The sequence below is a fragment of the Enterococcus sp. MSG3299 genome, assembly GCF_050555765.1.
GTDB classification, from domain to species: Bacteria; Bacillota; Bacilli; order Lactobacillales; family Enterococcaceae; genus Enterococcus; species Enterococcus faecalis.
In genome coordinates this window covers 460,507-691,192 of record NZ_CP187869.1, presented here as the reverse complement: position 1 = coordinate 691,192, position 230,686 = coordinate 460,507, and the positions used below count along the sequence as shown (strand labels likewise).

Genomic DNA, 230,686 nt, shown 5'->3' with positions numbered 1-230,686 from the left:
TGGTCATGCCTGAAGGAGATCGTGATTTTACTAATTGGCTAACCAAGATTGAAGCTATCGTACAGGCCGTAGAAGTGCCTGTCATTGTCAAAGAGGTTGGCTTTGGCATGAGCCAAGAAACCTTAGAAAAACTTACCTCTATCGGCGTTCAAGCAGCGGATGTGAGCGGCCAAGGCGGAACGAGTTTTACACAAATTGAAAATGCCCGGCGGAAGAAACGAGAACTTTCTTTCTTAGATGATTGGGGGCAATCAACGGTCATCTCTCTTCTGGAATCACAAAATTGGCAAAAGAAACTAACTATTCTCGGCTCTGGCGGTGTGCGTAACTCTCTTGATATTGTCAAAGGACTCGCTTTAGGTGCCAAAAGCATGGGAGTTGCTGGGACTATCTTAGCTTCCCTTATGAGTAAAAATGGTTTAGAAAATACCCTAGCTCTTGTACAGCAATGGCAAGAAGAAGTGAAAATGCTTTATACTCTTTTAGGAAAAAAGACGACAGAAGAATTGACGAGTACCGCACTTATCCTCGATCCAGTTTTAGTTAATTGGTGTCATAACCGTGGTATCGACAGCACTGTTTTCGCAAAACGTTAAAGAGACCAGAACATTAATGTTCTGGTCTCTTTATTTGAGTTCTTTTATCCTACATAAGCATCTAAGATAATTTGTTTTAGTTCACTAATTAATGGTTCTTTCGGATTTGCAGTTGTACATTGGTCTTCATATGCAAGTTCTGCCATACGATCAACCGTTGTGTCTAATGTTTCTTGTGAGACACCTTGGGCTTTCAAGTTCATGTCAATTCCGACTGATTTACCTAAGTCTGCTACTGCTGTTGCTAAAGCTTCTACTAATTCTGCGGTAGTATTTCCTTTTAAGCCTAAGAATTTTGCAATGTCTGCATAATCAGTATCGGCGCGGAAGTAATCATATTTAGGGAACATTGCGTGTTTTGATGGATCTTTCGCATTGTAACGAATAATATGTGGTAATAAAATCGCATTTGTACGACCATGTGGAATGCCATATTCCCCACCAATTTTATGAGCAATAGAGTGACAAATACCTAAGAATGCATTGGCAAATGCCATCCCTGCCATGGTTGATGCATTATGCATTTTTTCGCGAGATTCCATATCTGGACGTTTCACTGAATTTTCTAAATGATCGAAAACTAACTTGATTGCTTGTAAACTTAAACCACGTGTGTAATCTGAAGCCATCACGGAAACATAAGATTCAATAGCATGTGTTAAAACATCCATACCTGTGTCTGCAGTGACTGAAGCTGGCACAGACATTACGAACTGTGGATCAACAATCGCTACATCTGGTGTTAACGCATAGTCTGCTAACGGATATTTCACGTGTGTTTCACTATCAGTAATAACGGCAAATGGTGTAACTTCTGAACCAGTTCCTGAAGTAGTTGGGATACAAACAAATTGTGTTTTTTCTGGTTTGGCAATTTTATATGTCCGTTTGCGGATATCTAAGAATTTTTGTTTTGCACCAAAGAACTCTGTATCTGGGTGTTCATAGAACATCCACATGCCTTTCGCCGCATCCATTGCAGAACCGCCACCCAAGGCAATCACTGTATCTGGTTGGAAATCAACCATCATTTTGGTACCTGCATAAACAGTATTTGTTGATGGGTTTGGTTCAACATCAGAAAATACTTCGATTTTCACATCATTTTTACGTTTTTGTAGCTCTTTACGTACGATATCTGCATAGCCAAATTGAACCATACCTGGGTCACAAACTAACATGACACGTTCAACATTTTCCATTTTTTGTAGATATTGTAAAGAATTTTTTTCAAAGAAAATTTTTGGAGGTAATTTAAACCATTGCATATTATTTCTCCGTTTCGCTACCGTTTTAATATTAATTAAGTTAATGGCTGATACGTTTTTAGAAACAGAGTTTTTCCCGTATGAACCACAACCAAGTGTTAAGGATGGAATCATTTCGTTATAAATGTTGCCGATACCGCCTTCTGCTGATGGAGTATTCACTAAAATACGACAAGCTTTCATACGTAAACCAAAAGCAACTTGTAACTCTTCATCTTCTGTATGAATTACTGCTGTATGTCCTAAACCACCTAAGTTTAACATCGCTTCACATAGTTCAAAAGCATGCTCTGCGTTGTTTGATTTCATCATTGCTAAAACTGGCGATAATTTTTCTCTTGATAATGGATATTCTGGACCTGCACCTTCTAATTCAGCGACTAAAATTTTTGTGCCTTTTGGTACGCTAATTCCTGCTAATTCAGCAATTTTTTCTGCAGAGTTACCGACAATCGCTGGATTTACTGCGTATTTGCCTTCATTCATCACTGCATCTTCTAGTTTTTGTAATTCATTCGGTTTCACGAAGTAAACATTGTGTGCTTCAAACTCAGCTTTGACAGAAGCATAAATTTCTTTATCCACAATGACCGCTTGCTCAGAAGCACAAATCATTCCATTATCAAATGATTTTGAAACAATTAAATCATTAACCGCACGTTTTACTTTAGCCGTTTTTTCAATATAAGCTGGTACGTTCCCAGGACCAACGCCTAGTGCTGGTTTACCTGTTGAGTATGCAGATTTTACCATGCCTGCGCCACCAGTTGCTAAAACAATGGCAATTCCTGGATGATTCATCAAAGCAGATGTTGCATCAATCGATGGTTGTTCAATCCATTGAATACAATTTTCTGGTGCACCTGCTGCAATCGCCGCATCCCGTACAATACGTGCCGCTTCTGCCGAACATTTTTGTGCGCTAGGATGGAAAGCAAAAACAATTGGATTTCTTGTTTTTAAGGCGATTAGTGATTTAAAAATAGTTGTTGACGTTGGGTTTGTTGTTGGTGTGACCCCACATACCACGCCAACTGGCTCAGCAATTTCCATTAAACCGGTTTGTTCGTCTTTGTTAATTACACCCACTGTTTTATCATGTTTAATATTATTCCAAATGTATTCAGATGCATACATATTTTTGATTGCTTTATCTTCATAGATTCCACGGCCAGTTTCTTCGACAGCCATTTTTGCTAAAGGCATATGTTGGTCTAACGCCGCCATCGCCATTTGATGGACAATGTGATCTACTTGTTCTTGTGTAAAATCTTCCATTGCTTTTAAAGCGACATTCGCTTTTGTTGCTAATTCATCAATCATTGATGAAACATCAACTGTTTCTGTCTTTTCTTTTTTTACTGTTTTAACCATGTTCATCCTCCTAAGAGTTTCATTTTAAAAAAACTTTGTTAACTATTTCACATTCACATCATACAACATAAAATGAATCTTGTAAATAGTTTTTGTGATATTTTTCACAACTATTTATAATTTTTTTTATCTCAAAAAAAAAAGACCTATTCTTTTTTCTAGAATAAGTCTTCAATATCATGCCAGTCCCTTAAAGGATTTTTTGATGTCTGTGCCAATAATTGTTGATAGTCAAAAAATTCATTCGGCTTAACCTTCTGAATGTCTTTGCGACAGTCTTTGACAGATAAACGGGCTTGCTTTTTCCAACGATAGGTGAGTAAATAAGTCAATAAATCTTCTTCGTTGATGGAAGAATAACCTAGTTCACGAAAATTTTGGCACTTCTTTTTAATACTTTTATTGAGCATTTTTTGTTGTAACCAACTTAATTTTTCCTTTGTCATGGGCTCTTCTCCTTCCAACCAAGCGAAAGATTGCTCACTTTTTAACTATCTTCCAACACTATAAAAAGGAACCTTTTTTGTAAACTTAATAGTTAAAAAGGACTTAGGACGTAAGTCCAAATGACCTACCTTCCTAGTCCTACATTTTAAGATAAACGACACGAGCGGAATAGGAATTATCTCTTCTTATTGGCTTTCTCGTGTGACTACTGGTCACAGTTTCGCCTTTGAAAAGCCTGTTCCGCTCTCTTTAACCATTAAATGAATCAGTTGAATCGTTTAGTCTTTCTTTTCTTTTGAAGGATCTGATGTTTCAGGAACTTCAGTTACTTCTTCTGTGACTGTCTCTTCAACTTCTGTGACTGGTACACTAGTTACTGCTGAATCATTTGTAACAGCAGTTCCAGGTGTTACAGTTCGAATTGCTGCACGGTCAAATTCTAAGACAATACCTTCGCAATCGATTAAAACTGTTTTTTCGTTGATTTCACTTAAAACACCATGTAAACCACCAATTGTGACAACACCATCGCCAATTTTCATTGCGTTTAGTTGTTTTTGACGTTCTTGCTGTTGTTTCTTTTGAGAACGTGTCATGAAAAACATCATTCCTCCTAAAAGGACTAATGTAAAAATCATTGTAAATCCGCCACCCATTTGTTTCACCTCACTCTGCATTATTCACACTACTAACTGTATCAAAAAAATGCTTGAAGAACTAGTTTTTTCCTCTAATTTTTAGAAACTTTTTGCATTCGCTTTATTAAAGCCATATTCTTCAAAAAACGCTTGTCGGAATTCTAATAAATTGTCGTCCATAATTGCTTGACGGACATTTTTCATTAAGTCTAACAAGAAGTATAAATTATGATACGATGTTAAACGGATTCCGAATGTTTCATCACATTTAATCAAATGACGAATATAGGCCCGCGTATAATTACGACAAACATAACAATCACATTTTTCATCAAGCGGACGAAAATCTCTTGCATATTGGGCATTTTTAACAACCAAGCGACCTTGTGAAGTCATACAAGTACCATTGCGCGCAATACGTGTTGGTAGCACACAATCAAACATGTCAATCCCACGAATCACTCCATCAATTAATGAATCAGGGGCACCCACACCCATTAAGTAACGTGGTTTATTTTCAGGAATTAACGGTGTCGTAAAGTCTAAGACTCGGTTCATTTCTTCCTTAGACTCACCAACAGATAAGCCACCAATCGAATAGCCAGGAAAATCCATACTCACTAAATCTTTAGCACTTTGACGACGTAAATCTTCAAATCCCGCACCTTGAACAATACCGAATAATCCCTGTCTATCAGGATTCGCATGGGCTTTTAAGCCACGCTCGGCCCAACGAGAAGTCCGTTCAATCGAGCGTTTGACATACTCATAGCTTTCATCAAATGGTGGACATTCATCAAAGCTCATCATAATATCTGATCCTAATTTATTTTGAATATTGATCGCTTTTTCTGGAGAAAGGAACATTTTTGAACCATTTAAATGATTTCTAAAATGCACACCTTCTTCTTCGATTTTCCGCATATCACTTAATGAGAAGACTTGGAAGCCACCTGAATCAGTTAAAATAGGTTGATCCCAGTTCATAAATTTGTGTAAACCGCCTGCTTCTTCGACTAAATCTTCACCTGGACGTAACCATAAATGGTAAGTATTACTTAAAATAACACCGGCACCCATTTCTTTTAATTCTTCTGGTGACATTGTTTTAACTGTCGCAAGTGTACCTACCGGCATAAACATTGGTGTTGGAAATGTGCCGTGAGGAGTAATTAATTCACCTAAACGCGCACCTGTGTGTTTATCTTTTTTGATTAAACGATAACGAATGGCTGGTTCCGTCATTCATTTCCCTACTTTCTACTATAATTTGTCCTCCCATCATCATACTTTTTTTTTATTGAATTTGCAAGGATTTCTCAAGGTTTCTTTTTTCAAAAAAGGATCCTTAAAAAACAGCAACTAGTTCAAATAATTCAAATGAGCTAGTTGCTGTTTGGCACTTATTTTGTCGCTGTATATTTTTCTAAATCTTGCATCGCTGTTTTCACAATTTCAGGGGTAATTTTTTGTTTCATATAATGAATCGTTTCGCCTTCTATACAAGCACGTTCTGCTACTTCTTGATACTCGGCTTCAGTTAAGTCCATCTCCATTTCTTTTAAAGAAATAGGCAAACCTAGTTGGTGATAGAAAGGAATCAATTCATCGACTTCTTGCCATTTCTCTTCAATGGCTAATTGAACAAACACACCATACGCCACTTTGTTTCCATGCAATTGTCGATGGCTAGCTGGCAGCAAAGTTAGTGCATCATGAATGGAATGGGCACCCGCTGTCCGACCATAATCATCGCCAAAGCCACCCACCATTCCACCAATAATTAAATTCGTTTCGATGACATCAATAAACGATTGATTTAATTGTTGCTCTTCCATCGCTTTTAAAGCATTGATACTTTCATTTAACAAAACATCGCGACATTTTTCCGCGGCAAAATGAGAAACTTGAATAGGTAACACTTGGACGTCTAACTGCGAAATAATCGCATCTGCTTCATACCATTTAGCTAATGTATCCCCAATACCTGCCACCATTAAGGACCGAGGCGAATGCAATAACACTCTTGGTTCTACCAACACCAAAGCGTTTGCTTGCGGAAAAACGTCATACCGTTCCATTGCTCCATCTTCTCGATACATTACGCTCAATGGCGTGCACGGTGCACAAGTAGCTGCTAAAGTGGGTAAAATAATTACCGGTAACGCCATTTTGTGTGCTAAGGCTTTGCCCAAGTCGGCCACTTTTCCTCCACCAACAGCGACGATGGCCTCTAAATGATTGTCCAGCACTTGCGCTTCTAACTCTTGCACACGTTGATCTGTACAAACACCTCCATAGTTTTCAAAAACAGCTGTTACTTTTTGAAACGTCGGAAAATACGGTTTTGCCGCTTGCCATGACTCAGTCCCGTGTAAAATGAATACACGATGAATATTTCTGCATAATAGTTGTCCTTCTAATAATTCCCACGAACCAATTTCGCAAAGATACTCTTGTGGTGTCCCTCTCACAATTAATGATTGTTCCATCTTGAAAATCCCCTTCATTTTTGACTTTTGAAATTTTTTTTGAAAAAGTTGTATTTTTTCAACTCTACTACTTTTCCTTTTACATATTCTATGATATGATAAACCACATCATAACACAATAAATTTTTATACATTTATTCGCTTTTTTTGAATATTTATAAAAATAATACAAAAAGGAGTTTACGCAAATGACCAAATGTAAAAAATGGCTACAGACGATTTTACCAATTTTATTCTTGTTGCTCTCATTATTACCTATTAAAGAAACTTTTGCAGCCGAAAACGATCCAGTCTATGACAAAATCATCCAAAAGGGAGAACTAGTTGTCGGCTTATCCGCAGACTATGCCCCTTATGAATTTCATGCAAAAGTAGATGGTGAAGATAAAATTGTCGGTTTTGATATTTCTATTGCTCAAAAAATTGCCGACGATTTAGGCGTTAAATTAAAAATCGAAGAACTAGGCTTCGATGCTCTGTTAGGGGCCTTAAAAACTGGCAAGATTGACATGGTCATCTCAGGCATGTCGCCAACGCCTGAACGATTAAAAGAAGTAGCTTTTTCTCAACCATATATGAATGTTCAACAAAGAGTCATTGTTCGGAAAGAAGACAAAGATAAATTTCATTCCACTAAAGATTTCGAAGGCGTTCGTGCAGGTGCCCAAAAGCAAACGACACAAGAAGAATTAATTAAAACCGAATTAACCGGTGCTGTCCCTACTTCTCTTCAAAAAATTCCAGATTTAATTATGAATCTAAAAAATAATAAATTAGATGCAGTCGTTATGGAAGAACCGGTTGGCGAAGCCTATGTTTCTCAAAATGAGGATTTAGCTTTTGCTGATGTTACCTTTGAAAAAGGCTCAAAAGATACTGCCGTTGCTTTTCCTAAAGATGCGCCCGTTTTGACGGAGAAAGTAAATGCCTCTATTAAACAAATTAATGATCAAAAATTAATGGACGGTTATAAAAAAGAAGCCAATCAATTAATGTTCCAAAAAGATCAAAGCTTTTTACAAAAGTATGGAAAGTTCTACCTTAACGGTGCAGGCTATACCATTTTCCTAGCTTTCATTGGTGTTTTGTTTGGTGCCATTTTAGGGGCATTACTTGCCTTAATGAAGTTAGCCAATTCCAAAATTTTACGTGGCATTGCCATTGCTTATATTGAATATGTTCGTGGCACTCCTTTGCTTGTTCAAATTTTTATTGTCTATTTCGGGACAGGCGTTCTTGGTTTAGACTTATCAAAAGTAGCAGCTGGTTGTATTGCTCTTTCTTTAAACAGTGGTGCATATGTAGCAGAAATTATTCGCGCTGGTATTCAGGCGGTTAATAAAGGACAATTGGAAGCTGCTCGTTCTTTGGGAATGAATCAAAACCAAGCAATGCGATACATCATTTTCCCACAAGCTATTAAAAATATTTTACCAGCGTTAGGCAACGAATTTGTTACAGTAATTAAAGAATCTTCCGTTGTTTCAGTCATTGGTGTTTCAGAACTAATTTTCCAAGCTGGCAACGTTCAAGGAGCAAGTTTTAAACCCTTCTTACCTTACTTAATTGTATCGTTAATTTATTTCGTCCTAACCTTTACTATCTCGCGTCTATTAGGTGTTGCTGAAAGGAGAATGAGTACTAGTGATTAACATTAAAAACTTACAGAAAACATTCGGAAAAAATGAAGTACTTAAAGGAATTGACTTAGAAATTGAAGCTGGTGAAGTTGTCGTAATTATTGGCCCTTCTGGTAGTGGTAAAAGTACTTTTTTACGTTGCCTGAACTTATTAGAAACACCAACTGGTGGCAGCGTTGAATTTGAAGGAAAAAATTTATTAGATAAAAATACCAACATTGATCAACTTCGTCAAAAAATGGGAATGGTATTCCAAAATTTCAATCTTTTCCCGCATAAAAATGTCTTGGAAAACTTAACGATTAGTCCTGTTAAAGTAAAAAAAGAAGCCGCTGCCGAAGCCACAGAACATGCTCTTTCCTTACTGGAACAAGTTGGTTTATCAGATAAAAAAGAAAATTATCCCGCTCAACTTTCTGGTGGGCAACAACAACGGGTAGCGATTGCTCGTGCTTTAGCCATGCGCCCTGACGTAATGCTGTTCGATGAACCAACTTCTGCCTTAGACCCTGAAATGGTGGGTGAAGTGCTATCCGTTATGAAAAATTTAGCTATTGAAGGGATGACAATGGTGGTGGTTACCCACGAAATGGGCTTCGCAAAAGAAGTTGCGGACCGTGTCATTTTTATGGATGCAGGAATTATTCAAGAAGAAGGCACACCTGAAGAAATTTTTGATGCGCCACAAAACCCAAGAACACAAGATTTTCTAAGAAAAGTTTTATAAAAAGGAGCACCTGGTATGGATCGCAAGAATATCGCAACACGTTACCAACAACCTACTGAAAATTTACTCATGGATATTGCAACATTGGCGAAAAAGACCCCAAATTTAATCGATTTATCGATTGGTGACCCTGACTTAATTACCGATGAGCGGATTATCGAACAAGCAGCTAACGATGCCAAAAATGGGCATACAAAATATACCGCTTCTGATGGTAGCGAGGCATTCATTGAGGCGGTCATTCAGTTTTATCAGTCACATTATCAATTATCTTTTCAACCGAATCAAGTCCGGGCCACAGTTGGCGCTCTGCACGGAATGTACCTTGCCTTACAAGTGATTCTAAATCCTGGAGATGAAGTGATTATTCATGAACCTTATTTCTCTCCTTATAAAGACCAAGTCCTTTTAGCAGATGGCGTTCCGGTCTTTTTACCAACCTATGAAGAAGATGGTTTCCAAATTGATGTAGCTCTTTTGAAAGAAAAAATCACGCCTAAAACCAAAGCGATTATTCTAAATTCACCGAATAACCCGACAGGCGCTGTTTTCTCTGAAGAAACTTTCAGAGAAATCGCACAGGTAGCGATTGAACACAACTTATACATTCTTTCAGATGAAGTTTATGAAGCCTTTTGTTTCCAAGAAACGTTTACTCCCATGGCTACGTTTGCTCCAGAAAATACTATCACTTTTGGTAGCTTTTCAAAAGCCTTTGCAATGACTGGTTGGCGTATTGGTTATATGATTGCCCCAGACTATATTAACGAAGTAGCCAAATTAATTAATGAAGGCGTTACGTATTCTGCGCCTACGTTGTCACAGCAAGCAGGAATCTATGCGTTACAACATTTTGACGAATTTGTAGACCCAATCGTTGAAGTGTTCCAAACACGTTTAGAGTATGTGGCCCAACGAGTAGCAAAGATCCCTTTCCTTTCGCTTCATCCAGTCAAAGGAAGTATTTACGCCTTCATTAACATTCAAAAAACCGGACTAACTTCCGTTCCTTTTGTGGAAAAGCTTTTAAAAGAGACACAGGTATTAGTGATTCCTGGAAAAGCATTTGGTGAAACAACGGGCGATGAGTACATTCGTTTAGCCGCAACACAAAATTTAGATTTATTAAAGGAAGCGTTCGATCGAATTGAAAGAATGACCTTTGAATAAAAAAGCTTCTGCATTAGCTAATAATCATAGCTAATGCAGAAGCTTTTTAGATTTCTTCTATCAATTCAATCGCTTGCCCACCAACATGCGGTGGAATCGACATAGTCATCGGCGGCAAGCCCACGACTGTGAAACGGACTTTGGTCCCTTTTTTCAAGTGAGACAGCGGGATACTTTCCTCTAACTGTTCAACAAGTATGTTTAAAATTACCCCATGAGAAAATAAGGGCACAATGGATTCTGGATCACTTTCTGCTTGGATATTTTCTAAATGTAATCGCATTGACAATGGCTGCGTCTCATTTAACACACCAGCCTCTGCTAATTTCCCTGTAAAAACAGCAAGTTTTTCAGTCATTTGTTTGCCTCCTTTTTAAACATCATATTGAAGAGAATTAATTCCATCCCCTAAAAATTCTGAAGCGTTGTTAAATTCGGCAGGATCATATTTGGTATAGGAAACTTGTAATGTCAAAGTAATATTCCTTAAGGTTTCAGAATGGGCAAATTTCTCTTGAGCTTGTTGTTTGAATTCTTTTCTAGTAGTATATCCATCATCCCCATCGCGGAAAATTAATAACGCCCAAGTCGGCGGTGTGCCGTCGATAAAGTATGGTAATAAGCGATCATCCGTTGTCTCTTTAATCGCCGCTGTCACGATTTGTAGCAATTCATTCTTTTGTTCAGGACTTAATAAGTTACGAATACTTTCCCAATAGGCCACTCGGATCACGACTAAATATAACGGCGCTTCATAACGTGTAGAAATGTCAGAAAATAAATCGAATCCTTCCTCGTACATTTTTGCTGTTCTTAAATTAGTTACTGCATCTAACGCATTTAACCGTGAAGTTTCTTTACGTAAGCGAATATTTTCTTCTTCAATCGTACGAATTTGATAAGTCACTGCATAGATTGTTAAACAGTAGAGCGGCGGCATGATTAGCCAAAATAATGAGCCATAGCTAAACAAATCATGATAGACATACTGATATACAACATAAGTCAATTGTAGAAAAATAAATATAAGCGAAAATGTTAACCCCGCTGTAATTCCTACAAAATAGGTAACGATAATTAAGATAACTGAAATTAATAGACAACTTAAGTCCACAAAGAAATCATTCGTTCCTAAGGCCATAAAGATGGTTGTGCCGACAACCAAAACAATTCCTACTAACAAAGTTAAATCCAAAAGTAAGGTCACTCGTTTTTGATTCACTCTATTCCCCACCTTTCAAATTCTTCTTCACGATGAAGAACGCACTTAATCCAATAATAGTCATACCAATTAAGAAGACAAATAGATAAATCATTAATTTATGATTATTGACAATTCGTTTACCTAATGATTCGTTGCTAACGTTGCTTACACGTTTTTTGAAACGATAATCATAGCGACGATAGTTCGGATCGACCACAATGGCATCTCCTTTGTACATAGAAGTATTCTTCTCTGTATTCACTTGTGTAGAGGCTAAAAAGACACCTTGTGATTTAGCTCCTGTTAAGATTAACGCCGCGGCTTTCGCATTATATGGAGAAAACATTAACTGCGCCGTACCGATTTGTTTACCATAATCTTTTTCAATGCTCAGTTTCTCGTTTGAAACAAAACGTGTGAAGTCCTTATCATAATGGAAATATAACTGATCGTTTAACTTACGAATCATCGGATTATCCTTAGGCGTACCAAAAATAATCAAGTTATGATTTTCTAATGCCGCATTTTTAGGCGCTTTTTTATAATACGTAATCTCACCGACATTACTTTCGGCATAATTACCAATTAAGTTAAATAAATTGGTCAACACTTTAAAATAGTTGTCGTCCATTTTTTCTGGTAATAAAATCGCTAAATCAGCAAAAGAACGGCTTCTGATAAAAATGTTCGGATAGTTGTTAAATAATATGTCATTCAGTTCTTCTGTTTGAATAAACGCATTCGAATTATTTTCAATAAAGGCCCATGGAGTCTGACCATTTCGCAAAACTTCTGGTGATTTAACATTCAAATCAAAAGCAACTTTTAAAACAAAACTATCAGCAATTTCTAAGTTCTTTGGAAATTCGAGATTTAATTCATCACCGTTCGCACGAGCAGCGGTTAATTTCTTGCTGCCAATTGGTTTATCATTGGCATAGACCGTCACTAAAGAAGAATCAAAATCTAAGTTTTCAGCGTATTTAAAATGTAAATGCACGCGACTTCCATTGGCATTGTTTCGATCCACTGGTAAATTGACAAAGTACGTTTGTTCTTGGTGATAGGCCCCTTCTAGTTTGTCCCCCGTTGAGGTTAATGGATAATTTCCATCAAATTCTAAAGTTGAACTAAACGTATCGGTATTCTCATCAACTGTTGTCTCTTCTTTATCTGTTTGGGTCATTAATTCATAGTTTGCTAAATAACGTCCTGCACGAACAAGTAAGTCCTCATCTTTAGAAGTAGCTACTAAAACATGCTTATCTGATTGATTGAAAAATTTTAAGACAGCCTGGTCCGCCACACGTTTGCTATCAATTTGACTTTTATACTGATCTGGTAATTTATCATAGCTGGCAATAATCAACTGATAGGGTGCTGACTGTTCTTTGTTCAAAGAAGCCATTGGCAACAATTCTTCTGAGGTAGTAATCAAACGAGCAGCACCAGCTAACGCATGGGTCGCTGCAGCTAATTCTTTTTCCGATGCATTTTCTGGTGTCAAAATAACACTGTGTTTATTTGCAATCGTGTCTGCTCCCACAAAATGATTATAAAAAGAATGAATTGTATTCTCTGGTAATTGTAAATCGTATTGGAAGTTTACGTTAGATCCTTCATACATCGTTAACCAATTTGCTGGAGTTTCAATTAAATTATACATGTCGTTTCCTGCCTGATTAATAATTTGGCCCTCAACAGTCAATGTATTTGTCTCTTTAATCAGTTCCAAAGGGATTTCAATCGTCTTTTGTTGAATACCAGTCGTATTTTCAGGACGCCAAGAATAAAACTTCACACCATTAACTGCCACAGTTAAATCTGAGGTCTGATTATTTTTTAATTGTGTGATTTGGTAGGTCATATTGAATGATGCTTTTTTTACGTCCCAATAATCAATTTTTGTAAAATACATGGTGCTACGGACAGAAGTACCTGTTAAAGAGATTGTTTTATTTTGAAAAGGTTGTGTAAAAGTATGGTTGTCTTGTTCTTTATTTTCGGCGTATACGGTCGGACTTGCGACACCAATCAGAATTGTCAGAAAGAACAACCCTATTAAAGTGACTGTTTTTTGTTTCATTGCACGTTTCCTCCTTATTTAAATCGTTCAGTTTTGTACCATTTTGTTTGTGTTTGTTTATGAAAAACATTTTCTTTAATATACATCACCATGCCATAAGCGGCGACTACTAGCCACATCTGACTGTATGTAATATACATCAAGGCAATAATTAAGATATTCTCTAAAGTCATTTCGCCTTTTTCGGTCGTAATACTGACAAAAGTACTGAAAATAAATAACAAAATCGCTAACAACCACAAGGAATTGCTAAATCCTTGCAGGGTCGTTGTTAAGTAACCAGACATTGATAAAACTAACATGATGTCTGACAAAACGAGCGATGTCATTAAGAGAAAATAAATGGACAAGAAATATAAAATATCAAAACGAATCCGACTCGCTTTAGGATTAAACAATAATTTAGCATTTTTAACAATAACATAAATATTGCCTTTGACCCATCGCGTCCGTTGTCGGAACCAAACTGACAAAGTTTGTGGCTCTTGCTCCCACGTCACTGCTTTTGGTTGAAACTTAATTTTATAGCCCATCATATAGATGCGGAAACTGATTTCTGTATCTTCGGCTAACGCTTTGTCATCCCAGCCGCCAATGGCTTCAATAATACTACGACGAACAATGAAATTTGTGCCAGGAATCGTGCATAACTTAAATAATTGAAAACGACCGGCTTGTGCCATCCATTGAAAGGCCAGTGTTTCGATATTAATAAAGCGTGTCAACAAGCTTGCATTGCGATTTCTCGTCCTAAATTTACCAATAACCGCGCCGTATTCCTCACTAGCGATTAATTCTCCAACTAAATAACGGAGTGCATTCGGTTCAGGTGTATTGTCCGCATCATAAATGGCAATCACGTCCCCCTTGGCTTGCTTGAAACCAATGTTTAAGGCATTAGACTTACCTTTCCCACCTGTTATATTGTCTGTATTAATAATCTGCAAATTTCGATTAACCGCCTTTTTTTGGACGTTCGCTAAAAGCTCAGCACTATTATCACTTGAGTTGTCATTAATCACAATAATTTCATAGCGATCTTGCGGATAATTAAAATTCAATAACGCTTCAACTGTCCGCACAATGACAATTCCTTCATTATGGGCCGGCACCATAATTGAAACAAACGGCGCGTCTTCGTCCTCTACAGGTGGTGGTGCGACAGGATCTGTTTTTAAATAATAAACATAGCCAAAAATAACTAAGAGAATATTTACAATTAGTAGACTCCAAATAATGATAGTTGCTGTTAACATTACAATGTCAGCAATGGTCATTTGTCTTCCTCCTTATTAATATATTTCGACCGATAATTCTTTCGTCCAATCATAAACAAAATAATCAGGATGATTAAAGTCAGCGTGACAACGCCAATCAAAATATTGTTTGTAATACTGAAAAAGAATGAAAATAACCCTGTAAATCGTTGTTTTTCAACTGTTGAGGCCCCTGTATCAGCCAAACCATTGACAATTTGATTGTTTAAGAAGAACCGATTATTCCGAAATTCGATTTTCTGCGTTTGTGTTTGAACAGTGAAATGTTGATCCGCTTCTGAAACACTAAACACTATTGGTGCTTCCTTGACTTCTTGAATTAGATGATCCACTTCTTTTTTAGAATTTGGAAATGAAAAACTAATGGTGGTCGGCATTGGAAATCGATAGTCATTCGGATTATCTTTATCCGTCCATTCAATCCCCGATAAATAATCATACGGTAAATCAAACAAAGCATTCTTATAAGTGATTGATTCTCCCGTTTGGTTCCGATAAAAAACGCGTTCAATCGGCGGATTTTCTCTTAGAATCACTGTATCACTAATTGCTAGACCATCCTCTTGGTATTGAAGGTCTTGATTCCAGTATCCTGGAGCAGAAATGCCTACTGGATAGACATGTCTGTCGACCAATAAACTAATCTGCTGCTCCATCAATTGTTTCAAGGCACGTTGGTCATTTAAATCAACATTGTTAACGACCGGTGTTTCTAAGAAAATAACCCCCGTCGAAGCAAACGCACGTAACGCATTCGTAAATAGTTTATAAGGTAAAATCGTATTGTTTTGTGAAACGCTCGTACTGGATAAAATATAAGGATACGTGGTTTTAACTAATTCTTCTTGCAAATAGGTTGCCACAGACATATCTCTTAACGGGTTAAAATCAGAAATCGTCAAAAACGGCCGTGACATTTTTTCACTTTCCAGCCATTGACTAATTACGTCTAAGCTTTCTAAAAAAACAGCGCCTTTGCGTTCAAACATTGGTAGAAAAGCATGCCCATTCTCAATTACACCAAATGGATATTCTTCTGGTGCTAATTCTTGTGTTTTTAATCGGCCAACCGTCTGACCTTGCGTATTTTCCAGCACAACTGATTGATCTTGAAAAGGCAATACTTGAGAAAAACGGTTTTTTTCATCTTCTAACCGATATTGACGATGACTTAATTCTTTCCACGTACCGCTAAAATATTGTTTTTCATCGTCACGCATGTTTCGACCAATGTGTAATTGTTTGCCTTTAAAATGAACTCGATCCGCTAGAAAATCAGAGGCAATAACGCCGGCTTGTTCAGGCCAATTCACCATAGAAATCAAACTGTCATAGCCATCATTTAGCAATTCGCCAGGCACATAGTCTGACACCGCCACACTCTGAACTTCTACCCCAAAACTCGTCAACACTCGTTGTAAAGCATCCACATCATTTTCTTTTTTCCCAGCAATATTCAAACTGTCATAGACAAGTAAGACATGTTTACTTGGTGCAGCCAGCGCCGGTTTGGCAAAGCCACAAAAAACGAAAAAGAGTAAGAAACACACCCAGCCAATAAGATATTGTTTATTTTTCAATTCCCTCTACCTCCCCAATGACTTGTGGTGTTGTATCTTGCCACATTCGTTTACCAATAACATCAGAAACAATTTGTAACAAGAGAAAATCTAAAAATACTGAGACTAAAAACAAATGACGTACTAAGTCACTATCCCCATCAATAATAATTGTTGAAATGAAAACAACTAATAAATTTAGATAAATTCCTGTCATTAAAAAGAAGCGAAAAACTAATCTGGGTTCGTTTCTCTTGATTCCTCTGTATAAACCAACGCCATATAAACCAAACAGAATCACGCCTAATAATAGATAGAAAGCAAAGTTTTTAGGAAAAAAACTGGCTTTAATACGGTTATACACCATAAAAAATTTAGATTGTTCCAGCGGTGCACGCCCCGTCGTTTTCTCAAAATTCCCCACATTATTAGGCTTTACTAAGTAAACATTTGGTACCGCTGAATTCAGTCCTTGCCATAATTCAGATGGATAATTTAAATAATTCAATAACACCCATCCAAAACTCGTTTTATCAAAAAAATCTTTTTTCATTTGTTCAGAAGTTGGTGATACAGGACTGTATTCTTCAAAGTAGGAACGTCCCTTTTGCAACCCATATTGCGGGTTGATTCCGCCCTCTGACATCCGTTTATCTGGAACCTTACTATCCTTCATTACACCGCGCGTCATACTGTGGTAGACATCACGTTCATAGATATCGTTAGGAACGATAAAAGCTGCTAACGTTGTAAAACCAATCAACGCAATTAAAAAGGCCGTCATTGACAATCGTTGATAACGTTGTGACAAGTAGACAAAAAATCCTAATCCAGCAATAATTACGCCAATAATCAGCAAATATTCTTGGCGTGTTGTTCCTATTAAAAGTACTACTGCTTGTGCCAAGATAACCAAAACTATTCTTCTGAGCCAAGTTCGTGGTTTCGTCACCCGATAAAAATAGACTGAAAATGCTAAGACACTCACAGAAAGTAAAAAACTCGTCGCTTCTGTATAAAAGGAATTAAAATAAATCGTATAGGAGGTATCCCCCAAGATGAAAATAACCAACAAGGAGATAAGATAACTTTTTTTCAAAGATACGCCTTCGGTTAAGCCTCGTACCAGAATATAAATTGACACTAAAAAACAACTAAGATAAACGAAACCTAAGAAACGAATATCGAAAAGTGTTTGACTATAAAAAAGTTTATTAAGCCAAATGGCAATGGTGATGAAAAATTGTTGAGTGGAAACAAAGTGCGTCGTTGTTTCATTAAAATAACGCATAATTGAAAAGTCCTTAACAAAATAGGCCACATTGTCGTAGCTATCACCATTGACACGATAAAGACTATTTGAATTTAACACACGAAAATACTCGCCATTATCTCCCAAGCCATTAATCGGATAAACAAATAACAAAATGCTTGTCACTAACCCAATCCCTAAAACGGCCAAAAGACTTGGAGAAATATAACGACTCAACCATTTAAAAGCCGAGTTCATGTGTTTTTTGATCTTTTCCATGCTTTCACCTCATCTAGAAATCATAGGCCAAAAGAGCCATTAAGTTATTATAGGAATAGACTTGTTTCGTAACTTTATCACCAAATCCTCCATAAATCGGACTGCTTGAATCCATAATTTGAAAATTATTAAGTACTGTGATTGCCGCACGATACAACTCTTTGTCATTTTCGGCAACACCAATTAAAGCCGCTATCGCATAACTGGCTGCAGATTGATTTTTGTCCACAGGTGATCCATTTAAATCATACGAGTTAAAAAGCGTCCCTTGCTGAACTTGTTTTCGCACAAAATCAATACTAGTCTGCTTCGCCATACCCACTTCACTTAAATGGACAATCGTTAATAAAGATTCAATAATATTAAGTGTTCCGTTGTTTTCGTATTTATTTGTTTGATGATTAAACTTCGTTTGATAAAGAGGTAAATCATCAGAAATATAGCCATCGTCTATTAATTGGTAATGATACTGCAAGTAGTCTGCTGAAATCCCAAATTCTTTGTATAAATAACCCAGCGTAATTAAGTCAATATAAAACAAAGAAGTTTCTGAAGACTGTTGTTTTGATTTACTATCATAAAAATCAATTAGAATATTATCTTTCATAGAGGTTTTCATAAAACTCTTGCCTAATTTTTTAATTTCTTGATCGTACTGATCTGTTTTAAAATGCCCCCCTGCTTCAATTAATGAACGAATGATCCGTAAATCATCAATCGAGGCATTGACATTGTACTTATTGCCTTGCTCGTCAATTCGGTAACTAAATTGGACGCCGTCGTAAAAGGTGTCTTTCGTCTGCTTGTAAAAATTATCAAAACGTCCCTGCGTATCAAAAGCTAAATTACGCAAATATAGACCCGAAGACTCACTTAGCAGCTCATGTCCTGTGGCGACATCTTTGCGTTCAGCATCTGGTAAATAATTGGTTAAAAAGCCGCCGTCTGTTTTGAGCCGGGTTTCAATAAAAAACTTCAACAAATCTTTGCGTTCAGCGGTTTCTTTTGTGTGAAATTCATGTTTTGTTAAAAAATGTTGTTTGTCTGTCGATATTAAGCGTTGAATTTTTGGATTCACTTTTTCCACCTCTACTTTATAGGATTTTTCTCTAAACAAAAGAAAATATCCTCCCAGAAGCACCACGAATACCCCAATAAAAATCCAAAGTTTTCTCTTCATTGTTACGCCTCTTTTCCTCACTTCTTTATTGTCAGTGTACACAAAAGTACTTGTTTTTGCGAAACTTACGCTACCTCTTCAAACGCAAGAAAAAAAGCAATCCATAAAAATAAAAGGATTGCTTTAACCGTTTCGTCGATCATTTCCTGTCATCGTAATCTCTTTTGACAGATAACGCACACGTTCCATAATTCGTCTGGCTTTTAGCGGCTCTTGTTCTCCTCGTTGCGTCACGGTTAAATGCTCTTCTAAAGCTTTTAAATCTAGATTGGAAGAGAAAAAAGTAACTAATTGTTCTTGCATTCGGTATTGCAAGATTACGCTTAAAACGTCGTCACGAATCCAACTAGTCATGGATTCCGCACCAATGTCATCAATCATTAATATAGGGGATTTTTTTACTGCATCGAGCTTTTCACCAACTTGATCGCGACCAATGGCTTGCTTCATTTCTACTGTAAATGTTGGAAAATGAACAATTGTCGTAGTAAATCCACGTTCTGCTAAAGCATTAGCCATCGCACCTAATAAGAAAGATTTTCCTACACCGAATGGGCCTTGTAAATAGAGCCCTTTATGAAATTCTTTTGGTGTCGCAGGATACTCTCTTAAAAATTGCATTGCTTCTGCTAACGCTTTGGCTCGACCTTGAGAAGATGGATCGAAATCTCGTAAATTTGCTTCTCGGACATCTTTTGGCATGTCCATTGCCCTTACTCGATTGCGAATTTCTTCTTCCTTCTGACGGGCGATTAAATCAGCCGTTGGGACATATGTTACATCAATGTAATGAAAATTCAACATTAATCTTGGCTCATAGCCGGGGGCAATCATTGCCGGATCGTTTACTTGAAATTTCTTTTTTTCTTGAACAAATTCATACAGCTTAGCATAACTTTTACGAATATCTTCATCGCTTAAACGCTCTCGGTTTGCTTGTATAAAGGCTTGAACATCTTGATCTTTCAATACTTCGTTAACCAGCTCTTCATATCGTTCATTGATGTCACGCTTCTGGATAATTTTTGACATTTCTTTTCCTACGTCTTCCATCATTGGTCACCTCCTTGGTTTAAAAATTCTTGAATTTGTCGATCTAACTCGGCTTGTTCTTCTGGGGAAAGTTTTGTTTCATCGTTTGGCTGATCTGCCCATTCTGGCAATCGCTCTTGTCGAACAGTTTGGCGTTTCCCTGAATAATTTTGTTGTCGCTGTTTTTGTTTGGTTTGGCTTTGTTTTGCCAATTCTCTGACATGTTCAATTGCTTTTTCTGGTGAATGAATGCCACTTTGTCCCCATTCATTCGCAATTCGATTCACATACTCCGCTTTTAAAGTCGGTTGTTGTTGAATATTGTAAACATAGTTAATCAAAATATTAATCACACTAGTCGGTAAGCCTGATTTGGCAACCAAATATTTCACTAATGAACGTTCTTGTGGTGTCGTATAGCCGCCTCGACTATTTTTTAAAGCTTTTAAATATTGAATAGGCGGATTCTTTTCACTATCCATAATCATTTGAATATCCAGTTCAGAAAAACCATTCATTTTTAATGCGTTATATCGATACGTTTGTTGCTCTTCCACCGTCAATTGTGCTTGCTTGTTTGTCACTACGTTTGTTGGTTGTGGTTTTTTATCAGGATCAAACGCTTGATGAATCGTTCGCACTAATTCCTTAGGCAAAATTCGACTTGTATAATAGTCAAATGATTTCGAAGCAAAGTCTACCATATCTAACTCATTGATGCCATATAATTGATGAAAAACATAGACTTCTTCTTGAAAACTAGCCTCATCTTCAGGCAGTTGTAAACCTAAGCGGTGCAAACCTTCCACAAAATAGAGCCAATCAAAAGAATCCGTTGATACAGAAATTTTCTTCGATTTTTCTTGTTGAGAAAAAGTTTCTTGAATCGTTGTCAATCGGTTCGCTTCGGAAACAATTTGTTCTTCTTTAAAGGCATAAACCTCTTGAAAGCTAGCGGAAACATTTTGATAGCCCTCTGTTTTAGTAGGATGCGGTTGGAACTTTTGCACTAATTGATCAAATTTCCGTTGTCCAACCCGATTAAATAACACTAAAGCTAACACTTCATCTTTAAAAAAACGAGCGGCTGTTTCAGGTGCTTTTAAATAATATAAATAACAATCTCCTAATTCCCGATCTGTTTTTTTATACGTTTCTAGCAACCCAATGCCTTCTAATTTGTAGCAAGCTTCTTCTAATTGTTGGCAACTCAAGTCCAGCAAACTAATTAAATCTGCATGAAACAGCGAGCCATCCTCCTCTGAGTCTGTTGTTTCAGATAACAAAAGCCAATATAAACTAAACGCATTGGCGCCAACAATTGGTTGATATAAAAAGGTTAAAACCTCTTTCTCTTGATCAGAAAGCGGTGAATCAATAACCGCTTGAAAAATATTTTTTGGTTGGATTCTTTGCCGATTTCCTTTCAAAGAAAGACCTCCTTTTTAATTTTCTGAGTCAGGAGAAGAAGATTTTGCTTTGTCGACAATGTCCTGTAACTCTTTCAAAAACACGCTCATATCTTTGAATTGTCGATAAACACTCGCAAAGCGGATGTAGGCAATTTCATCTAGATTGACTAAATCTTCCATCACATATTCACCGATAAGCGTTGTAGAGACTTCATTTTCCCCTAAACTACGCACTCGATTTTCAACATTATCGACAATTTGAACCATTTGTTCCATAGCAACGGGTCTTTTTTCCGCAGAGCGAATGAGCCCACGCAAAATTTTATCACGATTAAATTCTTCACGATCCCCATTTTTCTTGATTACAAGTAATGGCGCCGCTTCAATTCTTTCAAATGTAGTGAACCGATAACTGCAATTTTCACATTCACGACGACGGCGAATTGCACGTCCATCATCTGCTTGACGGCTATCAATAACACGGGAATTATTATGATGACATCTTGGACAACGCATAACGTTCACCTCTTCTATTCTGTATAATTTTTGTTGCCTATATTATAACATGAAATTGCGCTATTACTAGGTCTTTAGAACTGGTTCTTAGTTGAATCTTTGCCATTCTTTAATAAAAACAAAGACTTTCACTGTTTTTTCTGAAATTTTCAAAACATTTTACGCCATTTAAAAAATATTCACTTCTTTCCAGTTTGTTCCTCTAGCCACTTCTTCACTTGTTGTTCCGTTTCTTCTCTAGTTCCTTGATTATCAAACACGATATCTGCTCGTTCTTTTTTCATTTCAATCGGCCATTGGCTAGCAATTCGTTGTTGCGCTTCTTCTTCTGTTAATTGGTTTCGGGCCATCAGACGCTCTTTTTGAATCTTTTCTGGTACATATACCACAGCAACTTGATCCATGATCGCCTCATAATGAGCTTCATAAAGCAGAGGAATATCAACAATAACCAGGGAGGCTTTCTTTTTAGCTTCTTCAATTTGACGTAAAATTTCTTTTCTTAAAAAAGGTTTCAGCGTTTCATTTAACAGCTCTCTTTTTTGAGGACTAGCGAAAATTAATTGTCCTAATTTTTTCCGATCCAATTCACCAGTTGTTAATACTATTTCTGGTCCGAAAGTTTCAACGATTGCGGCTAAGGCTGGTTGCCCTTTTGCAACAATTTCGCGGGCGATAATGTCGCCGTCAACAATTGGATAACCCGCTTTTTTAAAAAGAGCAACAACCGTACTTTTACCTGTCGCAATCCCTCCTGTAATGCCTAAAACTTTTGTCATTTCAATCGACGACCTTTCAATTGTTGGCATTGTGGACAATAATGCGTACCACGTTGTGCCACTTTTGTTTTAACAATTGGCGTACCACAACGATTGCAAGGTAAGCCTGTTTGCCCGTAGACATTCAACGCTACTTGAAAAGTCCCTGCTTCTCCTAACGCGTTTAGATAGGTGCGGATGGTGGTTCCACCTGCTTCAACAGCGCGTGCCAAGACGTCAATGATTGCTTGATACAACGTAGCAACTTCCGCAGGTTTTAAGGAATCTGCTGGTTGTTCTGGATGGATTTGCGCTTGCCAAAGTGCTTCATCTACATAAATATTCCCCAAGCCCGTCACTAGCTTTTGATCTAACAGCAATGGCTTAATTGCTTTATGATGCTTTTTCAAGCCTTGTTGAAAAGTAGCTAATTGGAAAACATCTGGTGTTGGCTCTGGGCCCAAAGCTAAAATCCCTTTATATTGATGACCTTGATTCTTAGGAACCAATGTCATACGCCCAAATTTCCGTACATCTAAATAACGTAATTGCGTGCCATCTGTAAAAGTAAACATTACATGGGTATGTTTGGCAATTTCATCATCAGCCTGATGAAACTCATATTTTCCTTCCATCCGTAAGTGAGAAATCATATCATTATCAGACAATTTAAAAATCAGAAATTTTCCTCTTCGCTCAATCCCTTCAATCGTTTGACCAGCTAATTGACCTTGAAATACATCAACTTCTGGTGATTCAATAATTCTTGGCCAAAAAACAATGACTTCTTGAATGGTTTTTCCTACAACAAGTTTTTCAAGTCCTTTTCGCACTGTTTCTACTTCTGGTAATTCTGGCATTATTTTTGCTCCTTTATATAAAGAGGTCTGAACGCTTAGATATCAACGTCCAGATCCTACTTATCCTTATTTTATTCATCGTTCTTAATGGGTAAGCTATTATTTTGCTTCATACCATGTTTTTCCCCAACTGCTATCGGTGATAAGTGGCACATGTAAGGAAACTGCGTGCTCCATCACTTCTTTGACGAGTTGATTTAATTGTTCTAATTCTGATTCTGGTACTTCAAAAACTAATTCATCGTGCACTTGTAATAACATTGTCGCTTGTAATTTTTCTTCTTTTAAACGACGCGCCATTTCAATCATCGCAATTTTTAAAATATCTGCGGCACTTCCCTGAATCGGTGTATTAATCGCTGTACGTTCAGCGAACGAACGTAGATTAAAGTTTCTTGAATTAATATCACTTAAATAACGACGGCGATGATACAATGTTTCCACATAGCCTTTGTCTTTGGCATCGCGGACAATCTCTTCCATGTACTGTTTCACGCCTGGATATTTTTCAAAATAGGTGTCAATATATTGTTGCGCTTGCTTTCTAGTAATGCCTAAGTTTTGAGACAAGCCATAATCACTGATACCATAGACAATTCCAAAATTCACCGCTTTAGCTTGACGACGCATGTTAGGTGTGACATCTTCTGCTTTTTCAACACCGAAAACTCGCATTGCAGTGCTGGCATGGATATCTTGTCCTTCCACAAATGCTTCTTTTAAATGCTCGTCATTAGAAATATGCGCGAGCACACGTAACTCAATTTGAGAGTAGTCAGAAGAGAAAATCAACCAATTATCCTCTCTTGGTACGAAGGCTTCTCTAATTTTTCGGCCTTCTTCTAAACGGATAGGAATGTTTTGTAAATTGGGATCTACTGAGCTTAATCGTCCTGTTTGTGTCAGTGTTTGTACATACCGAGTATGAATTTTATTATCTGGCTGAATTACTTTTAAGAGTCCTTCAACATAGGTCGATTGAATTTTGGCAATTTGACGATAAGTTAAAATATCTGCCACAATTGGTGCTTGTTCTTTTAGTTGTTCTAAAACATCTACCGCTGTTGAATAGCCAGTTTTCGTCTTTTTGATCACAGGTAAGCCCATTTTTTCAAATAAAATAACGCCTAATTGTTTAGGTGAATTCAAATTAAATTCTTCGCCAGCTTCTGCATAGATTTTTTCTTCGATTTCTTTCAAGCGTTCTGAAAATTCTACTTGCATTTCTTTTAAGCGCGTGGCATCAACACGGATCCCAGTTATTTCCATATCGCCTAAAATACGAGAAAGTGGTAATTCCATTTTATAGAATAAATCAGCTTGATTTTTTTCTGTTAATTCGCTATCTAATTTGCTTGTTAAAAATTGAATTGCTTTAATCTTACGTGCTAAATGACCAAAGAAAACTTCTTCGTCCTCTGGCAAGCCTTTTTTGGCCCCTTTTCCATAAATGGCTTCATCAGATTGAATCGCATCATATCCGTAATGTTGTGCTACGCCTTCAATATCCGCGTTATTGTCATTGGTATCAAGTAAATAAGCAGCCAATAAAACATCAAAGGCAATCCCTGTCATTTTTCCTACATAGCGATTTAGTGCAACGTACGTCCGTTTTGCATCATAGACATTTTTTTTACGTGTCTCATCCATCAACCAGTCGATAAATGGCTGACTTTCAAAAACAGCTAAATTATTCGTGGTATAAATCTTCTTGTTATTGCCCCAAGCAAGGCCGACAATCGGTGACGTATGATAGTTATCTTCCATCATCTCAACATAAAGAGCCATATCGTCTGTAAACATTTCATTGGTTAACTGATCTTCAACTACTTCAAATAAAATATCTTCCATTTCAACAGGTTCTTCTGTAATGTCCAACTTAGCTAAAAATTGTTTAAAGTCCATTTCTTTATAAAAAGGAACCAATTTTTCTAAGTTTTTTCCTTCATATGCCAATTCTTCCACATTGACTTCGACTGGTGCATTGACTTCAATTGTCGCTAAACGTTTAGAAAGAAAGGCTTGCTCTTTATCATTAATCAAGTTTTCTTTCATTTTGCTTTTTTTCATTTCATCAATATTCTCATAAACCCCTTCAACTGAGCCATATTGTTTTAACAGCTTAATCGCGGTTTTCTCACCGATTTTCGTTACACCTGGAATGTTATCCGACGTGTCGCCAGCCAACCCTTTCATATCAATAATTTGCTTAGGCGTTAACCCATCATATTTTTCAGCAATATGCTCAGGCGTATATGATTCAATATCGCTAACTCCTTTAACAGTGATATCTACTTTGACAGTGTCCGTCGCTAATTGTGTCAAATCTCGGTCCCCTGATAACACGACAACATCAAATTCATCTTTATCAACTTTGTTGGCTAATGTACCAATAATATCATCTGCTTCATAGTTAGGTAGTTCATAATATTTTACGCCTAAACCTTCTAAAAGTTCACGAATATACGGCATTTGTTCTTTAAATTCCCCAGGTGTTTTTGAACGTCCGGCTTTATATTCTGAATAAAATTCTGTTCTGAATGTGGTTTTCCCTGCATCAAAAGCGACTAAAACATGAGTAGGCATTTCTTTTTGCATTACATTTTCAAACATATTGTTAAATGCATAAATAGCATTTGTATGCAAGCCGTTCTTATTTTTGAATCGTTCTAATGAGTTATGTAGCGCAAAAAATGCACGAAAGGCTACACTGTTTCCATCAACGAGTAATAATTTTTTTTTGGTCATTTTTTTCCCCTCATCTTTAGCAAACTAGTTTCCTTTCTATTTTAACAAAAAACTACAGAATTTGCAGTAGACGGCGATTGCAGAATGAAAGAAAAAGGTATTTGACATAGTTCCTTAGTGACAACTATATCAAATACCAAAATCAATCAGCAATACACGCTGGATCTTCACAAGTATGAGAATCTTTTTACGGCAAAACATTTCCCGCTGCACGATAAATATCGTACCAATCTTCGCGACTAATCACAATGTCTGCTGCTTTAGCAATTTCTTCAATTCTACCAAGATTCATACTTCCTGCGATGACTTGCATATTAGCAGGGTGGCGCAGAATCCAGCTGCTGGCTAAGCCAGTTGGCGTTGTTTGATATTTTTCAGCCAATTCGCTTAATTTTTGATTTAACTCAGGGAATTTTTCATTTCCAATAAAGACACCTTCAAAATAACCATATTGGTACGGTGACCATGCTTGAATAGTCATTTGTTTCAAACGTGAATAATCTAAAATACCATGATCATAATCAATGCTTCCTGATATTTCCATATTTGTTTGTAAGCCTTGATCCACCATGCCAGTATGCTTGATGCCAAATTGTAATTGATTGGCTAATAACGGTTGTTTAACAGCTGTTTTTAAAAGTTCAATTTGTCCTGGCGTTTGGTTACTTACACCAAAATAGCGAACTTTCCCTTGTTTTTCTAATAAATGAAAAGCTTCAGCTACTTCTTCTGGTTCCACTAAAGTATCTGGACGATGCAACAATAATGCATCGACTGAATCTACACCTAAACGCTGTAAACTCCCTTCGACCGCTTCTAAAATATGTGCTTTTGAAAAGTCAAAAAAGCCCTGACGAATCCCACATTTCGTTTGTATAAAAATATCTTCACGACGAATGGTACTTTCTTTTAAGGCCTTACCAAAAATGGTTTCGCAGTCGCCGCCACCATAAATGTCGGCGTGATCAAAAAATGTAATGCCATGATCATAAGCAGTTTCAATTACCTGTTGAGGATTTTCAGCACCATTTAAGCGCATACATCCTAAGATAACCGAAGAAACTGTTTCGTCACTTGTACCAAATTGCAGTTGTTTCATTTTAATATCCTCCTCATCCATTCCTCTTACTTCTTCATTTTAACACTATTTAGACAAAATTGGACTTCTTACGATAGATTCGCTTCGACTTTTTCAAAAAAAGCAGGAGATAATTCCTCTGGCAAATAAACAACTGTCTCAGAAGAAAGCGCTACGTTCATCTGAAACAAATGATTGACAATTAAGAGGTGTGCTTGGTGAAGTTGATACGCTGGTTTTCCATGAATAATTGTAATATTCTTTTTTTCACTGAAATAGCTTTTTATAGATTGCCCCAACGCTTGTTCCTTTTCTGGAGGAAAGTCCGTCAATAGGCAAATAATATATTTTTTTTCATATAAAATCGGGTCAAATAAATCTAGGATGTGATAAAAATAGCAACTCGTCAATTCCCTTTCTTTTACTGAAGTAAAGACTGGATACAGGCGCTTTAAAAGCCTAATTAGTTTCTGTAATCTGTGCCAAGTTTGATGATAACGTACAGCGAGTGTTTGTTCCTGTTTATGAGCTGGCAACCATGCTTGTCCGTCTAATAAACTATTCATATGCGTACTTAAAAATCGACATAAATGAATTTCTTGATAATTAAAATGATGTTGTGTAAAATTTCTCCTAATTTCTTTCATAATAAAAATAGCTGTTTTTAAGCATAAACTTTCTATTTTCATTTGCTCATGAATAAAATACTTTCGCGCTCTCTTGCCAAAACAACCACCAAAATGTGCTTCAAGAATCACAAATAACGCTTTTTGTTCTTTAAGAGACATAAAAGAAGTGCTCAACACTTCCACACGAAATAAATAAAAAAAAGCACTTGTTTGTTGAAATAAATTAGCATTTGGCACTGAAATTTCATGCCCGCCTCTGTATCGTCTCTCCCAAATATAAATTAGCCAACTAAGATGATTCTGTTGTGCTACATTTAAATCCAACTCAAAAAAGGTAATGATTTTCCGAGTCATTTCTCTGTTTTCTTCCAGACAGCTTTCTTGAAAAAACAAATAAAAACAAAGGATTAACTGTCGAATTTGCCATTCATTGCCAGTTAAATCGTAATGTTTTTGACGTACAATAATATCAAAATTAACTAGCCAACGTCGAATATTAGAAAGTTTCTTCCGAAGAGTTGATTCCTGTAATCCCAATACCTGGGTCAATTGCGCATAATTGATTCGCTCTTCAATTAGACAACGTAAAATATAAAATTCGGGAATAAAATAACAAAATTTTTGTCTAAATCGAGCCAAGCCACAAACGCATAATTCACGATATTTTACAATTCCTTTGGTCGTTGTATAAATCTTACAAAGCCCTTCTATCTTAAACGTTTCCTGCTTTTTTTCAAAACGTTGAATGTAACAATGGATTGTTTTGTCGCTCACCTTTAGTTTTTCTGCAGCCATCAAAACAGAAAATGTCTGCTCTTGTTGCAGTAAATCCAACAATTCCAACATATTTTTATGTTCAAAAGACAATAATTCCTTGAAATCCATATATCGTCCCCTTTCACTCCCTTGTTATAAGAATACGTCAAATAAGGCAAAAATTTTTTTAAGAAGAAAAAAATAGAGAACAAAAAGTATTGATTACTTTCCGCTCTCTACAATTATATCGAATTATTTTTTTGAAATATGCAGTGTCATAGCATTTGCTGCTACAATAATTGTACTTAATGACATCAAGACAGCACCTACAGCTGGATTTAAAACAATCCCAATTGGTGCAAGAACCCCAGCCGCTAAAGGAATGGCGACAATATTGTACCCAGCTCCCCACCAAAGATTTTGGATCATTTTACGTCGTGTTTGTTTGGCTAAATCTAAGAACCTTAAAATATCTTTAGGATCACTATCCGTCAGTACAACATCTGCCGAATCAATCGCTACATCTGTACCAGCGCCTATCGCAATGCCAATTGAAGCACGGGCTAAACTTGGTGCATCGTTAATACCGTCTCCTACCATCATGACCTGATGTCCCTCAGTAAGATATTGTTGCACAATTTTTTCTTTATCTTCTGGTAAGAGCTCTGCGTAGTATTCCTTCATTCCTAAATAATTAGCAACTGCACTGGCGGCTGTTTGATTATCCCCTGTTAACATGACTGGCGTAATTCCTTGCGCTTGTAACTCTGCAATAAATGTTTTAGCTTCTGGTTTGACTTTATCTCCTAAAGCAAGCAGTGCGACTAATTGACCAGCGATGATTAAATAGCTCAAGGTATTTCCTTGCTCTTGATAGTTTGTTTTAATTGTTTCATCAAAGGTTAACTGTAACCGTGCAACTTCTTTTTCATTGACTATTTTGACTTCTTGGTTTTGAACAGTAGCAACCAGTCCTACGCCTGATAAAGCTTGCAGATTATGGGCTTCATAAGGTTGAACGGCTTGTTTATTTAAATAGTTCATGATCCCAATTGCCAACGGATGATTTGCATTTTTTTCCAATGCCCCAATATATTTAAGTGCTTCTTCTCTAGTAAACTGCTTACTCATTAATTCTAAGCCAGTAACTGTAAATTGTCCTTCTGTTAAAGTTCCAGTTTTATCCAGCAACACATATTCAACCTTATTGGCTTGTTCTAATGCGTTCCGATTTTTTAAAAGTAAGCCATTTTTAGCAGCAATGGAGGTACTTCTAGCAATCACTAAAGGAATTGCTAAGCCTAACGCATGGGGACAGGCAATAATAAAAACTGTAACCATTCGTTCAAATGCTAGCGACAAATCTTTCGTTACGAGTAACCAACCGATAAATGCTAACACACCTACGAATAAGGCAATATAGAATAACCACTTGGCTACACGGTCTGAAATGGATTCTAGTTTTGATTTTTCCGATTGCGCTTGTTTAACCATCTCCATAACTTTTGACAGGTAACTATTTTCACCCGTGCCAGTTACCGAAATTTCAATCATTCCGTTGCCATTGACAGCTCCACCAATCACGGAGTCGCCAATGTTTTTTTCTACTGTTTTTGATTCCCCTGTAACCATCGATTCGTCGACTGTTGTGCTTCCTTTCAAAATTTTACCGTCTGTCGGAATTTTATCTCCCGAACGAACAATCAAGCGATCGCCTTCTTGAACATCTTGCAAAGGAATTTCTTCTTCCCCATGTTCAGTCATTCGTTTGACTGTGTCAGGTAACAGTTCAGCCATTTTTTTCAAGGCATCACCAGCATTAGAAATAGCATTCATTTCAATCCAATGGCCTAAAAGCATAATAACAATCAGAGTGGCTAATTCCCAGAAAAAGTCCATCACGTGGGCCTGATTCGTAAAATGATTCATGTAAAACGCATATAGGCTGTAAAAATATGATACCGAAATCCCCATCGCAATTAACGTCATCATTGCTGGACTCTTTTGCTGTAGTTCCATTTTAGCGCCACTTAAAAATGGTTGTCCACCATAAAAAAATAGCACAGTTGCTAAAATTAAGACCAACCAATCAGAACCTGGAAAAGTAAATTGAAAAGGTAATTGAAAACCCATCATTGGTGAAAGAACAATAATCGGAATAGCTAAAATCAATGACAGCCAGAATTTTTGTTTAAAATTCCCCATATGCATTGAATGATCCATTCCCTTCATTCCTTCATGTTGGTGTGACATAGCCATTTGTTCATGCGCCATATCATGATTCATGTAATTCATTTTATCGTGGGACATTGTTGGCTGTTTTTCCTGGTGTTGTTCATGATTATGTTTTGCTGACATATGATCCCTTCTCTTCTTAAGTATTTTCATCTTAAGCATAGCACAAGATGAAAATTGTTAGAAATAATTACTTTTTTTAGTTTAGAAAAAAAAAGAGCCGAATTTTGCGTATGTATATTTTAAGAACACCTTATCCTCATATTTATTACAAAAGGAGTGTTTCAATGAAAATTACTACAAAGCAAGTCGGGGCACGCATGCGTGAAGCTCGAAAAAAGAAGAAGTACACTTTACGTTATTTAGCCAATAAAATTGGTTTATCTAGTGGAAGTACAATTAGTAACTGGGAACTAGGTTTGAATTTACCCAATAAACGATACTTAAAAAAAATCGCTAAAGCCTGCGATACAACAGTAGATTGGCTACTTTATGGTGATTTCGATCGATTTGTGCGCCAGCTATTAAAAGAAAATTTTCAAAATAAACAACTGCTAAAACCACCTTTTTTTACTCAGTTGATGGTACGTTTATCTGAAGAACAGCTATCCTATCACGATTCCTTAAAAATTATGATTCAAACGCAAAAGTTACAGCAGTCCTTTTATGCTTTTCCGTTAACAGTAGAAGCCCCCTCTCATTCCCAAGAGAGTATTTCTATTTATGAACCAACAACTGCAGAAGAACAGTCTGACCAATCTTATTATCATCCGTTTATTTTGTCAGAACTCCATGAATTATTTACACATTCTCAAAATCCAGAATTAGATTATTCTCTGATTATCGCTTTTCTTCCTTTGTTAAAAGTAGATCAATTAACTGAACCTCAAAAAGAAGTCTTACTGGCCATCTTTAAGCGGATGAATTCCTTTAAAGACCAAACGCTTTTAAATGAATTCTTTGTGGAATTACAGTATTTACTCTGATTCTACAAAAAAGATTGAGCCATGTATCTCAAGGACTTAGGCTCAATCTTTTAGTTAAATTTCTTCTATTTATGAACGATTCTTTCGTTCGACTAAGTGCGTTTTCCGTTGTGGGCCAATGATTAAAGGAACGGATTCATATTTGACTTCACTGTATTCCAAGCCAAACCAACTTTCAGGAGAGGTAGTTAAGTTTTTGATAGCTAATTTTGCCTGCATAATTTGTCGATCCCATTTTTTCAGTTCAGAAACGTTAGATAATTCTTCTTGAATTAATACAAATTGGAAATCGCCAACTTCTCTCCCTGGCGTTAATGAATAACGTTGTGGCTGTTTTGGCAAGCGCCCTGTTTTCATCAAGTCATGAACAATTTGTCTTAAATATACATTCACTTCTTGAGAAATATGGAAGCCTAAATATAGCTGAACTTGCACAATAAAATCAGTTCCTAGCATGTCAACAGAATACTCTTGAGTAAAGGGTTCATCTGTTACCTGAACATTAACAAACCAATAAACATTCGCTCGTTTTGGTTGTTTGTCTAAAATCGAATAAATAATATTACGATTAATTTCGCCGTCCACTCGATCAGAGGTTAAAAAGACCACGTTGGTTTGATACATAGGTACAGATGTATCTTCTTTCAAAGCTTTAAGTTGTGGTACATATTTTTCCAACGACACTTGTTCCGCCGTTGCTTCTTTAATCTCGTTGCCGCGTTCCCAAATAATCATGATGCATAACAAGAAGACTGCCATTCCCACAGCAACATATCCACCATGGAAAAACTTCGCAGCACTTGAAAAGAAAAAGACAACTTCAATGGCAGCAAAGAACAAGGAAATTAGATACGCAGACCAAGCTGGAATTTTATCCAAAAGATAAAACAACAATAAAATGGTTGTCATTAACATCGTAATCGTAATCGATAGACCATACGCAGCTTCCATGTGTGTCGATGTTCTAAAAGCCAGCACGATTGCTGAACAAGCTAACCACAAAATTAAATTTACCGCTGGAATATACATTTGACCGATATTGCTCCCAGGATAAATAATTTTAAGTCTTGGTAATAACTTCAATTTAATCGCTTCAGAAACTAAAGTATACGAACCTGATATTAACGCTTGCGAAGCAATCACTGCGGCGATTGTTGCAAAAACAACGCCAAATACGAGAATACCTCGTGGAATCATTTGGAAAAATGGGTTAATTTCAGCTAATGCCTGCATTTCAGGGTTTTCTTTGACCGTTAACAACCACGCAGCTTGCCCTAAATAATTAAGAATCAAACAAATCTTAATATACGGCCAGCTAATGCGGATATTCATTTTTCCTACATGCCCTAAATCAGAATATAAAGCTTCAGCACCAGTTGTAGCCAAGAAAATATTCCCTAAAATAAATAGACCTAATTTATTTTCTGGACTGACTAGTAATTGCAAAGCATAATATGGATTTAATGCACGAATAACCGTCCAATCTTGGCTAAAATTCATTAAACCAATGATGCCTAAAAAAGTAAACCACAAGAACATAATCGGCCCAAAAGCTTTCCCGACCAATTCTGTTCCAAATCGTTGAACAGAAAAAAGAATTAAAATAATCGTCAACGTAATAACCACTATAATCGTTTGGTCATTGCCAAAACGTTCAAAAAATGCTGGAATCCCCCGTAAGCCTTCAATCGCTGTCGTCACTGTCACAGCTGGGGTCAAAACGCCATCAGCCAGTAAAGCGGCTCCTCCAATCATTGCGGGAATAATCAAATACTTACTTTTTTTACGAACCAATGTATAAAGAGAGAAAATCCCACCTTCTCCATGGTTATCAGCATTTAAAGCAATAACAACATATTTAATCGTGGTTAAGATAGTCAATGTCCAAAAAATTAATGAGACCGAACCTAAAATAAACGATTCAGAGACCCGTGCCAAGCCACCATTATCTCCTACAATGGCTTTCATTACATATAAAGGGCTCGTTCCAATATCTCCATAGACAACGCCCATGGCAACTAAGATTCCTGCCATCGTAAATTTCCGACGATCAAACCCCTCTGTTTTGTGTAACACAATACTTTCCTCCTACAAAAGAAATGACTTCGTTTAGTTTAACCAACAGCTCCATAAAAACTTTTAAAACTCTTTATTATATAACGTTTTATATATCTTTTTCATTAGTCAAAAAGCGCTTTTTGACTAACGATGCTACTCACTATAATACGTTTTAAATCGTTTAGCAAGTCTTTTTATTAGAGAATGTTCATCTTAGATAAGAAACCCACCTATTTTGAAAAAAGAAAAATCAAAAATAAGTGGGGCAGCAGTCGAAACGACTGCTGCCCCACTTGCTAACTATTAAGATAATTTTCTGAACAAAGGTAGCTCCTTTTATTCCTGTTAAATTTAAATCACTTCTTCTTCCTCTTCGACTTCAGAGAAATGGAACTTAATCATTTCATTGACGAAAATTGGCACAAAGGATAGGAAAATTGCTAACATCCAATGATTTAAACTAATATGCACTAATCCAAATAGTTCTTGTGTGAATGGTAATAAAGCAATGGTTGTGGTAATTAGTAATGCTAAAACGACCATTTCAAAGAGCGACTTGTTGCTTGATAATTTTACACGGAAAACAGAGTTCGCACTACGAACATTAAAGACATGTAAGATAGAGGAATAAGCTAAGATTAAAAATGCCACTGTTTGTCCAACTTCATAGCTGTTTGAAACATAGGCTGAAACACCTGGTACAAAGGCACCTAGGTAAAAACCAAACAAAGTAATGACTGTGAACACTGCTGCATTAATCCCAATCTTTTGCCATAAGCCTCGTGCAAAAATCCCTTCGTTTTTAGGGATTGGTGCCTCATCCATAATTCCTTTTTCCGCTGGTTCTTTTCCTAATGCAAAACCAGGTAACCCATCTGCGACCACGTTAACAAACAACAGTTGAACTGCAGTAAATGGCGCACCCCAACCAAGTAACATGGCAATTAAAACAATAAAAATCTCAGAAATATTACAGCTTAACAAGAAGTTAATGGCTTTACGAATATTTCGGTACACGGCACGTCCTTGCGCAACCGCATCAACAATAGTTGCAAAGTTATCGTCCGTCAAAATCATATCTGAAGCGCCTTGGGCCACATCTGTTCCAGTAATCCCCATTGCGCAACCGACATCACTAGCTTTCAAGGCTGGCGCATCATTCACGCCATCTCCGGTCATTGCTACAACAGCGCCAGAACGTTGCCATGATTGAACAATTCGAATTTTATCTTCAGGGGTTACACGTGCATAAACGGATAAATCTTTAACCCGTTTATCTAATTCTTCATCACTCATTTTTTTCAGTTCTGAACCAGATAAGGCTTCACTTTTATCTTTTAAAATTCCTAATTCTTTAGCAATTGCACTGGCTGTTACCACGTGATCACCAGTAATCATGACTGTTTTAATTCCAGCTTTTTTCGCACGAGCAATGGCGCCCTTACTTTCTGGACGTGGTGGATCAATCATGCCAATTAAGCCTAACAAGCGAAGATTTTTTTCTAAAGCCTCCGATGTAATTTCCTTGGGTGGTTCATCATATACGGCATAACCGACAGCAATAACTCGTAACGCTCGTTTTCCGAAACGATCATTAACAATAGCCGCTTGATCGACATCTCCGAAACCAAAACGAGGTAGTAACACATCAAAGGCTCCTTTAGTAATTGAGATGTACTTTTTCCCCCATTGATGGACCGTAGTCATCATTTTTCGTTCTGAATCAAAGGGAATTTCACCAATACGAGGATATTTTTCTTCAAGTTCTTCTTTCGTATGATAATTTTCTTCGACAGCACGAACAATTGCCGCTTCTGTCGGATTTCCTGTAACAGTTAATTCATCGCCTTCTTTTTCCACAATGACATCTGTACATAAAGCAGCCATTTTCAGTACTTCCATGGCTTCATCGGTCATGGCATCTTCCGTATCCGTTACTTCATCACCACGATGCCATACTCGGCGGACGCGCATTTTATTTTGTGTCAGTGTTCCTGTCTTATCAGAACAGATAACATTCGCAGTTCCTAGCGTTTCTACTGCTGGCAATCGACGAATAATCGCATGTTTCTTAGCCATTTTTTGAACACCATATGCTAAGGTTAACGTTACAATCACGGTTAGTGTTTCTGGTACAGCTGCCACCGCTAAGGAAACGGCTGTCATAAACATTTCAAGAAGCGGTTCTCCTTGCAGTTCACCAATAATGAAAACAATTGCTGCAGCCCCTAAGGCTAACAAACTAATACGTTTGCCTAATTGATTCAAGCGTTTTTGTAATGGTGTTTTTTGCTGATCGCTGTTATTCAGTAACCCAGCAATTTTACCCATTTCCGTATTCATTCCTGTTGCAGTTACTACTGCTCGTCCGCGGCCATTCACAACGGTACAGCCTTTGAAAATCATATTTATTTGATCTCCTAAGCCATCATCGTCATGCCCCACGTATGTAGGATCTTTTTCAACAGGTTCACTTTCACCTGTTAGTGCTGACTCTTCTACGCGCATTTGAGAAGCTTGAATAAGTCGTGCATCGGCTGTAATCATTGAACCAGCTTCAAGAACTAGAACATCTCCTACTACTAGTTCTTCAGCATCGACTTCGATTACCTTGCCATCTCGTAAGACTGCACTACTTTGCTTGTTCATGTCTTGTAAAGCCGCCAGAGATTTTTCAGCATTTCCTTCTTGAACAATGGCTAAAACAGCATTGATAATCACAATTGCAATAATTAAGATTCCTTCAAAATATTCGCCATGTTCTGTTACGATTGCTGTATAAAACGAAATTGCCGCAGCAACTAATAAAATAATCGTCGTAAAATCAGATAAACTGTGAATAAATTTCTTTAACACAGAATCCTTCTTAGCCTCTTCAAATTGATTGCGGCCATTTTCTTTCAGCCGTTGTTGGGCCTCTTGTTGTGTTAAACCAGTTTCAGTATTGACTGAAACTTCTTTTGTGACAGTATCGACAGATTGCTTGTAAGCTTCCATCCTATTCCCCCTCTAATTTTTTCTTCCTATATAATAGTGTCTCTATTAAATATAACATGATTTTTTTTGAACACGCAACTTTTTTCATCTTTGGCTTAGCGTTCTCTCATATGTCCAGAAAAAACTGGTATTTTCGTTGTTGCTACAGCAATGTTTCTATTTAATTATGGGAATTTTATGAAAAAGGAAACGAATTCAGCCAAAAAGCAATGGACATTTTTTTCATTTTGTCTGATAAAAAAATAGTTTATTTCTATATATTCAAAACAAAACAACAAAAAAATACAATGTTATTTGGTTCGCACGATTATTTATTTTACATGTTATAAAATAACCAGAAAAATATTATATTTAATCTTATTAATAAGTGTTATAACTTGCAAACGCTTCCAAAAAGTGCTATTCTTTAAGTGTAAGGAGGACATGCAAATCAATTGGTTGAAGATTTTCTCAGTAGATAAAAATCGGTAAACTCAAAGTTGTTAGAATTGCAAGATTCACCTGTAAACAATACGTGTAGAGTAATTGTTAGTGATAACTCGTATCGGAAAATAGGGAAAGGTTATAGAAGGATGGAGTTTCTATAAAGCATTTACCCTATCTGTTATCACCTAACGCAAGTTATCCACCATCCAAGCGTCGAAACTGTATGAAAACAAGGTTTTAGTTTCACCACATCACGTTCACCTTTTGCTTTACATGTATCGCGAAATGTAAACACTTATTCAACCAATTGATGTCCTCCCGTTAACAAGGCCGAGCTTAAATTTAAGCTCGGTTTTTTCTTTTAGGCAATAAAATATATTTGTATCAAATAATCATATGTGTTATATTCAAGGTGCACATTCTATTTTATCTTCTTTTAAAGGAGGGAATGCTATGCGAAAAAAGAAAAAATCTTCGTTTGAAAGTTCAATTCATGTTTATCGTGCTATGGCTCGTATGACCCAGCAAGATTTGGCCAATCGAGTCGGTGTCTCTCGACAAACAATTATTCAGCTGGAACGAAACAAGTACAATCCTTCATTACTTCTTGCGCATGACATCGCGAACGTCTTTGGCGTAACCATTGATGATGTGTTCACCTTCAAAGAAACACTGAATGACGATGTAGAACAAGAAGCCTAAACAGTATAAGCTGTACTTAACAAGACAATTTTTCTGATTGTACTTGGAGTTGCCGAGGTACAACTTAGTACCGGCAATACGAAGAAAGCATTTCTTCGTATTGTTGTTTCAATAATTAATCTTTTCTTACATAAAAAAAGAACGGCGCAACCGTGGTTGCGTCGTTCTTTTTATTCTAAGATTGTCTACTAAGCATTTTTGCTCTAGTAGCGTTTTGGTTTCTAACTTTATTATTTACAGGGGAAGAAAAAATAAAGCACACCTTTACTGTGATTCCAAAAATCACGTGTTTATCATAATATATTTTTGTTTCAATCCCAAGTATTCTGCTCACAAAGTGTCGCTTATTTAATAAACATTGCATCGCCAAAACTAAAGAAACGATATTTTTCCTCAATAGCATGTTGATAAGCAGCCAATGTTAAGTCTTTTCCTGCAAAAGCACTCACAAGCATCACTAACGTAGACTTTGGTAAATGGAAGTTCGTTGAAAAAGCCTCTACGACTTTAAATTGATACCCTGGTGTGATAAAAATATCGGTCCAGCCACTGTCAGCCTGGATTTCACCATTAAATTTTGTGCCAATTGTTTCCAACGTACGAATAGAAGTTGTTCCAACGGCAACAATCCGACCGCCTGCTTGGCGCACTTCATTTAATTGCTTAGCCGCTTCTTCAGTTAAACGATAGAATTCGCTATGCATATGATGTTCTTCTATATTATCAACGCTCACGGGACGGAATGTTCCTAAACCGACATGTAACGTTAAATAAACGAGATGAACACCTTTTGCTTTGATCTCTTCTAATAGTTCTTTTGTAAAATGCAAACCCGCTGTTGGTGCTGCAGCTGAACCATTTTCTTCAGCATAAACCGTTTGATAACGATCTGGGTCATCTAGACGTTCTTTGATATATGGCGGCAATGGCATTTCTCCTAACGATTCTAAAATTTCTAAGAAAATACCATCATATTTAAATTCAATGATTCGACCACCATGTTCCAACTCTTCTTTAACCACCGCTTTTAGGCGACCATCGCCAAATTGAATTTCCGTGCCGACTTTTGCACGTTTCGCGGGTTTAATCAAGGTTTCCCATGTATCGCCTTCTGTATTTGTTAAAAGTAAAACTTCCAAATGACCGCCTGTTTCAGGTTTTTCTCCATATAAACGGGCCGGCAGTACCCGTGTATTATTCATGACTAATGCATCCCCAGGCTGTAATTCATCAAGAATATCATGGAAATGTTTATCCTCCATGTCCCCTGTTTCTTTATTTACAACTAATAATCGTGAACTAGCGCGATCTTTTAGTGGGGTTTGAGCAATTAATTCTTCTGGTAAATCAAAATCAAAATCTTCTGTACTTAGCATTTCCGTCACTCTTTCTACTAGTTTTTATCTTGGTTATTCTAACACTTTTTCTTGTTTCTGGCTATGTCAGCCTTCTGAATCAAACTAAATAGTTGTCAAAAAATGTCAGAAGCACTATACTTACTTTAAGTAAGTATACATAGTTATTTAGAGGAGGAACTCAAAATGCATGCTCAATTTCATCATGTTTCACTATTAGCGCGTCATGGCCAAGAAAACCAATCATTCTATACAAAATTGTTAGGCTTACGTTTTGTCAAAAATACCGTAAATCAAGACAATAATCGCATGCCTCATTATTTTTATGGCGATTATCAAGGCACACCGGGAAGCTTAGTAACTTTTTTTATCGTGCCCTTATTAGGCAACCGCTATGAAGAAAAAAATTATTTAGCCACGATTGGCTTAAAAATTCCCCAAAATAGCCTTTCCTTTTGGGAACAACGTTTAACAGAAAACAAAATTCCATTTAACAAAAAAGAAAAGAGCCTACATTTCAGTGATCCAGATGATACGCATATTATCCTGACAGAAGTTCCTGAAAATCCATTAAAAGAAACACTCGTTGTTTCTAACGACATTCCAGCAGCGGTTCAAATTATCGGTTTGGCCTCTACTGAATTTCATGTGCCAGATTCTGAAAAAACCTTGGCCTTTTTTGAAACATTTCTTGGTTGGCAAGCAGTTGGCAATACGATTATTTTAAGTGAGACGGAAAGCTTTTCTGTTCATCAAACAACGTCGGATAAAACAAGCCGAATGGGGCGTGGCAGTATGGATCATATTGCTTTTTCTGTGGCTGATGATGAAGCATTACAAGAACTACACACGCGCGCTTTAGCACAAGGCTGGAAAATTGAAATGTATGTAAGTCGTGGATATTTTAAAAGTTTATACATTCGTGAACCAGGCGGGAATCGGGTTGAATTTGCTACTTTGACTCCTGGCTTTACATTGGATGAGCCTCTGGAACATTTAGGGGAAACGTTGGCTTTACCGCCTTTTTTAGAACCAAAACGGACTGCAATTGAAGCCAACCTCTACAAAGACATGTAACCAACGCTTTAGAAAACAACGGAAGACGGACGTAATAATCGGTGACAAAATTACGTCCGTCTCTCTTCCCCTATGTTTGAATGTTTGAACAAGAGAATAAAAAATGACCTTCAGATTTTTCTGAACGTCATTGCACATTCCATAAAAAGCATCCTTCGTTCTTCCACTTCTTACTTCTTAAAAAAACTGGTAATTTTTTCAAAAATTCAGTAAAATAAAAGTGATCAATGGTTTCCATTGATTGAACGGGCAACTTGATGGTCCACTTGCACAGGTGACTATTCAAGGCTTCGTGATTTAGTTGCCGCTAAATCATGAAGCGCCTTTTTTTATTTTATTCCCTTGTTCTCTTTCCATTCTAATGAAAAACTCAGCTCCCGTCAACTTGCTACAAAGGACACTTTTCTTTGTTATAGCGGCTTTTCTTCCTTCTCAGAATACTCTTTTTAACATCTTGTTTCGTTCAGATAACTTTTACTAAACAATAGTTATCTTTTCTTTTTTTTAGAACGAATTAAAAAAATTTTACCGCCTTCTTTTTCCCATTAAAAATAGATTACATTTGTCGAAATCGCATTTTTATAGCATACTAGTAATAAGATACATTTTCAAAATATTTAGTTGAGGTGAGTAAGTTGATAGAATTTCAGCATGTATCAAAATTTTATAAAGGCGGAAAAGTCGCCGTTGATGACATTAATTTGTCTTTCGATAAAGGTGAATTTATCTGCTTCATCGGAACAAGTGGTAGTGGAAAAACAACATCAATGCGGATGCTTAACCGCATGACCGACCCTTCAAAAGGAAAAATTTTAATTGATGGCCAAGATATTCAAAAAATCAATCCTGTAGAGCTACGTCGCCAAATTGGCTATGTCATTCAAAATATCGGCTTGATGCCTCACATGACCATTCGTGAAAATATCGTTTTAGTGCCTAAATTATTAAAAGTACCTGTAGAAGAACGCAATAAGATAGCCGAAAAAATGATTGATTTGGTTGAGTTACCACGAGAAATGTTAGACCGCTATCCCAATGAACTTTCTGGGGGACAACAACAAAGAATCGGCGTTGTGCGGGCTTTAGCTGCCAATCAAGATATTATTCTAATGGATGAACCTTTTGGTGCTTTAGATCCTATCACCCGTGATTCATTACAAGATTTAGTGAAAGATTTGCAAGAACGTTTAGGAAAAACTATTGTCTTTGTTACCCATGATATGGATGAAGCGTTGAAATTAGCAAATAAAATTGCCATTATGAGCGAAGGCAAAGTAATTCAATTTGACACACCAGATAATATCTTACGTCATCCAGCCAATGAATTTGTAGAAGAACTCATCGGAGAAGATCGCTTATTACAAGCTAAACCTGATTTCACCACTGTTGATGAAGTCATGTTAAATTCAGCAATTACTATCACGCCGGAAAAATCTTTACAAGAAGCGATTAAATTGATGCGTGAAAAACGGGTTGATACCTTATTAGTTGTTGATAATTCCCATGTGCTTAAAGGCTTTATCGATGTTGAAACATTAGATCAGCAACGTGGCAAAGCTTCTAGTGTTGGTGATATCTTGAATAAAGATGTCTTCTTTGTTCAAAAAACCGCTCTTTTACGTGATGCTTTACAAAGAATCTTAAAACGCGGCTTAAAATATGTGCCAGTCGTTGATGAACAAAAACGAGTGGTGGGCATCTTAACACGTGCTTCCCTTGTTGACATTGTTTATGATGTTATCTGGGGCGATGAAACAACGATTAGTGAAGCTGTAGAAGCAAAACAAAGCGAGTCCGAAACTGATAAAGAGGAGGCGTAAGCAATGAGTAGCTTCTTTCAAGAATATGGATCAGAAATGATTTCAAAAAGTATTGAACATATTTATATTTCATTCTTTGCACTTTTATTAGGGGTCGCTATCGCTGTACCCGTTGGCGTTTGGTTAACACGTTTGCCCAAAGTAGCCAATATTGTCATTGGTTTAACAAGTGCCTTACAAACGGTTCCTTCGTTGGCTTTATTAGCTTTGATGATTCCAATTTTTGGTGTCGGCAAAACACCCGCTATTATCGCGCTATTCATCTATTCCCTTCTACCTATTTTAAGAAACACGTATATCGGAATGAAAAATGTCGATGAAAATTACCGAGATGTTGCTAAAGGCATGGGCATGACCAATTTACAGTCTATTTTTAGTGTTGAATTACCCATTGCCATGCCAACAATTATGGCCGGCATTCGTTTAGCTGCTGTCTATGTCATTGCTTGGGCTACACTGGCTTCTTATATTGGTGCAGGTGGTCTTGGTGATATGATTTTCAGTGGATTAAATAACTATCAGCCAGAATTAATCTTTGGCGGGACTATTCCGGTAACTATTTTAGCGCTTTTAGCAGATGTTCTTCTTGGATTATTAGAAAATCGTTTAACGCCAAAAGCTTTAAGGGAGGGCGAATAATGATGAAAAAGAAACTCAAGTTAAGCTTACTCTTCTTAAGCAGTTTACTTTTATTGGCAGGTTGTTCTTTACCTGGTCTCGCTTCAACTTCTGATGATAACACTGTTGCCATTACAGGTGGGATTACTTCAGAAGCGCAGATTTTAGGGAGCATTGTAGCGGATATGGTTGAGCATTACACAGATAAAAAAACAAATGTGATTAACAACTTAGCCACTACTACCATAAATCACCAAGCAATGTTAAACGGAGATGCCTCAATTTCTGCAGCTCGTTATACTGGTACTGACGTGACTACTACGCTTGGTTTACCAGCGGAAAAAGACCCTAAAAAAGCGTTTAACCTAGTTCAATCAGAATTTGAAAAACGTTATCAACAAACTTGGTTCCCTTCATATGGATTTGAAAATACTTATGTATTCTTAGTTACAAAAGAAACGGCTGAGAAATACAATTTAAAAACAGTCAGTGATTTAGGGAAAGTCGCAGACAAATTAGTTGCTGGTGTCGATACTGCGTGGATCACACGTGAAGGCGACGGTTATGAAGGCTTTAAAAAGGAATACAACTTCCAATTTAAATCTATTTTACCAATGCAAATTGGCTTGGTGTACGATGCAGTCAACGCTGGAAAAATGGACGTTATCTTAGGTTACTCAACAGATGGCCGGATTGGTAGTTACGATTTAGTCATGTTAAAAGATGACAAGCGCTTCTTCCCGCCTTATGATGCCGCTCCTGTGGTTAGTGACAAATTATTAAAAGAAACGCCGGAAATTAAAGATGTCTTAAATCGCTTAGATGGTAAAATTTCTACCAAAAAAATGCAAGAATTGAACTATCAAGCAGATAATGATTTAATTGAACCTGCTGTCGTAGCCGAACGTTTCTTAAAAGAAAATAACTATTTTGAGGGGGAGTAACAGATGAATAATATGAATTTATTCCAACAATTTATCTACTATTTCCAACAAAATGGCGGCTACGTCTTTCAACAATTTTTACGTCACTTTTTAATTTCGATTTATGGCGTAATCTTTGCTGCAATTGTCGGGATTCCTATCGGGATTATGATTTCACGTAAACGTAGCTTAGCCAACTGGATTATCCGTTTAGCGAACATTATCCAAACAGTACCAGCTTTGGCAATGCTTTCGATTTTAATGTTGGGGATGGGCTTAGGTGTCAACACGGTGGTTGTAACGGTCTTCCTTTATTCTCTCCTGCCAATTATCAAGAATACGTACACTGGCATGATTCAAGTGGATCGCAATATTTTAGATGTTGGTAAAGGAATGGGTATGACAAAAGTACAACTTCTTTATATGGTCGAGTTACCTTTATCTGTTTCAGTAATCATGGCAGGTATTCGAAATGCGTTAGTCGTCGCAATCGGGATTACTGCGATTGGTGCTTTCGTTGGTGCTGGTGGTTTAGGGGATATTATTATTCGTGGAACCAATGCCACAGATGGTGCTTCTATCATTTTAGTCGGTGCCTTACCAACGGCCTTTATGGCGATTATCACAGATTGGGTTCTAGGGATTATTGAACGGCGTTTAGACCCAGCTAGCAAACATTCCAATTAATAAAAAATGCAGAGCAGATCCAACATTGTTTCTTTTCAATGGGATCTGTTCTTTTATCTAGGAGATTAATAATGTCTAACTATACTATTATCGATTTAAACCAACAACCACACTTAATTCCGTCAGCTGCTCAATGGTTTAGCCAAAAGTGGCAAATCCCCGCTGAAGCGTATCAAGGAAGTATGCAGGAAATGCTAACTAGCGAAAACCACGTACCACATTGGTGGGTCTGCTTGAATAAACAGCAGGACATCGTTGCAGGCGTGGGCGTAATTGATAATGACTTCCACAATCGTGCAGACCTTACGCCAAACCTTTGTGCATTGTATGTCGAACCAACATTTCGTCACCAAGGCTTAGCAGGAATTCTTTTAACAACAGTTGGTGATTTTCTTGCTAATTCTGGATTTAAAAAGCTTTATCTGCTTACAGACCATACTACTTTTTATGAAAGATATGACTGGGAATTTTTGACCATGGTAACCACCGAAGAGCAGTCTTGCGCTAGAATTTATCAAAAACAATTACGTCAATAAAAAAATCTGCCATCAAAAGATGGCAGACTTTTTTTTATTTTTTCAAGTGATAACTATAGGTAGCCACAATAATATTTTCCCGCCACGCTAAACGAATCCGTAAGCGTAAACTTGTTTGGTTATGCAAAATATTTTGCCAACGTTTATTTGGTACAAATTGTGGTACTAAAACTGTTGTACTGTAGTTATGCTTCGTGGCATTTTTACTAACCAAATCAACATAACGTAAGATAGGGTTTTGCAGTGAACGATACGAAGAGTGGACAATTGATAGACGAACGTCTGGGAAGTGTTTTTTAAACTCTTCCTGAATTTCTTTTTCCTTCTCAACGTTTTCATCCATTGAGACATGCATGGCAACAACATAATCACCAATGGAACGCGCATAGTTCAAGGCGCCGACATTTGCCTTGGTTACGTTCCCTACTAAAACAATAACTGTATTCCCGTCAAACTCATGCAACTGTGCCCCATCTTCTAAACGTAGCTGTTCCGCCACATTTTTATAGTGAGTATTGACCCGATAAAATGCATAAATCAACACCGGCATAATAATAAAGAACGGCCAGATGTCCCCTAATCGATAAATAAACAAAATGGCGATAATCGCGAAAGAGATAAAGGCGCCGACAATATTAGCAATTGATTTTGGCAACCAATTTTTAGTTTCTTTTCGCCATTTTACAACCATGCCCGATTGAGACAAAGCAAACGGAATAAACACACCAATGGAATACAATGGGATTAAACGTTCTGTGGAACCTTGGAAAATCAATAATAAAACAATGGAACCAGCAGCTAAAGTTAAAATACCATTTGAATAGCCTAAACGGTCGCCACGATCCATATACATATGCGGCATAAACTTATCTTTAGCTAAGTTATAAGCCAAAACTGGAAAGGCTGAGAATCCTGTGTTAGCGGCAACCGCTAAAATTAAGGCTGTCGCAAACTGTAATAAATAATATAAAATATTTTGACCAAAGACCGCTTTCCCAATTTGTGAAAGAACTGTCACTTCTTCTTTGGGCACAATCCCATACCAATAGTTAATAAACGTAATCCCCACGAAGAAGAACCCTAAAATCGTTGCCATTAACGCTAACGTCCCAGCAGCATTTTTTGCTCGTGGTTTCTTAAAGAATGGCACTGCATTACTGATTGCTTCGACCCCTGTTAAGGAAGAAGAACCAGATGAAAAAGCCCGTAAAACTAAGGCAATAGAAATTCCTGGAACCACGGCTCCTGGTAAAGCTGTCGCATTTAATGGCTGTGCGCCAGTCACAATTTTAAATAGTCCAACAACAATCAGTAAGGTAATAATTGCGATAAAACTATACACTGGCAACATTAAGAACGAGGCAGATTCTCGCAGGCCTCTCAAGTTCATTAAGGTAATCAATATCACAATCCCAATAGAAATTGCTACTTGATGACCATATAACGCTGGAATCGCCGATATAATCGCCTCTGCACCCGCTGAAACTGAAACGGCTACTGTTAGCATATAATCGACTAACAACGAACCACCAGCCAATAAACCGGCATTTCTGCCGAGGTTTTCACTACTAACAACGTATGCGCCGCCGCCATGCGGATACGCATGAATAATTTGTCGGTACGACAATGTTAAAGAAATAAGTAAAATAATAACAAATGCAGCAATTGGCAATGAATACCAAATCGCAGCCGCCGACAAAGTAACCAGAACCACCACTATTTGTTCTGTACCATACGCAATGGATGAAAGTGCATCAGAAGATAACAACGCAAGCGCTGCAAATCTGCTTAATTTATGTTCATCATTTTCGGCTGATTTCAATGGTTTCCCAATGAACAGTCGTTTTAAATCCGCCATTTTTTTCTACTCCTTTTCTCTAGAGTGACCCGCTCACTTTTTTCATTATTTTTTATCAAACAAATCCATATGCTACGCTTCTCACAATGAAAAGTCAATTGATTTTTGTTACTGAAAAAGATAAAAAAATCACCATCTTTTTTTAATCAGACACTCATTTACAGTCCCCCGCTTCTTTTATCTTATCAAGAGAATCCAGATAACAAAAGGATTTGCATTTTCTAAACAAAAAAGCGAGAGCTAAAAGTCTATTTGACCTTTTGGCTCACGCTTAAAAACTTAGGTAATTATTCCCTTTTATTGTAACAAGTACGTATGATCGAAGGTAATTTCCACTTTATAACGACCAATTTTTTCATAAACTTGCCGCTGAATTTCCACACCCAGTTCAAATTCAGATAATTTTGATTCTGTAGGCAAAACCAAGTCGAACAAAATCTTTGGCTCTTCGCCATGGGTAACTAAGCGGATATCATGGACTTTTAAAGACGCATCAAAAGAACGAATAATCTTTTTGATTGTTTGATGAACAAATTGTTGTGTTGGGTCATATAAATTCACTGGATCAATATGACAAACAAGGTTAACATCCAATTCTTCTTTAAACTTCGCTTCAATCGCATCAATTGTCTGATGGGCTTTATTTAAATCCCAGCGATCATCAATTTCAATGTGAACAGACGCAAACGTTTGGCTGGGACCATAATTATGAATCAGTAAATCGTGATACCCTACAATTGTTTCCATTTTTGATAAGACATCTTTCATTTCATCAATTTCTGTTTGGCTCGGACGCATGCCCATCAACTCATTAATAAATTCGCGAATTAACTGCAAGCCACTATAAATAATATATGCAGCAATTAAAAAACCAATATATCCATCAATTCGCAAACCAGTGACGCCTTCAATAAATGCAGAAACCAAAACAGCTAATGTAGTATAAACATCATTAAAGCTATCCTTAGCAGAAGCAACTAATGCTTGAGAATCAATTTTTGCTGATACTTTTTTGTAAAACAGCCCTTGCCAAATTTTAATCCCAATTGACAAAGCTAAAACAGCAAATAAAATTGGTGTCACCTTGATTGATTCTGGATGCAGGATGCGATCCACGGAGGTCGTTAGAAACTCAAACCCAATAAACGTAATCACTAATGATACAAGCATTCCACTAATATATTCAAAACGTTCATGGCCATAGGGATGTTCTTTATCCGCTGGCTTACCAGCAATATAAAAACCGACTAATGTTAAAACTGAAGAAATAGTATCGGACAAGCTATTAATGGCATCTGCCATGATTGAAACACTACCTGAAAGCAAGCCAATCATAAATTTACTAACGAATAAAAATAAATTAGAAACAAGCCCAATCCGCCCGGCAAAAGCACCGAATGCTGTTCGTTTTTCCAATTTACGACGTTCAATTTTTTTCTCATATCGTTGAAGCAATGCTTGAATCATTTTACAACCCCTACCCACTTTTTATTTCTTAAAAAAATACTATAAAACCTTTTTATGTATTTGTACACAAAAAACCTCACTTTCTGAGGGAGATTTTATTATTTAGCATTGCCAAAAAGTCAAAAGCAAGAGCCCCCAAAACTTCTTTGTTAGGGTTGCCTTGAAAATAAAGAAAAACAAAAAGCCGAAAACGCTAGAGACGTTTTCAGCTTTTTGTTTTTTAATGGAATAAATGGCTCTTTTGTGCTAAAGCCGCAAATTTTTTCGATCTGTGTTCCAGATGTGGATAAAGAATTGCGCCGCCAATACTAAAGACGACTGAAATCCCCACCATAATCCAAATTGCAAACCAAGCATTTGGCCAGTAAATGCCTCCTGCTGATTCCCTTAGCAAGTTCACGGCATGCGTAAACGGCAAGAACGGATTAATCATTTGGAAGAATTTACCTGAGACTTGAATTGGGTAGTTCCCACCCCCACCAGAGATGGATAGTACCAAGATTATTATCGCAATTCCTTTCCCTACATTGCCAAAGAGAGCAACGAGCACATAAACCATTATCATAAACGTAATGGCAATCAATACCGCAAACCAGACACTATACGCTGGATTACGAACATCTACGCCTAACGCAAAGTAATTACCTAAGGTTACAATCAGTGCTTGACCAATCCCCATGACAATGAAGGTAAACATCCGTGCTGAAAATTGTTCCCGTTTAGAGAAGCGTTTTTTATCTTTTCCTTCAAGATAAACATCCGTTGTCGCAACACTTGAGAATAACACAGCGCCAACCCATAAACACAAAGCTGTATAGAATGGGGTACTTGCCGAACCATTATTAGCAATCGGATAAACAGCATGTTCTTTGACTTCAACTGGTTGTGTAAAGAAGTCACTTTCTTTATTGGCATCTAATTTTAGTAATTTAAGAATTTCACCTAAATCAACTTCTTTTTCACCTTTACGGATTGCATTCGCTGCTTTGTGTAATCCTGTTTTGATATTTGGCCAATCATTAATAATCAGCTCGTTGGCTTTGTCTAAGGCCGCTTCAACATCTGGCATTTTCTCATTGACTGTTTTCAAGGTATTCGTTAAATCTTTTCGGATACCTGGATAGTCATTTTGCATAAAGGCTGCCGCTTTGCTGACTTTGTCTTGAATGACTGGTAAATCGTTTTTATACAAATCAGCACCACGATTAATGCCATTGACAATGGTTTCCATATTGCCATTCAACATCGTATTCGCATCATGAATTTCTTGTTTAATTGCCGGCATTTCGGCTTGATATTTTTCTAATAAAGAAATCGCATTAGTGACCGTTTGACTTGTTGAGCTCAATAACCCTTCAAAGTCAATTTGTTGCGCTTTGTTTAGTTGACCTTGAGCGTTTTGGATGGTACTAGTTAGTTTGTTTAAAATGGTTGAAACGGTATTACTAATTCCGTTTACATCAACACTGCCCACAATATTAGAAATATTAGTTGCCATTTCGTCAATCTCATTTAAATAATTTTGTACTCCAGAGATATCACCCGCTTGGACTAAAGCATTTAATTGATTCAAGCGATTGCTAAAATCTGTTAATAAATCATTTACATGGCTTAATTGAGCAATCGCACCATCTAAGTCATGATTACCGGCATTTTCTTGGAGTTGTTTCATAAACGCAATAATGTCGTTAATTGCTTGCTGTTGCCGTTGGATATTAGTTGTGAAATCTTGTACTACTTCATTAATATGTTGTTTTTCTTCTGGCGTTAACTGTCCATCATCTAACGCTTGACGAATAGTCGCGACTACAGAAGTTGTTGTTGTAGCAACTTGCTGGATAGATTTCAAAGTCACTTCAACGCTATTCGTAATGCTTGGTAACGCCTCTTGCAATTTATTGGCGCCATCTAATGTAACATTCCCTAAATCATTGGCTTGATCACCTAGTTTACGAATATCTGGTAACGCCGTTTGAACTTGTTGAATGATTTCTAATCCTTGTTTTGCTTCTTGGATTCCTTCGCTCATTGTTTGTTCCACAGAGGCAAAGTCTTCATCAATCATAGCAATTTGTCGGCCAGCGTTTTGAATTTCTGGAATTTTTTCTTGTAACGTCAAAATAACACTAGCTTGTTCTTTGATGCTTGGCATTTTGCCATTTAGCTCAACAATCTTCTCTCCTAAAGCATCAACTTCAGGTAAATATTTCATCGCATCGTTGGCTTTCGCTAATTTTTCTTTTAGCTCAGGCATCTTACCATGTAAGTCTGTGACTTGTTTTGCGTACGTATCAATGGTTCCAATGTTGGCATCTGTATCTAAAATCATGCTCTTAACTTTTTGAATGCTAACCATGTTTTTATCAATATCATAGCCAATATCATTGAATGTTTTGATTAACGTACTACTTGCCGTTTTGATGAATTCTTCCGAAATTTGTGACTGAATGGAAGAAGCGCCTTTTGACGTAATTTTCGGCGCAATTGCATTAATTTTTTCGTTAATTGAGTATTCAATTTTAGGTTTATTGATATCACCAGAAGTAAAACTTAGCAAATCCTTGGAAAAATCTTTAGGTAAATAAATCCCGGCAAAATATTTTCCTGATTGGACTCCTTTGTCTAATTCCTTTTTCGAATCAACAAAACGCCAACCTAATTGCTTGTTTTTCTTCAAGTTTTTCAAGACTTCATCACCAATATTGACCGATTTATCTTGAAAAGTTGCTGTTTGGTCATCACTATAGACCGCTATTGGTAACTCTCCTGTATTTGAATACGGATCCCATAGTGCTTTAATGTTAAACCATGCATATAATGATGGAATAATCATTAAGGCAACAATCAAAAATGTTGCTACTGGGTTTTTAAAAATTCTTTTCCAATCTAAAATAAATAGTTCCCATGTATTTTTTATATGTTTCATAAAATCACCTGCTTTTTTTTGTGCCTGAATAACTTTAGCATAAAATACAAGAGAATAACAAACAAAAGCTTGAATGTTACGACACATTTTTAAAATGTCGTAAGTTCAAGCTAAGATTGTTTATTTCATATTTTTAGAAAATTCCGAAACGACTTGTTTAACTTCATCAATGGCTTCTGGTTTTAAATAAGCCAAAAGTTTTGGTGCTTTTGTCATCAAGTACATTTTATCTAATTTGCCTGTTTGTTGGCGTTCAAACATTTCTGCAAGTAGCGCTTGCATTTTTTCTTTTTTATCTTCTTTTGTTCGATCTAGTATGAACGTTAAGAATTGTTCTTGTCCTTCTTTCATTCCCTATCCCTCCTTACAAACAGATTCTTTTCTATTATAAAACTTCTTTTTTAGAAAGGATAGTCCTTTTTTTAGGATCTATGATTTTGTGTACAGACTTAGCATGTCTTTTTTGGCGGATAAAGGTAAGCCGAGTCCCTCTTTTAAATAGCCCTCTACCGAACCAAATTCTTTTTCAATCGCCTGTAAAGCGGTCGCTAAGTACTCTTTTTTCACATAAAGCAGCGTTTCTAATTGTTGAATTTCTGCTGGAGGCGTTCCATTTGCTTGATATTGCGCAATAATTTGCTCGTTAGCGGTTTTTCTTTGCTCGTTCGTCTTTAAATAATCTTCTAAAATATAAGAATGTTCCACACCTAAAGCACTTAATATCAAGGCTGCGCCGATTCCTGTTCGATCTTTTCCTGCGAAACAATGAAATAAAATAGCTTCTTGTGGATAACTTAAAAAGTTTTCAAAAAATGTTTGGTAACCTTTGCGCCCCGAATTGGAAAGAACCATTTCCTTATAAGCCATGTCCATTGCTTCATCGGGTGAACCAACCGTTTTAAGCATTCCTTCTAATGAAGCAGTCTGCGCCTGAATATCGGCCAAAATATCTATATGTAGATAGTTGGTTCCTTGAATTGAATCATCTGGTCGTTCTTGCGTTTCCGCTGCACTTCTAAAATCATAGATTCGTTTAATTTGATAGTCCTCTACCAGTTTCTGTTGATCCGCTTGTGCAACATTGACGAGTTCACCACTCCGAAAAAAATGCCCTGTCTTGACAACTGTGCCTTGTTGCGTTGGAAATCCTCCAATATCTCTAAAGTTCACCACGCTGTTCATGTTCTATCGCTCCTTCATTTTAATTATTTTGTTATCATTTAAATACTTTGTTTTTTCTTTTTATTTCTTTTTCTCAACAATAATAAAAAACACCTCAAAAAACAATCTTTTTATCAGTTGTTTATTGCCATTTTATCATAGATACAGTATTCTTAAAAGAGAGGTGAGTAACGATGCTAAAACGAGATTTTTTAGAAAAGCCTTATGATTATATGAATGATATTTTATTGTTCCTATATAATAATAAAGGCCAAGCGACACGAAATGAATTAGTAGATTTTTTCAATATTAGTTTACCAACATTGAATGAGTATCTTTCTTTTTTAGAGCAATTTTTGAAAGAAGAGCAACTTCAAGAAAACCTCACCTTAACAGTATTAGGTGACACTCTATATCTAAATAAAGCGCCTACCTTTTCCATGAAAGCAATGATCATGTTGTTCTTAGATAAATCTATTAAGTTTCACATGGTCCAGCAACTCTTCCATAAAAATGAAATAAATGGCGGGTATTTCCAACAGAATTATGCCATTAGCTCTGCTACCTATTATCGAAAAATTGTTGAATTAAATGACTTACTCAATGAGTTTAATTTACGTATCAAACGAGGAAAACTTGTCGGCGAAGAAAAACAAATTCGCTTTTTCTTTTTTAATTTTTTCTGGTTTATCTTTGAAGAAAAAACAGATTTAGAAAAAGAACTGGCCAATCAATACCTAGGATTAATCGAGATACTACAAGAAATCCCCAGAATTACCTTTGACCATACAGAAATTCTCCAAATTAAACTTTGGATGAAAATTTCTTTTCGTCGCATGGTTTTAGAACCCCTGCCAACGATTAGTCCACATGATGTCCAACTCGATCGACCTTTATTTGAAGAAATTAATTTATCTATACATACATATATGAAAAGAATCGACCGTCCATATACAATCAACGAATCCTATATGTTTTATGACTTTTTTTGTTCCATGCATAATTATTCTGCGAATGCTGCTTTCGCCTTTCGTTTAGCAAAACAACAACGAATTGAAAAAACGTATCTTAACGAAATGAACCGGGTCATTTTAACGTACCTTAAAGCACGTGGTTATTTATCCCATTACGTGCTGCCTATTCGGCTACTTTATATTGAAAATTTACTTTTCCAATTACATGCGCAACTCTATTATTTTTCAGGATTTATTTTATCCTTTGATTATTGGACAATTCAGTCACTTTTGAAAGTCTTACGTCATCCTTTTAGCGAAAGTGAAGTTTACGAATTAGTGGAGATCGCTACAACGAACTTTGCCACAAAAGCCACTGCTTCTAAGTACCAAAATCAATTTACTGAAATTAATTATACACTTATTTTGAATCACATTGCTGAATTAAATGAAAAAAAAATAACGATTGGTGTTTATCACTCACTGAGCAGTGCTTATAGCGAGTTGGTAGCACAAAAAATACAACAGAGTATCGCTGGAAAATATCCGCTGAAAATTGAGCCTTACAACGCAGAAAACCATTATGATTTGCTTTTAATGAATACCAATAATGAACAGCTCGTTGCCCAGTATGACCATTACTATATTTTTTCGGATATTAGTAATCGTTACGACCTACAATCAATTGAAAAAATCATTCAATTGTTATTGGGCAAATAATCTCTAATAAAAAAAGCTTAAGTGCCCTACTCTCAGATGGCTGACTTAAGCTTTTTATTTTACTTTCCCTATTTCTTTAAACGGCGCCATTTTAAATACCACGATTCCTTCAATCGCTTGTATCTCGACAAAGCCGAACGTACGACTATCACTTGAATGCGTACGATTGTCCCCTAAGACAAAGTAATGACCAGCTGGAATCTTCTGAAACAGGCGAAGTTGGGCTGCCGCTTCTTCTGATAAGTCAAAACGACTGGCATTCTCAGGCAGTGCCTCATTATCGCTTGCTATAGGTTCTTCTGAAAGATAAAGTTTTCCCTCGTTTACCCAAATTCGATCACCAGGAACCCCGATGATTCGCTTGACGTACGTACCTTTGCTAGCTAGCGGTGCTTTAAATGCAATCACATCGTACCTTGCTACTTGCTTCGTCCGTTGTACTAAGACTCGTTCCCCTGCGTTAAGTGTCGGCTTCATGGATTGCCCAGCAATTGGGTAGCTAGATGTCTTTAACACAAAAAAGAACACAAAAATGGCGAAAAGAATAGCTGGCATAAAAAATTTAACGACTTGGACGCGTTGTTTCTTTTGGTAGGCTTGCCGTTTTTTTTTAATCTCTTCAGCGGTCATTTTTCTTTTCGGTCCTCTTATTGATTGATGGTTATCTGTTTGCTCAAGCAAATATTCCATTGCTGTGTTAGCCTTTTGCTTTTTTAGCTGATATGTCGCAGGCAACTTTTGCTTCAAGAAGGCGCGCTTAATGTGGCGAATTGTTCGCATAACGGGCTTTATCCATTCTTTCATCGTTTTCTTAAAAGGAAAAGCTTCTTAAATAAACTTTTCCTTTCTTGCTCCTTTTTTCTATTTAACTAATTGCGTTCCTTTTTTTATATAACTACTACGTAACTGGTTTTCCTTCATAAACTGATTCAATGGTTTCTGCGCATCTTGTGCCAGCTCCCAAATACTTTGATTTGCTTCTACAAGATATTCGCTCTTCTCTGTTACGATGTTTTTCCTGATAAGCGGTTGCCTTAGCGACTGCTCTTCCTTTGAGACAGCAGCAGCCTGTAATCTTTCTGCGGAGCTACTTAATGTAACAGCTAAAAAAAGGACCCCAAGACAATGTAGTTTCCTTGCTCCCATTAACTTTTTACTGACCATTTTATTAATAGTTATCTTGTTCAAGACGTGTCAGTTTAGTTAAGCGTTCCTCTAATTCGCGATAAATCTCAAGTACTTCTACTTTTGACGCTTCGACTTCATTCGAAATACTTTTCGCTCGATTACCAATATTTAACATTTCTAATTCTGCAGAATTGATTAGGTGTTTTGCTTCTACTTTCGCTTCATTAACAATCCGATTGGCTTCTTTTTTGGCAGAAACCATCACTTCGCCAATTTCTTGTTGCGATTTTAAAGCCTCTTCTTGTAATTGCTGATTTTTCATTAATAAATCGTTAATTTGCTGTTTTGCGCGTAGCAGTTCTGTTAACTGCTCACTACTCGGTTCAATATTTTTTGAAACGGCTTGTAGTGTCTTCAATTCTTTTTGAACTTGTTCTAAACTGTCTTCTTTGGCCTCTACTTCTTTTCTTAGAGCAGCTAATTCTCCTTCGTAAACTTGCTTTTCAGCAAGATGTTTGTCATTGACACCTTGTAGTCGACCTAGTTTTACTTCTGCTTCATTTTTTTGCTGTAAACTATTTTGAAGCTCATTCTTTAACTCCTCCATGCGTTGTTTCACAATCACTTCTTGTTGGACAGCCTCTTGTAAGGCTTGTTTTTCGGCTTCTACTTTTTGTAATTGTACAGTTAGTTTTTCAATTTGTTCCTGCAATGCTTGTTGAGTCGTTGTGCTTTCTTCTAATTCTGTCGTTAACGTTTCTACTTGCTTTTCCATTCCTGTAATATCTCCTTTTTTCTCCAACTTTCCTTTTTCTTCTGCTAACTGGTTGTGTAATGTCTGGATATGTTGTTGCTGTTCAGCCGATTCTTTTTCTAATTCTGCCACTTGCTGCGTTAATTCACTTTCTAAACGTTCCATTTGATTATGTACAGTGGTTAATTGTTTTTCTGCATTTTGCAGATTTGTTTGAAGAGTGGTAGCCTCTGTCGTGGTTTCACTGTTTGTTTCCAGTTGCTCTTCCAATTCAAAAATTTCATGTTCCTTTTGATTTAGTATTTCAAGTAATGACTGATTTTTTTCTTCTAATGCTTGTTTTTCCGTTTCTTGTTGGTTCTTTAATTGCTCATTTTCTTCTTGAAGTTTTTTAAAGGCTGTTTCTTTTTTCTGATAGTAGGCGAGCCTTTCTCTTAACGTCGCCATTTCTTTTTCCTGTTGTTCTGGTTTGATTCCGCTAATTATTTTTTCTGGTTCGAATCCTGGCTGAAAAAAGACTTCTTTTTCAAGCGTATCATCCGAAATATCTTTAATTTTTTTGATTAAACGTCTTTTTGTCATCTATATGTCCTTTCTCTCGTCCTTTTAACTAATCACGACAGGCTCCAAATTTGTTTCCAACGTCTCACGAGCATACGTATCAATGGATTTGACAAGGGTTTGCTCTTGATCTCGATAAGTAAAATTAAAATCAATCATGGTAATTTCTTTAACTGAATTCAACGCTGCAATAAGTGCTACAATATTGTCTTGGCCTGTTTGAAATTCATGGTAACTTAAGCCAACTGAAAAAACAGACAGTGTCAAGGTTTGTGTTTTTTCACTTCTAATTATTGTGATACTCGTCTCTCCGAAGTAAGGACGCCATTCACGCGCTAATTGTAATTCATAATTAGTCAAGACAGCGGCCGATTCTGCCGAAACAGCTTGCTTCCAGGGAAACTGATTTAAGGCTGTTTTTTTAATCGCTTGTTTTTTTATTTTGTCACCTTGAGTAGCTTGGCCTTGTGCCAAACGCTCGATCCGTTGTTCCATGCGGATATTTCGTTGATTTAATTGATAATATGTATAAACAATTCCTAACAATAATACGCTAAGTAGACAAACACTAAACAATAAATAAATCATTAAACGACTATTTTTCTGATACTTATAGAAATTTATTTTCCTCTTTAATGTCCGGTCCTCTGAATCCAGTTTTTCGACAAGTAATCGCAAATACAATTGATAGCTTACAAATAAAAATAAGCAACTACTCATTAAAAGTACAACAATCATCATACAAATATAATCTCCTTTATGTCATCGCTCGACAATCAAAACTTGTAAAATCACCTGTTACGCTCTTTAAAAACTCTATATAGTATTGATTGTAACATTCCGTTTGAGCCTTGCCAACAACTTTATTTAAAATACAATGATAAAATTTTATATTTTATATTTATATTTTAATTTTTAAAATATAAAACAAAAAAAGAGAGATGCCACTTGGCCATCTCTCTCGCTTTTACTCAAACTATGTTTAGCGAACCGAACTAGATCAGTCGCTTTTAAAAAAATCCAATTAGTCTTTGTTGATTTCATAGTAGCTATCGTTCTTTATGTAGCTGAATTTGCTTTTGCTGGGGCTGAATCGCTACTAAGTCCAACACTGATGCCTAAGGCACGATCAACTTCTTCCATAATATCAAGTCTCAAATGACAAACTTTTTCTTTCAAGCGACCCTTATCGATTGTTCGAATCTGCTCTAAAAGAATCACTGAATCTTTTTCAATGCCTGTTTCATCAGAATTAATCCCGATATGTGTTGGCAATTTTGGCTTTGCCATTTTGGCTGTAATCGCCGCAACGATAATCGTTGGGCTAAAATGATTACCTAAGTTATTTTGGACAACAAGGACAGGTCTGACGCCACCTTGTTCCGAGCCCACTACTGGGGAAAGGTCTGCAAAATAAATATCTCCGCGTTTGACCATAGTGGAACCTCCTATCTAGTTATATTCTCTGGGGATTCTTTGTGAGAAAGTACATGCAACTTCATAATGAATGGTTTCTAATTTTTCGGCTACCATTTGTAACGTATTTTCTTCATTGCCATCTTTTCCAACTAATGTAACGACTGAGCCGACAGGAACTTCTTCTGCTAAACGAATCATACATTGATCCATACACACTCGTCCGACGATTTCGCAACGCTTACCATTCACGAGCACTGTAAATCCTTGGAGATGACGCAACCAGCCATCTGCATAGCCGATTGGCACTGTCCCAATCCATTCTTCAGCTTCAGTTACGTAGGTTTCGCCATAGCCAATCCCTTCACCAGCCGCTAAGCGTTTTACATGGATAAGTTCACTGGTCAACCGTAAGGCCGGCTTTAACGCATAGCTTGGGGCCAGCTTATTACCTGAAGGGTTCAATCCATACATGGCTACCCCATAGCGAATCATGTTTCCTGGCACATCAGGATGCCATAACGCTGTCGCACTATTGCTAACATGGACATACCGAGGTAACTCTTCTAAAACTGCTAGAACAGCCTTAAAACGCCCTGCTTGTTTTTCAAAATAGCTTGTATCGATTTCATCAGCTGTTGAAAAATGAGTAAAAATCCCTTCCCATAAAAATTCTTTGTGGGATTGAACAAACCGCACTGCTTGCTTGGTCTCTTCCGGGGTTAAAAAACCAATCCGTCCCATGCCAGTATCGACTTTTAAGTGAACACGTAATGGCGTGTTACTCTCAGGCGTTAGTTGTTGAAGAGCAGCTTCTAACCATTCTTGTGTAGCTACCGTTACAGACAAATCATATTGAATCAACAAAGGCACATAAGCTAAGTCTACCACACTCAAAATTAAAATGGGGTCCTGAACACCTGCTTCTCTCAATTCAATTGCTTCATCCAATAAGGCGACACAAAAACCTGTCGCGCCACCTTTTTTCGCCGCTTTGGCGGATTCTACGGCGCCATGCCCATAGCCGTTCGCTTTTACAACTGCAAATAAAGCGGTTCCTTCTGGCAAACGTTGACATTCCTTTTGGACATTTTCAGTAATTGCTTGCGTATCGATATGTAACCGTGTAGGACGATGCCATCCAACGACCATTGTACATCCTTCTTTCTTCGTTGCTTCTATTATTCGCTTTCTAAAATAATTTGTGCAATCGCCATAGTTTCTGTGTGCGTAATCGAGACAAACACTTTACCATTATGGGGCGAGTTTGCTACGTATGGTGCACCTGTTTTTTCAGTCAGCACCTCAATATCTTGTAAACCAACCTTGCCAATCCCTGTGCCCCATGCTTTAGAAAACGCTTCTTTACAAGCAAAACGACCAGCTAAAAATTCTATTTGACGTTTTGTAGATAACTTTTCAAAAAGGGTCAATTCGTTAGGTGTTAAAACCCGTTGAATAAACGATCCTTGTTTTTCAACAATCGGTTTTATCCGACTTAATTCTACTGCGTCAATACCAATTCCCTTTATCATTTTCCGCCTTACTTCCTATTTAATATAGTTACTCCGAATTACCTTTCATTTTAACAAAATTTCAAAATTTTTCCACTGATTCGCTAAAAAAATAAAGAATGTTTTACAAGATCCTCACACAAATTGAAGTACCATACGTTTTCTTCCTATTTACATTTTTATAAAATTTTTCTGAATTTTTATAAAAGTAAGACAACAACTAAGAAGTATCGGAAAAAAATCAGGAAACTAAGCGGATGTTCTGATATTTTATAGCAAATTTTGGCTACTTATGGGAGAATAAAAAGAAAAAGGAGAAAAATGTATGACTTTAACTTCTCGGCAAAAAAAGTTACTTCGTTGCGCCCTATTTATTTTTACTTTGTTGCTCTACATATTTCCAATCTTCTTTAAAAATCCCAGCCTATTTTTTCTCTTGCAACTGGTTTGGATTCTAACCATTCATTTGCTACAACAAAAACTGAAGCTTTTCAATCTAACTTCCCCGTTGAAAACTTGGATAATTTTGGCGTTTTTCTTTTTCTATATCATTTTGATGCCTTTTTTACTTTTTTTAAGTTTTTCTATTTAACGATTATCTACCAAAAAAGAGCGAGTGTTCCGTTCATAGACGGAACACTCGCTCTTTTGATTATTTGGCGTTTTCGCGAATGACGAAACCACGTTTTTTATCGTTATGACGTTTGCCGCCACGTTGATCTTTATTTTTGCGGTCGCTATTTTTGTAATTACGGTCGCCATCTTTATGGTTTTTGTTGCCACGATAGCTGCCACCTTTACCATTGCCACCACGGTTGCGATTACGGTTGTTCCCACCGCCACCACCACGGCCATTTTTGTTAAAGCCTTTTTTATTTGAAGGCAATGGTCGTTCTGGGGTAATTTTTACAGGAACCGCATCTGCTGGATCTTTCGCTACTGTTTTTAATAATAACGCAGCTAAGTCTGTCGCTGAATATTTTTCTAATAACGCTTCAGCAGATTCTAGATATTTGTCTAAACCATTTTCTTCTAGATCACTTTCGATGGTTTCAACAGCTGCACTTAATTGTCCTTTAAATGCTTCTTTTTCGGTTGGTGGACGTAATGGTGTCATCCGTTTTTTCGTTAGGTTTTCGATGACATGTAAGTAACCCATTTCGTTTGGTGTTACAAACGTCACAGACATACCGCCTTTACCAGCACGACCTGTCCGACCAATACGGTGAACATAACTTTCTGGATCTTGTGGAATATCGTAGTTATAGACATGAGTGACACCTGAAATATCTAACCCACGTGCTGCTACATCTGTTGCCACTAAGATATCTAAGTTACCATTTTTGAATGAACGTAAAACGCTCATCCGTTTTTGTTGTGATAGGTCGCCATGGATGCCTTCTGCTTTGTAACCACGCGCTTCTAACCCGCGGGCAAGTTCATCAACACGGCGTTTTGTCCGACCAAAGACAATGGTCAATTCTGGGGTTTGCACGTCTAGTAAACGTGTCATAATGTCAAATTTTTCAAAGTCTTTTGAACGTACATAATATTGATCAATTAAATCAGCCGTCATTTCTTTGGCTTTAATCTTCACATGTTCTGGTTGTTTCATGAATTTCACGCCAATATTCTTGATTGCTGGCGGCATAGTTGCTGAAAATAGAAGTGTTTGACGTTGTTCTGGCACTTGTGAGATGATTTTTTCAATGTCTTCCAAGAAGCCCATGTTTAACATTTCATCTGCTTCGTCTAAAACTAATGTTTCAACAGTTTCTAATTTCAAGGTACGACGGTTAATATGGTCTAGTAAACGTCCTGGTGTACCTACAACGATATGTGGACGATCTTTTAGTCCACGGATTTGGCGACCGATATCAGCCCCACCGTAAACGGCTTGGACGCGAATCTTTTTATCGCGGCCTAAACGGAATAACTCTTCTTGTGTTTGGATAGCCAACTCACGGGTTGGTGCAATGACTAATCCTTGAATAACGCGGTTGTCTGCGTCAATTTTGTTAAGCATTGGTAAGCCAAAAGCAGCGGTTTTCCCTGTTCCTGTTTGTGCTTGTCCGATTACGTCTTTTCCTGCTAACGCTAACGGAATTGTTTCTGATTGAATAGGGGTTGCTTCCTCGAAGCCTGCGCGTTCTACCGCTGATAATAATTCTGGCGCTAAACCAAGTTCTTTAAATTTCAAATGATATCCTCCTAGATTTTGTTTCGGAAAGAACGATTTCTTCCTAGTTTCAGGTGTCTTCACTTTCAGTTGTTAAAAAGAAATCCATTATAGTGTGCCAACTATTTCTTCTTTCCTGATTTCACCGAAAAATTCACCTTATGGCATTAGAAAAGCCAAACGTGGTCGTTCAGCTTCACATTTATTATTAAACATAGAAATAGATCTATTTTATTTACTACGATTCAATTTTTCTCGTCATCTTCCGGCAATAGGTCATTCTATCATAGAATCCTATTTTCAGCAAGTTTTATGAAACTTATTTACTTTTCTAAAAGTGCATCGATGACTTCACGAAGTCCCATCCCGTTACTTCCCTTTAAAACCACCATATCTTCTGGTTGTAAGACTTTTTTGACAGCTTCAATCAACTCATTTTTTTCTTCTTTTTTAAAAGAATGAATGTTAGCTGGTGCATAGGTTTCTTGCAATTTATCAGCTAAATAAGCCATTTCAGAACCATATAAAAAGACTTCTTCAATCGCATCTGGGGCTAAATGCTGCGCCATTGCTTGATGCATGGCAGCAGAATCAGGACCTAATTCCAGCATGTCTCCTAAAACAGCAATTCGTTTTCCTACTTTGGACATTTTGCTAAAACTGTCTAGAACAAGACCCATAGCTGTCGGATTGGCATTGTACACATCACTTAAAATTTCGGCACCATTCGCTGCTTTCAGCCATTCTGTCCGATTCTTTGTTAGTTCCGCTGTAGCCAACCCTTTTTGAATCTCACTATCCGTTAATTGGAAATACCGACCAATGCCAATTGCGATTAATGCATTGGTGACATTATAGGTTCCTGGCACTGGAATCGTAAACGTCATTTGTGTATCACTGATTTTGAATGAGGTTTGCTCTTTGGCTTCATTTGTGACGATTCCTTGAAGTTGACTTTCCTGGCTAAAACCAAAAGTAATCACTTGTTGCGTGACTTTTTCCACCAATGGTTCTAGCAAAGGTTCGTCGCTTGGCACAAATAAACTACCGTCTTTGGCTAAACCATCTACGATTTCCATTTTTGCTTGTGCAATGCCTGCTCGTGAGCCTAAATTTTCCACATGGGCTTCGCCAATCATTGTGATGGCAGCAACTTCTGGCTGAGCCAGATTGGAAAGGAAAGAAATTTCCTGAGCATGGTCCATGCCCATTTCTAAAATCAGTTTTTCTGTTTCATCAGGCATGTGTAAAATAGTATAGGGTAAGCCAATTTGATTATTGTAATTGCCTTGCGTTTTGTAAGTCACAAACTTTTCAGATAACACAGCAGCAATTAAATCTTTAGTGGTGGTTTTTCCATTACTGCCAGTCACAGCGATGACATTCGGTTGCATTTTATTTAAATAATAGGTAGCTAATTTTTGCATAGCAACCAGTGGATCAGTAACATGCAAAACAGGCAGTTGTTGCGGCGCATCGACTAAATCCTGTCCCCAAAAAGCGGCCTGACAGCCATTAGCCATGGCACTCTCAATAAAACGATGACCATCATTTTCACCTTGTAAAGGAACAAAGAGGTTTCCTTTCACAATTTTACGACTATCAAATTCAATGCCTGTTAAAGGAAAATCAGGCCATTGTTGCCAATCATTACTGGCTTCAACCGCTTGCGCTACTTCCCAGAAGGTTAATTTCATTATGTTTTGCTCCTCTGACACAGGGACTGGGACATGCCAAAGTCTTGTCATGTCCCAGTCTTGTGTGATTTTTTCTTCTTAGTTATTATAAAATTCTTGGCGTTGTTTAAAACGATTCAAAGCTAACTGAATCAGTTCCTCAATTAAATCACTGTATTTCAAGCCCATATTTTCCCATAGTAAAGGATACATACTAAAGTCAGTAAAACCAGGCATGGTGTTCAATTCATTCAGGAATAATTCGTTTTTGCTTGTTAAGAAGAAATCACAGCGACTTAAGCCACTTCCATCTAACATAATATACGCTTTTTTAGCGTATTCTTGCGCTTGATGGGCTACTTCTTCTGGAACATGCGCTGGGATTTGCATTTCAATCGTGTTATTGATGTATTTTGCATCATAATCATAGAAAGCGACATCTTTCACCACTTCACCAGGTAAAGTCGTACGGACATCTTCATTTCCTAAAATGGCTACTTCAATTTCACGTGCTTCAATCCCTTGTTCAACAATTGCTCGGGCATCATAACGGAAAGCTTCTTCCAATGCTTCTTGCAATTCTTCACGATTTTCCGCTTTGCTAATTCCTACACTAGAACCCATATTGGCAGGTTTAACAAAGACCGGATAGATTAAAGAACCTTCACATTTTTCAAAGACTTCTTTCGGATTTCCTTTCCAGTCACTTCTTAAAACTGGCACGAATGGTACTTGTGGAATGCCAACAGTTTGTAAAAGATATTTCGTCATGATTTTGTCCATTGCGTTAGCACTAGCTAAGACACCTGCGCCCACATAAGGCATATTAATGGTTTCCATGAATCCTTGAATTGTTCCATCTTCGCCATTTGGCCCATGTAAAACAGGGAAAACAATCGCTTCTTCTTCATAAATTTCCGAAGGACTGATTCGTTTTCCTGAAAATCCGCCTGTTTCTTCAGGTGTTTGTGCCCAAGTTAAATGTAAAACTTCTTTATTTTGTGGTCGTTCAGATAAGAGAGGGCCTTTTACCCATTGACCATCTTTACTAATAAAGACTAACTGTACTTGATAATATTTATAATAGATTGCATTTAAAACGGAATATGCAGACAAAACAGACACATCGTGCTCTTCACTTCTGCCGCCATACAACAAAATAATCTTCAAATGCTTGTCCTCCTAGTTTCTTTCCTGTCTTTTAGAAAAAATTATTTTTCAAATTATCCTTACTTATTTTAGCATAAAACCCAGTTTCATAATAGAAGCAAATTTAGTGAAGGAAAAATTCTTTACTTGCCTTTTCCTTACTAAAGACTCCGTTCCACCAGCTCAATAAGGGCTTGTTTAAACGTTGTTCTATCTTTGTCTGTAAAAGGTTTAGGTCCTTTCGTTCGGCCACCTTTTCGCCGAATTTGGCCACTAAAATAGCGTTGTTCTAACAATCCATCAATATTTTCTTTCGTATATTGATAACCTAGTTGATGTAAAACTGACACTCCCTTTGGCAAAACCAAGGAAGCTAAGCCATAATCTTGTGTAATTAAAAGATCCCCTTTTTTTATTAACTGCACAATTTTAAAATCAGCAGCATCCGCTCCTTTATCAACATACACAAAAGAGACATTTTCTGGATAATCTTTTAAGGAATAATGATCTACACTAGTAACAATCACCACATCCAAAGCTTTCTCTACAGCGACTTCAATAACCGTCTCTTTCACAGGTGAACCATCGCCATCGACAAAAATTTTCATTCATTTCCCTCGCTTCTTCCTTGCTCTAACCATTTGGTATGACGTTGAAAGTAGTGTTGTAATTCGTCAAAAACGACTTCTTTAACCACTTCATATAACTCTGTATTTCTTAAAATGGTTTTCGTTGCATCCGTGTAGCGGGGCTTTGGTATCGTAATGGCTAAAACAAAATCAAATTCTGCTAAAAAACTATCTGCTGTCACAGATAATGAGTAATGTTGCTCCTCTAAAAATTGATTGAAGGCGGCCACTACGCCATCAAGAAAGCCCTCATAGTGGGTTCCACCAAGACTGGGATAATGCCCATTAACAAATGTTTTTTGCACTTGCGGCGCATGATTTTTACTCAAAATAAATTGAACAAGGGCCAATTCTGTTTGCTTGGCTTGAATAATCGGTGCAGCTTTTCTAGTTAATGGGTTATCTTTTTCAAATAAATAATTACTTAAACCTTTAGGGTAATAACAAAGATTTTTTTGTTCCTCTTCTTGTGTTAAGAGAATCTTTAAGCCTGGATTCAACATGGCAATCTGTTGACATTGTTGTAAAACACGCATATAAGAAAGTGATTCTGTACCAAAAATTTGCGTATCTGGCCAAACCAAGACTTCAATTCGTTCCTGGGTTTCTTCAATAGGTAATAATAATCGTTTTTTCAATTGCCCTTGATGGTAAATAAAAATAGTCCGCTGTTTTTCTTGATCGATACTGATTCCTACTTGTTTTGAGAAGGCTTGTAAAACAGATAAATACAGAAAAGGTGGTTCTAAATCGACTTGCTTTTGTTCAAAAACAAGCGGTCGTGTGGAAGATACCTGAAAAGAGATTTGTTGACGCGATAACTGTATAGCAATTTTCCCTTGATTCTTTTCAATGAAAAACTCTAATAAACCATTAATTGTCTGAACAAGTAAATTCTCTAAGCCGACTAAGCCAGTCGTTCCAATGAACGCTTCTGGTCGTTTTTGAATCCGTTCAATAAATTCATCATTTTCTAAAACTGTTAAAAGATGTGCAACACTCATCCTGCTGCCTCCTTTGCAATCTGTTTCTTTTAATTATAATGAAAAAAAGACCAGAAGAAAAGCCACACACGACTTTTCTTCTGGTTTTCTTCTTTAACGAATTAAATCAATATTCGGATGCTCAAGAACGTGATTCACTTGTTTGACCGTTGTCAAAGGAATATCTCCTTGAATCGTATGTGCAAGGACCCCATTGACTGTGGCAAAGGTAACTGCCTTTTCTAACGACCAATTTTGGCTATAGCCATATAAAATCCCCGCCGCATAAGCATCACCAGCGCCAATTCGATCAAGATTAAGAAGCGGTCTTTTTTCACTCTGTTGGTACTCATTTTGAGTATATAAATATCCACTTAAGTAGTTTTGATTTTGGGAATGACTTCTCGTTGTCCCAGCAAACCATTCCAAATTGTATTGAGACATGAAACGCTGAATCAGTTCAGTTTCTTGTGCCTCACCTTCTAAATCTTCTCGCGGAATGAAACCTAATAGTTCGACCAAATCACGTCGACTGCCAAAAACAATATCACAATAAGGTAAAATGCGTTCGTACTGTTGACGCATAAAGAGTGCGCTATTTGCTGTATTCAAACTAGGTCGATAATTAAAGTCAAAACAAACTTTCTTTTGACAGGTATGCGCCTTTTGAGCAAGTATCAAAGCAGCATCACGAGTTTTTTCAGTTAAACTTAACGAAATACCACAAATATGCACCATATCTACTTCCGCTAAAAAGGCCTCAAAATCGTAGTCCTTCGCCTCGCTGATGCCAAAAGCACTCTGATGGCGATTTTGATAAGTTACTTGTGTGGGTCGGATTCCATAACCCATTTCTGCAAAAAAACTACCAATATGATCGCCCTTTTCTCCTACCCATTGATCTGAAATTCCTAACTTCCTTAGCGCTGCTTTGCCAGCTTCACCAAGACGATTGGCAGGTAATTTCGTAATCAATGCTGTTTCTAGTTGAAAATGAGCCAAATTTGCTAAGAGATTTACGCCAGTCCCTACAAAGTTCATTCTTAACTGCTCTGTTTGTTCTAACATTAGATACTCTGGCGGAGTGAAACGAAGCATGACTTCACCAAACGCAGCAATTTTCATCTTTGCCACCTACTTATTCAATGTGTTTTTCATCATGGTTAGTAACGTTTTCACGTCTTCTGTTCTAGTGTCCCCTGTTTCTTGATCGATAATTGAGCTGTAGACATGAGGAATGATTTTTTTAACGCCGGCATCCACCGCAATTTGAACAATTTCTTCAAAGTTTGCTAAATCAATGCCCCCTGTTGGTTCTAAATAAAAGTCATACTTGGCACAAGCTGCTGCTACTGCTTGGTATTCTTCTTTGTGAGCCAAGCCTTTCATCGGGAAATATTTAATGGAACTGCCCCCCATGTCTTTCAACAATTTGATGGCGGTTTCGATAGGCACTTCCGCCGCTGGCGCACCAGAGCTTAACGGACCTGTCGCAATGTTGACATAGCCAACTTTGCCTGTGGGTGAAACCAAGCCATTAATCACTGTTTCGTCTTGACGAAGTAAGGCCCGCGAAGCGCCGACACCTGTGAAGACTTGGTTCACGTGTTGCGGTTGTAAAACTTCTGATAAGCGAGCCACCATTTGACTTTGATTAGGATCGCCAGCCCCTAAGCCGACAGATAAAGCGTTGTTGGTTGCTGCTTGGTATTTTTTCATATCGTCAATGGCTGCTTCATCGGTTTCATAGTTTTTTGAAAGGACGCCTAACACAACATGCCCTTCTGCTGCTTCATAACAGGCTTGGGCATTTTCTACTGAATTGGCTAAAACATTTAAACAAATGCGTTCTTCTAAATAATTAGGTTTTAATGACATGACTTATTTCTCCTTTGTGTCCATAATTTCTTGTAATCGTTGCACGATTTTGTTCATTTCTTCCTGATTGACAGAACGAATGTCAAATTCAATGATGCCATTGTTGGCTTGATATTCACGCGTATAAATGGCTGGACTTTCTGCTTTTAACGCTTGGATGACTTCCTTAGCGTTTTTTCTGCCGTCCACTTTGACACTGGCGCGATAAATGTCTCGGCCAGCGCCATCTTGGACAATTTTGGCGGTTAAATCTGACAGGTTGTTGATGGCTTCAACAAACGGTTTTAAGCGTTCTTGCATCGAAGCCCCTGATTCACTGCCATGTGCCAAGTATTCTTCCACTGCTTGCGTAAAGCCCAGGATATTGTCTTTGCCAATTTTCATTGCTCGACCAATGCCTTTGCCTTGTAGGCGCACCCAGTCAATGTATTCTTTTTTCCCGACCACTAAACCGGCACTTGGCCCTTCAATGGCTTTGGCGCCGCTGTAAATCACCAAATCAGCGCCTGCTTCAGTGTATTTGAAAAGATCTTCTTCTGCTGCCGCGTCAACAATCAGCGGCACCTTGCGGCGTTGCGCCACTTTGGCCGCTTCGGCCACCGTCAGCATACTTTTTTGCACAGTATGGTGGCTTTTGATGTATAGAATGGCCGCTGTTTTTTCAGAAATCATCATTTCCACGTGTTCTGGACTGCACATGTTGGCGTAGCCAGCTTCCACCACTTGGCCGCCGCCTTGCGCTACCATAACTTCTACAGGCGTGCCATAGTCCACGTTGTGCCCTTTAGGTAAAACAATCTCTCGCTGTTCGATTTTTTCTGTATAAGGATGATACGCGTGGTACAAGCTGCCTTTTCCAATCAAGGCAGCCACCGATTGGGCAATCCCCGCCGAAGCCGAGGAAACGATTTGGGCATCTTCTGCCTTCAACAAGTTGGCTAAAAAGGCCCCTGTTTGCACACTAAGTTCACTCATTTCAAAGAAATGTTCGCCGCCGAATCGTTGCGCTGCTAGGACTGCCTCCGAAACTTTGGAGACACCTAGAATGGTCATTTTCCCAGAAGCGTTGATGACTTCTTTTAAGTGAAATTTTTCGTAACTAATTGTCATAGATTTGTCCTCCAATAATTGTTTTGATTGGGCGAATTTGCTCTTTGGCTACTCGTGTCAATCCATTAGAATCAGTCAATGTTTTTTCTTCTGCTTGAATCGTGAAAATCGTTAAATCAGCATCTTTACCTATTTCCAACGTGCCTTTTTGCGTTAAATGGAAATTCTCAGCAGGAGTCTTGGTTACCTTCTCAATAATTTCTGGCCAATCATAGCCGACCACACGGAGTTTTTCCATCGTTGTGGCTAAATCATAAACAGGACCATTTTCTCGGTTACGGATGTAGATATCTGTGCTAATTGATGCAGCTTTCATTCCCTCGCGCAACGCTGTTTCAGCTACGTGAAAATTGAAACTATCCGTACCATGCCCGATATCAAATACGACCCCTTTGTTGTACGCTTGCCAAGCGAAGTCTTTTATTTTATCCGTTGCTTGGTCTAAGATGCCATTTTCTTTCCCATTAAAACAATGGGTTAGGACATCCCCTTTTTCCATCAAGGCTAAAATTTCATCTAAATGAGGCGGTGCTGATCCAATGTGAACCATTAAGGGAATTTCTTGGTTTTCTTGCTGAATCTGTTTGGCCAATTCTAAAGGCGTAATGCCGTTATCGCCAATAACGGTTCTACTCATACGGGCTTTAATCCCTACAACAAAATCTGGTAATTCTTGAATCGCTTTTTTGACCAAACTCGCTTGTACTTTACTTAAATCTGCGAGTTCGTCCTGAGCAACGATGCCCCATTTAGAAATATTGACTAATCCAAAAACATTTGTTTTTGCTTGCTGCGCTAAGTCATAAAATTCATGAATGTTTTCAGCACCTGTTGTCCCAGCATCAATCACTGTCGTAACACCCTTTTTGACCCCAATTTCATCTGGATAATCATAATAAAGAGCCATTTTTTCAAAACAATGAACGTGATCATCTATCCAGCCTGCGGATACATAAGTACCTGGTTCTAAGTGGATAGTTTCTTTTGCAGAACCTGAAATAGTTGCTGCAACAGCAGCTATTTTTTTCTCTTTAATTGCAATTTCAACAGGCATACCATCTACTGTCTGTCCATTTTTTATAAGTAAATCGTAGTCCATATTCTTCCCTACTTTTCTATAAATCTAAATTTTGTCCAAGGCTTAATGAATTCTAATAATACAAGTTCTTCTTCTATAATACGCCCTACTCGATTTTTGCGTGAGTCTTGATGTGGTTCTAAAACGACTTGTAATTCATTTTTGTATTTTCCAAATGCATCATTTCCCACAACAACATCTCCAGGTTGTAGCATTGCTTGATTATCATGTGGGGGATTAGCTTCATTTTTATATTTTTTACGCACTTCTGTGGAACGAATCATCTGCTGAGTGATATCTCCACGGCGAAAATGTTGATTTTTTGTTACGATTTCTTTTTCAATTTCAGAAGTCGCTTCTTCAAAAACAATGGTCAATTCTGTTTGATAACGATTCAACTGACCCAATGCTTCTAATTCTTCGTTGGAAGCATAAGCATTTCCAATAACAACATCATCAATTAAATTTGTTGCAAATAAATGTTTAGCTTGAACAGTGACTGGCAACTGTCTATGCATTTCTAAAGTAGGTAGCCCATCATTCACATCCCAAGGACCAATTTCACCTACCTGTGATGAAATAAAAGCAGCTGTCCGAATACCTTCCTTTTTAAAACGGATGCTACATTTTTCAAAGAAATCATACGGCAATGCAGTTCCCGCTTGTGGATAAAAGTTATGACAACCATATAAGAAAGGTCGATTCGCTTCATACGTCAAAATGTTATCAAGATAAGCGACATCATTACTCATATTCAACTCAATAGCCACGCCGAATGGATTAAACGTCAACATGGCTTCTTTATTTCCATCAAAACCTGTATCCAACCGAATCCCATCAGCTCCTAATTCGCTGAAAAAAGTCAAATCATCATATGAAATTTCCAATTCATCAAAGATACTTGGAACGACATCTAAAATTGTTTCAAATCCTAAATTTTTCGCATAACTAATTAATTCTTTAAATTTTTTCTGAACCGCTTCTTTGCCATCGGTCACTTCTAACATACTCATAAAAATGCGAGTAAACCCACATTCGCTGGCTTTTTTTAAATACGCTTTATCTTGATTGATATCACTATGATCTGGATAAACTGATACACCTAATGCTCTTTTCATCTTCGTTCTCACACTCCGCTATTTTCAAATTTATTTCGAAATTTCCAAGCAATCACCGAGCTACACAGGATTGTTGTAGAGCCAACGAACAATACTGGTTGATTTAGAAATCCGCCAATTATCATGGAAAGAGTAATACAAACTGCCGTAAAAACCAACGTCTTTACTAAACCAAGTTGATAAACAACAGTAGGCAACTGCCCTTTTTCTATAATAATTTGACTAACGATAAAAAAGAAAATGAACCAAATAATCATCTTATACGCTCCTGACTTTCTTCTCTGACTTAGAAGGGGCAGGATATTCATATCAGAACACCCGCCCTAACATTTTTTAATTTTTTGCTGCTTGTTCAGCTGCTAATTCTTCTGCTTCTTTATCCAATTGTTGTTTTTCATAAACTTTGAAAAATGGATAGTAGATAGCCATTGTAATTAAGAAGTTAACAATCACTAATACTGCGGCCGAAAAACTCCAATTGGTACTCATCCAAGCAGCAATTGGTGCTGGAATTGCAAACGCTAAGCGTGCAGCCATCATCGGAATTATATTAGCGACTGTTAAGAAATAAGATAACGTTGTGGTAATTAACGGTGCCACGATAAACGGAATACCTAAAATAGGATTCATTACGATCGGCGTTCCGAAAATAACTGGTTCATTAATATTAAACAAGCCTGGTAAGAACGATAAACGGCCAAGACTTTTCAGATACGTTGATTTAGAAAACATCATTAAAACAACTAAAGAAAGCGTAGTTCCAGCGCCACCAATCCAGATAAACCATTGTAAAAACTGTTCTGTAAAAATATTAGGTAACTGATGAACGTTTGCACCATTGGTAAAAGCTTCAAGGTTTTCTGCAATCGACATATCCCAGAAAGGACGAATAACTGGGCCCATAATCGCTGGACCATGAATCCCTAAAACCCAGAAGAAACAGATTAAGAAGACTGTTAGTAAGCCACCAAATAAACTGTTACCAGCAAGGATACCTTTAAGTGGCATTAATAACGTACTCAAGAAACCATTCAAATCAAAACCAATTACGTGGCGAATAACCCAGAATAATAAAAGAATAACTGCTCCTGGAATTAACGCAATAAATGAATTTGACACTTCAGGCGGTACGCCATCTGGCATCTTAATCATAATATCTTTTTCAATAAAGAAGCGATAAATTTCAACAGATAACAGCGCTGTTACAATCGCACCAAATAAAGAAGCTGAACCTAAATTTGCTAAATTAATATAGCGCCCTGCTGTAATGACGTTGTCAACATCTTCAAAGACACGTGTTGGTGGTGCCGCTGTTACTAAAAAGGCCATTAATGCTAAAATTCCGCACGTCAAAGAGTCAAGCTTATAACTTTTGGCCAATGATGAAGCAATCCCAAATGTTGCATAAAGTGCAAGTAACCCCATCGTATAGCGGGAAGGAATATCTAAAATTGCTTGATAAGGTTCAATCAATTTTGTGTATGCCTCAATTGGAATATTTTGAAAAATTGTAAAGAATGAGCCCACAATTGTTAAAGGCATCGTTGCAATTAATCCTTTTCTAATCGCTGTCATATGGCGTTGCGAACCAAATTTATTCGCAATCGGCATTAACTTAACTTCCATCCACTGTACAAAACCATTCATTTGTTAATTCCTCCGTTCAACTAATAAAAATAATAATTATTTCGCATTTATAATAACATAGTAACATTATAATGTAAACGATTATTCTTATTTGTGACAGAGAAAGTGCAAAACAAAAGGCTTTTTCTTATTGTAAAGAAACCGGGAATATTGCACCAAAAATCATTGCGCCTAAAATTGCGCCCCCAGCGATTGGCTTTTTCCAAATGTAAAAACCTAAAGCGCCTAATGTGGCACCAATCCCAATAGGAATCGAAGCACCCGCCGCACTCAAAATAATTAACGGGCCTAAGAAACGTCCTGAGGCATTACCAGCCCCCATCATCACATCCGCACCAAAAGTGGAATTTCCTTGATTGATAGTAAATTTCCGAATCAACACAATTACGCCACCAACTGCTAACCCTAGTAGCGCACCTGTTAAAAGGGCTAAGCCAAAGTTTTCTACAGGTGCTTTAATACCCATGCTGAGGAAAATTGCAGGTACGCCAATCCCGATCCCCGTTAAAATTGAGCCACCTAAATCTAAAATCCCGACTAAAGAACCTTCTAAAATTCGTGCAAACAGGAAACTTGCACCAAATGCTGCGGCAGCGCCATAAGAACCACCATCTAAACCAGCTTTTAGCATCGCAACAATTGAAACTTCATTAAAGGCGCCCACACCATAAACTACATACATATGTGTTCCTGCAAAAATTGCCGCTGACATAATCCCGACTAAAATGGGAAAGCCCCAATCAGCATACCAAAAACTTTTGCCTTTTAAACCTTCTTGAATTTCTTGTTCTTGTTGTGCCCATTCATTTTTTTCTTGCTGTTCCATCTATGAGACCTCCTTTTTTCTATTTAACGGTGAAGACATTGTGTAAATTATTTAACCATTGAGGAATAGACAAGCGGAAACTTTCGATTATTTCTAAGTCGAACCCTCGGAAGAAGCCACTTAAAATAAATAATAAGATAATGGCACCAAGCATGCCGCGTGTCATTCGGGTCCACCCTAAATCATCGACACCTTTACCGATTAAAATCCCTAATACAACTCCTGGGACAGCATTGCCCATGACTAATTGAGATAATCCGCCAAATAACGTTCCCCAGAAACCCGTCCGTTTTCCTGCATCTAAAGCCGCTAGCCAGAATAAAACGGGCATCACAGTATTGATTAAAATCGTTGCTGCAGGTACCAACACCGCAACCGCTGTTACTTGTAGCGATTCTGGAATTGCTGCAGCTGTACTATTTAAGAAAGCCACAGTCGCCATTCCTACAAAGGCCCCGACAATCCCCATTTTTTTGGGATTATGCATCGTTTTAGTGACATCTTTATCCTTTACCAATAAAATTGCTGCAGCCCAGTTAGGCACAATCCGGTGGGTCACATCTTGTGTAAAGGCCCCTGCTCCGACGGCCGAAGCCCAAGCATTAAAGAAAAAACCTAAACCAAAAGAAAAGTGTGATGCTGGATCTCCTTGTGCCGCGTTCATTTCTCCTAATGTTCTAAATGCCCCTAACCCTTGCGTTTGTGGTGCATGAAACATCCGAGCAGCGCCTGCGCCAGCTGCAAAACCTAGTAAACCACCAATAAGCAATGACTTCAGCAAAATGATTACAAATTCCATTCCTTCTTCCTCCCTTTATACGCCTCTTTTTGAAAGAAACGGAACTACTACTGCGTTCGGTTCTTTAATTGTTTCCGTTAAAAAATCAACTTCTTCGACTGCAATGGCTTGGATTTCCACTTCTACAGCTAGTTCGACATGATAAATCACTCTCTTTCTAGGAAAGAAGAAGAACAGAAATTTTTCTGTATAAACTTGTTCTTTTGCCTGACGAATAGTTACTTCTTTCGGTTCAATCCGGATGAGGACCTCTGTTGTTTCTTTTAATACTTTTTTTGAAACATCATTCAACGCACTTGCAAAAGCTTCATTCTTCTTATTACCTTTTCCAGAAACAATCACGGTTTGTGTTGACCGTTTTGTGGCATCCATAATTACCGCTCCTTTCTAAGTTACTACTTTCTATGCTCCGTGTTTCTTAATAAATGCTTCAGTTACTCGTTTACCAAGTTCTTCCTGATCCATAAAACCAAATCCAAGAACAGTTTTCCCATCGTTAATTGCTGTTACCCCTTCTTCGATTGATCGCATGCCATGTCTTTCGGGATACCCGTATTTAGTAGCAGCCGTTAACGCTCCTGCACCACCACTGCCACAGAAAGAAATGCCTAAATCTGCCTTTTCTTGTTGCATCACATCTCCTAAACGCATATCAGCGCCCATTCCTGGAACAACAACCGCGCGACCACCGGCTTGCTCCACTCCTTTTGCAACATTTTGTCCTTTTCCTAAACGATCTGCGATAACTACTGTAATCATAACTTTTCCTCCTATTAATTGTTTTGTTTAGCAACTTCAAAATGAACAGCTAAAACATACCATTCATCTTCTGATAACTGACCAATTGCTTCTGTTGTTTCTTGTGCAATTTTCAACGTTTCTGGTGTTAGTTCCGTAAATAACGTCCGATCAACACCAGCTAATGTCGTTTCTTCTCTTGAACGATTCAGCATCTCATTGAGATGGTTAATCAAAACCGTCCACTGTAATTCCGTTGGTTCAATTTGTGCTTCTGCTAATCGCGCACTGGTTTGTTTGATAATCGATTGTAGCTTTTCTGGTTCAGCACTTTGTCGAATGATCTCCTGTGCTTCCATTGCTAGTTCCATCCTCTTCCTCCTTTGGTTGTTCTAAATAATTAAGTAATGCTGAAATTTCAGCATGATTGACAGGTAACTCATTTTTAGCAAATAAACATTCAATTTGCCGAATTTCTTCTTGCCGTTCATGAGATACTTCTCTATTACAAGGAATCTCTTCGTATTGTTTATTAAACGTAATCCGATGTGTCATTAATAAAACGTGAAGTAAAAAGGCTTCTTGATATTCGCTCAGTAACTTTGTTTGAAACATTCGTTTTAACTCTTCATAAATAATATACGCTTTTACTAATAAATCTTGGCTTTGTATCCGTTCATTTTTTTCAATTACATCAGATTTCGTGGAGCGAGCGGTACCTTTCCCTTGACGTTTCCCTAATAAAATTTTATCGACCTCTTCCCGAATCAAACTTAAGTCTGTGTCCGTCAACAATGGACTAACTTTAATAAATGGGTATGTCATTTCTTCAATTGGGAAAATACTCAATACCAAATCGGGCTTTTCTGCTTGAATCACTTCAGTTGCATTTAAAACAGAAGCAAATCCTGCGAGTTCAACGTTTGGTACTTCCTCTAAAATTTTTTGTTCAATTAAACTGGTCACACCTAAGCCCGTCGAGCAAACATACACAATCCTAACAACTTTAGCTTCCTGCTGTTGTCGTTCCTGAGCTGCCAAAAAATGCAACGCAATATATGCGCAGAAAGAATCGTTGACTAACAAAACAGAACGTTGAATTAATTGTTTACAGGCACTTTGAATAGCTAAAAATAACGCTGGGTGTTTTCCTTTGATTTCTTCAGAAAACGGATTGTATTCATTAATAAATAAATGTTTCTTTGTAAAACGTAAGGACAGGTGTGCAAACAAGTTCGTAAATAATTGGCGATCATTTACAAAAGGATAATTCAGCTCTTTTGAAACGCTTTCAATCACTTGCTTTGTTAATTGAACCATATCTTGCCGTTGATGGGTTCCGAATAAATCACTATAAATATAAAAATATTCATCCGCTAATAAAGGCAAGTCATACCGTTCAAACACCTCTTGTAAAAGTAAAAGTGGTACTTCGTTCCGTTGTTCAAAGCGTGTTTTTTGCGATAACACTCGGTAAGTCCCAATTGTATGTGCCATCTGCATACGTGCTGCGGCAATTGCCACTCTCAACGTAATAGATAATATTTCGGCATAATCAAATTGATTTTGATCGAGTGGATTAATTAAATTTCGCATTTTTTTCAATGCACTACGATAACAACCTTGAAACAATGTCCCTGACCCAAATTTAATTTTAGGGATTTTTTCAGCCCCTTTTGTCTTTGTCACATAGTTCATAATTTGGTAAATATCGTATTCTGTAAGTTCTTTTTGAGTGATAAATTCCATCAGTAAGCGTACATTGCTTTCTTCACCACTGATTGTAAACCCTTGCCGCGCTTGGCGAATTAAGGTTAAATCATATGCTTGCAGCAACCGTTCGACCTGTTCCAAATCACTGACAATTGTGTTTCGACTCACTAATAATTCATCTGCTAGCTGCTGTGCCGTTAAGTACCCTTTGACTGACAATAACTGAAAAATCAATACATTGACTCGTCTTTTTTGATCAGGATAGGTTTCAAATCGATCGACATCGATAATTTCATTTTTTAACAGTAAGCGTTTAGAGTCAGGTAAATCTAGCCAGATTCCCTTATTTCGTTTTGAATAAAGTGTCTCATCGTGCTGTTCAAACCAAGCACGAATATCTTCTAAATCATACTTAATTGTTCGAACGCTGACAGTAAAGTTCTCAGCTAATTCTTGCGTGGTAATACTCCCTTCCAAATCCAAAAGCATCAATAAAATATTTATCGCTCTTTTGGACAACAACACGGTCATGCCTTGTCACCTCTTTTCTTTTCCCTTTACACTTAAAACTATAGCGTTATTTTATCTGTTCCACAACACAAAAAAGTTGCACTTATAAAAGTGCAACACTTCTCTTTTCATACAAAAAAATCCCTTAACAGTTACTACTGTTAAGGGATACCACACTATTTATTTGCATAAATAGACAGAAACCTTCTCCACAAAAGTATTCTGTCCGACACGTTACAAATCCGGTAACTGATAGCCGTACTATCTGGTGTCGTTGTGTTTGACAATCACTAGCCGTCAAAACGGAATAGCCGAAGCTATCTGATTGAGTCAACTCGTCGCATAAAACACACTTTAACACAGAATAGTTTGGATAGCAAGTGATGGTAATTATTCGTTATCGAACCATTCTTGATAAAAACTTTCAACAATTTTAACGGTTGCTATCGTTAATTCCTTCGTCATTACGGGGCTAGTTAACTTTTTGTCTTGTAAACATTGATTCACATGATTGATTTCATACGTAAATTCACTAGTGAATTGTTCAGACCATTTGACAGTGTTGCCTTGAGTATCTGTATAATAAGCACAATCTGTTTTCCAGAAATTAGGAATAACGATTTGCCCTTTTGTCCCACAGATGGTCATTTCACTAGGTATCTTTAAACCAACATTAATAAAAATATTGCCCAGCGTCCCTTCAGCAAATTTCAAAGCTAAATTACATTGACTATCCGTCGCCCCTTGCTGATACGTTGCGGTTCCCGTAACCACTTGAATCTCTTTCCCTAATACGTATTGTAAGTATTGTAATGGATAACTTCCTGAGCCATGAAGCGCTCCACCACCCGCTTCTCTCGAGTAAAACCAGGGAATATGATCCACATTGGGATAGGCAGTAACTGACTGAACCCATAAAATCTCTCCCAATCTCCCTTCTTGAATTGTCGCCTTTACTTTTTGGGTAATTGGTAAAAAGACAGACTTCTGAGCTTCCATTAGAAAAACCCCTTGCTCCTGTGCGATTGCGAAGAGTTCTTCTGCTTCAGCAGCATTTAATGTAAATGGTTTTTCCAGTAGGACGGGTTTTCCTTGTGATAACGCAAGCTTAGCTGCTGAGTAATGTCCTTGATTGTAGGTGGGAATATAAATAATATCAATTGTTTCATCCTTACATAACTCTTCATAACTGCCATAAGCCACCGGAATCGCTAATTCTTTAGACATTTTTTGAGCATTCTCTAAACGCCTTGATGCAATCCCGCGCACTTCAGCTTGCGCGCTTTCTCGAAGCCCTGATACAAATCTTGGGACAATTTGGGCAGTACTCATAATTCCATAACGAATTTTATCCATGTGATCGCCTCCTCTTTCACTATACGAGAAAAACGAATATTTGGAAACCATTTCAACAAAAAAAGAAACCGTTTCCCCAAAACGATTTCTTTATATGTAAATTAACGGATACCAACGCTAACTTTTAAAGCTTGATTGACCTGTTCCATCTCTTCACGAGAAAGTTGACAAACCTTGTGTAGCATTCGTTCTTTATCCAATGTTCGAATTTGTTCTAACAAAATAAGTGATGGCGTCCTGCACTCGTTATGGGGAATTTCGATGAGGACTTGCGTTGGTTGCAGCCGCTTGCTTACGTTACGGGTAATCGGTGCAACAATCAACGTTGGACTAAATAAGTTACCTTTGTTATTTTGAATAATCAGGACAGGTCGAATCCCACCTTGTTCAGAACCAACAACTGGTGAGAGATTCGCATAAAAAACCTCACCTCTTTTTATCATTCAGATTCCCTTCCCTCCTTTTCCTTTAAAAAATTATAGCATATTGTTTCTTGCAATATTTTCAACTTTTTAGCTATCCCTTAAAATATTTGATAAAACCACCCTTTAAAAGTCAAAAAAAGCTTAAACAGTCGACTCTGATATAGAGACGGCTATTTAAGCTGACTATTACATTTTTGTTAAAATACTATCCACTTTTGTATTAATTAAATCAATAGCGACGTGGTTTTCGCCACCTTCTGGCACAATGATATCTGCATAACGTTTCGTAGGTTCAATAAATTGGTGATACATGGGCTTGACGACTGTCAAATATTGTTCAATCACAGAATCCAACGTACGGCCACGTTCTTCCATATCACGCTTGATTCGACGAATAATACGGATGTCATCATCTGTATCCACATACACTTTAATATCCATTAAATCCCTTAAGCGGCGATCTTCTAAAATTAAAATCCCTTCAAGAATAATTACTTCTTTCGGTTCTTGTATCACCGTTTCTGTACTTCTTGTATGCGCAACGTAGTCATAAACTGGCTTTTCAATGGCTTGATAATTTAACAGTTGTTCAACATGTTGAATCAATAAATCTGTATCAAACGCAAAAGGATGATCATAATTGGTATTTAAACGTTCTTCAAAACTCAAATGGCTCTGATCTTTATAATAAGAATCCTGTTCTAACATCATAATTGAATGATCGGGAAAATTATTAAAAATCGCACGGCTAACACTGGTTTTTCCGCTTCCTGATCCGCCAGTAACACCAATGATAATTGGCTGACTATCTTTCATGTATAAACCTCTTTCTTTTCAAAAACTTCATTGTCTTTTACTATTATAATGAAAACTCTGAAGAATGCCAGACCTTTTCCAAGACTTTTCATGTGATTTTTATCTTCTTATGAAAAATCTGCCCACACTTCTTTCAATTACAGTATACTTATCAATAAAAGGAGAATCCTACCTATGATTAAAAAAGTCAAAAAAGAAGCACTTACAACTGCGCATTACGCTCTTCTTTATGAGGCAGATCCCTCAAAAAAAATGGTGGAAGATTACATTACCCGCGGCATTTGCTTTGACTATCAGACTGAAGAACTTCAAGGAATTTTAGTCCTGTTGCCGACTCACCCACGGACATTGGAAATCGTAAACATCGCTGTCTCAGAAGAAAGCCGAGGGCGGGGCATCGGACAAGAGTTATTACATTTTGCCATTGATTTTGCCAAAAAAGAAAAGTATGATTACTTGGAGATTGGGACTGGGAGCACAGGCTTTCAACAGCTATATCTCTACCAAAAAGTCGGTTTTCGAATGACACATATTGAACCAGATTTTTTTATCCATCATTATGATGAGCCCATTATGGAAAACGGCTTGCCTTTAAAAGATATGGTTCGCTTACGGTTACATTTAAGTTAAAAAACAACATTTCCTGTACAGGAAATGTTGTTTTTTAATGCCCAAGAATTGGTAACAACTCATCTAGCTGTTGAATCGTATAATTGGGTTGAATTGTTGGTGTTGCTGGAGCGGAGGTCGGATTGAGCCAAACAGTTTGAATTTTCGCTTGTTGGCCTCCTTGAATATCTGAATGCAAAGAATCGCCAATAATCATTGTTTTTTCTCTACTAAAATTAGGAATCCGTTCAAAAACAAAATCAAAATACTCTTTCATCGGTTTTTGATAACCCACTTCTTCTGAAACAAAAATATCTTTGAAATAAGGCATTAATTTCGAATCTTCCAACCGACGATACTGTGTTTTTGCCACTCCGTTTGTCACAATATATAAATCATAATGGGGTGCTAATTTTTCCAAGATACGTTGACTATTGCCAAGCAAGTCATGTCCTTGACTTAAATATTCTCGGTAGTTTTCTCCCATTTTAACGCTATCAACTTCTCGATTAAACGCGTCAAACAATAAACCAAACCGTGTATCAAGGAGAACATCTTTTGTTATTTTTCCTTCTTCAAATGAACGCCATAATCCTTGATTAATTCGGTGGTACGTTGACTCGACTTCAGATGTAAATGGTACATTTTCTTCTTCAAATAAGGCATGGAGCGCCTTCTTTTCAGCCAATTTAAAATCTAACAATGTATCATCAACATCAAAAAGCAATGTTTTCATTTCCGTTCCTCTTCTCTTTTCAAATTACTCGGTAACGCTTTGCTTGTTTGTTGTTTTTCAATAAAAAAATAAGGCAATAGCAATTGTAACTCTTCTCTTGTTAATGAACGATAAGCACCTAAAGGTAATTGCGGATCTAGCCGCAACGGCCCCATAGTTTGGCGTTTTAAAGCAGTCACTTTTTTCCCCACGGATAAAAACATTTTTTTCACTTGGTGAAATTTTCCTTCTTGAATAGTCAGGAAAACATGACTCTCCGTTTCAGTCGCTGCAAGAACAGTTATTTTTGCTGGCTTACATTGAATGCCTCCTTGCAAAACAATCCCATCTTTAAATTTAGCACAATCTTCTGCAGAGACCAAACCATTGACTTTCACTTCATAACATTTCGCTACTTCTTTATTTGGCCGAATTAATTGATACCCTAATTGTCCATTATCTGTTAATAGAAGTAACCCTTCCGTATCGCCATCGAGTCTGCCCACTGGATAAAGACCAGGGCGTCTGTCTTGTGGCGCAATCAAATCAATAACTGTTTTTTTAGATGCATCTGAGACAGCGCTAACCACACCTTTTGGCTTATTCAACATATAGTACACATGGGTCTTATGCGAAATTAATTGTCCTTTTACTTTAATCATTTGTAATTGCGCATCGACATTTTGGCTTTCATTTAAAGTCACGATGCCATCCACAGTGACCTGCTTGCCTCTGATTATTCGTTTCACCGTTTTGCGTGATCCAAACTGAAGTTCTTCTAGTAATTTATCTAATCGCATTGTTCCGCTCCATTCTGGTATTAGTATAGTGGAATCCGTTAAAGATGAAAAGTAGAAAAAGGTAATTCCTTGACGTATAAAAATATAAGTGTTACGGTTAATAAGTAAAGTAAATAAAGGTTTCTCAAAAACAGCGTAATGACCTGGGAGAGAACAACGATAACAATGAACCATTCCCATGAGTGTTGCCTGGCAATATTTGTGGGGATTTTTTGATTATTGTTAGCATTTTTCTAGACAAGAACAACTGAAAAAAGAGTTTCTTTTTTCCATTATGTTTTGTTTCTGAGTTTAACCAAATCACTCATTATTTCAAGGAGGAATTAGGTTATGTCAGTACAATTAGAAGTTAAAGAAAGAGCTATCCGTCCACGTTCACTAAGAAATCAGCTACGTCACGAAGGGAAAGTACCTGCCATTGTTTACGGTTACCAAATTGAAAGTACACCAATCTATTTTGAAGAAAAAGACTTATCAAAAATTTTACGCGAACATGGTGCTAACACCGTTATTAAAATGACAGTTGATGGCAAAAACATCAACACATTAATGTCGAAAGCACAATTAGATACCTTTACTGGTCAAATGCTTCATGTTGAATTCTTATCTGTAAATATGAAAGAAACAACAGAAGTCGAAGCAGAAGTTCAATTAATTGGTGAATCTGCAGGTGTGAAAGCTGGGGGTACCTTAGCTCAAAACTTGTACACTGTTTTAGTGGCAGCCACACCAGATAAATTGCCAGAATCAATTGAAGTAGATATTACAAACTTAGAAATTGGTGATGCTCTTACAATCGCTGATTTACCTGAACACAAAGACTATGAAATTTTAACTGATCCAGAAGAACAACTAGTTGCTATTGTTGAAGCACAAACTGCTCCTGAAGAAGAAGAAGGAACAGCTGCTGAAACGACTGAACCAGAATTAGCCGAATAAAGAGTACACTTTTGTTCAGCTGATTCTCTTAAGTTTTAGAAATGGGATGTACGTTGAAACAACGTACGTCCCATTTTCTTTTTACTGCATGTCGTGATTTCTTCACATAAATGATGACACCTGCAAAGCTAGGAAGCTACAGAGGAATATTAAATTTTTGCTAATCTACGCAATATTTTCAAACGAAACAATTTCTTTTTTTTAAATTTGCAGTATACTAAAAGTAAGTAAACAAAAAGGAGGTCATCCATATGTTTGAACGTTTTGATAGTGACCGTAGCCGCTATGCTTCATTAGGTGTTGTTTCTAGCTTACCTAGTGGCTTAATTGATAGTATTTGGTTGATTATTGACTTAAATCTAAAAGGGGTTATCCCTTTAAACGACTTACTTCACTTTGATTTGTTGAACAATAATGGCAAAGTGACTGTCCATTTTTCTCAAGAAAATAGTTCAGTAGAAATGGCCATCGACTTACCATTTAGTTATTCTACGGCATATCCGTCGCGAATTTTTGCTTTTGATGATGGCCATCGTGAAACGATTTTATTACCTGCAGAAATGTTAGAATCTTAAATAATTTCAACAAAGTAGCCTCAAATTCCGATTAAACTGGAATTTGAGGCTACTTTAATTTCTTTTAGTTATTCTACAATAATTTGTTTACTACTTCCTGCAGCATTTTCAAAATTAATAGTAAAGGTTTCTGTTGCATCATCATAAGTGATTCCGTCACTTTGACTAATTACTGTGCTGTAATCTTTTGGTATTTTTAAAGTCAGTGTCTTAGTTGTTTGTGTGGGATTAGAGAAAGTATACGTTTTTTGGTGTTGTTGTGTCTTTCTCATTAAAGAAATAGCTTTATTTGAGGTAATCCCTGCTATTGTACCGCCAGTTTCTGACCAAATGTTAACCCCAAGATAGCCTTCTTCTTCTTGATTAACTGCTTGAATTTCTTCTGTATTTGAGAGAACTTCTACTGTTTTTTTGGCAGCATATGTTTTTAAATCAGTTTCATCGATTCCTGGTAAAACTACATAAGCATAATGCTCGTTCGTTGGGTGTTGACCATGTTGAATCGTAAATGTTCGATAATCACCTACATATTCTTTATCACTTGGAAATGCTTCATTAATTGCTTTATAGGTTCCTTTTCTAGTTTCACTTTTAACATTTACCGTTGTTTCTTCTGGAAAATAATAACCCATATTAGCATTGGAATGATCCGACTTTAGTAATAACCATTGTTTTTTACTCGTTTCATTTTTCTCATGAATCTCCCCAATATTTGATAGCACTTGATACTGATACGCATCATTTAACAAACGATTATCAACAACTGTCTCAATCGAAGCTTCTGTATCCCCTTTAATTCCTGCGCCTAATGCGATAATTTGCCCATTTAATACAAACCAAGATTTTTTAGCTTGTAGGTTCATAGGTAAAAGTTTCCCATTATTTTTGGTCCCGTCTTTATTAAGAGCCATCCCTACTACTGCCTGATTGTCTGACGTTACTCCACCAACCCATTGCTCTTTCGATGTGATTATTGTAAATGCTGAAACTTCATCTGCCAAAGAAATGGTATCTACCGTTGTTCCTGGTAGTCGATAGGGATCTACAGTTGGCCAATAGCTGGAATTAAATTGAACCTCGTCATCATTATATACGTACATCATTCCGTCACCAGTGTGCCAGCCACGTTTATTTTCTTTATTCCCTGCTTCAAAAGATGCAGTGCGCTTTGAATACAAGCCTAGCCCAAACATATAACTAGGTGTGCGTTGGACAAATCGATCCATCGAAGCATAAAGTTTCGTGCCTGTAAAAGGAAGTTGCCCTCCCGTAATTTCTGGATTAGTTAAAAGTTGCATAGTCATCTGTAAATCATTAAAATCACGAGCATTCGTCAAATAATAATCTGGGTTCTCCTTCATCCAATATTTAACGGCTTCTTGAAATTTCTTTTGATAATTATTAGGGGCAAATTTAGCCACAATTAATAAATTATACATGGTAGTTGAGCCATAGCCTGTTTTTCCAACTGCTGGGGCTCTTGAGATGGAACGGCCATTCACGGTTGGTAGCATTTCACCTTTATAAATCAAAGGAAGAAAGGCACGATCAACATTTTCAACAAATTCTGTCACAAGAGTTGCATCCATTTGAAAAGATGAATCTGCTGTAATGGCCAAAATTTGTCCAACCCCTTTCACCAAAACATTGCCATACGAACCTGTATAAGGAATGTTATTGTGCTGGATAAAAGAACCATCTTGGTAAAAACCATCACCTTTTGTGACTAATTTAAATACATCGACGATACTACTGGATGCTTGGTTAATTTTCCCGCTATCCTTTTGTAAAATTCCTAACCCCAAAACAGTTAAAGCTAAGTCCGTTCGGTTCGCTCCTGATGTCACAAAATTTGGGATAAAAGCTAAATCCACAAACGTTCCTTGTGGTTTTGTATACAACTGTTTAAACGGATCTGGGACATAACTGCTCAGCGCATTTGTATAGATTTGTTGCTTTTCCGGAGAAACTTTATCCTCTAAAATCATTAGAATATTAAGAAACTTCTGTGGCACACCAATTTGCCAGTCCCACCAATTTCCGTGGTACTTTTTCCCATCATATCCTTTTTGCGTCACCATAAAATCTAAGCCATCAATAATGGTTGCTGCCAATTTGTCATCTTGGTAAAGCGTACTCCCCTTCGTTCCATAGGCTAACGCTAATTTTTGCAATTTGGTAAATTGAGTCGTTAAATCAGCCGATGGCGTATTGCCAGGCTCTAGTGGCCATAAATAGCTGCGGTTCGGCTCTTTATTCATCGTTTGATCGAGTTCTGTTGCTTCATTGGAGATTTTTTGGACGTAGTCTACAAGCGCTTGGTTAGTTGAATCATATTCTTTGGAAACAAGCTGATTTCGCCATTTTTCTTTTTATTCTCGGTATTCTGCAGATGAATCGATAACAGGAATGCTACCAACGGAGCCACTTTTCATAGAAATGATATTCAGCTTTGATAGATTACCAAATAGTCTAATTCCTACAGCGCCCGTCCAGTCATCATTAATGGACGTACCATCAGGATAATGAACCTCTTCATTTTCATAAAATAATTGATCATTCAGGAATGTCTGAATTTTTTTTCCGTCATAGCGAACCAGCAGTTTATATTGTTGGCCACTTAGCAATGTTGGCCCCGGAATATTAGTTAGCCATTTACCGCCTGGTTGTCCTAATTGCCAGCGGCCGTCACGATTATAAGCAAAAGATTGCCATTGACTCGTCTTTTGTTTATCTCCGCGAAAAACCAATCCGAAGTTACTTTGTCCTTCATATAAAAAGGTTAGTTCAAGATCTCCTGAAGATTGTTCGCGTGCATCAAGATTGATAGAGACAGATTCGAGGTTTGTCCCTTGCTTCGTGTTTGCGATCCATAAACCAGCAGAATCATTCTTTTTTTCTGCTGTTCCCACCAAATCTTGCCAATGCCCAACTTGATTGGGGAAATCTGAAATGTAAGAGGGTTGCTCAATCGTTTGGCTCGCTTCGTTTTCTTCTGCAAAGGTAAGGGTGGTTCCCATAAATCCACTCGTCAAAGCAGTAAACAGTCCGACCAGCATTACCCATATTTTCCTGTTTTTCATTCTTTCTCCTCCTAAAAAATTATCGTAAAACGCTTACATACAAATCAGAGAAAAAGAGTGAAGAAAAATACTTTCTACACTCTCCGACTCTCTGAAAATCACTTAATATACTTTTTACGCCAAAATACCAAAGGCACTCAAAACAATCGATAAAATTAAAATAATCCAAATCACTCGTGTGGAATTTAGTTTCTTTTGACCTAACATCCAATAAGTCAAAAGAACAAGTAAGATTGGAACTAAGGAAGGCAAAATCGCATCTAACGTATCTTGAATAACTAATTCGACCCCGTTCTTTTTATAAACAAAAGGAACTGTCGCCTTGATAACTGAAGGAATTAAGGCACCAATCACAGTCACACCAAGAACAGTTGCTGCATTCGTAAAGGCAGATAACTTGTCTTTTAAGGTCGTCACTAGTTTGACCCCTTGCTTATAACCAAGTGGTAAGAGCGCGGCCCGACCAAACAATAGTGCAATATTTGCAATAATCCAAATAACACAGCCAACCACCGAACCATTTTGAGCCAGTGTCCCTGCAACAGAGCCGAAAATCGTCCCCCAAATAACGTGGAATAAAGAGTCCCCAACGCCTGCCAAAGAACCCATCAGAGCTGTTTTTAGCGCAATAATTGTTTCTTTCGCTTTATAGCCATCTTGCTCTTCAATCGCAACATCAATCCCCATAATTAAATTCCCAAAAATAGCATTGGTGTTAAAAAATTGATTGTGTGTGCGCATCATATCTTGAAATTGTGCTTCATCATGACCATAGAATTTTTTTAAAACAGGCAAGATGCCGTATAAATATCCTGAACTCATCATACGTTCATAGTTCCAGTTTAATTGGCTTCCTAAAATATAACGCCAGCTAATTGCATTTAATTCTTTTTTTGTCAGTTTATGCTTACTCATCGCCGTCATATCCTCCTTCAAAATCACCATTTCCTGTTGTTGCTTGTGTCGTGCTTTTTGCCCCATCACGTTTAAATACAAGCATCGCTGCTACCATCCCAACTATCGAAACACCTAACATTGGAACTTTTAAATAAGCCGCTAAGAAAAAGCCTAATAGTAAATAGGGGATATATTGCTTCGTTGGCAAGTAACGTAATAAAATTCCTACACCGACAACAGGTAATACCCCTCCAGCTGTTTTTAAGCCCGTCATTAGCCATTCTGGCATGTTATCGGTAATCGTTGTTACTACAGCATCCCCCGCTAATAACATTAATAAAATCGGAATGGCACGAGACAGTCCCCACAGAACAGAACCAGATAAAACTAAGCGTGGAATCCGTTTTACTTGCATCTTATCAATCGCTTTATCGACACTATGAAGTAAAAAGACATTACAAAAACGGGCGACTACATCTAGTTGCAACATCAACAGAGAAACAGGAACAGCTAAACCAATGCCATACTCCGCTCCTTTTCCAGAGATTACAGCGAAAGCGGTTCCTAAAACAGCCCCTGTGAAATAATCAGGTACCGATGCTCCACCAAAAGCAGCAATTCCTAAACGCATTAATTGAAGAGTGCCGCCAACCATTAAACCAGTTTTTAAATCTCCCATAATCATTCCAGAAATCATTCCAGCAATAGCTGGTTGCGTCAACGTATTTGAAATAAGTGAGTCATTAATAGCAATAAACGCATAAATAGTAATTAAAATAATTTGATACGCTGCTAAATGCATTGAAATTTCCTCCTAAATTTAAAAATATTCTTTCTTAGTCTGACAGTTTTAGCCGCGTAATTTTTTCATAAAATCAACGACTGGATCGTTTGGAACTAATTGGGCTGTCACAGTGACGCCTTTTGAAGCGATTGTTTCAAAAATTTGTTCTTCTTCTGGTAAAACTTGAATACTTTTTGTTACTTCGCGTGCTCCTTCTTTGTAACTCATATTCCCAACATTTACAGTTTTGATAGGTCCTTGCGCTTCGATAAAGCGGAGTACATCTTTCGGATTTTTAAATAATAAAAATAAACGCTGTTTACCATATTTTCCTGATTGAATATTTTTAGCAGCAGCTTCTACTCCAAGAACAGATAAACGCATCGAAGAAGGCGCTGCCATTCTCAAAGATGATTTTTGTAAAGGATCTGTAGCAGCCTCATCATTGGCTACAATTATTCGCTGTGTACTAAGACTTGTCGACCAAATTCCCGCTACTTGTCCATGAATTAACCGTTCATCAATCCGTGTGTTTACAATATTTTCTTTTCCAGCATATTGACTATAGTTACTTAATTCTTTTTCTTTTCTGGCTTCTGAAATCTCTTGTTCTGCTTGATTCATTCCAGCCTTTACATCAACAATATTTTCTTGTGCTAAACAAACTAATTCTTTAATCGAAGCCTGTTGATTAACCACTGCTTCAATCACAACAGATAGCGTCATCCCTGCAATAATTTCCACTCCGTCAACGTTCAAATAATTCTTAGTTGCCACGTTACATGGCGTTCCTCCTAGTAAATCAGCAATAATCAGTGTCGTACCGTTAAGGGCTTTCATTTTTTCATTTAGCTCTTTCTCAAATTGAAGATTGTCGCTATCTGGTCGTAATGAGACTGTATGCACGTGTTCTTGCCGACCAACGATCATTTCTAAGCTAACTTTGACGCCTTCAGCCATGCTACCATGACTAATTAGTACAATGTTTTCCACGAGTTTCCCTCCCTAGATGTAGGTGACCCTACTTAACATGTTATGTTCTCTACGAACTTACTATAACACATACTAAGTTATCCGTAAACCTAATATCTTAATATATTGAATTTATTTTTTTGAATTCTTTAAATAAAAATTGTCTTTCCTCTTTTTCAAAGTGTTTGCTAAAGGCTAGTTAACATGTTATGCTTAATTCATTCGATTACTAGAATGGAGGCAATCGCATGTTACCTAAATATGAACAAATTAAACAAGACCTTTTACGTGAAATAAAAAATCATACCTTTATTCCTGGTGATAAATTTTATTCTGAAGCCGATATTAAACGAAAATATGCTGTTAGTTCTATCACAGCTGTCAAAGCACTGAATGAGCTGACCAGTGCAGGTTACTTGTATCGTATCCAAGGAAAAGGGACCTTTGTTTCGAAATCAAAAGTTTCGCAAAATGTAAAATTTTCTGATATCGAGTTGCATTCTTTAGACTCTGAAAAAGTTAAAGTCCTTTCAATTGAAGAAGAAAATCAAGCCGAAATTTTAAAGGAATTAGGCTTACCAGCTAACGCTTCTTATTATAGAATCAAGCGTGTACGCTATTCTGAAGATACACCCTTTCTCGTACATATCACACATCTTCCCAAAAAGCTTGTTAAAGAGCCGCTCTCAAAGGACCTCACAGCTTATGCAAGTGTGTATGAACGAGTCCGTAAAGATTTTTCAGTAGACCTCTTCTCGTTAGCTTCTGTAGAAACAAATGAAATTGTCTTTCCCGAAGATGCTGAGTTATTGAACTTACTTCAATTAAGTTTTCGTGAACCCGCTGTTAAACAAGTTAAACATTCCTATCTCGCAGATGGTAGTGTTGCTGAATATATTATTAGTTATAAACATTGGAAATATTTCAAAACCAAAATAGAAGTAGAAGCCGAATAAATTTCAGCTTCTACTTCTATTTTTTTAGTCTATGATTACTTGATTCGTAAATTTCAAGTACTCAATGTCAATTCCCTCTGTTTCAAAAATTACTACTTCATTTTGTCCTTGCTGTAAAAATTCTTTGGGACAATACAGCGAATGAATGGGTCCTATTTCCCAATAACGACCTAGATGATGACCATTGACCACAACGAATCCTTTGCCGTAGCCTCGACAGTCAATATACGTGTCTGCTAGCTGTTCTAATTCAAATGTTACTTGATAAAATGAAGGCTGCAATGGATTTTTTCCAGCTGTGTAATCAATCTTGGCTAATTGCTCTTGTGAAAAAGTTAAGGGATAGTGTTGATAGCCTTGGTGAAAATGAATGTCTTGCATCACTCCACCTCGAATTCCTTTACTTTGTGTCGGATTATTTAATTTAAAGCCATAATTAACGCGACCTAAGTTTTCCACTAAGATATCTAACGCAAGTGTGTCTTTTTCAGTTTGTCCTAAAATCAGTAGCTCTTCTCCCACTGTCTCTTGATATTGGGTAGCAGCTAAATCTCCATCTACATAAATGTGTAAACGATCACTGGCCTCGACCACTTTTAGTTTATTTTCATGATGATAATTTTTTAAATCAAACGAATAAAGCAAGTAGCCATAGCCTGAGCCAGCTTCTTCCATACTTAATGGATACGTGGTGGTCTTCGGTGTCATCATTTGATCTTTTACTGCGAATAAGGATACGCTAGCAGTTACTGGAAAGCTTCCTAAATTCCCCAGTTTTTTCGTGCGTGGTTGTGCTTGCCAAACTTCTGGACATACTTCTTTAATTGCTTTTTGAACGGCATAATATTTTTCTGTTGGTTCTCCTGCTTCTGTTAATAAAGCATCATAATCATAGCTAGTGACTTGAGGTAAATCTTTTGCACCTCGCGCCGAACACCCGTTATAAAAGCCGAAATTTGTTCCTCCATGAAACATATAGAGATTTAAAGAACCCACTGCCAGCATATCTTTTACTTCTTTCGCCAAGTCGGTACCTTCCCGCTGAATCACTGGTTCGCCCCAACGATTGAACCACCCATCCCAGTATTCCATGCACATCAACGGCCATTTTTTACCATGACGAGTCATAAATTTTTTCAAAACGGCAGCATTTTCTTTCGAATGACTACCAAAATTTCCTGTCACAAAAACATCCTCTTCAATTAACGTACCCGCATCCAAAACCTCTTCCCAAGCGCCATCAGATGTAAAAAGAGGAACCTCAATCCCCAGTTCTTCCATTATCTGCTTGGTTTGTCGCAAGTACGCTTTCTCCATGCCATAGGACCCATATTCATTTTCAACCTGCATCATGATCACTGGTCCACCTTGTGTTATCTGCAGCGGTGCTAGTTTAGGCAATAATACTTGAAAATAGTTACGAACTTTAGTCATAAAAATAGGATCTGTCGAACGTAATCGTACGCCTTTTTCTTTCAAAAGCCATGCTGGTAAGCCACCAAACTCCCATTCTGCACAAATATAAGCCGAAGGACGCAGAATAACTAGTAAATTCAGTTTTTCTGCCAAGCGGACAAATGCTTCAATGTTTTTCATTCCTTCAAAATCGTATACGCCTTCTTCTGGTTCATGAATATTCCAAGGAATGTAGGTTTCTACTGTATTAGCTCCTAAAGCTTTCAGATTATAGAGGCTATCTTCCCATTGTCTAGGTGTCATTCGAAAGTAATGAATCGCCCCGCTAATAATTTTTATTGGTTGTCCATTTAATAAAAAGTCTTCTTTAATCTCAAACGTTTGCATCATTTTTCCCCTTTACCAGTATCTTTGCCATGATGGTTTTGCTAAACGTATTAAGGCTTCCATGTAAAAATAATCGCCCCATAAGTTGGGTTCATCAATCCCTTTTCCTTCTGCATGTGCGTAAACACCATGGAGTAGCAGTCCTTCATTTTCGGAATCATTTTTCGTACGATAATATTCTCCTAATTGATAAATCATTCCTTTGGCAAGCTCTTTTGCTTGAGGAAAAGCCTGTAGTTTGTCTGCTTCCAATAAACCACATGTCGCAATTGCCAGTGCCGAGCTATCTTTGTCAGATGGCATTTGGTCATTAAAATCAAAATCCCAATAGGGAATTAAATCTGCTGGCAAATGAGCTAGAAAAACCTCCACTATTTGTGGATACATTTCTGGAAATGGTTGGGAATGGAGAAATGTTTCGTTTAGGGGAATCCCTAAAATTGCCCAACTTTGGCCTCGTGCCCAAATGGAAGTATCACTATGTCCTTGATGCGTAGCTCCATGTTTTGGTTTGCCTGTTTCTGGATCAAAATAATAGGTATGATAAGTTGTCGCATCGGATTTAATCACCGTTTTCATTAACGTATGATAGTGACGTGAGGCAATTTCCTCATAAACCCTATTTCCAGATAATTTAGTTGCTTCAAATAAAAGCGGTAAATTCATTAATGAGTCGATAATTAATCGATATTCTTTGGGATCACCATAATGGCCCCACGCTTGGATGAAGGAGCCATTTTCTTGGAATCGTGCTGACAATACTTCAGCGGCAGCTAGCACTTCTTGTTTACAGCGCTCATCACCGGTAATTTTATACCCAGCACCCGCCGATAGACTATATAAAAAACCAATGTCATGGTGGTCCAAAACAAAATGCTCCTCTAATCGTTGTTGAAAGCTGTCAATATTTTCCATTGCCAGTAAACGAAATTTTTCTTGGTGAGACCACTCATATGCCAGCCAAAGCATGCCTGTCCAAAAGCCATTGGTCCAATCATCGTTAGCTTTGAGACGATATCGACCATTCGTAGCACAAGCTGAAGGAAACTGTGTTCCGAAACGCTGCATATTTTTAGCAATTTTTGAAACGCATTCATTTAATTGCGTTTGAATCCATTCATCTGTGACATTTTCTCCTAGAGAGATCAGTCTTTGTTTATTTTCTTGACTACACATCTCCATCACTCCTTAACTTGTTAACATATTAACTTATTGTATTATAACGTAAAAGAAAATAAAAAGCGACCTTTCTTGATTATTTATCTTAAAAACAAGAGCGTGGGACAAAAATCACTTTGGATTTTTGCTCCACGCTCAAAAACTGATAAACGGCGGGAAAAGAACCAACTCCTTCGGAAATAAGCCGAAATTCTCCAAAAATCAAAGATCAATTTTCGGAAATTTCTTCTTATTTCTCGGAGCTAAACGGTTCTGTCCCGACCTCTTGTTATTTATTCCGACCGAATACTTCAATTTGGGTCAACGCTGGAAATGGAGAAGAGTCCAGCGCTTTTCGTAAGCATTTTAATGTCAAAGTTTGTGTTGTTTTCATTGGGAACTTTATTTCTTGAAAACAGGCGGTATTCGTTGTGGCAACTACTCGTTCCTCTCCATCTGAAAAAGCTAAAGTGACTTCCTCCCAATAGCTATCATGTGGGTAATCCGCCCGAAATAGCAAGCGGATCCAGTCCGTTTCTACAGGCCTGCCAAAGTCAATCGTTAACTGTGCCTCCTTTTGTTGGTTAATTCCCCAAGAAGCAAATGGATACGAGCCATGAGAAAGGTTACCAAACTTAGAATCAATAGCATTTTTCGCAAAGAAAACAGCATCGTCTCTCGTTTCAACGTTTGCATACGCATGGGGATAGGCTCCTGAATATTCTTTTTGGTCATGTGTATTCATAGAAAGATTTTGATAATTGTCTTTTTCAAACGTGTGCGCTTGTCGAACCATTATTTGGTGCCTTGCTGAATGAAAGGCCGTATCAACAAAAGCTTTTCGAGCAGATTCTTCTAATGGAATTTGATATTCCCAAACTTTTTCTTTCAAATAAATCAATGAAGGAGCCAAAGTTTCATCTAATTGAACCATCAAATAAGGGGTAGCCCCTGTATAAGTCACTACAATTTTATCGCCAACTTGATAAAGGTACTGTTTAATTGCTAATACCGCTAACGTGTCTCCCTCCGCCATGAATGGCGCTTCTGGCTTCTCGTGATCGATTCGGCCAGTAATAATCTGATTGTCTTTATTTTTCAATTCGATTTTTATCATTTTTTATTCCTCCCTTGTCACACCGCCTACCAAACAAATCAGGCGATGTGTTCCTATTGGTAGCTCTTTTTGCAAATAAGGTAAACTTGTTCTTGGGAAAAACAACGATGTATTGGGTTCAGGTTGAAGAATACCTGCGTGGTCATACCCTTCAATTGCAACTATTTGCGAACCCAATTCTCCTGAATCGACTCTAGCCCACTCTTTACCAAGTTCTTTTTCTGAAAATTTTCCAAGTAACGGTAGACTGAATCCTCCTTCGCGCACTTTTAATGGAACCGATGTCACTATTTCATGTACTCTAACATGCCATTCTCCAAAAGGATAAATGGTTGTTTCAATTTCTACTTCTTGAAAAGGTAGCCATTTATAATAAACTTGCTCCTCTGTTAAATAAAAATCATGAACTTTCCCTTTAACACGAAAATATTCACCATCACGAGAAACAGCCAGTACGTTATCAAAAGCCCCCTCCTCATAACACGTTTCAGCTTTGGGAACGCTAAAACCAAAGCGGCTAGAATAGACAAATTTACTATATTTAGCCGCAGCATGCGCTTGATTTTCAAGCCATAGTCCTGCAGGATAGCCGAGGACATGCGTTTTCATTTTAGGATGGATTAATAACATGTTTCCCTTTTCTATCAAACGCTTTTCTTCTCGTTTTATCGCCAGCGGTTCAGCACGCCAAAACGGATGGTCTTGATCCACTGCGAGCAACAAAAATGTTTTAAAAGCCCAATACGGAGAGCCTGGTGCATTATAACCTTCTGCCATTACTAAATTTTCGTAATGATAGCCAATGGACAACCGACCATCATAAGTGAAAATAGTCTGTTGCATCCAACAGTGTAAATGTTTTGCTAACAGCGTTTTTATTTGTCCCCAAGGTAACGCCTCTACTTCTGCAAATATCAAAGCTGCGAAAAACGCTCCTTGAGCAAACCGATACGTTTGACTACGTCCGTAAGGTAACGCTTCGCCCTCCTCATCAAAATAGTACAGATAGTCCTGCGCGAACATAACGGCTCGTTCTGTAAAACGTTTCGCACGAACAGGATCTCTTTCTCGCATAAATTTGACATAAATCAAACTATAATAATGAAAAGCAAACGAAATATAATAATCTCTTTGCGTAGTTTTACCATCCATATACCAACCATCACCTAAATACATGCGTTCAATCAACGCCAATTCTTCCTCTAGTTCCGTTTGGTTAATCACTTGTCCACATCCCTCGAGTGCTAAACGAATGAGCACTTTGAAAAACGTCCAATTATTTTTAGGAATTTTACAACCAAGTGCCTTATTTAACCAAACCATGATATTTTCTTGCTGTTTCTCAGAAAAACAGGACCAAAAATATGTCTTATGAAGCAATAAAGTTAAAGATAATGCTGCTGCTTCCACAATATATTGATCATAATCAACAATATCGCCCCAATAGTCTGGGGATGACGGATCAGTTCCTGCGATTAATTTTTCCACATAAGCATCTCTTAAAACATCATCTTTACAAGTAACCCAATACGGTCCAATTCCCCATAATGGTCGAATGAGCGCTTCCATTTCAGCATGTTGCTGATCATAGACAGCACCACTGGACCCAAAATTTACGCCAGGTTTTTCTGATGTTAAAATAGCCGTTTTTAAAGGTGTCATGATTGTTTCAAAAGCTTCCAAATATGCTTCTCTGGTCAAAAAAAGATTACTTTTTAACGATTCCATGCTTTTCGCCCCCATTAGTTTAATTCAAAGAATAACAAGGGCACTTATTTTTTTCAACTATCGTTTAATGAATAAAACGGCGTATTATGAGAGCAGCATTTCACCTTCCCCAAACTTAACATATTAATTTTTTCTTTATTTTTGTTGAACCTTGAGCTATTCACTTTATCCAACAAAACTTCCATTATCAAAAATGAATAATAAATGAAAAATAAGCAGTCTAACGCAGGAAATTCTCATAATAAATATTTTTAAAAAAAAGAGTCTATGACAAAAATCCAAAGAGATTTTTGTCATAGACTTAAAATATGAGAGAAAAGACATCAAAAGTAATGGTTTGATCAACCTTCACAAGTTTTATGATGCTTTTCAAGATATCATTTTGATACAATTTTACGCCTTGCGGTTTACAATAAAAGAGTAAATAGCGATACAGATAATCGCTCCTAGCAACGCTGAGATAATCGGAAAACCGCCGATGACTGGTCCTAAAGAAGGCAACAAGAGTGATGCTACCCAACTCCCTAAAAAGCCCACGATAATATTTCCAATAATGCCACCTGGCACGTCTTTTCCTAAAATTGCGCCAGCAATTGCGCCAATAATTCCTCCGACAATTAATGCCCATAGAAAGCTAAACATTTGAAAAACCTACCTTTCATAGTTGATTTTTTTAGTTAATTTTCCTACTTTAAGGATAAAACAGAAAGCAGACTTTTTCAAAAGATAGGACTTTTCAGAAGTCAATTTATTCTTCTACATAAGCTAAACGATAGGATACTGTGCGACCAAAAGAAAATACTTGCAAACCTTGTAAGCGATCTGATTTCAAGTAACCAATGGCTCCTTGGAATAGTGGTAAAACACCAGCATCTTTTTCAATTAATGTTTTTTCTAGACTTAGTAATTCATTCCAGCGTTTTTCAGGTTCATTGGCGTAATCTTTTCTAACTTTTTGGAGACCCGCATCATACGCTGAATCGTTATAACCAGAAGTATTTAAGCCACTTTTTGAGTCATAAAATTCTAAAAAATTAATGGGATCAGCATAGTCAGGTGTCCATGTTCCAAAGGCTAAATCGTAATTACCTGCTGTTTGTAAATCCAAACGATTTTGCAAAGGCAGTGATTTTAATTTGATTGTTAAACCTGGTAAATTTTGTTGCAATTGCCCTTGAACAAATTCAATGGTTTTCTTGGCAATCGCTGAGTCCGCTGAGATTAGTTCCAATTCAATTTTATCTTTGCCCAACTCTTCTTTCGCTTTGGTCCAGTTAGCTTGGGCTTCTTTAATATTATATGGCAACAAATCACCATTTTCTTTGCGGAAATCTTCACCTGTGTCTGGATTTTTTGCAAAATTAGCTGGTACAAAACCATTTAAAGCTGTCGAGCCATCTCCTAAAATTTCTTTTGCAAAAGTTTCTTTGTCAATCGCTTGTAAAAAAGCTTTTCGAACATGTTCGTTGCCGGTAATTTCACGGCGATGATTGGGGCTTAAATAACCCACCATGGCTTTAGGTACAAAATGCGCTTGTTTTGACTCTTTATACTGAAGTGCATAAGTATCTGCTAAAACAGTGTAATCTAAGTCGCCATTATCAAAAAGATTGGCTCCTGTGCCAATTTCTTTCACTACTTGAACATCAATTTCATTCAATTTTACGTGTTCTTTATCCCAATAATGATCATTCTTCTTCAATTTCCAAGTTTCGGATTGCCATCCCAACCTGAAATTACAAACGGCCCATTGCCAACAAAATTATCTGCAGAAGTCCCATAGGCAGTACCTTTTTCTTTGGCAAAGGCTTCATTTTTAGGCATAAAAGGTGTCCCAACCAAGACTTGGGCTAAATAAGGAATTGGATTTTCCAATGTTAGTTCTAGTGTCTGGTCATCGATTGCTTTGACACCAAATTCTTCCATCGTGGCTTGTCCTTCCCGCACCGCACGCCCATTTTTAAAAATATCCATTTGATTACTGCTACTTGAACCATACGCTGGATCGACCACGTTTCTAAACGCAACTACAAAATCCCCTGCTTTAACTGGATCCCCGTTTGTCCATTTTGCTTCTCGTAACTTGAATGTATAGACTAACCCGTCTTCACTAACTTGTGGCTCTGCTTTCGCCATAGCTAGCTCAGGATCTCCGTTTTTATCTTGTCGATACAAGCCTTCAACTACTTGACCAATCATATCGGAACTATAGACATCTGTATAATGAGCGCTGTCTAATGTCGAGAGTTCACCACCAGATGCGACGTTAATTTTCTGTGTAGCTGGTTCGTTTGAGGTCGTTTTCGAACCGCCACTTCCACATGCTGCTAAAACCAAGCCCAGTGCAACAAGTCCGATTAACCACTTTTTCTGTTTCATACCAAAACTCCTCCTTCTGTTCAAACAACTTACCTACATTTTACATGATTTTCCATACATTTGTCCTTTTTCAGCACTTACTTTTTGAAAGAAAAATATTTTTTTAAGAATAAGAGTTGACAGATATTTTTTCTGGTGGTAAAGTATTGAAAAACAGAGAACAGAAGAGTAACTGTTTCCTTTAGTGAAGAGAGTCTTTGGTTGGTGGAAAAAGACGTAAAGAAACAGCGAACCACATCTGGGAGTTGACTTTTTGAACCCTTAGTAGGAAAGTCCGGGACCACTCGTTAACAGGCGAAGTTATGAACTTCATAAGGTTCGTGTTGCGAAACACGAATAAACTAAGGTGGAACCACGATAATTGATTATTCGTCCTTTGGCTATTCAGCCAAAGGACTTTTTTGTTTTTTTAGATGCGCTTTTCAACCTGAGAGAGTGCCTCAACTGCTCAAGTCTGTTGTCCTCTTTTCTATATGCTTAATGGGATAAGCTAGAAAAGCAACAGGTTTTCTGTTCCGTTCGAACAATTTCATACTTACAATCAAGGCTTAGGACATAGTAATTTAGCTCTTCCTTTACAGAGACTTTTTCATTGGCTGAAAGAAAAAGATGGATTCTTCTTTACTCACACCTAAAAGATGTTTTTCTGAATCCTTTAGTAAGAAAAACCGGTGACTCTATCGTTAACAGAGAGTAGTTGTCAACGCAACTACATAAGGCTTATCTTGTGAAAGATAAGTAAATTGAGGTGGCACCACGAATACGATTCGTCCTCTTGGCTCACAGCCAAGAGGCTTTTTTGTTTTTTTAATAAAAATTGTTGGAGGAAAAAATGATGGATTATATTTTAGAAATTTTACCTGCTTTAGTTAGCGGAGCTGGCATGACACTGAAAGTCTTTTTCTTTACGCTCCTTGGCTCGATTCCACTGGGGATCATCATTGCCTTTATTTTACAAAGTTCGTTTAAACCTTTACGTTACTTAATTAACCTCTACATTTGGTTAATGCGCGGCACTCCGCTATTGTTACAATTAATTTTTGTTTTTTACGGCTTACCATTAATTGGTATTGTCTTTGAACGTTATGATGCGGCCTTATTCGCATTTATTTTAAATTATGCTGCGTACTTTGCTGAAATTTTCCGCGGGGGGATTCAAGCAATTCCCCAAGGTCAATATGAAGCTGCTAAGGTTTTACGTTTAACACGTTTTCAAACAGTCACGCGGATTATTTTGCCACAAGTTGTTAAAATCGTGCTGCCTTCCGTAGGAAATGAAATTATCAATTTGGTCAAGGATACTTCTCTTATTTATGTTCTTGGCTTAGGCGATCTTTTACGTGCTGGTAAAATTGCGATGAGCCGCGATGTTACATTAGTGCCATTAGCTTTAGTGGGAGTGATTTATTTACTCTTTACGGCAATTTTGACTGTTGCTTCTAAGAAAATTGAAAAATTCTATCAATATTATAAATAGGAGGACTCTACCATGTTAACTATTAAAAATTTAACCAAACATTTTGACAACCGGACCATTATTGATCACTTAAATTTAGAAATTCCAGAGGGTAAAATTTTAACGATTGTTGGTCCTTCAGGCGGCGGAAAAACCACTTTACTTCGTTGTTTGGCTGGTTTAGAAACCATTGATTCTGGTGAGCTTTTGTTGGATGGTGTTCCTTTCAATCCTGCTGAAATGGACAATGCCGATCAAGTGGTTGGGGTCGTTTTCCAGGATTTCCAACTTTTCCCTCACTTATCAGTTTTAGAAAACATTACCTTAGCACCTACATTAGTACTAAAAGAAGAAAAAGCAAAAAGTCAGCAAGAAGCTTTAGAATTACTGGAAAAATTGGGCTTGGCTGGTAAAGAAAAACTCTATCCGTACCAACTTTCCGGTGGACAAAAACAACGAGTTGCACTTGCTCGTGCCTTAGCAATGAAGCCAAAAGTTCTTGGGTACGATGAACCAACGAGCGCGCTAGATCCAGCTTTACGCCAACAAGTGGAAGAAGTTATTTTAGATTTACGGAAACAAGGCATGACACAGATTGTCGTGACCCACGATATGGCTTTCGCTGAAAAAATTGCAGACAATCTTTTGACGGTTGCCCCCGTCCAATAGAAAGGAGTTTATGATGAAAAAGAAATATTCTTTAGCCTTGCTGGTTATCTGTTGTAGTTTACTCCTATTTGCAGGTTGTGGTAAAAGAAAAAGCAACGAAGATCAATGGACACGGATTAATGAAGAAAAACGGATTATTATTGGCTTAGATGACTCCTTTGTGCCCATGGGTTTTCAAGATAAATCAGGCAAAATTGTCGGCTTTGATGTCGACTTAGCCAAAGCGGTTTTTAAACTTTATGGCATTTCCGTTGACTTCCAACCGATTGATTGGTCTATGAAAGAAACAGAATTACAAAATCAAACCATTGATCTTATTTGGAACGGCTACACTAAAACGAGCGAACGGGCCGAAAAAGTTCAATTCACACAACCTTACATGACGAACGACCAAGTACTTGTTTCTTTAAAAGAAAAAAACATTGCAACAGCGAGCGACATGCAAGGCAAAATTTTAGGGGTTCAAAACGGCTCTTCTGGCTATGATGGCTTCGAAAGTCAGCCCGACGTTTTGAAAAAATTTGTTAAAGACCAAACGCCTATTTTATATGACGGCTTTAATGAAGCTTTCTTAGATTTAAAATCTGGCCGAATTGATGGGCTCCTAATTGATCGCGTCTACGCCAACTACTATCTTTCCCACGAAGATAATTTAAAAAACTATACTATTTCTCATGTCGGCTATGACAATGAAGATTTTGCTGTGGGCGTCCGCAAATCAGACAATCAATTAGTCCAAAAAATCAATACTGCCTTTGAAACGTTACGAAAAGATGGCACCCTTAGTAAAATTTCTCAAAAATGGTTTGGAGAGGACGTTACAAATCATTAAAAGTTGACCAATAAAAAATCCTGAAACTCTCAAAATCAAGAGATTCAGGATTTTTTTATCCAATTGTTTCTTCAAATTGTTGAGTGATTCGATACGTTTTCGGTTTCTTCCCTTGAACTTGAATGTACGCTTGTTTTTCTAATGTTTCCGTTATTCGCTTAACTTTTCCGTAGGACCAGTTTTGATTTTCTTGAATCTCTTTAATCGACACACTTTCGGTGCCATTTCTAAACATATGTGCTTGAATTAATAAAAACAGAACACTGCATTCATCTTCAGGTAACTCTGAATGTTTTAACCATTGCGTGGCTCTTTTCAACTGATTAGTCCATGTTCTCAGCTCTTCTAAAATTTCCGTTTGTCCTAATAAGATAAATTCATACATCGTCTGAACAAAAAGAGTTACTTCTCCTCTATTTCTTGGATTTGTGACTTCGGAAAAAGCTTTTTCATATTTTCTCTTATTATGGATTACGGCATTGGAAACAGTCAATCCTGTCAGTGGATCCAATTTTCTAGAGAGATAGTTAGACATCAAAAAACGGCCCATTCGTCCATTCCCATCATAGAAGGGATGAATATACTCAAAATAGTAATGACTGATACAACATTTAAGTAAGCTTGGTAGTGCTGTTTGATTCATAAAAAGGATAAGTTTTTCTAGATCAGCTATAATACTTTCTTCGTTGGAACTCCCCTGATGAACAACTTTGTCTTTATCACTGATATATACAACAGATTTCCTAAATAATAAACCGTCTGGATAGTCTTCTTCTTGGATATCAGCTTTAAAGAGTTCATCATAGATTTCTCTAAATTGACCTAATGTTTCTATTTTTAGTATTTTATCAGTTACGATACCTTTATACATGTTTACAATGCCCTGAAATCTTTCAGTTGAATTAGCATTTAATTTGTGTAAAACTTTGCTAATATCTTTTCTTGAACTTTTAACCCCTTCAATTTCATTCGTACTTTGTATCTCTTCAATCAATTGATAAAAAAAAATATTTTTTTGTACAATTTTTGGTAATTTATGTATATATCTCATTATTTCTTGAGAATTTTTCATAATTTTTTCTTGTAATACGCTGTGTTGAAGTAAAGGAACGTAGAATAACTCATAGGTTTCTTTTGTTTTCCGTTCTTCTTTGTCAAAGGGGTGGATAAATAACTTAGTTTGTAAAGTAGAGTCAAAATTTAAACGTTCTTGATATTTCTTTTCAAAAGAATCTCTATTTTTATAAAAATCTACTTTTAGTAATTTATATGTCATTATACCCCTCTTTTCTTATTCTAAATTACAAAAAAACGTTTTTTTGTAATTTAGAATACCTTTCACTTAAATTTAACATTCAAAATTACAAAATTCAACTATTTTATAATTTTAAATTTACATAGAAAATTTAGCAAATTCTAACTTATGAAGAACTTTTATTTTTGCTACACTAGTAAAAGTCGAGAGAATTTGTCCTTTTCTGCCTAGAACAATCATTACTCTCAATAAATGAAAGGAGAAAAAAATGCCTACTAATAAAAAAGAAGGAATGCTTTTTACTACGTTAATGTGCTTTCTGATGGTTTTCGGAATGAGCACCTATAATTTATTATTGCATGGAGAATTTTCATTGTACGCCTTATCAAAAGGTTTGCTTCCTGGATTTATCGTTGCTTTTATTTTAGACGTTTTCATCGTTGGTGTCTTAGCTAAGAAAATCGCTTTTTCTTTACCCTTTAATAAAGAAAAACGGCTATTACTTATTCTGACCATTTCGAGTCTCATGATTATCGGCATGGTGACTTGTATGTCTTTATTTGGCTTATTAATGGAAGGCCAGACGTTGTCACTAAGTGCGTATTTCCAAGCTTGGGGTCTGAACTTTATTGTTGCCCTTCCTTATCAATTGCTGATTGTCGGTCCCTTTTCACGTATGATCTTAACCAATTACCAACAACGACAAACTTAGAAAATAGATTTCTTATCTAAGTTTTAACAGTTGCCTAAAAAAAAGTTAACCTTTTTGATTTATCTTAGTGATAGTTCATTGAAGGAGGAACTGAAGTTGAAAAAATATCGTATTAGCTTATTTCTTGGCTTGATTAGTCTTTTATTATTTATGACCTCTATTTTAGTTGGATCAACATTATCTAGCGATGGACTTTTAAAAGAACCCGCCTTTTTCTGTACGCCGCTCGGTTACTTTTTTCTCTTCATCGCCTTGCTTTCGGTTATAACAATCACATGTAAAGAACATATGAATCAAAAAGGTAAAACAAAACAACCTTAAAAAGAGCCTGACGTTTTGATACGTCCGGCTCTTTTTTTAATAAAAATATATAACTTAATTTGCAACAATATTTACTAATTTATCTGGAACAGCAATCACTTTGCGCACTGTTTTTCCTTCAATAAATTCTTTAACAACTTCATGGTTCATTGCAATTTTTTCTAATTCTTCTTTGCTTAACCCACGAGCGACATTTTGTTTGCCACGTAATTTTCCGTTCACTTGGAAAACTACTTCCACTTCATCTTCTACCAAGGCCGCTTCATCATAGGTTGGCCAAGGGACATAAGTTAAACTTTCCTCGTTACCTAAAATTTGCCATAGTTCTTCACCAATATGTGGCGCGATTGGCGCAAGTAATTGGACAAATCCTTCCACATATTCATAAGGTAAGGCATCCACTTTATTGGCTTCATTCACAAAAACCATTAATTGAGAAATCGCTGTATTAAAGTGCAAGTTTGCCATATCTTCTGTCACTTTTTTAACCGTTTGATGATAAACTTTCGTTAAACGGCCATCATTAATTGTGGTAATTCGGTCACGCATTTTGCCTTCTTCATCAACAATCAGACGCCAAACGCGATCTAAGAATTTACGACTTCCTTCTAATCCATTTTCATTCCAAGCAATGGAAGCATCTAATGGGCCCATGAACATTTCATAAAGACGTAACGTATCCGCACCATATTTAGCCACCACATCATCGGGATTTACAACATTGCCACGTGATTTAGACATTTTTTCGTTGTTTTCTCCTAAAATCATACCTTGGTTGTATAATTTTTGGAAAGGTTCTTTGGTAGGAACCACACCAATATCATATAAGAATTTATGCCAAAAACGAGCATAAAGTAAATGCAGCACCGCATGTTCGGCACCACCAATATAGATATCAACTGGTAACCAACGTTTTAATTTTTCAAAATCAGCAATTTCATTTTTATTATGAGGATCAATGAATCGTAAGTAATACCAAGAGCTTCCAGCCCATTGTGGCATAGTATTCGTTTCACGTTTTCCCTTCATGCCAGTTTCAGGGTCGACGACATTGACCCATTCATCAATGTTTGCTAATGGCGATTCCCCAGTTCCACTTGGGCGAATATCCGATGTTACTGGTAAACGTAGAGGTAACTCAGATTCAGGAACCGTTGTGGTTGTTCCATCTTCCCAATGGATCACAGGAATTGGTTCACCCCAGTAGCGTTGACGAGAGAATAACCAGTCACGTAAACGATAAGATACTTCTTTTTTCCCTACGTGATTTTCTTCTAGCCACTCATTCATTTTAGCGATGGCTTCTGCTTTGTTTAATCCATTTAAGAAATCAGAATTGATATGCGGTCCATCCCCTGTATAGGCTTCTGTTGTAATGTCGCCACCTGCGATTACTGGTAGGATATCAATGCCAAATGTTTTCGCAAATTCGTAATCCCGTTCATCATGCGCTGGGACCGCCATGATTGCGCCTGTGCCATAGCTTGCTAAAACATAATCGCCAATCCAAATTGGAATTTCTTGGCCATTGACTGGATTTATAGCATACGCACCTGTGAAAACACCTGTTTTTTCTTTTGCTAAATCCGTTCTATTTAAATCAGATTTTTTTGAGGTTTCTTCAATATATGCTTCTACAGCTGCTGTTTGTTCAGGTGTCGTAATTTTTTTAACTAGTTCTAGTTCAGGAGCTAGAACAGTATAGGTTGCACCAAACAAGGTATCAGGACGGGTTGTAAACACCGTGAAACTTTCTTCTGTGCCAGCGACTTTAAAGGTCACATTGGCTCCTTCAGAACGTCCAATCCAATTTCGTTGCATATCTTTAATACTCTCTGGCCAATCAACAAGCTCTAAATCTTCTAATAAGCGATCTGCATAAGCAGTAATTTTCAGCATCCATTGACGCATTGGTCGGCGAACCACATCATAACCACCACGTTCACTTTTTCCATCAATGACTTCTTCATTTGAAATAACAGTTCCTAATTCAGGGACCCAGTTAACCGCAACTTCTGCTTCATAAGCTAACCCTTTTTCATATAATTTTGTAAATATCCATTGTGTCCATTTGTAATATTCAGGATCAGTGGTATTAATTTCACGATTCCAATCATAGCTGAATCCTAGTGAATTAATTTGGCGACGGAATGTTTCGATATTTTTCTTAGTAAATTCAGCTGGGTCATTTCCTGTATCTAACGCATATTGCTCTGCTGGCAAACCAAACGCATCCCAGCCCATTGGATGCAACACATTATAGCCTTGCGCACGTTTCATACGTGAAAGAATATCGGTTGCTGTATAGCCTTCCGGGTGACCTACGTGTAAGCCTTGTCCAGATGGATAGGGAAACATATCTAGTGCATAAAATTTTTCTTTATTTGGGTCGTCCAATGTATTGAAACAATTGTTCTTAGCCCAATATTTTTGCCATTTTTTCTCAATCTCTTTGTGATTGTAGCTCATGTTATTCCTCCTAGTAATATAAAATTTTTCATTCTTAAAATTTGCCACCTGCAGCCATTGTCACTATTCTGACTTAAACTAGCCACTTAGTGATAAAAAAAAAAGTCCTATAGGAAAAATTCCTATAGGACGTGAACATACAAATGCAACGTGGTACCACCTAAATTCGTCAAAGAAACGGTCAGTCACCGTCACCTTAACCTCAAACGTCTTAACGATCGTCACCGACTTTTCCTACTTGGTTTGTTCAAAAAAGTAACTTAAAGGCGAGTTCAAAAGCTTCTGTACGTATTTCCACCAGCCATACGCTCTCTATCACATGGTTCTTTCTACTATTCCTTCTCATTGTTTTTTTTTATTATAAGACTCATGTTACCAAAGATAGCTATTTTTTTCAATCTTAAATTAACCAACTTTTAAAGTTTGACCAATATAAATTGTATCCCCGCTTAAGCCATTTAATTGTTTGATTTTTTGGATGCTGATTCCGTATTGCATTGATAAGCCCCAAAGTGAATCACCGCTTTTAACTGTATGGCGTTTGCCTGATGCACTATTTGTTGAAGAAGCATTGCCACCTGCAGAAGCGCCTTTTTTCACGATGATTGTTTGACCAGCAAAAATTAAATCGCCTTTGATCCCGTTCCATGAACGTAGATTAGCAACACTAACACCGAATTGTGCAGAAATTTTGTTCAAGGTATCGCCTGATTTAATCGTGTAGTACGTATTCGTTCCTGATTGATTATTGTTAGAGCCACCATTACTTGAGCCACCGGTGTTACCTGAAGTACCTTTTTTCACAATAATTTTTTGACCAGCGAAGATTAAATCGCCAGAAATGCCATTCCATGAGCGTAAATTAGCAACACTCACGCCATATTGCGCAGCAATTTTGTTCAAGGTATCGCCTGATTTAATTGTGTAGTACGTATTCGTTCCTGATTGATTATTGTTAGAGCCACCATTACTTGAGCCACCGGTGTTACCTGAAGTACCTTTTTTCACGATGAGTTTTTGACCAACGAAAATTAAATCGCCAGAGATGCCATTCCATGAGCGTAAATTAGCAACGCTCACGCCATATTGCGCGGCAATTTTATTCAAGGTATCCCCTGATTTTACAGTATAGTACGTGTTCGTTCCTGATTGATTATTGTTAGAACCACCGTTGCCTGAGCCACCAGTATTACCTGAAGCACCTTTTTTCACGATGAGCTTTTGACCAACGAAAATTAAATCGCCAGAGATGCCGTTCCATGAGCGTAAATTAGCAACGCTCACGCCATATTGCGCGGCAATTTTATTCAAGGTATCCCCTGATTTTACAGTATAGTACGTGTTCGTTCCTGATTGATTATTGTTAGAACCACCGTTGCCTGAGCCACCAGTATTACCTGAAGCACCTTTTTTCACGATGAGCTTTTGACCAACGAAAATTAAATCGCCAGAGATGCCGTTCCATGAGCGTAAATTAGCAACGCTCACACCATATTGCGCGGCAATTTTATTCAAGGTATCTCCTGATTTTACAGTATAGTACGTGTTCGTTCCTGATTGATTGTTAGAACCGCCTGTTCCTGGATTAACTGTTCCGCCCCCAGTATTTCCACCAGAAGATGGTGTATCATATTGAGTTAAGTTATATGCGGTAATGACATTATTTAATTTAGCATTGTAGCTAGGATCTGTCGCATAACGACCTGTTAACCAAGCAGTTGCATCGCGATACGAGCTTGTATTGCTTTTCCAAGCCCCAGCATAATAGTAAACGCCCGCTTGGAAAGAAGTTGTTTTTAGCACGTGCGCATTATCTTGGAATGATTCCATATAAGAAGGATATTTACGGAAAGGTTCTTTTTTCACTAACCATTTGCCGTTTAAATATTCCCATGTATCCATATAGACAGATTGTCCATTGTAGCTGCCTTTAATCCCAAATAAGTTATAGTTTGGTGCCTTAGATAACGTACTTGCCCCCCAACCACTTTCAACGATTGCTTGAGCCATCATCACTGATGCATATAAATCATTGGCTTGCGCAATAGGTTGTGCACAACGAGCTAACTCGGCAATAAATTCTGAAGGACTTTGCGTCGGTGATAACGCTGAAAAAGTTTGCGCAGAAGCTACTCTAGCTTCTGGTACTTTTACTTCATCATCGGGTGTAACCGCAGGCGCTGCTTCAGACTCGGTTGTTGAAGGAGCTACTGGCGTGATTTCTGCTACTGAAGAATCAGTCGTTCCTGATTCCACAGGTGTAGTTGAATCAACTGTTGGTTGCTCGGTACTTGGTGTTGTTGGTGTTTCTTTTGATGATTCAGTTGTCGATTCAGTCGTTGTTGACGAATCCGTTGTCGGTTGTTCCGTAATTCCTGGCGTAGTTTCTGTGGTTGGTGTCTCTACTAAGCCAGTTTCTGTAGTAGGTGCTTGGGCAACTTCCGCATTTGTTGGCTGCTCTTCTGTTGCCTCAGCAGTCACTGGTAGTAACGCAACGGGCGTTCCTACAGATGAAACAATTAACGCCGAGCTGAATAAAGTAGTGCTCTTCTTCCATTGTACTGGCGTTTTCTTTCTTTGTTGTGCTTTCCTTCTTTCGATACGTGACATTGATTCTTTCTTCATTGATACGTCCCCAACTTTCCTTTTTTAACTTATATGTAAATGTAATTTTTTAGTTTTGTTATTATAACAAGTATACCTTTTTTTCTGGCGAATTAAAAACACTTCAACAAAATTTCATATTACTGTAACTAGATTGTAAAGAAGTAATGTTTTTTAACATGGATTTCCTCTCTTGTTACTACTCGGAAAAAAACTGCGACTTTAGTTGTAGACGCTTCTTTACCTTAGTCTGATTTTTTTAATTCCTCTTGTTATTCGCCCAAAAAGAAATTATAGTTTAAGATGAGAAATGAATCGTGTAGAAAGAGGGAGCGGAATGAATAAAGAACATTTTATTATTGAGCTGAAAATTTATTTAAAAGCATTAAATCCAAAAGATCAAGCTATTATTCTTGCGAAATACAAGGCGTTATTTGATGCTCGTGTTGCGGAAGGCGAAACAGAAGAACAAGTGGCAAAATCATTGGGGAAACCACGAGTTATCGCAGAAGAAATTTTAAAAGAACAAGGCATCGAATTGACGGAACGAAAAATTGAAAATAATGGTTGGCAAGAAATTCCAGCGGCTACACCTGCTTATGATCATCCCTATGAAGAAGAATCTGAATTTTACTATGATAATGATTCTCCATACTATCGACGACCACAGCATCGGCCACTAACCCGATTTTTCCAAGTGCTTGGTATTTTCTGTTTAAATTTTTTCTTCATGTTTTGGGTTATTTTAGGGATTGCCTTAATGTACGTCGGTTGTGGCATTGCCGGAGCTGCAACTTTATTTTCACCAATTTATGGTATTTATAGTGTCATTACCCAAGCAAATGCCGCTTCCTTTTTCCAATTATCTATGAGTCTCTTTTTATTTGGTGCATCAATCATTGGTTGGTTACTGTTTCTACCAATTTTAAAATTTTCAGCACATGTCTTTAAGCGTTATTTCCAATGGAACATTGCTGTTTTACGAGGTGATATCTAATGAAAAAAACAACAGGGATTCTCTTATCCATTGCTGTCTTAGCGATGCTAATTGGTGGATCTGGCGCCGTCTATTTTTACAAACAAGCGGAAAAATCAGTCACGCCATTAAAAGAAAGTTATACACTAAAAAATAAACAAGCAGGCGAAGAACTTCACTTATCCTTAAAAGGCAAAGGCCCTTATACCATTTATAAAACTGATAGTAACAAAATGGGATTACGATCACCGAATAATGCCTTTTATTCAAAAGCTGAAGGCACCTTAGATGTCAAAGAAGAAAAAAATAAAATAACAGCAACCATCAATACCACTCGTACACAAAACCAACCCGAATTGTCATTCTTTAATATTGGTATTTTTAGTGACTTCACACCGAACGTGAGTGTCCAGATTCCTAATAATGTGAAAAAGTTAGTAATTGATGGCTCAACCCATTCACCAGTTTCATTGAATGCTTTTAACGTAGACGAATTAACAACTAATCTACCAAATTCTTATGTTAGTCTATCGGGTGTTAAAGCAAAAAAAATGACGCTTAACTCTTCAGATGGTATCTACCTTTCAGCGGATACTTCCGCTAAAAAAGCAACAGTTGAAACCACTGACGGCGATATAACGTTGGATTCAGCCTATTTCGATGAAATCAAAAATACTACTACTTCTGGTGATATTCGAGTGCAAAATGCTCGTGGAAACATCCAAGCAACAACGACAGATGGCGATATTAGCGTCTATGATTTCAAAGGAGAAGCTAACTTTTCAAGTGAAAATGGTGATTTTTCTTTAGACATGCCTGCTGTGCCTAAAAAATTAACTGTCGCTCTTGTCCATGGAGACATTTATGTAAATTCTGGAGAAATTTTGCGTAACATTTCAATCAAAGGTGAATCAAAATTAGGCGATGTTCAACTTTTAAACAAAGAGCGAACATCTTATAAGAATGGTCGTGCGGATACAGAGTTTAACCTTTCTAGCGAATTCGGCGATATTACCGTTGATACTCCTGATGATGATAATCAATAACCATGCACCATTTAAAAAAGTTCTGGCACCACAATGAGAGATTGTGGTGCCAGAACTTTTTTAATATCTGTATCCCCTCCAAATCAGGCAATGAAATTATCTTTTAATTTTTTACTCTTTTGATGGTATAATACGGATTGTTGCGATTAAATTTTGAAAGGATTTTTTATGAAAAACAAACTTTATTATCAATTTGCAGGTAGTTGTTTTCTTTTAGTATTTATGTTTTTAGGCTATGTTGTTCGTTTTTATCCAACCTGGCTCAAAGGCTTTGATCAAACGATTACTTCTTTTGTTCGTCGTCCTTTTCCACAGCTAAATAACTTTTTTATTTGGTACACCAAATTTGCCAATTCATTGACGATTATCATCTTAGCAATCGTTGTCATTGCTCTGTTTATTGTTTGGAAATATTATGCTGAAGCATTATGGCTCTTTATTAATACTGCCTTAATTGCTGGCGTAGGTAATTCTTTATTAAAATTATTCTTTATGCGCCAACGTCCTACTTTGGAGCATTTAGTAACTGAACATACGTATAGTTTTCCTAGCGGACATGCTGTAGGAAGTACCTTGTTCTACGGCACTATTTTATTGATTCTGCCAATTTTCATTAAAAATAAAACGGTCCGCCTTTGTGTGCAAATTTTACTAGGTATTGGGATTTTCATGATTGGGGTTAGTCGAATCTATTTAGGTGTTCATTTCCCTAGCGATATCTTAGGTGGTTTTTGTCTTGGTTTAGCTTGGTTGTTATTAAGTTACCCTATTTATTTAGAAAAACGCTTTGTTTGGCGATTTCAAAGCAAACAACGCTAGAAAGAAGTCTTGATTATGCAAATTTTTCCTTATTCAGATGATCCAAATAAACGCTATCACACTTGGAACTATGCACTTCGTCAACAGTTTGGTGAAAAAATTTTTAAAGTGCCAATTGATGGTGGCTTTGATTGCCCCAATCGTGATGGGACCGTTGCCAAAGGTGGTTGTACGTTCTGTAGTGTTTCTGGCTCAGGCGACATGATTGTTGCACCTAGCGATCCCCTGCCGCTTCAATTTCAAAAAGAAATCCAATTGATGCATCAAAAATGGCCAACTGTCGATCAATACATTGTTTACTTCCAAAATTTCACCAATACACATGCGCCAGTTGACGTTATTCGTCATCGGTTTGAACAAGTAGTCAATGAAAAAGGCGTCGTTGGTTTATCCATTGGTACCCGTCCTGATTGTTTGCCTGATGAGGTAGTGAACTATTTAGCCGAATTAAATGAACGCTTTTATTTATGGGTAGAGTTGGGTTTGCAAACCACGTTTGAGGAAACTAGCGCTGCCATTAATCGTGCTCATGATTATCAAACATATCTAGATGGTGTAGCTAAATTACGGAAACACGGGATTCGGGTCTGTACACATTTAATTAACGGGCTACCTGGGGAAACACCTGCCATGATGCGCGAAAATGTGCGGCGAACTATTCAGGATTCAGATATCCAAGGGATTAAACTGCACTTACTTCATTTAATGACAAATACCAAAATGATGCGGGATTATAATGAAGGACGCTTACAATTGATGAGCAAAGAAGCCTATGTTTCAGTGATTTGTGATCAGTTAGAAATGATTCCACCCGAAATTGTTATTCATCGCTTGACAGGCGATGCTCCCTTTGAAACAATTATCGGACCGATGTGGAGCTTGAAAAAATGGGAAGTTCTCAATGCGATTGATGCGGAAATGAAACGCCGCAACAGTTATCAAGGAAAATATACTGTCATTTCAGGAAAGGAAGTTTTCAATTAATGCTACAAACAGCCCTACATTTTAGTCACCAACTTTTAAAAGAAGTGGTGGAACCTGGCGACTTCGTCATTGATGCAACAATGGGAAATGGTCATGATACAGCATTCTTAGCAGAGCTGGTTGGCCCTTCTGGTGAAGTTTTCGCCTTTGATATCCAAAAAGAAGCGTTGATCAATACAGAACAAAAGTTAACAGAACTTAATTTACTCCCACAAACTACGTTATTTCCATTAGGACATGAACATCTTCATGCTGTCCTAGATGAAGAAACAGAAATCACTGCCGCTATTTTTAACTTAGGCTATTTACCTAAAAGTAATAAGGAAATTATTACAAAACCCGCTACGACTAAACAGGCGTTAGATGGGTTACTGCCTCATTTGGTAAAAGGAAGTCGCATTATTTTAGTCGTTTATTATGGCCACGAAGGTGGTTCAGAGGAACTTGATTTGGTCACTAATTACACGCAAGCCTTACCACAAGATGTTTACAGTGTCTTACGTTATGAGTTTATCAATCAAAAAAATCAGCCACCTGTTCTTTTCTGTATTGAAAAGAAATAAGAGAACATGGTCGGATTGTCTCCAGCAATCCGATCATGTTCTCTTTTATTTGTTTTGTTACTCTGTCAATTCACCATCACGAATACGAACCACTCGATCACAGTATTTCAACAAACGCTCATCATGTGTCACCATGATAATCCCTTTATCTTTCTCTTTGGCCTCTTTCGCTAGTAATTGGACAACATCAAATGCCTTTTCTGTATCTAAACTAGCCGTTGGTTCATCTGCCAAAATTACGTCTGGCTCATGATACAATGCACACGCAATGGCTACCCGTTGTCTTTCCCCACCAGAGAGATCACGAGGATAACTATTTCGTAATTCTTTTAAACCCAACGTCTCTAACAATTGCTCTTTTAATTCACTATTTTTACGTGATTTATCAACTTTTTCAATTAAGTGAAATTGATCTTCCACTGTTAAAAATGGCACCAAATTAGAGCTTTGTAAAATAAAGCCGATTTTTTGAAAACGTTGCGCCAAACGTTGCTTCTTCGTTAACTTATTTAGTGATTGCCCGCCAACAATGACTTCACCACTTGTCGGTGCCTGTAAACCAGCTGCAATCGTTAAAAAGGTACTTTTACCAGAACCAGAAGGACCAATTACTGCGACAAATTCACCTGGCTGAACCGCAAAAGATAATTCTTTTAACGCGATCACTTCTGTATGTTTTTCACCATATTTTTTATAAATATTTTTCATTTCTAAAACATTTGCCATGTCTTTAACCTCCAATCGCGATTAACGGATCAATTTTAGCAATCGTTCGAATTGAAAATGCCCCGCCAATTAATGCAGATAAAATCAATAGTACACTAAACAAAATCATGCGTGGTCCATTAGTTGCATAAGGCATCGCTTCTGGTAAAAAGAGCACGGTAATTCCCGTTAAAGCAAGACCAATCGCCACTCCTAGAACAGCCAATAAAGCGGTTTGTAGCATGACTGCCTTTGCTAAGAAACTAGTCGGCACCCCTTGAACTTTTAAGACACCGAACATTGCTGTTTTCTGTAAAGTCATCACAAAGATAAAAATACCGATAATGAACGCTGCAATCACAATCAAGAAATAAATCATGCCATCCAAGGTCAAGTTTTGAGCGCTGTATCCTGGCAGTTTTTCAATAAAATCTGAAATTGAAAGAACTTGGCTGTCTTTATTAGTCGTTTTAACTTCCGCGTTGTCCTTGCTGCGAACAATGAAACCATTAACCATTTTGGCCATTGCTGGATTGTCACCATATTTAATTGACCGCCAAGTATCCAGAGAAGTGTAAATAACTGGCACAATGTTATAGCTACTTTTAGAAATAAAGCCGACAATTTCTAATTGCTCATCATATTTCCCTGCAGTTAATTTGTCGCCAATTTTAAATCCTTGATTTTTCAATGATTCTGAAGCAATCACTTGATTTTTATCAGTAAATGCGTTTCCTTCAATCACTTTTGGCATTAAAAAACTTTCTTTTTCAATCCCAAATAAGCTAACATTCGTTAATTCAGCCTTTTTATCATCTGCTGGGCGGATGGCTAACGACTGTTGACCAATCGGTGCAATTTTGCCTCCTGAAATCGTCTCTTTCACGTTTTCATCTAACACTGATACATTTAAATTACTATTGGCCTCTTTTGATAAAACCACTTGATTCGCTTGCCATTGATCTACGGCTAAACGATTTCCTTGAGCTAAACCGTTCGCTAAACCTGACAAAATAAAAATTAACCAAGCAATCAAGACCATTACTAAGACTACAAGGACGTACCGTCCTTTTGAATACTTCATTTCATTAAATCCTAAAAACATGAATGGTTCACCTCTTTCTTCTTTTCGAAATAAACTATATCACTTATCAATCGATAAATCAATAATTATTTATCGATTGATAAGTGAATTTTACAAAAAAATAGAGAAGTCTGTTTTCCAACAGGGCTTCTCTATTTTTTATTTGTGACTTTTCAGAACGCCATGTAGCATAAATTGAATGAATTTTTTGACATCGTCATCCACTGTTTTTCGCTGGTACGTTTTTTCAATACTTAATAATGCACTAACGTTATATAAAATAAACCGAGTTGCATCATCTACACTGATGCCCTCTTGTAAGCAATTGGTTTCAGGTTCACTTTCAAAAATAGCCGCAATATTATTGATATAGGTTTTTTTGAAAATTTGATACAGCGTACGATTGTAATCAGGGCCCATTTCTTGAAACATGTCGTTCAACATTAAGAAAAGATTGGTCGGATGTTCATCTAACAAAACTTTGATTAATTGATAAAGTTTTTCTTCTACTGATGCATTTCCAGAAACAATTGGGACTAATTCTTCCTGAACACGGGACGTTAATTCTTCAATCACAGCTAAATACAGTTCTTTTTTATTTTTAAAATGGTGATAGAGATTCGGTTGGGTAATGTTCGCTTTTAAAGCAATTTCACGAGTGGAGGTATTTTTGAACCCCTTTGTCATGAATAATTCAGAAGCGACAGACAAAATAATTTGCCGTGTACGTTCTAAATCAGCTTTGCGTTTATTTGGCTTTTCCATGGTTTTCTCGCCCCCTGCTGCTTTTTATTTTAGCATATTCTCCGGCAAGAAACGAGAGACCTTTATACAAAAAACGAAAAATATACAATCAATGTGCCTACTATTTGGAGAAGAACCGCGCAATAATACCACCGCTGCAGATGTATCAGCCAGCCTTTTTCGCCCCCAAGATAAATCAACTACTGCAGTCCATAAAAAAACTATTAGCCAACAACCAAAAAAGCAGTGCCGATTTTGTCCATCGATTCTCTCTGAATACACTCAGTACAAATAAAGTATTTAGCACCAAAAACGTGCGCCGTAATTGCCGTACATTCCTCATTTTCCCCATTGATATATCTCCTTTTTCTATTTAGCATAGCAAAAAAAGAAGCAAATGAGAATGACTCATTTTGCTTCTTTTTCAACTTATTCAAAAACAAATTGATTTTTATAAAGTTCCGCATAGAATCCATCTTGTTCAACTAGTTCATGGTGGTTGCCTTCTTCAATGACTTCACCGTCTCGTAAAACAATAATCCGATCCGCATTTAGAATCGTTTTCAAACGATGGGCAATCACAAAACTGGTGCGCCCTTTAATTGCTTCGTCCATCGCTTTTTGGATTTTAGCTTCTGTTACTGTATCAACATTACTTGTTGCTTCATCCAAAATTAATAATTCTGGATTGGTAATAATCGTTCGTGCAATACTTACTAATTGCTTTTGCCCCGTACTGAAAAGGTTATTCTCTTCCGTAATCTCAGTATCATAGCCTTGCTCAAGATTTACAATAAATTCATGGATATTCGCTTGTTTCGCTGCTTGAACAATTTCTTCATCCGTGGCCTCTGGCTTACCAAAAGCAATATTCTCACGAATTGTTCCTGAAAATAGAACGGACTCTTGCAAAACAATGCCTACATGTGAACGCAAGCTATCTAAATCCATTTCACGAATGTCCACACCATCAAACGTCACGGCGCCTTCATTCACATCATAAAAGCGATTCATTAAATTCATAATCGTTGTTTTTCCTGAGCCTGTCGGTCCGACTAAAGCGACCATTTCACCTTTATCCACATGAATAGAAACATCTTTCAACACAGGCGTTTCTGGATTATAGCCAAAAACAACATGATTTAAAGCCACAGCTTTGTTAATCTCTTCTAATTTTCCGCCATTTTCGGGACGAATTTCATCTGGTTCATCAAACATCTCATTTAAACGACGAGCGCCTGTAACAGCTAATTGAATCATGCTATAACCTGAAGAAATTTGCATCAATGGTTGATAATATTGTTGGGAATATTGGACAAACATAACGACTAAACCTAACGCAGCGGCACGATCAACAGAACCATTGATTGCTAACCAACCACCAAAGAAAATAACAATTGCCGTATTGACTAATGACATTCCTTGCATCATTGGGAAAAGTAATCCTGAATACACTTGACCTTTATACGTAGCTGCACGAACTTTTTCATTTTGCTCTAAAAAGCCGTCAATGGTTTCTTCTTGTAAGCCATTAGTGATGATCACACGTTGCCCACTAATTTTTTCATCCATATAGCCATTTAATTTACCCACTTCATCTTGCTGTAAATCGACATATTTGCGCGCCTTGCTAATCACAAAGACCGCAATTAAAATCGCAATCGGCGTAGAAGCAATTGTGGCCCATGCCAGTTCCACATTTTGACGGAACATCATGATTAAGACACCAACCAATAAGGCAATATTGGTTAATACTTGTAGCAACGCTTGGTTTAAACTGTTTTGGATGTTGTCTAAGTCACTAGTAAAACGACTTAAAATTTCACCATCTTGATGAGAATCAAAGAAACGAATCGTCAATTTTTCTAATTTGTTAAACAAACCAATCCGCATGCGGTTTGTTGATTTCCCCACGACTTGTGTAAAGAGAATACTGTAAATGAAACTAGCGGCACTAGTTAAGACATAAAAAATGAGTAGTTTCCAAATGACAGAAACGAACGCACTTTTATCATCTTTTCCTTGCATCACATTAACCGCATATTTCGCTAATTCCTGAATAGCTTCCCCAACGAATTGCGGCGCTTTGACTTGTAAATAAGTCGCTGCGAAAATTGCTAAGAAAATAAAGAGGAAAGAAACTTTGTAACGTTTTAAATAATGATAGAAAAATTTACCAGCTTTTATTAAATCAGTCATTAAGCTTCCTCCTTTCCTTTTTGAGTTTCATAAATTTCTTGATACACGGGGTTCGTAGCTGCTAATTCTTCATGCGTGCCTTCCCCGACTAAACGTCCATTATCCAATACTAAAATACGATCTGCATGGACAACAGAAGAAATTTTTTGGGCAATAACGATCGTGGTAGTCTCTTTTAACTCTTTATCCAACGCTTCTCGGACTAACCGCTCCGAACGAGCATCCAACGCGCTGGTGCTATCATCTAAAATCAAAATTTTAGGCTCACCAATCACACCTCTAGTAATTGATAACCGTTGTTTTTGTCCACCAGAAAAGTTATTACTCCGTTCTTCGACGGGCGCATCATAACCTTCTGCTAATTTTTCAATAAATTCCTTGGCTTGGGCGATGCCTGAAGCCCGTTCCATGTCCGCTTCAGAAGCGTCACGTTTACCATGGCGTAGATTTTGCGCAATCGTTCCAGAGAACAGGATTGCTTTTTGCAACACAAAGGAAACTGTTTTTCGTAAACTGTGTTCGTTCACTTCTCGTAAATCGACACCACCAACTTCAATCTTTCCTTCTGTCGGATCAAATAAACGTGGAATTAATTGTGCCAACGTAGATTTACCAGCGCCAGTTGCGCCCACAATCCCAATCATTTCACCTGGCTGAATAGAGAAAGAGATGTCTTTCAAGGTATCTTCTTCATCCCCAGGATAACGGAAAGATACGTGATCAAACTCAACACTACCAATTAACTCTTGTTCTGGGACTTTTTTGTAGGTAACATCTGGTTCTGTTTCCATCACTTCTTTAATCCGCTTAATGGAAACAGCGGCACGAGAAGTCATCATCATCATCATTCCGCCGATAATAATCGCCATCATGATTTGCATTAAATAGTTCATAAAGGAAGCGACACCACCAATTAAAGTTGGATCATCCTTGACTAAGTTACTCACAAAGAAAATCGAGCCTACAACGGCTAAGTTCGCCACCAACATAAACGCTGGAATCATCACAGCAAATAAGCTACCTACGATTAAGTTATGGGTGGTTAATTCTTCACTCACTTTTGTAAAACGTGACAATTGATTTTTTTCTTGAACAAATGATTTGACGACACGAATGCCTAACAAATTTTCTTTTGCGATACCATTAATCTTATCAATCAAGTTTTGAATAATCATGAAATGCTTGCCCATTTGCGAAAAGGACAGCATAGAAATCAAAATAACTGCGATGACAAGTGCAACAATCACCCACCATAGTTGTGGCAAGGTTAGCATCGCTAAAATAAAACTCCCGATAAATAAAAAAGGAATTCTAAAAAGTGTCTGCAACGCAATCATAATGACATTTTGAATTTGAGTAACGTCATTTGTTAAACGAACAACTAAGTTACCTGCTGAAAATTTTTCGATATTGCCAAATGAAAAGGTTTGGATTTTGCGGAAAGTTGCTTCACGAATGTCAGCACTGACACCTTGGGCAACTTTGGCAGAAAAAATTGTATTAATAACCCCTGCAACGAGTCCTAATCCTGCAATGGCAATTAATTGAATCCCTAAATTTTTCATTTTGTCGCTATCGTCATTCATAATTGCTTCCAACACTTGTTGTAACAATTTTGGTTGCCAAAGTGCTGAGACAACCATTACGATCACCGCCAACAAGGCAATAACTACCGAGCCTTTGTATTTTTTGGCGTGTTGAATAATAAGGTCCATCTTATCCCTACTTTCTTAAAATAGTTCCCTGCTTCTTCAGTGTTGGTCTGCGAATTCTTCCCCATTACAAAAAAATCAATTTGCTCATTGACTTCACCAATTTAACACTGTAAAATAAGGCCGATTCATAATTTACCATTTTTAGTGGTAAAATACAAGCGAACAAGTTAATTTTTCACAAGTTTTTCCTATCATAAAGTGTACCTTCTTTTTGATAAACTTACGAAGATAACGTTTAATAGGAGCTAAAATCATGGAACCAAAATTATCAAAAGACACGATTATTGCAGCCGCATTTTCTTTGTTAGAAAAAAGTCCCACTTTAGAACAACTTTCTATGCGTAAAGTCGCCAAACAGCTTGGTGTACAGGCGCCCGCAATTTATTGGTATTTTAAAAATAAGCAAGCCTTACTTCAAAGTATGGCTGAAGCGATTGAAGAGCACTTTCAAGAACCTGCATTATGTGGTGAATGGTATTCTGACTTACTGGCCTTCATGGAAAACTATTATGATCTCTATCAACAATTTCCCTGTGCCGTAGCTATCGAAATCCAAACCGTCCCTGCCTATCCCCAACGATTACGCCATTTAAATCAAATGATGGGCATTTTAAGAGAAGCAGGTTTTTCACCAGAAATGACTCATTTAGCAGTAACGTCTTTACAACATCTTTTATTTGGGATGATTATGGACGCAACGGAGGAAAAACAGCTCGTTTCGCAAGTGTTGAACGGAGATGACTATTTAAAAGAACAAGTGCTGCACATGAAACAATATGTCTCCGACAATGAGTTAACGTACATGGAGGAAAGCATTCAATTTCGACACTCCATCCACCAAAAATCCGCCTTTATTCAAGCCGTTAAAACCTACTTAGATGGTTTGCAAGCAGACAACACATCTTCATCTAAATAAAAAAAGCCCTTGGTCCGTCAGTCATTTCGACTGACGGACCAAGGGTTAACTTTTAAAATAAATTGCGAAAACTACTTTCTCTATTTTGGTATTGGTAGCCAAGCCAAGGCTTTTTGAATCCATTCATCCCAGAACTCCCAGTCATGTTCTCCTGGTCCAGTTTCAAAAGTATAACTTGCCTGTGCCTGTTCCAACGCTTGAGCCATCTGTTGATTAGCAGAAAGTAACATATCTTGCTCCCCACAACAAAGGTAAAATTGGGGCATTTCTGTTTGGCTTTCTACTAATTGTTGTAATAAATACAGCGGATCGTGAATGGAACCTTCAATTTGATCTAACGGGCCAAAAATACCTTCCCAATAGCTTCGCTTACGGACTTTTAATAATTCCCCAAAACTAGTGGATGATAAACTAACTGCCCCAGACAAAGAAGCAACGGCTGCAAAAGATTCTGGTTTCGCTAATCCTAATTTCAAGGCGCCATAACCACCCATTGACAAACCAGCGGCAAAGGTTTTTTCTCGTTTTGTACTTAACTGTGGAAAGAGTTGATGACAAATTTTCGGTAATTCTTCTGAGATAAACGTCCAATAGTTCATATCGTATTGCGTGTCCGTATACCAAGCTAAATCCGTGGACGGCATAATGACAGCAATCCTTAAATCAGCGACATACCGCTCAATAGAGGTTCTGCGAGCCCAGACGCTGTGATTCCCTCCCATCCCATGTAATAAATACAACACGGGAATATCTGTTAATGCTGCTTGGGTACTTGTGCCCACTTTTTTTACCGTTTCTTGTGGTAAAATTACGTTCACATTCACTTCCATTTCCAATACATTTGAATAAATATTTGCTTGTAAAAAGGCCATCTACTTTTCCCTCCAATACTCTTTCTATTAGTGTACCACTAAACCTTCGCTCGTTGCGCTTTTGCGAAAATATTTAACAAAAGAGCGACAACAACTAAGCCCGCACCGACTAAGTAAACATTATGCAGACCTGCATAGAGGATACCACGTAATGGTTTTAACAACGCAGCTGGAATTAAATTTGCAGTATGTGGATTCACTAATTGATTCATGACATCTGCATCGACGTTTAACGCGCTCGCTTCCAATTTCGCAAACATTCCTGCATTTAAAATCACACCAAAAATTGACACCATCACAGTCTGCCCAATTGTACGCACCAACGTATTAAACGATGTTGCAACCCCCATTTTTTCAGGCTCCACTGTACTTTGTGCGGTCACCGTAGTCGTTGTGATAGTAATCCCAAAACCAACTCCTAAGACAGAAGACACTACAAAGAAAAGCCAAAACGGAACGGCCATTGGCATTACCACTAAAAAGATGGCCCCGACTAATAGAATCGATAACCCAATCGTTAAAACTTTTTTCATAGCATATTTTTCCATAAAGCTACTTGCTATAAATGATCCAGCCATCCAAAGTAACGACATAGGCGCTAAAACTAAGCCACCAATTCCTGCACTTTTTCCTAAGACACCTTGCATCCACATCGGAATGTAGACATCAATCCCCATTAAGAAACCGCTAATAAGCGCCGCAATAAGATTTACTAAAACAAACGTTGGTTGATTAAATAAATGCAAATCAATCACTGGGTCTTGCGCGCGTTTTTCTATCATCACAAACGCTACAAAAAAGAGCACACTCAAACTCAAACAACCAAATGTTACTAATGTAAAACCATTATCGCTAATCATTTGAAAACCTAGCAATAACGTTAGCAGCACTGCCATCAAAGTAACGCTGCCCAAAATATCCATTGGCATCTTGGTCCGTTCCCGCTTTGGTTCAACTAAGAAAATACTAATCAAGCCCAATAAAACAAGTCCAATAGGAACATTAATGAAGAAAATCCAATGCCAACCGACTGTATCTACAATAAAACCACCTGCTAACGGACCAAAAATACTAGCAATTCCCCAGGCGGCGCTGTTTAAACCTAAAATTTTCGCTCGCTTGTCCAATGAATACATATCGGCAATAATCGTTAATGCAACTGGTAAAATTGCACCTGCCCCCACACCTTGAATTGCGCGGGCAATAATTAAAGTCAACATATCTTGGGCAAAGCCACACAACGAGGAGCCCAAAATAAAAATGATAATACCAATCATGAAGACAGGTTTACGACCAATTTTATCCGCAAGTTTCCCATAAATCGGTGTTAACATCGCATTCGTTAATAAATAAATTGAAAATACCCAGTTCATAATTTCCATACCATGTAACGAGCCGACAATCGTTGGCATCGCAGTAGACACAATGGTCCCTTCAATGGCTGTCATAAATGTTGCCACAAAAACACTCACCGTGACTAACTTAACATTTGTTTCTTTTGCCATTTGTTCACATCCTTTTCTATTCAATTGTCAATTTTCTAAATTGCTCCATAGCTATTCTATACAAAAAAGAACAAAATGTCTTAAAAAAATGCTTTTTCATAAAAAAATTATTGCAAAAAAAAACAAGAAGTCAGCCAAGTATTGGCTGACTTCTTGTTTTTTTTATTTAATTATTCAGCTAAACTAGCTTTTAACGCTTCAACTTTATCTGTTTGTTCCCAAGGTAAATCAATATCTGTTCGACCAAAATGACCATAAGCCGCAGTTTGTTTATAAATTGGGCGACGTAAATCTAGCATTTCAATAATACCTGCTGGACGTAAATCAAAGTTTTTACGAACTGCTTCGATTAATTTACTTTCTGGAAGATCACTCGTACCAAACGTATTAATAGAAATAGACACTGGTTGCGCCACACCAATTGCATAAGCTAATTGGACTTCTACTTTTTTCGCCAAACCAGCAGCAACAATGTTTTTCGCGATATAACGCGCAGCATAACTAGCAGAGCGGTCAACTTTGGTTGCATCTTTTCCAGAAAAAGCACCGCCGCCATGACGAGCATAACCGCCATAAGTATCAACGATAATTTTACGACCAGTTAAGCCGGCATCTCCTTGAGGGCCACCGATTACAAAGCGACCAGTTGGGTTGATAAAGTATTTTGTTTCATCATCTAAAAGTTCATGAGGAATCACCTCATTGATTACTTGTTCTTTAATGTCTTTTTCGATTTGTTCTAAGGTTGTTTCATCATCATGTTGTGTACTGATGACAATCGTATCCACACGTTGTGGTTGACCTTGATCATCATATTCCACTGTTACTTGAGATTTTGCATCAGGACGTAAGTAAGGTAAGACTTTTTCCTTCCGCAATTCTGCTAAACGGCGAACCAAACGATGACTTAACGCGATCGGTAATGGCATTAATTCTGGTGTTTCGTCAACGGCAAAACCAAACATTAAGCCTTGGTCACCAGCGCCAATATCGTCTTTTTCATCTTGATCACGCACTTCTAAGGCTGCGTCAACCCCTTGAGCGATATCAGGTGATTGCTCATCGATTGCTACAAGAACTGCGACAGTCTCTCCATCAAATCCATATTTTGCTCGTGTATAACCAATATCTTTCACAGTTTGACGAACAATTTTTTGGATATCTACATAAGCTGTTGTAGAAATTTCTCCAAATACTAGGACTAAACCAGTTGTTACGGATGTTTCACATGCCACGCGGGCCATCGGATCTTTCTCCAAAATCGCATCTAAAATTGCATCACTGACTTGGTCAGCTACCTTATCTGGATGTCCTTCTGAAACGGATTCTGATGTAAATAAATGTCTTTCTGTCATAATGTTATTCCCCCTAAATAGTTTCGGTTACAAGGCATCTTTAGTAAGTAACGACAATTACTTGCTAAATCCTTTCGGGAACTTGTAACAAAAACAGTATACCAGATATCTAAAAAAAAAGCTTAGGTTTTCAAGAAAATCATTAAATTACCTATATTTGCTTTTCCTATAACAAAAAACTTCCAGCCCCTTTCATCTGAGCTGGAAGTTTCTTGCTACTGTAAAATTTTCTCCGCGATAAAGTGTGTATATTGCTCGCCACCTGCCACATTTGGATGAACTCGGTCATCATAAAACCAATCATCATGGGCGTTACTATAATTAAACCAGTCAATGACCGTTAAGTTATCGTATTTTTTGTCCATTTGACTAAGTAAACTATTCACTTGATTTTGCCATCTTCTAGTTGGGACGCGAACATTAATCCAATAAACTTTTCGATTACCTAACGCTTTCATAAATTCATCAAATTGTGCCTCTGTAAAAGGACCATTCGTACCTAAACTCACTAAAACAGTATCTTTGAGCATTTTCTTTTTGTCTAGTTCACCAATTAGTGAAATGCTACTATACAATTGACGGCCCACTTCCCCATCGATAATCATTTTAGGGAAAATATCTTGTAACCCGCTAGCACCATCTAGAATAACAGAATCACCAATAGTTGTGATTTCTAAATTCTGCGCTTTTTTTACTTGCTCTGGTGTGAGTTGTGTGGGTAGAACGTCTTGGCTTTCACTCGGTTTTGTACTACTTTCTGTGGACGTGCTACTATTTTTCGTGCCACTTTCTTGAACTTCTTTTTTACGTTCTTCAATTTTTTGCTGATTTTTCGCAATATTTTTTTCTAGTTGCTCTTGTTGCGCACTTTTAGCGTTTGCTGGAGCCACAATTAAACCGAATACTGCAATCACGCTAATCACTGTCATAAAGGCCATTGTCCCTTTTTCACGAAGGTCCCACGGTTTCCGTAAGAATTCAGTGAATTGAGTCCAGACATCCTTATAAGACAATCGTGTCAGTGGATGTTCGATAAAACGATATGACAATTCGCTCACTACTAAAATTAATGCTATTTCAACCAATGAATGTAGAAAAACATGGTCCGATAAGGTCTTAATTTTGGCCTCATAAAAAATCATGATTGGGAATTGATACAAGTAAATGCCATAACTCCGTTTACCTATCCACGTAAAGACTGGATTCGTTAACCAACGATTCATATCTGCCCCTGGATGTGCAGTGACGGCCACTAAGACAGTGGCTGCCAAACTAATTAAAAACATGCCGCCATAATAAACAAAATTTGTATGATCTGATAATGTTAAAAAGGCTAACACTAAAAGAATTAAGGCACTTAAACCAGCGCCATTTAAGATTTTTTTAGAGGCTTCTGGAATTTCTTCTTTCAAACGTGTGCTTGGCCAAACATACGCCAATGCACTACCTAGTAAAATAGAAAAAACACGTGTGTCTGTTCCATAATAGACACGTGTAGGATCTGCGCCAGGAACATATAAAACGGCCATCAGCGTCACCGAAATTAAGGCGCCGATTAAAACTAAACTGAAAATTCGACCGCGCTTACGAACAAAGCGTTCCAGAAGAATAAAAAGTAATGGCCAAATTAAATAATTTTGCGCTTCAACTGCCAATGACCAAATATGTACAAATGGCGATTGTGTCGCAAATCCATCAAAATAAGAAAACCCTTTAAAAATTTGCCACCAGTTGTTGTAATAAAAAACACTACTAGCGACAACGCTGCGAATATTGTTTAATAAATCCTGCTGAAAGAGTGTAATATAACTAACTGCACTTAAAAGCATCACAATTAATGCTGGATACAGCCGTTTCATCCTTCGCACATAAAATCCTTTTAAATCAATGGTCTGATTTTCTGCCCATTCTTGCCGCAACAAGTCGTTAATAAGATAACCTGAAACAACAAAGAAAATCGGAACACCTAAGTAGCCACCTCGCATGACTTGGGGAAAAAGGTGATACAAAATCACGCCAATTACAGCGATCGTCCGAATGCCATCAAAACCTGTAATATAGCGTTTTTTCTTGCTATTTGCTGTCTGATTCATTTGTGCTTTCCAACTTTTCTATAAAATTATTCTTTTCCTTTATTTAAAGAAGCAAGTAACTTTAATATACGTTTTTTCCTAGGAAATGGCAAGCAAACTTTGCCTCCTTTAGGGTTTTTTTACAATTCAAAAAACCAACATTTTTTAAATCACAAAAAACAACCAAAGCTTATGAAAATCACTCATAAGCTTTGGTTGTTTACTCATATCGTTTTCGTTTAGATGAAGATGGAATCCCTAGGGCTTCACGATATTTTGCCACCGTTCGCCGGGATATTTCCATGCCTGAATCTTTTAATCGCTCGACTAATTTTTGATCAGATAACGGTTTACTTTTTACTTCTTGATCAATTAATTTTTGTAGTTGCTTTTTAACCATCGTTGTTGAGACATCCTCGCCATCTTCTTCTGATGAAAGAATACTTGTGGAGAAGAATGAGCGCAATTCAAAGACACCAAACGTGGTTTCTAGATATTTTCCATTGACCGCACGACTAACTGTCGATTCATGAATAGACAAAGCATCCGCAATTTCTTTTAAAGTCATTGGTTTTAATGGCCGATCTGCTTCTAAAAAGAAGGCTTCTTGACGGCGCACAATTTCTTGCCCTACACGTAAAATTGTATCCCCCCGCTGATTCACTGCGCGCTCTAACCATTCAAATTCGTTTTTCTTATCCTTAATATATTCTTGGACTTCTTTGTCGTCAGTCTCTTGCATTCGTTTGAAATAATTTTCTTGAAAATTTAATGTCGGTCGACCAGCTTTGTTGGAAATCACCACTATTCGATCTTCCTTGATTCGGACAGTTAAATCTGGTCGAATATACAATTCCTCGGTCGCATCAAAAATATTCCCTGGCGCTGGCGATAACGTTTGTATATAATCAAAGATCAATTGAATTTCTGCTAATTCAATCCCAAATTTTTTAGCTAACGGGCCCCATTTACGACTCACTAAGGCATCAAACTCTTCCTCCAATAAAATATACGCTAAATTAGGCGCGGTATCGTCTCGTTCTGTTTGTAGCATCAAACATTCTTGTAAATTGCGTGCCCCCACACCTGCTGGATCTAGCTGTTGTAACAAAGTTAATGCATCTAGCATTTGAATGGCGCTTGCTTCGGTTTTCACTGCCGCTTCTTCTAACGAAATCGTTAAATAACCATTCACGTCTATATATTCTACTAAAAACAATACCAATGTTCGCAAGTATGTATCGCGGTAATTCAAATGAATTTGATCAATTAAAGACTCAAATAATGATAAATGATAGTCTGGAATTTGATTCATATAATTATTTTCTTCGTCTTGGTTGGTGTAAGAACGACTAGGTATCGGAAAATCTGTGGTGTACTGCGTGTCTACTTGTAAATCAATTAATGGATTCTCTAGTGCTTTCGCTTCAACAAAGGCAGCGAGTTCTTCCGTATTAAATTGTAAAATTTGAATAGATTGTTGAAGCTGTTGAGTCATGGCCAACTTCTGGACTTGTTTTTGTTGTTGGTACATTCGTTGCTCAAATTTCATTATTTTCGTCCTCCCTCTTGTAATTTTTGTCAATATCAGCTAAACTAGTATTCGTGCCGCGCCCTTAGTGTAGTGGATATCACGTAAGATTCCGGTTCTTGAGACGGGGGTTCGATTCCCTCAGGGCGCGTTATTTAAATATGTTGATTTATCAACGTTTCTGGACACTCTTTATTCATCTAAAGAGTGTTTTTTCATGTTTAGGAATGATTTTTCTATCCGTAGTTTTTTCAAATGTTGCTTGTGGCAAGCTCAATCGCACTTAACGCGACAACATTTGTTCTGCTTCAGCTACAAATCCAATAAGGTTAAAATTCCTCCGTTCCTATTGTAACGCATAACGTTTCCTTTTTCTATCTGCTAAACAAAGTATTACGACAAGCAAACACCTGCTTCTCTCTTAAAGATCCCTTTCTGATTATATAGTAAATTGCTTTTAATTTGTTAATTATTTTACCTAAAACTTGATACCCTAATTAAATAAAGAACCTGGGGCAAAAATCACTTTGGATTTTTGTCCCAGGCTTAAAACCTGATAATTGGCGGGAACAGAACCGTTCAGCTTCGACCTCTAAAATACTTAATTAGAAATATGCTACCCGCAATCACACCGATTACGATTACTAGCCAAAATAATCCACTTACAAGTAACAGCTCAGTTAAGGTCATCTTCAGATTCTCCTCCTTTAAATGGCATCTGCTTTGTTTTGCTATGTAATTGATGGCGAGATCAGACAACAGCTATCAAAAAAACGGACCAACACGTGGTCCGTTTTCATTCATTATTAAGCTTTTACGATGTTCGTTGCTTGTAAGCCGCGTGGACCTTCTTCAGTATCAAAAGTTACTGCTTGGCCTTCGTCTAAAGTTTTAAATCCATCTGATTGAATAGCTGAAAAATGTGCAAATACATCATTGCCATCTTCACCTGTAATAAATCCAAAACCTTTGTCTGCGTTAAACCATTTTACTGTACCGTTGTTCATATATATTTCCTCCTAGTGCATAAAAATATGCAAGTTATTGCAAAAAATGTTGAGTGGCAAAAGGAGAAGTATAGTTTTTAAATATATAACTCAAATTACTTATCAAAATTGATTACTTAATTACTATAACATATTTACTAGGAATAAACAATGCCCACGACTTTTCCTTGGACTTTCTAAAATAATCAAAGATGCGCTTGACAAAGACCTAGCAAAAGACACTCCTATTCTTTCTATTTCCAGTTAGTTTTGTTTAACTTTAAATAATCGCTACGCGCCAAATAATCAAATAGCGGAGCTAATCCTGGTGAAAAATTTACTTCCTCAAACCGCTTAATAAATTGTACGCCTTTAATTTTATTTGGTTCGTTCAGCGTAACTTTTCCTTGGGCTTGTTTAGCAAAATAAAAATGTCCTTGCCAAACGATTGAATCAAAAACGAGTGGTCCAGTAAAAATTTCTTCAAGTTCAGTAATTTCCACTGCTAATTCTTCTTTCATTTCACGAATCGCACATTCCAGCGCTGATTCACCAAGTTCTTGTTTTCCGCCAGGGAAATTCCATGTGTCTGGCCGATCTTTTAAAATAAGAATTTCATCAGATTGATTTTTAAGAAGTACTCGCGAAAATTCTTTTTTCATTTCGTTTAACCCTCTTCTTCATTTTTTATTGAGAAGCCACACTTGGCAGCATAAAAATATAATGCAAAATACGATCCGCGTACGATGGATTTTTTTCAAAGTCATTGACTTCTTCATTGACTAACTCCAAATCATCGGTAATCACTCCAGCAACGTCCATAAAGAGCATTTTACTCAATACCTCTGAGTCATTAACTGTCCAAGCATAAACTGCTTTTTTCTGTTGGTCAGCTTTTAAAATGAAGGTATCATTCAACGTAGTAGCTTCCATTGTATACAAATCAGCTTGTGTTTCTGGAAAAGTGAAATTATAGGGCAAAATAAAACTAACTTTTACTTTTGATTTGGCTTTTTTAAACGCTTTGATCACATTGTAGTCGAGAGATTGAACCTGATGGTTATTCTTTATCAAAGGACGTTCATATTTTTCAATAAAGTTAGAAAGCGCACCTTGACTATCTTGTTTAGACGTTTTAATTTCTACTAGTAATTTTTGTTTGGCTTGGTTTGCTTTCGCTAAATAATCATCAAAACTGGCAATTGGTGCTTCTTGGCCATTTTCTTTAACGGTCATTTTTGTTAATTCAGCCAACGTAAATTCTTGCGGCGTGCCATCAACGCCGGCGAGTTCTTGAAGGTTTGCATCATGCATCACAACAAATTGATGGTCTTTGGTTTCTTGAACATCAATTTCAATATAATCTGGTTTAAATTTAATGGTTCTTTCCATAGCAGGAATAGTATTTTGTACGCCATTACTATTGGTGACCCCTCGATGCGAAATAATCAAAGGTTTTGATTCTAATAGCCCTGTTAAGTAAACAGCGTTGAAAATTATATAGCCGCCAAAAATGGTGAATAGTCCTAGGCCCATTCCGATAGTCACTAATTTATTACGTTTCGTTTCTTTGTCAAAGGCAACTTTTGTCGTCGTTTCTGCTTGAACATTTAATTGTGTATATAAGAAATTAATCAGTAATACTGAAAGCCAAGCATTAGAGACAAACTGTAAAAATTGGACAACGGTTAAATTTAAAATACCACCTAGTAAGCTAATGGTATCGCTCAAGGTATCTAACTTCAACTGTAGAAGATAAAGTAACACATAAATAACATACGTTGAAACAAATACCGCGATCGTCACAAATGCAATATTACGAATAATGAACCATAATCGTTTGTTTGTCATTGACCAACTAGCCTTAACTGCCTCGCCCGCTTTTTTTCTCTCCAGAATCATTAATGGAAGCGTGTAAATGAAACGAATAGCTAAATACCAGACTAATAGCCCAAAGGCCAGTAACCCAACCAAGTAAGGAATTCGTTGGGACAAAAATTCAACAATAAAATCTGGAATCACAAATTTCGTCAATAGATTACTTTGGAAAATCAGGTTACCAAAAGGGACAATGACAACAAAATAACCGAAAAAGAATAACCACGAACGGGCACCTTGCTTTTTAAGAACCTTAAAAGATGCCTTGGTAACTCCTTTAAAATGAAAGCGATGGTCTTGCCGTATTTGAAAAATCCCTAATAATAAAAAGGTAAACTGATAAAAAACTGCACCTAAAAAAAGTAACAACAAGAGAATTAATAACACCAGAGCAAGCGGCTTTTCTAACAATAAATTCAGGTTATTAAACGAAAGATAAGGAATACCTTGAGTTTTTAGTGCGTTGGAAGTAGCCCAACTAAAAGCCCCACCCACCAATAATAATAAGGCATTTAAAGTAAAAAATAACCATAAGTACTGCAAGATGTCTTTAAAAAATTGCCTTGTTCCATTTTTAAATGTTTGCCAAGCAGACATACAAACTCCTCCATTCTAAAAGTATCTGATTAAAGTTCTTCCATACGAATCCTAAATAAAACAACGGCAATCCAAATTGAAATAAATGATGGCAAAATAACAATAATGATTGCGACTGGCTCATCAATAGTCCCTTGTAACGTATTTTTTACTTCTGAAGAAACAATAAACTGATCAAAAATCACTTGATAAATAGTAACATAAATCAATACCCATTGAATATAATATTCAATTATTTTCATTAAAGCGATGGGTAAAACAATTTTTTTCGTCGTTAAATTCAATAAAAAATATAACAAAAGACTCGTACTGATGATAACGACTATCCCTAAAAGAAATAACGACTCTAACCGCTGCCCTATTACGTTTGCAACGCCTATTGTTAATAATAAATACATAGCTACCGAAATTAAGATGCTCACACTTAGCATAACAGAAAACAAAAGTAATGCCTTAAGAAAAAGCCACTTATCAACTCTTTTATTTCCAATCAATAAACCTAAAAGAATCACCGACAAAAGTAAAATCAATTCAATCATTCGTTCCTCCTCCCAAAACAAATGAAAACAAATTCATATGTTCGCGTTTATTTTATCAAACTAAAATGGATTTGTAAAACATTTCACATGTTATTTAATAAACGACTATTACTAGAAAAAAGACAAGCCAAGTTTCCTTTATTTAGGAAACTTGGCTTGTCTTTTTATTCTTTTTACTTCGTTATTTTTTGATAGTTTGCGAATAATTGATTCGCATCTCCTTCTCCATCAATTTTCTTGAGATGGCCGTTATCTATTTTAAACATAGATGGCACATGTAAAACTTTATTTTCTCGGATAAATGTTGACCATTCCTTCATGGTCTCTTTGTTGGTTAATTCTACATAGTAAACCTGTTTAGGTGCTTGTAATAGTTTCTCGAAATCCTGACAATCTGAACAGTTTTTCTTTTTTAAAACAACATAAAATGTTTCGCCAGAGTGTTTTTTTTCTTGATACTCATTGAAACTTAATTCCTTTTTATGCGGAATAAATGTAAAACCTACCAACAAACTAAGTAACAAAATTAACAGACTGAACGAAATTTTTTTATTCATGTTTTTTCTTCCTTTTTAGTTTGTCTAATTTTTTCTTTTTTTATTTTTTGTTATGCCAAAGCTAATAGCCACTATAAGGACAATTAAACCTGCAATCATGTAAAGTGGATTTACTGTTGTATTAGTCATTGGTAAATGAATTCCTTTACTTGCTGATTTTCCAAAATTGACTGGGTTCGTTGGTGCTTGATGATTTGTAGGCGTCAACGGTTTTTTCGGTTTTAGCGGTTGTTTAGGTTCAGGTTTTTTTGGGTCTTCTGGCGTTGGTGCAGGCGGTGTTACGGTTGGCTTGTTGGAATGCAACACGTCACCTTCGTTGCCAAAGTTTAAGTCGGCTTGGTTGGGAATCCCGCCTTGTTCAATATAAGGCGCTAATTCTTCATCGGTTGCGCTAGCTTTGATTTTAGTAGTAATAGTCATTGTGTATGTATGACCACTCAAATAGGCATAACTATCGTCTTTTTTGTTCATTTCAAAAGTTACTTTGTTATTTTCTTGTGTTACTGTGCCGTTAGCTGTAACATCTTTGCCATTTTCATCTGTGACTTTCACATCAATGATGTCTAACACTTTATTAATGTCATCTACCATGCTAGCTTGGGTCCACGTGCTTGTTTCGTTGCCAAAGGCTGTTTTGACGTTCCATTTAAATTCTTGGTCACGATTAGTTAAGTCTAAATGTTCTTGGCCTTCGATATCTTTTGTAATCGTTGGATCTTCTGGCGTTGGTGCAGGCGGTGTTACGGTTGGCTTGTTGGAATGTAACACGTCACCTTCATTGCCAAAGTTTAAGTCGGCTTGGTTGGGAATCCCACCTTGTTCAATATAAGGCACTAATTCTTCATCGGTTGCGCCGTCTTTAATTTTAGTGGTAATAGTCATTGTGTACGTATGTCCAGCTAAGTATGAGTAGCTGTCTGCTTGTTTGTTCATTTCAAAAGTTACTTTGTTATTTTCTTGTGTTACTTTGCCGTTAGCTGTAACATCTTTGCCATTTTCATCTGTGATTTTTACATCAGTGATATCTAGCACTTTATTAATGTCATCCACCATGCTGGCTTGGGTCCAAGTGCTTGTTTCGTTACCGAAAGCTGTTTTGACGTTCCATTTAAATTCTTGATCGCGGTTGGTTAAATCTAAATGTTCTTGGCCTTCGATATCTTTTGTAATCGTTGGATCTTCTGGCGTTGGTGCAGGCGGTGTTACGGTTGGCTTGTTGGAATGTAACACGTCACCTTCGTTGCCAAAGTTCAAGTCGGCTTGGTTGGGAATCCCGCCTTGTTCAATATAAGGCGCTAATTCTTCGTCCGTTGCGTCAGCTTTGATTTTAGTAGTAATGGTCATTGTGTACGTATGACCACTCAAATAGTCATAGCTGTCTGCTTGTTTGTTCATTTCAAAAGTTACTTTGTTATTTTCTTGTGTTACTTTGCCATTACCTGTAACATCTTTGCCATTTTCATCTGTGACAACGACTTTTTGGATATCTAATAATTGGTTAATATCATCTACTAAACTGGCTTGTTGCCAAGTACTTGTTTCGTTACCGAAAGCTGTTTTGACATGCCAATCGAAACTATCTTCACGATTGGTTAAATCTAAGTGCTCTTGATTTTCGATATCTTTTGTAATCGTTGGATCTTCTGGCGTCACGTCACACGCATGCGCATTGTCATTTTTAGGAATCGTCGCTTCTGGAAATTCCTTAGCAATTGTTCCTTGATTCATTGTCCCACTACTTACAAGGGTTGCTGCATCAATCGCTGTATTTTCTTTGACTTCGTAGTGAATCGTTATGTTTCCTACGTAACCTTCTGTACTAGTTGCTGAAATGGTTTGTCCGTTAATTTGAACAGGCACATCATTTCCAGCATCGTCCGTAGCGGTCGCAGATTGAATATCAAATTGATCAGCAATTGTTAATGAAGCTGTTGCTGGTGTCGATTGCGCCAGACGATCTTTGACAATTTGTTTTAATTGGGTTGTAAAATCATCAATAGATTGGCTTGTAATAAAATCTTCTGGTGTGCTAGATCCTTGTTGCAACTCTTGTTTTACAAAAGGACCCACTTCTGTTTTATACTTATCAAAATATGAATTTACTGAACTTAAAGATTCAACACTTTCCCAATACGCATTAATCATTTCATAGCCTTGGTTAGTAATTTCTTGGTTTAACGCTAAAACTTCTGCTGCTGCACCTTGATAGTCATTACTATACTCAACCGAAACTTGAAAAGGATGTCTTGGATCTGGATATTCATTGATTGAATCATTGGTGTTGGTTTTATGCAAGTAACCATCTAAACGTGTATTAGCGACCCCATCTGTCACTAATAAGAAATATGTTTTTCGATTCGTTAAATCTCCGTGTGTTTGATTGTACGTATCTAAAGCAAGTTTCAATCCTGAGGCAGTTGGTGTACCACCATACGTCCGAACATCTCCAAATCCAGAGACAAATTGGCTTTTATCATGGGTTAATTGAGTATCAACACGCACATTCATATCATAATCAGCTGAATTAATTTTTACTTTTCCATCAGGAAATATAAATTGTTTTCCGCCACGATACGAAGCCAGCATCACGCGGTCTTGATCAGATAAACCTTGAACCACTTCATCAATCGCTTGTCTTACATGTGGAAAATTATCTGAAAAACTACCTTGGTCATTCCTTCTTTATCTCCTGCTTTAACCACTCCTTCGGCTAAAGCCAACGTGGGACTGAAATTTCCCACAACTGTTCCAGCGACAATCACCATTGTCGATAATAATTTCGTTGCTTTCTTAAACATTTTAATCCTCCCTATTTTCTTTCGCTAGTGTTTGGGACACTTGCTTCTCTTTACTTCAACTACAGCTCCTTAAATCTTTCATCAAGTCGATGTGTCTCCTTGCTTTTGTGACACATCTCTTACTCAATTTCTGATTCTATCACCTTTAAAGGCTAAAACTTGGCAGTATTCGGCTCTTGAAAACGTAAAATTTGTCTTTTAAAAATTAATGAAAAGACTATCCACTGACAAAGTTGGTTTTCACTTACTTTTTGCTACTTGATTCCTTTTAATGGTCTTTTTTACACAAAAAAAGTAAAAGAACCTTTACAGTCCTTTTACTTAATTGTTAGATGCTATTCATAATTTTCTTAGTTTTGTTCTATAAGCTGAATAGTTTAGCCTGTTTATTTCAACAATATTTGACGTTAGTCAGCCGTTTCGTTATAGTTAAAGAAAAGGCTTTTTGGTAGGAGTGAATACGATGAATGAGTGGCCCCATCAGTTAATGACGCTTTTAACCCCACTTTTTGAGCTATGTATTTTAGGACTGAATGTTTTTTCGATTATTGTTTTAGTTTGGGGTGTTTGTTTAGCAGGAAAAGATTTCATTAAAAGTGAACGACAAAATCAAAGCCGCTTTACCTTAACCAAAATGAATACGTTCATCAAAAACTTCCTTGGTAGCTACATTCTGTTAAGTTTAGAAATTTTAATTGCTGCTGATATTATTGAATCCATTGTCAAACCAACTTTTCAAGATATTTTGAAATTGGCAACCTTGGTGATCATCCGTACAGTTATTTCTTATTTCTTACATAAAGAAATTGAAGACACTATGACCGATATGGAACAACAAGAAAAAGAACCAGATACCCCAAAAAATTAGCGGGTACGCTGGTTCTTTTTTTATTTAATCGCTTTAAAATAATGAAGTGGTTCGTTAGACAAATGCTGCATTTTACGTTTTTTATCTTCAATAATTGCTAAAATCTCGTCTGAAAAATTTTCCAAAATAACACGGCCGCCTTTATAGGTGTGACCACCCATTTCAGCAACTTCGCTGGCCGTCAAAATGACTTTACGATGCGCAATTTTTTTGAAAAATTCTTCAATTAAGTACGTCGGTAAGTAAAAATTATTTTGAGCAGAAAATGATTCCAAATAAATAAAATCATCGATGCTGATGAAACAATCATCCATCGATAAGTATTCAATTGATCTGTCTATATATAATTCACGCTTTTGTAAAATTTCTTTGACTTTTTTATTTAATAAATTCAATGATTCAATTTCTTTAACCAAATGTTCTAGTTCACGATAACGTACTTCTTTTCGCTCTTTGTAAGATGAATGTAAGGCGGCACTTACTGTGACTATTAGCGCACCGACGATTACACCGACCATTCCGGCGATAAAAACAAACATATTTTTCCCCTCGCTCTTTTCTAATTTTCCATTTTAGTATAACATAATCCAAAAGTTTCGGATAAAAAATGACACAAAATTTTTCAAGCGACTTCGTTGACCTTTATTGACCAAAGAGGTATACTTTTCATAGGCATTCAAAGTGCTTTGTGATAGAATGACTTTAAAAGTTTCTTTATATAGGAGGATTTACTTATGAATTTAATTCCAACAGTTATTGAACAATCATCTCGCGGTGAACGTGCTTATGACATTTACTCTCGTTTATTAAAAGACCGCATCATTATGCTAAGCGGCCCTATCGATGATAATGTGGCAAACTCAGTGATTGCACAGTTATTATTCTTAGATGCCCAAGATTCAGAAAAAGACATTTACTTGTACATTAACTCTCCTGGTGGTAGCGTTTCTGCAGGCTTAGCGATTTTCGATACCATGAATTTCGTTAAAGCGGATGTCCAAACGATCGTATTAGGAATGGCGGCTTCAATGGGTAGCTTCTTATTAACAGCTGGTCAAAAAGGCAAACGTTTCGCTTTACCAAATGCGGAAATCATGATTCACCAACCACTTGGTGGCGCTCAAGGGCAAGCAACAGAAATTGAAATTGCTGCTCGTCACATTTTAGACACTCGTCAACGTTTAAATTCAATTTTAGCTGAACGAACTGGCCAACCAATTGAAGTGATTGAACGTGATACCGATCGTGATAACTATATGACTGCCGAACAAGCAAAAGAATATGGTTTAATCGATGAAGTAATGGAAAATAGTAGCGCCTTAAATTAAAAATAAAAAAAATGGAAACAGCGACAGTCGCTGTTTCCATTTTTTTATTTTTCAATGTATCCACGTAATTCTTCTTCAGTGACACTTTCGTCAAAGATATGCTCACCAATGATGATCGTTGGTACAAATTGAATGTGCGCCGCATTGGCTTCAGCAATCACTGCGGAAACAAGCGTTGCATCTTTTTGTTCTTTTAAGCCCAGATTTTTTTCAGCATACGTCGCTACTTCTTCTAAGGTTAAGTTTCCCCATTCATCTTGCGTAGCAAACATTTTATGCAATGCTGACAGTGCTTGTTCAGGCGCTGAATAGTCAATGTAGTGATGCATCACATTGCCGCGTTGTAAACTTTCTTTTTCTTTATCAAACAACTTAATGATACGTTCAACTTTACCACTTTTGACAGATTGTGCTAACAGTTCCTCAGACTCTTCAAACCATTTTCTGCAATAAGGACAGCGAACATTGATAAATTCTATCATTTTGACAGGGGCATTGCTCTCACCAATGTGAAGCCCTGTTTCTGTGTTAACTTTTGTTGCATCAATTACTGAAATATCCATAAAAAAACCTCATCCTTTCAAACCTTTATTTCTCTTTTAGTATACCGTTTTTCAATAAAAAAATCATAAGACACGAATTCAAATTTTCTGAATTCGTGCCTCTGTTCACTTTTTTAACGATTAATCGAACGAGCCATTCTAGCAACAGTATGTCTTTTCCCACGTATCGCATCAGAAAGCTCTTTAATATTTTCAATACCAACTAAGCCCATATTGGCATCGCCAATATGTTGAATATCTACGCCTAAAATTTTATTTCTAATGCCGATTGCTTGGATAACTTCAGGTTGAGCACTTTCTTGTGAAGTTCCAATGGCACTCATAACTAATTTTCCTTTTGAATGTGCAAAATCCACAACTTCTTTGACTTGTTGATCATCGATGCCCCAAACCGTGCCGACTGCTGGGACTAAGACAATATCAGCGCCCGCTTCAATAAATTGTTCAGCTGATTTTAAACTGACCACTGGTTCATCTACGCCTGAACTGTGCATTTTTCCGGCAATAATGATGCCATCAAAATGTTTTTTGGCTAAGGCCACGTTCTTAGCAATCAAGTCGTTGGTCACGCCAGTTCCTGGATTACCTGTCAATAAGATAAAATCCAAACCCAGTTCATTGGCTTTTTTGAAAGTAGCTGCTGATGCTTTTCTACCTGGTTCAATCGAAACTCTCGTTGAAGCTAAGTCTAAATTTTCATCAACAGGTTCGACATTCATGCCAATCGGTAAACCGACTAGTTCTTTCAAACGATGAACAACCTCATCATTAGGGACACATGTTTCCGCAGTATATTGCCCTTCATAAGCGGCTACTACAATCGGTTTATTAACATCGAAAACATTCAATAAAATCATGTCTGCGCCATATGCTTTTGACATTTCCGCACAAGTGATATCACCTGCTACGGATGGATGAACTACCACATTTTCCGATAAAATTACGCGCCCTTCGCTCGCTTTAATACTCTGAAACAGCTCTTCTTTTGACATCCGTTTGATTTCTGATGCATTTGCACTAATTAATCGTTGAACCATTTTGACCCCTCCAATAGTTTTTAATGTTTTAGTTAAAAACAGCAATAAGTAATCGCTTGCATTTTATTACATGCAACATTCGTGCCAACGTCGTTTCTTTAAACCACAGGTAAACACTACATTTCAGTACTACACACTTTTTGCACACTTTATTTTTTTTACACGCTTAAAGAAAAAGTGAAGGATAGCACTTCAAACGGAAATGTTATTCTTCACTTCTGGAGCAGAACAATTACGCACTTTTTTCTCGTAATTTTTCTGCAAATTCATTAATTTTTCGAATACGATGATTAATACCTGACTTAGAAATAGCTCCTGAAGGAATCATTTCCCCTAGTTCTTTGAGACTAACTTCCGGATACTCTAACCGTAATTCTGCGATTTCCTGAAGTTTCTCCGGTAATGATGTCAGCCCTACTGTACTTTCAATAAATTGAATATTTTCAATTTGTTTTGAAGCCGCATCAATGGTTTTATTTAAATTCGCTGTTTCGCAATTTACTAAACGATTTACTGAATTCCGCATATCACGGACAATCCGGACATCTTCAAATTTCAACATAGAGTTCGTGGCACCAATTAACGTTAAAAAGTCGGCAATTTTTTCAGCACCTTTTAAATAACAAATATACCCATTTCGGCGTCCCAATGTTCGAGCGTTTAAGTCATAGTAATTCAACATCTTACAAATATCATTATTGTGTTCTTCATAAATTGAAAAAATTTCTAAATGATAGCGACTTGTTTCCGGATTATTAACTGATCCAGAAGCCATGAAGGCTCCACGTAAATAGGAACGCATTTTTTGCGCGTTACCCATGATTTCATTTGACACATTGCCATTAAAAACGACCCCATCCATAATATCCAAATCAGCTAGAATTTTTTGTGTATCTTGTTTTAGACGCACAATGTAAACATTATTTTTCTTTAGTTTCATTTTTTTACGAACTAATAATTCTGCTTGTGCATGGTAATGATCTTTCAGTAATGAATACATTCGACGAGCAATTGCAGCATTTTCCGTTTGTACATTCAAGACAAACTGTTGATTAACTAAGCTAAGTGAGCCGTTCATCCGAATTAATGCTGCTAATTCTGCTTTCGCGTGTTCTCGATGGACTTCTAAACCAGTCAACTCTTTTTTGACATCCGAGGCAAAAGACATCTAAGCTCCTCCTCTCTTGATTCTTTTGATTAATTAATATTTCGTTCCAAATACGATACGGAAAAGTTCTTCAACAACTTTTTCCCCATCATGAAAAACTCCGCCATCTCTTAATTCTAAAAAGTCTGTCGAAATGACTCGGCAACCTTCTTCACGTAATCCTTGAAAATCATGCTTCACTTGAACTAAATATTCATCATAAATTTCAGGATCCATGTAATTTTCTGGTACTTTTTCTGTATTAACCAGCACTGTATCAACAAACTGCGCTTGTAGATGCTCGTTTAAGACACGAACATGATCTGCATCCGTAAAATGTTCCGTTTCCCCTTTTTGGGTCATGATGTTACAAATATAGACTACTTCCGCAGCTGTTTGTTTGATGGCTTCACCAATTTCTGTAATAACTAAATTAGGTAAAATACTTGTAAAAAGACTCCCTGGTCCTAACACGACCATGTCTGCTTCTTCAATTGCTTTGACGACTTTACGCGCAGCTCTTGGCTGGTCTTCTCCGTGTGTATTTGTTACAAACACATGGTCAATCGTCTTGCGATCCAGTGCAATTTTTGATTCTCCCACCGCCACTGAGCCATCTTTAAATACGGCATGTAACGTTAATGGCCGTTCTGATGATGGATAAATCCGTCCATCAACATGCATCATTTTTGAAAGTAATTGAATCGCTTCATACGTACTTCCTCTCATTTCTGAGACAGCAGCAATGATTAAATTACCGATTGCATGATTGGCAAAATGACTATCTGATTTATCAAAACGATATTGAAAAATATCTTCATATAATTGTGGCATATCTGACAATGCCACTAAAACATTTCTTAAATCTCCCGGAGGTGTCATGTTATTAATAGAGGAACGAAGCTCGCCACTACTACCGCCATCATCAGCGACCGTTACGACGGCAGTAATATCAACACTTTGATTTCTTAAACTTTTTAAAATTACTGGTAAGCCTGTTCCACCACCAACAACCACGATCTTCGGTTTACGAATTCGATAGGTTTTCATTAAGATCGATTAACCGTTTCTTTTCTTTTTAAGCGGTCGCGGTGGGTAATATTTACATGGTAATCTTCCTCTTTTAATTCAGCGCCAACACGTTCTGTCAATGCAACAGAGCGATGTTGTCCGCCAGTACAGCCAATTGCAATGGTGACGCTACTTTTACCTTCTTTTTTATATCCCGGTAAGACTGTTCGCAGTAAATCGATAAATTTTGTATAAAATTCATCTGTTTCTGGGAAGCCCATCACATAATCATAAACAGGTTGATCCATTCCAGTTAACGGCCGTAGTTCATCAATATAATGGGGGTTAGGTAAAAAGCGAACATCCATAACGATATCTGCATCAATCGGCAACCCATATTTAAAGCCGAAGGACACCATTTCCACTCGAAATTCGTGTGTCTCTCTCGTTGCTAGTTCTTTATTCAAACGTTCCCGCAATTGACGAGGGGACAAGTCCGTGGTATCAATAACCAACTGAGCATCCGCCTTGATTTCTTCCAGCATTGCACGTTCTTTACGAATACCTTCTGTCACTAAACCATCCATCGCCATTGGATGCGCACGCCGTGTCTCTTTATAACGAGAAACTAACTCTTCATCGGTGGCATCTAAAAATAAAATCGTTGTATCAATAAAATTAGTATTTTCAAGTTCGACTAACATATCCTGAATTTCTCTAAAGAAGGTCCGTGAACGTAAATCGATCACTAACGCAATCTTGGTAACTTTTCCAGATTCTTTAATTAATTCCCAAAATTTTGGGATTAAGCTTGGTGGTAAATTGTCGATACAGAAATAGCCCATGTCTTCAAAGCTTTGAACAGCGACTGTTTTTCCAGCGCCACTCATTCCTGTAATAATAACCAGTTGTAAATTTTCTGGCATATTCAACACTCCCTTCACTTGCATCACTATATTATAACACCCCGGGCGTATCAAAGAAAGCTTTTCAATCATTCTTATAAAGATTTCTATTCTTTCATAGAAAAACAGCATTGACATTTTTGTCAATGCTGTTTTAATTGCTGAATTATACTATATAACTGTGTGTTATTTTAATACAAACTCAATTTCTGTTTTATCAGTAAAATTAGCTTCAAACTCAAATTGTTTTACTTGTTCATTCACGGCTAACTTTTTCGTAATGTGTTCTTTAATTTGTTCATTTGTAGCTGTTTTGATTGACAATCCATCTAAAAGAGTCATGATTTTGTCTTGTGCTGCCTTACCTTCTAATTCTAAAATAGCAGATTCATCTTCATACGTTGCTTCAATTGTTCCGTTCGATTTTATTTCATAGGTGAACTCAATTTCATTTTCGTCGTATTCGATTTCTACGTCAATCTCTTGAAGACTGACAACAGTTGGTGTCGGTGTGGTTAGTTCATTGTCTGCTGTTTCATGGTCCCCACCAACTTCAGGAGTTACGGTTTCCCACTTAAAGGTACCAATTTTAGCTGTTGCTAGATAGGGATTATTAATGGTAATGACTTTCAATTGAAGGTCTGAATGGTTGGCGATATCTGTTAAAATCCCCAGAGCCTGATATGTATTTTGTGTAAAACGTGTCGCAATATTTTGCGCATCAATTGTGGAATAGCCTAATGTTTCCCAGGTGATTTGTTGCTTTAATTCCTGATGAACGGCTTGTACTGTCGCCGGCTCCAATTGAATGCCCGTTGCTTCTTTTAAGTCTTTCTTGGTAAAACTCATTACTTTTTCATGGTCTGATTGTGAAATTAAAGTAGCTGCTTCCATTGTGTTACTATGTACAAAAGGTGTGATTCCGATAGCTAAGACCATTCCTGCTGTTAATAAACTTGTTGTTATTTTTTTGTTTTTCATTTAAGACTTCCCTTCGTGTTCATTGTTATTTTGTTAACAAACATAGTATATCTTTTAATTACACATTAAGTCAACATTTATTTTTAATTTTTATTAAAAAATATTTGTTATTTTATAATAAAAGAACCTTGTTTCCCATAAAAACAAGGTTCTTTATCTAATCATTAATGTTTATTTCAGAACACGTTTTAAATAATATCCTGTGTAACTGTCTTTGACTTTAGCAACTTCTTCTGGTGTTCCTGTCGCCACGATCGTCCCACCACCGTCGCCACCTTCTGGCCCTAAATCAATCACATGATCCGCAGATTTGATGACATCCAAGTTATGTTCAATCACTAAAACGGTATTGCCCGCTTCCACTAAACGCTCTAATACTAGAAGCAACCGCGCAATATCATCGGTATGCAAGCCTGTTGTTGGTTCATCCAGAATATAAAAGTTTTTTCCATTAGAATTTTTATGAAGTTCACTCGCTAGCTTCATCCGCTGTGCTTCTCCACCAGATAAAGTAGTTGCTGGCTGCCCCAATGTCACATAGCCTAAGCCTACATCCACAATTGTTTGCAATTTACGATGAATTTTAGGGATATGTTTGAAAAATTCTACGGCATCTTCCACCGTCATATCTAAAATATCAGAAATGTTTTTGCCTTTATAATGAACTTCTAACGTCTCAGAATTATAACGTTTGCCATGACAAACTTCGCAAGGCACATAGACATCAGGTAAAAAGTGCATTTCAATTTTGATGATACCATCCCCGCGACAAGCTTCACAACGGCCACCTTTGACGTTAAAACTAAAGCGGCCTTTTTTATAGCCACGAACCTTGGCTTCATTTGTTTGGGCAAACAAATCGCGAATGTCATCAAAAACACTAGTATAAGTCGCTGGATTACTTCTTGGTGTTCGACCAATTGGACTTTGATCAATGTCAACAATCTTTTCAATGGCTTCATAACCAGTGATACTTTTGTGTTTCCCAGGTTTATTGGAATTACGATTTAATTTTTGGGCCAGTGCTTTTTTCAAAATTTGATTGACTAAAGTACTTTTCCCTGAACCTGAAACGCCTGTGACAGCAACAAATTCACCTAGCGGAAATTCAACACTGACATTTTTTAAATTATTTTCACTGGCACCAGTGACTTTGATCGCTTTGCCATTACCTTTGCGACGTTCTTTTGGCACAGGAATCACTTTTTTCCCAGAAAGATATTGTCCAGTCAATGAATGCGGATTTTTAGCAACCTCTTCCGGCGTACCAGCGGCTACAATTTCACCGCCCAGATGTCCAGCGCCAGGTCCCACATCAATCAAGTAATCCGAAGCCATCATTGTATCTTCATCATGTTCCACCACAATTAATGTATTGCCTAAGTCCCGCATTTTTTTCAATGAGTCAATCAAGCGGTCGTTATCTCGTTGATGCAAACCAATTGATGGTTCATCTAAAATGTAAAGGACGCCTGATAAGTTTGAGCCAATTTGTGTTGCTAAGCGAATTCTTTGTGCTTCTCCGCCAGAAAGTGTGCCGGCAGCTCGACTTAAGGTTAAGTAATCTAACCCGACATTTTTTAAGAAGGTTAACCGATCTTCGACTTCTTTTAAAATTGGCCGAGCAATCGTTGTTTCTTGTTCAGATAAAGACACACCTTCAAAAAATTGGACCGCATTTTTTATTGCTAATTCACTGACTTCACCAATGTGCGTGCCATTGATTTTTACAGCTAAAGCTTGCGGATTCAAACGATACCCTTGACAGCTTCGACAAGTCAATTCTGTCATGTATAACCGCATTTGATCTCGTGTAAAATCGCTATTTGTTTCATGATAACGTCGTTTAATATTTTTTAAAATCCCTTCAAATGGCACTTCCACATCACGAACACCACCAAAGTCATTTTCATAATGAAAATGAAAGTTTTTCTCGCCAGAACCATTTAAAATAATTTCTTGTTGGTCTGCAGGTAATTCTTCAAACGGCGTATCCATATCAATCCCAAAACTGGTGGCTGCTTGTTCCAACATTTGTGGATAATATTGGGAACTAATAGGGTTCCACGGAACAATGGCTCCTTCTCTCAAGGTTTTAGTGGGATCTGGAATCACTAAGTCTTTGTCCACTTCTAATTTAACACCTAAACCATCACAATCGGGACAAGCGCCAAATGGTGCATTAAATGAAAACAAGCGCGGTTCCAATTCACCGACTGTAAACCCACAATAAGGACAAGCATAATGTTCACTAAACAACATCTCTTCTTGACCAATCACATCAACAATTGCGTAACCTTCAGCTAAACGCAAAGCCGCTTCAAACGAATCAAACAAGCGAGAGCGAATACCTTCTTTCACAACGATACGGTCAATCACAATCGCAATATCATGTTTTTTATTTTTTTCAAGTTCTGGTGCCTCACTAACATCATAGGTTTCACCATCCACCCGCATTCTGACATACCCTTCACGTTGGATCATTTCAAACACTTTTTTATGTTGGCCTTTTTTCTTGACCACAACAGGCGCCAAAATTTGAATTTTTGTTCGCTCTGGTAGCTCTAAGACTTTATCAACCATCTGTTCAACAGACTGACTGGTAATTTCAATATGATCGTTAGGACAAATTGGATGACCTACCCGAGCAAATAACAATCGTAAATAATCATTGATTTCCGTGACCGTCCCCACCGTTGAGCGTGGGTTTTTACTTGTCGTCTTTTGATCAATTGAAATAGCTGGACTTAAACCATCGATGCTGTCAACATCTGGTTTATCCATCTGTCCCAAAAATTGTCGCGCATAAGCAGAGAGACTCTCTACATAACGTCGTTGCCCTTCTGCGTAAAGCGTATCAAACGCTAATGAACTTTTGCCAGAACCAGATAGTCCAGTTACAACAACCATTTTGTCACGAGGAATCGTGACATCAATATTTTTTAAGTTATGGGCGCGTGCACCATGAATCACAATTTTATCATTTGCCATATATGTTCTCCTTTTACTAAATCTCTTACGTCAAATCATTTCAAGTCATTCTATAGAGAAAAGATTAGTAAAAGATACGATGGTTCATCGTATCTTTTACTTAATCCGTTGGTTGACTTATTTGGCAGCTTTCAATTCAAGAATGGTATCTCGTAATGTGGCTGCAGTTTCGAAGTCTAACGCTTTGGCCGCATCTTTCATTTCTCTTTCAAGTTTCATTAATAAATCAGCTTTTTCTTGTCTTGATAAATCTTCATATGATTTATCCAATTGAACCACTGTTTCATCTTTATCAGCTGTTTTGGAAATAGAAATCAAATCACGAATTTCTTTAATAATTGTTTTTGGTTCAATGCCATGTTCTTCATTATATGCTTCTTGGATTGCCCGACGTCGTGCCGTTTCATCCATAGCTCGTTGCATCGAATCGGTGATTTTATCTGCATACATAATGACTTTTCCTTCGGCGTTCCGGGCAGCCCGTCCCATCGTTTGCACTAACGAGCGTTCACTACGTAAGAAGCCTTCTTTATCCGCATCTAGAATCGCAATTAAGGAAACTTCTGGCACATCGATTCCTTCACGTAATAAGTTAATACCAATTAGAATATCAAATTCGCCTAATCGTAAATCGCGAATAATCTCCGTTCTTTCCAGTGTTTTTATATCACTATGCAAATATTTAACTTTTAAGCCTAATTCTTTGAAATAGTCGGTTAAATCTTCGGCCATTTTCTTCGTTAAGGTTGTGACAAACACCCGCTGATCTTTTTCGATCCGTTCATTAATTTCGCCCACCAAGTCATCAATTTGACCCATAATTGGGCGGATTTCTACTTCTGGATCTAGTAAACCTGTTGGCCGAATGATTTGTTGAACAACCGTCTCTGTTTGTTCCATTTCATAAGGGCCTGGTGTTGCCGATACATAAACAATTTGGTTTACATGTTGTTCAAATTCTTCTAAACGAAGCGGTCGGTTATCAAGTGCACTTGGTAAACGGAAACCATAGTCCACTAACATTTGTTTCCGTGCTCGGTCGCCATTATACATTCCTCTAATTTGCGGCATTGTTACATGAGACTCATCGATTACAAGTAAGAAGTCCTCTGGGAAAAAGTCCAACAGCGTATACGGCGGCTCTCCCTCTTGGCGACCGTCCATATGTCGAGAGTAATTCTCAATCCCTGACGTATAGCCCATCTCTCTCATCATCTCAATATCATAGTTAGTTCGCTGTTCCAAACGTTGAGCTTCCAATAATTTGTTTTCACTGCGAAGCACTTTCAAACGTGCCTCTAATTCTTCTTGGATCTGCGATATGGCATGTTCCATATGTTCTTCGTTCGTCACAAAGTGTGTTGCCGGAAAAATAGCGACATGCTCTGTTTCGCCGACAATTTCACCAGTTAACGCATCTACTTCACGAATTCGATCAATTTCGTCTCCGAAAAATTCAACACGTAGCGCATGCTCATCCCGTGAAGCTGGGAATATCTCAACCACATCACCGCGGACACGAAAACGCCCCCGTTGAAAATCAATATCATTTCGTTCGAATTGAATATCGACTAAGCTTTTTAGTAACTCATTACGATCCATTTCCATTCCCACACGTAATGAAACAACTTGTTGACTGTATTCCCGCGGATCCCCTAAACCAAAAATACAAGAAACTGATGCTACCACGATGACATCGTTTCGTTCCAATAAAGAACTTGTCGCTGAATGGCGTAGTTTATCAATTTCATCATTAATACTGGAATCTTTTTCAATATATGTATCACTTGAGGGTACATATGCTTCTGGTTGATAATAATCATAGTAACTGACAAAATACTCGACCGCATTATCTGGGAAAAATTCTTTAAATTCCCCGTATAATTGTCCAGCTAGTGTTTTATTATGTGCAATCACTAATGTTGGTTTGTTCACTTCTTGAATCACATTAGAGATTGTAAATGTTTTACCTGTTCCGGTCGCTCCAAGTAAAATTTGAGCTTTTTCTCCACCTTTGACACCGTCAACTAGTTCAGCAATAGCGGCTGGCTGATCTCCGGCAGGCTCATATTTAGAAGCCAAATGAAAGGTATTGGAAGTTTCTCTTTCGATCATTTATAACTCCCCCTCAAAGTGTCTAATTTCTCTTAAATTATCGGCCCATTCTGGCAGAATGTCCACTTATTAGTTTAACATACCGAACATATTTTCGCCACTTTTGCTGTTTCGGACTTCAACTGATCTTAATCTTTTGTTCTTAATTTATATGTCATATTTTATAACATGCAATGTAAGGAAATTAGAGTTTTTTTCTCTTTTTAGCGTTCAAATACTTGTCAGCTTCCTATTTCTTACTATATAATTGTTCAATATGCAAAACTAGGAGGTATTTTATGAAAAGGAAACACTTTTTACTTTCTTTCTTTGTGATGATGGTAACTCTGCTAACATTCATTAGTGGCACTTCAGCACATGCAGAAGTAAAGAAATATACAATTGGAACGGATTTAACATTCGCCCCTTTTGAATTCCAAGACTCAAAAGGAAAATACATTGGTATTGACGTTGATTTATTAGATGCGATTGCCAAAGATCAAGATTTTGAAGTGGATTTAAAACCATTAGGCTTCGATAGTGCAGTCCAAGCGATTCAATCTAAACAAATTGATGGCATGATTGCTGGAATGAGTATTACGGATGAGCGAAAAAAATCCTTTGATTTTTCAGATCCATACTTCGATAGCGGTTTACAATTAGCGGTTAAAAAAGGAAACGACAAAATTAAATCATATGATGATTTAAAAGGCAAAACGGTTGCGGCTAAAGTTGGAACTGAAAGTGCCAACTTCCTTGAAAAAAATAAAGAGAAATATGACTACACCATCAAAAATTTTGACGATGCAACGGGTCTTTATAAAGCCTTAGAAAACGGCGAAGCGGATGCAATCGTTGATGATTATCCTGTATTGGGTTACGCAGTTAAAAATGGGCAAAAATTACAATTAGTTGGTGATAAAGAAACAGGCAGTTCTTATGGTTTCGCAGTGAAAAAAGGCCAAAACCCTGAATTAATCAAAAAGTTCAACACTGGTTTGAAAAATCTTAAAGACAATGGTACTTATGATAAAATTTTAAACAACTACTTAGCGACAGGTGATGAAACAAACACACAAGACGCTGGCGAACAGATGAAAAAAATCACTCCTAAAAAAGAGAAATATGTGATTGCTAGTGATTCTACGTTTGCTCCGTTTGAGTTTCAAAATGCCCAAGGCGATTATGTCGGAATTGATGTAGATTTAGTCAAACGTGCAGCTGAATTGCAAGGTTTTACTGTTGAATTTAAATTTATTGGTTTTAGTTCTGCTGTCCAAGCTGTTGAATCTGGTCAAGCAGATGGGATGGTTGCAGGCATGACGATTACGGATGATCGTAAAAAAGCCTTCGACTTCTCTGTTCCTTACTTTGATAGCGGTATTCAAATTGCGGTCAAAAAAGGCAATGACAAAATTAAATCGTATGATGATTTAAAAGGCAAAAAAGTCGGCGTAAAAATTGGTACTGAAAGTGCTGATTTCTTAGAAAAAAATAAAAAGAAATATGATTACTCAATTAAGTATTTAGACACAACTGATGCATTATACAGTGCATTAGAAATTGGCGAAGTTGATGCCATGATGGATGATTATCCTGTCATTGGCTATGGGGTTGCGCAAAATCAACCACTAGCGACACCAATTCCTCGTGAAAAAGGTGGTTCTTACGGTTTTGCTGTTAAAAAAGGGCAAAATCCTGAACTACTTGAAATGTTTAACGAAGGCTTAAAAGAAATGAAACGTACAGGTGAATACGATAAAATTATCGGCACTTACGTGAAAGATGGCAACGAAGCCAAAGAAGAAACAGCTGACGAATCTACGTTTGTTGGCTTCATGCAAAACAACTGGAAACAATTGTTACACGGTTTATGGATGACGATTCTATTAACGTTGATTTCCTTCGTACTTGCTTTAATTGTCGGCGTTATTTTCGGATTATTCAGCGTTTCACCAATCAAAGCATTACGTGTACTTTCAACCATTTATGTTGATTTAATTCGCGGAATTCCTTTGATGGTCTTAGCGTTCTTCATCTATTTCGGATTACCTGGTGTGCTTGGCTTTAATATCCCGGTCTTCATTGCTGGGATTATCACATTAACTTTAAATGCCAGTGCCTATATTTCTGAAATTGTGCGCGGCGGAATCAAAGCTGTTCCAGTTGGCCAAATGGAAGCTTCAAGAAGTTTAGGTCTTTCCTATAATCGGACAATGCAAAAAATTATTTTACCACAAGCGATTCGCATTATGATTCCTTCATTCATTAACCAATTTGTTATTTCATTGAAAGATACAACTATCCTTTCAGCAATTGGCTTAATCGAACTACTACAAACAGGAAAAATTATTGTTGCTCGGACATTACAAAGTACAATGGTTTACTTCGTTATTGCGTTAATCTACTTAATTTTAATTACTAGCTTAACTAAATTAGCGAAAAACCTTGAAAAGAAGGTGAACTAATATGACTGAAAAAATCTTAGTTGAACATTTAGTAAAAAAATATGGTGACAACACGGTCTTAAACGACATTAATGTTTCTATTAACGAAGGCGATGTAGTCTGCGTCATCGGTCCTTCTGGTTCTGGTAAAAGTACTTTTTTACGTTGCTTGAATCAATTAGAAGAAGCTTCTAGCGGAGACATTATTATTGATGGTGCGAACTTGACAGATAAAAATACGGACATCAACCAAGTCCGTCAACATATCGGCATGGTTTTCCAACATTTCAATTTGTTTCCACATTTATCTATTTTAGAAAATATTGTTTTAGCACCAACCGATTTAGGTCGCTTGTCAAAAGACGAAGCGGAGAAAAAAGCGTTAGAACTTTTAGAACGTGTTGGGTTGGCAGATAAAAAAGATGCCTATCCAGATTCTTTATCTGGTGGTCAAAAACAACGTGTCGCAATTGCACGTGCGTTAGCGATGAATCCTGATATCATGCTTTTCGATGAGCCAACATCAGCCCTTGATCCAGAAATGGTTGGCGATGTTCTTGGTGTAATGAAAGATTTAGCAAAACAAGGAATGACAATGGTCATCGTTACTCACGAAATGGGCTTTGCAAAAGAAGTGGCTAATCGAGTAATGTTCATTGATGGCGGTAACTTCCTAGAAGATGGTTCGCCAGAGCAAGTCTTTGAAAATCCTCAAAACCCTCGAACAAAAGATTTCTTAGATAAAGTATTAAATATTTAAACAAAAGCACTTGGCGCGCGCTAGCGCCCAAGTGCTTTATTTTATGGTTAAATTGTTTCCGTGACAGAGACAGATTGAACGTGCCCTTTTTCTTTTAAGAGATGGTGCAAGTTGGAATGCCAGAAATCTTCTTTGCCTACATAAGAAATCTTTGCTGTCACTGCCTCTTGTTCGGATTCCAAAGTCAATTCTACTAAGCGCTCCCCTTTTTCTAAAGAAGCTTGAAGTTGTTCATGCAGTCGGCTTTCTTTAATCATGGGTTCCTTCATTTTTACGATAAGCTGCAATCGTTTTAAAGGAGTTTTTCGTTTAAAATGGACCAGAGCTAATACTAGCAAAGTTGCCACGAGATTGATAAATGCAATGGTTAAAAAGCCCATCCCAATGACTAAACCAATAATAGTAACATTCCACATCATTACTGCTGTCGTTAACCCAGAAACTTTCCTTTCTCTAAAAACGATAATCCCCGCACCGAGAAAGCCTACACCACTAATCACTTGGGCGCCATATCGTGTAATATCCATAGAAATAATGGATGCCAAGGCGCTATTTTGTTTCACCACATCGACTAAAATATCCACCGATTGAATCTGTAAAATGGAAATCGTACAAGAGGCCAAACATAAAATGGCATTACTACTGATACCGAAGCCTTTTCTTTTAATACTTCTTTCTAACCCAATCAATGCTCCAAAAACCACGGCTAGAGCCATCCGAATGACAACGTCGGTGAGAGAAAGTTCAATCATTTTTAAAGAATTCATCGCTTTCTCTCCTTTCTTGCAAGTGACTATTTGACTTATTTTGTATTAACTAATAAACGCAAGCCATTAAAAATGACCACTAAGGTACTTCCTTCATGAATAAGTACGCTAAATGCGATATTCGCAATACCTAAAAAGTTCAAGATAATTAACGTTGCTACCACTAACATTGAAAAAATAATATTTTGCTGCACAATTTTATTCAAGCGTTTTGAGACACGGTGAGCATAGCCTAATTTAGAAAGATCATTTTTCATCACTACCACGTCTGCAACATCGATAGCAATGTCTGTACCATCCCCCATCGCCACTCCGATGTCAGCATTCACTAAAGCGGGCGCATCGTTAATGCCATCACCAACCATCCCTGTCATTCCTACTTCGCGTTTTAATTGATCAACAATCGCTGATTTTTCCTCAGGTAAAACATTAGCAAAAACTTGGTCCACGCCTACTAAGCGACCAACTGCTTCACCCGTAAGTTTTGCATCTCCTGTAATCATTGTTGTTTCAATATTTTGTGACTTGAAATAGTGAATGGCGTTCATTGCTTCTTCATTAGGAACATCCATCAATGCCACTAAACCAATCACTTGTTCATTTTCGGCAAAGTACACTACCGTTTTGCCTTCACTCGCTAATTTCGTTGTTTGTTTCTCAATGATTGTTGGCACTTGTTCGAAACTAGATGGTTTACCAATTCTAAAAGTTGTGTCTGCAATGGTCGTTACTAAACCCACCCCGACAATATTTTCTACTTCTAAATTTAAAGCCGTTGTTTCTGCTTCAAAGCGATTAACAATCGCCGTCGCCAATGGATGATTGGATTTTTTCTCCATATTTGTTAAAACAGCTACTAATTCGTCTTGGCGATCTTCTAAGCCATCAACAAAAAGATAATCTGTGACCTCAGGTTTGCCTTTTGTTAGTGTGCCTGTTTTATCAAAAGCGAGTGCTTTCACTTCAGCTAAATTTGATAAGAATGAGCCACCTTTAAACAAAACGCCTTGTTTCGCTAAATTGGAAATTCCTGATAAAGTTGCCGGAACGGCACTCGCTGCTAATGCACAAGGGGAGGCAGCAATTAAGAAGACCAAGCCTCTGTAAAAACTTTCAGCCCAAGTCAATTGGAAAAGTAATGCGCCACCTAAAACAATTAGTGGAAAAACTGCTAAAACTAGTGTGACATATTTCGGTTCAAATCGTTTAATTTTGCTTGCAATTTCTGATTGATTTTCTTGTGATTGGTTCACGAGCTGTACGATTTTTGCAAAAACTGTTTCTGAACTATCTTTCGTTACTTCAACAACAATTGTGCCTGAACCGTTCATGGTACTACCAAAAACTGCGTCCCCGCTATTTTTTTCTTTGGGAATACTTTCCCCATTAATAGATGATTCATCCACAGCGGTACTTCCTTCAATCACGACGCCATCTGTCGGAATTTGCGCACCATTGAGGACTTGCACGCGGTCACCAATCTTCAATTGTTCAACTGACACAGTTTGAATTGAGCCATCGTCTGTTATCAAGCGAGCTTCTGTTGGATTTAAATTTAATAGTTTTGTAATTTCACGTTGGCTTTTGCCTTGAGCGTAATCTTCAAGGAAATGCGCCGCCGCAAAAATCAAAATCAACAATGCTGATTCTTCAAAACTTCCCATTAATGCTGAACCAACTGCAGCTAAGGTCATTAACAAATGAATATTAGGCGAAAACTTTCGATTGTTTTTCGTATCCCGATACGTATCTCCAAAGCCTTCACCAATAATATGATAACCAGCTAAAATAGCAGCTAACGAGAAAAGAATATTTTTCACTAAGAGCATGTTCCCTAAAAATAAACCGATAAAGAAAAGAGCCAATCCTGTAAAAAAGAGAATAACTGGAACGTTTTTACCTTTTTCTTCATGTGTGTGTGCACCTGTTTGTTTTGACATTGTTATGCGCCTCCTCATTAATGTTTTTCTATTCATATGAATGTTTATTCATATTATAAAACACTTGGGTGGTTTTGTAAAGACTTAAACACAAAGACAAGCGATGATTCTATTCGATAGGATCACCGCTTGTCTTTGTCGATTCTTTTTGTTGTTGATATTTTTCTTCTTGAATAGTCAATAATGATTGCGTTAAATTGACCCAATCAATCGAACGAGGTGGATCCAGCCAAACCATAACTTTACTCTGTTCTTCTTGATACAAGTTATTTAAATTGGTAATCACCACATCTGGTAAGGTATCTGATAACGGATCAATAATTTCTACATTTAAATTCACATAGACGGATAAATTTTTTTTGATGAATTGGTTATACTCTTTTCCATAAGAAAAATCAATTAGGACCTTGGCTGGCTCTGCAATTAAATGAACCGGAACATGATTAATTAGCAACAATAGATAGTTAAAAAACAAACAGTGATTGGCTTTCGCAATTTTTTTATGTTTTGCTGTTAACCAACGAATATATTCAATTAAATAAAAATAAAATTCCGGATATGTTTGCTTAAAAAACTGTAAATCCATTTCAAAATCGTCAAACATATTAATCGGAAAGTAAATAACATTGAAATGAATAATTGCTAACCCTTCTTCTAGAGTATTCCTTGTTGACTCCTCTAAACAATTAAATGCTTTTTCAAAACTTCCAATGAAAACACGAGTTAGGCTTTCAATCGTAGGATCTTCGTGAATGACATATTTTTTCTCTAGTTTGCCATGCAAATACAAGAAAAAAACAATCGTATACGTTAATGATTTTGAGGCCAATGCCCATGCCACTTGCGATTTTTTTATTAGTTCCTCTGAAAATGTATTCAGTGCACGCGTATCGATCCCTTCCACCGCACGTCCTTCGTTGTTAATCATAATAGCTAAATAATGGAAAAAATTGCGTCGCTCATAGGTGGTGAAAGTATAGTTTAACTCAACAGACTGTAATACACGTTTCGCTTCATTATAGACTTTTACCGAATATAATTCGGAAATTGGTTGATTGGAAAGCGTGAACAATTTATACAAAAAAAATGAAATTGCTTTTTGATTGCCGACAATTTCCCGCTTACTAAAATAGATCTGATACTCCTTTAAGGCTTTTTTTAGCCGCTGTAAGGTACTATACGCCACAGAGGTGCTGACATGATTACATTCAGCAAACTTTGTCAAACTATAATTTCCTCTAAAGTAAGACAACACTAATTTAAAAGAGAGCGATTCTGTTAAGTATTTCGTGAGCAAAAGTTTACTTGAATAGTTTCCATCAATTTCAAGTGTAACATCTACATCAGAAACGACTAAAGTTAAGCTATCGCTTAACTTTAGATTGTCAATATCTGCTTTTAATTTTTCTAATGTTTTTTTGACTAAAAAATTCGACATTGATAATTCTTCGCGAAGTGCAATAAAAGTACCTGATAGCGTGGGACTTTCTTCTAAATGCCTTAGCAAGGAATAACTTCGTTGATCTTCTTTATTTAAAAAAATTTCATAATTCATCATTTATCAATTCTTTCTCCCATAAATAGCCGTTCCTACTAATTCCCGTATGAAATTCAAGTAAAAAGTGTTTTGCCCCTCCGTTCCAGCACCGCCTGTGCTATTTGGTACAATGGTGATATGGCTAGCATCAAATAATTCATCCGTGAAAAATACTTGATGCTGACTTTTCTTGGAAGAAGGCCTTTCTTCATTTGTTTTTGGATTATTGGTTGTCACTTCTTTTTTACTAACGTCTTCGCTACTTTCTTCCGCTTGCGTTTCGCTAGTAATAGTACTTTCATTTGTTTCTTCCATTTTTTCTGGTGTGCCAGTATTCTCAATCGGATAAATTTCTTCTGTTGGATTGGTCGGATTATAAATTGGATTCCGTTCTTCTGCTGCTTGCACAGTGGTTACTTGAAAAAACGAGAGTAACAATGTACTCCATAATAGTAAATGTTTGTATTTATCCATTTTTCTCACATATATTGCCAAATACTTTAGCTACATAACAAAACAAAAAATATAACTAGTAAAGTGGTATCAGACGATATTTAACAATACTCCTTCTTATTATTTCTTTTTTTGAGTTAGGTTTGTTGAATAAACTGCATGTTTGATAAGCAAAAACAAACAAAAACGTTGCCGATGATCAAATCAAAAATTAACTACTCTTTATATTTCTCTTTCGTTTTTTTCCTGTTTCTTTTTTCGCCAAATCAACCAGGCAATGATTAAAATCACTATCAATAATAGTAGTAAGCCAATCATCAAATATAAATTCGAATGATTTTCTTTTAAGGTGACATCTTTTTCATTTAATTCTTTGGCAACTTCACCATTAATTGTAAAGTCTTTTTCAAATTGCCATTGATTTCTAAAAGATATCGATTCATTGTTTATTGATTTTTTAAATGAGCCTGCAGCATCTTTATTCCCAACAACGGTCATAGACAAATGATAATCTCCTGGCTTAAGCGGTTGCCCTTTTAGCGCAATGGGAACAGAAAAATTGGTATTTGGTGCAATTTGCATGTTTGCTTTTTCTTCTTTATATAAAACTTCTTCATGTCCCTTTTTGGTAATCTCTGCTGAAAATGCAACTTGGTTAATATATGTTTTTTGATCATTTTGTAGATTGACTAAAATCACATTTCTAGCATTAATCTGTCCTGGTGAGGCTTTTTTCAAAAGTAAATTCGGCTCAACCTTTTTTTTATTTTGTTGCATCAATAATGCAACGACATACGAATATTCATTTTTAATGGATAACCCTTGACTCTTATCGTCTTGGCGTTTGCCTTCATCCGACGTTTCTTCTTTAAAAGTGATACCACTAGCTAACACTCCATCAAAGGGTGTATTAGGCATTTTGACGTTAATAGAAACCGTTTGTTCACTTTTCGGTTTTAAACGAACTGAGCTAGGGTATTGAACGTAGTCTTTTATATCAAACGCTAAACTTTGATCTTTTTTCCCCTTATTTTCACCATACTCCACGATTACATTTGAATTGGTAATGGCACTATTGATGGAAATACCTACCTTTACTTCTTTATCTGTATCATTGCGCAAGTTCACTTTCAACTCAGTTTCTTCATTTGGTGCTAGTAATAAATCAAAGTAAGTTTTTTCTTTATCTACTTGTTTTTCTGATGGAATAGGCGTAACCGCAAAATTAAATTCACTGGCATAACCATTGCTAGGTACTAACGCTAAAAGAATTAGTAGTATCGGAAAAAAAAGAAATCGTTGTTTTTTTCTGTTCAAATTATTTACTCCTTTTCTATATGTAGTGAATAGCAGGTAACCATGTTTCCTGCTATTCTTCTTTTTAAAACTCGTTTAATTTCCTGGAGCGTCTGTCAACGTCCATGTTAATTTTGTGGCGTATTTTTCAGCGTATTTGGTTGTAGAACCTGGAACAGTTAACTCAATACTTTTAGCAGCTGTAGTTGCATCTGTTCCCCAATCAAATAAATAAGTTCCTGCACCGTTTCCTTTCGCTGCACTCATTACATCTGATTGACTACCATCTGAATTTAGCGTGATTGTGGCTGGGCCTGTTGGTTTGCCTGAATCTGAAGCAGTCACTACATTTCCGTTTTTAAACGTGATAGCTGCCCCAGTCAATTCTTTACCAGAAGTTGATTTAAATTGTCCTTCTTGTTTCACTTTTAATGACCAGCCAGCTTCGGTTCCACGGTTATCTGTTACTTGGACATAGTTAGGCCCTTCTTTGACTTCATCGGTTGCGCCTACTGTCTTGTATTTTTGGGTAGCAGCAAAATAAGTCTGATCCTTCGACGTGATTTTTTGAACACCGAAGTCTAGACTTGACGCATAATCAATTGACAACGGACCGTTTGTTCCTGGATTAGGACCTTCAGGATCTGTTGGGTCAATAGGATCAACTGGATTAGTTGGATCCGTTGGGTCAACCGGATTAGTTGGATCTTCACTTGGTGTAAATTCTACGATACCATTAGATGTATAACTACCGCCATCTTCTGCAAAGGCTTGAGAAGTCATGCCTAAGCTCCCTAAAATAAATGTGGATAAACATACTGTTGTTACTTTTTTCATTTTCTTTTCTCCATTCTTTTCTTTAATTCCCTGGTACGTCTTCTAACGCCCAAGATAAACGAGCTTTAAATGTTCCAACTCTTTGATAAGCTACAGGAACATTGATTTGAATTCCTTGTTGTTTTGATTCATCAAGTAATGCTGTTAAATCTGTTTCACCTTTCTGATTACTTTCTAAAAGCGTAATTGCCTCATTTGTAATCTGAGAGCTTCCAGCAGTTGAAACGAAAGAAAAAACATCTGGCATTACAATTGAATCATTCGTTAACGGTTGCGTTTGCTTTAGTTGCAAGCGCCAATTATTTGCGTTACGTTCATCCACAACTTTGAGTCCTTCGGTGGGATGCCCAAGTTTAATTAGTGGTTGATTACGTATCTTTTCCGTACCAAAAGTAATCTGTTTTGGTGCCTCTTTAAAATATAGTTCCCCTAAACGATAGTAAAAATAAATATCTTTTGTTTCCTCTGTCATTGTTCCTTCCGCATTGCCTGAGTCTTTTGTAAAAACATAGCCAGAAATATCTAGGGGTTTTTCTTGATAGGGTGCACCAATTTTCCCTGTTACACTTTTAGGTGGAGCAATATCTTTACCTTCCGCGTCTTTATAAAAAACGGTTACTGTTTTTTCTGTTGGTTTAGGAATAGTAATCGTTACATTATTTGACTTTTGCAGTAAGGTTCCTTCTTCATAATAGTCAAAGTTCATAGTTAAAACTTTTTCGGGCGTATTATCTTGAAGGGTTGTTTTTAATTCAATAATCATGTCCTTCTTTAAAACTAGGTAGTCATTTAAAGCAATTGTTAAGTGATTCCCTGTTTGTGTCAGATCTTTGGCTGCTACCTTTTTACCATCAATCGTTAATGAATTTTCTTCATATGCTAATTCATCAGGTAAGTCAATGCTTACTTGCGGTTGACGATCTTCGATAAAGTCATTGTCAATATTCAATGTATTCCGTAGTATCACCTGATCATTTTTCACTGCTTCAACAGCTGAGCTAAATTCCTGACCATTCACGCTAAGGGCTGCTTGTGACGTAACGTTGGTAGGAATTTGTGTCATTGCTAAAGCATTCTCTTGGTATTTGCCTCCTGTGGATGATGTAAAGCCCCAATAAACCGTTGTTGCGCCAAATTGTGCATTTAAATCTGAAACTACATACGTATTCGTGCCCACACCTTCTAAATCATATGTTAATGCTTTGGTTGCGGCATTCCAATGAACAGTCAACATGCGCCAGGTTCCATTAGATAGATAGGTTGGCGCAACAGTGACGCCTGAATGCTCCCCTGTATAGCTGTTGTTATTAGCTTTCGGAGTGACAAAAGCTAAATGTCCATTTCCCTTATCTTGTGAAATTTCTCGGTCCATTCGGTTGGAACTACCAGTATTTTTATAGGTATCAAACTCAATCGATAAGGCATTTCTAACATAAGGTTGACCAGCTTTCGTGGAGTATGCACCGATTCCCATCCCAGGTGAACCAATGACTTCTTGAGGCGTTGTGGACATTCTAGGATCATTCGTTAAGGTAAAGGTCATACCATCACCAGCATTTGCATACTCGTTTCCTAAATACAAATAACTTTTAAAGGTAAAATCCGACAATAAACTGATTGGTTTTTTTGACCAAATAGCTCCTTTTTGTGATTTAACAGCTGGGTTTAGTTGTAATAACTTCCCACCTTCTAAAATACTTGTTGCATTTCCAATTGGCTCTTGAAACACCTTGTCGATTGGAATGATATTAGGATCATCAGGCAATGAAGTAGCGTATGGCGCAGCCAACATGCGCGGCTGTGGTTCAACTATCGTCGATTCCGTTGCACTGTTATCGTCATCCTTTTGTTGTTCGCTAGGTTCTAAAGTAGCCGTTGATTGGTCTGTTTCTGCTGGATGATTATCGGTTGTTGTTGTCGTTTCTAGGGAAGATTCTTGCTCTAATGTTTCCGAGTGAGAAGGAGCGCTAGTTGCCTGATCATTGGCCGATTCCTCCACTATTTCCCGATTGACTTCGTTGATATTTGTCGAAGGATTACTAATCGCTTCGCTAGTAATAGGCGCAAGGATTAGTAAGAATAAACTACTTGCCAAAAAGACTAGGCTTTGTTTGTTTCGCATCTCTCTTCACCTCTACTTTTTAAATTCCTGGTACATCCGTCAACGTCCACAATAATTTTGTTTGATATTTCACGGCATCTTTAGGGGTTGACCCTGGTACTGATAGCGCAACATCTTTTGTAACATTAACATTGTGTACCGTATTGGTTTCATCGCGTTCTGCAACCACTTCTACTTTACCCCAATAAGTAGCCCAAGTTCCTGCACCGGTTCCTTGCTTCGCAGCTGCCACTAGCGATGCGGTACCTGGAACAAGGGCAATCTTATTTGTTGCCTCTGGTTTCACAACATTTTGCGCATTACTATTAACGGTCGGGTTAGCTAAAGAAATTTGCGCACCTGTCAACTGACTATTTAAAGTAGCCTTTGTTGCTTTAAATTGCTCCTTTTGCGTAACGGTTAAAGACCAACCGCTATTGGTTCCTCTATTATCAGAAATTTGCACAAAATTTGGTGTTTCTTTTTGATTTTCTTGATATTGCTGTGCTCTTGCAAAATATACTTGGTCTTTATTCGAAATACGATTTTTCCCAAAGTCAAAACTTGAAGCATAATCAATAGACAGCGGTCCTTGGGTACCAGGATTGGGACCTTCTGGGTCTGTCGGATCAATTGGTTTGACTGGCTTTTCTGGATCGGGATTTTCTGGATCAACCGGCTCTGTCGGATCTACGTTCGGAATAAATTCTACTAAACCATTCGAACGATACTCTTTTGGCTCCTCTGCCTTCGCTTGTAAGGACCAACCAGCAACTGCAAATGTACTGCATAGAACGATTCCTGTGAATTGTTTTTTCATTGCTTTTCTCCTTTATTTAATTATTAGCGGGAGTATCTTCTAATGCCCAAACTAACTTCGTTGAATATTGTTGTGCAAGCTTTACAGATTTTCCGGGAACGAATAGTTGGACAGCTTCTTTATTTGTTGCTTCATTTGAACCAAAGCGATAAACCCAAGTCCCAACACCTGTTTCTTTTTTAGCGTTCATCGCTAGATTATTATTTACACCAGGTGTTAAGGAAATAGTACTACTGACTTCAGTAGGTTTATATTTTTCATCCACCATTGAGGCAGCTTCTGCCTTTGTAAACGTCAATTGAGCGCCGACTAGTTCTTCTCCAGTAGCTGTTTTAAATTGTTCAGGTTGGGAAAGCGTTAGTTTCCATCCTGCTAACGTTCCTCTTTTATCAGTTACTTGTACATAGGTTGGTTTTTTTGAACCATCTTTCATTTCATCTGGCGCAGCATAATACGTTTGATCTGCCGTAGAAATCTTTTGTGTACCAAATTTAAATTTTGACCCATAATCAATTGATAAGGCACCACCCGTTCCTGGCCCTGGAGGATCAATTGGGTCTACTGGATCAGTAGGATCGGGATTTTCTGGATCAACAGGCGGTGTGATTTCATTATCACCTGCTTCAAAAGTAATTGTGCCTTCTGTATTGTATTCTTTCGGAAAAGTTTCTGCTGCTGATGCGTTTATTGCTTGAAACCCTACGCCTAAAAGTATGGTTGCCGATGTAAGTAAAACAGTTTTTTTCATTAAATAAACTCCTTTTCTCGTTTCATTTTATTAATTAAATAAATGACTACCCCCAACAAACTAACTCCTATCAAGGAATACAGCGGATTTTCAGACTCGCCTGTTTTAGGTAAAACTGCTTGTCCAGAAGCAGCTAAATTGTTTCTTCCCTGTTCTTCTGATTGTTGGGTATCCGCTACGTCATTTGACTCTTTTTCATTCTCATAAACGTAGGTGCCATAGAAGCTTGCTTGACCATTTGATTCATAATTATTTTCTTCAGCCATAACGCTTTTTGTTTGCAACCCAATGATCAATAGCCCTAAACATACCAAACTAAACCTTTTTATAATTTTCATCTGAATTCCTCCTTCCCCATTTTCAACATTGACTGGCCCAGCCAATAAACATTATATAAAAGAAATATTTATTAGATTTTTTTATTTTTTTCAGACGCTTTTAAAAAATAAAATGGTTTTAGCTAAGAAAGCTTTAAAATCAACACTTTTAAAGACAAAAAATAAACAAAAAAAACTTCGAAAAATAATTTTCGAAGTTTTTTTGTTTATTTTTTATTATTTTTATACTTCAACCGCTTCTAACAAAGCTAAACGTTCAGCAACTTCTGCTTCTGTTAAATTATGTTTTTTTACATAACGGTTGGCAGGATGCTGGCTACATTCTAATGAGCAGCCACCTAAATGTTTATGTTCATTTTCTTCTGAAGTTAAGATTTGACGATTACATTCTGGGTTTGCACAGTTAATGTAGCGTTCGCAAGGTGTTCCATCGAACCAGTCTTTCCCAATAACTTTTTTATCAACATGATTAATTTCGACACTGATTCGGTCATCAAAGACATACATTTTGCCGTCCCAAAGTTCGCCACGTGTTTCTGGATTTTTCCCATAATTGGCGATACCACCATGCAATTGAGCAACATCTTCAAATCCTTCTTTTAATAACCAGCCAGAAAATTTTTCACAGCGAATCCCGCCAGTACAATAGGTAACAATTTTTTTATCCATAAATTGTTCTTTGTTCTCGCGAATCCATTGTGGTAACTCACGGAAGCTACGGATATCTGGGCGCACGGCACCACGGAAATGACCTAAATCATATTCATAATCGTTACGAGCATCGATTACAACAGTGTCTTCGTCTAATAAGGCTTCTTTAAATTCTGCAGGTTCCAAATATTTCCCTGTCGTTTCTAATGGATCAACGTCTTCTTCTAAATTCAACGCCACTAATTCAGAACGTGGGCGAACAAACATTTTGCGGAAGGCCATTTCTTCTGCTGAATCAATTTTAAAGAATGTATCCTTAAAGCGCTCATCTGCTTGCATTGCTTCCATGTACTTTTCTGTTTCTTCGACAGTACCAGATAACGTTCCGTTAATCCCTTCTGTCGCTACTAAAATACGGCCTTTTAAATTTAATGATTTGCAAAAAGCTAGATGCTCTTTCGCAAAAGCTTCTGGATCTTCAATTGTTGTATATTTGTAATAAAGTAATACTTGGTATTTCATCTTGTTTTCCCCTTTTGTATAAATTCATTCTATCCCATTATACGGTGAATAAAAAAGGGAAAGCGATTATTTTGCTTGTGTATTTACACACAATAAAAAAAGCCTGATAAACGGCGGGAACAGAACCAACTCCTTCGGAGCTAAACGGTTCTGTCCCGACCTCTTCTATATACTACTCCTTTTCAGAAGTCGCGGCGAGTTGTTCTTGCAATTCACCTAAAAGTTCAATTTGAATATTTTGGATTTTCACCAAATTTTCTAGTTGATTATTGATAATATAATCCATTTTCTCATGTAATAAATTAATTTCTACTTCTGCTTTTAAGTTAATTTTATAATCATTATTCGCTTGTTCTCTATCACGGGCTTCTTGTCTGTTTTGACTCATCATAATAATCGGTGCTTGGATAGCTGCTAAACAAGATAAGGCGAGATTTAGCAAAATATAAGGATATTTGTCAAATGGTTGTCCCAATAAAGTGGTAGAGTTAATCACGATCCAAGCAATCAACACGAAGCAAAAGAAGCCAATAAACACCCAGCTACCGCCAAATTTAGCAATGGTATCCGCTGCTCGTTGGCCAAAGGTTAATTTCTTTTCCATCTTTTCATTCATATTATTGGAAATCAGCTTATCTTCTTTGATATGTTGAACCACCAATTCATTCAGTTGTTGGATTTTTTCAGAATCATTTGCGACCAATTGTTTCATGTAATCCAAACGATAATTAAGTAACTCCGCCAATGTAATCATCGATTCAGCTGTCAATTGTGGATTGTTTTGGAGAATAAAAGCTTGCGTTTCCTGTTCTATATCTTGAAGATAAATGTTTTTTTTCGTTGGTTCACCAATAACAACTTGTTTATTTTTTGATTGTTTCATCTTCGTCACTCCCTTTGATCGTTCTTCCCTTTATTTTAATATAAAGTCTCTCAGAAGAAACCTAAAAAGGCTTTGGGAGTGATCGTTGTTACTTCTGCTTTAAAATTTAACAGTTAAATTGGTTACATCATGGAACAACGAACCAATTAATTCTTTGTATTTCGCTGGATTCACACAATTAGTTAGCAATATGATCCCAGTTTTCATATCTTTTGAAAATAAAGCTAGGGCTTGTTGACCCGCTTCAACGCCGTGTAAACGTAAATAATTATCATGAACATAGATGCCGCCATGATAAGAGCTTTGCTGAGAAGACGTCCATAATTTTTGCAAAAGTGCGGTGGAAACTAAATGTCCACTCGTTAATTGATGTAAGTACCAATACAAATCACCTGTCGTCATATCCACATTACCAGTCCCAAATTCATGGGCAAAACTAGCTGCAGGAATTGAGAGCACTTGGTTATATGAATTGTCTTCTGTCCATTTATAACTTGTTGAATTATTGGGCTGTTCCAATAAGGTTTCATAGAAGCCAAAATTCTTTAAACCAGCCGTTTTGTGATAAAAATTATTAAATAATTCTTGATAGGTACGTTGATACATTTTCTCTAACATTCCTGCTAAAAGGACAAAATTTACTGGGGAATAATTGTATTTTCCTTTATTGACTTGAATGGTATTTTGTTTAACAAATTGAATAATTTCTTCATCGGTAACGATATTATTAGGCATTGCTGATAACTTTAAACCGCTTGTCATATTCAACATATCGCTAATCGTAATGTCCTCAGCACCTTGTACTTGTGGATAAAACGTAGCGAGTTTTGTATCTAATGTAAGTTTACCTTCTTCAATCGCTTTTAAGATCAAGGTTGTGGTAAAAGATTTTTGAATTGAACCAATCTGAAACCTTGTGTTTGGCGTGTTGGCTTGTTGCTTTTCAAAATTGGCAAAGCCATATCCTTTATTTACTAAAACCTGATCATCTTTAATGATCAAAGCCGAACCAATATAATTTGTTTCTTGAATTTTTTGATCAAGTTCGCCACTATCTGGTGCAACTATTTCTTTCGTTAAATTCGCATAATTATCACTTCGGCGATCTTCTTCCAAGACCACTTTCGATTCTTGACTAACTTGTGAATCTCTAGTGAAAAAGAACGTTTTTATTAAATAACCACTACCACCAATCACCACCAACAAACACACTATAAAAAGCCAATTCACTCCTCCATGTCTTTTCTTTGCATGTCGTTTACGCATACCGCTTACCTCCGCCTATTCTATTAACAGCATTATCATACGCTATATTTTCATGAAAATTACAGATTTTAGTAAAATTTATAAAACTTTCAACTTTTATAAAAAACAGCTTGGCACCAGAATCTAGATTGATTCTGGTGCCAAGCTGTTTTTTATTTACTTTCTTGCCCCATCACAGCAAAGTAATTATCATCGTTATCTGCAAAATTAAAAACTAAGCCTGTTGGCAATTGAACCATTTCACCGACAGTAACGCCAGCCTCTTGCATTTTTTTATAAAGACCAATGATATCATCGCTAGCAAACATTAGAGAAGGGGTATTCCCCGCCACTTCTGGTGAATGTTTTTGAATAAAGGCCAAATCATATAAAACAATAATCGTCTCTGCTGATTCACTTGGTGCAATTTCTACCACCAATGTACCGTCAACTTCCTCTCTTTCCTTTTCAACAAAGCCAAACGTTTGCCAAAATTGACTAGATTCCTCAACATTATTCACATATAACATAATCTTTACTTGGTTTGAAAACATTCCTTCACGTCCTTTTGAATTTAGTTAACAACTTATTATATACGTTCTTTTAAATAATTACTGCACTTTCGCTTAAAATCCAAAAAAAGTGTTTGAGCAAGACATTGCTCAAACACTTTTCGTTTTATTGATTTAGATATTTGCATCTAAGACAACGTCGCGATCATTTAAGACATCACGATCTAATTCATGAATACGAGCACTTGTTAACACGCCTGCAACCATACTATCGTTAACGTTAACAGCTGTCCGCGCCATGTCAATAAGTGGTTCAACCGAAATTACTAAACCAACAATTGCAACCGGCAAGTTCATTGCACCTAAAACGATTAGAGAAGCAAAGGTTGCTCCGCCGCCGACACCGGCTACGCCAAATGAACTGATTGTGACAACTGCTACTAACATTAAAATAAATTGTAAACTAAAGACATCAATTCCAACAGTTGGTGCAACGATGGTTGCTAACATAGCTGGATAAACGCCGGCACAACCATTTTGTCCAATAGATAAACCGAAACTACCAGCAAAGTTTGCTGTGGCATCATCGACACCTAATGCTTTGGTTTGTGTTTCAATATTTAATGGTAAAGCTCCTGCACTTGAACGAGAAGTAAAAGCAAAGCTCAAGACTGGAAAAACTTTTTTTAGATACGTAACTGGATTGACTTTTAAAGTAATTAAAATCAACATGTGAATGGCAAAAACAATGATTAAGGCCACATACGATGCCAACACAAATTTACCTAAGTTAATAATCGCAACAAAATCACTTGTTGCTACAACATTAATCATTAACGCTAACACGCCATAAGGGGTCAAGCGTAAAACTAAGGTAACAATTCGCATGGTAATTTTATATAAACTATCAATTAAATTTGCAAAAAATTCAGCTTCTTTTGGCGCTTTACGACGAACGCCTAAATAAGCGACACCAACAAACGCAGCAAAGATTACCACCCCAATGGTACTCATTGGTCGTGTTCCCGCAAAGTCAGCAAAGACATTTTTAGGAATAAATGAAACGATTTGTTGTGGAATCGTCAAATCTTGAATCGCATCTTGACGCGTCGCTAACTCGGCAATTCTTGACGTTTCTGCAGCACCTTGCGTGAATTTTGCCCCTTGAAGGCCAAACGCTAAGGTTGTTCCAATCCCCACCAAGGCAGCTACTGCTGTTGTTCCTAGTAAGGTGGCTAACACATTAAAGCTAATTTTTCCTAATTTATTGGATTCTTTCATTTTTGTAAATGCACCTACAATAGATACAAATACTAACGGAATTACGAGCATTTGTAGAAACGCTACATAACCATTACCTACAATCCCGATCCATTCCATTGATTGCGTAGTAATTTTACTGTCTGTACCAAAAGCAAATTGAATAATTGCACCTAAAACAATCCCCACGCCCAATGCTGAAAAGACACGTGTTGAGAATTTTAAATGTTTCTTTTGCATTTGGTAGAAACCGAATAACACAGCAATAAATGCAAGGATCACTAATACAGTGATGAATGTTGTCATTTTAGTTCCTCCCTATGTTTTTAATGACAAGTACATCAAAGGAAGTAAAGGTTCCCGGTACTCACTCTCCAGTAAATACCCTGAAAACAGCAAACTGTTTCCAGTGATAGTTCTATTGTACCTTATTTTATAGCAAATAGTGGGATAATTTGCTTACTTTTTGATAGAAAATAACCGTTGTGATAGTTTAAAACTATCACCAAGCGTTGTTTTACTAGTCACTGTAAAAATAATTTGTTTTTTGTCCTCTTTCTTTTAAGCTGACGTGGTATACTTAGTTCTAGGAGGTGTAAGCGTATGCAAAAAATTTGTTGGATCCTTTCTGTCAACCGTGATGGAGCGACGTTGTTTGTGGGGAGCCCTGCAAATGGAGGTCCTTGGCTCTTTTCAAATAAAGAGCAGCAAAACATCAAAGCCTTTTTTCAACCAACCTATGAAATTGACTTTATCAGTTATGATGTTCTTTCAGAGGAAGTACCAGAAGCTGCGTTCATTTTGTACAATGAAATGCTCGCTCCCTATCTTCCCGAAAAAATCACCAAAGTTGGTCAGCCGATTGCTTATGTGGATATCGCTACAAAAAATTATGAACAGTTTAAAAAAGCTTTGGTTGCTAAATCTTCACAAGAATAAAAACAGCGTTTATAACGGAATCCGTTATAAACGCTGTTTTTAAAGTTTAAGCTTCTTCTGATTGTTGAAAATTCAATTGAACACCTGGACGATCCAGAGCAATTTCAGTTACTTCATAAGATAAACGTTCGACGATGCTAAATAAAGGACGCACAAGTTCATCGACTTCTTCTTGCGAAATATCTTCTTGTTTTTCAATTTTACGATCAATAATGTGATTAATTTGGCTAATCGCCCCTGATAAAACAAATTCGTCAAAGACAATTCGAAATTCTAAGCGAGCAACAAGTGCTGAGCTGTTTTCTGGATAATTTTCTTCTTCTACTTCAATTGGTGAAAAGCTGACACGTAAATCTGTCTCTACTTCTGAATCAGGTACTCGCATATCATAGTGATACGCTTCAACAATTTCTTGTTGGCGTTTAATTTCCATTGTTTTTTCTCTCCTTTTTTAACAAGATATTCCCCTTTTAGAATATCCAATGGTTTCTTTTCTCAAGTATACCACAAGTCCGAAAGTTGCCTAGACCAAAAAACACAGAAGGTCAGACTTTTTTGATAAATTGATTTTGGCAGTTTGAACAAGTGACTTTGATTGTTCCTCGTCCTTTCGGCGCACGTAATGACTGCTGACATTTTGGACATTTAAAATAACGATACTCTTTCTGAGTCAGGTGTCGCTTGCGAAAAGCATGAACCTTTTGCATTAGGCGTTGTTTTCGAAGAATAAACCGTTGATTTTCATTCAATCGCGGATGAATATGTTTTGAAAAAAAGCGATAATACACGTAGGCAACTGTGATTAAAATCAATAATCGAACCCAAAGATAGCCAGTAAAAATATTGATAAGCGCCAGCACAACACTTGTTAGCAACAGCGTGCGATTCAATTCATCGAACCGGGCATAACGTCCTTGTAAAAATCGTTGCGCTTTTTTGCGCCAACGTAGAATGCGTTCAAACCAAATTTGGCCCATTTATCTTCCTTCTTTCGAGCATTATTTTTTGAATAAATGATTGATTTACAGAAACTTTCAATCAAAATTTACACTTACTAAGTCCAAATTTTGAACAACTGTTGGTTATTTTCGATGGTATACTTCTAGAGAAGTCAGGTCAACCGATGAATGACTTCGTTGATAATAGCTACCGCTATTTTATACAAACTTAAACTGTCGATGGATAGATTATCCGATTTTAACTTAGGGGAAGGTTAAAATCCGATTCTATAATTTAGCACTACACTCCTTTATTTAGTAGCAACTTTAGCCTATCTATCCACATTTTAAGTCAAAAAGAAGCAAGTCCGGACTTGCTTCTTTTTATTTATCTTTCTAATTCTTCAATTTTCTTCTCAATTAACGCCAAGACATATTGACACGCTTCAGGATCTTCGACAAAATCATATTTATCGCCATCAATTTGAATTTTAGGACTTTCATCATAGTCTTCATACCATTGATCATAACGCTCGTTCAACATTTGATAGTAATCATACAACGTTGGATCTGTCTCAATTTGTTCATAAGGACGGCCACGTTTTTTGATGCGTTCCAACATTTTGGGAAATGAAATACGAATGTGAACTAACAAATCAGGTCTTTTTTTATGCGCAGCATAAGGCAATTCTTGGAGCATGTTTTGTAATAAGTCATCGTACACTTTGACCTCTGTTTCGTTTGCACGACCTAAATCTGCATTTAAATGAAAAAGTAATGAATCTTCATAAATCGAGCGATCCAATACATTATTTTCATGTGTTAATGCTTGTTTAATACTATCAAAACGTTTATTTAAAAAATAAATTTGTAATAAAAATGCGTACTTTTCCGGTTCTGCATAAAATAAAGGTAATACCTCATTATCATCAACTGATTCGTAAAAGGCTTCTGAACCTAAACGGTTTGCAATTAAAGCTGTTAAACTAGATTTACCAGCGCCAATCGTACCTGCTAAAACAATCACTGCCATCGAACTCCCTACCTATTTTTTTCCATTTTATTTTTTATCTTCAACCAATTAAACATACCAAAAATTGAGTTAAAAGTATACATACAATACATAACAAATATCGCATAATCACCACCAGCGTGCGTCCCTGCTCGGAACCATAACAAAATTGAAAAAATATTTCCTAGTAGCCAAAACACGAATTGCGATTGATAACGTTTAATCATCAATAACATCCCTGTCGCTGAAACACTAAACGTGATTGCATCTAATGTTTGTTGCGCATCATTTACAAAACCTAACAAAATATATGCAGCTACGCCAATGAGCAGCCACGTTAAAAAGGCATACAACCACTGAATACCTTTTAAAACTTTTACGTCGGTTACTTGACCTGAGCCATCCTCGCTAGCCCGAAGCCAAGCATAAAGCCCTGTAATGTCCATAATAATATAGAAGCTTTGTAAAAGAACTTCGGCATATACCCGTGTCACTAACCCAAAATAACCAATAATCACTGCACTGATTAACCCAAAAATGTAATTGCTGACTTTTCCTTGGGCAATTAAATTCACACAAATGATGCCGGCTAAACCACCTACTAACGTAATCCAATTCGATGGATTGATAGCAAATGCAATCAACTGTACCCCCACCATCAAAGCTAAAAACAAGTAACTTCTCGTTTCCCAACCTTTAAAATCATTCACCAAAAAATTCTTATTCACGACAAATTTCCGACCTTCCTAAAACCAAACTTTTCTCTGTTGACGTCTCAATAAGAGTACTCCGTTTTAAAAAACAAGTCAATCAGATTTCGGAATAAAAAGAAGATTTTAATACTATATATTGATTAAAAAAATAAAAAGACACTACATATAGTTATTTTGTAAGCTTTCTGATATCCTTTATTGCCACAATATTTTCTTCATCTTGTTTTAATCTTCTATGTAGTCATGGGTTTGTTTCCATCTAATAATTCCTGCAGCAGAACCCTTTACGACGGTAGCGCTCCAAATTAATGTTGCGAAAGCGGAAGCAACCGTACATATTTATGCTTCAAACACAGCCATCGTTCACTCTTTTTATTGAAATGCTTAAAAATTGATGGACTTATTTCTCGAATCTGGCCACTTATTAACTTATTACATGAAAACATTCGCCTAAAAAAGCAAAAAAAAAAACGACTAACCTAAATAATCGACCTACAAACAATTTCTTTCATTTGTAGGTCGATTATCTTTATTAGGTTTGATACAGATGTTTCGCCATTCCTAGTTTCCCTTTACTGCTCATCTCTATTTATTTTTTTACTGTTTGCCAACAGCTCGTTGTCTGAAAGTACTATCCGTCCTTTGGTACTTTGTTCAAAGCTGTAAGCTTGCTCAAATAACGTTTGCTCTTTATTGGCAGTTTGTGTAAAAGTCAGCCCATAAGGTTGTCCTTCACTGTTTTTCGCCAAAGGAACAGTCAATTCAGGATATCCTGCCACGGCACTTAAACCCGTACCTTCAGAATCAATAAAGGCATATCCGTCTAATTGTTGTTTTTTTAGCAACGCATCAAACGTTTGCTGTGCTTTTTTAATGGTTGTTTGAATGATTTCTTTATCTGGTTGTTTCTTTTTAACATCTGCTTCTAATAAATCTTGCCCATACTTGGCACGAACCTTTTTATCTTGTTGATTATACGCAATTAGTTCCTCCAGTGTTTTAAATGGTAAATCATAACGTTTCGCAAATTCTTCCAATGCAAACTTAAATTCATTGGAAATAACTGCCCCGCCATCAATCCCTTCCATATCTGGTGTTACCGGAATCACTTCTGCTCCTGCTTTTTGGAGGGCCTTTTTAGCAGCCGTAAATTCTTCTTCAGCACTTGGCATTTCTAGCAACCCAATGCGTTGACCTTGTAAGTTATTTTTAGTAAATTTCGTTGAATCAATGCTCGGAACCGTGTCTTTCTTAAACGCATTATAGCCTTGCGCAGCATCAACGACACTTCGGGCAATCGGGCCAACTGTATCTAATGACGGTGCCAATGGCAAAACACCTTCGCCACTTACTGAACTGTGGGTCGGTTTAAAACCAACCACTGATTGATGAGAAGCGGGGGAAACAATCGATCCCATCGTCTCAGTGCCTAAAGAGAAGGCGCCGATATTCATCGTCACACTAGCCGCACTCCCAGAACTTGAACCTGAAGGTGTTATTTTGAGCGGCCCATAAGGATTAAGTGTTTGTCCATGCTTGGAACTATAGCCACTTGGTGCTTTCATTGACATATAATTCGCTAGTTCAGATAAGTTTACTTTTCCTAAAACCAAAGCTTGCGCCTCTGTTAACTTCTTAACTACTTCCGCATCTTCCTTAGGCTTGAACGTGCGTAAGGCATAAGCTCCTGCACTCGAAATCATGTTGGTCGTATTTATATTTTCTTTCAAAGTCACAGGAATACCATACAAAGGCTTCTTCGGTGTTTGAGAGGCTTGCTGGTCAAATGCCTTTGCTTCCTTAATTGCTTGCGGATTGATTTCAGAGATGCTGTTCATGCCATTATCTATTTGATCGAACTGTAAAATACGGTCCAAATAAAACGCCGTAAGTTCTTCATAGGTCAATGCTCCGTTGGCAATCGCTTGCTGTAATTCAGTGATATTTTTTTCAATAATCAATGGTGCTTTGGTCCGAGCTTTTTGTACATCCGTTTCTTTTAATTGGTCTTCAATCGTTTTAACGATTCTCTCTTGATTGTACATTGCTGGGGTTTCTGCCTCAGGAGTGAACTTTTTGAGTATAAACCAATACGCTGCAGCGCCTATTATGACTAACAAAACAGCAATTATTCCGATTACTTTTAAAAATTTAGACATTTTTATCCTCCTATACCATTTAAAGATTATCTTACTATGTTTATTTTTGCATGACAACTAACAGTTTTGTTCGTTAAAAAGACAAAATAAAGAGTAGGACATCCGTCAAAACGACCGATGTCCTACTCTCTAACGATTAAGTTAGTCCGCTAAATGCGTTTGTTTTAGTCTTTTGTGAAAGTTAAATACTGAGAATTTATTGTGTAATTCGTGTACCACTTTCTCCTTTGATTGCTTCCGAAGCTAATTCTAAAAGCCCGATAATCGCCTGGCGGTTTGGTTTACTTTCTGCAAAACTGATGGCCGCTTCTACCTTAGGTAACATACTACCTGGCGCAAATTGATTTTCTTCTATATATTGTTGCATTGCCGTAACCGTAACATCGGTCAAAGCTTGTTGATTTGCTTGACCAAAGTTAACAAAAACATGTTCTACTGCAGTTAATACCACAAAAACATCTGCTTCAATGAGTTCAGCCATTTTTGCTGCCGCAAAGTCTTTATCAATGACTGCATCTACACCATGATAGACTGGACCATCATAGGCAATAGGAACCCCGCCACCACCACAAGCAATTACGATCTGTCCTGCATCAACAAGTGTTCGCAAGCTAACTTTTTCGTAAATATCAATTGGTTTTGGTGAAGGAACTACCCGTCGCCAGCCTCGACCCGCATCTTCTTGATAGACGTTCCCAGTTTCCGCCATCAACTGTTTGGCTGTTTCTTCGTCATAATAACCACCAATTGGTTTTGTTGGTTTTGTAAACGCTGGATCTTTTGGATCCACCACGACTTGTGTAATTAACGTAACAACTGGTTGTTCCCCTAAATTTCTGGCTACTAGTTCTTCATCAATTGCTTGTTGTAAATGATAGCCAATATAGCCTTGGCTCATTGCTGTGCATTCAGGAAACGGCACGACATCTTCTGGAGATTGACTCGTTTCCTCAAAAGCTAAGCGAATTTTGCCAACTTGTGGCCCGTTGCCATGAGCAATCACCACTTGATGGCCTTGTTCAATTAAATCAACAATGGATTTTGCAGCGGTTTGTGCTTTTGCCAATTGTTCTTTCGAAGAATTTCCTAACGCATTTCCACCTAATGCAATCACTATTTTTGACATCTGTTTCCCTCCTAGCGCTTTGGTTCTTGTTGTGTGATACAGTGAATATTGCCGCCCCCATAAACAACTTCTACCGTATTAACGCCGACAATTTTTTTATCTGGGAACATCGTTTGAACTTGCTCTAAAGCCAAACGATCATTTTCATCACCATACTGTGGCACAATCACACCATCATTTGTAATTAAAAAGTTCATATAGGATGCAATACAAATATCGCCGTCTTCTCGTGGCATGGTTCCTTCCACGAAATCAATTTTGAAGGAGCCTTGAATGGTTACATTTTTGACAGGACAGCATAATTTGTGGACTTTTAATTGGCGTCCTTTAGCATCAGTCATTTTAAGCAAACGTTGATACGCATCTTGTGCCGCTTCATAAAATGGGCTATTTTGATCTTCGGTGTAAATACAAGCCACTTCACCAGGTGCAATAAAACAAGCTACATCATCCACGTGACCATTGGTTTCTTCTGGGTCAATTCCATCACCTAGCCAAAGAACTTTTTCAACATTTAAATAGTCGCATAATTTTTGTTCGATTGCTTCTTTTGAAAGTTGTGGATTTCGACCTTCACTTAATAAGCACATTTCTGTAGTCAAGACTGTTCCTTGTCCATCTACGTGGAATGAACCGCCTTCTAAAACAAAATCATCTGTACGATAAGAATCTACATGCTCAATTTCACAAATTTTTTGTGCAACCAAATCGTCTTGGTCCCAAGGGAAATATAAACCATCTACTAATCCCCCCCAAGCATTGAATGTCCAATCCACACCACGGATTTCTCCATGGTCGTTAATGACAAATGATGGTCCACAATCACGGACCCAGGCGTCATTGTTTGACATTTCGTAAACCGTAATTTCTGGCGGCAATTGGCGACGGCAATTTTGAAATTGTTGTTGAGAAACCACCACATTCATCGGTGTAAACTGACTAATTGCTTTGGCCACATTAGTAAAAGCTTCTTGGACAGGTTTACCACCATCACGCCAATTATCCGGTCTTTCTGGCCAAATCATCCAAACTTTCTCTTGTGGTTCAAATTCTCCTGGCATTCTAAAGCCATCTTGTTTAGGGGTACTTCCTACAATTCGTTTAGCCATTTTCTTTCGTTCCCTTCTTAATTTTTTTCACGTAAATAATTACTTCACCAAACAGAATAAAAATGATTGCCCCAATTGTGATTGGTAATTTTTCATTTAATGCTGCGGGACTAAAATCTAAAGGCACTGCTGTGAAAATCAGTGAAATAATAATCATAATCATTGGCAAAACCACTAAAACTTTTAAAAATCCTGGTTTTCCGTTAACTTTAAACGGACGTGGTGTATCGGGATCAATTTTTCTAAGCTTATAAAAAGCTGGGAAAACTGGGATATACGATAACAAGAATAGGACGACATTCAAGGAGAAAAAGGCCCAGAATAAATCTTGATTAGGTAAAATTGGTGCTAATACAATGACCACCGATGCCACAATGCCATTCATCAAAGCAGCCCCAATTGGCATGTCATTTTTCTTACTACGTTTTTCAAAAAATTTAGGCATGTCACCATTTTCAGCAGCATAACAAGCTGTATTATTGACTCCTAATGACCAAGAAATCATGTTTCCGAACAACGTAAGAAGGAATAGGAAAGCCATCAACATAATGAACCAACCTTCTGTCGAGCCTGTCAATAGTTTAAAGCTATCCATCATACCACTGCCGGTACTAATTTGATCGGTGGGAATCGCTACCCCAATTCCAAAGGCTGAAAAAATATAAATGGCCGCAATGACTAACCCCGCTGCTACAATAGCTTGTGGAATTTGCTTCTTAGGATTTTCCATATCATCTGCAAACGTACAGATGACTTCAAACCCTAACAAATTAAAAATGATTACAGAAATAAAAGATAAACTCCTTAAGTCAAACGTTGGTAGCATTGATTTCAAGGTAAATTCATTGGCAACACCTTTCGTCAAGGCTACATACAATCCTAGCCCACCAATTAAGACTGCTAAAACCATCTTGATTACTGCAGCTCCATTTAAAATCCAGATACTGTCGCTGACTGGATAAAAACTAATCCAAACCACAATCCAAGTAAAAATTAATTCAACAATAATCATCATCGGTGTTGAAAACTTAATACCTGTAATTGTCGTTAATAGTTCTGGCGTCATAACGGCTAATGAAGCTAGCCACAATGGATAATTAATCCAATAATACCAAGAAACTCTGGCACCCCAACGATGACCATATGCTTTGGTCACCCAATCATAGATGCCCCCTTCACCAATATAAGTTGTTCCTAATTCTGATGAAATTAACCCATATGGCAATAGGAATGCAATTAATAAGAAAATCCACCAAAAAAACTGAGAATTACCAATTGCAGCAACAGGCGCCGCTGCTTCAGCAACGAAAACCACACAGATGACTGATAAAATGGCACTCGTTAAACTAAATTTCTTTTTCCCCTCCATGAAGACTCTTCCTCTCTTTATAAACTGTCCACTGATTCATTTTTTCAATCAGTGGACAGTTGGCCGTTAAATGCTTTGAGTGTCTAAGAAAACTTCTAGTTCTTTTTTCGCTTCTGCTTGCTTGATTAAATCATAAGGATTTTTTGCTTCATAATCATTCATAAGATATACTAATAAGCCACGAATAGATGTTAAACGGTTTTCTGCTTCATCGAAACAAATAGAATTTTTACCGTCAATCACTTCATCAGTTACTTCTTCCCCACGTGTTGCTGGTAAACAGTGCATGAATTTACAATTGGCACCTGCCCGATCCATCATTTCTTGATTCACTTGATATTTTGGATAGAAAACCTTCATACGTTCTTCTTCAGATAATTCCGCTTCGTACAAGCCATACCAAACATCCGTGTACAAGAAATCAGCGCCTTCAACAGAACTTGCATCATCTGTGACCAAAAAGCTACCGCCTGAAACTTCACAATTTTTTGCTAATTTCGCTTGATGCTCTTCATTTAATTGGAAGCCTTCTGGACCGAAGTGAACAAAATTCATGCCCATTTTTGTTGTGATTAATCCTAAAGAAAAACAAACTTGTGTTGCATCTCCGACAAAGACAACTTTACAATCTTCTAATTTTTTGCCTTCTGGTAAATGCTCAACCATGGTACACAAATCACCTAATTCTTGGGTTGGATGATTGTAATCAGACATACCGTTAATGACTGGGATGGTAGCACAATTAGCTAAATCAACAATACTATGGTGACGTTCCACACGAGCCATCAAAATATCTACTAAACGTGACAATACACGGCTGGTATCTTCAATCGTTTCATGTCCCCCTAATTGAATTTGACCAGGTGCTAAATATTCGCCATGTCCACCTAATTGTTCCATTGCAGTTTCAAAAGATACTCGTGTTCGAGTTGAAGATTGTTGGAAAATCATTCCTAAAGATTTGTTTTTTAACAGTTGCGGATAATACCCATTTTTAATCGCTTCTTTAATTTTTAATGATAAATCGACTAAGTAGTGCATTTCCTCTTTCGTATATGTTTCTGTTGTAACGTAATCTCTTTTCATGATGTGTTCCTCCTAAAAGTTGTTTTTGTTTACACATTGACTTTACCAAGTTTAGCGAAGAGTTTACTATCCGCCAAAAGTTAGAAAACGCTTTCTTTTTTGGCGTGATTTTTCATTAAAAAAAGTTTATTTATGGTTATAAACCGTTGGTACACCAGGGGTTTATAAAAGTTTAGGCGGATTTCTCTCTAATTTCTGACCAATCATAGATTTGAAAATGGTATAATTATTTTGAAAAATCATTCACTTAAAATAAAAGATGAAAGGGGTTTCCAATCGTGACATTTGTTTTTATTTATAACATCTTGTTGATTATTTTATATTCGTTTACTTCAACCTTTACCTTAAATCTTTACTTGAAAAATAAACAACCGATTTTTTTATTGCTTCTCTTTTTAATGGTTATTTTTATTTGTGACAATGTGATTGTTTATATGACTGAGTTCATTAATTCGTTTGCAACCGAATATAATCAGACCTTTATGACCGCACCTTTTTTAAAGACCATCATTTTTATTTGTTGTAATTTTGCCTATCTGGCTATTATCAATACTATTAGTGGGCGTCCTTTTAAAAATTATCAATTTGTCTGGTTATTTTTAATTGGTTTATGGATGCTAGCTATTCCATTTTCACAAAATTCCGCCTTAAAAGTTTGGTTGTACTATTTACCCAATCAGCTATTTTTAATTTACCTTGGATGCTATGCGCTCTATCAATTACGAATAGATCCTTTATCAGCCCTTGCGAAAAAATATCTTCGTTTTATTGGTTGGCTAAGCATTGGTTTCGGTGTGGCGATTCTTTTGGAAGATACCTTCGTTATTTTTAACATTGACCAATATTCTGATATTGTCTTTAAAATTAACAACCGAAACGTTTCTGAAGATATTTATACAATCATTCTCTCGATCGCCATTATCTACTTCTGTAATCGTGATTTTCCTCTGTCGGTGCTTGAAAAAGACGCTGCTAAATTGGAAGAAAATCAATCAGATGAACCCGTACTTTTGGCGCCTTTTTGTGATGCCTATCAATTAACGCAGCGAGAACGAGAAGTGCTTTCGTTACTTTTAGAGTGCAAAACAAATCAAGATATAGCCAACGAACTATTCCTATCAATCGGGACAGTAAAAACACATATCCACAATATTTTCGTTAAATTAGAAGTAAACAAAAGAGCAGAAGTTTTTGTCAGTTATCAACTTTTTTCTCAACAACAAACTGAACATTTAGCGAGATAATTAAAAAGGAAGCCTCCGTGATCGGTGGCTTCCTTTTTGATTAACTATTTTCTTGTACTTGTCGAACTCTCTTTTCAATTTCTTGAAAGTTAATAATTTTAGCTTGGCGATGAATTTCTTTTCCTTCATAGTATAAGATAATGGTCGGTGCAGAAAAAGCATTTAATTGTCCAATTATTTCTGGACTTTTATCAGCTTCTGCAATGTATGTAGGAAATTCATATTTTGTTGCAATTTTTTCGACAATCGGTTTATCAACTGTACAAACACTACAATTTTTTGCTGTCAAAAAGACGGCTTGTAGACGATTGTCTGTAATTTTTTCTTCTAATTCTTCTAATGTTGTTACATATTCCACTGAATAGCCCTCCTTGTCTTTTGTCTAAAATAACAGATTTACTAGCAAAATAACAACTTATTTGTTTGGCTAGGAATGCTTTAACAAAAAAGTTGAGCGTGGGACAAAAATCACTTTGGATTTTTGCTCCACGCTCAAAAACTGATAAACGGCGGGAACAAAAGCAACTCCTTCGGAAATAAGCCGGAATTCTCCAAAAATTACAGAACAATTTTCGGAAATTCCTTCTTATTTCTCGGAGTTAAACGCTTCTGTCCCGACCTCAACTTTTTACTGATAACCGCTTATTTATTAAAAATTTTAGGCCCTTTGCGCATGTTTTTACGATCATTTTTGGGAGTTTCCATTTTTTTAGAACGGCCACCACCTTGTTTCTTTTTAATTAATTCTAACATTTTTTCTTTTTCATTCATTTAATCCACCGCCTTTGTTAATAACGTGACAGATTCAATGTGGGTCGTTTGTGGGAAATTATCCACTGGTTGAATTTCTTTTGCTTCATAGCCACCTTCTGTTAATAATGCAATGTCGCGAGCGAGTGTGGCTGGATTACAGCTGACATAAACAATTCGTTCAGGTTGCGTTTCAATTAATGTGTTTACTAATTGACCATCTAACCCTTTCCGTGGTGGATCCACCACCACAACATCTGGTTGCAAGCCATTTTCAACTAATTTTGGCAATAATTCTTCCGCTAAACCAGCCGTGAAAGTGGCATTCTCAATATTGTTTAATTTAGCATTATTTTCTGCATCTTTGACCGCTTCTTCAATTACTTCAATACCGTAAACTTGCTTTGCATCTTGGGCTAAAGTTAAGCCAATCGTCCCAATCCCACAATAGCCATCCACCACAATTTCATTGCCTGTTAAAGCCGCATACTCTTTGACTTTTTGATACATCACTTCTGTTTGTTGTGGATTTACTTGATAAAATGAACGCGCGGAAATTTCAAATTTCAAATCAAAAATAGTATCTGTAATTTTTTCAGACCCATGTAATAAGATGGTTTCGTCGCCAAAAATGACATTGGTTCGTTTGGGATTAACATTTTGTACAATGCTGACTACTTCCGGAATAGCTTCCAAAATATCTGGCACAATTTTACTAATTGGGAATAATTTCGGTGTTCTCGTAATTAGAACAACCATCATCTCCCCAGTATGGTAGCCACGACGAACGACAATATGGCGTAAGTTCCCTGTATTATCAGATTCGTTATAAGGTTTTACGCTATATTTACGCATAATGTCACGGATTTTAACAATTGCTGCATCAATTTCGGGGTCTTGAATATAGAAATGTTCCATCGGAATTAAATCATGGCTATTTTTCCGGAAAAAACCTGTTTGTAGTTGGTTGTCAATTTTACGCACGGGAATTTGTGCTTTGTTCCGGTAATGCCACGGATCGTTCATCCCAATTGTTGGTAAAACAGGGACTTCTGGCAATTTAGCGACACGTTGCATAACATTTTCGACTTGTTGCGTTTTAAATGATAGTTGGGCGCCGTACGCTAAATGTTGCAACGGACTAATCCCGACTTTTGTAAAGTTTTCATCTTTCACGGGCACACGCTGTTCACTGCTTTTTAGGACAGTCAATACTTTCCCATAACCAAAACTTTTGCCTGTTTTTAAGACTTTGATTTCAAGTTTTTCACCTGGTAAGGCATTTTCAATAAACAATGGATAATGGTCCACTTTTGCCACGCCTAAACCTTCATGCGTCAAGTCAATGATTTCTACTTCAATGACGTCATTTTTCTTTACTGGATAATTTTTCATAAGTCGCTCCTTCTTTTTATACACTTCACTCATTCTAATGAAAATACCTAAGAAAAGCAACAACGAATTTTCATAGCGATTTAGCAATTCCGTTTGAGCTTTTTTGGTAAATAAAAGAATGAGACCCTTCCCCTTAGTCAAAAAATAGCCAATGAAAGATCTTATCAACTAAATCTTTCATTAGCTATTCACGGACTACCTAGTGCTTTTCTTTTTCGGCAATCTTTCCATCGCCATCAATATCTTCGTCTGTTAGTCGTTCAACTTCTTTGACAAATTCTTTGCTGGCTTCGTTATATGCTTCTTCCTCTTCGTCTTCTGATTCTACGACAATCTCATCGCTACCAGTTAAGACAGAACCCATAATTGCATTGGACGGCAGTGCATCACCATTTGCAAAAATTTCAATGTGTTGATGCATATTTTTAAAGGTCATTGGAGCATCGCCTCCATATTCACCATCTAAATTAATCATCATTTTATTGTTCTTTTCTAACGTTTCTGCATGTAAATAGCTGGTCTTTGTATAGATTAGTCGATGATCTTCAACATGCTTTCCACCATTTAACATTAATGCAACTAAATGAAGAATCTCAAAAATATTGGCTGTTTTTACAATGATTAATGAAAACTTACCATCATCTAATTTAGCATCTGGTACGATTTGCTCGAAGCCACCCACCGAGTTAGTCAGCCCTAGGAAAAACATTGAGGCGTTGCCTTCGTATACACCTTCATCATACGTCATGCGCATTTTAATCGGCTTCACTCGCGGCAACATTTCGGCTCCTTTGGCTAAGTACGCTAAGTAACCAAAAATACTTTTCAACTCTGACGGAACTTCATAAGTCAGTTCCGTTAAATGACCACCCGCCGCAATATTGATAAAGTAATTTTTGCCGGCTTGGCCAATATCCATTTTGACAGTTTGATTTTTTTTAATCACTTCTGCTGCCTTAACGATATTATCACGAGGAATCTTCAAGGCCCGTGCATAGTCATTCGTCGTTCCAGCAGGAATAATAGCCATTTTAGGGCGCCGCTTCAACGGAGCAATCCCATTCACGACTTCATTAATGGTCCCATCTCCACCTGCAGCTACTAGTAAATCAAATCCTGCCCGCGCAGCACGATGTGCTTCATTGCGTGCTGAATTTTCTTCTGGTGTGGTCGCAAATGCACTGGCTTCATAACCACATTCTTCTAAAATAGATAAAATATCGGCTAAGTTCTTTTTGATTAACTCTTTTCCTGACGTTGGATTATAAATCACTCTAGCTTTTTTCATGGTTTGCCTGCTACTTTCTTATCGTTTTGAAAGCTCTTCTTGCAATAACTTGTTAACCACACCTGGGTTTGCTTGTCCACGAGTTGCTTTCATAATTTGTCCAACAAGGAAACCAACTGCACGGTCTTTGCCGTTTTTAAAGTCATCAATTGATTGTTGGTTGTTGTCTAATACTTCGTTAATCATTGGTAATAATTGCGCTGGATCAGATAATTGAACAAGGCCTTTTGCTTCGACAACTTCTTTAGCGTCTCCACCATTTTCAATTAACTCTTTGAACACTTTCTTCGCAATTTTCGAGCTGATTGTGCCATCGTTAATCAAAGTAATCATACCCGCTAGATTTTCTGGTGTCAGTTTAGTATCGGCTAATTCAACTTTTTCACTGTTTAAGTAAGCAGAAACTTCGCCCATTAACCAGTTTGATGCTTGTTTCGCATCTGCACCGTTTGCTAAAGTTGCTTCAAAGAAATCTGACATTTCTTTCGTTAAAGTCAAGACCATTGCGTCGTATTCAGGTAAACCTAATTCACTGATATAACGGGCACGACGTGAGGCTGGCATTTCTGGCAAACTAGCGCGAACTTTTTCAATCCATTCATCATCAATTGAAAAACGAGGAACATCTGGCTCTGGGAAGTAACGGTAGTCACTTGAGCCTTCTTTAACACGCATAAGCAACGTTGTACTAGTTGCTTCATCAAAGCGGCGTGTTTCTTGTTGAATTTCGCCACCAGATAATAGGACTTTGGCTTGGCGTTTTTCTTCATAAGCTAAACCTTTTTTTACAAAGTTCATAGAGTTCAAGTTCTTTAATTCCGCTTTAGTACCAAATTCTTCTTGACCATACGGACGTAAAGAAATATTGGCATCACAACGCATAGAACCTTCTTCCATTTTCACATCAGAAACTTCTGTAAATTGGATAATTGAACGCAACGCTTCTAAGTAAGCATACGCTTCTTCTGGTGAACGCATGTCTGCTTCAGAAACGATTTCAATTAAAGGCGTGCCTTGACGATTCAAGTCTACATAAGAATAGCCATCTGTGCCGTGAATATTTTTCCCAGCATCTTCTTCTAAATGCACACGTTCAATCCGGATTTTTTTCTTTTTGCCTTCGACTTCAATTTCAATCCAACCATCATGTCCGATTGGTTGATCAAATTGAGAAATTTGGTATGCTTTCGGGTTATCTGGGTAAAAATAGTTTTTACGGTCAAAATGTGTTTCTTTTGAAATTTCACAGTTCAAGGCAAGTGCTGCTTTCATGCCAAATTCTAAGGCACCTTTATTCATGACAGGCAAAACACCTGGGTAACTCCAGTCAACCACATTTGTGTTGCTGTTTGGTTCTGCTCCGAAATGCGCTGGCGCAGAGGAGAAAATTTTAGAGTTGGTTTTCAATTCTACGTGGACTTCTAATCCAATGACAGTTTCAAAGTTCATTAATCGTTCCCCCCTAAAATGACTGGTTTTTTCGTATGGAAATCTGTCGCTTGTTCAAAAGCATAGGCTGCTTTATACATTGTATGTTCGTCAAAATGTTTTCCAATAATTTGTAAACCAACTGGCAAGCCTTCTGAGAAGCCTGCTGGAATGGACATGCCTGGTAGTCCTGCTAAGTTGACAGGAATGGTTAAAATATCATTCATATACATTGTGATTGGATCATTGATGTTTTCCCCTAGACCAAAGGCAACTGTTGGTGTGGATGGGCCAATGATTAAGTCATAATCCGCAAAGACATTCTCAAAATCTTGTTTGATTAGTGTACGGACTTGACCAGCCTTTTTAAAGTGCGCATCATAATAACCAGCACTTAAAGAGAAGGTTCCTAACATAATCCGACGTTTAACTTCTGTTCCGAAACCTTCAGAACGTGAATTAACATAGACATCTTCTAGATTTTGGACATTTTCGGAACGGTAACCATAACGAATACCATCAAAGCGTTGTAAGTTTGAACTTGCTTCTGAAGAGGCAATAATATAATAAACCGCTACGCCGTATTTGGAATGTGGCAAACTAACTTCTTCCACCGTTGCTCCTAAAGATTTAAATGTTTCTGCTGCTTTTAATACCGCTTCGCGAACATCTGGGTGTACCCCTTCACCTAAGTATTCTTTTGGTAAAGCAATTTTCATGCCTTTGATGTCGCCAGTTAAATCTGCCGTAAAATCAGGAACAGAAACGCCTGCAGAAGTGCCGTCTTTTTCGTCATAACCACTAATTGCGTTTAAAGCTAAGGCATTGTCTTTAACATTTCGTGCCAATGGACCAATTTGGTCTAAACTTGAAGCAAAAGCAATCAAACCAAAACGAGACACACGTCCATAAGTTGGTTTTAGGCCCACAATACCGTTGAATGCGGCTGGTTGGCGGATACTACCACCTGTATCACTCCCTAAAGAAACTGGGACTTGTCCGGCTGCGACAGCAGAAGCTGAACCACCAGAAGAACCACCAGGGACTTTCGTTTGATCCCAAGCATTTTTTGTTTTCTTGAAGTAAGACGTTTCCGTACTTCCGCCCATGGCAAATTCATCCATGTTCAATTTTCCGACTGGAATCATATCCGCTTGATAGACTTTATCCATCACGGTCGCATCATAAATTGGGTCAAAATTGTGTAACATTTTTGAGCCAGCTGTTGTTAAAATATCTTTTGTGACAATGTTGTCTTTAATCCCAATTGGAATCCCAGCTAATGGATTACTTTCAGTGATGCCTTTTAAGTCAATCGCTTTGGCTAATGCCATTGCTTTTTCTTCACTAACTGTGATAAAAGAACCTAGTTGTTCTTCTGTATTTTGAATACGATTTAATGTTTCTTCGGTTAAATCAACTGCAGTGATTTCTTTTGAGACCAATAAATCATGTAACTCTGTTAACGATTTGTCGTATAATTTTTCCATTAGGCTCCTGCCTCCCCGTTATCCATAATTGCAGGCACTTTAATGTAACCATTCTCTGATTCCGGAACATTCCGCATTAATTCTTTACGGTCCATTCCTGGTGTCGCTACGTCTTCACGCATGACATTGATTGATTCATTCACATTTGAAGTAAAAGGAACCCCTGTTGTATCTACTTCTTCTAGTAATTCCACCATATCAATAATTTTATCTAGTTGATTGGTAAAGTCCGCTAATTCTTCTTCGGAGAAAGATAATTTTGATAATTTAGCGACATGTTTGACTTGTTCTTCTGTAATTGCCATAGATACCCTTCTTTCTATCATTTACTGAAATTTTCATTTTCAGATTAATCAATTGGATTGTATTTCTTTAAACAGCTTAGCACAGCTGTTCACTCTGTTCCTATTCTACCATAAAATGGTCGGATATTTTAGATGAAACCTTGAATTTCATTGATAATTTGTCGCTCGCAAAAATGACGGAAATATGTTATTATGAAAATGAAAAGAGAGATATGCAGGAACATACCTCTCTAATAGCCACTACTAGTTATAAGAACTAGCGGCTTACTGAGTTATTGGTTTTATTTCAAACGCTTAACCGTTCAGCTCCTCAAAGCTTATGAACGGTTATTTTTGTTGTCTAAGACAAGCGCTAAGATACCGAAGATAATGGTCACAACAAGTGTTGCAAAACCAATCATCAGTCCTAGCGCTGCTTCAACGGACAAAAACATTGCTCCTTTCGTTAAAGTAAGAAGAATTGCGCATAAACATCAACCTCCTTTCTCAACTCAGAAATTCCTCGTTCATATAACTTTTATGACTAAAATAAGCATACCATCAAATTACTACATAAAATCTGACAACGTTAATTTTTCTTCTTAAAAATGACTTGCATCTAACGCATCGACCATTTCTTGTTCATTCCAAACGCTCACGCCTAAGCTTTCAGCTTTGGTTAATTTACTGCCTGCATCTTCGCCAGCAACCACAATGTCAGTTTTTTTCGAAACACTCCCTGTAACTTTTCCACCAAGATTTTCAATTTTTTCTTTGGCTTCTTCGCGAGTGTACTGCGTTAATTTTCCTGTTAAAACAACTGTTTTGTCTTTGAAAGGTGACTCCACTTCTGCTAATTGTTCTGTCCGGAGACCTTTATATGTCAAGTTCACTTGGGCTTTTTCCAGTTCAGCCATTAATTCATGAACTTCCTCATTTTCAAAATACGTCACAACGCTGTCTGCGATTGTTTCGCCAATTGAATCCAAAGCCACAATTTCTTCCGCAGTTGCACGACTTAAGGTTGGTAAATCACCAAAATGCTCCGCTAAAATTTTCGCCGCTTTCGCACCCACATGGCGAATCCCTAAGCCAAAAATCAAACGTTCGACAGAGTTTTCTTTACTCCCTTGAATGGCAGTATAAATGTTGTTTGCTGATTTTTCTTTGATTTTATCCAAAGTCATTAATTGTTCTTCTGTTAAGAAATACAGATCCGCTACGTCTTTCACTAATCCTTTGTCATACATTTGTGCTAACACTCTTGGCCCCAAGCCATCAATGTTCATTGCATTTCGTGAGACAAAGTGATTCAGCCCTTCTTTAATTTGCGCAGGGCATTTGGGATTAATACAACGTAAAGCCACTTCCTCATCTAAATGCACCAACTCACTATGACAAATTGGACAATGTGTCGGCATTTCATAAGGCTGACTATCGGCTGCACGTTTTTCAACTAGCACTTGCGCTACTTCTGGGATAATATCTCCGGCTTTGTAAATAATAACATGATCATTTAAACGGATATCTTTCATTTGAATAAAATCTGCATTATGCAAACTTGCCCGACTAACCGTGGTTCCCGCGACTCGTACAGGAACCATGACCGCAGTAGGAGTGACCACCCCCGTGCGCCCAATTGTCCATTCAATATCTTCCACTACTGTTTCTGCTTCTTCTGGTGGAAATTTGTAGGCAATCGCCCAGCGAGGTGCTTTGACAGTGAAACCTAATTCATCTTGCAACGCAAATTCGTTCACTTTAATCACAATTCCATCGATTTCGTATGGCAAAGTGCTCCGCTTTTCATGGTATTCTTCAATGTAGGCCCAAACTTCATCAATTGACTGACATAATTGCCGTTCGGGATTGGTTCTAAAACCAATTGCAGAAAGCTCTTCTAATGCCTCAAACTGCGTCTTCGCTTTCATTGGTCCAAAGTCAGCAACTGTGTATAAAAACGTATTTAAGTTCCGTTTTGCCACAATTTTTGTGTCTAATTGGCGCAAGCTTCCCGCCGCTGCATTCCGAGGATTGGCAAAAATATCTTGGCCATTTTCTTCACGTTCTTCATTCAACGCGACAAAGGATTGTTTAGGCATGTAGCACTCGCCACGAACTTCCACTGAAATGGGCTCCGTTAAACGCATCGGTACAGAGCGAACCGTTCGTAAGTTCTCTGTAATGTTTTCACCAACCGTTCCATCGCCTCGTGTTGCTCCGCGTACAAACACCCCGTTTTCATAACGTAATGAAATTGCTAACCCATCAATTTTTAACTCGCAACAGTAGGCAACGGGTTTACCAATCGCCTTACGAACACGTTCATCGAAAGCAAAAATGTCTTCCTTGCTAAACCCATCATTTAAACTATACATTGGAATGTCATGCGGAGCTTTTTCAAAACCAGATAAAACTTTGCCACCTACACGTTGTGTCGGCGAATCAGGCGTGATTAAATCAGGAAACTCCGTTTCAATATCGACTAACTCTTTATACAAACGATCGTAAACATAATCTTCTACGGATGGTTGATCTTTGACATAATATTCATGGGAATATTGATTGAGTTGTTTTCTTAATTCTTGCGCACGAGTTGTCGCCGCCGTTAATGTTAATGGTTGTTTTTCCATCGTAGAACTCCTCCTCATAAGTGTAATGCTCTTATCGTCTTTTTAACACATTTACACTAAGATAGAAAATAAAAAGAATTTATCTAATGATGATTTCTCATTAAATCGCTGACCTATTTTGCATGTTAAATTTTTTCAATTGGTGCAAATGCCGCTAACAACCGTTTTATGCCTTTTTCTGGGAAAGCAATGTCCAACTCTAAGTCTTTGGCCGAACCGCCTACACGAACGACTGTACCAACGCCCCATGCTTTATGTTGGACCTTATCACCTGCTTGCCAAGAAACTTTTTCGCCACCACTTGCCACTTTGTTGCTAACTGATTTTGTAGCTGGCTGTGTATAAGCTGGTTTACTTGCGCTGGGCTTAAATACTTTAGGATCAAAGGTGCGCGCTGGAGCTTTCTGTAAATTGGCCGCCGCCCCTTGTTTCATTAAACGCTCCGCCTCAATTTCTTCTAAAAAGCGACTTGGTCGATTATATTGCGTGCGACCATATAATGTTCTCGAATAAGCATTCGTTAAGAACAAGGCTTCTTCCGCTCGTGTGATACCAACATAAGCCAAGCGCCGTTCTTCTTCCAGTTCACTTTCTTCTAGCATGGCACGTGATAATGGGAAAACCCCTTCTTCTAAGCCCATTAAAAAGACCACTGGAAATTCCAGCCCTTTGGCCGCATGCAACGTCATTAAGGTTACTTGTGAAGAGCTTTCTTCTAAATTATCTAAATCAGAAACCAAGGCTAAATCTGTTAAGAAATCCGCCAATTTTGTTTCTTCGCCATTTGGATCGTCGTTATTTTGCGCTTCAAAACGTTTATCAAATTCTTGTGTCACAGATAAAAATTCGTCTAAGTTTTCTAAGCGAGCTTGAGACTCTAAATTATTTTGCGCCATCAAAGCTTCCCGATAACCACTACGTTGTAAAGTTTCTTTCACCAATTCTGTAATCGTTAAATAGGGCACTGTTTTCGTTAAGTCTTGAATCATCATGCCAAAATTACCAAGCTCTTTACCCGCTTTTCCTGAAATATTTGCCAAATCAACATTTTGGGCAGCTTCCAGCAAAGCCCAACCATGCGTATCCGCAAATAGTCGTAATTTTTCAATTGAACTTTTACCGATTCCTCGTTTTGGTTCATTGACAATTCGTTCAAAACTAATCGAATCATCTGGATTGGCAATCAAACTTAAATAAGCCAAAATATCTTTAATTTCTTTACGGTCGTAGAATTTATGTCCGCCCACCATGGTATACGGAATATTAGATTTCAAGAGCATTTCTTCCACTACACGGGATTGAGCATTGGTCCGATATAATACCGCAAAATCACCATAAATTCGGTCATTTTCCCGCATTTCTTTTTGGATTTGGCTCACAATAAATTGTGTTTCATCCCGTTCTGTGTCCCCGCGATAATAGACAATTTTTTCACCGTCTATATTTTCTGTCCACAGTTCTTTCTCACGGCGGTTACGGTTATTTTTGATGACATCATTCGCAGCCGCCAAAATGTTTTTGGTGGATCGATAATTTTGTTCTAGCAAAATTACACTTGCATCTGGATAATCTTTTTCAAAATCCAAGATATTTTGCATATCCGCCCCGCGCCAACCATAGATACTTTGGTCGGCATCACCTACGACACACAGATTTTTGAAACGTGCAGCCAATAAATTGACTAAGGTATATTGTGCATGATTGGTATCTTGGTATTCATCCACATGAATATAGTGAAATTTATTTTGGTAGAAAGCCAACGTATCTGGTTGTTCATTAAATAAACGAATCGTATTCATAATCAAATCATCAAAATCCATACATTGGTTTTTGCGTAATTCTTTTTGATAGGCTTCATAGCATTTTGCGACAATTTCTTCATATAAGGAACCTTGCATTTCAGCAACTTTTTCAGGCGTTTGTAATTCATTTTTGGCATTGCTAATCGTACCTAAAATTGAGCGAGGATCATATTTTTTTGAATCAATATTTAAGTCGTTTAAGATGCGTTTCATTAATGTTTTTTGTTCCGATGGGTCAATAATTGTAAAATTACGGTTGTAACCAATCTGATCCACATCACGACGTAAAATTCTTACACACATGGAGTGAAAAGTGGAGACCCATACATCTTCGCCACCCGTTTCCAGTAATTTATTTACACGCTCTTTCATTTCTTTAGCAGCTTTATTGGTAAACGTAATCGCCAAAATATTCCATGGATTTACTTCTTTTTCCTCAATTAGATAGGCAATTCGGTGTGTTAAAACCCGCGTTTTTCCACTACCAGCACCAGCCATGACTAACAGTGGTCCTTCTGTATGCAAAACGGCTTCTTCTTGTCGAGGATTCATTCCCTGAACCAAGGCATGTTTTTGTGTCATATTAAACGTCCTCTCTCTTTTTTCAATCTTATACAGTATACCAAAAATCCCTTTGAAGTTCTTTAGAAAAGAACAAAAAATCTTTTTCTTTTTATATGAAATTTTCTTGTAAATCAAGTCAAACCGCAGTACATTAGTAAGTAGTGATGGAGGCTAAAAATGAAATGAATAATGATGTACATGAAATTAAACAATTAGATGGTACCCGAATCGGCTTTATCCTTAAAGGCATCGTCGTCGGAATCCTGGTCGGCTTTGTTGTCAGCTTATTTCGCTTAGGCATTGAAAAAATTGGCGAACAAGTCGTGCATCTGTATCAAACGTTTCACGAAAAACCCTTTTGGATGATTCCTTGGTTCTTATTTTCTCTCGTGCTTGCTTATTTATTAGGACGACTGATCAAAAGCGAACCAGCAATTAAAGGCAGTGGCATTCCCCAAGTGGAAGGACAACTTCAAGGTCAATTAGAAATTCACTGGTTTCCAGTGCTTTGGAAAAAATTTATCGGTGGGATCTTAGCGATTAGTCCTGGGCTATTTTTGGGACGTGAAGGTCCTTCAATTCAACTAGGTGCAGTGGTTGGACAAGGCTATAGTCAATGGCGGCAAAGCACCAAGTCTGAAGAAAAAATTTTAATCAGTAGTGGTGCCAGTGCTGGTTTAGCCGCCGCTTTTAATGCACCAATCGCAGGACTTTTATTTGTTCTAGAAGAGGTTCACCATTCCTTTTCACCTTTAGTTTGGTTAACCTCTTTTTCTGCGGCCATTTCCGCTAACTTTGTTTCTTTGCATTTCTTCGGATTGCAACCAGTTCTTTATATTGGTCCGGTTAAATCTTTGCCTTTAGAGTACTATTGGACATTAGTCCTGCTGGGCGTTTTGCTAGGATTATTAGGTTGGATATATCAAAAAACATTGTTGTCCTTACCAAAAGTATATGGAAAAATCAAAGGCCTTTCTTCTAATTATTATGGTTTTATTCCTTTTATTTTGATTTTACCGATTGGTTATTTCTTTCCACATTTACTTGGCGGTGGGAATCAAATTGTTTTAGCTTTAGGCAATCAACCGGCCACTATTTGGGCTTTAGTCGGCTTACTGGTTTTACGTTTTGTTTTTTCAATGGTTTCTTACGGTTCGAATCTCCCTGGTGGTATTTTCTTGCCTATTCTAACTTTAGGTGCCATTATCGGAACATTGTATGGCAGTCTACTTGTCCAATACGTAGGGATGGATCCAATTTTTGTGAAAAACTTTTTAATTTTTGCCATGGCTGGTTATTTTACTGCGATTGGTAAAGCACCGTTAACAGCGATTATTTTAGTAACAGAAATGGTCGGCAATTTTTCTCATTTAATGTCTTTAGGAGTTGTCGCTTTAGTTAGTTATATTACCATCGATAGTCTTGGCGGCAAGCCAATTTATGAAAGCTTATTAGAACGTTTGGTTCCTTCTAAAGTAAGTAATATTCGTGGCCACAAAACGATTATTGAATTACCTATCACTGCAGAAAGTTCCTTAGATGATACGATGGTACGTGATTTTGTCTGGCCTAAACAAATGTTGCTCACTTCCATTCGCCGTGGCGAATCGGAAATTTTAACACATGGTGATACTGTTATGCATGTTGGCGATGTGCTCATTATTTTGACCGATGAAAAACTCGCTTACCAAGTCAAAAAAGAGATTTATCAAAAAACTTTACCGAATGATTTAGTGAATTAAAGAAAGCTGCTGAACCTGAGTTCAGCAGCTTTCTTTTTTTCTTATGACTGTTTTTTAATTTTTTTGAATGTTTTTGACCGTTTTAGATTGATTAGCGTTTTCATTTGTGCTATTATATCCATGAAATGAGGGATGAAAATGCTTACGGAAGAACGACATCAAAAAATTTTACAATTGTTAGATCAAAAATCAGTCGTCAAATCGCAAGAACTTGCTAGCTTGTTCAATGCTTCAGAATCCACAATCCGCCGCGATTTACAAGAATTAGAAGACGCCAATTTGTTAGAACGCATTCACGGCGGCGCTAAGCGTATTCTTAATTTAGGCTTTGAACAAAACATGACGGAAAAATCAATCAAAAACACGCACGAAAAGCAAAAGATTGCTTCTTTAGCCGCTAGTTGTGTACAAGATGGCGATATGATCTATTTAGATGCTGGTTCAACCACGTTAGAAATGATCCCTTTTTTAGTTGGGAAACAAATCCATGTAGTGACGAATTCCGTGCATCACGCTGCAAAACTTAGCGATATGGAAATTCCCACTATTATGCTTGGTGGTACTTTGAAGCTCTCCACTAAAGCAATCATTGGTGCCACTAGTATGGAACAGCTACAACATTTTCGTTTTAACAAAGCTTTTTTAGGAACTAACGGCGCACATTTAGAGTTTGGTTTAACGACGCCTGATCCCGAAGAAGCAGCGCTAAAAGCCTTGGCTATTCATCAAGCAGAAACAGCCTATGTTTTACTGGATCATACAAAATTTAATGAAGTAACGTTTACCAAAGTGGAAGAATTAGAGTCAGTTACTTTACTAACTGACTACTGCCCTGCTGAATCGCTTCAAGGATTCCAGCAAAAAACTATTTTAATGGAGGCAAACAAATGATTTACACAGTGACTTTAAACCCTTCTATCGACTTTATCGTTCATGTCGATCATCTACAAATTGGTGATTTAAATCGGATGACGAATGATTTTAAATTACCTGGCGGCAAAGGAATCAACGTTTCACGTATTTTAAAACGTATGGAAACAGAATCCACTGCCTTAGGTTTTTTAGGTGGTTTTACAGGCTCATTCATTGCCGATTGGTTGAAAAAAGAAGAAATCCAAACGAATTTCACTCCCGTGTCTGCTGATACACGAATCAACATTAAATTGAAATCAGATACTGAAACAGAAATTAACGGCTTAGGACCTGCTCTAACAAACGAAGAAATTCAAGAACTAAAACAAGCAGTTAGTCGTGTTCAGGCTGGTGATATTGTTGTTCTTTCAGGAAGTACACCTGCTTCTCTACGCAAAGGATTTTACGAAGAATTAATCCAAATTGTGAAGGAAAAAGGCGCAGAATTTGTTATTGATACGACAGGTGAAGATTTAATGAACGCTTTGTCACAAAAGCCTTTATTGGTCAAGCCAAATAATCATGAGTTGGCAGAATTATATCATACAACCTTTACAAGTGTTGAAGACATTTTACCTTATGGACATCGGTTACTAGAAGAAGGAGCGCAACACGTAATTATCTCAATGGCTGGTGATGGTGCATTACTTTTCACAACAGAAGGTGTTTATCGTTCCAACGTTTTAAAACGTCCACTGAAAAATTCTGTCGGCGCTGGCGACTCAATGATTGCTGGTTTTATTGGCAACTTTTCAAAAACACAAGATCCTTTAGAGGCTTTCAAATGGGGTGTCGCTTGCGGTAGCGCGACTGCTTTTTCTGATGATTTAGCCTCAGAAGATTTTATCCAAGAACTTATTCACGAAGTAACAATTGAAAAAATTTCAGAATAAATCCACTAAGGGAGGAAAATAGAGTGAACATTAATGATTTATTAATAAAAGATGTCATGATTATGGATTTACAAGCTACTGATAAAAAAGGCGCGATTGATGAAATGGTCCAAAAATTATACGATGGTGGCCGCATCTCTGACATTGACACTTACAAAGAAGGAATTTTAAAACGCGAAGCACAAACATCGACTGGTTTAGGCGACGGCATCGCTATGCCTCACGCAAAAAACAGTGCCGTAAAAGAACCGACAGTTCTTTTCGCTAAAAGTAAAAAAGGTGTTGATTATGAAGCACTAGATGGACAACCTACTTATCTATTCTTCATGATTGCTGCTCCAGAAGGCGCCAATGATACACATCTCCAAGCGCTTGCGGCCCTTTCTCGATTACTTATCGATCCAGAATTTGTTGGTAAATTGAAAGAAGCGGAAACTCCAGAAGCAGTACAAGCTCTTTTCCAAGCAGCAGAAGATCAAAAAGAAGCGGAAGAAAAAGCAGAACAAGAACAAACAACGCCAGCACCAGAAAGCAATCGTAAATATATTATTGCTGTGACTGCTTGTCCTACAGGAATTGCTCATACTTACATGGCCGAAGATGCACTGAAGAAAAAAGCAAAAGAAATGGGCGTAGACATTAAAGTAGAAACAAACGGTTCAGAAGGAATTAAAAATCGTTTAACTGCTGAAGATATTGCTCGTGCTGATGGCGTGATTGTCGCAGCCGATAAAAAAGTAGAAATGAATCGATTTGATGGTAAAAAATTAGTCAATCGTCCCGTCAGTGATGGAATTCGTAAAACCGAAGAACTAATTAACTTAGCCATTAGTGGTGAAGCTCCTACTTTCCATGGCAGTGACTCGGCTGCAAGCGATCAAGAGGATTCAGCGGAAGGTTCAATCGGTTCTCGTATCTATAAAGATTTAATGAATGGTGTTTCTCATATGTTACCTTTCGTTATTGGTGGCGGAATTGCCATTGCTCTTTCCTTTATGATTGATCAATTTATCGGGGTTCCTCAAGATCAGTTAGCCAACTTAGGTAATTACAATGACGTAGCTAGCTGGTTTAACCAAATTGGTGGCGCAGCATTTGGCTTTATGTTACCTGTCTTAGCTGGTTTTATTGCTTCTAGTATTGGGGATCGTCCAGGCTTAGTTGCTGGTTTCGCCGCTGGTGCATTAGCAAATGCTGGCGGAGCTGGATTCCTTGGTGCCCTAATCGGTGGTTTCTTAGCTGGTTATGTAGTGGTTCTTTTACGTAAAGTCTTCAAAGGCTTGCCAAAATCATTAGATGGAATTAAAACCATTTTATTCTATCCAGTTTTTGGTTTGATTATTACGGGCTTATTAATGTTAGTCATTAACATCCCAATGAAAGCAATTAATGATGCGTTAAATCATTTCCTACTTGGCTTAGATGGCACAAATGCAGCTTTACTTGGTGCTTTATTAGCTGGTATGATGGCCATCGACTTAGGTGGACCAGTTAACAAAGCTGCTTATGTTTTCGGTACAGCTACGCTAGCAAGTACTGTTGCAGAAGGTGGCAGCGTGGTCATGGCTTCTGTAATGGCTGGCGGAATGGTTCCTCCATTAGCAATTTTCGTAGCAACTCGTTTATTTAAAAATAAATTTACAAAAGATCAACAAGATGCCGGCTTAACCAATATTGTAATGGGACTTTCTTTTGTCACTGAAGGGGCAATTCCTTTTGCAGCAGCTGACCCATTACGTGTGATTCCAAGTTTCGTGGTAGGTTCTGCCTTTACTGGTGCGTTGGTTGGTGCGTTTGGTATCAAATTATTGGCACCACATGGAGGAATCTTCGTCGTCTTCCTATTAAGTAATCCATTACTATATCTATTGTTCATCTTAATTGGGGCGATTATTTCAGGAATTGTCTACGGACTTTTGAAAAAACCTGTCGAAGTACCTGCTTAAAAAAACAGCAAAAAAGCGATTCAACCATGGTTGAATCGCTTTTTTATTATTTTCTCTTTATCGCATAATTTTCTAAATACTCAGGATTTCCTTTGCTTCTGATATACGTGTACACGCCCATCACAAAGGCCCCAAGGGTATTGGTAAATAAATCCCCCATCGTATCCATCAAAGCAGCACGCCCAATAAATGGTTGGCCGTTGGACATATTATAGCGTTGTAAGTTCATGTTCCCTAATGAATCGCAGATAAATTCCCAGAATTCCCAGAAGACGCCACAAAGCCCTGCAAATGCAAACCCAAATAATAAAAATAACCACGGGGAAACATCGGCGTACTTCGTTTTCTTCAATAGGAAAGCAGCAATACCATAACCCACAGCAGTTAAAAGCATCGGACTAACAAAATGTAAAATTTTATCCCAGAACGAAATGATTGAGATCATATGCAACGAGGTTCCTAGGAATACTGAAATAAATAAGAAAAACCAGTAAAAATAAACGATAGTCGGTGGCATAATAATTTTTAAAAATTTATTGACAAGATCTGGTAAAAAGATTAGACCAATTCCAAGTAAACATTCGATAACGAACGTCACACCTTGTTTTGTTGAATACTTAGCCGTAAAAAATTCCCAGAGATTGTACGTCAAGCATAAGATGCCAAACACCACTAATCCATATTTAATTTTCGAATAATTTTTATCCATTTTGACACACCCTTTCAAAAGTTATTTTATATGAAAAAAACTGTAGATGAAAGACACCTTCCATCTACAGTTTTAGAAAACTCTATCAAATGAAGAGCTTATTAAAAATGTTTATTTTTCAACAGCTGTTTCAGTAATTGTTTCAACAGCACGTTTCATACGAATATCGTGTTCTAACATGTCGTTGTTTAATACTTTGCGTACTTGCGCTTCAGGCATGTTGTATTGTTCTGCTAAATCTTTCACTTCAGCATCGATGTCTTCTTGTGTTACTTCGATGTTTTCAGCTTTGGCAACTGCTTCAATCACTAAGTTTGTTTTTGTGCGTGTTTCTGCTTCGCCTTCAAATTGTTTGTGTAAATCTTCTTCTGTAGAACCAGTTAATTGGTAGTACATTTCAGGAGAAATTCCTTGGCGTTGCATGTTGTTTAAGAATTCATCCATTGAACGGTGAACTTCGTCGTGAACCATTACGTGTGGTAATTCAACGATTTCAGCATTTTCAACAGCTAAACGAATTGCTTCTTCGTCTTTTGCTTCTTCAGCTGCTGCTTCTTTTGCTTCTGTCAATTCTTTACGGAATTTTTCTTTTAATTCGTCTAATGATTCTACTGAATCGTCAACGTCTTTTGCAAATTCATCATCCAATTCTGGTAATTCTTTTGCTTTTACTTCATGAACAGTTACTTTGAAAACTGCTTCTTTACCAGCTAAATCTTCTGCTTGGTAATCTTCAGGGAAAGTAACGTTTACTTCTACTTCTTCGCCAGCTTTTTTGCCAACTAATTGGTCTTCAAAGCCTGGAATAAATGAATTAGAACCTAATTCTAATGAGTAATTTTCGCCTTTGCCGCCTTCAAATGCTTCGTCGCCTAAGAAGCCTTCAAAGTCGATAACTACAGTGTCGCCATTTTCAGCAGCGGCATCTTCTTTGATTACTAATTCAGCTTGAGATTCTTGTTCGCTTTTCAAACGTGCTTCCACGTCTTCATCTGTTACTTCACGGTCTTGTTTAGACACTGTTAAGTTTTTGTATTCGCCTAATTTTACTTCAGGTTTTACAGTTACTTCAGCAGTGATAACCCAGTCTTCCCCTTTATTCATGCTTTCAACATCAATTTTTGGTTGTGCTACTGGTTCAATTCCTGCTTCTAATACAGCCGCTTCATATGCTTCTGGTAAAACAGCGTTTAACGCATCTTCGTATAACGCTTCTTCTCCATACATACGGTTAAAAACAGTACGTGATACTTTTCCTTTACGGAAACCAGGTACGTTTAAGTTTTTTTTCACTTTATTGAACGCTTGCGTTAATCCTTTTTCGATTACTGCTTGTTCGATTGAAAAAGTTAATACACCATCATTAGTGCCTTTTTTTTCCCATTTCGCAGACATTTGTTTCCCTCCGAATAACATTTAATTTTATACATCAAACTTTATTTATGCATACCTTTAAATAGTACACTATCCCTAGGAAAATGTAAATATTTTAAGTGCTAAGAAGTGAAAGAAAGACTCGATTTTTAGCAAACTATCAGTTTTTTAATTTTTTCGGATTAAAAAAGCATAGAATTTCGAGAAATTTCCTTCTTAAAACACTAAAAGATTGTGAACAAAATATCTTGTTCACCATCGGATGTAATCGCTTTACTTTATGAATGGCCCATTATAGAATGTATGTACTCAATATTTACACATTATATATTTTCGTCATTATACATATAATATCAAAAAAAGGAGAGGATGGTTTTGAATAAGTTCGTCTGGGGAATCTTTTCTTGCATCATATCATGGCTTTTTTTATCGCTGACTCAACCTTTGATAGCTCATTCTGAAACACTGAACCCTACAACTCACGCCTCTACTTTTAGTGAAACATTTACTTCAGTTTCAACAGAACAACAAACAACTCAAGCAACCGATATCGTGGAACAAGAAACCGAGCAAACCCATGCTTCCTCTGAAAACGATGAACCTATGGCACCTACGCCAGCTAGTGTTTCTGTTGGTAATAGCACCTTAAAAAGTACCTTAAGCACGGGAACGTATAACCAAGATATTATCACACTTTCGTATGAATACAGTGTGACACTTATCGGCTTAGCAATTAATGATCGACCGATTATTGCTATTCAACTTCCTACAGAAATTTCAAGCCAGTTAGATAACGACACTCTAAAGCAACAAGATTTTCTGACTCTTTTAACAGGGACTGTCAGTTATCCAGGAACAGCCACTCAAGATATTCACAGTTCAACTAACAGCGTCAGCCTCTCTTATAGTAGCACTTATCATTCTGTTTATCTGACTTTTCCAAGTAGCACCTTGGTGTTACTTCCCGGAACCAAATGGTCTGCCGCCATTTCGTTTGATGTGGGCGCACTTTATAAACGAGGAATTTCAATCCCTCCTGCTCTTAACGGCAAAGACTATCCGATTCGAGGAACCTTTACAGATGTCGGCACTGGATTAGGTGCAATTAATATTATTATTGGGAACAATACAAAAACAGGCGTAATTAGCAAAGCTCAACTTAGTTTAGGTAATTACCCCGTTCCTCAAGTCACACCAGCCAAACTAACTCAACCAAATCATCTGGACACTACTGTAACAGGGACCATTCAACAAGTACAAGACCCAAACTATAACTACTCTGTTCAATTAACCTTGAACCGCCATGATGGCACCACTGCCCCCATTGTGGTGAAAGGGATTTCTGTCGATGCAGCCGGAAATTTCTCGACATCGTTAGCTTCACCATTAGAATATGGCGACACGCTCTCTACAATTGTCTTTGCTCGTTCCAAAACGTCAACCGACTATATTCAAAGCAGCCCCTCAGCTGACCAAAGTGTCAATTGGTCAATCCAACCAGTCACAAACGTAGTCGCCAATGCCGGCTCAACTCAACTTTCAGGTAAAGCTTCTCAAGTATCTAACGGAACCTATCAAGTTAAAGTACAAATAAATGGTGGTTCTATTTACACAACGTCCTTAGATTCCAATGGCCATTTTCAATTTGCTAATTTACCCACTTTCCAAGGAGGAGAAACGGTCAGCTTGTGGGTCCAAGGGCTCAGCAATCGCACTGGCCTGCCTTTGCTAACCAGTTCTACTGTTTCTCAAACAGTTGCTTATTCTGTGCCTCAACTAACGGTCACGCAAATCATTGAGCGGAAAAATGCACAAGGGCTCTGGGAAGCTGCAAACTCTGTCGTAAGTGGTCAAATCATTCGTTTTACGTTAACCACACGTTTAACCAATCAACCAGCAACGTGGATGAATCAACAATTACGAGCAACGGTGCCTAAAGGACTGTCCCAACTTTCAGCTGCTACATTAACAAAACAATCAGCAGCAGGTTTAAGTACGCCAATAGCTGGGCTTCAACTTTTAACTGATAGTTCCACTGGTTTGCCGTATTGGAGTTATCACAATTCGCTGCCAGCAGATAATTTTACAGAAGCCAATACACAATTCACCTTACAATATACAGCAACGGTTACAGAAGAATGGATAAACCAATTTCTTTTATTTTCTAGCACGGTTACTGGCAATGATGGTGGCGGAACGCCAATTACGCCAATCACTAAGGAACAGTCTTTACCTACCAAAAACGGTACCCTCCGTTTTGTGCAGATGCCAACTACAGTTTCCTTTAAAAATTTACCTTTTCCCAGCAAACGAACTATATACTCACCATCGACCATCAGCGCTCCTTTCCTCATTGCCGATGGTCGAGTTGCAAAAACACCATGGCATTTGTTGGTAAGAGAGAGTCAGCCCATGCATTCAACTTCTACAAATAAAACGATCCAGCAAGCTTTCATTTATCGAAAAAATGGCAGTGATTTTCCTCTCTCCTCTTTAGCAACCGAAGTTTATCAATACACCGCAACGGACGATAACAATGTAGAAATTCCTTGGAACCAACAAAATGGACTTTTTTTAAGCGTTGCTCCTGACCTTAATTTAACGGTCAAAGAATCTTACACTGCCGAATTACAATGGATTCTTTCTGATACACCCCTCTAATTAGGATTTAGCTTTTTTAAAAGTTAAAAATAAACAAGAAAGAAGGAATAAAAAATGAAAAAGATCGTGCGCATTTCAAGCATTTTGTTCGTTGCTACGCCTCTTATGCTTTTAAATAGTCCAAAAGTTGAAGCAGCTCAAGTCGCTTCTATTCAATCCAACGCTGATATTACGTTTGCTCTTGATAATACTGTCACGCCACCTGTCAACCCGACGAACCCTTCTCAGCCTGTGACACCTAATCCTGCTGATCCTCATCAACCTGGTACAGCCGGACCCCTTAGTATTGACTATGTTTCAAATATCCATTTTGGATCAAAACAAATTCAAGCCGGAACAGCAATCTATTCGGCACAACTGGACCAAGTACAAAATAGTACTGGCGATTTAATTAGCGTGCCAAACTATGTTCAAGTAACTGACAAACGTGGTCTAAATCTTGGCTGGAAATTATCAGTTAAACAGAGTGCGCAATTTGCTACAAGTGATTCAACACCCGCTGTTTTGGATAATGCATCCTTGACCTTTTTAGCAGCAACACCCAATTCAACACAGTTACTTTCTTTGGCGCCATTAACGGTCCCAGTAACCTTGGATCCAACTGGTGCCGCCACTTCTCCTGTGGCGACTGCCGCTCTTTCAACAGGAATGGGCACTTGGACATTAGCTTTTGGTAGCGGAGCGACTGCTGCTCAAGGCATTCAATTAACTGTTCCTGCGACAACGAAAAAAGTTGCAGCTAAACAATATAAAACAACGCTTACTTGGATTTTGGATGATACACCACTTTAAAAGAAAACAAACAAGGTATTGCATGAAACAACTTCATGCAATACCTTGTTATAAAAAATTGTCAAAAAGGAGTGCACACTATGAATCAGCAGCTTTTTAAATGGCTCCATGCTATTAGCGTCATCATTTTTTTATTTTTTATTGGCTCTTATTCTGTAGAAGCAAGCGAAATGACTTTTTCTGTAAAAGCCATTTTACCCGACAATCAACGAACCAAAGAAACAAGTTATTTTGATTTACGTGTCGCTCCAAACCAAACACAAAAGCTACAAATCGAACTAACGAATCAAACAGCCAACGACATTACCGTGCTAGCTTCAGCCAATGCAGCGATTACTAATGATAATGGCTTGGCAGATTATTCTCATGCTGAAACAAAAAAAGACCCATCTGCACCTTTTACTTTTAATGAGATTGCGCAATTACCAAAAGAAATCCAACTACCTAAACACTCAACCAAGACTGTTGAATGTCAGCTTATTTTACCGGAAAAACCATTTAATGGGTATGTTTTAGGAGGACTCTACTTTGAACAAAAGTCAGATGAACAACCTGCTCACTCAGAAAACGGTGTGGCCATCAATAATCGTTTTTCTTATGTAGTCGGCGTCTTACTTAGTGAAACAGATGAACCTGTTCAGCCAGAATTATCTTTAAATGAAGTAAAAACCGATCAAGCTAACGGTCGTAACCGCGTATTAATGAATCTCCAAAACAAACAAGCGGCTATGATTAAAAAATTACAAGTCGATGCCTCTTTATATTATGAAAAAGAAGCTAAACCTCGCTACGAAAATCACCAAGAGTCGTTAACAATGGCCCCTAATACAAATTTTAATTATCGGATTGACTTAAAGGAACAACCTTTTGTTCCTGGAAATTATACTGTAAAAATCAAAGTAAACGATGGCTATCAAGACTATTCGTGGGAAAAACACTTAGTCATCCAAGAAAAAGAAGCTAAAAAATACAATGCTACCGCCGTCAACCTCCCACCTGAAAAACACACCAATTTCCCTTGGAAACTGGTGAGTAGTATCACGCTGGTTTTTCTATTCATTTTGGGAAGCACGATTTATTATTTCAAGAAAAAAATACGTGAATCGCAACAATAAAAAAGCACATCGACAATTGTCGATGTGCTTTCATAATCACTTAATTATTTTGTATATTCTTCAACTAATGCAACGACTTCTTCCATCGTGTCGCATTCTTTTAATGCGCGGTCAGCAAGTTCAGCCATTTTAGTTGTATCTAGACGTTTCATCAAGCTACGTGTTTTAAGGATAGATGTAGCACTCATTGAAAACTCATCTAAGCCCATACCCAATAGTAATGGAACAGCTGTTTGATCGCCCGCCATTTCACCACACATACCAGCCCATTTACCTTCAGCGTGTGCTGCATCAATTACATTTTTAATTAAACGTAAGATTGATGGGTTGTATGGTTGGTATAAGTAAGAAACGCGTTCATTCATACGGTCTGCCGCCATTGTGTATTGGATTAAGTCGTTGGTTCCAACACTAAAGAAGTCTACTTCTTTGGCAAATTTATCAGCTAATACGGCAGCTGCTGGAATTTCAATCATAATACCTACTTGGATATCGTTTGAAACTTCAACACCTTCGTTGACTAATTTTTGTTTTTCGTCTTCAAAGATTGCTTTCGCTGCTCTAAATTCTTTCAAAGTAGCAACCATCGGGAACATGATACGTAAGTTACCATGAACAGACGCACGTAATAATGCACGCATTTGTGTACGGAACATGCCGTCACCTAGTTCTGATAAGCTAATACGTAATGCACGGTAACCTAAGAATGGGTTCATTTCGTGTGGTAATGTTAGGTAAGGAAGCTCTTTGTCCCCACCAATATCCATTGTACGAACCACAACTGGTTTTCCTTCCATTCCTTCAAGAACTGCTTTATACGCTTGGTATTGGTCCTCTTCAGTTGGAAAGTCAGATGAATCCATGTATAAGAATTCTGTACGATATAAACCAACAGCTTCGCCGCCGTTTTTGTGTACGCCTTCTAAATCTTTTGGTGTACCAATGTTTGCAGCTAACTCAACATGTTTGCCGTCAGCTGTCACTGTTTCTGCATTTTTTAGTTTATCCCATTCTGCTTTTTGATCTGCATAAGCTTTTGCTTCTGCTTCAAATTCAGATTTTTCAGCATCTGTTGGGTCAATAATAACATCCCCAATGATTCCGTTCACTGCTAAAATATCGCCTGCTTTTACTTTGTCAGTAATTTCTTTTGTACCAACGATTGCAGGGATTTCTAACGAACGAGCCATGATTGCTGAGTGAGAAGTACGTCCGCCGATGTCTGTAACAAAGGCTTTAACATACGTACGGTCTAATTGTGCAGTATCACTAGGTGTTAAGTCATGGGCAACCACGATTACTTCTTCGTTAATCATTGAAGGATTTGGAAGAGTCACACCTAATAAATGTGCTAAGATACGTTTGGCAACGTCACGAATATCTGCTGCACGCTCTTGCATGTAAGCATTGTCGTCCATTGCTTCAAACATACCAATATACATATCCGTAACTTCTTTCAAGGCAGCTTCTGCATTGACTTTGTTGTCTTGGATATTTTGTTTGATTTGACCAACCATTTCTGGGTCAGATAAAACCATTAAATGAGCATCGAAAACTTGCGCTTCTGCTTCACCAAGGCTTTGAGCTGCTTTGTCGCGAATTGCTTGCAACTCTTCAGTAGATTTTGCTAAAGCATCGTCTAAGCGAGTTGCTTCTGCATCAGTATCTTCTACGGAAGTTTTGTTGAAAGACAAGTCAGGTTGAACTAGCAGGTAAGCTTTAGCAACAGCAACGCCATCACTTGCGGCAATCCCTTTTAGCATCTCAGACATTATTCAGCCAATCCTTCTTTTTGTAATGTTTCAACGATTGCTGCCATTCCTTCAGCTTCGTCAGCACCATCAACAGTGATTGTTACGTCAGAACCTTGACCAACGCCTAAAGACATAACGCCCATGATTGATTTTAAGTTAACAGATTTACCTTTGTATTCTAAGTTAATATCTGAGTTAAATTTGCTTGCAGTTTGTACTAATAAAGTAGCTGGACGTGCGTGAATTCCTGTTTCTGCTACAATGTGAAATTCTTTCTTTTCCATATAAATCGGTCTCCTTCGTAAATAAAAAATTTTTATGTTAGGGTTTTCCTTTCTTGATACGCTAAAATCAAACGTCTACTCGAAAAAAGACCCTTTCAGTTTCTAAGATTACCATTTTTTTCTATCTTACACAACACTTTTTGCTTAAATTTCGTGATGTTTTGCACTGACTATTCTTCCTCTTTTTGGTAACGATAAATGATTCGTCCATTTAACCCCGCTTCTCCAACAATTTCCGCGCGGTCAGGTAAAGAAATCCAAGCATCACGAAATTGGAAAAATTCATTTTGCTCCACGATTAATTCAGAGATTTCTCCAGCTTTTAATGAAGCAATTTTTTCTACAAAAGGATTTTCAGCCATTGATTTCACCACTCTTTCTCTTAAATATCAACTCTTATAGTTTACTTGAAAATGGCGCAATTGTCTGTAAAAAAATCGAATCTTTGCCTTTTTTTAAACAAGGTCTTTTACTTGATTCTCTTACAAAAAATGCTATAATAACCTCAAAGGTCAAAAATGGTCAAGTGGTTTTATAGACAGAATTTATTCTTGCTATCTAGTACTTGGCTGGTTTGAGGAAAAATGGTCTGTTTACTAGAAATAATAGAGCAAACAGCTATTTTTCTGGCCTCAGTTATTTTGAAAGGATGTGTTTCATTCAATGATTTGTCAAAATTGTCAACAAAATGAAGCAACAATTCATTTATATGCAAATGTGAATGGTCAAAGAAAACAACTGGACTATTGCCAAAGCTGCTATCAAAAATTAAAAAATCAAGCAAATAATTCCCCTCAAAATATGGGACAAGACCCTTTTGGCTTTGGGAGTTTAGACGATTTATATCGTTCTCTTTCTCGCCAAATGCAACAAGGGAATCCTTATGAACAACAAACACCACCCACTCAATTTGGTGATGGTGGTAATGGAGGTCAACCCCCTCGCGGAGGTGCTGGCGCTGGTCAAGGTTTGCTAGGCGAGTATGGGATTAACATCACCGAAGCGGCACGCCAAGGAGATATCGATCCTGTGGTAGGACGTGACCAAGAAATTAAGCGTGTCATTGAAATCTTAAATCGCCGTACAAAAAACAACCCCGTTTTAATCGGTGAACCAGGTGTTGGTAAAACAGCCGTTGTCGAAGGTTTAGCCCAAAAAATTGTCGATGGCGATGTGCCACAAAAATTATTGGACAAAGAAGTCATTCGTTTAGATGTGGTTTCACTTGTTCAAGGAACTGGTATTCGCGGACAATTTGAAGAACGGATGCAAAAATTGATTGAAGAAATCACTGAAGCTGAAAATGTCATTTTATTTATTGATGAAGTCCATGAAATTGTGGGTGCTGGTGCTGCTGGTGATGGCAATATGGATGCTGGCAATATTTTAAAACCAGCCTTAGCACGTGGTGAATTACAATTAGTCGGTGCCACAACTTTAAATGAGTACCGTATTATTGAAAAAGATGCTGCCTTAGAACGTCGGATGCAACCAGTCCAAGTAGATGAGCCAACCGTTGCCGAAACCATAACGATTTTACATGGTCTGCAAAAACGTTATGAAGATTATCATCATGTTAAATATACAGATGAAGCGATTAACGCAGCAGCAAACTTATCCAACCGTTACATTCAAGATCGCTTTTTACCAGATAAAGCGATTGACTTGTTAGATGAATCTGGTTCAAAAATGAATCTAACTATCCAACTCGTCGATCCAAAAACAATTGATAAAAAATTAGCAGAAGCGGAACAACAAAAACAACAAGCTTCCGCAGAAGAAGATTTTGAAAAAGCGGCTTACTATCGTGATCAAATCAATAAATTACAAGCAATGAAAGAAAAACAAATCAGCGATGAAGAAACACCCGTCATCACTGAAAAAGATATTGAAGCCATTGTGGAACAAAAAACTGGCATTCCTGTCGGTGACTTAAAAGAAAAAGAACAAACCCAATTGAAAAATTTAGCTGTTGACTTAAAAGCTCACGTTGTCGGACAAGATGATGCTGTCGATAAAGTAGCTAAAGCGATTCGTCGCAATCGTGTAGGCCTAGGCAAACAAAACCGCCCAATTGGTTCCTTCTTATTTGTTGGGCCAACAGGCGTTGGTAAAACAGAATTAGCAAAACAATTAGCTTTTGAGCTATTCGGTTCAGAAGATTCGATGGTTCGTTTTGATATGAGTGAGTACATGGAAAAACACAGTGTTTCTAAACTGATTGGTTCTCCTCCAGGCTATGTTGGGTATGACGAAGCTGGACAACTCACAGAAAAAGTCCGTCGTAATCCTTATAGTTTAATTTTATTGGATGAAATTGAAAAAGCGCATCCTGATGTTTTACACATGTTTTTACAAATTCTCGACGATGGTCGTTTAACAGATGCACAAGGTCGTACAGTCAGCTTTAAAGACACCATCATTATCATGACAAGTAATGCTGGAACAGGAGCTGTGGAAGCCAACGTTGGCTTCGGTGCTGCCCGTGAAGGTGTGACTAAATCTGTTTTAGGTCAATTGAACAACTTCTTCACCCCCGAATTCCTTAACCGTTTCGATGGTATTATCGAATTCAAAGCATTAAGCAAAGAAAACCTGATGAACATTGTCAGCTTGATGTTAGAAGAAGTAAATGGCTTATTAGCTAAACAAAAATTACACATTGAGGTTCCAACAGAAGTCAAAGAGAAACTCGTTGATTTAGGTTATGATCCTGCAATGGGCGCTCGTCCTTTACGTCGAACAATTCAAGAACAAATTGAAGACGGCATTGCTGAATACTATCTAGATCATCCTGAAAATCATCAATTAGTCGCAGCGTTAGATAACGAAGGTAAAATTATCGTAACTGGCGCACAAGAAGTGACTAAAACAGAAACTTCAACATCTGACCAAGCAGAATAATCAAAAATCCACACGCATTAATAACAATGCGTGCGGATTTTTTTATGCTTTTCACTTTTTATTTTCATCAAAAAAAACTATAATAGAAGAAAGATATTCGTATACTTGTTCCTCATAGAAAAAATTCAATCTGGAACTCCTGTACATAATTGGAAACGCTCTTTTGCAGCACACAACTATAATGAGGTGATAAAATGAAATTAGTGAATGTGACCAATAGCTACAAACAATTAGTAAATAAACAATTGGAAAACACGGATGCTTACTTTGTAAAAGTCTACTCAGCAGGAAACACGACCGCTGTCTATTCAGAAGCAGCTCACCATGTGGAAGTTCTGATTATGAATAAAAATCGTCGCATTCGTCCGACAGAAGTAAAAGAAATTTTAGCAAAACTGTTAAAACGATTACCTAAAGAGGCTTATGACCCAGATGAAATTTCTATCATTGAGTTAAACCATGTGACCGAAGTGTCTGTTCCATTAAAAGTTTCCCTCATGGAAAACTAAAAAAACTGCCGAAGTTTCCCCACTTCGGCAGTTTTTTAATTTATTGTGACGTTATTTTTTTTACAAGCCTTTGATAATTTTCCGACCAGGCTTCCTCATTTGTCGGACTGACTAATTTGTTTTCCTCGATTGCTTTTTTTCTTAAGTCATCCACTTCTTTTTTGAAATTTTCTCCCGATTTTTGAGCATAATCTTTAGAAAAATATTTTGATTGGCGCGAATAAGCCTTCAGTTTCGCATCTTTAATCTCTTCTTCTGTATCTGCAAAATATTCATCATAACGAAGATCGGTTATTTTCCCTGAATCTTTTAACGTAATAACAGTTAAACGTCCAGAAAGCCCCTCTCCAAAATCTTCTGTTAGACTTGTATAATGTTCTTTTGAGGGTTCTTTGATTTCCTTGGCTAAAGCCCTAGCAGCAGGAAGATAACCATTATTAGCGCTATTGGATTGACCTTTGGCTGTCTGGAAGGCGCCATCTAGACGATTTTCAGCAACCATTTGATTTTCTAGAAAAGTCATCGTATTAACAACGGTCACTAACGATTGATCAGTTCGGGCGTTGTTCGCTTGAAAATTTGCATAGCCGGATAAACGTTTTGTCACTCCTGCCCATTCTTCAGAATAATAGTTTTTAGGTCCACGTTCATCAAATTCCACTAACTGAATTTGTTGATCCTTAACAACGACATCAATTAAAGCCGTATAGCCGCCATCAAACACGACTTCATGATGATAATAATCCCCTTGAACTTCCCCGATTTCTGGACGACCTGACCAATACATCTTCTGAGCTTTTTCTTCTGGACTAATTCCTGATTGTCCATTATTAGCTTCTACTGTAGCGCCAGAAACAGCATCAACTTCAAAGGTATGTCCATTACGCTCATAACTCACTTTGGCAGCACTCTCTTTCGATTGATTATTCGTGTTTGCCTGCTCCTCCTGCTTTACAGAAGTGTCATTAGTGGCTTCCGAGGCACCACTCGTTACTTGGCCTGCTTCTTCTTCAGTACTTTCTTTCATTTTTTCAGTTCGTTGATTTGGTTGGCACCCCATTAAAACAATCATTGAACAAAATAACCCGACAACTATCTTTTTAGTTTTCATTTTTCCTCCTTTTAAAATTCATTGAATTACCATTTAATTTTAATATAAGTAGAATGAAAAGTATAGCTAAGCAATCGTTTTTTCTTCATACGGCGATAAACTTAACTGTCCAGATAAATACTCACCTAAATAGATTTCCTGTAATCTTTGAAATCCTTGTTCTTGGATTTGCGTTAATAGCCAGTGCTCATCTTTTTTGATTAACTCTAGGACATCCATGTTGGCTTGACCGTCCACAATAATCGGATAACGAATACTTTCATCGCCATATTCGACGATTGTTAATTGACCATTTTGTTCTAAAACCGCCCGTTTAACAAGCTGGACTTCATAAATACCATTTGCTCGTAATTTAAACATTAGATCATTTGCAGAAATACCATTTTTCAAACATTCCTTCACCACAACCTGTCCATCCTTGATTAAAGTAATGGGTTTACCATCCACAATTTGCTTCACATAGCGATTGTGTTCTTTTGCAAATTTTAAAATTAAGACTAATAATGTCCACAAAATTAACACTAATACAAATTGGAGCACCGTAATTGAATCATTATAAATAACACCACCAATAATGCCCCCCAATACATAGTTTTGCACTTGGTCCATAGCCGATGTGGGCGCCAAATTGCCTTTTCCCATCAAATTAATTTGGACAATTAAACAAATAATACCTAAAGCAAATTTAATAATAATTGGACTATAAAACTGCATTAATTTTCCCTCACTTTACTTTATGATTTCAATCGTTGGTGTTAATAAATACGTTTCTTGTAACGTATAAGACTGCTGATCCGTACTTAAACTCATTTTATAAAACACTTCGTCAATTTTAACTATGGTTCCGTCAGCCAATTGTGTACCATTGACATAAACTTTTTCTGGAGAAACCTTTTTTTCCTGTGCCACTTGTTCGACAAAATGTACCATTTGTGAAGATTGTGAATGCTGATTTTGGTTCAGTTGATAATTGGAATATTGAACCCCTAAAACAAATAATAATGATAAAAAAATAATAATACTTAATTCACGATATTTCGTTTGAATTTGATGTCGCACATAAAAACTAAATACAATGACTAGCCCGATTAACAAAGCAAAAATAAAAAAATACTTTAAGTAATCATTTAAATTAGATTGGCTTTTTAAATACTCGATGCCATAAAAATTCATGTTCTTGTCCACTCCTTGATAGGTTCGTTATAATAAGTATTCTATCTCAAAAAAAACAATCACGCCTGCTTTAATACCTTATAACAAGAAAAAGCTCAGCGCAATCATCTTGAGAATGACTGCGCCGAGCTTCAATCTTCTAAAGATTCAGCTACTGATTGATTACAAATTAATTTTACATCAAACTTTTCAGTTCAACATCTGGATATTTATCAGCAAACCAGCGTTCCGCAAATTGGTTTTCAAATAAGAACAATGGTTGGTCGAAGCGGTCCCGTGCCAAAATGTTTCGGCTAGAGCTCATGCGTTCATCTAAATCTTCTGGATTAATCCAGCGGGCAATTTTAGAACCCATTGGCGTCATTACCACTTCAGCATTGTATTCATTGGACATTCGGTATTGGAAAACTTCAAACTGCAATTGACCTACTGCGCCAATGATATATTCTTCCGTTAAATATGTTTTGTATAATTGAATGGCTCCTTCTTGAACCAGTTGGTAAATTCCTTTATGGAAAGATTTTTGTTTCATTACGTTTTTGGCAGTCACTTTCATGAATAATTCAGGGGTAAATGACGGCAACTCTTCATATTGAACATTCATTTTCCCTTCATACAAAGTATCGCCAATTTGGTAATTTCCTGTGTCATACACGCCGATAATATCGCCTGCAACAGCTTCTGTGACGTTTTCGCGGGCATCCGCCATAAATTGTGTCACGTTACTTAATTTGACTTTTTTGCCTGTTCTACCTAAGGTCACGTCCATGCCTCTTTCAAAAACACCTGAACAAATTCGAACAAAGGCAATTCGATCACGATGGGCTGGGTTCATATTCGCTTGAATTTTAAAGACAAAGCCTGAAAATTCTTTTTCATAAGGACTTACTTCGCCACCCTCTTCTGTTTTATGCGCATGTGGCGCAGGCGCAAATTGTAAGAAGGTTTCTAAAAATGTTTGAACCCCAAAGTTTGTCAAAGCAGAACCGAAGAAGACTGGCGTTTGATCACCACGAGCGATTTTTTCCTCGCTAAATTCATCGCCTGCTTCTACCAATAACTCAACATCTTCCAACACTTGTTGATAAACGCTGTTATTGTGCAATGGTAAATCGCTTGGGATATCGCCATCTTTTAAAGGAATAAAACGCTCCCCGCCATTATTTTCTGGACGATATAATTCCACACGTTCATTATAAATATCGTATAGACCTTCTAGGCCTTTTCCCATACCAATTGGCCAGTTCATTGGATAAGATTCAATATCCAATAGTTCTTCCAATTCTTCTAAAAGTTCCAATGGTTCCCGTCCGTCACGGTCCAATTTGTTAATAAAAGTAAAAATTGGAATACCACGTTTTTTAACAACTTGGAAAAGTTTTTTCGTTTGTGCTTCAATCCCTTTGGCACTGTCAATAACCATCACAGCACTATCCACGGCCATTAAGGTCCGATACGTATCCTCTGAGAAATCCTCATGCCCTGGGGTGTCCAAGATATTAATCCGTTTGTCTTGATAGTCAAATTGCATCACAGAACTCGTTACCGAAATTCCCCGTTGTTTTTCAATTTCCATCCAGTCAGATTTGGCAAAGTTCCCTGTTTTTTTCCCTTTGACTGTTCCAGCTTGGCGGATGGCGCCCCCAAATAATAATAATTGTTCAGTAATCGTTGTTTTCCCAGCATCCGGATGGGAAATAATCGCAAACGTACGGCGACTATCGACTGCTTCTTTTTGATTGATCGTCATAAAAATCTCCTTATCACTTGTGATGTTTATTTATTTATTTTCTTCAGCATAATTTTTGATTAACCTTTGCTAGTATATCATGTCAAGCCTTGAGAATAAAGAGCTGCTGTTGGCTGTTTTTTAAAAGGAAAACCTGCGACATTAGTCAAAACGACTGATGTCACAGGTTATTTTTAACGTCTTGGTTCGTCATCTTCCATTTCTTTACGGAAAAAACGACGATTTTCTTCTGGTTCTTCATCGACAGTTTCTTCATCGTAGAAATGAACGCGTAAGACTAGCAAACGTGTGCCTTCCATTTCTTCAGCAGTTAACTTAATATTGCCCACTTCAAAAGAAGGTTTTTCCCCTTCATCAGGAATGGTTCCTAATGCTGTAATTAAGTAACCTGCCATTGTATCAACATCGCTCATGTGTAAATCTGTTTCAAATACTTCATTAAATTCGTCAATTAACATGCGTCCTTGAACCAAATATTCATTGTCAGCCACTTGTGTATATAAATTTTCTACTTCATCTGTTTCATCGTCAATTTCACCAACGATTTCTTCTAGTAAATCTTCCAGTGTTGCTAAACCGACAACACCGCCATATTCATCTAGTAAAATCGCCATTTGGTTTTGTGTTCGTTTTAACTCATAAAGTAAATCATCAATAAAAATGGTTTCTGGGACAAATAATGGTTCTTGGATAATCGCGCCTAATTCAATGTTTTCAAAGCCTAAATTACGTGCAGCTTTTAGTAACGTTTTGGTATGTAAAATACCAACAATTTTATCTTTGTCTTCACTATAAACAGGAATCCGAGAATAATTTTCTCCTAAAATTAAATTGATGTTTTCTTGGACATCATCTTGGATGTCAACCATGAATGCGTCTGTCCGAGGAACCATTACTTCTCGTGCCACTTTTGTATCTAATGAAAAGACACCTTGTAGCATTTCTAGTTCTTCGTTTTCCAAAACACCTTCTGTTTCAAGCATATAGCGCATTTCATCTCGTGTCATCTTCGAATCAGCATCATCGAAAGTCATTGGTGTGATTTTGGATAATAAATCGGTCGAAGCCGATAGCAACCAAACGAAGGGACGCGCGATAACTCCTAAAAAGCGGACTGCACCAGAAGTCAATTGAGCGACTTCTTCTGATTTATTCATAGCAATTCGTTTAGGGTATAATTCACCAAATACAATAGAAACGTACGTTAACAACGCTAAGATAATGATACTGGCAAGACTCTTAGCTGCGGCGCCGCCACCTAATACAGGGGCCAAACGACTAGATAAAGTCTCTGCTAATGAAGCACCAGATAGGATATTAACCAAAGTAATCCCTACTTGGATTGTGGATAAAAAGTTATTGGGGTCTTGCAATACCTTAAGCAATTTTTGAGCTTTTGCGTCGCCGTCTTCCGCTTTTTGTTCCACACGATTCTTGTTAACAGATACGACTGCAATTTCCGCCGCTGCCAAAAAGGCATTGATAAACGTCAACACGACTAATAATAGAAGTTGCGCAATTAGCGACTGACTCTCAGGGTCAGCATTATTCATAATGTTCTCTCTCTCCTTAATTGTTGATAATTCCGAGGCTGTACTTTCGTACTCTTTTAATGTTCTTCCTCTTTTTATGGTTAGGCTTAGAAACAGACACAATCAGTATTATGACAGGTTATTTTCTATCCTAATCCATAAAATCATAGCACGAAAGATTAGCGGATTCAATCATTAACCGTTATTTTCTTTCGTATTTGTTTCATTCCCTAAAAGAACGGCATTGGTAACTTTTTCACTACGACCCGCTTTGACCATATCAATAACATAGTAGATAATGGTCCGGCAGATTGCGTAAAATGGGACGCCGAGGAAAATACCTAGCAAACCTGCTAAATTTCCTGCTACCAATAAAATTAAAATAATCGTTAATGGATGGATTTTTAGAGATTTTCCGATAACGTTTGGATAAATAATATTTCCGTCCAATTGTTGAACCACTAGCACCACTAAACAACATAAGGCTGCTTTGACGGGTTCATTAAAGATAGTCACTAAGACAGCGGGCGCTAATCCTAGATAAGGTCCTAGATAGGGAATCAAATTCGTAAAGCCGGCAATGACACCAAATAAAAAGGCATAACGAACGCCAAGCAATGAATACCCAATAATCGTAAATGTACCGACAAATAAACATTCAATCGCTTGTCCACTAATATAACTGGATAAGGTTTGGTTCAATTGTCCTAAAAGATCCACAATATCATCTTTTCTTTTCTCAGGTAAAAAGCGTTGAATCGCTGGTACTAGCTTATCTCCATCTTTTAACATATAAAATAAAATAAATGGCGCAGTGACCAAAACAATGGTGGTTGACGCCACCGTTGATACGATTGAACCTAAGCTACTTGATAAACTACTTAAAAATTGTTGGATAATATTGGCATAAGAAATATCCATTTTTTCAATATAGCTTGTTAAATCAATTTGTTTAAAAATAGGTAACTCCGCAATCTCATAAATCCAGGTCTCCACTTGTTTAAAGAAATCTGGCATACTTGATGCTAAACTAGCTAGCTGATCTGCCAACTTAGGGATAATTGTTAATAAGATCAGAACTAATGCGATGATTAGTAATAAAAATACCAGTAAGACGGCATAAATTCGTTTCATTTTCGTCTTCATTAGTAGATTGACCACAGGATTTAGTAAATAATACAAAAAGCCTGCTACTAAGACTGGGGCAAACAACGTTGAAAAGAATGTCCCAATCGGTGCAAATAAGAAATTAATTTTCGAAGCAATAAATAATAGCATGGCCACGACAAGTAATTCAACTGACCAGAAAAATAATTTCGATTCTTTAAATCGATTAATCACAGCGGCTCCTCCTTTATTTTTATTCAATTGTTGCTGTTTTATTTTATCACACCTTCCCCCCTCAGTCATTGAGAATACTTCATTGCTAGAACTTTTTCGTGGTATAATAAAATAGAAACAGATTCTGAACTTGGGGGTTTTTCTATGCATGTAGCTCAAACAAAAGATACCATGAGTGATCTTTATTTAGATGCTGTCCGGCTTCGTCAACGCGTATTCGTAGCGGAACAAGGGGTACCAGAAGAGATGGAAATCGATGAATATGAAGCACGTTGTATTCACTTTGTTTTGTACACGGATCATGTAGCTGTCGCAACTTGTCGCTTGCTTCCACTAGAAAATGGCGTTATGAAATTACAACGAATGGCCGTTGAAAAAGCTTACCGTGGCGCCGACTATGGACGAATGATTATGGAAGCGGCGGAAAATTTTGCCAAAGAACAAGGCTACCACAAGATTACTCTAGGAGCACAAGTCACCGCTGTAGGCTTCTATGAACGTTTAGGTTATCAAAAAACAGGAGCACCTTTTATGGATGCTGGCATTGAACACTACGAAATGAATAAAGAACTATAACACCAATTAAATCGGAAAATTTAGAGCTTGGAGCATTAGCCATTTTGGCTAATGCTCCAAGCTCCTTTTGTGGGCTGTTTACATCGGCTATTTTTTTGATAGCTGTTGATAACGTTGATACCAGATATCTACATATTCGGGCGAGAAGGGGCCTTTTTCGTTATTAATCCAATCCACTAAAGTCTTGACATTTTCTTTTAAAATGAAGTCAATATCTTCTGGATAATCCATTAGTTTGCTATGAAATTCATATTCATCAACGTCTAGTAAACGTTTTTCACCATCTGGAAAAACCTTGATATCTAAATCATAATCAATATACTTCAACGCTTCGTCATCTAAAACATATGGCGAAGCCAGATTGCAGTAATACGAAACCCCCTTTTCTCTAATCATTGCTATTATATTGAACCAATATTTCTTGTGAAAATAAACAATGGCTGGTTCACGAGTCACCCACCGACGTCCGTCGGATTCCGTTACTAACGTGTGATCGTTCACACCAATTAAAGAATACTCGCTCGTTTTTAGTACCATCGTATCACGCCACGTTCGATGTAAATGTCCGTCATGTTTATAACTCTGAATGGTTACAAACTCGCCTTCTTTAGGAATTCCCATAATACCCCAACTTTCCCCAAATAAAGTAAAGCAATGTTACTTTTTGGGTGTTCATACATCGATATCGAAATAATTATATCATATCTTTTGAGTTTGCGTACATTGAGTTCACTTAAAGAAGACGATTTCTGAAAAAATTTAATTCAGATGACCAAATAGTTTAAATTCAGTATATATTTTCAGCTTAATTACTGTATTTTTTCAAAGACTGATACTGCGCTCTCTCTTAAAACCTGATTCAATTCTTCAACATTTGTTTTACCAGTTGTTTCAAGCCACGCAACGGCTGCTTCAGAACCTTGTTGAACAAATGGAAGCACGCCGTCTGCCCAAGTTGCGCGACCACATAAGACTCCATTAAACGAGGAACCTGCTTTTTTTGCAAATTTCAATGTTTCCTGAAACATCGTAGCACTAACCCCTGCACTCAAGAAAATAAATGGAAGTTGTGTTGCTTCACTTTGCATGTTGAAAAAGGCCTGCGCTTCATCTTGGCTATAAAGACTTTCAGTGCCAAAACCTTCTACAAAATTCATGTTCACAGGGACTTCTACTTTTAAAACATCAACATTATAGCGATCCTTTGAAAATTCTTTCATCGCTTCAATTACTTTGTGCGGTTTTACTTTAGCGTATTCTTTTGAAGCACTATCCGAATTGTTTGCATCATAAGAGACAATTTCTAAAAAGAATGGAATTTCTTCGGCTAAACATTCTGAACCAATCCGTTCTATATAAGCTTTCTTTCGTTCATTGATTGCTTCACTTTCGTCAACATCGTAGTAAAGTAAAAATTTACACGCGTCTGCGCCCGCTTCTTTTAAACGCTTAACCGACCAAACATCAAGACTATCGGGTAACCGTCCTGGTGTCGAAGCATCGTAGCCCGTTTTTTCATACGCAAGTAACAAACCTGAAGTCTGTGCTCGATTTTCAGCAGCAGCTAGGCCATATTCTGGATCCAGCAAAATTGCTGAAGTCTCTGGTGTTAAGCAACGAGATACTAATACTTTAAAGTCACTGATTTCTTGAGCAGTCACCTCTTTGTATTTTCCCATCATGCGTTTTAAGGCCCCACGTTGATCAATGGCTAGTGCTCCAATAATCCCTTGATCATCTACCAGATTTTCTAAATGTTTACGTTTTTGTTCACTAATTTTTTTCATTCTGTTCCCTCTCCTAATTGATTATTTAGTAACGTAGCAATTTCAGCTGGCGAACTTGCTTGTTTCAGTCCAGAAGTAACTTCTTCTCTTAATAGGAGGCGCGCAACGGAAGAGAGTAATTTCAAATGTGTCGTGCCAGCTTCGGCATCTGGAATAAACAGCGCAATCACAAACTCCGTTAATTGGTTGTCAAGGCTCTGCCACTCAACACCTTGGTCCAAGGTAACGATGATAATGGCCGCTTGTTGAATCGTTGCTGCTTTTGCATGAGGTATCGCAAATCCATTCATCATCCCCGTTGTTCCTTCTTGTTCTCGCTCGTTCAGTTTATCGAAAACTTCCTGTGCGTCCTGAGCAACTTCCAATTCTGTTGATTTTTTTGCTAAAAAGTGAAAAACATCCTCTTGCGTTTGTAACTGTTGATTTAAAAAAATATGATTTTCTTTAATAAAAGCCATTCCATCCACTCCTAATTCCTGTTATTTCATTTTTTTGATAACGATTGCTCTTGTTTGGCGATTCTACTTTTTTGTACAAAACCTAGCAATAAACCGCCTACCAATGAACCAGCTAAAATTGCCAGAACCCATTGAACAGCGTGAGTAACAACTGGTAAAACAAGAAATCCTCCATGAGGTGCTGGCACTTGTACCCCAAACATATACGTTAGGACTGCCGCAATTGAAGATCCGAGCATCATAATTGGTAAAACCTTCAAGGGGTCTTTTGCCGCAAACGGAATAGCGCCTTCTGTAATATGTGTGGAGCCTAAAATAAAGTTCACTAGCCCCGCATTGCGTTCATTTGTGTCAAAGTATTTTCCAAAGAATAATGTAGCAAAGCCTGTAATTAAAGGTGGCGCTATGCAGGCAGCAGAAACTCCTGCCATAAAAGAAGTATTTCCTTGAGCTAAGAGTGCCGTCCCAGTAACATAGGCCGCTTTATTAACTGGACCTCCCATATCAAAGGCACACATACAACCCACAATAATTCCTAAAACCAACGGACTGGAGTTTTGGAAACTAGCTAAAAAGCTCATCATTCCTTCGTTAACAGCTTTCATCGGATCTGCTAGTAAAGACATAGTGATACCAATAACTGCAACGCCAATGACTGGATAAAGGAAAATTGCTTTTAAACCATCTAATGATTTAGGCAAACCTTTAAATACTCTTTGTAATAAAAGAATGAAATACCCAGCAAGGAAACCAGATAATATCCCTCCTAAAAAGCCAGTGCCACCCGTGTTAGCAATCAAACCACCGACAAAGCCCACAACCAAACCAGGTCGTTTTGCAATCCCCTCTGCGATATACGCAGATAAGATTGGCACCATCATGCCCATTGAGGCATCACCAATACTTTTTAACATAGCAGCGGTAGCATTATACTGACTACTTTCTGGATCAAATGAATAAATGCCCCAAATAGCAAAAGAAAGAGCAATTAAAACGCCGCCTGCTACTACAAACGGCAACATGTGAGAGACGCCATTCATTAAGTTTTTATAAATACTATGTCCAACATTTCCTGAAGAAATTTGTGTCTCCTGTTCAAGTTCGTCCACTGCTTGGTTTTCGGCCGCAATCGATCCTTTGCCTGCGAGTGCTTCTTCAATTAAGCGATCTGCTTCTTTAATCCCCACACTGACAGGGACATCAATGATTCGTTTCCCAGCAAAACGTTCTGCTTGAACGTCTTTATCGGCGGCAATAATGACTGCCTCCGCTCCTTGGATTTCTGCAGGTGTTAACTCGTTTTCTATACCAATCTGACCATGTGTTTCAACCTTAATCGTAATACCTTTACGTTTCGCAGCTTGTTCCAATGCCTCCTGTGCCATATACGTGTGCGCTATTCCCGTTGGACAACCTGTAGCAGCTATTAATTGATACGTAGCCATCTGTTTATTCCTCCTCTTGAATCTTTATTTGTTGCTCTAACTCCTGAACATCTGAAAAATCTGTCAATCCTTTGCGAAATGCTGTTGAACTACCTGCTGCAATACTTCTTTTTAAATTTTTTTCCAATGATAGTCCTTGATGCCAACCAGCTAAAAAGGTACCTAACATTGCATCCCCTGAACAAGCTGTATTCACAACCATTCCAGTTGGTGAATTACCTGAAAGAACCTTTTCATTATTCATAAATAAAGCCCCTTCACTACCTAAAGAAAGTAAAATATTTTTGGCTCCCCGCTTCAGTAATTCTTGTCCGTAAAAAATGTAATCATCCTTAGTCTGCACTTCTGTATGAAACCATTCTTGAAGTTCTTCTTCATTTGGTTTCAATAAAAATGGTTGATAAGGCAAACAATCTAAAATTTCTTCATAACTACTGTCTAAGATTAAGAACACCTGCTTTTCAAAACAAATTCGGCTAATTTCAATCAAAATACTTGGCGAAACCCCTTGTGGTAAACTTCCTGATACGCACAAATAATCCCCTTTACGTAACTCTGAAATTTTTTTCAAAAAACGTTGTACATGTTCTTCAGATAATTTTGGTCCTTTATTGACTAATTTGTATTCCTTTTGATCTTGGGTAACTTTTGTAAACACATTGATTCTCGTTGTGCCAGCGACTTCGATAAAATCAGTGGTTATCTCTTTTTCTTTTAAATAATCCTCGACATAGTTCCCAGTGAAACCAGCTTTGACTCCCAAAGCGGTATTATCAATCCCTAACATCTTTAAAATTAGGGAAACATTGACTCCTTTCCCGTTTGCTTGAATATCATCTTCCTTCGTGCGATTCACGACAAAAGGAACTAGCTCTTCTGTTTCGATAAATAAATCAATGGCTAAATTTAATGTACATGTATAAATAGTCACTGTAGTTCCTCCTTTCTCCTCTTTATTATGTCTCAAAATACCATGTAAAGGTTTTCATTCTTTCGCAAAAATATAGAAAACATTTACAATTTCATAATTTCTCTAGCTTTTTTATTTTTTTTCATTAAAAATAGGCTTATAAATGTTTTTTTAGTGAAAGAAAGAAGGGCTAGCCATTATGGAACAAAAATTGAGTGAGTCAGAGCAATATCTCTGGCATTTTATCGAAACACATATTTTAGAAATCCCTGATTATTCCATTGTAAAATTAAGCGAACGAGCCAACGTATCAACTGCGACGATTGTAAGAACCATGAAAAAGAAAGGTTATGAAGGTTTCACATCCTTCAAGCATCATTTGAAAGATAAAGAAAACCAAAATATAAATTTTTCAGCATTAGAAAAAGTAGACCGAGGAATTCGGACGGCCATTTTAAAGAATGAAGAAGAAGTAACTCGTACGATTAACATGATTGAAATTGGTAATATCGAAGATGCGATCCAAAAAATCAAGGCTTCTCGACGGATTATTATCTTTGCTAGAGGTTTTTCAGAATTAATTGCTCAGGAAATGATGGTTAAGTTTCAATTGGCTGGCAAATACTGTGAACTGCATACGGACCCAGAAATTATTAAAAATATTAGTAAAAAATTATCAAAAAAAGATGTGGCTCTTTTTGTTTCCTTAAATGGAGAAACTCAAGAATTAGTTGTCGCTGGTAAAAACTGTTACGACTCAGAAATTGGGACTATCCTTTTAACTGCAAGCAAACACTCTAGTTTAATGAAATATATTGAAATTCCGTTCGTGGGTTTCAAATCAGAAGGCTCCTTTTTCCCCGATTATGAAGTGCGTTCACGGTTACCACTATCCATTCTGGCAAGAATTTTATTGGATGCCTATGCTCTAAGAACGACAACTTAGGCTTTCTTAAATAATAAAAAACAAGCATTCCTTCACTTAAAATAAAGGAATGCTTGTTTTTATTTTGCAACAAAACGTGCTTCTACTCGATAAATTCGTTGACCAAGACTAGAAAATTTTTCTTCGTATTCTGTCATAATGTTGCCTTCAAACTCGCTATTATGCAAATCTAGCCATACACGTTCAATAATCATGCCATATTTAGAAAAGCTACTTAATGAGTATTCGAAGAGCCCTTGATTATCCGTTTTAAAATGAATTTCTCCATTTGGTTTTAAAATAATTTCATCTGTCGCTAAAAAGTTTTTATACGTTAAACGACGTTTTTCATGTTTTTTCTTTGGCCAAGGATCTGAAAAATTTAAATAGATTAAATCTACTTCATTTTCAGCAAAATATTCTGTTAATGCTTCGCCGTCTACTCGCAATAACTGTAGATTAGGTAACGGCTCGGCCACTAGCTTATCTAATGCAATCGATAAAATACTTAATTGCATATCGATACCAATATAATTAATTTCAGGATGTGCTTTAGCCATTTCATAAATAAAACGACCTTTACCTGAACCAATTTCAATGTGGATGGGATGATTATTGCCAAAACGTTCTTGCCATTTCCCTTGCCATTTTTCAGGACCTTCTACCACATATTGTGGATATTTTGCCATATATTCTGCTGCTCCGGGTCTATTTCTTACACGCATATTTAAAATTCCTTTCTTTTAAAAACAGACTGGTGAAATTCGCCAGCCTGTGTGGATGTTAAATGAATTAGTTTAACTACTAAACATTCGTTTTAATTGTAAAATTTCTGCAGTCATTGCTCTTCTTTCGCCCTCTTGGTGATGACGAACAATCTCTTGTAAAAAGCTAAATAAACCATACCAATAAATTCGTTGAACCGTACTTTCATTCGGGATTAAACCATAAGATAGTAACCATTGATTCCAGCCAGAACGAGGGACATAATGACTCAAAATCATTCCTAAATCTACCGCTGGGTCCGCGACCATCACAGAATCCCAATCTACTAAATAGAGATAATTATTCGAGACTAACCAATTCCGATGATTCACATCGCCGTGGACAGCCACATAGCTAGTTTCTGGATATTCTGGTAAATGATTATATAAATAAGTGATTACTTCTTTTAAATAACTGTTTCGTTTTAATTCTTTAGGTAGTTGACGCTTATACTCTTTCAACATTGTTAGCGGGGTACAAACTTCGCCACCAATTTTTTTCAACATGTCTTTCAGCAAATTGGAATGATGCAATTGGTATAACACGTCAATCACGTCATTGCGTTTGCCAATTTCGTCCGCATGTAATAAACGTCCTTCCAGCCATTCTTGGGCTGTTAGTACGTCGCCATTCGCTGTCCGCTTTGTCCAAATCATCTTCGGGGCTAACCCTTCTTTAGACAATGCTGCAAGAAGTGGAGAAGTGTTTCGTTTAATGAACACTTTCTCTGTTTCTTTTATTCCCATGTATGTTTGACCAGTTGCGCCCTTTATCGGCTGCAGACGCCAGTCTTTATCCAACTGAAATTCCATGGAAATTATCTCCTATCTCAACACAATTTTATTGCAATTTTTACAGCAATTACCATTTTAGTCGCCAAACCTTGCTTCGTCAAGCTTCTATGTGGTTCTTTTGTAAATTTTGCTGGGTTTTCTCATCTTTATAACTTATTCAAGCGCATTGGAACATACATTTTAGTGAAAATCACAACTTCTACAATTAAGGCACCCAGAATGATCAAGCTATTTTGCAAACTGCCTAAACGAAGGCAGACAATCCCACCAAAAATAATGGCCGCAACAGATAATGCGCCGCTAATTAACCGGCGAATCGCTGCTTGTTTTTTTTCTATTGAAATTGGATATAACTGTGTCATCACCATATAATCAAATTGCGTGTACATGGGAATCAACTGGAACCCGATTAAATAGACAAACAATAAAGCAACTACCAACGCAATCCAGAATTCTTGTAAAAAGAAGAGTAGCACGCCACCAACCAAAATCAAACGAAACAATAAGCCGCTATATTCGCTACCTCGTAAAAAGCTCCGAATGAATAAGTAAGCATACGTGTTCTCAGATGTTTTTTTGACTACTCCGAGGAGAGGATCTAAGTATTTACGGCGTTTCACTGTACTACTCACTTCAGGAATATCTGTAAACAGCTGAATGAATTTATAAATTCTATGCATTCTGTTTTGTTCTTTTTGGATCATTTTTTCCCAATCCAAGAAACTCTGTTTCATCTTATTTTGCCAAATACTCGATAAACAAACGGCCAGGATGATGCCACCAATCACACCAACCCAAGGCGTCCAGTAAATAGCTCCCGTCATAATCAAGAGACTACTGATCAACCAAACAAACCACCAACTACGGTAAGTGGTTGACGAAAGATGATAGAGCCCATAGCTTTGTAAACTAAGATGTGTATAAATCATACAAACTAGCATGACCAAAAATAAAAAGAAGGTTTGAAACGACCAACCTGTTGTGACTACAATCAACGGCATCAATAGGCCACTTCCTAGAAAGCTGACCACAATCGGTAAAAGTAAAGAGTAGCGCAGCGCTCGTTTCAGATAAGCAGCGAATTGTTTTTCTTTTGGTAATAAAAAAACCTTGTCTGGCTCTTCTGTCAGAGTAGCCAACTTACCAACTTGAATGAGTAGCAGCCAGCCCAACAGAATTAACGGTCTGCCCCAAACAAAATCACGAGGTAATTCTTTTAACAACTGGGAATAGTACAGACCTAATCCGCCTAATAAAAACATACAGACTAAAACAAAATGATCATTTAAAATATAGCGCAAGTACTTGGACATTTTTTTGAAATGCCGTGACAAACGTTGACTAAAAAATTCGCCCATGTTACCCCACCTTTTCTTCCTTCGTCAAGGCAAGATAAATATCATCTAAAGAAGACTCTGGTAAATTAAATTCTGCACGTAATTCAGCCATTGTACCGTTTGCCCGTAATTTCCCTTCGTGTAGCACCACAAAGCGATCACAATATTTTTCAGCTGTTGCTAAAATATGCGTGGACATTAAAATCGCTGCCCCTTGCTTACGCATCGTATCCATTAATTCTAATAAAGCATGAATTGCTAAAGGATCTAAGCCTAGAAAAGGTTCATCAATAATATATAAACTCGGTTCAATTAAGAATGCACAAAGTACCATGACTTTTTGTTTCATGCCTTTTGAAAAATTAGCAGGAAACCATTCCAATTTATTGTCTAAGCGGAACGTTTTTAGTAATGGTTCCGCTCGTTTGAATGCTTCTTCTAATGGAATATCATAAGCCAAGGCCGTTACTTCGATATGCTCTTTCAATGTTAATTCTTCATATAAAGAAGGTGTTTCCGGAATATACCCGATTTTTTTACGATATTCTTCAGGGGCTTGTTGCAATGTTTCCCCGTCAATCATAATTTTGCCTTTTTGCGGCGTAAGTAACCCAATAATATTTTTGATGGTGGTGCTTTTCCCCGCACCATTCAAGCCGATTAAACCAACCATTTCACCAGACTTGACGTCAAAATTAATATCTTTTAAGACAGGAATATGGCCGTAACCTCCTGTTAAATGTTCAATTGTTAAGCTCATTTCTTTTGCCTCCAACCTTTTCTCTCTACCATTATTAAACCCTAAGCGAACCAAGAATTCAAAAATTACTCCCTTAATTAAATGGATTTTTTTCTTTCTCTTATTATACACGAAATGAAACGAACTTTTTAGCGAACTCACGTACTTTTTCATCCACAGAGAAATCAACTTGTGGTAAAGTAAAGGAAAGAACCTAGAGAAAAGAGGAATTTTTCATGAATGATTGTATTTTTTGTAAAATTATCAACGGCGAAATCCCAAGTTATAAAGTCTATGAAGACGAGAAAGTCTATGCGTTTTTAGATATCACACAAGTGACCAAAGGACATACCTTAATGATTCCAAAACAACACGTTGCTGATATTTTTGAATATAATGACGTTTTAGCAAGTGACGTCTTTGCACGTATTCCTAAAGTAGCACGAGCATTAGAAAAAGCTTTTCCAGAAATGGAAGGATTAAACATTTTAAATAACAATAAGGAAGTGGCTTATCAATCCGTTTTCCATTCCCACGTTCATTTGATTCCCCGTTATTCAAAAGAAGATGATTTCTCTATTCATTTTGGCAACCATCAAGAGGACTATTCCGCCGAAGCGATGCAAGAAATTGCTGAGACTATTGCAAAGCAGGTGAACTAAATGAAAAAATTTATTAAAGGCCTCTTTTTTGGCGCAGCTGCCGGTACCATTGGCGGTTTGTTGGCTGCTCCAAGAAGCGGGAAAGAAACACGCCAACATTTAATCAATGAGCTAGAAGATTATCGTTCACTGAAAAATCAAGTCACGAATGACTGGGATCAGGTGCAACGAAACTTGGCAGTTGTCGAAGAAAACGTTCCACTGGCAACTGAATTTTCAAAAGATTTGCAACAAGAAATTACTGATTTCAAATTCCAAGCGGAACCTCGGATTGCTCAAATTAAAGAACAAATTGCCAAAATTACGGCTGAATTACCTGACACACAAACCAACAAGCAAAAGTAAAGTCTTTGATGTTAATTATTTCTTTTGTTATTAAAAAAATAAAAAGTGTGACGTAAATACGAATTTTGTTTGAAACTATGCCTGAGACTCTTTCTTTTTCAAAATGAGGTATGGTATAGTTATAACAGAAATAAAACTAAAAAAAACAGGAGTGCATAAGAGAATGAAGAAAAAACTAATCTTAGCTGCAGCGGGCGCAATGGCCGTTTTTAGTTTAGCAGCGTGTTCAAGCGGTTCAAAAGATATCGCAACAATGAAAGGTTCAACAATTACTGTTGATGATTTTTATAACCAAATTAAAGAACAAAGTACGAGCCAACAAGCGTTTAGCCAAATGGTTATTTATAAAGTCTTTGAAGAAAAATATGGCGACAAAGTAACTGACAAAGCCATTCAAAAGAAATTTGATGACGCTAAAAAACAAGTGGAAGCGCAAGGCGGAAAATTCTCTGATGCACTAACACAAGCTGGTTTAACTGAAAAATCATTCAAGAAACAATTAAAACAAGCCGAAGCAATGCAAGTAGGTTTGAAAGATCACTTGAAAATTACAGATGAAGACTTAAAAACAGCTTGGGCAAGCTTCCATCCAGAAGTAGAAGCACAAATTATCCAAGTTGCTTCAGAAGATGATGCAAAAGCTGTCAAGAAAGAAATCACTGACGGCGGCGATTTCGCAAAAATTGCCAAAGACAAATCAACCGATGCTGCAACGAAAAAAGACGGCGGTAAAATTAAATTTGATTCACAATCAACAACTGTTCCTGCCGAAGTTAAAGAAGCAGCCTTCAAACTAAAAGATGGCGAAGTATCAGAACCAATTGCTGCAACAAACGCACAAACGTACCAAACAACTTACTATGTAGTGAAAATGACGAAAAACAAAGCAAAAGGCAATGACATGAAACCTTATGAAAAAGAGATCAAGAAAATTGCTGAAGAGACAAAATTAGCCGATCAAACATTCCAAGCAAAAGTTATTAGTGACGAATTAAAAGCGGCCAATGTGAAAATTAAAGATGATGCCTTCAAGAATGCTTTAGCAGGCTACATGCAAACTGAATCTTCAAGCGCTTCTTCAGAGAAAAAAGAATCAAAATCAAGTGATTCTAAAACAAGTGATACCAAAACAAGCGACTCTGAAAAAGCAACAGATTCTTCAAGTAAAACAACAGAATCTTCTTCTAAATAAACATACAAAAGGGAGTGGTCAATTGACCACCCCCTTTTTTTATTTATCTTTTGGCACATAGAAACTGCGGTTATCTAAACCAAAGATTCGTTCCGTATACTCCCCAGGCTGTGTTTGACGAATTGCCCCTAGCATCATTTGAATGGACGCATCCATGGTATCAATTTGATGTAAGATTTCCGCTTCCATAATTCTTGGTCGCACAGGTGAGCCATATTCCAACAATCCATGGTGGGCTAAGACCATGTGCCGAAGAACGACAACGTCTTCTTCTCGATCATCAATTTTCAAAGCCAAACACGCCTTGGTAATTTCCTCATCCACCAAAACTAAATGACCAATTAAGTTCCCTGCCACCGTATATTCTGTCGTAATAGCGCCAGATAATTCTAAAACTTTTCCTAAGTCATGTAAAATAATCCCCGCGTATAATAGTGACGTGTTAATTTCAGGATATTCCTTAGCAATTGCTTTGCCTAGGCGTAACATTGAGACAGTGTGGTAAGCTAAGCCATTCGCAAAAGCATGATGGTTCCGTTTGGCTGCAGGAAATTCATAAAATTCTTGTTGGTATTTCGTCATGAGATAGCGCACAATACGATTCCAATGAGCATTGGTAATCTCAAAAATCACTTGATTGATTTCCTCGACCATCTCTTCTTTTTTCAAAGGCGCTCGTTCCATATATAAACTTGGCTGGCTTGGTTCCTCTGCTGTCGCTAAACGCATGTGTAAAATTTTTACTTGGGGTTTGTTTTGATAAACTTCTCGTTTCCCATTCAGTAAAACAACGTTCCCCGCAGTAAATCGTGTAATTTCATCCTCAGAGGCGTCCCAATATTTTCCGTCAATCGTGCCAGATGTGTCTTGAAAGGTAAAGGCAATAAACTTTTTCCCATTTTTAGCTACACGTACATCGGCATTTTTAATTAGAACAAATGATTCAAAAAGTTCTTCTACTGTTAATTCACGTAATTTTTTCACTTGACGCTTCCTCCTTCTAACGCAATTACTCTTTGTTGTAAGTCCTGATAATAGATTACCATTTCTTGGTCAGAAGAAAAACAAATGACTTGCTGTTTTTGACCAAATTTAGTAAATAATTCAGCTAATTGGGCTTTTCTTTGATGATCATAGTGTAACCAGCCATCATCAATGATAATTGGACAAATCAGTTGCTCGCCTTGGACTGCTAAAAAGGCAAAACGAACAGCCATCATCAATTGATCTTTAGTGCCAGTTGATAATTCATGTAAATAAAACATTTCTTGTTCTTTCGTCACCGCAACTAGTTGACCTTCGGCTACTTGGATTGATTGATAACGCTGATTTGTTAAAAGTGCAAAGTAGCTTGATGCATACTGTAATAAGCTGGGCAATTGTTGTTCCGAAAGCTCTGTTAATAGGTCCATTAACAGTTGTCCCGCTAGTTGATACCCAGACCAACGTTGAGCTAGTTCTTTGATTTCCGCTTTTAAAATTGCTTGTCGTTGATACAACTCATCTAAGGTACCATCCGTCATTAATTGTTGTTTTTCATAAATCAGCGCTTGATACTGTTCTTGTATTTTATTTAACTGACTTTCTTTCAGTGCTTGTTGCTGCGCCAGTTGTAAAGAACGGTCTTTTAACGCTGCTTCTGTTACCGCTTCTGGAAACAGATTGCCTAATTGTGTCGCTAATTCTTGCCCACGACCAACTTGAGCTTGCTGAGTGGTCAGCTGTTGAATCCTACTTGGAACATCAGCGATTGATAGAATCCGATAACGAATTAGTAAAGGCTGAATTCGTGTTAATGCTTCTTGCTGTTTAGTTTTCAACTCTCGTAACTGCTGTTTGAGATAGCCATCTGCTTGATATTCCTGAGCAAAGCGAACCTTCTCCATTTCTTCAGCAAATCCTTCTAAAAAGTGTAATTTTTCGGAAAGACTTTTTCCTTGTAAGGGTAAATGCGTCATCAATGGGAAGACTTGTTCTTCAAATACTTGGCGTTTTTGTTGATTTTCCTTCAATTGACTCATGAGTTCTTCATTTGTTTGAACAAGCAATAAATAGCGCGTAATCAATTCCCGCTGATTCATTAAAGTATCAATTTGATTCATTTTTCCTAATTGATGGAGTTGGGCTTGCTCCGCTACTGCTTGTTCAAGTTGTTCCACTTGCAGTTGTACCTCACGTTCTTGATTCAGCGCTTGTTGGAACTGTTCATTTAGATAATCTAGTTGCGAAAGTTTCGTCTGCCATTCTTCTTTCACTTCATCAGAGGAAGCTTCTTTTCTAGTGGCGTAGCTAAGCACTTCTTTCGCGATAAAACTAACTCCCACGAGAACTAGGCCCCATTTTAAAGGGCTTGGCAAAAAGAACCCGAGTAATGCAAGGATACTTCCTAGCAATAACCAAAGTGGTTGACTTGTTTTCTGCGCTTTTTGAGCACGTGTCGCTTCACCAAAAAATGCGGCATGCGCTTTTTCAAAATCCGTTAACTGGGCTTCCAGATTTTCAATTTGAGAAGCCAAGAATGCTTTTTGTTCTTGGCCTTTTTGAAGAGCTTGCGTATACGCAACTTGTTGTTGGCGCCACTTTTGAACGGTTTCGTTGTCATAAAAAAGCTGTGGTGGTCGTTCAGGCGACCATGACCATTCGTTCTCTAAAAGGACCATTTCTTGACGATTTTGCTCAAAGGTTTGGGTCATCCATTCCGATTCCGTCATCAATTGTTGCATATCATAGCGTTGATTCAACAATTGTTGAATTAATGCTTCTTGTTCTAGGTAAAAAGCATAGCCTTCTGGAACATCGAGCGCTTCTGACTGAAGAGATAACTCTTTGGTCAAACGTTGTCGTTCTTTGTCTAGGTACATATATTCTTGAAAGGTTTCTTCTAATTGCACTTGGTCTTCTTTTACTAAAACAACGTTCTCTGTTTCTTCAGGTAGCGACTGCCATTCTTCGTACAAGGGAAAGTGACGTTGCTGTTCCGCAACCTGTAACAAGCCCTGTTGCGTTTCTTTTAATTGCTGTTGCAGTGTCACTCGCTGTTGTTCTGTTTCGCGAATCGTTTCTTCTAATTGTTGAAAAGTTTGTTGCTGCGCTTCTTTCTCTTGAATTTGCTCTTTTA

The 230,686-nt window shown here is 37.4% G+C and carries 200 protein-coding genes, 1 tRNA gene, 3 pseudogenes, 1 riboswitch and 3 other annotated features (2 of these 208 running past the window's edge); of the genes and pseudogenes, 51 read left to right on the top strand and 153 right to left on the bottom strand.

The window, feature by feature from the left end:
- On the top strand, positions 1 to 596 hold the 3' portion of the coding sequence (fni, locus tag IGL23_RS03430; RefSeq protein WP_002381302.1) for a type 2 isopentenyl-diphosphate Delta-isomerase. The gene continues 448 nt to the left of window position 1, outside the view; only the last 596 of its 1,044 coding nucleotides appear in the window; its start codon lies beyond the left edge, outside the window; its stop codon occupies positions 594 to 596.
- 44 nt (positions 597 to 640) lie between these two features.
- On the opposite strand, the gene adhE is transcribed toward fni, so the two are convergent.
- The 5 genes from adhE to IGL23_RS03405 all read right to left on the bottom strand — a co-directional run bounded on the left by adhE (position 641) and on the right by IGL23_RS03405 (position 6,833).
- Complete coding sequence (adhE, locus tag IGL23_RS03425) at positions 641 to 3,238, bottom strand: bifunctional acetaldehyde-CoA/alcohol dehydrogenase (RefSeq protein WP_002388933.1); 2,598 nt, start codon at positions 3,236 to 3,238, stop codon at positions 641 to 643.
- Between the two features lie 158 nt (positions 3,239 to 3,396).
- The gene (locus IGL23_RS03420; protein ID WP_002364719.1) at positions 3,397 to 3,702 is read right to left on the bottom strand and encodes a post-transcriptional regulator; all 306 of its coding nucleotides are present in this window, start codon (positions 3,700 to 3,702) and stop codon (positions 3,397 to 3,399) included.
- Between the two features lie 261 nt (positions 3,703 to 3,963).
- Positions 3,964 to 4,362, bottom strand: a complete 399-nt coding sequence (gene yajC, locus IGL23_RS03415; protein WP_181036275.1) for a preprotein translocase subunit YajC — start codon at positions 4,360 to 4,362, stop codon at positions 3,964 to 3,966.
- Between the two features lie 60 nt (positions 4,363 to 4,422).
- Complete coding sequence (gene tgt, locus IGL23_RS03410) at positions 4,423 to 5,568, bottom strand: tRNA guanosine(34) transglycosylase Tgt (RefSeq protein ID WP_002355772.1); 1,146 nt, start codon at positions 5,566 to 5,568, stop codon at positions 4,423 to 4,425.
- Positions 5,569 to 5,726: 158 nt separating this feature from the next.
- Positions 5,727 to 6,833, bottom strand: a complete 1,107-nt coding sequence (locus IGL23_RS03405; protein WP_033595130.1) for an iron-containing alcohol dehydrogenase family protein — start codon at positions 6,831 to 6,833, stop codon at positions 5,727 to 5,729.
- A 170-nt stretch (positions 6,834 to 7,003) separates the two neighbouring features.
- Between IGL23_RS03405 and IGL23_RS03400 the strand changes: the two genes are divergently transcribed.
- From IGL23_RS03400 to IGL23_RS03390, 3 genes are read left to right on the top strand one after another with little or no spacing between them, the layout of a single operon-like run.
- Positions 7,004 to 8,467, top strand: coding sequence for an ABC transporter permease subunit (locus IGL23_RS03400; protein ID WP_002355770.1), 1,464 nt, complete (start codon positions 7,004 to 7,006; stop codon positions 8,465 to 8,467).
- Positions 8,460 to 9,182, top strand: a complete 723-nt coding sequence (locus IGL23_RS03395; RefSeq protein ID WP_002355769.1) for an amino acid ABC transporter ATP-binding protein — start codon at positions 8,460 to 8,462, stop codon at positions 9,180 to 9,182. The genes IGL23_RS03400 and IGL23_RS03395 overlap by 8 nt, the downstream gene beginning before the upstream one ends.
- A 15-nt stretch (positions 9,183 to 9,197) precedes the next feature.
- Positions 9,198 to 10,352, top strand: a complete 1,155-nt coding sequence (locus IGL23_RS03390) for a pyridoxal phosphate-dependent aminotransferase (RefSeq protein ID WP_002355768.1) — start codon at positions 9,198 to 9,200, stop codon at positions 10,350 to 10,352.
- Positions 10,353 to 10,398: 46 nt separating this feature from the next.
- Here the strand turns inward: IGL23_RS03390 and IGL23_RS03385 are convergent, their stop codons facing one another.
- From IGL23_RS03385 to IGL23_RS03310, 16 genes are all read right to left on the bottom strand, one after another.
- Positions 10,399 to 10,710: a hypothetical protein gene (locus IGL23_RS03385; RefSeq protein ID WP_002355767.1), complete on the bottom strand. Its 312-nt coding sequence runs from the start codon at positions 10,708 to 10,710 to the stop codon at positions 10,399 to 10,401.
- Between the two features lie 15 nt (positions 10,711 to 10,725).
- Complete coding sequence (locus IGL23_RS03380) at positions 10,726 to 11,586, bottom strand: hypothetical protein (protein ID WP_033595128.1); 861 nt, start codon at positions 11,584 to 11,586, stop codon at positions 10,726 to 10,728.
- Entirely contained in the window at positions 11,576 to 13,642 is a 2,067-nt protein-coding gene (locus IGL23_RS03375) for a cellulose biosynthesis cyclic di-GMP-binding regulatory protein BcsB (protein WP_033595126.1), read from the bottom strand. The genes IGL23_RS03380 and IGL23_RS03375 overlap by 11 nt, the downstream gene beginning before the upstream one ends.
- A 14-nt stretch (positions 13,643 to 13,656) precedes the next feature.
- Complete coding sequence (locus IGL23_RS03370; protein ID WP_002355764.1) at positions 13,657 to 14,919, bottom strand: glycosyltransferase; 1,263 nt, start codon at positions 14,917 to 14,919, stop codon at positions 13,657 to 13,659.
- The gene (locus IGL23_RS03365; protein WP_002355763.1) at positions 14,916 to 16,499 is read right to left on the bottom strand and encodes a hypothetical protein; all 1,584 of its coding nucleotides are present in this window, start codon (positions 16,497 to 16,499) and stop codon (positions 14,916 to 14,918) included. The genes IGL23_RS03370 and IGL23_RS03365 overlap by 4 nt, the downstream gene beginning before the upstream one ends.
- Positions 16,489 to 18,009 (bottom strand): membrane protein, encoded by a 1,521-nt coding sequence (locus IGL23_RS03360; protein WP_033595124.1) that lies wholly within the window; start codon positions 18,007 to 18,009, stop codon positions 16,489 to 16,491. The genes IGL23_RS03365 and IGL23_RS03360 overlap by 11 nt, the downstream gene beginning before the upstream one ends.
- Positions 18,010 to 18,022: 13 nt before the next feature.
- Entirely contained in the window at positions 18,023 to 19,231 is a 1,209-nt protein-coding gene (locus tag IGL23_RS03355; RefSeq protein ID WP_033595122.1) for a hypothetical protein, read from the bottom strand.
- Positions 19,232 to 19,312: 81 nt separating this feature from the next.
- On the bottom strand, positions 19,313 to 20,242 hold the full coding sequence (gene dnaI / locus IGL23_RS03350; protein WP_002378086.1) for a primosomal protein DnaI: 930 nt from the start codon (positions 20,240 to 20,242) through the stop codon (positions 19,313 to 19,315).
- Positions 20,242 to 21,651 (bottom strand): replication initiation and membrane attachment family protein, encoded by a 1,410-nt coding sequence (locus IGL23_RS03345; RefSeq protein WP_033595120.1) that lies wholly within the window; start codon positions 21,649 to 21,651, stop codon positions 20,242 to 20,244. Before IGL23_RS03345 ends, dnaI begins: the two co-directional genes overlap by 1 nt.
- Positions 21,652 to 21,666: 15 nt before the next feature.
- Positions 21,667 to 22,149 carry a transcriptional regulator NrdR gene (gene nrdR / locus IGL23_RS03340; RefSeq protein WP_002381296.1) on the bottom strand — a complete coding sequence of 161 codons (483 nt, stop codon included), beginning with the start codon at positions 22,147 to 22,149 and terminating at the stop codon, positions 21,667 to 21,669.
- A 179-nt stretch (positions 22,150 to 22,328) separates the two neighbouring features.
- Positions 22,329 to 22,928, bottom strand: coding sequence for a dephospho-CoA kinase (coaE, locus tag IGL23_RS03335; RefSeq protein ID WP_002358808.1), 600 nt, complete (start codon positions 22,926 to 22,928; stop codon positions 22,329 to 22,331).
- Positions 22,925 to 23,767 (bottom strand): DNA-formamidopyrimidine glycosylase, encoded by an 843-nt coding sequence (gene mutM / locus IGL23_RS03330; protein ID WP_002355756.1) that lies wholly within the window; start codon positions 23,765 to 23,767, stop codon positions 22,925 to 22,927. The genes coaE and mutM overlap by 4 nt, the downstream gene beginning before the upstream one ends.
- A 99-nt stretch (positions 23,768 to 23,866) precedes the next feature.
- On the bottom strand, positions 23,867 to 26,515 hold the full coding sequence (gene polA / locus IGL23_RS03325) for a DNA polymerase I (protein WP_033595118.1): 2,649 nt from the start codon (positions 26,513 to 26,515) through the stop codon (positions 23,867 to 23,869).
- Positions 26,516 to 26,702: 187 nt separating this feature from the next.
- Positions 26,703 to 27,614: an aldo/keto reductase gene (locus tag IGL23_RS03320; RefSeq protein ID WP_002355754.1), complete on the bottom strand. Its 912-nt coding sequence runs from the start codon at positions 27,612 to 27,614 to the stop codon at positions 26,703 to 26,705.
- Positions 27,615 to 27,682: 68 nt separating this feature from the next.
- Positions 27,683 to 29,107 carry a helix-turn-helix domain-containing protein gene (locus tag IGL23_RS03315; RefSeq protein WP_033595116.1) on the bottom strand — a complete coding sequence of 475 codons (1,425 nt, stop codon included), beginning with the start codon at positions 29,105 to 29,107 and terminating at the stop codon, positions 27,683 to 27,685.
- A gap of 123 nt (positions 29,108 to 29,230) precedes the next feature.
- On the bottom strand, positions 29,231 to 31,375 hold the full coding sequence (locus IGL23_RS03310) for a heavy metal translocating P-type ATPase (RefSeq protein WP_033595114.1): 2,145 nt from the start codon (positions 31,373 to 31,375) through the stop codon (positions 29,231 to 29,233).
- A gap of 125 nt (positions 31,376 to 31,500) precedes the next feature.
- Here IGL23_RS03310 and IGL23_RS03305 point away from each other — a divergent pair, with 125 nt between their 5' ends.
- The gene (locus IGL23_RS03305; protein WP_033595112.1) at positions 31,501 to 32,199 is read left to right on the top strand and encodes a helix-turn-helix domain-containing protein; all 699 of its coding nucleotides are present in this window, start codon (positions 31,501 to 31,503) and stop codon (positions 32,197 to 32,199) included.
- 69 nt (positions 32,200 to 32,268) lie between these two features.
- On the opposite strand, the gene IGL23_RS03300 is transcribed toward IGL23_RS03305, so the two are convergent.
- Both IGL23_RS03300 and IGL23_RS03295 read right to left on the bottom strand, forming a co-directional pair.
- Positions 32,269 to 34,275 carry a KUP/HAK/KT family potassium transporter gene (locus IGL23_RS03300; RefSeq protein ID WP_033595110.1) on the bottom strand — a complete coding sequence of 669 codons (2,007 nt, stop codon included), beginning with the start codon at positions 34,273 to 34,275 and terminating at the stop codon, positions 32,269 to 32,271.
- A 333-nt stretch (positions 34,276 to 34,608) separates the two neighbouring features.
- Positions 34,609 to 37,254 carry a calcium-translocating P-type ATPase, PMCA-type gene (locus tag IGL23_RS03295; protein WP_002355749.1) on the bottom strand — a complete coding sequence of 882 codons (2,646 nt, stop codon included), beginning with the start codon at positions 37,252 to 37,254 and terminating at the stop codon, positions 34,609 to 34,611.
- A gap of 822 nt (positions 37,255 to 38,076) precedes the next feature.
- On the opposite strand from IGL23_RS03295, the gene IGL23_RS03290 reads away from it, so the two are divergent.
- Positions 38,077 to 38,382 carry a helix-turn-helix transcriptional regulator gene (locus tag IGL23_RS03290; protein WP_002355748.1) on the top strand — a complete coding sequence of 102 codons (306 nt, stop codon included), beginning with the start codon at positions 38,077 to 38,079 and terminating at the stop codon, positions 38,380 to 38,382.
- A 344-nt stretch (positions 38,383 to 38,726) separates the two neighbouring features.
- Here the strand turns inward: IGL23_RS03290 and queA are convergent, their stop codons facing one another.
- Complete coding sequence (queA, locus tag IGL23_RS03285) at positions 38,727 to 39,758, bottom strand: tRNA preQ1(34) S-adenosylmethionine ribosyltransferase-isomerase QueA (protein WP_002355747.1); 1,032 nt, start codon at positions 39,756 to 39,758, stop codon at positions 38,727 to 38,729.
- A gap of 165 nt (positions 39,759 to 39,923) precedes the next feature.
- On the opposite strand from queA, the gene IGL23_RS03280 reads away from it, so the two are divergent.
- From IGL23_RS03280 to IGL23_RS03255, 6 genes are all read left to right on the top strand, one after another.
- Positions 39,924 to 40,814 (top strand): ring-cleaving dioxygenase, encoded by an 891-nt coding sequence (locus IGL23_RS03280; protein ID WP_033595108.1) that lies wholly within the window; start codon positions 39,924 to 39,926, stop codon positions 40,812 to 40,814.
- A gap of 626 nt (positions 40,815 to 41,440) precedes the next feature.
- Positions 41,441 to 42,634 carry a betaine/proline/choline family ABC transporter ATP-binding protein gene (locus tag IGL23_RS03275; RefSeq protein ID WP_002355745.1) on the top strand — a complete coding sequence of 398 codons (1,194 nt, stop codon included), beginning with the start codon at positions 41,441 to 41,443 and terminating at the stop codon, positions 42,632 to 42,634.
- A gap of 3 nt (positions 42,635 to 42,637) precedes the next feature.
- Complete coding sequence (locus IGL23_RS03270) at positions 42,638 to 43,273, top strand: ABC transporter permease (RefSeq protein WP_002355744.1); 636 nt, start codon at positions 42,638 to 42,640, stop codon at positions 43,271 to 43,273.
- Positions 43,274 to 43,275: 2 nt separating this feature from the next.
- Complete coding sequence (locus IGL23_RS03265; RefSeq protein WP_002355743.1) at positions 43,276 to 44,196, top strand: osmoprotectant ABC transporter substrate-binding protein; 921 nt, start codon at positions 43,276 to 43,278, stop codon at positions 44,194 to 44,196.
- 3 nt (positions 44,197 to 44,199) lie between these two features.
- The gene (locus IGL23_RS03260) at positions 44,200 to 44,862 is read left to right on the top strand and encodes an ABC transporter permease (protein ID WP_002363261.1); all 663 of its coding nucleotides are present in this window, start codon (positions 44,200 to 44,202) and stop codon (positions 44,860 to 44,862) included.
- A gap of 71 nt (positions 44,863 to 44,933) precedes the next feature.
- Complete coding sequence (locus IGL23_RS03255) at positions 44,934 to 45,398, top strand: GNAT family N-acetyltransferase (RefSeq protein WP_002355741.1); 465 nt, start codon at positions 44,934 to 44,936, stop codon at positions 45,396 to 45,398.
- A 34-nt stretch (positions 45,399 to 45,432) separates the two neighbouring features.
- On the opposite strand, the gene IGL23_RS03250 is transcribed toward IGL23_RS03255, so the two are convergent.
- From IGL23_RS03250 to IGL23_RS03230, 5 genes are all read right to left on the bottom strand, one after another.
- Positions 45,433 to 47,256 (bottom strand): APC family permease, encoded by a 1,824-nt coding sequence (locus tag IGL23_RS03250; RefSeq protein WP_002379167.1) that lies wholly within the window; start codon positions 47,254 to 47,256, stop codon positions 45,433 to 45,435.
- A 297-nt stretch (positions 47,257 to 47,553) separates the two neighbouring features.
- Positions 47,554 to 48,723, bottom strand: a complete 1,170-nt coding sequence (locus IGL23_RS03245; protein ID WP_002390406.1) for a cation diffusion facilitator family transporter — start codon at positions 48,721 to 48,723, stop codon at positions 47,554 to 47,556.
- Between the two features lie 220 nt (positions 48,724 to 48,943).
- A complete protein-coding gene (locus tag IGL23_RS03240; RefSeq protein WP_080279901.1) occupies positions 48,944 to 51,649 on the bottom strand; it encodes a YhgE/Pip domain-containing protein in 2,706 nt (901 codons plus the stop codon).
- A 120-nt stretch (positions 51,650 to 51,769) separates the two neighbouring features.
- Positions 51,770 to 52,000: a hypothetical protein gene (locus tag IGL23_RS03235; protein WP_002355737.1), complete on the bottom strand. Its 231-nt coding sequence runs from the start codon at positions 51,998 to 52,000 to the stop codon at positions 51,770 to 51,772.
- 78 nt (positions 52,001 to 52,078) lie between these two features.
- Entirely contained in the window at positions 52,079 to 52,831 is a 753-nt protein-coding gene (locus IGL23_RS03230; RefSeq protein WP_002355736.1) for a tyrosine-protein phosphatase, read from the bottom strand.
- A 173-nt stretch (positions 52,832 to 53,004) separates the two neighbouring features.
- Here IGL23_RS03230 and IGL23_RS03225 point away from each other — a divergent pair, with 173 nt between their 5' ends.
- Positions 53,005 to 54,483: a helix-turn-helix domain-containing protein gene (locus tag IGL23_RS03225; protein ID WP_033595104.1), complete on the top strand. Its 1,479-nt coding sequence runs from the start codon at positions 53,005 to 53,007 to the stop codon at positions 54,481 to 54,483.
- A gap of 54 nt (positions 54,484 to 54,537) precedes the next feature.
- Here the strand turns inward: IGL23_RS03225 and lepB are convergent, their stop codons facing one another.
- The 7 genes from lepB to acpS form a co-directional block, all read right to left on the bottom strand.
- Complete coding sequence (lepB, locus tag IGL23_RS03220; protein WP_033595102.1) at positions 54,538 to 55,287, bottom strand: signal peptidase I; 750 nt, start codon at positions 55,285 to 55,287, stop codon at positions 54,538 to 54,540.
- A 57-nt stretch (positions 55,288 to 55,344) separates the two neighbouring features.
- A complete protein-coding gene (locus IGL23_RS03215) occupies positions 55,345 to 55,671 on the bottom strand; it encodes a hypothetical protein (protein ID WP_002396532.1) in 327 nt (108 codons plus the stop codon).
- Positions 55,652 to 56,947: a hypothetical protein gene (locus IGL23_RS03210; RefSeq protein ID WP_033595099.1), complete on the bottom strand. Its 1,296-nt coding sequence runs from the start codon at positions 56,945 to 56,947 to the stop codon at positions 55,652 to 55,654. The genes IGL23_RS03215 and IGL23_RS03210 overlap by 20 nt, the downstream gene beginning before the upstream one ends.
- Positions 56,948 to 56,971: 24 nt before the next feature.
- Positions 56,972 to 57,667, bottom strand: coding sequence for a hypothetical protein (locus tag IGL23_RS03205; protein ID WP_002364743.1), 696 nt, complete (start codon positions 57,665 to 57,667; stop codon positions 56,972 to 56,974).
- 318 nt (positions 57,668 to 57,985) lie between these two features.
- Positions 57,986 to 58,363 (bottom strand): type II toxin-antitoxin system PemK/MazF family toxin, encoded by a 378-nt coding sequence (locus IGL23_RS03200; RefSeq protein WP_002355729.1) that lies wholly within the window; start codon positions 58,361 to 58,363, stop codon positions 57,986 to 57,988.
- A 15-nt stretch (positions 58,364 to 58,378) separates the two neighbouring features.
- Complete coding sequence (gene alr, locus IGL23_RS03195) at positions 58,379 to 59,494, bottom strand: alanine racemase (RefSeq protein WP_002355728.1); 1,116 nt, start codon at positions 59,492 to 59,494, stop codon at positions 58,379 to 58,381.
- Between the two features lie 29 nt (positions 59,495 to 59,523).
- Complete coding sequence (acpS, locus tag IGL23_RS03190) at positions 59,524 to 59,877, bottom strand: holo-ACP synthase (protein ID WP_033595097.1); 354 nt, start codon at positions 59,875 to 59,877, stop codon at positions 59,524 to 59,526.
- A 304-nt stretch (positions 59,878 to 60,181) separates the two neighbouring features.
- Here acpS and IGL23_RS03185 point away from each other — a divergent pair, with 304 nt between their 5' ends.
- Entirely contained in the window at positions 60,182 to 60,448 is a 267-nt protein-coding gene (locus tag IGL23_RS03185; protein WP_002379158.1) for a hypothetical protein, read from the top strand.
- A gap of 60 nt (positions 60,449 to 60,508) precedes the next feature.
- Here the strand turns inward: IGL23_RS03185 and cshA are convergent, their stop codons facing one another.
- The 21 genes from cshA to udk all read right to left on the bottom strand — a co-directional run bounded on the left by cshA (position 60,509) and on the right by udk (position 80,486).
- Positions 60,509 to 62,056 (bottom strand): degradosome RNA helicase CshA, encoded by a 1,548-nt coding sequence (gene cshA / locus IGL23_RS03180; protein WP_002355724.1) that lies wholly within the window; start codon positions 62,054 to 62,056, stop codon positions 60,509 to 60,511.
- Positions 62,057 to 62,358: 302 nt separating this feature from the next.
- Positions 62,359 to 63,732, bottom strand: a complete 1,374-nt coding sequence (locus IGL23_RS03175) for a UDP-N-acetylmuramoyl-tripeptide--D-alanyl-D-alanine ligase (protein WP_002355722.1) — start codon at positions 63,730 to 63,732, stop codon at positions 62,359 to 62,361.
- Between the two features lie 78 nt (positions 63,733 to 63,810).
- A complete protein-coding gene (locus IGL23_RS03170) occupies positions 63,811 to 64,881 on the bottom strand; it encodes a D-alanine--D-alanine ligase (RefSeq protein ID WP_033595095.1) in 1,071 nt (356 codons plus the stop codon).
- Positions 64,882 to 65,021: 140 nt separating this feature from the next.
- Positions 65,022 to 65,468: a YaiI/YqxD family protein gene (locus IGL23_RS03165; protein ID WP_010775653.1), complete on the bottom strand. Its 447-nt coding sequence runs from the start codon at positions 65,466 to 65,468 to the stop codon at positions 65,022 to 65,024.
- Positions 65,465 to 66,493 (bottom strand): DNA topoisomerase II, encoded by a 1,029-nt coding sequence (locus IGL23_RS03160; protein WP_033595093.1) that lies wholly within the window; start codon positions 66,491 to 66,493, stop codon positions 65,465 to 65,467. Before IGL23_RS03160 ends, IGL23_RS03165 begins: the two co-directional genes overlap by 4 nt.
- Positions 66,494 to 66,586: 93 nt before the next feature.
- The gene (locus tag IGL23_RS03155) at positions 66,587 to 67,597 is read right to left on the bottom strand and encodes a sugar kinase (RefSeq protein ID WP_033595091.1); all 1,011 of its coding nucleotides are present in this window, start codon (positions 67,595 to 67,597) and stop codon (positions 66,587 to 66,589) included.
- Between the two features lie 9 nt (positions 67,598 to 67,606).
- On the bottom strand, positions 67,607 to 68,350 hold the full coding sequence (gene dagF, locus IGL23_RS03150; protein ID WP_033595089.1) for a 2-dehydro-3-deoxy-phosphogluconate aldolase: 744 nt from the start codon (positions 68,348 to 68,350) through the stop codon (positions 67,607 to 67,609).
- Positions 68,351 to 68,353: 3 nt separating this feature from the next.
- Positions 68,354 to 69,460, bottom strand: coding sequence for a DgaE family pyridoxal phosphate-dependent ammonia lyase (locus IGL23_RS03145; protein WP_033595087.1), 1,107 nt, complete (start codon positions 69,458 to 69,460; stop codon positions 68,354 to 68,356).
- The gene (locus IGL23_RS03140; protein ID WP_033595085.1) at positions 69,450 to 70,559 is read right to left on the bottom strand and encodes an amidohydrolase/deacetylase family metallohydrolase; all 1,110 of its coding nucleotides are present in this window, start codon (positions 70,557 to 70,559) and stop codon (positions 69,450 to 69,452) included. Before IGL23_RS03140 ends, IGL23_RS03145 begins: the two co-directional genes overlap by 11 nt.
- A gap of 8 nt (positions 70,560 to 70,567) precedes the next feature.
- Positions 70,568 to 71,656 (bottom strand): DUF871 domain-containing protein, encoded by a 1,089-nt coding sequence (locus IGL23_RS03135; RefSeq protein WP_002355714.1) that lies wholly within the window; start codon positions 71,654 to 71,656, stop codon positions 70,568 to 70,570.
- A gap of 8 nt (positions 71,657 to 71,664) precedes the next feature.
- Complete coding sequence (locus tag IGL23_RS03130) at positions 71,665 to 71,964, bottom strand: hypothetical protein (protein WP_025188881.1); 300 nt, start codon at positions 71,962 to 71,964, stop codon at positions 71,665 to 71,667.
- Between the two features lie 25 nt (positions 71,965 to 71,989).
- Positions 71,990 to 73,303: a PTS sugar transporter subunit IIC gene (locus IGL23_RS03125; protein ID WP_002358780.1), complete on the bottom strand. Its 1,314-nt coding sequence runs from the start codon at positions 73,301 to 73,303 to the stop codon at positions 71,990 to 71,992.
- Between the two features lie 127 nt (positions 73,304 to 73,430).
- A complete protein-coding gene (locus tag IGL23_RS03120; RefSeq protein WP_033595083.1) occupies positions 73,431 to 74,129 on the bottom strand; it encodes a DUF4310 family protein in 699 nt (232 codons plus the stop codon).
- A gap of 19 nt (positions 74,130 to 74,148) precedes the next feature.
- Positions 74,149 to 74,928 (bottom strand): DUF4311 domain-containing protein, encoded by a 780-nt coding sequence (locus tag IGL23_RS03115; RefSeq protein WP_033595081.1) that lies wholly within the window; start codon positions 74,926 to 74,928, stop codon positions 74,149 to 74,151.
- Between the two features lie 15 nt (positions 74,929 to 74,943).
- Entirely contained in the window at positions 74,944 to 75,300 is a 357-nt protein-coding gene (locus IGL23_RS03110; protein WP_002355708.1) for a DUF4312 family protein, read from the bottom strand.
- Positions 75,301 to 75,330: 30 nt separating this feature from the next.
- Positions 75,331 to 75,687 carry a glycine-rich SFCGS family protein gene (locus IGL23_RS03105; protein WP_002355707.1) on the bottom strand — a complete coding sequence of 119 codons (357 nt, stop codon included), beginning with the start codon at positions 75,685 to 75,687 and terminating at the stop codon, positions 75,331 to 75,333.
- A gap of 14 nt (positions 75,688 to 75,701) precedes the next feature.
- Positions 75,702 to 76,025 (bottom strand): PRD domain-containing protein, encoded by a 324-nt coding sequence (locus IGL23_RS03100; RefSeq protein ID WP_025190056.1) that lies wholly within the window; start codon positions 76,023 to 76,025, stop codon positions 75,702 to 75,704.
- A complete protein-coding gene (locus tag IGL23_RS03095) occupies positions 75,991 to 77,910 on the bottom strand; it encodes a BglG family transcription antiterminator (RefSeq protein WP_002388793.1) in 1,920 nt (639 codons plus the stop codon). The genes IGL23_RS03100 and IGL23_RS03095 overlap by 35 nt, the downstream gene beginning before the upstream one ends.
- Before the next feature lie 369 nt (positions 77,911 to 78,279).
- Entirely contained in the window at positions 78,280 to 79,245 is a 966-nt protein-coding gene (locus IGL23_RS03090) for a Gfo/Idh/MocA family protein (RefSeq protein ID WP_002379151.1), read from the bottom strand.
- A gap of 101 nt (positions 79,246 to 79,346) precedes the next feature.
- On the bottom strand, positions 79,347 to 79,688 hold the full coding sequence (locus IGL23_RS03085; RefSeq protein ID WP_002355703.1) for a type II toxin-antitoxin system PemK/MazF family toxin: 342 nt from the start codon (positions 79,686 to 79,688) through the stop codon (positions 79,347 to 79,349).
- A gap of 168 nt (positions 79,689 to 79,856) precedes the next feature.
- Positions 79,857 to 80,486 carry a uridine kinase gene (udk, locus tag IGL23_RS03080; protein WP_002355702.1) on the bottom strand — a complete coding sequence of 210 codons (630 nt, stop codon included), beginning with the start codon at positions 80,484 to 80,486 and terminating at the stop codon, positions 79,857 to 79,859.
- Positions 80,487 to 80,660: 174 nt separating this feature from the next.
- On the opposite strand from udk, the gene IGL23_RS03075 reads away from it, so the two are divergent.
- Positions 80,661 to 81,116, top strand: coding sequence for a GNAT family N-acetyltransferase (locus IGL23_RS03075; RefSeq protein ID WP_002355701.1), 456 nt, complete (start codon positions 80,661 to 80,663; stop codon positions 81,114 to 81,116).
- Between the two features lie 34 nt (positions 81,117 to 81,150).
- Here the strand turns inward: IGL23_RS03075 and IGL23_RS03070 are convergent, their stop codons facing one another.
- Both IGL23_RS03070 and IGL23_RS03065 read right to left on the bottom strand, forming a co-directional pair.
- A complete protein-coding gene (locus IGL23_RS03070; RefSeq protein ID WP_002355700.1) occupies positions 81,151 to 81,831 on the bottom strand; it encodes a YjjG family noncanonical pyrimidine nucleotidase in 681 nt (226 codons plus the stop codon).
- On the bottom strand, positions 81,828 to 82,610 hold the full coding sequence (locus IGL23_RS03065; protein WP_002358774.1) for a 16S rRNA pseudouridine(516) synthase: 783 nt from the start codon (positions 82,608 to 82,610) through the stop codon (positions 81,828 to 81,830). The genes IGL23_RS03070 and IGL23_RS03065 overlap by 4 nt, the downstream gene beginning before the upstream one ends.
- Before the next feature lie 330 nt (positions 82,611 to 82,940).
- Between IGL23_RS03065 and IGL23_RS03060 the strand changes: the two genes are divergently transcribed.
- On the top strand, positions 82,941 to 83,549 hold the full coding sequence (locus tag IGL23_RS03060; protein ID WP_002358773.1) for a 50S ribosomal protein L25/general stress protein Ctc: 609 nt from the start codon (positions 82,941 to 82,943) through the stop codon (positions 83,547 to 83,549).
- Between the two features lie 251 nt (positions 83,550 to 83,800).
- The gene (locus IGL23_RS03055; protein WP_002355697.1) at positions 83,801 to 84,124 is read left to right on the top strand and encodes a DUF960 domain-containing protein; all 324 of its coding nucleotides are present in this window, start codon (positions 83,801 to 83,803) and stop codon (positions 84,122 to 84,124) included.
- A gap of 68 nt (positions 84,125 to 84,192) precedes the next feature.
- Here IGL23_RS03055 and IGL23_RS03050 read toward each other — a convergent pair.
- From IGL23_RS03050 to IGL23_RS03035, 4 genes and pseudogenes are all read right to left on the bottom strand, one after another.
- Positions 84,193 to 87,207 (bottom strand): annotated as a pseudogene (locus IGL23_RS03050) (polysaccharide lyase 8 family protein).
- Between the two features lie 114 nt (positions 87,208 to 87,321).
- On the bottom strand, positions 87,322 to 88,122 hold the full coding sequence (locus tag IGL23_RS03045; RefSeq protein ID WP_002383066.1) for a PTS system mannose/fructose/sorbose family transporter subunit IID: 801 nt from the start codon (positions 88,120 to 88,122) through the stop codon (positions 87,322 to 87,324).
- Positions 88,115 to 88,906 (bottom strand): PTS mannose/fructose/sorbose/N-acetylgalactosamine transporter subunit IIC, encoded by a 792-nt coding sequence (locus IGL23_RS03040; RefSeq protein ID WP_002358771.1) that lies wholly within the window; start codon positions 88,904 to 88,906, stop codon positions 88,115 to 88,117. The genes IGL23_RS03045 and IGL23_RS03040 overlap by 8 nt, the downstream gene beginning before the upstream one ends.
- Positions 88,907 to 88,954: 48 nt before the next feature.
- A complete protein-coding gene (locus IGL23_RS03035) occupies positions 88,955 to 89,848 on the bottom strand; it encodes a PTS mannose/fructose/sorbose transporter subunit IIAB (protein WP_239642621.1) in 894 nt (297 codons plus the stop codon).
- 260 nt (positions 89,849 to 90,108) lie between these two features.
- Here IGL23_RS03035 and IGL23_RS03030 point away from each other — a divergent pair, with 260 nt between their 5' ends.
- Positions 90,109 to 90,816 carry a GntR family transcriptional regulator gene (locus tag IGL23_RS03030; protein WP_002366233.1) on the top strand — a complete coding sequence of 236 codons (708 nt, stop codon included), beginning with the start codon at positions 90,109 to 90,111 and terminating at the stop codon, positions 90,814 to 90,816.
- A gap of 24 nt (positions 90,817 to 90,840) precedes the next feature.
- Here the strand turns inward: IGL23_RS03030 and IGL23_RS03025 are convergent, their stop codons facing one another.
- The 6 genes and pseudogenes from IGL23_RS03025 to IGL23_RS03000 form a co-directional block, all read right to left on the bottom strand.
- Positions 90,841 to 92,619, bottom strand: a complete 1,779-nt coding sequence (locus tag IGL23_RS03025) for a glycoside hydrolase family 35 protein (RefSeq protein ID WP_033591675.1) — start codon at positions 92,617 to 92,619, stop codon at positions 90,841 to 90,843.
- A gap of 12 nt (positions 92,620 to 92,631) precedes the next feature.
- Positions 92,632 to 93,795, bottom strand: a complete 1,164-nt coding sequence (locus IGL23_RS03020) for a glycoside hydrolase family 88 protein (protein ID WP_010708292.1) — start codon at positions 93,793 to 93,795, stop codon at positions 92,632 to 92,634.
- Between the two features lie 271 nt (positions 93,796 to 94,066).
- On the bottom strand, positions 94,067 to 94,894 hold the full coding sequence (locus IGL23_RS03015; RefSeq protein WP_002391333.1) for a hypothetical protein: 828 nt from the start codon (positions 94,892 to 94,894) through the stop codon (positions 94,067 to 94,069).
- 3 nt (positions 94,895 to 94,897) lie between these two features.
- Entirely contained in the window at positions 94,898 to 96,637 is a 1,740-nt protein-coding gene (locus IGL23_RS03010; RefSeq protein ID WP_002358767.1) for a DUF2264 domain-containing protein, read from the bottom strand.
- A gap of 378 nt (positions 96,638 to 97,015) precedes the next feature.
- Positions 97,016 to 97,264, bottom strand: coding sequence for a GlsB/YeaQ/YmgE family stress response membrane protein (locus IGL23_RS03005; protein WP_002355684.1), 249 nt, complete (start codon positions 97,262 to 97,264; stop codon positions 97,016 to 97,018).
- A gap of 106 nt (positions 97,265 to 97,370) precedes the next feature.
- Positions 97,371 to 99,001, bottom strand: a pseudogene (locus IGL23_RS03000) (peptide ABC transporter substrate-binding protein).
- A 147-nt stretch (positions 99,002 to 99,148) separates the two neighbouring features.
- Positions 99,149 to 99,381, top strand: a binding site (T-box leader).
- A 155-nt stretch (positions 99,382 to 99,536) separates the two neighbouring features.
- Positions 99,537 to 99,779: a binding site (T-box leader), on the top strand.
- Between the two features lie 54 nt (positions 99,780 to 99,833).
- On the opposite strand from IGL23_RS03000, the gene IGL23_RS02995 reads away from it, so the two are divergent.
- Genes IGL23_RS02995 through IGL23_RS02985 form a run of 3 tightly spaced genes read left to right on the top strand, consistent with a single transcriptional unit; the run spans position 99,834 to position 101,958 of the window.
- A complete protein-coding gene (locus tag IGL23_RS02995; protein WP_002383057.1) occupies positions 99,834 to 100,478 on the top strand; it encodes an amino acid ABC transporter permease in 645 nt (214 codons plus the stop codon).
- A 12-nt stretch (positions 100,479 to 100,490) separates the two neighbouring features.
- Positions 100,491 to 101,126 carry an amino acid ABC transporter ATP-binding protein gene (locus IGL23_RS02990; protein ID WP_002355681.1) on the top strand — a complete coding sequence of 212 codons (636 nt, stop codon included), beginning with the start codon at positions 100,491 to 100,493 and terminating at the stop codon, positions 101,124 to 101,126.
- A gap of 10 nt (positions 101,127 to 101,136) precedes the next feature.
- Positions 101,137 to 101,958 carry an amino acid ABC transporter substrate-binding protein gene (locus tag IGL23_RS02985; protein ID WP_002368082.1) on the top strand — a complete coding sequence of 274 codons (822 nt, stop codon included), beginning with the start codon at positions 101,137 to 101,139 and terminating at the stop codon, positions 101,956 to 101,958.
- Between the two features lie 55 nt (positions 101,959 to 102,013).
- Here the strand turns inward: IGL23_RS02985 and IGL23_RS02980 are convergent, their stop codons facing one another.
- Positions 102,014 to 103,234, bottom strand: a complete 1,221-nt coding sequence (locus IGL23_RS02980; protein WP_033595039.1) for a Fic family protein — start codon at positions 103,232 to 103,234, stop codon at positions 102,014 to 102,016.
- Between the two features lie 247 nt (positions 103,235 to 103,481).
- Between IGL23_RS02980 and IGL23_RS02975 the strand changes: the two genes are divergently transcribed.
- Positions 103,482 to 103,925: a hypothetical protein gene (locus IGL23_RS02975; protein WP_002355676.1), complete on the top strand. Its 444-nt coding sequence runs from the start codon at positions 103,482 to 103,484 to the stop codon at positions 103,923 to 103,925.
- 96 nt (positions 103,926 to 104,021) lie between these two features.
- Positions 104,022 to 104,246, top strand: a complete 225-nt coding sequence (locus IGL23_RS02970; RefSeq protein ID WP_002390916.1) for a DUF3955 domain-containing protein — start codon at positions 104,022 to 104,024, stop codon at positions 104,244 to 104,246.
- 54 nt (positions 104,247 to 104,300) lie between these two features.
- On the opposite strand, the gene leuS is transcribed toward IGL23_RS02970, so the two are convergent.
- Together leuS and IGL23_RS02960 are read right to left on the bottom strand one after the other, a co-directional pair.
- Positions 104,301 to 106,715 carry a leucine--tRNA ligase gene (gene leuS, locus IGL23_RS02965; RefSeq protein ID WP_025188380.1) on the bottom strand — a complete coding sequence of 805 codons (2,415 nt, stop codon included), beginning with the start codon at positions 106,713 to 106,715 and terminating at the stop codon, positions 104,301 to 104,303.
- Positions 106,716 to 106,837: 122 nt separating this feature from the next.
- Positions 106,838 to 107,070: a binding site (T-box leader), on the bottom strand.
- A 50-nt stretch (positions 107,071 to 107,120) separates the two neighbouring features.
- Positions 107,121 to 109,340 (bottom strand): autolysin, encoded by a 2,220-nt coding sequence (locus tag IGL23_RS02960; protein WP_123836218.1) that lies wholly within the window; start codon positions 109,338 to 109,340, stop codon positions 107,121 to 107,123.
- Positions 109,341 to 109,656: 316 nt separating this feature from the next.
- On the opposite strand from IGL23_RS02960, the gene IGL23_RS02955 reads away from it, so the two are divergent.
- The 5 genes from IGL23_RS02955 to IGL23_RS02935 all read left to right on the top strand — a co-directional run bounded on the left by IGL23_RS02955 (position 109,657) and on the right by IGL23_RS02935 (position 113,707).
- Positions 109,657 to 110,316 carry a DUF1700 domain-containing protein gene (locus IGL23_RS02955; RefSeq protein ID WP_010820693.1) on the top strand — a complete coding sequence of 220 codons (660 nt, stop codon included), beginning with the start codon at positions 109,657 to 109,659 and terminating at the stop codon, positions 110,314 to 110,316.
- Positions 110,316 to 111,341 (top strand): DUF4097 family beta strand repeat-containing protein, encoded by a 1,026-nt coding sequence (locus IGL23_RS02950; protein WP_033594527.1) that lies wholly within the window; start codon positions 110,316 to 110,318, stop codon positions 111,339 to 111,341. Before IGL23_RS02955 ends, IGL23_RS02950 begins: the two co-directional genes overlap by 1 nt.
- Positions 111,342 to 111,509: 168 nt before the next feature.
- Entirely contained in the window at positions 111,510 to 112,160 is a 651-nt protein-coding gene (locus IGL23_RS02945; RefSeq protein WP_002355669.1) for a phosphatase PAP2 family protein, read from the top strand.
- Between the two features lie 15 nt (positions 112,161 to 112,175).
- Positions 112,176 to 113,144 carry a TIGR01212 family radical SAM protein gene (locus IGL23_RS02940; protein ID WP_002355668.1) on the top strand — a complete coding sequence of 323 codons (969 nt, stop codon included), beginning with the start codon at positions 112,176 to 112,178 and terminating at the stop codon, positions 113,142 to 113,144.
- Positions 113,144 to 113,707 (top strand): class I SAM-dependent methyltransferase, encoded by a 564-nt coding sequence (locus IGL23_RS02935; RefSeq protein ID WP_002355667.1) that lies wholly within the window; start codon positions 113,144 to 113,146, stop codon positions 113,705 to 113,707. The genes IGL23_RS02940 and IGL23_RS02935 overlap by 1 nt, the downstream gene beginning before the upstream one ends.
- A 57-nt stretch (positions 113,708 to 113,764) precedes the next feature.
- Here the strand turns inward: IGL23_RS02935 and IGL23_RS02930 are convergent, their stop codons facing one another.
- The 5 genes from IGL23_RS02930 to erfC all read right to left on the bottom strand — a co-directional run bounded on the left by IGL23_RS02930 (position 113,765) and on the right by erfC (position 120,154).
- Positions 113,765 to 114,433: an ABC transporter ATP-binding protein gene (locus IGL23_RS02930; protein ID WP_002363221.1), complete on the bottom strand. Its 669-nt coding sequence runs from the start codon at positions 114,431 to 114,433 to the stop codon at positions 113,765 to 113,767.
- Between the two features lie 4 nt (positions 114,434 to 114,437).
- Positions 114,438 to 115,517: an ABC transporter permease gene (locus tag IGL23_RS02925; protein WP_002394967.1), complete on the bottom strand. Its 1,080-nt coding sequence runs from the start codon at positions 115,515 to 115,517 to the stop codon at positions 114,438 to 114,440.
- 138 nt (positions 115,518 to 115,655) lie between these two features.
- Positions 115,656 to 116,261 carry a TetR/AcrR family transcriptional regulator gene (locus tag IGL23_RS02920; protein ID WP_002355664.1) on the bottom strand — a complete coding sequence of 202 codons (606 nt, stop codon included), beginning with the start codon at positions 116,259 to 116,261 and terminating at the stop codon, positions 115,656 to 115,658.
- 408 nt (positions 116,262 to 116,669) lie between these two features.
- Entirely contained in the window at positions 116,670 to 118,439 is a 1,770-nt protein-coding gene (gene erfD, locus IGL23_RS02915; RefSeq protein WP_033594528.1) for a multidrug ABC transporter ATP-binding protein/permease ErfD, read from the bottom strand.
- Complete coding sequence (gene erfC, locus IGL23_RS02910; RefSeq protein ID WP_002355662.1) at positions 118,439 to 120,154, bottom strand: multidrug ABC transporter ATP-binding protein/permease ErfC; 1,716 nt, start codon at positions 120,152 to 120,154, stop codon at positions 118,439 to 118,441. Before erfC ends, erfD begins: the two co-directional genes overlap by 1 nt.
- A 253-nt stretch (positions 120,155 to 120,407) precedes the next feature.
- Between erfC and IGL23_RS02905 the strand changes: the two genes are divergently transcribed.
- Positions 120,408 to 121,070, top strand: a complete 663-nt coding sequence (locus tag IGL23_RS02905) for a TetR/AcrR family transcriptional regulator (protein ID WP_002358755.1) — start codon at positions 120,408 to 120,410, stop codon at positions 121,068 to 121,070.
- A gap of 80 nt (positions 121,071 to 121,150) precedes the next feature.
- Here IGL23_RS02905 and IGL23_RS02900 read toward each other — a convergent pair whose 3' ends face one another.
- The 5 genes from IGL23_RS02900 to rpoN all read right to left on the bottom strand — a co-directional run bounded on the left by IGL23_RS02900 (position 121,151) and on the right by rpoN (position 128,426).
- Positions 121,151 to 121,942 (bottom strand): alpha/beta hydrolase, encoded by a 792-nt coding sequence (locus tag IGL23_RS02900; RefSeq protein ID WP_033594529.1) that lies wholly within the window; start codon positions 121,940 to 121,942, stop codon positions 121,151 to 121,153.
- A 38-nt stretch (positions 121,943 to 121,980) separates the two neighbouring features.
- On the bottom strand, positions 121,981 to 123,447 hold the full coding sequence (locus IGL23_RS02895; protein WP_002364774.1) for an MDR family MFS transporter: 1,467 nt from the start codon (positions 123,445 to 123,447) through the stop codon (positions 121,981 to 121,983).
- 170 nt (positions 123,448 to 123,617) lie between these two features.
- Positions 123,618 to 124,802, bottom strand: a complete 1,185-nt coding sequence (gene metK / locus IGL23_RS02890) for a methionine adenosyltransferase (protein WP_002355656.1) — start codon at positions 124,800 to 124,802, stop codon at positions 123,618 to 123,620.
- A riboswitch (SMK box riboswitch) is annotated at positions 124,800 to 124,895 on the bottom strand. (Overlaps the previous gene by 3 nt.)
- 122 nt (positions 124,896 to 125,017) lie before the next feature.
- On the bottom strand, positions 125,018 to 126,895 hold the full coding sequence (locus IGL23_RS02885; RefSeq protein WP_010822575.1) for an acyltransferase family protein: 1,878 nt from the start codon (positions 126,893 to 126,895) through the stop codon (positions 125,018 to 125,020).
- Positions 126,896 to 127,094: 199 nt separating this feature from the next.
- Positions 127,095 to 128,426: an RNA polymerase factor sigma-54 gene (gene rpoN / locus IGL23_RS02880; RefSeq protein ID WP_033594530.1), complete on the bottom strand. Its 1,332-nt coding sequence runs from the start codon at positions 128,424 to 128,426 to the stop codon at positions 127,095 to 127,097.
- 58 nt (positions 128,427 to 128,484) lie between these two features.
- On the opposite strand from rpoN, the gene IGL23_RS02875 reads away from it, so the two are divergent.
- Positions 128,485 to 128,556 (top strand) — tRNA-Arg (locus IGL23_RS02875).
- 655 nt (positions 128,557 to 129,211) lie between these two features.
- Here the strand turns inward: IGL23_RS02875 and IGL23_RS02870 are convergent.
- The 6 genes and pseudogenes from IGL23_RS02870 to IGL23_RS02845 all read right to left on the bottom strand — a co-directional run bounded on the left by IGL23_RS02870 (position 129,212) and on the right by IGL23_RS02845 (position 135,760).
- Positions 129,212 to 129,412, bottom strand: coding sequence for a cold-shock protein (locus tag IGL23_RS02870; RefSeq protein ID WP_002355647.1), 201 nt, complete (start codon positions 129,410 to 129,412; stop codon positions 129,212 to 129,214).
- Positions 129,413 to 129,645: 233 nt separating this feature from the next.
- A complete protein-coding gene (locus IGL23_RS02865) occupies positions 129,646 to 130,053 on the bottom strand; it encodes an NUDIX hydrolase (protein ID WP_002361287.1) in 408 nt (135 codons plus the stop codon).
- 25 nt (positions 130,054 to 130,078) lie between these two features.
- On the bottom strand, positions 130,079 to 131,866 hold the full coding sequence (locus IGL23_RS02860; protein ID WP_033595422.1) for a glycerophosphoryl diester phosphodiesterase membrane domain-containing protein: 1,788 nt from the start codon (positions 131,864 to 131,866) through the stop codon (positions 130,079 to 130,081).
- Positions 131,867 to 131,895: 29 nt separating this feature from the next.
- Positions 131,896 to 132,405: an SA1002 family membrane protein gene (locus tag IGL23_RS02855; protein WP_002358746.1), complete on the bottom strand. Its 510-nt coding sequence runs from the start codon at positions 132,403 to 132,405 to the stop codon at positions 131,896 to 131,898.
- Between the two features lie 173 nt (positions 132,406 to 132,578).
- Complete coding sequence (locus IGL23_RS02850; protein WP_002358745.1) at positions 132,579 to 132,962, bottom strand: bacteriocin; 384 nt, start codon at positions 132,960 to 132,962, stop codon at positions 132,579 to 132,581.
- Positions 132,963 to 132,986: 24 nt separating this feature from the next.
- A pseudogene (locus IGL23_RS02845) lies at positions 132,987 to 135,760 on the bottom strand (isopeptide-forming domain-containing fimbrial protein).
- A 463-nt stretch (positions 135,761 to 136,223) separates the two neighbouring features.
- Between IGL23_RS02845 and IGL23_RS02840 the strand changes: the two are divergent.
- A complete protein-coding gene (locus tag IGL23_RS02840) occupies positions 136,224 to 136,628 on the top strand; it encodes a DUF1622 domain-containing protein (protein ID WP_002383026.1) in 405 nt (134 codons plus the stop codon).
- Positions 136,629 to 136,648: 20 nt separating this feature from the next.
- On the opposite strand, the gene IGL23_RS02835 is transcribed toward IGL23_RS02840, so the two are convergent.
- Positions 136,649 to 137,167 (bottom strand): hypothetical protein, encoded by a 519-nt coding sequence (locus IGL23_RS02835; protein WP_430619673.1) that lies wholly within the window; start codon positions 137,165 to 137,167, stop codon positions 136,649 to 136,651.
- Positions 137,168 to 137,362: 195 nt separating this feature from the next.
- Here IGL23_RS02835 and clpP point away from each other — a divergent pair, with 195 nt between their 5' ends.
- The gene (gene clpP, locus IGL23_RS02830; protein ID WP_002355633.1) at positions 137,363 to 137,956 is read left to right on the top strand and encodes an ATP-dependent Clp endopeptidase proteolytic subunit ClpP; all 594 of its coding nucleotides are present in this window, start codon (positions 137,363 to 137,365) and stop codon (positions 137,954 to 137,956) included.
- Between the two features lie 44 nt (positions 137,957 to 138,000).
- On the opposite strand, the gene IGL23_RS02825 is transcribed toward clpP, so the two are convergent.
- The 8 genes from IGL23_RS02825 to uvrB all read right to left on the bottom strand — a co-directional run bounded on the left by IGL23_RS02825 (position 138,001) and on the right by uvrB (position 148,706).
- Positions 138,001 to 138,519, bottom strand: coding sequence for a DsbA family protein (locus IGL23_RS02825; protein WP_002361283.1), 519 nt, complete (start codon positions 138,517 to 138,519; stop codon positions 138,001 to 138,003).
- A gap of 113 nt (positions 138,520 to 138,632) precedes the next feature.
- Positions 138,633 to 139,556: a hypothetical protein gene (locus IGL23_RS02820; RefSeq protein WP_010825043.1), complete on the bottom strand. Its 924-nt coding sequence runs from the start codon at positions 139,554 to 139,556 to the stop codon at positions 138,633 to 138,635.
- Positions 139,557 to 139,788: 232 nt separating this feature from the next.
- Entirely contained in the window at positions 139,789 to 140,724 is a 936-nt protein-coding gene (gene whiA, locus IGL23_RS02815; RefSeq protein WP_002358736.1) for a DNA-binding protein WhiA, read from the bottom strand.
- A 33-nt stretch (positions 140,725 to 140,757) separates the two neighbouring features.
- A complete protein-coding gene (locus IGL23_RS02810; protein WP_033594578.1) occupies positions 140,758 to 141,759 on the bottom strand; it encodes a gluconeogenesis factor YvcK family protein in 1,002 nt (333 codons plus the stop codon).
- Positions 141,753 to 142,640, bottom strand: a complete 888-nt coding sequence (rapZ, locus tag IGL23_RS02805; protein WP_002355625.1) for an RNase adapter RapZ — start codon at positions 142,638 to 142,640, stop codon at positions 141,753 to 141,755. Before rapZ ends, IGL23_RS02810 begins: the two co-directional genes overlap by 7 nt.
- Positions 142,641 to 142,805: 165 nt before the next feature.
- Positions 142,806 to 143,600, bottom strand: coding sequence for a YusW family protein (locus IGL23_RS02800; RefSeq protein ID WP_033594580.1), 795 nt, complete (start codon positions 143,598 to 143,600; stop codon positions 142,806 to 142,808).
- A gap of 171 nt (positions 143,601 to 143,771) precedes the next feature.
- Positions 143,772 to 146,591: an excinuclease ABC subunit UvrA gene (uvrA, locus tag IGL23_RS02795; protein ID WP_002361280.1), complete on the bottom strand. Its 2,820-nt coding sequence runs from the start codon at positions 146,589 to 146,591 to the stop codon at positions 143,772 to 143,774.
- A gap of 117 nt (positions 146,592 to 146,708) precedes the next feature.
- Entirely contained in the window at positions 146,709 to 148,706 is a 1,998-nt protein-coding gene (gene uvrB, locus IGL23_RS02790) for an excinuclease ABC subunit UvrB (RefSeq protein WP_033594582.1), read from the bottom strand.
- 278 nt (positions 148,707 to 148,984) lie between these two features.
- Between uvrB and IGL23_RS02785 the strand changes: the two genes are divergently transcribed.
- Together IGL23_RS02785 and IGL23_RS02780 are read left to right on the top strand one after the other, a co-directional pair.
- Positions 148,985 to 151,153, top strand: coding sequence for an amino acid ABC transporter substrate-binding protein/permease (locus tag IGL23_RS02785; protein ID WP_033594583.1), 2,169 nt, complete (start codon positions 148,985 to 148,987; stop codon positions 151,151 to 151,153).
- A gap of 1 nt (position 151,154) precedes the next feature.
- Positions 151,155 to 151,892, top strand: a complete 738-nt coding sequence (locus IGL23_RS02780) for an amino acid ABC transporter ATP-binding protein (protein WP_002355616.1) — start codon at positions 151,155 to 151,157, stop codon at positions 151,890 to 151,892.
- A 47-nt stretch (positions 151,893 to 151,939) separates the two neighbouring features.
- Here the strand turns inward: IGL23_RS02780 and IGL23_RS02775 are convergent, their stop codons facing one another.
- The 15 genes from IGL23_RS02775 to IGL23_RS02705 form a co-directional block, all read right to left on the bottom strand.
- A complete protein-coding gene (locus IGL23_RS02775) occupies positions 151,940 to 152,659 on the bottom strand; it encodes an MgtC/SapB family protein (RefSeq protein ID WP_033594585.1) in 720 nt (239 codons plus the stop codon).
- A 35-nt stretch (positions 152,660 to 152,694) separates the two neighbouring features.
- Positions 152,695 to 154,599, bottom strand: a complete 1,905-nt coding sequence (locus IGL23_RS02770; RefSeq protein ID WP_033594587.1) for a heavy metal translocating P-type ATPase — start codon at positions 154,597 to 154,599, stop codon at positions 152,695 to 152,697.
- A gap of 109 nt (positions 154,600 to 154,708) precedes the next feature.
- Complete coding sequence (locus tag IGL23_RS02765; protein WP_002358731.1) at positions 154,709 to 156,157, bottom strand: helix-turn-helix domain-containing protein; 1,449 nt, start codon at positions 156,155 to 156,157, stop codon at positions 154,709 to 154,711.
- Between the two features lie 3 nt (positions 156,158 to 156,160).
- Positions 156,161 to 156,610, bottom strand: a complete 450-nt coding sequence (locus tag IGL23_RS02760; RefSeq protein WP_010775629.1) for a hypothetical protein — start codon at positions 156,608 to 156,610, stop codon at positions 156,161 to 156,163.
- 201 nt (positions 156,611 to 156,811) lie between these two features.
- Complete coding sequence (locus tag IGL23_RS02755) at positions 156,812 to 157,906, bottom strand: DUF916 and DUF3324 domain-containing protein (protein ID WP_033594589.1); 1,095 nt, start codon at positions 157,904 to 157,906, stop codon at positions 156,812 to 156,814.
- Between the two features lie 75 nt (positions 157,907 to 157,981).
- Complete coding sequence (locus tag IGL23_RS02750) at positions 157,982 to 158,722, bottom strand: WxL domain-containing protein (protein WP_002375974.1); 741 nt, start codon at positions 158,720 to 158,722, stop codon at positions 157,982 to 157,984.
- Positions 158,723 to 158,744: 22 nt separating this feature from the next.
- A complete protein-coding gene (locus tag IGL23_RS02745) occupies positions 158,745 to 160,844 on the bottom strand; it encodes a lectin-like domain-containing protein (RefSeq protein ID WP_430619672.1) in 2,100 nt (699 codons plus the stop codon).
- Between the two features lie 19 nt (positions 160,845 to 160,863).
- A complete protein-coding gene (locus tag IGL23_RS02740; RefSeq protein WP_002355607.1) occupies positions 160,864 to 161,643 on the bottom strand; it encodes a WxL domain-containing protein in 780 nt (259 codons plus the stop codon).
- 16 nt (positions 161,644 to 161,659) lie between these two features.
- Positions 161,660 to 162,391, bottom strand: coding sequence for a WxL domain-containing protein (locus IGL23_RS02735; protein WP_002361269.1), 732 nt, complete (start codon positions 162,389 to 162,391; stop codon positions 161,660 to 161,662).
- On the bottom strand, positions 162,391 to 162,774 hold the full coding sequence (locus IGL23_RS02730) for an LPXTG cell wall anchor domain-containing protein (protein ID WP_025189309.1): 384 nt from the start codon (positions 162,772 to 162,774) through the stop codon (positions 162,391 to 162,393). The genes IGL23_RS02735 and IGL23_RS02730 overlap by 1 nt, the downstream gene beginning before the upstream one ends.
- Before the next feature lie 177 nt (positions 162,775 to 162,951).
- Positions 162,952 to 163,902 carry a rhodanese-related sulfurtransferase gene (locus IGL23_RS02725; RefSeq protein WP_033594594.1) on the bottom strand — a complete coding sequence of 317 codons (951 nt, stop codon included), beginning with the start codon at positions 163,900 to 163,902 and terminating at the stop codon, positions 162,952 to 162,954.
- Between the two features lie 172 nt (positions 163,903 to 164,074).
- Complete coding sequence (locus IGL23_RS02720; protein WP_002386953.1) at positions 164,075 to 164,785, bottom strand: DUF1003 domain-containing protein; 711 nt, start codon at positions 164,783 to 164,785, stop codon at positions 164,075 to 164,077.
- A gap of 99 nt (positions 164,786 to 164,884) precedes the next feature.
- The gene (locus tag IGL23_RS02715; protein WP_033594596.1) at positions 164,885 to 166,051 is read right to left on the bottom strand and encodes a serine hydrolase domain-containing protein; all 1,167 of its coding nucleotides are present in this window, start codon (positions 166,049 to 166,051) and stop codon (positions 164,885 to 164,887) included.
- A gap of 152 nt (positions 166,052 to 166,203) precedes the next feature.
- Complete coding sequence (locus IGL23_RS02710; RefSeq protein WP_002363195.1) at positions 166,204 to 166,584, bottom strand: VOC family protein; 381 nt, start codon at positions 166,582 to 166,584, stop codon at positions 166,204 to 166,206.
- A 132-nt stretch (positions 166,585 to 166,716) separates the two neighbouring features.
- Positions 166,717 to 168,108, bottom strand: coding sequence for an L-cystine transporter (locus IGL23_RS02705; RefSeq protein WP_002355598.1), 1,392 nt, complete (start codon positions 168,106 to 168,108; stop codon positions 166,717 to 166,719).
- A gap of 297 nt (positions 168,109 to 168,405) precedes the next feature.
- Here IGL23_RS02705 and IGL23_RS02700 point away from each other — a divergent pair, with 297 nt between their 5' ends.
- Complete coding sequence (locus IGL23_RS02700) at positions 168,406 to 168,741, top strand: hypothetical protein (RefSeq protein ID WP_002358719.1); 336 nt, start codon at positions 168,406 to 168,408, stop codon at positions 168,739 to 168,741.
- Between the two features lie 46 nt (positions 168,742 to 168,787).
- Here the strand turns inward: IGL23_RS02700 and IGL23_RS02695 are convergent, their stop codons facing one another.
- The 9 genes from IGL23_RS02695 to ptcA form a co-directional block, all read right to left on the bottom strand.
- Positions 168,788 to 169,174, bottom strand: coding sequence for a DUF1149 family protein (locus IGL23_RS02695; protein ID WP_002358717.1), 387 nt, complete (start codon positions 169,172 to 169,174; stop codon positions 168,788 to 168,790).
- Between the two features lie 112 nt (positions 169,175 to 169,286).
- On the bottom strand, positions 169,287 to 169,718 hold the full coding sequence (locus IGL23_RS02690; protein WP_002398115.1) for a hypothetical protein: 432 nt from the start codon (positions 169,716 to 169,718) through the stop codon (positions 169,287 to 169,289).
- A gap of 349 nt (positions 169,719 to 170,067) precedes the next feature.
- The gene (locus IGL23_RS02685) at positions 170,068 to 170,712 is read right to left on the bottom strand and encodes a deoxynucleoside kinase (RefSeq protein WP_002355594.1); all 645 of its coding nucleotides are present in this window, start codon (positions 170,710 to 170,712) and stop codon (positions 170,068 to 170,070) included.
- An 8-nt stretch (positions 170,713 to 170,720) separates the two neighbouring features.
- Positions 170,721 to 171,419 (bottom strand): nicotinamide riboside transporter PnuC, encoded by a 699-nt coding sequence (pnuC, locus tag IGL23_RS02680; protein ID WP_002413802.1) that lies wholly within the window; start codon positions 171,417 to 171,419, stop codon positions 170,721 to 170,723.
- 557 nt (positions 171,420 to 171,976) lie between these two features.
- The gene (locus tag IGL23_RS02675; RefSeq protein ID WP_033594598.1) at positions 171,977 to 173,563 is read right to left on the bottom strand and encodes an amidase family protein; all 1,587 of its coding nucleotides are present in this window, start codon (positions 173,561 to 173,563) and stop codon (positions 171,977 to 171,979) included.
- 196 nt (positions 173,564 to 173,759) lie between these two features.
- Positions 173,760 to 174,689, bottom strand: a complete 930-nt coding sequence (gene arcC / locus IGL23_RS02670; protein WP_002363186.1) for a carbamate kinase — start codon at positions 174,687 to 174,689, stop codon at positions 173,760 to 173,762.
- 11 nt (positions 174,690 to 174,700) lie between these two features.
- A complete protein-coding gene (gene aguA / locus IGL23_RS02665) occupies positions 174,701 to 175,798 on the bottom strand; it encodes an agmatine deiminase (RefSeq protein WP_002383005.1) in 1,098 nt (365 codons plus the stop codon).
- On the bottom strand, positions 175,791 to 177,167 hold the full coding sequence (locus tag IGL23_RS02660) for an APC family permease (RefSeq protein ID WP_002355588.1): 1,377 nt from the start codon (positions 177,165 to 177,167) through the stop codon (positions 175,791 to 175,793). Before IGL23_RS02660 ends, aguA begins: the two co-directional genes overlap by 8 nt.
- Positions 177,168 to 177,233: 66 nt before the next feature.
- Complete coding sequence (ptcA, locus tag IGL23_RS02655) at positions 177,234 to 178,253, bottom strand: putrescine carbamoyltransferase (protein ID WP_002355587.1); 1,020 nt, start codon at positions 178,251 to 178,253, stop codon at positions 177,234 to 177,236.
- A 398-nt stretch (positions 178,254 to 178,651) separates the two neighbouring features.
- Here ptcA and IGL23_RS02650 point away from each other — a divergent pair, with 398 nt between their 5' ends.
- The gene (locus IGL23_RS02650; protein WP_002392183.1) at positions 178,652 to 179,497 is read left to right on the top strand and encodes a helix-turn-helix domain-containing protein; all 846 of its coding nucleotides are present in this window, start codon (positions 178,652 to 178,654) and stop codon (positions 179,495 to 179,497) included.
- Positions 179,498 to 179,537: 40 nt separating this feature from the next.
- On the opposite strand, the gene IGL23_RS02645 is transcribed toward IGL23_RS02650, so the two are convergent.
- The 8 genes from IGL23_RS02645 to IGL23_RS02610 form a co-directional block, all read right to left on the bottom strand.
- Entirely contained in the window at positions 179,538 to 179,855 is a 318-nt protein-coding gene (locus IGL23_RS02645) for a thioredoxin family protein (protein ID WP_002355583.1), read from the bottom strand.
- A 284-nt stretch (positions 179,856 to 180,139) separates the two neighbouring features.
- Positions 180,140 to 180,268 carry a hypothetical protein gene (locus IGL23_RS02640; protein WP_002355577.1) on the bottom strand — a complete coding sequence of 43 codons (129 nt, stop codon included), beginning with the start codon at positions 180,266 to 180,268 and terminating at the stop codon, positions 180,140 to 180,142.
- Entirely contained in the window at positions 180,269 to 181,642 is a 1,374-nt protein-coding gene (gene rlmD, locus IGL23_RS02635; protein WP_430619671.1) for a 23S rRNA (uracil(1939)-C(5))-methyltransferase RlmD, read from the bottom strand. It abuts the gene before it with no gap.
- 199 nt (positions 181,643 to 181,841) lie between these two features.
- Positions 181,842 to 182,930, bottom strand: coding sequence for a diacylglycerol kinase (locus tag IGL23_RS02630; protein WP_002355572.1), 1,089 nt, complete (start codon positions 182,928 to 182,930; stop codon positions 181,842 to 181,844).
- A gap of 18 nt (positions 182,931 to 182,948) precedes the next feature.
- Positions 182,949 to 184,379: an Asp-tRNA(Asn)/Glu-tRNA(Gln) amidotransferase subunit GatB gene (gene gatB, locus IGL23_RS02625; RefSeq protein ID WP_002358703.1), complete on the bottom strand. Its 1,431-nt coding sequence runs from the start codon at positions 184,377 to 184,379 to the stop codon at positions 182,949 to 182,951.
- Positions 184,379 to 185,848, bottom strand: a complete 1,470-nt coding sequence (gene gatA, locus IGL23_RS02620) for an Asp-tRNA(Asn)/Glu-tRNA(Gln) amidotransferase subunit GatA (protein WP_033594571.1) — start codon at positions 185,846 to 185,848, stop codon at positions 184,379 to 184,381. Before gatA ends, gatB begins: the two co-directional genes overlap by 1 nt.
- Entirely contained in the window at positions 185,848 to 186,153 is a 306-nt protein-coding gene (gatC, locus tag IGL23_RS02615) for an Asp-tRNA(Asn)/Glu-tRNA(Gln) amidotransferase subunit GatC (RefSeq protein WP_002355569.1), read from the bottom strand. The genes gatA and gatC overlap by 1 nt, the downstream gene beginning before the upstream one ends.
- A 317-nt stretch (positions 186,154 to 186,470) precedes the next feature.
- Positions 186,471 to 186,557 carry a hypothetical protein gene (locus IGL23_RS02610; protein ID WP_306173767.1) on the bottom strand — a complete coding sequence of 29 codons (87 nt, stop codon included), beginning with the start codon at positions 186,555 to 186,557 and terminating at the stop codon, positions 186,471 to 186,473.
- On the opposite strand from IGL23_RS02610, the gene IGL23_RS02605 reads away from it, so the two are divergent.
- Positions 186,523 to 186,738 carry a hypothetical protein gene (locus IGL23_RS02605; protein WP_002384936.1) on the top strand — a complete coding sequence of 72 codons (216 nt, stop codon included), beginning with the start codon at positions 186,523 to 186,525 and terminating at the stop codon, positions 186,736 to 186,738. The two genes, IGL23_RS02610 and IGL23_RS02605, sit on opposite strands and share 35 nt — an antisense overlap.
- Here IGL23_RS02605 and ligA read toward each other — a convergent pair.
- Both ligA and pcrA read right to left on the bottom strand, forming a co-directional pair.
- Positions 186,735 to 188,765 carry an NAD-dependent DNA ligase LigA gene (gene ligA / locus IGL23_RS02600; protein ID WP_033594569.1) on the bottom strand — a complete coding sequence of 677 codons (2,031 nt, stop codon included), beginning with the start codon at positions 188,763 to 188,765 and terminating at the stop codon, positions 186,735 to 186,737. The genes IGL23_RS02605 and ligA overlap by 4 nt on opposite strands.
- A 125-nt stretch (positions 188,766 to 188,890) precedes the next feature.
- Positions 188,891 to 191,149, bottom strand: a complete 2,259-nt coding sequence (pcrA, locus tag IGL23_RS02595; protein WP_002363179.1) for a DNA helicase PcrA — start codon at positions 191,147 to 191,149, stop codon at positions 188,891 to 188,893.
- 164 nt (positions 191,150 to 191,313) lie between these two features.
- Here pcrA and IGL23_RS02590 point away from each other — a divergent pair, with 164 nt between their 5' ends.
- From IGL23_RS02590 to IGL23_RS02575, 4 genes are all read left to right on the top strand, one after another.
- Positions 191,314 to 192,873, top strand: a complete 1,560-nt coding sequence (locus IGL23_RS02590; RefSeq protein WP_002368023.1) for a ClC family H(+)/Cl(-) exchange transporter — start codon at positions 191,314 to 191,316, stop codon at positions 192,871 to 192,873.
- Positions 192,874 to 193,011: 138 nt separating this feature from the next.
- Entirely contained in the window at positions 193,012 to 193,764 is a 753-nt protein-coding gene (locus tag IGL23_RS02585; protein WP_002381250.1) for a DeoR/GlpR family DNA-binding transcription regulator, read from the top strand.
- Entirely contained in the window at positions 193,761 to 194,678 is a 918-nt protein-coding gene (pfkB, locus tag IGL23_RS02580; RefSeq protein WP_002363177.1) for a 1-phosphofructokinase, read from the top strand. Before IGL23_RS02585 ends, pfkB (IGL23_RS02580) begins: the two co-directional genes overlap by 4 nt.
- Positions 194,679 to 194,701: 23 nt before the next feature.
- Positions 194,702 to 196,624, top strand: coding sequence for a PTS fructose transporter subunit IIABC (locus tag IGL23_RS02575; protein WP_002366176.1), 1,923 nt, complete (start codon positions 194,702 to 194,704; stop codon positions 196,622 to 196,624).
- Between the two features lie 46 nt (positions 196,625 to 196,670).
- Here IGL23_RS02575 and IGL23_RS02570 read toward each other — a convergent pair whose 3' ends face one another.
- The gene (locus IGL23_RS02570; RefSeq protein ID WP_002355557.1) at positions 196,671 to 197,333 is read right to left on the bottom strand and encodes a hypothetical protein; all 663 of its coding nucleotides are present in this window, start codon (positions 197,331 to 197,333) and stop codon (positions 196,671 to 196,673) included.
- A gap of 111 nt (positions 197,334 to 197,444) precedes the next feature.
- Complete coding sequence (gene tig, locus IGL23_RS02565; RefSeq protein WP_033594567.1) at positions 197,445 to 198,728, bottom strand: trigger factor; 1,284 nt, start codon at positions 198,726 to 198,728, stop codon at positions 197,445 to 197,447.
- 348 nt (positions 198,729 to 199,076) lie between these two features.
- On the opposite strand from tig, the gene IGL23_RS02560 reads away from it, so the two are divergent.
- From IGL23_RS02560 to IGL23_RS02550, 3 genes are read left to right on the top strand one after another with little or no spacing between them, the layout of a single operon-like run.
- Entirely contained in the window at positions 199,077 to 201,368 is a 2,292-nt protein-coding gene (locus IGL23_RS02560; protein ID WP_029656060.1) for a hypothetical protein, read from the top strand.
- 54 nt (positions 201,369 to 201,422) lie between these two features.
- A complete protein-coding gene (locus tag IGL23_RS02555) occupies positions 201,423 to 202,160 on the top strand; it encodes a WxL domain-containing protein (protein ID WP_002358689.1) in 738 nt (245 codons plus the stop codon).
- Between the two features lie 35 nt (positions 202,161 to 202,195).
- Entirely contained in the window at positions 202,196 to 203,275 is a 1,080-nt protein-coding gene (locus IGL23_RS02550; protein WP_033593709.1) for a DUF916 and DUF3324 domain-containing protein, read from the top strand.
- Between the two features lie 44 nt (positions 203,276 to 203,319).
- Here IGL23_RS02550 and ptsP read toward each other — a convergent pair whose 3' ends face one another.
- The 3 genes from ptsP to IGL23_RS02535 form a co-directional block, all read right to left on the bottom strand.
- Positions 203,320 to 205,047 (bottom strand): phosphoenolpyruvate--protein phosphotransferase, encoded by a 1,728-nt coding sequence (gene ptsP, locus IGL23_RS02545; protein ID WP_002361251.1) that lies wholly within the window; start codon positions 205,045 to 205,047, stop codon positions 203,320 to 203,322.
- Positions 205,047 to 205,313, bottom strand: a complete 267-nt coding sequence (locus IGL23_RS02540; protein ID WP_002355551.1) for a phosphocarrier protein HPr — start codon at positions 205,311 to 205,313, stop codon at positions 205,047 to 205,049. Before IGL23_RS02540 ends, ptsP begins: the two co-directional genes overlap by 1 nt.
- Positions 205,314 to 205,483: 170 nt before the next feature.
- Positions 205,484 to 205,675: a hypothetical protein gene (locus IGL23_RS02535; protein WP_002366170.1), complete on the bottom strand. Its 192-nt coding sequence runs from the start codon at positions 205,673 to 205,675 to the stop codon at positions 205,484 to 205,486.
- Between the two features lie 301 nt (positions 205,676 to 205,976).
- On the opposite strand from IGL23_RS02535, the gene IGL23_RS02530 reads away from it, so the two are divergent.
- A complete protein-coding gene (locus tag IGL23_RS02530; RefSeq protein WP_002386935.1) occupies positions 205,977 to 208,217 on the top strand; it encodes an ATP-dependent Clp protease ATP-binding subunit in 2,241 nt (746 codons plus the stop codon).
- Between the two features lie 194 nt (positions 208,218 to 208,411).
- Entirely contained in the window at positions 208,412 to 208,726 is a 315-nt protein-coding gene (locus tag IGL23_RS02525) for a DUF1827 family protein (protein ID WP_002355547.1), read from the top strand.
- Positions 208,727 to 208,766: 40 nt separating this feature from the next.
- On the opposite strand, the gene IGL23_RS02520 is transcribed toward IGL23_RS02525, so the two are convergent.
- The 6 genes from IGL23_RS02520 to IGL23_RS02495 form a co-directional block, all read right to left on the bottom strand.
- On the bottom strand, positions 208,767 to 209,837 hold the full coding sequence (locus tag IGL23_RS02520; RefSeq protein ID WP_033594565.1) for a hypothetical protein: 1,071 nt from the start codon (positions 209,835 to 209,837) through the stop codon (positions 208,767 to 208,769).
- A gap of 66 nt (positions 209,838 to 209,903) precedes the next feature.
- The gene (locus IGL23_RS02515; protein ID WP_002368017.1) at positions 209,904 to 210,551 is read right to left on the bottom strand and encodes a DUF421 domain-containing protein; all 648 of its coding nucleotides are present in this window, start codon (positions 210,549 to 210,551) and stop codon (positions 209,904 to 209,906) included.
- A gap of 15 nt (positions 210,552 to 210,566) precedes the next feature.
- A complete protein-coding gene (locus tag IGL23_RS02510; protein ID WP_002355544.1) occupies positions 210,567 to 211,010 on the bottom strand; it encodes a DUF3290 domain-containing protein in 444 nt (147 codons plus the stop codon).
- 175 nt (positions 211,011 to 211,185) lie between these two features.
- Positions 211,186 to 212,760 carry a peptide chain release factor 3 gene (locus IGL23_RS02505; RefSeq protein ID WP_002355543.1) on the bottom strand — a complete coding sequence of 525 codons (1,575 nt, stop codon included), beginning with the start codon at positions 212,758 to 212,760 and terminating at the stop codon, positions 211,186 to 211,188.
- A 173-nt stretch (positions 212,761 to 212,933) separates the two neighbouring features.
- Entirely contained in the window at positions 212,934 to 214,313 is a 1,380-nt protein-coding gene (locus IGL23_RS02500) for a hemolysin family protein (protein WP_002363168.1), read from the bottom strand.
- Positions 214,314 to 214,487: 174 nt separating this feature from the next.
- Positions 214,488 to 215,702 (bottom strand): AI-2E family transporter, encoded by a 1,215-nt coding sequence (locus tag IGL23_RS02495; RefSeq protein ID WP_002384914.1) that lies wholly within the window; start codon positions 215,700 to 215,702, stop codon positions 214,488 to 214,490.
- 75 nt (positions 215,703 to 215,777) lie between these two features.
- Between IGL23_RS02495 and IGL23_RS02490 the strand changes: the two genes are divergently transcribed.
- A complete protein-coding gene (locus IGL23_RS02490; RefSeq protein WP_002361248.1) occupies positions 215,778 to 216,209 on the top strand; it encodes a GNAT family N-acetyltransferase in 432 nt (143 codons plus the stop codon).
- Positions 216,210 to 216,296: 87 nt separating this feature from the next.
- Here the strand turns inward: IGL23_RS02490 and bph are convergent, their stop codons facing one another.
- From bph to pfkB (IGL23_RS02465), 5 genes are all read right to left on the bottom strand, one after another.
- Positions 216,297 to 216,830: a biofilm phosphatase Bph gene (bph, locus tag IGL23_RS02485; protein ID WP_002355538.1), complete on the bottom strand. Its 534-nt coding sequence runs from the start codon at positions 216,828 to 216,830 to the stop codon at positions 216,297 to 216,299.
- A 188-nt stretch (positions 216,831 to 217,018) separates the two neighbouring features.
- On the bottom strand, positions 217,019 to 217,996 hold the full coding sequence (lacD, locus tag IGL23_RS02480) for a tagatose-bisphosphate aldolase (protein ID WP_002364816.1): 978 nt from the start codon (positions 217,994 to 217,996) through the stop codon (positions 217,019 to 217,021).
- Complete coding sequence (locus IGL23_RS02475) at positions 217,993 to 218,454, bottom strand: fructose PTS transporter subunit IIA (protein ID WP_002358680.1); 462 nt, start codon at positions 218,452 to 218,454, stop codon at positions 217,993 to 217,995. The genes lacD and IGL23_RS02475 overlap by 4 nt, the downstream gene beginning before the upstream one ends.
- A 26-nt stretch (positions 218,455 to 218,480) precedes the next feature.
- Entirely contained in the window at positions 218,481 to 219,899 is a 1,419-nt protein-coding gene (locus IGL23_RS02470; protein ID WP_002355535.1) for a PTS fructose transporter subunit IIC, read from the bottom strand.
- Positions 219,900 to 219,903: 4 nt separating this feature from the next.
- Positions 219,904 to 220,830, bottom strand: a complete 927-nt coding sequence (pfkB, locus tag IGL23_RS02465) for a 1-phosphofructokinase (protein WP_002355534.1) — start codon at positions 220,828 to 220,830, stop codon at positions 219,904 to 219,906.
- 178 nt (positions 220,831 to 221,008) lie between these two features.
- Between pfkB (IGL23_RS02465) and IGL23_RS02460 the strand changes: the two genes are divergently transcribed.
- Positions 221,009 to 221,755: a MurR/RpiR family transcriptional regulator gene (locus IGL23_RS02460; RefSeq protein WP_002363162.1), complete on the top strand. Its 747-nt coding sequence runs from the start codon at positions 221,009 to 221,011 to the stop codon at positions 221,753 to 221,755.
- 59 nt (positions 221,756 to 221,814) lie between these two features.
- Here IGL23_RS02460 and trmB read toward each other — a convergent pair whose 3' ends face one another.
- The 4 genes from trmB to IGL23_RS02440 form a co-directional block, all read right to left on the bottom strand.
- Positions 221,815 to 222,459: a tRNA (guanosine(46)-N7)-methyltransferase TrmB gene (gene trmB / locus IGL23_RS02455; protein ID WP_033594563.1), complete on the bottom strand. Its 645-nt coding sequence runs from the start codon at positions 222,457 to 222,459 to the stop codon at positions 221,815 to 221,817.
- Between the two features lie 72 nt (positions 222,460 to 222,531).
- A complete protein-coding gene (locus IGL23_RS02450) occupies positions 222,532 to 223,311 on the bottom strand; it encodes a phosphotransferase family protein (protein ID WP_002355531.1) in 780 nt (259 codons plus the stop codon).
- A 128-nt stretch (positions 223,312 to 223,439) separates the two neighbouring features.
- Positions 223,440 to 224,651, bottom strand: coding sequence for an ABC transporter permease (locus tag IGL23_RS02445; protein WP_002371475.1), 1,212 nt, complete (start codon positions 224,649 to 224,651; stop codon positions 223,440 to 223,442).
- A 1-nt stretch (position 224,652) separates the two neighbouring features.
- Positions 224,653 to 225,390, bottom strand: coding sequence for an ABC transporter ATP-binding protein (locus tag IGL23_RS02440; RefSeq protein WP_002363160.1), 738 nt, complete (start codon positions 225,388 to 225,390; stop codon positions 224,653 to 224,655).
- A 215-nt stretch (positions 225,391 to 225,605) separates the two neighbouring features.
- Here IGL23_RS02440 and IGL23_RS02435 point away from each other — a divergent pair, with 215 nt between their 5' ends.
- The 3 genes from IGL23_RS02435 to IGL23_RS02425 all read left to right on the top strand — a co-directional run bounded on the left by IGL23_RS02435 (position 225,606) and on the right by IGL23_RS02425 (position 227,568).
- Positions 225,606 to 226,031, top strand: coding sequence for an HIT family protein (locus tag IGL23_RS02435; protein ID WP_002355527.1), 426 nt, complete (start codon positions 225,606 to 225,608; stop codon positions 226,029 to 226,031).
- Positions 226,032 to 226,376, top strand: coding sequence for a YtxH domain-containing protein (locus IGL23_RS02430; RefSeq protein WP_002355526.1), 345 nt, complete (start codon positions 226,032 to 226,034; stop codon positions 226,374 to 226,376).
- Between the two features lie 163 nt (positions 226,377 to 226,539).
- Positions 226,540 to 227,568 (top strand): peptidylprolyl isomerase, encoded by a 1,029-nt coding sequence (locus tag IGL23_RS02425; RefSeq protein ID WP_033594561.1) that lies wholly within the window; start codon positions 226,540 to 226,542, stop codon positions 227,566 to 227,568.
- A 39-nt stretch (positions 227,569 to 227,607) separates the two neighbouring features.
- Here IGL23_RS02425 and IGL23_RS02420 read toward each other — a convergent pair whose 3' ends face one another.
- The gene (locus tag IGL23_RS02420) at positions 227,608 to 228,552 is read right to left on the bottom strand and encodes a 3'-5' exoribonuclease YhaM family protein (protein ID WP_002355522.1); all 945 of its coding nucleotides are present in this window, start codon (positions 228,550 to 228,552) and stop codon (positions 227,608 to 227,610) included.
- Positions 228,549 to 230,686, bottom strand: partial view of an ATP-binding protein gene (locus tag IGL23_RS02415; protein ID WP_033594559.1) — the 3' portion only. 574 nt of this gene lie beyond the right edge of the window; the window shows 2,138 of its 2,712 coding nt (coding positions 575-2,712); its start codon lies beyond the right edge, outside the window; the stop codon is at positions 228,549 to 228,551. Before IGL23_RS02415 ends, IGL23_RS02420 begins: the two co-directional genes overlap by 4 nt.

Excerpts from the sequence above, each read along its gene's own strand:
- gatB (WP_002358703.1), bottom strand. The coding sequence starts at position 184,379 with ATGAACTTTGAAACTGTCATTGGATTAGAAGTCCACGTAGAATTGAAA.
- IGL23_RS02535 (WP_002366170.1), bottom strand. The coding sequence starts at position 205,675 with ATGGCTGAAAATCCTTTTGTAGAAAAAATTGCTTCATTAAAAGCTGGA.
- IGL23_RS02770 (WP_033594587.1), bottom strand. The coding sequence starts at position 154,599 with ATGTCAAAACAAACAGGTGCACACACACATGAAGAAAAAGGTAAAAAC.
- rapZ (WP_002355625.1), bottom strand. The coding sequence starts at position 142,640 with ATGCCAGAAAATTTACAACTGGTTATTATTACAGGAATGAGTGGCGCT.
- IGL23_RS03260 (WP_002363261.1), top strand. The coding sequence starts at position 44,200 with ATGAATAATATGAATTTATTCCAACAATTTATCTACTATTTCCAACAA.
- gatA (WP_033594571.1), bottom strand. The coding sequence starts at position 185,848 with ATGGAAAAATTATACGACAAATCGTTAACAGAGTTACATGATTTATTG.
- IGL23_RS03010 (WP_002358767.1), bottom strand. The coding sequence starts at position 96,637 with ATGGGGGCGAAAAGCATGGAATCGTTAAAAAGTAATCTTTTTTTGACC.
- IGL23_RS02525 (WP_002355547.1), top strand. The coding sequence starts at position 208,412 with ATGAAATTAGTGAATGTGACCAATAGCTACAAACAATTAGTAAATAAA.
- IGL23_RS03160 (WP_033595093.1), bottom strand. The coding sequence starts at position 66,493 with ATGAGTGTTGCACATCTTTTAACAGTTTTAGAAAATGATGAATTTATT.
- lepB (WP_033595102.1), bottom strand. The coding sequence starts at position 55,287 with ATGAAAGAATGGATAAAGCCCGTTATGCGAACAATTCGCCACATTAAG.
- IGL23_RS02550 (WP_033593709.1), top strand. The coding sequence starts at position 202,196 with ATGCAATACCTTGTTATAAAAAATTGTCAAAAAGGAGTGCACACTATG.
- IGL23_RS02450 (WP_002355531.1), bottom strand. The coding sequence starts at position 223,311 with ATGGAATTTCAGTTGGATAAAGACTGGCGTCTGCAGCCGATAAAGGGC.
- ptsP (WP_002361251.1), bottom strand. The coding sequence starts at position 205,047 with ATGTCTGAGATGCTAAAAGGGATTGCCGCAAGTGATGGCGTTGCTGTT.
- IGL23_RS03025 (WP_033591675.1), bottom strand. The coding sequence starts at position 92,619 with ATGCAAACGTTTGAGATTAAAGAAGACTTTTTATTAAATGGACAACCA.
- IGL23_RS03165 (WP_010775653.1), bottom strand. The coding sequence starts at position 65,468 with ATGAAAATTTTTGTCGATGGCGATGGTTCACCTGTGAAAGAGACGGTT.
- dagF (WP_033595089.1), bottom strand. The coding sequence starts at position 68,350 with ATGTCATTAAAACCTAATTATTTAGAAGAACGCATTTGTTTAAATGTT.
- adhE (WP_002388933.1), bottom strand. The coding sequence starts at position 3,238 with ATGGTTAAAACAGTAAAAAAAGAAAAGACAGAAACAGTTGATGTTTCA.
- leuS (WP_025188380.1), bottom strand. The coding sequence starts at position 106,715 with ATGAGCTACAATCACAAAGAGATTGAGAAAAAATGGCAAAAATATTGG.
- mutM (WP_002355756.1), bottom strand. The coding sequence starts at position 23,767 with ATGCCAGAATTACCAGAAGTAGAAACAGTGCGAAAAGGACTTGAAAAA.
- IGL23_RS02640 (WP_002355577.1), bottom strand. The coding sequence starts at position 180,268 with ATGAATGAAAAAGAAAAAATGTTAGAATTAATTAAAAAGAAACAAGGT.
- IGL23_RS03110 (WP_002355708.1), bottom strand. The coding sequence starts at position 75,300 with ATGGATGCCACAAAACGGTCAACACAAACCGTGATTGTTTCTGGAAAA.
- IGL23_RS02765 (WP_002358731.1), bottom strand. The coding sequence starts at position 156,157 with ATGATGAATTATGAAATTTTTTTAAATAAAGAAGATCAACGAAGTTAT.
- IGL23_RS03145 (WP_033595087.1), bottom strand. The coding sequence starts at position 69,460 with ATGACAATTAGTTACGAAAAATTTCACTTAAAAGAAGTCATCAACGCT.
- arcC (WP_002363186.1), bottom strand. The coding sequence starts at position 174,689 with ATGTCAAAAATAGTGATTGCATTAGGTGGAAATGCGTTAGGAAATTCT.
- IGL23_RS03315 (WP_033595116.1), bottom strand. The coding sequence starts at position 29,107 with ATGGATTTCAAGGAATTATTGTCTTTTGAACATAAAAATATGTTGGAA.
- IGL23_RS03225 (WP_033595104.1), top strand. The coding sequence starts at position 53,005 with ATGCTAAAACGAGATTTTTTAGAAAAGCCTTATGATTATATGAATGAT.
- IGL23_RS03205 (WP_002364743.1), bottom strand. The coding sequence starts at position 57,667 with ATGATGATTGTTGTACTTTTAATGAGTAGTTGCTTATTTTTATTTGTA.
- IGL23_RS02835 (WP_430619673.1), bottom strand. The coding sequence starts at position 137,167 with ATGTTTGTTTTTATCGCCGGAATGGTCGGTGTAATCGTCGGTGCGCTA.
- bph (WP_002355538.1), bottom strand. The coding sequence starts at position 216,830 with ATGGGAATTCCTAAAGAAGGCGAGTTTGTAACCATTCAGAGTTATAAA.
- IGL23_RS02690 (WP_002398115.1), bottom strand. The coding sequence starts at position 169,718 with ATGGGCCAAATTTGGTTTGAACGCATTCTACGTTGGCGCAAAAAAGCG.
- IGL23_RS02470 (WP_002355535.1), bottom strand. The coding sequence starts at position 219,899 with ATGGCTACGTATCAATTAATAGCTGCTACAGGTTGTCCAACGGGAATA.
- IGL23_RS03090 (WP_002379151.1), bottom strand. The coding sequence starts at position 79,245 with ATGGATAAAATTCGTTATGGAATTATGAGTACTGCCCAAATTGTCCCA.
- dnaI (WP_002378086.1), bottom strand. The coding sequence starts at position 20,242 with ATGGAAGACGTAGGAAAAGAAATGTCAAAAATTATCCAGAAGCGTGAC.
- whiA (WP_002358736.1), bottom strand. The coding sequence starts at position 140,724 with ATGTCTTTTGCCTCGGATGTCAAAAAAGAGTTGACTGGTTTAGAAGTC.
- IGL23_RS03015 (WP_002391333.1), bottom strand. The coding sequence starts at position 94,894 with ATGATAAAAATCGAATTGAAAAATAAAGACAATCAGATTATTACTGGC.
- IGL23_RS03200 (WP_002355729.1), bottom strand. The coding sequence starts at position 58,363 with ATGGTCAAACGCGGAGATATTTATTTTGCAGACCTTTCCCCAGTAGTG.
- IGL23_RS03125 (WP_002358780.1), bottom strand. The coding sequence starts at position 73,303 with ATGAATGGTTTTGTACAGTGGATGGAAGTTAAGTTAATGCCGATTGCG.
- IGL23_RS03320 (WP_002355754.1), bottom strand. The coding sequence starts at position 27,614 with ATGAAACAACTGCAATTTGGTACAAGTGACGAAACAGTTTCTTCGGTT.
- IGL23_RS02935 (WP_002355667.1), top strand. The coding sequence starts at position 113,144 with ATGCTACAAACAGCCCTACATTTTAGTCACCAACTTTTAAAAGAAGTG.
- IGL23_RS02720 (WP_002386953.1), bottom strand. The coding sequence starts at position 164,785 with ATGAAACAATCAAAAAATAAACAAGTTGTTATTGGTGAACCAACGAAA.
- IGL23_RS03295 (WP_002355749.1), bottom strand. The coding sequence starts at position 37,254 with ATGGAAGCTTACAAGCAATCTGTCGATACTGTCACAAAAGAAGTTTCA.
- IGL23_RS03035 (WP_239642621.1), bottom strand. The coding sequence starts at position 89,848 with ATGGCTGAAGGCGTCAAAGTTAGCTTAGAAATGATCGTTGGTCGGCAA.
- IGL23_RS02425 (WP_033594561.1), top strand. The coding sequence starts at position 226,540 with ATGAAGAAAAAACTAATCTTAGCTGCAGCGGGCGCAATGGCCGTTTTT.
- IGL23_RS03095 (WP_002388793.1), bottom strand. The coding sequence starts at position 77,910 with ATGACCGTGTTGTTGTCCAAAAGAGCGATAAATATTTTATTGATGCTT.
- IGL23_RS03070 (WP_002355700.1), bottom strand. The coding sequence starts at position 81,831 with ATGAAAACATTGCTTTTTGATGTTGATGATACATTGTTAGATTTTAAA.
- IGL23_RS03235 (WP_002355737.1), bottom strand. The coding sequence starts at position 52,000 with ATGAAAGAAGGACAAGAACAATTCTTAACGTTCATACTAGATCGAACA.
- aguA (WP_002383005.1), bottom strand. The coding sequence starts at position 175,798 with ATGGCTAAACGAATTGTAGGAAGTACCCCTAAACAAGATGGCTTTAGA.
- IGL23_RS02905 (WP_002358755.1), top strand. The coding sequence starts at position 120,408 with ATGGAACCAAAATTATCAAAAGACACGATTATTGCAGCCGCATTTTCT.
- uvrB (WP_033594582.1), bottom strand. The coding sequence starts at position 148,706 with ATGATCGAAAGAGAAACTTCCAATACCTTTCATTTGGCTTCTAAATAT.
- rlmD (WP_430619671.1), bottom strand. The coding sequence starts at position 181,642 with ATGAAAAATTATCCAGTAAAGAAAAATGACGTCATTGAAGTAGAAATC.
- IGL23_RS02920 (WP_002355664.1), bottom strand. The coding sequence starts at position 116,261 with ATGGAAAAGCCAAATAAACGCAAAGCTGATTTAGAACGTACACGGCAA.
- IGL23_RS02530 (WP_002386935.1), top strand. The coding sequence starts at position 205,977 with ATGATTTGTCAAAATTGTCAACAAAATGAAGCAACAATTCATTTATAT.
- IGL23_RS02990 (WP_002355681.1), top strand. The coding sequence starts at position 100,491 with ATGTTAACTATTAAAAATTTAACCAAACATTTTGACAACCGGACCATT.
- IGL23_RS03065 (WP_002358774.1), bottom strand. The coding sequence starts at position 82,610 with ATGCGATTAGATAAATTACTAGAAGAACTTCAGTTTGGATCACGCAAA.
- IGL23_RS02725 (WP_033594594.1), bottom strand. The coding sequence starts at position 163,902 with ATGAAATACCAAGTATTACTTTATTACAAATATACAACAATTGAAGAT.
- IGL23_RS02495 (WP_002384914.1), bottom strand. The coding sequence starts at position 215,702 with ATGACTGAGGGGGGAAGGTGTGATAAAATAAAACAGCAACAATTGAAT.
- IGL23_RS02895 (WP_002364774.1), bottom strand. The coding sequence starts at position 123,447 with ATGGCAAAAGAAACAAATGTTAAGTTAGTCACGGTGAGTGTTTTTGTG.
- IGL23_RS03115 (WP_033595081.1), bottom strand. The coding sequence starts at position 74,928 with ATGGAATTTGTAATCATTTTGCTGAAGTCATTGCTTATTGGTGGTTTA.
- IGL23_RS02985 (WP_002368082.1), top strand. The coding sequence starts at position 101,137 with ATGATGAAAAAGAAATATTCTTTAGCCTTGCTGGTTATCTGTTGTAGT.
- IGL23_RS03120 (WP_033595083.1), bottom strand. The coding sequence starts at position 74,129 with ATGGAACAGCAAGAAAAAAATGAATGGGCACAACAAGAACAAGAAATT.
- erfC (WP_002355662.1), bottom strand. The coding sequence starts at position 120,154 with ATGGACCTTATTATTCAACACGCCAAAAAATACAAAGGCTCGGTAGTT.
- IGL23_RS02975 (WP_002355676.1), top strand. The coding sequence starts at position 103,482 with ATGCCTACTAATAAAAAAGAAGGAATGCTTTTTACTACGTTAATGTGC.
- yajC (WP_181036275.1), bottom strand. The coding sequence starts at position 4,362 with ATGCAGAGTGAGGTGAAACAAATGGGTGGCGGATTTACAATGATTTTT.
- IGL23_RS02980 (WP_033595039.1), bottom strand. The coding sequence starts at position 103,234 with ATGACATATAAATTACTAAAAGTAGATTTTTATAAAAATAGAGATTCT.
- IGL23_RS02490 (WP_002361248.1), top strand. The coding sequence starts at position 215,778 with ATGCATGTAGCTCAAACAAAAGATACCATGAGTGATCTTTATTTAGAT.
- IGL23_RS03030 (WP_002366233.1), top strand. The coding sequence starts at position 90,109 with ATGTTACCTAAATATGAACAAATTAAACAAGACCTTTTACGTGAAATA.
- IGL23_RS02585 (WP_002381250.1), top strand. The coding sequence starts at position 193,012 with ATGCTTACGGAAGAACGACATCAAAAAATTTTACAATTGTTAGATCAA.
- IGL23_RS02435 (WP_002355527.1), top strand. The coding sequence starts at position 225,606 with ATGAATGATTGTATTTTTTGTAAAATTATCAACGGCGAAATCCCAAGT.
- IGL23_RS02885 (WP_010822575.1), bottom strand. The coding sequence starts at position 126,895 with ATGAATCAGACAGCAAATAGCAAGAAAAAACGCTATATTACAGGTTTT.
- IGL23_RS02820 (WP_010825043.1), bottom strand. The coding sequence starts at position 139,556 with ATGGTTCAACGATTAATTAGTGCAAATGCATCAGAAATCAAACGGATG.
- IGL23_RS03100 (WP_025190056.1), bottom strand. The coding sequence starts at position 76,025 with ATGGAAGCACAGGAGATCATTCGACAAAGTGCTGAACCAGAAAAGCTA.
- IGL23_RS03175 (WP_002355722.1), bottom strand. The coding sequence starts at position 63,732 with ATGAAATTAACCTTCTGGGAAGTAGCGCAAGCGGTTGAAGCCAGTAAT.
- IGL23_RS02865 (WP_002361287.1), bottom strand. The coding sequence starts at position 130,053 with ATGAAAAAAGAATTTTCGCGAGTACTTCTTAAAAATCAATCTGATGAA.
- IGL23_RS02800 (WP_033594580.1), bottom strand. The coding sequence starts at position 143,600 with ATGAAAAACAAAAAAATAACAACAAGTTTATTAACAGCAGGAATGGTC.
- IGL23_RS02825 (WP_002361283.1), bottom strand. The coding sequence starts at position 138,519 with ATGGATATTTCAGTAATTGATGCAACAAAAGTTAACACAGAAACAGGG.
- IGL23_RS03270 (WP_002355744.1), top strand. The coding sequence starts at position 42,638 with ATGAGTAGCTTCTTTCAAGAATATGGATCAGAAATGATTTCAAAAAGT.
- IGL23_RS03135 (WP_002355714.1), bottom strand. The coding sequence starts at position 71,656 with ATGAAAAGAGCATTAGGTGTATCAGTTTATCCAGATCATAGTGATATC.
- IGL23_RS02855 (WP_002358746.1), bottom strand. The coding sequence starts at position 132,405 with ATGATTGAATTGATTTTACTTTTGTCGGTGATTCTTTTAGGTTTATTG.
- IGL23_RS02650 (WP_002392183.1), top strand. The coding sequence starts at position 178,652 with ATGGTTATTTTTATTTGTGACAATGTGATTGTTTATATGACTGAGTTC.
- erfD (WP_033594528.1), bottom strand. The coding sequence starts at position 118,439 with ATGACTGATTTAATAAAAGCTGGTAAATTTTTCTATCATTATTTAAAA.
- IGL23_RS03130 (WP_025188881.1), bottom strand. The coding sequence starts at position 71,964 with ATGAATATCCTGCCCCTTCTAAGTCAGAGAAGAAAGTCAGGAGCGTAT.
- IGL23_RS03385 (WP_002355767.1), bottom strand. The coding sequence starts at position 10,710 with ATGACTGAAAAACTTGCTGTTTTTACAGGGAAATTAGCAGAGGCTGGT.
- IGL23_RS03140 (WP_033595085.1), bottom strand. The coding sequence starts at position 70,559 with ATGGACTACGATTTACTTATAAAAAATGGACAGACAGTAGATGGTATG.
- uvrA (WP_002361280.1), bottom strand. The coding sequence starts at position 146,591 with ATGGCAAATGATAAAATTGTGATTCATGGTGCACGCGCCCATAACTTA.
- IGL23_RS02740 (WP_002355607.1), bottom strand. The coding sequence starts at position 161,643 with ATGAAAAAACAATTCACAGGAATCGTTCTATGCAGTACATTTGCAGTT.
- IGL23_RS02955 (WP_010820693.1), top strand. The coding sequence starts at position 109,657 with ATGAATAAAGAACATTTTATTATTGAGCTGAAAATTTATTTAAAAGCA.
- IGL23_RS03280 (WP_033595108.1), top strand. The coding sequence starts at position 39,924 with ATGCATGCTCAATTTCATCATGTTTCACTATTAGCGCGTCATGGCCAA.
- IGL23_RS03245 (WP_002390406.1), bottom strand. The coding sequence starts at position 48,723 with ATGATTCAAGCATTGCTTCAACGATATGAGAAAAAAATTGAACGTCGT.
- IGL23_RS03360 (WP_033595124.1), bottom strand. The coding sequence starts at position 18,009 with ATGGAAAAGATCAAAAAACACATGAACTCGGCTTTTAAATGGTTGAGT.
- pcrA (WP_002363179.1), bottom strand. The coding sequence starts at position 191,149 with ATGACACAAAAACATGCCTTGGTTCAGGGAATGAATCCTCGACAAGAA.
- trmB (WP_033594563.1), bottom strand. The coding sequence starts at position 222,459 with ATGCGTGTAAGAAATAGACCCGGAGCAGCAGAATATATGGCAAAATAT.
- IGL23_RS02560 (WP_029656060.1), top strand. The coding sequence starts at position 199,077 with ATGGTTTTGAATAAGTTCGTCTGGGGAATCTTTTCTTGCATCATATCA.
- rpoN (WP_033594530.1), bottom strand. The coding sequence starts at position 128,426 with ATGAAATTTGAGCAACGAATGTACCAACAACAAAAACAAGTCCAGAAG.
- IGL23_RS02960 (WP_123836218.1), bottom strand. The coding sequence starts at position 109,340 with ATGAAGAAAGAATCAATGTCACGTATCGAAAGAAGGAAAGCACAACAA.
- IGL23_RS03255 (WP_002355741.1), top strand. The coding sequence starts at position 44,934 with ATGTCTAACTATACTATTATCGATTTAAACCAACAACCACACTTAATT.
- IGL23_RS02760 (WP_010775629.1), bottom strand. The coding sequence starts at position 156,610 with ATGGATAAATACAAACATTTACTATTATGGAGTACATTGTTACTCTCG.
- IGL23_RS02775 (WP_033594585.1), bottom strand. The coding sequence starts at position 152,659 with ATGAATTCTTTAAAAATGATTGAACTTTCTCTCACCGACGTTGTCATT.
- IGL23_RS03210 (WP_033595099.1), bottom strand. The coding sequence starts at position 56,947 with ATGACAAAAAGACGTTTAATCAAAAAAATTAAAGATATTTCGGATGAT.
- IGL23_RS03230 (WP_002355736.1), bottom strand. The coding sequence starts at position 52,831 with ATGAACAGCGTGGTGAACTTTAGAGATATTGGAGGATTTCCAACGCAA.
- IGL23_RS03045 (WP_002383066.1), bottom strand. The coding sequence starts at position 88,122 with ATGAGTAAGCATAAACTGACAAAAAAAGAATTAAATGCAATTAGCTGG.
- IGL23_RS02870 (WP_002355647.1), bottom strand. The coding sequence starts at position 129,412 with ATGAACAACGGTACAGTAAAATGGTTTAACGCAGACAAAGGTTTTGGA.
- queA (WP_002355747.1), bottom strand. The coding sequence starts at position 39,758 with ATGCTAAGTACAGAAGATTTTGATTTTGATTTACCAGAAGAATTAATT.
- IGL23_RS02745 (WP_430619672.1), bottom strand. The coding sequence starts at position 160,844 with ATGCGAAACAAACAAAGCCTAGTCTTTTTGGCAAGTAGTTTATTCTTA.
- acpS (WP_033595097.1), bottom strand. The coding sequence starts at position 59,877 with ATGATAAAGGGAATTGGTATTGACGCAGTAGAATTAAGTCGGATAAAA.
- IGL23_RS02590 (WP_002368023.1), top strand. The coding sequence starts at position 191,314 with ATGAATAATGATGTACATGAAATTAAACAATTAGATGGTACCCGAATC.
- ptcA (WP_002355587.1), bottom strand. The coding sequence starts at position 178,253 with ATGAAAAGAGATTACGTTACAACAGAAACATATACGAAAGAGGAAATG.
- IGL23_RS02605 (WP_002384936.1), top strand. The coding sequence starts at position 186,523 with ATGGTCACAACAAGTGTTGCAAAACCAATCATCAGTCCTAGCGCTGCT.
- IGL23_RS02710 (WP_002363195.1), bottom strand. The coding sequence starts at position 166,584 with ATGTTTTCAAACCAAGTAAAGATTATGTTATATGTGAATAATGTTGAG.
- tig (WP_033594567.1), bottom strand. The coding sequence starts at position 198,728 with ATGTCTGCGAAATGGGAAAAAAAAGGCACTAATGATGGTGTATTAACT.
- IGL23_RS02660 (WP_002355588.1), bottom strand. The coding sequence starts at position 177,167 with ATGGAGGGGAAAAAGAAATTTAGTTTAACGAGTGCCATTTTATCAGTC.
- IGL23_RS02505 (WP_002355543.1), bottom strand. The coding sequence starts at position 212,760 with ATGACGATCAATCAAAAAGAAGCAGTCGATAGTCGCCGTACGTTTGCG.
- IGL23_RS03370 (WP_002355764.1), bottom strand. The coding sequence starts at position 14,919 with ATGACCATTGCTGACATTGTAATGTTAACAGCAACTATCATTATTTGG.
- ligA (WP_033594569.1), bottom strand. The coding sequence starts at position 188,765 with ATGGAAAAACAACCATTAACATTAACGGCGGCGACAACTCGTGCGCAA.
- IGL23_RS02540 (WP_002355551.1), bottom strand. The coding sequence starts at position 205,313 with ATGGAAAAGAAAGAATTTCACATTGTAGCAGAAACAGGAATTCACGCA.
- IGL23_RS02940 (WP_002355668.1), top strand. The coding sequence starts at position 112,176 with ATGCAAATTTTTCCTTATTCAGATGATCCAAATAAACGCTATCACACT.
- udk (WP_002355702.1), bottom strand. The coding sequence starts at position 80,486 with ATGAAAGATAGTCAGCCAATTATCATTGGTGTTACTGGCGGATCAGGA.
- alr (WP_002355728.1), bottom strand. The coding sequence starts at position 59,494 with ATGGTCGTTGGATGGCATCGTCCTACACGGTTACATATCGATACGCAA.
- IGL23_RS02570 (WP_002355557.1), bottom strand. The coding sequence starts at position 197,333 with ATGGATAAAAATTATTCGAAAATTAAATATGGATTAGTGGTGTTTGGC.
- IGL23_RS02500 (WP_002363168.1), bottom strand. The coding sequence starts at position 214,313 with ATGAATAATGCTGACCCTGAGAGTCAGTCGCTAATTGCGCAACTTCTA.
- IGL23_RS02715 (WP_033594596.1), bottom strand. The coding sequence starts at position 166,051 with ATGCGTAAACGACATGCAAAGAAAAGACATGGAGGAGTGAATTGGCTT.
- IGL23_RS03240 (WP_080279901.1), bottom strand. The coding sequence starts at position 51,649 with ATGAAACATATAAAAAATACATGGGAACTATTTATTTTAGATTGGAAA.
- nrdR (WP_002381296.1), bottom strand. The coding sequence starts at position 22,149 with ATGCGTTGTCCAAGATGTCATCATAATAATTCCCGTGTTATTGATAGC.
- IGL23_RS02900 (WP_033594529.1), bottom strand. The coding sequence starts at position 121,942 with ATGGCCTTTTTACAAGCAAATATTTATTCAAATGTATTGGAAATGGAA.
- IGL23_RS02735 (WP_002361269.1), bottom strand. The coding sequence starts at position 162,391 with ATGAAAAAAACTGTTTTACTTACATCGGCAACCATACTTTTAGGCGTA.
- IGL23_RS02440 (WP_002363160.1), bottom strand. The coding sequence starts at position 225,390 with ATGAGCTTAACAATTGAACATTTAACAGGAGGTTACGGCCATATTCCT.
- IGL23_RS03040 (WP_002358771.1), bottom strand. The coding sequence starts at position 88,906 with ATGCATTTAGCAGCGTATCAAATTATTTTAATTACTATTTATGCGTTT.
- IGL23_RS02675 (WP_033594598.1), bottom strand. The coding sequence starts at position 173,563 with ATGTCTAAATTTTTAAAAGTAATCGGAATAATTGCTGTTTTGTTAGTC.
- IGL23_RS02945 (WP_002355669.1), top strand. The coding sequence starts at position 111,510 with ATGAAAAACAAACTTTATTATCAATTTGCAGGTAGTTGTTTTCTTTTA.
- IGL23_RS02860 (WP_033595422.1), bottom strand. The coding sequence starts at position 131,866 with ATGTCTGCTTGGCAAACATTTAAAAATGGAACAAGGCAATTTTTTAAA.
- gatC (WP_002355569.1), bottom strand. The coding sequence starts at position 186,153 with ATGGCAATTACAGAAGAACAAGTCAAACATGTCGCTAAATTATCAAAA.
- IGL23_RS03265 (WP_002355743.1), top strand. The coding sequence starts at position 43,276 with ATGAAAAAGAAACTCAAGTTAAGCTTACTCTTCTTAAGCAGTTTACTT.
- IGL23_RS03155 (WP_033595091.1), bottom strand. The coding sequence starts at position 67,597 with ATGAAAATTGCTGCGTTTGGTGAAGTCATGCTTCGTTTCACTCCGCCA.
- IGL23_RS02785 (WP_033594583.1), top strand. The coding sequence starts at position 148,985 with ATGAAAAGGAAACACTTTTTACTTTCTTTCTTTGTGATGATGGTAACT.
- IGL23_RS02930 (WP_002363221.1), bottom strand. The coding sequence starts at position 114,433 with ATGGCAAATGTTTTAGAAATGAAAAATATTTATAAAAAATATGGTGAA.
- IGL23_RS02510 (WP_002355544.1), bottom strand. The coding sequence starts at position 211,010 with ATGAATTTTTATGGCATCGAGTATTTAAAAAGCCAATCTAATTTAAAT.
- IGL23_RS02555 (WP_002358689.1), top strand. The coding sequence starts at position 201,423 with ATGAAAAAGATCGTGCGCATTTCAAGCATTTTGTTCGTTGCTACGCCT.
- IGL23_RS02630 (WP_002355572.1), bottom strand. The coding sequence starts at position 182,930 with ATGAAAAAAGCTAGAGTGATTTATAATCCAACGTCAGGAAAAGAGTTA.
- IGL23_RS03375 (WP_033595126.1), bottom strand. The coding sequence starts at position 13,642 with ATGAAACAAAAAACAGTCACTTTAATAGGGTTGTTCTTTCTGACAATT.
- IGL23_RS03020 (WP_010708292.1), bottom strand. The coding sequence starts at position 93,795 with ATGTGTAGTCAAGAAAATAAACAAAGACTGATCTCTCTAGGAGAAAAT.
- IGL23_RS02460 (WP_002363162.1), top strand. The coding sequence starts at position 221,009 with ATGGAACAAAAATTGAGTGAGTCAGAGCAATATCTCTGGCATTTTATC.
- tgt (WP_002355772.1), bottom strand. The coding sequence starts at position 5,568 with ATGACGGAACCAGCCATTCGTTATCGTTTAATCAAAAAAGATAAACAC.
- polA (WP_033595118.1), bottom strand. The coding sequence starts at position 26,515 with ATGACCAAAAAAAAATTATTACTCGTTGATGGAAACAGTGTAGCCTTT.
- IGL23_RS02780 (WP_002355616.1), top strand. The coding sequence starts at position 151,155 with ATGACTGAAAAAATCTTAGTTGAACATTTAGTAAAAAAATATGGTGAC.
- IGL23_RS02445 (WP_002371475.1), bottom strand. The coding sequence starts at position 224,651 with ATGGGCGAATTTTTTAGTCAACGTTTGTCACGGCATTTCAAAAAAATG.
- metK (WP_002355656.1), bottom strand. The coding sequence starts at position 124,802 with ATGACAGAAAGACATTTATTTACATCAGAATCCGTTTCAGAAGGACAT.
- IGL23_RS02995 (WP_002383057.1), top strand. The coding sequence starts at position 99,834 with ATGATGGATTATATTTTAGAAATTTTACCTGCTTTAGTTAGCGGAGCT.
- clpP (WP_002355633.1), top strand. The coding sequence starts at position 137,363 with ATGAATTTAATTCCAACAGTTATTGAACAATCATCTCGCGGTGAACGT.
- IGL23_RS02705 (WP_002355598.1), bottom strand. The coding sequence starts at position 168,108 with ATGACAACATTCATCACTGTATTAGTGATCCTTGCATTTATTGCTGTG.
- IGL23_RS03075 (WP_002355701.1), top strand. The coding sequence starts at position 80,661 with ATGATTAAAAAAGTCAAAAAAGAAGCACTTACAACTGCGCATTACGCT.
- IGL23_RS03250 (WP_002379167.1), bottom strand. The coding sequence starts at position 47,256 with ATGGCGGATTTAAAACGACTGTTCATTGGGAAACCATTGAAATCAGCC.
- IGL23_RS02695 (WP_002358717.1), bottom strand. The coding sequence starts at position 169,174 with ATGGAAATTAAACGCCAACAAGAAATTGTTGAAGCGTATCACTATGAT.
- IGL23_RS02520 (WP_033594565.1), bottom strand. The coding sequence starts at position 209,837 with ATGAAAACTAAAAAGATAGTTGTCGGGTTATTTTGTTCAATGATTGTT.
- IGL23_RS02685 (WP_002355594.1), bottom strand. The coding sequence starts at position 170,712 with ATGGCAGTGATTGTTTTAGCAGGTACGATTGGCGCTGGTAAATCTAGT.
- IGL23_RS02515 (WP_002368017.1), bottom strand. The coding sequence starts at position 210,551 with ATGCAGTTTTATAGTCCAATTATTATTAAATTTGCTTTAGGTATTATT.
- IGL23_RS02925 (WP_002394967.1), bottom strand. The coding sequence starts at position 115,517 with ATGTTTTTAGGATTTAATGAAATGAAGTATTCAAAAGGACGGTACGTC.
- IGL23_RS03005 (WP_002355684.1), bottom strand. The coding sequence starts at position 97,264 with ATGTTTAGCTTTCTATGGGCATTAATTGTCGGAGGAATTATTGGCGCA.
- IGL23_RS02850 (WP_002358745.1), bottom strand. The coding sequence starts at position 132,962 with ATGAATAAAAAAATTTCGTTCAGTCTGTTAATTTTGTTACTTAGTTTG.
- IGL23_RS02700 (WP_002358719.1), top strand. The coding sequence starts at position 168,406 with ATGCAAAAAATTTGTTGGATCCTTTCTGTCAACCGTGATGGAGCGACG.
- IGL23_RS03060 (WP_002358773.1), top strand. The coding sequence starts at position 82,941 with ATGTCAGTACAATTAGAAGTTAAAGAAAGAGCTATCCGTCCACGTTCA.
- IGL23_RS03405 (WP_033595130.1), bottom strand. The coding sequence starts at position 6,833 with ATGAAGGGGATTTTCAAGATGGAACAATCATTAATTGTGAGAGGGACA.
- IGL23_RS03290 (WP_002355748.1), top strand. The coding sequence starts at position 38,077 with ATGTGTTATATTCAAGGTGCACATTCTATTTTATCTTCTTTTAAAGGA.
- coaE (WP_002358808.1), bottom strand. The coding sequence starts at position 22,928 with ATGACAAAAGTTTTAGGCATTACAGGAGGGATTGCGACAGGTAAAAGT.
- IGL23_RS03105 (WP_002355707.1), bottom strand. The coding sequence starts at position 75,687 with ATGATTACAGTAGTTATCGCAGATCGTTTAGGAAAAGGACAAAATGTT.
- pfkB (WP_002363177.1), top strand. The coding sequence starts at position 193,761 with ATGATTTACACAGTGACTTTAAACCCTTCTATCGACTTTATCGTTCAT.
- IGL23_RS02950 (WP_033594527.1), top strand. The coding sequence starts at position 110,316 with ATGAAAAAAACAACAGGGATTCTCTTATCCATTGCTGTCTTAGCGATG.
- IGL23_RS02430 (WP_002355526.1), top strand. The coding sequence starts at position 226,032 with ATGAAAAAATTTATTAAAGGCCTCTTTTTTGGCGCAGCTGCCGGTACC.
- IGL23_RS03185 (WP_002379158.1), top strand. The coding sequence starts at position 60,182 with ATGACTTTAACTTCTCGGCAAAAAAAGTTACTTCGTTGCGCCCTATTT.
- IGL23_RS03310 (WP_033595114.1), bottom strand. The coding sequence starts at position 31,375 with ATGCTTAAGATGAAAATACTTAAGAAGAGAAGGGATCATATGTCAGCA.
- IGL23_RS03400 (WP_002355770.1), top strand. The coding sequence starts at position 7,004 with ATGACCAAATGTAAAAAATGGCTACAGACGATTTTACCAATTTTATTC.
- IGL23_RS02475 (WP_002358680.1), bottom strand. The coding sequence starts at position 218,454 with ATGGCTTTTATTAAAGAAAATCATATTTTTTTAAATCAACAGTTACAA.
- IGL23_RS03390 (WP_002355768.1), top strand. The coding sequence starts at position 9,198 with ATGGATCGCAAGAATATCGCAACACGTTACCAACAACCTACTGAAAAT.
- IGL23_RS02840 (WP_002383026.1), top strand. The coding sequence starts at position 136,224 with ATGAATGAGTGGCCCCATCAGTTAATGACGCTTTTAACCCCACTTTTT.
- lacD (WP_002364816.1), bottom strand. The coding sequence starts at position 217,996 with ATGAAAAAAATTAGTGAACAAAAACGTAAACATTTAGAAAATCTGGTA.
- IGL23_RS03055 (WP_002355697.1), top strand. The coding sequence starts at position 83,801 with ATGTTTGAACGTTTTGATAGTGACCGTAGCCGCTATGCTTCATTAGGT.
- IGL23_RS03305 (WP_033595112.1), top strand. The coding sequence starts at position 31,501 with ATGAAAATTACTACAAAGCAAGTCGGGGCACGCATGCGTGAAGCTCGA.
- IGL23_RS03085 (WP_002355703.1), bottom strand. The coding sequence starts at position 79,688 with ATGATAAAAAGAGGTGAGGTTTTTTATGCGAATCTCTCACCAGTTGTT.
- IGL23_RS02750 (WP_002375974.1), bottom strand. The coding sequence starts at position 158,722 with ATGAAAAAAGTAACAACAGTATGTTTATCCACATTTATTTTAGGGAGC.